Genomic DNA, 214984 nt, shown 5'->3' on the forward strand with positions numbered 1-214984 from the left:
CTCGACGTGTGGTACGAAAAAGCCGCCTACGGCGACGTCTGGGTTCCGTTCATCCATGTTCGCGCGACCCCGCCTGAGACCGACTACGGCGCCGTGCTGCGGCCCGACGTCGAACTCTATCCCGTCGACGCCGAATAGACGGCCTTTCCAGGCTCCGGCTCCGGAGAAATTCGCCTAGGCGGCGTCGAGCGCCTGCGCCAGGCGTCCGCGGATCGCCAGGAGGCGCGAGAGCAGCTCGCCTTGCTGGCCCTCGGGATTTACCAGAGGCGCGGCCGAAGCGGCGCCATCCTGCACCGGCCCGCTCTCGAGCGCCTGGCGCGCACCCTTGAGCGTGTAGCCTTCATCGTTGACCAGACGGTCGATTTCCTGAACCAGCCTCACGTCCTCCAGCCGGTAATAGCGCCGTCCCCCACTGCGCTTGAGCGGCTGCAGCATCGGGAACTGCTGCTCCCAGTAGCGCAGAACGTGCTGCTTGATGCCGAGCGCGGCCGCCACTTCGCCGATCGTGCGCATGGCCTGGGCGTCCTTGCCGTCGTCGAAACGCGGCATGGCCGGCCCGTCCCCGCTCACGAATCGGCGATCCGCGATTTGAGCTTCTGGCTGGCGCGGAAGGTCAGAACCCGGCGCGGGGTAATCGGCACTTCGACGCCGGTCTTGGGATTGCGGCCGATCCGTTCCCGCTTGTCACGCAGGATGAAGCTGCCGAAGCCTGAAATCTTGACGTTCTCGCCATCGGCCAACGCGTCGCACATCTTCGCCAGGATCGCTTCGACCAGGGCGAGGCTTTCGGCCCGCGAAAAGCCCATCTTGCGGTTGATTGTTTCCGCTAGGTCTGCGCGGGTAAGTGTGCCTACCGATCGCATCATTTACGTCGTACCTCCCAGAGCGCGACCCCTCGGAATGAGCCTAACAAATAATACTTTGTTGGCAAGGTCGGCGCCGCTCGCCGCGGTGAATATTACAGCCGCAGCAGACTGGCGCCCCAGGTGAACCCGCCGCCCATCGCCTCGAGCATGATCAGGTCGCCCGGCTTGAGCCGCCCGTCGCGCTTCGCCTCGTCGAAGGCCAGCGGTACCGAGGCGGCCGAGGTGTTGGCGTGGCGGTCGACCGTGATGACGATCTTGTCGACCGACAGGCCGAGCTTCTTGGCCGTGGCGTCGAGGATCCGGCGGTTGGCCTGGTGCGGCACGATCCAGTCGATGTCGCTGGCGCTGTGCCCGGTGGCGACGAGAACTTCTTCGAGCACTTCGGCAAGATTGGTCACCGCGTGGCGAAACACCTCGCGCCCCTGCATCCGCACCTTACCGACCGTCCCCGTGCTCGACGGACCGCCGTCGACATAGAGCAGATCGCCGTGCGCGCCATCGGCGTGGAGCCGCGAGGCCAGGATGCCCGGCCCGTCATCGGCGACGTCTTCGGCCTTGAGCACCACCGCCCCGGCACCGTCGCCGAACAGCACGCACGTCGCGCGGTCCTCCCAGTCGAGGATGCGGCTGAAAGTCTCGGCGCCGATCACCAGCGCGCACTTGGCCATTCCGGTGCGCAGCATCGAATCCGCGGTTGCCAGGGCATAGAGAAATCCCGAGCAGACCGCCGCAACGTCGAACGCCGCGCCGCCGCGGCAGCCGAGTTCGCGCTGGACGCGCGTGGCGGTCGCCGGGAAGGTCTGGTCCGGCGTGGCGGTGGCGAGGACGATGAGATCGACCTCGCTCGCCTCGATCCCGGCATCGGCCAGCGCAGCGCGCGCCGCGGCAGTGGCCAGCGTTGCCGTGGTCTCGCCCTCCCCGGCGATGTAGCGTTGGGCGATCCCGGTGCGCTCGCGGATCCATTCGTCGCTGGTGTCGACGGTCTCCGCCAGCTCGGCGTTGCTGACGGCGCGGCGCGGCAGGCCTGAACCGCTGCCTTTGACGACCGAGCGGATCATTTGGCCGACCCGTTGCCGGTGTCGCGCAGACGAACTTCGCCGAGTTCGGCGAGGTCGGCGGCAATGCGTTCGGTCAGGCTTTCCTCGAGCAGCCGCGCCGCGACGTTGACGGCGTTGGCCACGCCCTTGGCGGTGGCGCTGCCGTGCGATTTGACCACGACGCCGTTCAAGCCGAGAAACACCGCCCCATTGTGATTGTTCGGGTCGAGGTGGTGGCGCAGCAGCTCGGTCGCCGGGCGCGAGACGAGGAAGCCGATCTTGGAGCGCAGCGAACTGGTGAAGGCCGTGCGCAGCAGGTCGGTGACGAAGCGCGCCGAACCCTCGATCGCCTTGAGCGCGATGTTCCCGGAAAACCCGTCGGTCACCACCACGTCGGTCTCGCCGCGATTGATCTTGTCGGCCTCGACGTAGCCCTCGAAGCTCATCGCCAGACCGGTCGCAGCGCGCAGCTGTGCCGCGGCCGCCTGGACTTCGCCCGTGCCCTTGGTGGCTTCGGTGCCGATGTTGAGCAGGCGCACGCGCGGCGCCTCCTTGCCGGTGATGATGCGCGAATAGGCCGCACCCATGATCGCGAACTGCACGAGGTTGCGCGCATCGCAATCGGTGTTGGCGCCGAGGTCGAGCATGATGACGTCGGTCTCGCTGAGCGTCGGCATCAGCGCCGCGAGAGCCGGACGGTCGATCCCCGGCATGGTGCGCAGCGCCAGCTTGCTCATCGCCATCAGCGCGCCGGTATTGCCGGCGCTGACCGCGGCGCCCGCCTGGCCGTTCTTCACCGCCTGGATGGCCAGGCCCATGCTCGTGGTCTTGGCCCGGCGCAGCGCGGTGGTCGGCTTTTCGTCCATGCCGACGACATCCTCGCAGTGGAGGATCTCGCTCGCCTCGCGCATGTTGGGATGGGCTTCGAGCGCCCGTTCGATGCGCGCCCGGTCGCCGACCAGCAGGAAGTTGAAGCGGTCGTGCTCGCGCCGGGCCAGCGCCGCGCCCGAAACAACCGTGCGCACGCCCTCGTCGCCGCCCATCGCGTCGACGGCGATACGCGGCAGGCTCATGCGCGGAATTCCTCTTGCGTGAAAGGGCTCAGAGCCCCTTCGGCTCCATGATCAGGCGGCCGTTGTAGTGGCCGCACGCCGGGCACAGGTTGTGCGGGCGCTTGAGTTCGCCGCAGTTACCGCATTCGTGGAACGCCTCGACACGAAGCGAATCGTGCGAACGGCGGTTGCCCCGGCGGTGCGGCGATACTTTTCTTTTGGGGACAGCCATTGCGTCACCTGTTCCTTAAGTCTCGATCGGTTTTCGAAGCCGCCCTAGGCCAAGCCCCGGTGCCGCGCAAGCGCGGCGGCGGGATGCAGCCATGCGGTGAAGGCGCGCGCTATAGCGATTTTTCCTGCGGGCGCAAGCGGTGCCGATTGCCGGGCACGGCGCATTGCCCTAGCCGGGCGAAATCACCCCGAGGGAGACCACATGATCCTGTTGCCGACCACTCTCAGCGCCGCCGCAGCCGCTGCCGTGCTCAACTTCTGGCTCTCGACGCGCGTCGCCAACGTGCGCCGCGCGAACCGGATCGCCCATGGCGACGGCGGCAACGCGCAACTCGGCCGGCGGATGCGGGCGCAGATGAACTTCGTCGAGTACACTCCGTTCGTGCTCATCCTGTGCGCCGCGATCGAACTCGCCGGGCGCGGCGGGCTGGCGCTGCAGGCGGTGATGGGCGTCTACATGCTGGCGCGCGTGTCGCACGCCATCGGCATGGATGGCGAGAACGTGCCCAAGCCCCGCGTCATCGGCATTGCGATAACCTTTCTGACGATGCTTGGCCTGGCCGTCTATGCCGTCCTCATCGCCGCCGGGGTGGCCTAACCGCCTGCAGCAATCGCCGCGTCGCCGACGAAGGGATTGGCCTGCCGCTCACGCCCGAAGGTGCTCGGGCGGCCGTGGCCGGGCACGAACTGCACGTCGTTGCCCAGCGGCCAGAGCTTCTGGGTGATCGAATCGAGCAAATCTTGATGGTTGCCCATCGGAAAATCGGTGCGCCCGATCGAGCCTTCGAAAATAACGTCGCCGACAAAGGCGAATTGCGCCGCGCGGTGGAAGAATACCACGTGGCCCGGGGTGTGGCCGGGGCAATGAATGACTTCCAGCTCGACCTCGCCGAAGCTGACGGTGTCGCCGTCTTGCAGCCAACGGTCCGGTTCGAACACCTTGGTCTCGATGCCGAAGCGCGGCCCGTCCTCGTCGAGGCGGCTGATCCAGAACCGGTCGGCCTCGTGCGGACCCTCGATCGGCAGGTCCAGGTCCTCGGCCAGCATCCCCGCCTGCCCGCAGTGGTCGGCATGGCCGTGGGTCAGCAGGATCTTCTCCAGCGTCACCCCGGCGCGGGCAACCGCGTCCTTGAGCTTGTCGAGATCGCCCCCGGAATCGACCAGCGCCCCGCGCATCGTCTTCGAGCACCAGACGAGCGAGCAGTTCTGCACGAAGGGCGTGACGGGGATGATGGCAGCGCGGAGGGGGGATTCCTGGAGGCTGGCCATGGAAGGCTAGGTGGCGGAGGCAAGCGACAATTGCAAGCAAGCTCGGCCCGTCAATCCTTGCAATGCCACTACAACGGGGTTCAGGGACTGATAAGCACCCTTTCCGTATCGTCAGGCGATGTACGCACCGACTGTTTTTCTCTCCTTCGCGCTTGTCGCCTTCGCGGCTTCAGGCGCCTTGGCGGCCATGCCGGTCGCCGACGAATGGAACATCGGTCCATGGGTTCGCGGACGCAACTATTCGCCTGGAATGCCGGCGCATCCTGCACCCGGTCCTGGTGGTTCGGTCCAATTTCGCTTTCCGGTCGCCGGCGAAGGCCAGATCGATGCCATGACAACGACCGTCCTTCCGCTATCCGGCGCAAGTCAGGTAACCTTGCGCTACCGAATCGACATCGCGCCAGGCACCCGGTTCATCGCCGATGAAGCGCGGGACGAGCCCGCAACCGTCTCACTCTACCTGCAACGCAGAGGCGACAACTGGAGTGCAAGGGGCGCCTATGCCTCATACCGCTGGTACGTCCCGCCGCGCGGCGTAATTCCTCTATCGCCCGGCGAGCACAACGTGACGATCCGCTTTGACGAAGCCTGGACCAACGTCCACGGCCAGTCGAACCGCGACGATCCGGCTGGATACGCGACTGCGCTGCGGGAAACCTCGCGGATCGGCATCGCCTTCGGCTCGGCGGCGCTGCGCAGCCACGGCGTTTTTGCTACTGGGGCGGCAACCTTCACATTGCTCCATCTCGGAATCCGCTAGCGAGCTGCCCCCGATTCACCCCGGCCGCCGCGCCGCCATCTCCTTTGCCCATTCCTCAGCCGTCGGCATCAGCGGGTGGTCGATGCGGTGGAGGATCTTCCACTGGCCATCCTCGCGCACGAACTCGTCCTCGTACCAGCCGGCCAGAGTCGGAGTCGGGTGCCCGCCCTCCCCGCGCGTCATCATCAGGTGGCGCGAACGGGCGGTGGCGTGGTCGCCGTCGACGTCGACTGCGATGTTCGAGACGAGGTGGTAGTCGCTGGCGTTGGCGAACCCGGCGGGCGTCGGCCCGAACAGCCCGGTGAGCATCGCCTTGATCTCCTCCGGCCCGTGGCGGACCGTCCGGCCGGTCTGCCAGGTGCCGTCGTGCGCGAACAGCGCGGCATACCCGTCGAAATCCCGCGCATCGAGCCGGGCGGCGTAGTCGGTGATCACCCGCTCGATCGCCAGCGTGTCCTCGGCCCTGCGCAGGCGCTGCTCGGTCGAGAGTGGCGGTGGAGCAGCGGCCGGCCCTCCACCGGCTGCCGGCGGCCCGCTCGGATCGCGGAAGGGGATCGCGCCCCAGGTGGTGCGGCGGGCGATCTTCCATTGCCCGTTCTCGCGCACGAATTCGTCGACATAGCGCCCGGCGAGCAGCGGTGTCGGACGGTCGTCGGCCGAGCGGGTCCAGAACAGATACTTCGATTCGACCTGCGCCCGATCGCCGTCGATGGCGATCACCGGGTTGGTCAGCATGTGAAAGTTGGCCTTGTTGACGAACCCGGGCTCAGGCGCGCCCATGTTGTCGACCAGCATCTTCTCGATCGCCGCCGGGCCCGCGAAGGTGCCGAACCCGCCCTGCCACACGCCGTCCTTCGCGAAGAGCGCGGCGTAATCGTGGTAGTCCTTGGCGTCGAGGAACTTGCCGTATTCGATCAGCACCCGGCGGATGGCGCTTTCGGCCTCGAGCCGCTCGAGCCGCTGTTCGAGCGAGGGCGCGCCATCCTGCGCCTGCAGCGAAACAGGCGCGGCCAGCAGCAGCGCCATGGCGATTGCGCGATACCCCATCGATTCCTCCCCGACTCGCATCCTCGGCGCAGAGCTTACAGCCGTTGCTGCGCCCGTGACACCGCGCCCGTGTGGGCGTAAACGGGCGCGAGAGGAGTACCCCACCCCATGAGGACATTCGCCGCACTCGCCCTCGCCAGCCTTCTCGGCGCCACCGCCTGTATGGCCGCCGGCACCTCGCCCGACATCGCCGCGATCGTCGCCGATCCCGCCCGACCAGAGTCCGACCGCCAGCTCGACGCCTCGCGCCATCCGGCCGACCTGCTCGCGCTGCTCGATCTCAAGCCGGGCCAGACCGTGGCCGACATCTGGCCGGGCGATTACTGGGACCGGCTGTTCGCCGATGCGGTCGGGCCGACCGGCACGGTCTACGCCGCGCACCTCGCCGATGCGGACGAGGCCGAGAAGCACACAACGCCGCCGGCCGGGTCGATGCCTATACCCGAGCATCCCAATGTCGTCGTCGCGGTGACCCGCGCCAATTCCTTCAGCCTGCCGGCCAAGGCGGATGTGATCTGGTTCCGGCAGAACTACCACGATCTCTACGACAAGTTCATGGGCCCGGCCGACGTGCCGGCGTTCAACAAGGCGGTCTACAATGCACTCAAGCCCGGGGGGCGCTTCGTGATCATCGACCACAGCGCGGCCCGCGGATCGAAGCTCGAGGCGACCGAGAAGCTGCACCGTATCGACGAGGACGTGGTCAAGGCGGACATGGCCGCGGCAGGCTTCAAGCTGGTCGCCGAGAGCGACGCGCTGCGCAATCCCGAAGACCCGCGCACCCAGATCGTATTCGCCCCCGCGATCCGCGGCAAGACCGACCAGTTCGTACTGGTGTTCGAACGGCCCTGAGCAGGTCCGTCGTCACCCTGAACTTGTTTCAGGGTCGATCTCTCAGCCCGCGAAGTCGGTCGAGAATGCACGATCGACGCTGAAACGAGTTCAGCACGACGGGTTTGGGAGCAGGCCGCACTCGGAATGCACCATCATAACCTTCCCCCCTTCCACACCACGCGCCCGACCACGTCGACATCCTCCATCGCCACCTCGACCGGTTCGTAGGCGGCGTTCTTGCTGATCAGCCGCAAGCGGCCCGGCGGCACCGCCTGGAGCAGCTTGACGTGCAGCGCTTCGCCCAGGCGCACGACGTGGACGCCTTCGCGGAACGGGCGCGGGGTGCGATCGACGAGGATTTCGTCGCCGTCGCGCAGCAGCGGATCCATCGAATCCCCGGCGACGCGGATGGCCGACAGGTTCCTGGCGTCGAGCCCGTTCTCGCGCAGCCATCGGGGGGAGAACAGGAAGGTGTCGAAGGCAATCTCCTCGGCCCCGGTGGCGCCCGGCCCGGCCGAGGCCTCGAGCGCGAGCCGCGGCACCTCCACCCAGCCCGAGAGGCGCCCCGCCCCCTCGTCCGGAGCGCCGAGCTCCGATTCTTCGACCCCGAAGAAGTCGGCCAATTTCCTGCGGTCGCCTTCCTCGAGCTTGCGCGGGCTGCCCTTGGTGACGAATTGCTGCAAGTAGCTGGGATTGCGGCCGATCATGCGGCTGAGCGCGGCAAGGCTGGTCCCTCGTTCGGACGCCAGCCGGAGCAGCTGGGAGCGGTGCTTGGCGGAATTTTCCCGAGAGTCGCTCATGTATTTCCTATACACGTAGGATTTTTCCTAGACAAGTAGGATTTCGCGCGCGACGAATCGCGGGCCGAGTCGCCGGCTCGATCAGGGAAAGGAGTCGCCCATGCTGATCCGCAAGATCGAAGTCTTTCTGCGCCACACCCGCATGCCCGCCACCAAATTCGGCCGTCTCGCCGCGCGCGACCCGCGCTTGGTGCTTGACCTGCGCAAGGGCCGCACACCGCGCCCGGCGATGGAAGAACGGGTAGAACATTTCATGAACGAATATCGGGAGACCCCGCATGCATTTCACTAATTCGCCCCCTCCGCCGCGCCCGGTGCGGCGCTCTCCGGCCGTGAAGCTGCGCGAGCAGGTTCTCGCCCTCGCCGATGGACCCGCGGCGCTCCTGGCCCACGAGGAGAAGGCCTGGGCCAGCGCGACCTTCGCCGGCACGCGCCATCGCCTCGAACTGGCGTTCGAGGGAGACGAGGCCGTGCAAGCGGGAGAGAGCTTCATCGCCTTTCTTCCCGAGCACGAATTCGCCGTTCCCCGGCAACTGGTCGCCGATGCCGCGGTCGTCGCGGTCGATCACCGCCTCGCGCCCGAACCGCGCATGACGGTCAGCTGCGAGCTGCTGCTGCTCGACGAATGACCGGCGAAAGTCCACAGGCGAGGCGTGCGAACCCGACTTTTCGGCTGCAATTGCAATACCTTGCGGAGAAAGTCACAGTTTTCAAAAGCGCGTTTTGCGGTCCACCGGACCAAATACTCGACGGCGCCCGGCGCTATTCGGTCACTCGGTTCTCGATGGCCCCGATGCCGTCGATCTCGCAGCGCACGACGTCGCTCGGCTGAAGAAACTTGGGCGGGTCCATCCCGGCGCCGACACCCTCCGGGGTGCCGGTCGCCAGAAGGTCGCCGGGTTCGAGGGTGAAAGCGGTCGAGAGATACTCGATCTGCTCGGCCACGCCGAACAGCATCCCTGCGGTGGTGCTGTCCTGCCGGACCTCGCCGTTGACCAGGCAGCGCAAGCTGAGCGCCTGGGGATCGGGGATTTCGTCGGCGGTGACGATCCATGGCCCGATCGGGCCGTGGGTGTCGAAGCTCTTGCCCATGGTGAAGGTCGGGCTGTGGCGCTGCCAGTCGCGCGCGGAAACGTCGTTGGCGACAAGGTAGCCGAACACGTGATCGATCGCGTTGGCCGCCTTCACGCCCTTGGCCTTGCGGCCGATGACGACGCCGAGTTCGACCTCGTAGTCGAGTTTCCCTGTCACGCCGCGCACGATCGGATCGTAGGGGCCGTTGATGCAGGTCGTCTGCTTGTTGAACCAGTACTGGTGCTCGGGCCGTTCGGCGTGCCCCATCTCGGCGAGATGCTTGGCGTAGTTCATGCCGATGGCCATGTACTTCCCCGGCCGCAGCGGGGCGAGCAGGCGTACGTCGGCGAGGGCATGGTGCGGCGCGGCGCCCTTCGTGGCCGCACGAATATTCGCCAGCGCCGTTTCGCCCTTGGCAATCAGCGCCAGCATGTCGGGCCAGTCGCAGCCGGCCGCCGCCAGGTCGATCACGCCGTCGTCCACAACCACGCCGAGCGCGGTGCGCCCCCCGGTCTCGAAACGCGCAAGTTTCATGGCCTTCTCCTAGTAACCCCGCGCCAGGTCGACTTGCGCCTCGAGCGGCTGGCCCTCGCGAAACAGCGCGCAGTTGCGGAGGAACCGCTCGGCGGCGCGGGCCTGGCTTGCCGCGGTGGGAATCCCCGAAAGGTGCATCGTAACGATGGCATTGTCGAGCGACCACAGCGGGTGCCCCGGCGGCAGCGGCTCGGGCGCCGTCACGTCGAGCACCGCCCCGCCTATGCGCCGCTCGCGCAGCGCCGTGACCAGCGCCTCCTGGTCGAGCGTGTCGGCCCGGCCGCAGTTGACCACCACGGCGCTGGACTTGAGCGCGGCGATCTCGTCGGCACCGACCATCCCCCGCGTCTTGTCGGTGCCGGGAAGCGACATGACGAGCCAGTCGAACGCGCTGAGCCGGTCGCGCCAGCCGGTGTCGCTGCTGCGCACCGGCTCGATCGCAACACCAAAGCCTTCGAGCATCCGCCCGACTGCCTGACCGATCGCGCCATATCCCAGCAGCAGCGCCCGGCTCCCGGCAAGGTCGCGCTCGCCCGCAGGTTCCGGCAGCCACTCGCCCCGGTCCTGCGCGCGGACGATCTCGGGGAAGCCCTTGGCCGCGGCGAGGATGCCCAGCACCGCGTACTCCGCAACCTGGCTTGCGGTCAGGCCGGAGCCACACGACAGCACCACCCCGCGCCGCTCGAAATCGGCGAGCGGCAGCCAGTCGACCCCGGCGTAGGCGGTCATCAGCCAGCGCAGCCCTGTCGCCAGTTCGATCGAGCGCAGCACCGGCGGTTTCTCGTGCAGGTCGAACCAGCCGATCTCGGCCTGCGGAGCGAGCGCAACCATCTCGTCGGGATCGTGCCACCAACGGACCTCGAGCCACTCGGGCAGGCGACCTTCGAGCGTTGGCCGATGCAGCGCGGGGAGGACGGCGACTGTCGCGCTCAGAGCTTCCACTCCCAGCCGAGGGGGTCGCCGTCCATGACCTCGACGCCCGCGGCGGCGAGCTCGTCGCGGATCGCGTCGGAGGTGGCGAAGTCCTTGGCCGCGCGGGCCGCCTTGCGGCGGTCGAGCGCGGCCTCGATCTCGGCCTCGGCGATCTGCGCACCGGCCGGTCGCACCCGCAAGTCCTCGCGGGTCAGGTCGAGCAGGCCGAGACCCAGCACCGCGTCCATTGCCGCCACCAGCGCGTGCCGCTGGCGCGGATCGGCCTTCTTCGCCGCCAGCACCGCTTCGAGCGCGGTCAGCGCCAGCGGGGTGTTGAGGTCGTCCGACATGGCCTCGTCGAACTCGACCAGCCGCGGCAGCAGCACGGCGTCGAGCTCGCCGTGGATGGCCGTCTCGGTCCAGCCTCCTTCGGGGGTGGCCACCGGCTCCTCGTCGCCGAGCTTGGCGAGCAACTGCCCGGTCGCCATGACCATGCGCTTGAGCCGCGTCAGCGCCGCTTCCAGCCCGTCCCAGCTGAACTCGAGCTCGCTGCGGTAATGCGCCTGCAGGCACATCAGGCGGTAGGCGAGCGGGTGGTAGCCCTTGTCGCTCAGCAGCTTGAGGCGGAGGAATTCGCCCGCGCTCTTGCTCATCTTTCCAGAGCGTTCGACGAGGAAGTTGTTGTGCATCCACACCTTCGCCCCGCTCGCGTCGGAGTGGCAGAAGGCCTGGTTCTGGGCGATTTCGTTGGGGTGGTGGATTTCGCGGTGGTCGATCCCGCCGGTGTGGATGTCGAACGGGAAGCCGAGCAGCTTGCCGCTCATCACCGAGCATTCGAGGTGCCAGCCCGGCGCCCCCCTGCCCCACGGCGAATCCCACTCCATCTGCCGCTTCTCGCCCGCCGGGGTCTTGCGCCAGATGGCGAAGTCCGCCGCGTTGCGCTTGCCCTCGACCGGATCGATGCGGCCCTCGCCTTCATCCGTCTTTGCCCGCGCGAGCCGCCCGTAGTCCGCCACTGTCGAGACGTCGAAGTAAAGCCCGCTGTCGAGTTCGTAGCAATGCTCGGGCGCGATCGATTTGGCGAACTCGAGCATTTCGTCGATGTAGTTCGTGGCGATCGACCATTCGGCCGGCTGGCGGATGTTGAGCGCCTTCACGTCGGCCCAATAAGCCTCGGTGTAATGCTTCGCGATGTCCCAGATCGACTGCGCGCGCTCGGCCGCCGCCTTCTCCAGCTTGTCTTCGCCCGCGTCGGCGTCGTCGGTCAGGTGGCCGACGTCGGTGATGTTGATGACGTGGGTGAGCTTGTAGCCCTTCCAGCTCAGCGTCCGCCCGAGCACGTCGGCGAAGACATAGGCGCGCATGTTGCCGATGTGCGGGTAGTTGTAGACCGTCGGCCCGCACGAATAGACCCGCGCCTCACCGGGGTGGACGGGCTCGAAGGTCTCCAGAGCGCGAGAGAGCGAGTTGAACAGGTGAAGGGGGGCGGTCATCGCCGCGGGCTTACGCACGGCGCGCCCGAGGTCAAGCCGCCCTGTTCCCGCGGCGTACTTTCCGCCCGCCCCATCGACGGCACGGCTCGCCGGATCGGTCATGCCCGAATGTCCCGGCGGGCGTTTCGAGTGAACCCATTAGCATTCCCGAAAGGACAACCGGATGCACCCGACCAAATCCAAACTGGCGATTGCCGCCGTGTTCGCCGCCGGCGCCCTCCCCCTCGGCGGCTGTGCGACGAAGGGCTACGTCGACGAACAGGTCGCGAGCGTGAACCAGCGCGTCGACGGCGTCGACTCGCGCCTCTCGACGGTGGAGGGCACCGCCAACAACGCGCTGACCACGGCGCAGGCTGCCTCGGCTCAGTCGCAGCAGAATTCGCAGAAAATCGACCAGCTCAACGGCCGGGTGAATACCATCGACCAGAGACTCGCAGCGCAGCGCAAGCCGCGCGGTTGATCCGGCGGAACGCGGTGGCAGAAGGGGCGTTGAGCGCTAGTACGTCCAATATCACCGGAGCCGCCCCCATTCGCCTACCTGCCCTCAGAATGAAGAGCGTTGCGGCGAGCCTCGCCGCAACGCTTCTTCTTTGCCCTCTCTTCCCCGCCCAGGCGACCGCACCGAAGAAGCCTGCAGAGCCCGAGGCCGTGCTGCAGCCGGCGCTGGTTCGCTCCGACGATGCAGACCGGCTTACCCGCTGGATCGCCGCATCGGATGACAACCAAGGGTTGCCCTATATCGTCATCGACAAGACTTCGGCGGCCATGCTGCTGTTCGACGGGCAAGGCGAGCTGATCGGCGAAACGCCGGTCCTCATCGGGGTGGGCGTCGGCGACGACTCTGCCCCTGGAATCGGCAAGAAGAAGCTCGGCGAAATCGGGCCAGCGAACCGGACGACCCCTGCCGGGCGCTTCTTCGCCCAGCTCGGCCCCGCTTATGGCTGGAAGAGCGTGCTGTGGGTCGACTTTCCCAATTCGGTGGCGCTGCACGCCGTGGTCAAGGACAACAAGGCCGAGCGCCGCCCGCAGCGGCTCGCCTCGCCTACGGCCGACGACAACCGCATCACTTTCGGCTGCATCAACATCGACACGCAGTTCTACCTCAAGCAGATCAAGACGCGCTTCAAGAAGGGCGGGATCGTCTACATCCTGCCTGAGGAAAAGACCCTGGACGAGGTGTTCCCGCGGGTGCGCATGCTGCCGATGCTGGAAAAGGAACAGGCCAGGGCCGAGAACCGCCGCGGCAACCCGGCCTGACGCCCGGGCAAACCTCAGCGCCTTCGAATTGCGGAACATTGTCGGGCGAGAAGGTTTCGAAAGAGGCAGCCCCCCCTCGCGTCGGGACTGCGCGAGAAAACCCGGGAAGGAGCAGGACCATGCAGAAACATTGGATGAAGATCGCCGTGGTGGCCGTGATCGCGGTGATCGGTGCAGTTCTGTTCTTCGCGCCGTTCACCGCCGACGATGAAACCACGGCACCGCCGGCCCCCGATTTCGCCTCGGTGGCAGCGGTCGAGAATGCGCGCCTGGTCCTGCCCCCGGATGCGGGCGAACCCGCCCGCATCTCCTTCGATGTCCGGAATCTCGCGGCAGACAACACGCTCTACATTACCGGCGTCGCAGTCGAGAATTCGAGCGGCGCGGTACTCGGCAGTCCGGAGCGGCCGGTCACCGAAAGCCTTGCCCAGGTTCCCGTTCCTCCGGGCGAGACCGTCTCGTTCGGGTCCGGCGAAAGCCAGGTCGTGCTGGCCAATTACAACTCCGAGGTCGTGCCGGGCGCCCGCGTCAATATGCGGCTGACGTTCGGCGATGCCGACAGCCTGGTGGTGCCGATGACGGTCGAATATGCGGGAGCCGGCACCGGCTCGGCCGACGGGGATGCTGGCAAGGCGAGCTAACGATCTGCGAGCATCTGCCGGGCCACTGGTCGAGGGTGGAGATCCCCCCGGTCACTCGACCTCGAACAGATCCGCCAACTGCTCGATGATCGTCCCGCCGAGTTGCTCGACGTCCATGATCGTCACCGCGCGCTTGTAATAGCGCGTCACGTCGTGACCGATGCCGATGGCCACCAGCTGTACCGGCGAGACCTTCTCGATCCACTCGATGACCTTGCGCAGGTGCGTCTCGAGATAGCCGGCGTTGTTGACGCTCAGCGTCGAATCGTCGACCGGCGCGCCGTCGGAGATGACCATCAGGATGCGGCGGTCCTCGCTGCGGGCGAGCAGGCGGGTGTGTGCCCAGAGCAGCGCCTCGCCGTCGATGTTCTCTTTCAGCAGCCCCTCGCGCATCATCAGGCCGAGGTTCTTGCGCGCGCGGCGCATCGGTTCGTCGGCCTTCTTGTAGACGATGTGGCGCAGGTCGTTGAGACGGCCCGGGCTGGCCGGCTTGCCGCTCGCCAGCCATTTCTCGCGGCTCTGGCCGCCTTTCCATGCGCGCGTGGTAAAACCGAGAATCTCGACCTTGACCCCGCAGCGTTCGAGCGTGCGGGCCATGATGTCGGCGCTGATCGCGGCGATCGAGATCGGCCGCCCGCGCATCGAGCCGGAGTTGTCGATCAGCAGGGTGACGACGGTGTCCTTGAATTCCTGGTCGCGCTCGATCTTGTAGCTCAGCGAATGGCCCGGGCTGACGACAACGCGGGCGAGGCGGGCGGCGTCGAGCAACCCCTCTTCCTGGTCGAAGTCCCAGCTGCGGTTCTGCTGCGCCATCAGCCGCCGCTGCAGCCGGTTGGCGAGCCGGGTGACGACGCCTTGCAGCCCGGTCAGCTGGCTGTCGAGATAGGCGCGCAGCCGGTCGAGTTCTTCGTAGTCGCACAGTTCGGTGGCCTCGACGACTTCGTCGAATTCCTCGGTGAAGACCTTGTAATCGAAGCTTTCGGGCAGCTCGGTCCACGGGCGATTGGGGCGGACCGGCATCATGCCTTCCTCGCCCTCGTCGCCGGGATCGCCCTCGGCCATCTCCTGTTCCTGGGGCGAGGATTCGCTTTCGCCGTCCTCGTCGCCCTCGCCCTGCTCGGCGGTCATTTCCTGCGGGCGCTGCTCGCTGCCCTGTTCGTCGTTATCGTCGGTGTCGGATTCGTCGCCGCCGTCTTCCTCGTCGCCCTCCATGTCCTCGTCGCCGGCCTCGTCCAATTCCTCGGACGCGGTCATTTCGAGGTGGCGGAGCATGTCGAGGCCGAGCTGCTGGAAGGCCTTCTGGTCTTCGAGCAGGGTGGCGAGGCGTTCGAAGTCGTCGCCGATGCGCGATTCGATCGATTCGCGCACCCGGTCGACGTTGGCCTGCGCCGACGGCGGGATCGGCTGGCCGGTCAGCGCCTCGCGCAGCATCAGCGCCAGCGCGGTCGGCAGCGCCACCTCGCCCTCGTTGGCTGCGCGCGCGATGGGGTCGGAGCGGGTCCGCAGGTCGGTCGCCGCGGCAAGGTTGTCGCGCATGCCGGCGAAGTTGTTCTCGCCCAGCGCCTCGTAGCGCACCCGCTCGATCATGTCGTAGGCGGCCCGCGCCGCGGGTTCCGCCGGCATGGCGCGCTGGTGCATCGCCGCGTTGTGGTGGCGCAGCTTGAGCGCGAAACTGTCGGCGAACCCGCGCGCCTCGCGCGCCGCCTCTGCCGGCAGGTTGCGGCCGGGCATCGGCACCCGCATCGCCTTGCCCTGCACGCCCGGCTGGTCCGAGGTCCACGAAACCTCGGTCTCCGGATCGTGCGCAATGGCGCGCGCCGCGCCGGTCAGCGCGAGGCGGAAGCGATCGAGGGGGGAATCGTCGGACACCTGCCGCGCTATAAGCAGCCGCAGGTGGCGAGGCCAGCCCCGCTAGCGGCGCTCGCCCTCGACCGCGGGTATGGACCGCGCCGGGAGGCGAATCGACGAACGGTCGTTCGCGGGCGAATGCAGCTCAGGGCGCCGGGAGCTGCAACTGGCAGCCTCAACTGCAGACGCCGCGAAACTGCTCAGCGCCGCCCATCGCTGGCGTTACGTCTCGCAACAGCGCTCACCGCGCAGCTCTAGAGCGCGTTGCCCACGCCGAGCGCGCCGATCAGGACCGGGTCGTTGGTGCTCTTCGGATCGCGGCGGATGGCGGTCTCTTCGAGTCCGATCTGCTGCCAGATCACGTCGTCCACCTTGTTGGCGAACCCGTTGGCCAGGCCCGAAACGTCGACCCCGGTCAGCGCGGACAGCAGCTGGCCCACCAGCGGCTCCCGCGCCACGCGTAGGGCGTTGCCGACGTCGGGGGCCACCACGTCGATCAGGCGGTTGCCCATGGCGCCGCGCAAGTAGCTAGTGGCAGCCGTCGGGCCGCCGCGAATGAGATCCACCGCATTCTGGTAACCGATCGTGCGGATCGTATCCGCGACGACGGGCGCGGCGCGCTGCGAGGCGTCCCAGGCGATATCGCCGAAGGCTCGCTCGAGCCGCCCCTTGAACAGCGACGAGGTGAGGATGCGGGTCAGCACGTCGCCGCGCCCGCCGAGGAATTCTCCGAGCCCGAGCGAGGCGACCTCCTGGTCCCAGAAACCGCCATCGGCGGTCATCCGGTCGAACGCGCGCTCGCTCGACAGGAACAGCAGGCGCTGCACCGCGTCGACGAAGCTGAAGCCCCCGAAGCCGTTGGCGCAGGCAGACAGGGCAAAGACCCCGCCGGCCGCCGTCCCGGCCAGGAAGGCCCGGCGCGGGATTGTCGTCGTCATGGCGGTCATCTCAACAGCTCCTCGTTCCCGCGGCTTGCGGTGCCGCCCACAGGCCGCCCATATGGAGGCAGCATCATGAACCGCGTCCGTCTCGTCATCTTCAACGCCGCGCTCGGCCCGCTCGACTACCGCGTTCCCGAAGGGATGGCCGTCGAGCCGGGCAGCGTCGTCGTTGCACCGCTGGGGCCGAGGCAGGTCGTCGGCATTGTCTGGGAGGCGGAACGGCTACCGGCGAGCCCGGTTCCGGATTCCAAGCTGCGCCCGCTGGTCGACGTGCTGCCCGTACCACCGCTCAAGCCCGCGCTGCGGCGGCTGATCGAATGGACTGCCGACTACTACTGCGCGCCGCTAGCCTCGGTCGCACGCATGGTGCTGGCGAGCGGCGGCGCGCTGCGCGGCCCCGCGACGATGACCGAGTACCGCCTGACCGGCGGCATGCCCGAGCGCATGACCCCGCAGCGCGAACACGCCATCGCCGCGCTCGAAGGCGAGCAGGCGACGATCCGCGAGCTTTCGGGCCTCGCCGGGGTCAGTGAAGGGGTGCTGCGCGGGCTGGTCAACCAGGGCGTGCTCGAACCGGTCGAGGTCGACTGCGACCGTCCCTACCCCCGTGCTCGCGCCGATTTCGCGGTGCCCGACCTGAGCGAAAGCCAGGCCGAGGCGGCGGCTATATTCGTCGCGGCGGTGGAACGCGGCGGCTTCGCGCCGTTCCTGCTCGACGGGGTCACGGGATCGGGCAAGACCGAGGTCTACTTCGAGGCCGTCGCCGCCGCCTTGGCGAAGGAAGCGCAGGTGCTCGTCCTGCTGCCCGAGATTGCGCTCACTGAGGCCTTCCTACGCCGCTTTGAGGATCGTTTCGGTGCCGCTCCGGTTGTCTGGCACAGCTCGCTCAAATCGACCGAACGTCGCCGCGCATGGAGGTCGATTGCCGCGGGCGAGGCGCAAGTCGTGGTCGGCGCGCGCTCGGCGCTGTTCCTGCCCTACGCCAGGCTCGGCCTGGTCGTCGTAGACGAGGCGCACGAGGTCAGCTTCAAGCAGGACGACGGGGTGCGCTACAACGCCCGCGACGTGGCCGTGATGCGCGCCCGCTTCGAGCAGGTGCCGGTAATCCTGGCGAGCGCCACCCCGGCGCTCGAAAGCCTGCAGATGGCGGCGAGCGGGATCTACGAGCGCATCGAACTGGCCGACCGCTTCGGGGGGGCGCAACTGCCCGAGATCGCGGTGATCGACCTGACCGAGGAGAAGCCCGATCGCGGCCGCTGGCTCGCGCCGCGGCTGGTCGAGGAAATGCGCGTCCGGCTTGAGCGCGGCGAGCAGTCCTTGCTGTTTCTCAATCGCCGCGGCTTCGCCCCGCTCACGCTGTGCCGCAACTGCGGCTTCCGCTTCAAATGCCCCAATTGCAGCGCCTGGCTGGTCGAGCACCGCCTGTCGAACCGCCTCGCCTGCCATCACTGCGGCCACGAGACCGCCCCGCCCGCGGCTTGTCCAGAATGCGGCGAGCCGGACTGCCTCGTCGCCTGCGGCCCGGGCGTCGAGCGCATCGCCGACGAGGTGGCCGAACTGCTGCCCGAAGCGCGCATTGCCGTTGTGACCTCCGATACGCTCAACTCTCCCGCCCGCGCGGCGGAATTCATTGCCGCGGCGGAAGGTGGCGCGATCGACGTCATCGTCGGCACGCAGCTGGTGACCAAGGGCTTCCACTTCCCCGAACTCACATTGGTTGGAGTGGTCGATGCCGATCTCGGGCTCGAGGGAGGCGACTTGCGCGCGGCCGAGCGGACCTACCAACAGGTCGCGCAGGTCGCTGGGCGCGCGGGCCGCGGGGCCAAGCCGGGCGAGGTCCTGATCCAGACCCGCCATCCCAAGGCCGCTGTCATCGCCGCCCTCGCCGCGGGCGACCGCGACGCCTTCTACGACGCCGAGGCCGAGGCGCGGCGCGATGCCGGCGCGCCGCCGTTCGGCCGCTGGGCCGCGATCATCGTCTCGAGTGAGGACGAAGCCGAAGCGCGCGAGGCGGCGAGCCGCATCGGCGCGACCCGGCCCTCGCTCGACGACGTAATGATCCTCGGCCCCGCCCCCGCACCGATGGCGCTGCTGCGCGGTCGCTTTCGCTATCGTCTGCTGCTCAACGCGCGGCGCAGCGCGGAGGTGCAGCACGTCATCCGGCAATGGCTCGGTGGGCTGAAATTCCCGTCAGGCGTGCGCGTCGCCGTCGATATCGACCCTTACAGCTTCGTGTGAGGCTTTGCGCCACTCGGGCGGGCGAATCTCGCCCCTCTGCACCGCGCGCCACAGAAGGTAGGAACCGAAGAGGGTCACGATGACCACAGAGATCAAAGATGCCTCAAGCCCGAAATCGCCGCCGGTCAGAAGCTCGGGCCCGTCGCGCCGGGTCGAGATGAGGCCGATCGGGGTTCCAGTGCCCGAAACCGGAACGCTGAAGACCCAGGCCTGGGTGAAATTCCACGCCGCGTGCAGGCCGACGGCGAACCACAGGCGGCGGGTGATCAGGTAGGCCGCGCCGAGCAGGATGCCGGCCTCGAGGGCTATCGCCGCCGCGCCGGTGAGCGTGGCATCGGGGTTCGACAAATGGATCGCCCCGAACACCGCCGAAGACACCGCCAAAGCAACCCACGTGCCGCCCAGCCTCTCGAGCTGGCGCAGGAGAATGCCGCGAAACAGCACTTCTTCGTACACGCCGCTGATGACGCCGACGCCAGCCCAGAGCCAGAACTGGGTCTCGCCGAACGGGCGCAGGCCATGAAAAGTCATCGCCCCGAGCAGCCAGGCTGCCAGCGCTACGGCGCAGAACAGTAGAAACCCGGCAAACAGGCCGAGACCGAGCTCCTTGCCCGCACCGGGCAGAGTGAACTCCCTGTCCGCTCCGCCCTCGATCCAGCGTCGCCAGCCTTTCCACACCAGGACGATGACTGCCGCCGTTATCAGCGCGCCAAGCAATATCATGGGCGGAGACAGGGGCCCCTCGCCCGCGAAGGCCGCTGCCTCGATCGGTGCGGCAATCAGGGTGAAGAGGATTGCGCCGAGCACGATCAGAACCAGCGGAAAGCGCAGGACGCGCAGGGCAATGTTCGGCTTCGAGGCCGCAACCGTGATACTCATCATGGCGGAGGTCTAGGCCGGGCGTCGGTCGCGGTAAAGCTCGCGCGCCTGCTCGGTCAGCGCGGTCATCGCTAGCCGCCACGGTCGCGGGCCCCAGCTGATCCGGGCGACCCCCGCATTCGCCAGCGCGGCGATTTCAACTGCGTCTGGCTTGATCACGTTCACCGGCAGGGGAGAGGCGGAACAAATTTCCGCAATCAGCTCGATGTCGCTTACGCCGGGGATGAAAAAGCTGTGCGCTCCCGCTTCGGCATATGCTGCCGCACGCTCCATCGCTTCGGGCAGGAGCGAGCGATCGTTGGCGTTATCGCCTGCGATCATCTTGCGCAGGAACAGGTCGGTTCGGGCGTTCACCCACATCCCGCTCTGCACCACTGCCGCGACCCGCGTGGCCTGCTGGGCGATCGGGTGCAGGCCAGGCCCCCCGACCTCCTGGTCCTCGAAGTTGCAGCCGACCGCACCGGTTTCAGCCAGGTACTGCGCGTGATCGGCGACGTGCGCGGCATCGACTGCGAAGCCCCCTTCGAAATCCACGGTGAGCGGCAGGTCGACACGTTCGGCAATGCGCCGCGCGCAATCGAGGAACAGATTGAACGGGATCTGCTCGCCATCGGGAAAGCCGTTCGCTTCGGCCAACCCGTGGCTGCCGGTGGCGAGCGCCGTGGCGCCTGCCGCGGCGACCGCCCGGGCGCTGCCAACATCCCAGATATTGTACAACAGCAGCGGATTGCCCGGCTGGTGCAGTTCGGCGAAAATTTCCCGCTTGTCGTTCATCCCTGCTTCTTCTTCTCCCGCGCGAGGAGTTCGCGCTTGATGTGAAGGCCGTAGGCGTAACCGCCAAGCGTGCCGTCGTGAGCTATAACCCGGTGGCAGGGAATCAGCACGGCAATGTTGTTCGCCCCGTTTGCGCCGCCGACCGCGCGGCTAGCGCTGGGCTTGCCCAGTGCGGCGGCCAGTTCGCCGTAGCTGCGCGTTTCGCCCGCCGGAATACGGCGCAGTTCGTCCCATACCCGTTGCTGGAACGCGGTACCCTTGACGTCGAGCGGAATGTCGCCGTCGGTCCCGGGCCGCTCGACTGCAGCGACAACGCGTTCGAACAGCGCACGGAAGGCCTCGCCCCCTTCGATCAGTTCGGCCTTGGGAAAGCGCTGCGCCAGGTCCTCGCGCCCCTCGTTGAACGACAGGCAGCACACGCCGAACTCGGTGGCCGCGACCAGCATCGGGCCGAGCGTGGTGTCGATGACATCGTAATGGATCGTGCGTCCCTTGCCTCCGTCCTTCCAGTCGCTCGCCGTCATGCCCAGCTTGTCCCTCATCGTATCGTAGAAGCGCGAAGCGCTTTCGAATCCTGCATCGTAGATTGCATCGGTTACCCGCTGCGCACCCGGCAGCACTTCGCGCGCCCGCTCCTCGCGCAGAGCGCGGGCATAGGCCGCCGGCGAAAGCCCCGTGGCACGGGTGAAGACGCGCTGGAAATGGGTCGCCGAATAGCCGGTCAGTTCGGCCAGTTCGTCCAGCGTCAGATTGCTTTCGCTGGCTTTGATCTCGTCGATCGCCGCGAGCACCGCCGCATCGTCGCGAGCGACCTCGTCGGGCCGGCATCGCTTGCAGGGGCGCAGGCCCGCGGCGCGCGCCTCGGACCCGTCGGCGAAGAACCGGACGTTGCCGCGCGCCGGATGCCGCGCGGCGCATGACGGGCGGCAGTAGATGCCAGTGGTCAGCACTCCCGTGACAAAGCGCCCGTCGAACCGGCGGTCGCGCCTCTGGACCGCCGCCCACGCAGATTGTTCGTCGATCATTGCACCGCTCCTTTAGCTTCCGCTGCCCGGCCTAGCGAATCCCTCGTGACCGCGCGTCCCGCGGCTTGCGTTCAAAACCGGGACGGGCCTAGAGCGCGACACATGCTCCGCCACCTGGCTGCCCTCGTCGCAATCGTTCTACTCGCCATCCCGGCGGCCTTGCAGGCCGACCCCGGCGATATCGACGCCGCCGCGCGCGGCGTGGTGCGAGTTGTCATCGTCGAGAATGCCGGCGAAGGCGACATCGCGCCCCTCGGCCACGGCAGCGGCTTCGCTGTGACGCCCGAATACATAGTCACCAATGCGCACGTCGTCGCCGAAGCCCGCAACGACCCGGACCTGTCGATCGGCATCGTCCCGTCCGATGGCGGCGAGGCGGTCTACGGCCGGCTGGTCTCGGTCAGCCCGCGCAACGATCTCGCGCTGATTGCGACGACGAAGGCGATGAACCTGCCCCCGCTGACGATCTCGGGCAATCCGCCGGCGGATGCGGGACAGGTCGTGTCGGTGGGCTACCCGATGAACGTGGATCGCGCGCAAGGCCTCAAGATCAGCGACCTGTTCCGCTCGCAGCCGCCGGTCAAGGCGACAGGCTCGCTCGCCGGGCACCGCCCGACCCGCGAATTCGACACCCTGTTGCACACCGCCCCGATCGCCCGCGGCAATTCGGGCGGCCCGCTGCTCGACCCGTGCGGCCGCGTGATCGGCGTCAACAGCTTCGGCGCCGAGAGCGGCGGCGCCGATGCCGAGTTCTACTTCGCCATTTCGACCCGCGAGCTGCTGCCGTTCCTGCGCGCAAACAACATCACGCCGCAGATCAACAGCACGCCGTGCCGCAGCCTTGCCGATCTCGATGCCGCCGAGCGCGCGCGGGCCGCAGAGGAAGCGCGCCAGGCCCAGATCCGGGCACAAGCCGCAGAGGAAGCGATGATTCAGCGCCGCGAGGAAGCACGGCGAACCATCGATTTCGAGATCATGGACGAGCGTGACAACCGCATGGCGCTGGCCTTGCTGCTGGTCCTCGTGGCGATGAGTGCCGGCGGGTTCGCCTGGGTGCGCTACGAAGACGAGAACCGCCAGCAGATGAAGATCGCCGCCGGCATCGCTGCCTTCGCCCTGGCCGGGGCCCTCGCCGCATGGCTCGCCCGTCCGACTTTCTCCGAAGGCGACGACCGGCTGCAGGACTTGCTGCGCGAGGAAATGGCGGCGGAAGACACCGGCGCGATCGCCGCGCCCGGCCTCAAGCCCGGCAAGCTGACCTGCACGCTGCAACCGGCGCGCAGCCGGGTGACCGGGGCGGCCGCTCAGTCGGTGCCGATCGAATGGACCGCCCAGGGCTGCATCAACGGCCGCACCCAGTACGGCGCGGATGGCGGGGCCTGGTCGCGGGTCCTGGTGCCCAACGACGAGGCCAGCGTGTCGGTCAACCGCTTCGATCCGGCGACCGGCGAATACCGGGTGGAACGGTACTTGCTCGGCCACGACGAAATGGCCAAGGCGCGCGCCGCCCGCAGCGATTACACGGCGCCCGCGTGCGGCGGGGGAAGCGACGCGGCGCGCGATCTTGGAGCCAGGCAGGCGGCCATACTCTCGCTGCTCCCGCCGCAGCCCAACGAACGGCTGGTGTATCAGTGCACCCAGGCGCAGGACGCCGCGCCCAAGGACTAGCGATAAGGGGCAGCGGAGTCGGGTTGCATCGCAGCATGCCCGGTGTTAGGGGCGCGCCAGCCTTGCCGGGGCCGCTGCTGCGCGCCCATCTGACGGCATGCTTAAAACCTGTTCCTTCGGACCCAAAGAGGACCTCTTCGCGTGGAGCTTTCCGCCGGTATTCAGGCCAGCCTGGCAGGGCGTTATGCCAGTGCGCTGTTCGATCTCGCCAGCGAGGCGGGCACCGTCACCGCGGTCGAGTCCGACCTCGAGAACATCGAATCGGCGCTCGGCGACTCGGCCGAACTGCGGGCCCTGATCCGCAACCCCGAAATCAGCCGCGAAGCGATCGGCCGGGTCATGGGGGGCCTCGGTTCGGCCATGCAGCTGACCGAACTCACCCGCCACTTCCTCGGCGTTTTGGCGGAGAACCGCCGCGTCGCCGAACTGCCGGCCATGATTCGCGCCTTCCATGCCATCGCTGCCGCCCAGCGCGGCGAAGTGACTGCGGAAGTCGCCAGCGCGCATGCCCTGAGCGACAAGCAAATCGCTGCTCTCGAAGGCAAACTGCGCGCCCGCGAAGGCCGCACCGTCAAGCTCAAGACTCGTGTCGATCCTAGCCTGCTCGGCGGGCTTGTCGTCACGGTCGGTTCCAAGCGGATCGACGGTTCGATCCGCACTCGCCTCAACTCACTCGCACAAGCCATGAAGGGCTGAATCAGTCATGGAAATCCGCGCCGCTGAAATCTCCAAGGTCATCAAGGACCAGATCACCAACTTCGGCACCGCCGCCGAAGTGAGCGAAGTCGGTTCCGTGCTGTCGGTCGGCGACGGCATCGCCCGCATCCACGGCCTCGACAAGGTCCAGGCCGGCGAGATGGTCGAATTCGCGAACGGCGTGCAGGGCATGGCGCTCAACCTCGAGGCCGACAACGTCGGCGTCGTGATCTTCGGCTCGGATGCCGAGATCAAGGAAGGCGAAAGCGTCAAGCGTACCGGCACCATCGTCGACGTCCCCGTCGGCAAGGGCTTGCTCGGCCGCGTGGTCGACGCTCTGGGCAATCCAATCGACGGCAAGGGTCCGATCGTTGCCGACAAGCGCATGCGCGTCGAGGTCAAGGCGCCGGGCATCATTCCGCGCCAGTCGGTCAACGAGCCGGTGCAGACCGGCCTCAAGGCGATCGACGCGCTGGTGCCGATCGGCCGCGGCCAGCGTGAGCTGATCATCGGCGACCGCCAGACCGGCAAGTCGGCCGTCGCCATCGACACCTTCATCAACCAGAAGGAAGTCAACGCCGGCGACGACGAGAGCAAGAAGCTCTACTGCATCTACGTCGCCGTCGGGCAGAAGCGCTCGACCGTGGCGCAGCTCGTTCGCACGCTCGAAGAGAACGGGGCGATGGAATATTCCATCATCGTCGCCGCGACCGCTTCCGAGCCGGCCCCGCTGCAGTACCTCGCGCCCTACACCGGCTGCACGATGGGCGAATTCTTCCGCGACAACGGCATGCACGCCGTGATCGTTTACGACGACCTTTCCAAGCAGGCCGTCGCCTACCGCCAGATGTCGCTGCTGCTGCGCCGTCCGCCGGGCCGCGAAGCCTATCCGGGCGACGTGTTCTACCTGCACAGCCGCTTGCTCGAGCGCGCGGCGAAGATGAACGCCGACAACGGCTCGGGCTCGCTTACCGCGCTGCCGATCATCGAAACGCAGGCGGGCGACGTGTCGGCCTACATTCCGACCAACGTGATCTCGATCACCGACGGGCAGATCTTCCTCGAGACCAACCTGTTCTTCCAGGGCATCCGCCCGGCGATCAACGTCGGCCTTTCGGTTAGTCGCGTCGGCGGCGCCGCACAGACCAAGGCGATGAAGAAGGTCTCGGGCTCGATCAAGCTGGAGCTCGCGCAGTACCGCGAAATGGCCGCCTTCGCGCAGTTCGGTTCGGACCTCGACGCCTCGACGCAGAAGCTGCTCAACCGCGGGGCGCGGCTCACCGAGCTGCTCAAGCAGGCGCAGTTCTCGCCGATGCCGTTCGAAGAGCAGACCGTGTCGATCTTTGCCGGCACCAACGGCTACCTCGACGTGGTCCCGGTCGACAAGGTGACCGACTACGAAGCCAAGATGCTGGCCTTCATGCGCGCCGAGCACGCCGATGTCCTGGCGGAGATCCGCGAGAGCAAGGCGTTCGAGGACGGCACCAAGGCGAAGGTCGTCGCCGCGCTCGACGCTTTCGCCAAGCAGTACGCCTGAACCTGACGAGACGAACTAGGGAGCCGAAATGGCCTCGCTGAAGGAACTCAAGGGTCGGATCAACTCGGTCAAGTCGACCCAGAAGATCACCAAGGCCAAGCAGATGGTCGCGGCCGCGAAGCTGCGCCGGGCGCAGGCTGCGGCCGAAGCCGGACGGCCCTATGCCGAACGGTTGAACGCGGTGATGGCCTCGCTCGCCGGCAAGGTCGTCGGCCGCGACGGTGCGCCGAAACTGCTCGCCGGAACGGGCAGCGACAAGAAGCACCTGCTGGTCGTCGTCAACACCGACAAGGGCCTGTGCGGCGGTCTCAACTCGAACCTCGTCAAGGAAGCCAAGGTCCGCGCCCGCGAGCTGCTGGCCCAGGGCAAGGACGTCAGCTTCTATCTCGTCGGCAAGAAGGGCCGTGCGCCCATTCGCCGCGACTATCCGAACGCCATTGCGGCGGGCTATGACACCTCGACCGTTCGGACGCCGGGTTACGAGGAAGCCGAGGCAATCGCCGCCGAACTCGTCGCCATGTTCGATGCGGGCAAGTTCGATGTCGCGCATCTCGTCGCGCCGGTGTTCAAGTCGGCTCTGGCGCAGGACCCGGTCACCACCCAGCTCATCCCGGTTCCCGCCACCGAAGGCGGCAGCGCCGGCGGGGCGGCCGTCGAGTACGAGCCCGACGAGGAGGAAATCCTCGCCGAGCTGCTGCCGCGTTACGTCAAGACCCAGCTGTTCACCGCGCTGCTCGAGCGCGAGGCGTCGGAACAGGGCGCCTCGATGACCGCTATGGATAACGCGACGCGCAACGCCGGCGAGCTCATCAACAAGCTGACCATCCAGTACAACCGCAGCCGCCAGGCCGCGATCACCACCGAACTGATCGAAATCATTGCTGGCGCGGAAGCGCTGTAGCAACAGACAACCAAGCCGGCGCCGAAGCGCTGTAAGTTTCAGACCAAGGAAAATACCATGGCCACCGCCCCCGTGCTCAACAAGACCACCACCGGCACCATTAGCCAGGTCATCGGCGCCGTCGTCGACGTGACCTTCGAGAGCGACCTGCCGGCAATTCTCACCGCGCTGGAAACCGACAACAACGGCAACAAGCTGGTGCTCGAGGTTGCCCAGCACCTCGGCGAGAACACCGTGCGGACGATCGCGATGGACGGCACCGACGGCCTCACCCGCGGGCAGCAGGTGACCAATACCGGTCAGCAGATCTCCGTTCCGGTCGGCCCCAAGACGCTCGGCCGCATCGTCAACGTCATCGGCGAGCCGATCGACGAGCGCGGCCCGGTCAACGCCGAGAAGCGCAACCCGATCCACGCCGAGGCACCGCTGTTCGTCGACCAGTCGACCGAAAGTTCGATCCTGGTCACCGGCATCAAGGTGATCGATCTGCTCGCCCCCTATGCGCGCGGCGGCAAGATCGGCCTCTTCGGCGGCGCCGGCGTGGGCAAGACCGTGCTGATCCAGGAGCTGATCAACAACATCGCCAAGGGCCATGGCGGCGTGTCGGTGTTCGCCGGCGTCGGCGAGCGTACCCGCGAGGGTAACGACCTGTACCACGAATTCCTCGACGCCGGCGTTATCGCCAAGGATGCCGAAGGCAACCCGACCTCGGATGGTTCCAAGGTGGCGCTCGTGTTCGGGCAGATGAACGAGCCCCCGGGCGCCCGCGCCCGCGTCGCGCTCTCGGGCCTGACCATGGCCGAATACTTCCGCGACGAGGAAGGCCAGGACGTGCTGTTCTTCGTCGACAACATCTTCCGCTTCACGCAAGCCGGTTCGGAAGTGTCGGCTCTGCTCGGCCGTATTCCCTCGGCGGTGGGCTACCAGCCGACTCTGTCGACCGACATGGGCAACCTGCAGGAACGCATCACCTCGACCACCAAGGGCTCGATCACCTCGGTGCAGGCGATCTACGTTCCCGCGGACGACCTTACCGACCCGGCCCCGGCAACCTCGTTCGCCCACCTCGACGCCACGACCACGCTGTCGCGCGCCATCTCCGAGCTGGGCATCTACCCGGCGGTCGACCCGCTGGACTCGACCAGCCGCGTGCTCGAGCCGCGCGTTGTCGGCCAGGAGCACTACGAGACCGCTCGTAAGGTCCAGGAAACGCTGCAGAAGTACAAGAGCCTGCAGGACATCATCGCCATTCTCGGCATGGACGAGCTGTCCGAAGAGGACAAGCTGACCGTCGCCCGCGCGCGCAAGATCCAGCGCTTCCTCAGCCAGCCGTTCCACGTGGCCGAAGTGTTCACCAACATCCCGGGCAAGTTCGTCCAGCTCGAAGACACCGTGAAGTCGTTCAAGGCCGTCGTCGACGGCGAATACGACCACCTGCCGGAAGCCGCGTTCTACATGGTCGGCGGCATCGAGGAAGCGGTCGAGAAGGCCAAGAAAATGGCCGAGGACGCCTGAGGCCATGGCCCTCCACTTCGAACTGGTCACGCCGGAAAAGCTGGTCCGGTCAGAGGACGTCCACATGGTCGTCGTCCCCGGCACCGAAGGCGACTTCGGCGTGCTCGAAGGCCACGCGCCCGTGATGTCGACGATCCGCGACGGCGCGGTGCAAATCTACCGCACCGAAGGCGCCCAGCCGGAGAACGTCGAGGTCCGCGGCGGATTTGCGGAGGTCGGGGAGAACGGCCTCACCGTTCTGGCGGAGCGCATCGAGGACTGATTTTCCACCTATCGGAACACGAGAAGGGCGCCCGCCGCGGCGCTCTTTTTCGTTTTGGCCTCGCGCTTCCCTGTCGGCGGCTGGCTAGTCTTTCCCCTCGCCCGTCCTCTAACCGACCGCATCACCGCGGCCGGAGCGGGCGGGCTCGCGCTGCAGGTGAAGTACACCGTCGCCCCGCAGTGCGTCTTCTTGGGCGGCGTCGCTCTCTGGCCGCACCGCCGCGATATGCTCCCGCGCCTCGTCGTGCGCGCCGCGGGTTACGCCCTGCTCGGACTGCTACCGACGCTGGCGGTGGGACGCCCTACCTTCCGCGGCTCCAGCGGGATCGATTGATCGGCCGGGCGAGATTCCGCCGCCCCGAGTTTCGCCTACTAAGCGAAAAATTAACCATCCTGCCCCAGACGGCCGGTAATCACGCGGAGAGCATTCTTGGAAGCTTCGACTTCGATCATGCCGGTGGCCAAAGTGCAGACCGCCTTGCGGATCCCAAGCAACTGGATCGCCGCGGGCGCGCTGCTGCTGGTGGTGATCGCAACGCGCGGTTTGTGGTTCGGCGACCCAGTGGCCGATTTCGATGAGCAGATTTACAGTCTGATCGGCTGGCGCATGACGCAGGGCGACTTGCCGTACGCAGACCTGTGGGACCGTAAGCCGATCGGGCTCTTCGCGATCTTCGCGCTCTCCCACTGGCTGTTCGGCCCGGGGCCGATGGCCTATCAGGCAGTCGCCGCCCTGTTCGCAATGGCGGGGGCCTGGCTTGTCTATCTACTCTCGCAAGACCTAGTCGATCGAACCTCGGCCACGGTCGCGGGCGCGCTCTACCTGATGCTGATTGCCGCCTACGGCATCTACTCCGCACAGAGCGAAGTCTTCCACATCCCGCTGATGTTGTTGATGCTTTGGCTGGTGAAGGATTGGCGGCGGCCTGATGCGACCCGACGTGCCCTGGCCGCAATGCTGGTCGGCGGACTGGCGCTACAGGTGAAGTACACCGTCTTGCCGCAGTGCGCGTTCTTCGGAGCTTACGCGCTTTACGGCGAATGGCGTAGAGGCGCCAATCTCCGCCGCCTGGCGGGCGTTGCCGCTGCGTTCGCAGCACTGGGGCTGCTGCCGACCGTCTTCGTCGCCGCGCTTTTCATCCGCTGGGGAGAATTCGACGCCTTCTGGTTCGCGAATTTCGTGAGTTTCTTTGACCGCGCCGCGAGCCCAGCAGGCCGGTTTCCCCGCCTGCTTGCCGTTGGCGTCATACCCCTCGCCGCTTTCGTCGGGCTCGGCCTCTACGCGGCGTTCCGGCTCAATACCCCGCGCGACTGGCGCATCTACGGGTTGTTCGTTGGTTGGGCGATCGCCACGTTGGCAACCGTCTGTCTGCCTGCGACGACGTATCTCTATTACTACGCCGCGCTCGCTCCAGCGGCGGTGCTGATCGCGCTTCCGGTAATCGACAGAACGGCGCCGGCAAAATGGATTCCCGCCGCGCTGCTCGTCGCCGGGATGCTGTGGATTCTTAACCTGCCGGATCGGTTCCAGATTTCGGTGATCGAACGTACAACCGAACAGCGGCTGGCCCGCGCCGTTGCGCCGCATATCGGCACACAGAACCATTGTCTCTACGTCTTCGATGGCCCGACGTCCCTCTACCATGAGACGGCAAGCTGCCTGCCGACCCGATTCGTCTACGCCGATCATCTGAACAATGCGCTGGAGAGCAAATCGCTTGGCGTTTCGCAGCCGGCCGAAATCAGCCGGATTCTGGCCGCTCGACCGGGGGTGATCGTTACAGCGAGCCGTCCCGTCACAGTCCCTTGCGAGAAATGTCTAGCATTAATCGGGGAAGCGACCGCGCGAGACTACCGCCCCATCATTACCTCGTCGCTGCACGACCGGATGATCACTGCATGGGTTCGCAGGGACTCCGAAACCTAGTCCGGCTGCGGAATTGCCGGGTCGGTGCGTACGCGGCCCTCGTACCATAGGTAGAGCCCGGCCCCGATGATGATCGCGGCCCCCAGCAGCGCGGTGACATCGGGTTTGTCGCCGAAGAAGGTCCAGCCAAGCGTCGTGGCCATGAGCAACTGGCCGTAGGTCATCGGCGCCACCGTGCCGGCCCCGGCTTTCACGGTGCCCATGAAGATCAGCCATTGCGCCAGCGTGGCGGAAAGGCCGATGAAGGCGCAGCGGGCGACGATGGTCCAGTCGGGCGCCGTCACCTGGAAGTTGTCCGGCCCCGCCACGTGCATGGCGAGCGTCGCGACCAACAGGAACAGCATTGCCGTCACCGACATGTAGTATTGCATGGCCATGATGCTCGCACGGCCGGTGACCTTGCGGTTGGCGATGATGGTCACGGCCATGCCGGTCGCGCCCATGAGCGGAAATAGCACGCCCCACCCCGCCGTGTCGAAGCTGGGCCGCAGGACGATAATCACCCCGCCGAACGCGACGGCGGTGGCGATCCACGTCGAGGTGCGGGCCCGCTCGCGCAGGAAGATGGTCGCCAGCACGGCGGTGATGATTGGCTGGGTGAAGGCGATCGTCGTCGCTTCGGCCAGGGGCATGATCCACACCGCGAGAAACATGCCGATCGCCGAACAGCTGATCGCCACCCCGCGCAGCCATTGCAGCCGATCGCGCGGCAGGCGCAGCGCGCCGAGTCCCTCTTTGCGGGCCAGCAAGACGGCGAGGAGCGCGGTGCCGACCGTATAGCGGGTCGCAGCCATGGCCGGGGCCGGCCAGGCGCCGGCCATGCCCTTGATGATCGCGTCGCCGATCGACAACGTGCAAAAGCCGGCGAGAGCATAGAGCAGCCCGGCCCTGTCGGAACTTTGCATGTGTGGAGGCGCCCCCTCGTCTTGTCTGGTGCCGGCTTAGAGGCTGCTCCTGCACCGGGCAACGCCGGCGCTCCGAAACGGGACAAATTTAGGAGAAAATCAAGCTTTGCGCCGTATTCACCAATCGCATTGGGGCGTTGAGGTCCGGCAACGGGCGCTCCTTCCCCAACATGACGCGGCAGGATCATCGCAAGAGGCACACGAATGAGCGCTTTCGGACGCAAAAACGGTGGCATGTCGCCGGGCGCACGCCCGAGCTTCGGTGTCGCCCGCCCGATGAAGGGCAGCGGCGGAGCGCCGAAGGACAAGGGCGGCAATCAGTTTCCGCCATTGCCGGGCGGCGGTGCAGAAGTGCCGGTGGCCGACATGGGCAGCGCGCCCGCACAGCCGAACAAGTCCGACGCGATGACCCGCCTCGCCGATCGCTCCAACGCGGTCCACGAGCAATCCGAAATCGGCGGCTTCGAAGCCAGCGTTCACAAGATCAAGGAACAGGTGCTCCCGCGCCTGCTCGAGCGTGTCGATCCCGAGGCGGCCTCGACGCTGACCAAGGAGGAGCTCTCCGAAGAGTTCCGCCCGATCATCATGGAGGTCCTCGCCGAGCTCAAGGTTACTCTCAACCGCCGCGAGCAGTTCGCGCTGGAGAAGGTGCTGATCGACGAGCTGCTCGGCTTCGGCCCGCTCGAGGAGCTTCTCAACGATCCCGACGTCTCCGACATCATGGTCAACGGTCCGGACCAGACCTATATCGAAAAGAAGGGTAAGCTGACGATCGCGCCGATCAGGTTCCGCGACGAGCAGCACCTGTTCCAGATCGCCCAGCGCATCGTCAACCAGGTCGGCCGCCGCGTCGACCAGACCACGCCGCTGGCCGACGCACGCCTCAAGGACGGCAGCCGCGTCAACGTGATCGTGCCGCCGCTCAGCTTGCGCGGCACGGCGATCTCCATTCGTAAGTTTTCCGAAAAGCCGATCACCATCGACATGCTGCGCGATTTCGGCAGCATGAGCGACAAGATGGCGACCTGCCTCAAGATCGCCGGGGCGTGCCGCATGAATGTGGTCATTTCCGGCGGTACCGGTTCGGGCAAGACCACGATGCTCAACGCCCTGTCGAAGATGATCGACCCGGGCGAGCGCGTGCTGACCATCGAGGACGCGGCCGAACTTCGCCTGCAGCAGCCGCACTGGCTGCCGCTGGAAACCCGCCCGCCGAACCTCGAAGGGCAAGGCGCGATCACCATCGGCGACCTCGTCAAGAACGCCCTGCGTATGCGTCCCGACCGCATCATCCTCGGCGAAATCCGCGGCGCGGAGTGTTTCGACCTCCTCGCCGCGATGAACACCGGTCACGACGGCTCGATGTGCACGCTGCACGCCAACAGCCCGCGCGAATGCCTCGGCCGCATGGAAAACATGATCCTGATGGGCGACATCAAGATCCCCAAGGAAGCCATTTCGCGCCAGATCGCCGAATCGGTCGACCTGATCGTCCAGGTCAAGCGCCTGCGCGACGGTTCGCGCCGCACGACCAACATCACCGAGGTCATCGGCATGGAAGGCGACGTGATCGTCACGCAGGAGCTGTTTGCCTTCGAATATCTCGACGAAACCGACGATGGAAAGATTCTCGGCGAGTTCCGCTCATCGGGCCTGCGTCCCTACACGCTGGAGAAGGCGCGCCAGTTCGGCTTCGACCAGGCCTATCTGGAAGCCTGTCTCTAACCCGCTCTCGCCCTCGCAGCGGCTGCTAAGGTGCACCCATCCAGCCGCTGATCGCCACGGCCATCAGCACCAAGCCGGCGAACAGGGTCAGCGCCGATAGGTCGCGCCAGGGGACCCAGCCGACCGCATCGATCGCCTTGCGTCGCATGCGGCGCCGGTCGCCGAGAAAAGCCAGCAGCGAGACCAGCAGGAGCGCGCCGCCCCACAGTCCGAAAAAGGTCGCCTCGCTGGCAAAACGGATGAAATCGGGCAGCTGCATCGGCGCGCGATATGGGCTTCGTCCGCGGCTTCGACAACGCTTGAACGAGGGCGGCATCGGCCTATGCCCCAACGCGTGAACGGGGCCCCGCATCACGACCGGCCGTTACTGGCGCTGATCATCCGCCTCGGCGCGATCGCCGGGTTGGCGACCATGTCGGCGTTGATCAAGAAGGCCGGAGAACACGGCGTACACGTCGCCGAGATCATGTTCTGGCGGCAGGCCGTGGGGATACCGCTGATCCTGGGCTGGGCGGCGCTGACGGGCGGTATCGCCCAATTGAAGACCGCCCGACCGCGCCGCCACTTCCTCCGCGCCTTTTACGGCACCGTCGGCATGGCGCTCAATTTCGGCGCGGTCATCCTGCTGCCGCTGGCCGAGGCGACGACGATGAATTTCACCGCCCCCATCTGGGCGGTCATTCTTGCCACGTTGTTGCTCAAGGAGCGGCCCGGCGTGTGGCGCTGGTCGGCCGTAACGGCGGGTTTCGTCGGAATCCTGCTGATCGCACAGCCCGGCAGCGGCCATATTCCGGTGGAAGGCGCAGCGGTCGCGCTGGGCGGTGCGTTCATGATTGCCCTGATCTCGATCCAGATCGCCGATCTCAACAAGACCGACAAGCCGCTCGCCATCGTGTTCTACTTCGCCCTGTTCAGCGTGCCGATCGTCGGCGTCGCCATGCCGTTCGTCGCGCAGTCCCACGATTTGGCGACCTGGGGCCTGCTGCTGGGCATTGGCATCTCGGGTCTCATCGGGCAGCTCTTGCTGACCGCCGCCTTGCGCTTCGGCCGCGTCTCGAGCGTGATCGTGATGGACTATTCCGCGCTGTTCTGGGCGACGCTCTACGGGTGGTGGCTCTTCGACCGCCTCCCCCCGGCGAGCACCTGGCTCGGCGCGCCCATCATCATCGCAGCGGGGCTCGTCATAGCGTGGCGCGAGCACCGTTTGTCGCGTCCCGCCCTCAGGAACGGGGCGCGGATCGAGGGAACGTAAGCGCGGGCGCCGAGTTTTGTCGTCAACAGGGTTTGGATGAAACCGCCGAAGGAAACAGACATGACAAAGAAGTTGCTGATCGCCTTGGCCGCAAGCGCCATGGCCATTACCGCCACCGCCTGCAACACCGTGAAGGGTGCCGGCGAAGACATCGAATCGGTCGGCCAGGCCGGCTCGGATGCCATCCATTAATCTCAGAGCGATATTCGTTCTGCCAGCGGAGCCGTTATCTTAACGGCTTCGCTGGAGAATGATTCGATGATCAAGAAGCTAACGCTTATGTTGTTTGCTGGGCTCGTCTGCGTCAACGCGTCGGCCTGCAACACCGTCAAGGGCCGGCCGTGACATTGAATCCGTGGGCGAAGCGGGCGACCGAGCTATCTGAGCGCACAGGGCGCTCCAGTAACTGCGCAATCGCTGCGCGGCTCGCTCATCTCGGCTTGCGATAGACCAGCGTCAGATTGTTGGCGGGCATGGCCACGCGGCGGGTGCGCTCGAAACCGCGCTTAGCCGCTTCATGGTCGAGCCAGTCTAGGCGGCGCAATCCCCACGCGCGGTTGCGCATTTTCAAACTGGTATCGAAGTCGCGGTTGCTAGGCGCAGTCTCGACGTCGTTTTCGAAATAGGGACCGTAGAAAATCAACGGGGCGCCCGCCCCGAGCAGGTCAGCCGCGTGCTTCAGGACTCCCAAGGTGGCCTCGAGCGGGCTGATGTGGACCATGTTGATGCACACGATCGCGTCGGCCTGCGCGATCGGCCATGCCCCGGGGCTGGCGTCGAGCTCCAGCGGCCGCCGGACATTGGCCAACCCTTCGTGTTCGCGCCATGCGGCAATCGACAGAAGCGCATCGCCGTCCGGATCGCTCGGCTGCCAGTCGAGCGCGGGAAAGCGGCGAGCGAAGTGGACCGCATGTTCGCCGGTGCCGCTGGCGATTTCCAGGACGAGCCCAGACGCCGGCAACTCCTCTGCCAGCACATCCGCAATGGGGTCGCGGTTGCGCGCCGCGGCGGGAGCCATTCGTCTCACGAGGCGAGTTCGAGCCGGCGGGCGAGGCGCATGATGCCGTCGTTGTCGTGGACGAAGCTACCGCGCGCCTTCTCGCGGGTTGCCTGGAGCGCGGCCAGCGCCACCAAGCGCGCATCGATTGCGCGGTATTGCCGCCGGGCACCGGTCAGGAACAGGTTGGTGACCGGACTGACGATGATGCCGAGCCGCTCGGCGAATCGCCGCTCTGCACTGCGCGGTCCGCGCAGCAAGCCGGGCCGGAGTATGTCGAGGCGATGGAACCCCAGCTTGCGCAGGCGCGCCTCGACCTCTCCCTTGACGCGAAGGTAGAGCGCCTTGCTGGCGGAGTTCGCTCCGACCGACGACACGAACACGAAATTGCGCACGCCCGCCGTCGCCGCGGCGCGGGCGACGCGCAGCACGAGGTCTTCGTCGACCAGCCGGAACGCCGCCTCTTCTCGGCCTGCCTTGCGCCTGGTGGTGCCAAGCGCACAGATCGCCGCGTCGGCACCGATGAGCGCGATCGCCTCCTCCCAGCGCTGCGGCTGCGCCACCATCATTTCCATTCGCGCGCCCTGCGGCATCGCCGCTTCGCGCCGGGTCAGCGCCACCAACCGCAGGTCGCTGCGTCCGACTGCCGCCTCCATCACCCGGTTGCCGACCAGACCGGTCGCCCCGACGAGCAGGATGCGCGGGATGTCAGACATTCGACAGCCCCTGCGGGGTCTGGCCGAAAACCTTGCGGTAGCTGTCCATGGCATAGCGGTCGGTCATTCCGGCGATGAAATCGGCGATGTGCCGCCCGCGCCCCGGCTCGCCGGCCGGCATGGTCATGCGCCAGCTGTCGGGCAGCAGCGCCTCGTCTTGGTGGTAGCCCGCAAAGAGCCGCGCGATCACGCCCCGCGCGCGCGAAGCCGTCTCGCGCTGCTGCGCATGGTGGTACAGGTTGTCGTACATGAAGCGCTTGAGCGCGCGCTCCTCGCCGGCCATTGCCACCGAAAAGGCTGCCAGCGCCTCGGGCGCCGCCCGCACCTCCTCGACCGAGCCCACGCCCTTGATTCGATCGCGGGTGGTTTCGATGACGTCGTTGACCATCAGGCCGATCTGCCCGCGCACGAGTTCGCGCAGCCGGGCGGAGGGACTGGCCCCGTGGAAGCGCGCCTCGATCCGCTTCCACTGGTCGCGCACGAAATCGAGTTCGAGCAGCTGGTCGAGATCGAGGAAGCCCGCGCGCAGCCCGTCGTCGATGTCGTGGTTGTCGTAGGCGATGTCGTCGGCAAGCCCCGCAACCTGCGCCTCGAGCGAGCCGTGCGTGGCGAGGTCGAGCGGATACGCAGCGTCCAGCTCCGCAAGCGCCCAGCCGGGCTTGGCGACCGGCCCATTGTGCTTGGCCAGCCCTTCGAGCATCTCCCAGCTCAGGTTGAGCCCCGCGTGGCTGCAATAGGGGCTGTCGAGCCGCATCACGGTGCGCAGGCAATGCTCGTTGTGATCGAATCCCCCGCGCGCTTCGAGCGCCGCCTCCAGCGCTTCTTCGCCGGCGTGGCCGAATGGCGGGTGGCCGATGTCGTGGGCCAGGCACAGCGCCTCGGTCAGATCCTCGTCGAGCCCCAGTTCACGGGCGATGACCCGGCCGATCTGCGCCACTTCGAGGCTGTGCGTCAGGCGCACGCGGTAATGGTCCCCGTCGGGAGCGATGAAGACCTGTGTCTTGCCCGCGAGGCGGCGGAACGCGATCGAGTGGAGGATCCTGTCGCGGTCGCGCTGGAACTCGCTGCGCGGTCCGCGGGTGCCGCCCCGGTCTTCGACGAATTCACGCCCGCGCGATGCGGCGGGATCGCTGGCGTAGGGGGCGCGGTTCATGGAGCCGCGGGTTAGGCGGCAGAGGCTTTCCTGACAACGGGAACGGGCCGGGAACGTCGGCGGAATGCACCGGGGGGCAGTCTAGTCCTCGCCCAGAATCCACTCGGCCGCTCGCTGCGCGTGAATCCGCGTGCTGTCGTAAATCGGCAGAACGTTCGCGTCGACGTCGACGACCCGGTCCAGTTCCGTCGAAGCGAGGACGATGGCCTTCGCCCCGTCCTGCTCCTTCTGCGTAATCATGGTCTTGAGAGTGCGCTCCGCATCGCGCGTCACCTTGCCGACCATCAGTTCCTCGTAGATGATCCGGTCGAGCGCCTCGGCATCGTCCATGTTTGGCGGCAACAGGTCGACTCCGTGTGCTACCAGGCGGCGCCGGAAAAAGCTTTCGGTCATGGCGTTGCGGGTGCCGAACAGCGCCGCCGTCTTCACCCCGTCGGCGGCCATCTTCACCCCCACCGCCTCCGCGATGTGGAAGATCGGGATATTCACCCCCTCGGCCACCTTGTCGTAAACCTTGTGCATGGTGTTGGCGGCGATCACCAAAGCGCCCGCGCCGGATCGCTCGAGATTGCGCCCGGCCTCGGTCAGGACCTCGGTGGCGCGGGTCCATTCCTCGGGTTCCTGCAGGCGGTAGACCTGCGAGAAATCGATGCTTTCGATGGCCAGCGGCGCACTGTGCCGGCGGTCGGTGCGGGCCTGCACCTGACGATTGATTTCCTCGTAGTAGCTGCGGGTCGAAACCCAGCTGATGCCGCCGATAATGCCAAGCTTGCGCAATACGATTTTCCCTCATGCGGCCGCGCGCGGCCGGCGATTTTTGTCAAACCCAAAACCGCGATTTGAGGCAATTGGTTCCGCGCGGGGCTCAGTCGTCGAGCGCCTTGTTGATCTCCTCGACCATCTTCTTGGCGTCGGACAGCAGCATCATCGTCTGGTCCATGTAGAACACGTCGTTGTCGACCCCGGCGTAGCCCACCCCGCCCATGCTGCGCTTGATGAAGAACACCTGCTTGGCCTTGTCGACGTCGAACACCGGCATGCCGTAGATCGGCGATCCCTTGTCGGTCTTGGCCGCCGGGTTGACCACGTCGTTGGCGCCGATGATGAAGGCGACGTCGGCCTGCGAAAACTCGCTGTTGATGTCCTCGAGTTCGAAGACCTCGTCATAAGGGACGTTGGCCTCGGCCAGCAGCACGTTCATGTGGCCCGGCATGCGGCCCGCCACCGGGTGGATGGCGTACTTCACCTCGACGCCCTTTTCCTTGAGCAGATCCGCCATCTCGCGCAGCGCGTGCTGGGCCTGGGCGACAGCCATGCCGTAGCCGGGAATGATGATGACCTTCTCAGCCTGCTCGAGCATGAACGCCGCGTCCGCCGCGCTGCCCTGCTTGTAGGGCCGCTGCTCTTTCGCCTCATCGCCGGACGAGCTTCCTTCCGCGCCGAAGCCGCCCGCGATGACTGATATGAAGCTGCGGTTCATCGCCCGGCACATGATGTAGCTGAGGATCGCGCCCGAGCTGCCGACCAGCGCGCCGGTGATGATCATCGCGGTGTTGTGCAGCGTGAAACCCATCGCCGCCGCGGCCCAGCCCGAGTAACTGTTGAGCATCGAGACCACGACCGGCATGTCGGCCCCGCCGATCGGGATGATCAGCAGGAAGCCGATCGCGAAAGCCAGCGCGACGACGATCCAGAACAGTATGCCCTCGCCGGGCGCCGCGCTCGGCGCCATCGCGAACAGGGCGGTCAGGACGACGATCGCGACCAGCGTGCCGAGGTTGATGACGTGGCGGGCAGGCAGGATGATCGGCGCGCCGCTCATATTGCCGTTGAGCTTGGCGAAGGCGATGACCGAGCCGGAAAAGGTGATGGCGCCGATCGCCGCGCCGAGCGTCATCTCGATCCGGCTGACGTTGAGGATGCTGCCGTCCACCCCGAGGATCCCGAAGGCGTCGGGATTGAGGAAGGCGGCGACGGCGACCAGCACGGCGGCCAGACCGACGAGCGAGTGGAAAGCGGCAACGAGCTGCGGCATCGCGGTCATGGCGATGCGCCGCGCGGTCGTGAGGCCGATGACCGCGCCGACGGCAATGGCGGCGAAGATTTCGAGCGCGGTGCCCAATTCGATATTGATGTTGAGCTCGCCGCCTACGGTTTCTTGCGACATCGGGAAGTGCGTCACCAGCGTCGTCACCACCGCGATCAACATGCCAATCATGCCGAAGCGGTTGCCGGTGCGGCTGGTTGCGGGGCTCGACAGACCGCGCAGCGCGAGGATGAAGCACACCCCGGCGACGAGGTAGGCCAGCGCCACCCAGGGATTTACTGTGTGCGCGGCCTCCATCACTCACCTCCCGCCTTGGGAGCGGGCCGCTCCTTCTTCTTGTACATTGCCAGCATCCGCGCGGTGACCGCGAAGCCGCCGAAGATGTTGACGCTCGCCAACGTGACCCCGAGCAGCCCGAGCCACTTGGCCGCAGGAGTACCCGCGGCAGCCGAAGCGATCAGCGCGCCGACGATGATCACCGAGGAAATCGCGTTGGTCACCGCCATCAGCGGCGTGTGCAGAGCAGGCGTAACCGACCAGACGACGTAGTAGCCCACGAAACAGGCCATGACGAAAATCGACAGGATCGAAATGAAGTCCATCGCTTGCTCTACTCCCCCTCGCGCCGCATCAAAGCTTCTGCGCGATCTCGATCGCGTTGCCTTCCGGGTCCTGAAAATACATCACCTTGACCCCGAGCGGGGCGACCTCGGTGACGTCCATTGCCGGGGTCAGCCCCTGCGCCACCAACGCCGCCTTGGTCGCCTGGATGTCGCTGGTCGACAGGGTGACCTGCGAGAATCCGCGCAACGCAGCGTGGGCCGGCGGCTTGCCCCGTCCGGAGGGCTTTGAATCGGCGATCTTGAGCAGCTCGATCCGCTCGTCTCCGCTGACCAACCAGCGCACCGGAATGCCGGGGCCGAACTTCGTGTCGAGCTCCACCGCGAAGCCCAGCTTCCTGAAGAACGCGGTCTCGGCATCGAGGTCATCGACCGAGATTGCGACCATCCAGTGGCCGAGTTCAGGCGCAGGCGGCGCATCCTGCGCAGCCACCGGAGAAGCCATGAGGAAACCCAACACTAAAGCCGACCACGATTTCATCCGCCCATTCCTTCCCGTAACGCCTGTTTAGCCCTCTTCGCCTTCAGCGGGAGCGGATTCGGCTTGCTTCACCTCGACAAGCTCGATCGGATTGCCCTCCGGATCCATCACGAACATCACCTTGATGCCGAGAGGAGCGACGTCGGTGATATCGACGTCGGGCTTGACGCCCTTTTCGGCTAGCGCAGCCTTGGTCGCTTCCAGATCGGCCACTTCCATCATCAGTTGACCCGGACCGCGCACGAGGAGATGCGCCGGTGGGGCTTCACGCTTCGGCCCCGGCTGCGATCCCGCCATTTGGACCAGTTCGATGCCCTGCGTGCCGTTCCTGAGCCAGCGGAAGTGCATTTCCTCACCCAGGGGCACGTCCTTCACGACCTCGAAGTTTAGAACGTCGGTAAAGAAGGTGGTCTCCGCCTCGATGTCCGCGACCGAAAGCGCCGACATGAAGTGCTTGATGTCGAGCGGTCCTGCAGCGGCCTGCTCGGCCGGCGCGTCAGCGGCACCATCGGATTCCCCGCTGCATGCGCCAAGGGCAAGAACCACCGGCACTGCGACCGAGAGTGCGGCAAACCTGTGCATTCCCAACCTCAAATTCCTCACCCCTTAAGTCTGTCATTCACGATTTCGCCGCCCTGCGTCAGCCGCACGGCGTTGCCGATTTCCTCGTCGAGCACCGGCTTGCCGGCGTCCTTGTCCCAGAAAGCGGAAAGGAAGTTGTAGAGGTTGCGGCTGAACAGCGCGCTGGCGTCGGCTGGCAAGTGGTTGGCCGGGTTCGAGTAACCGAGAATCTTCACCCCGTGTTTCTCGACGACCTGGTCGGGTACGGAACCTTCGACGTTGCCGCCCTGCGCCACCGCAAGGTCGAAGATCACGCTGCCGGGCCGCATCGTCGCGATCTGCGCTTCGCTGATCAGCCGAGGTGCGGCGCGACCGGGGATCAGCGCGGTGGTGATGACGATGTCCTGCTTGGCGATGTGGCTGGAGACCAGCTCGGCCTGGGCCTTCTGGTATTCCTCGCTCATCTCCGTGGCATAGCCTCCGCTGCCCTCGCCTTCGATGCCCTCGACGCTCTCGACGAAGATCGGCTTGGCCCCGAGCGACTTGATCTGCTCCTTCGTCGCCGAGCGCACGTCGGTCGCCGAGACCTGCGCGCCGAGCCGCTTGGCCGTGGCGATCGCCTGCAGCCCGGCGACCCCGACGCCCATGACGAAGACCTTGGCGGCCGAAATCGTGCCCGCGGCAGTCATCATCATCGGGAACGCGCGGCCGTATTCGTTCGCCGCGGCGAGCACTGCCTTGTAGCCGGCGAGGTTCGACTGGCTCGAGAGCACGTCCATCGATTGGGCGCGGGTGATGCGCGGCATGAACTCCATTGCCAGCGCCTCGAGTCCGGCGGCGGCGTAAGCCTCGACCAGCTCGCGGTCCCCGAACGGATCGAAGGTAGCGGCCACCCACGCTCCCTTGGCGGCACCGGCGAGATCGGCAGGGTCGGGCGCACGCACTGCGAGGATGATGTCGGCGCCGCGCAGCACATCGGCAGCGCTGCCGACTTCGGCGCCCGCCTCTTGGTAGGCCGCGTCGGAGACGCCGGCGCCTGCACCGGCGCCGGCCTCGACCGCCACCTGCGCGCCGAGCGCGGTGAACTTCTTGACCGTCTCCGGCGTGGCGGCGACGCGCTGTTCGCCCGCGGCCCTTTCCCTGAGAACCGCGATCCGCATCTGCCCCTCCCCCTCAGGCAATGGTCAGGAGATCAGGAAGATGACGATGAGCGCGATGATCGCGATGGTCGGGACGGACCACTTGAGAAGGCCGACGAAGCTCCCGTACGTTCCCTGGTGCGCCTTCATGTCGTTTGCCGAAGCCATTTGTTGCATCCTGACAGTTGTACTCTTGCCCCTGCTCTAGAGGGCCGTCCGAGCGTTCTCAAGCCCTCGCGGTGGGTTCGGCCGTACGCCCGCTGGGTGCTTAATCGGCTCTTTACCCCTCTTGACTAGGGTTCCCGGACCGATCCGGATTTCAAAGGCAGACAGGGGAGCGCATGGCCGAGCAGGAAGACCGCCTGTTGATGTTGATCGACGACGAGCCGGCGCAGAGTCGGTTGATCACCGCGCTTACCGCGCGGGAGGGCTGGCGCACGCTCGTCGTGAAAGATGCCGAAACCGCCATCGCCACGCTCGGCACGCGCCAAGGCATGCAGCTGTCGGCCATCATCCTCGACCAGTGGGTGCCCGGCGACGACGCCTGCCAGCTCATCGCCGAGCTCAAGGACCGCCGCCCCGCGCTGCCGATTCTCATGCTGACCACCAGCGCCAGCCCGCTGCTCGCCGTCGAGGCGATGCGTGCCGGGGCTACCGACTACCTCGTCAAGCCGGTGGCGCCCGATCGGCTGATGCAGGCGCTGCGCAACGCGACGACCCGCGAGACCCCGCGGGACGAACTCACCCCGCTGACCGAAAAGATGTCGAGCGCGCTCGATTTCGATTCGATGATCGGCACGGCCCCCCCGTTCCGCGACGCGCTGGCCAAGGCGGCCAAGGCGGCGCGCGGGCACGGGCCGATGCTGATCGAAGGCGAAAGCGGCACCGGCAAGGAAATGCTGGTTCGCGCGATGGTTGCGGCCAGTCCCCGTGCCAAGGCGCCGTTCCGGATCGTCAACGTGCGCAGCGTGCCGGCCAATTCGATCGAGTCGGTGCTCTTCGGACACGAGAAGGATTCGTTTCCCGGCGCATTCGACCGCCAGGTCGGACTGCTGCAGAACCTCGACGGCGGGACCGTGGTGTTCGACGAAGTCGACCGCCTCTCGCCCGAGCTGCAGGGGCGCCTCGGCGAGGCGCTGGCCAAGCGCAGCATCCGCCCGATCGGGGCCAAGCATTCGTTCAAGGTCGATCTCAGGGTCATCGCCACCAGCAATCTGCCGCTGACCGACCTCGTCGCCACCGGCAACTTCAACGCCGAACTGCTCGAAGCGCTTGCCGGGACCCGCGTGATCCTGCCGCCGCTGCGCGAGCGGACCAGCGACATTCCCGCGCTGACTCGCCACTTCCTCGCCCGAATCGGCGAACAGCCGGGCCTGCGCGAGCTCGGCATCACCGAGCCGGCGCTCAAGCTGCTCGGCGCATTCGACTGGCCCGGCAACGTCCGCCAGCTTCAGGCGGTGCTGTTCCGCGCCGCGGTATTCTGCGACGGCGCGGCGCTGACCGCCGGCGATTTCCCGCAGCTTTCGCAGCTTCTCGGCGAGTTCGAGGATCTCCCCTTCCAGGGGACCGAAGGCGCCGGCGTCCAGCTCTACACCGCCGACGGCAACTTGCGCCCGCTCGAGGAGATCGAGGCGGACGTCATCCGCCTGGCGATCGGCCACTATCGCGGCCGCATGACCGAGGTCGCGCGGCGGCTCGGGATCGGTCGATCGACGCTCTACCGCAAGCTGGGCGACCTGGGCATCGAGAACGCGGCCTGATGTCCCGCGCGGCCTGAGGCCTGCCGCGGCGGAACACGCGCCCGGCACTTCCGTTGACTGAGCAAACGCGAACGACAACGGAGACCTACGCCCCATGGACATCGTCGACTGCATTCTCGCCGACCACTATCGCCAGCGCATGATGTTCGCGGCGCTCGACGAAGCGCGCGGCGACAGCGAATCGGCGGGGAAGATCTTCGACCGCCTGCGCAATTTCCTCGAGGCCCATGCCGAGGCGGAGGAGCTCTATTTCTATCCCCGTCTGCTCCAGTGCGGCGAAGGCGCGCTCGATTCCGACAGCGCCGAGGAGACCACCGACGATGCCATCGACGATCACAACAAGATCGCCGAGGCGGCGGAGGAGGCGGCCGGGCACGAGGTCGGCTCGGAGCCGTGGTGGGAATGCGTCGATCAGGCCAATTACAAGAATTCGAAGCACATGAGCGAGGAAGAGCGGCAGGGCCTCACCGATTTCCGCCGCCGCGTGCCGCTCGAGGAACGGGTCGCGCTCGGCATCAAGTACCTCGCCTTCGAGGCGGAGCACACGCGCTACCAGCGCGAGGAGAAGGACCCCGACGCCTATATCCGCGAGAACGAGGACGCCTGAGCTAGTCCGGCAAGCCGCCGAAATCGGTCAGCGCGGCGTCGCGCAGCCCGCGCCAGACGTTGCGCGCCTGCACCGTCTCGAACACGTCGTGAACCCGCAGCAGCTGGAACCCGGCGTCCATCCCGGCAACCGCCAGCGCTAGGCTGCCGCCGAGGCGCCTGTGCGCCGGGGCCTCGTTGCTCAGCGCGCCGATGGTCCGCTTGCGGCTCGCCCCGAGCAGCAGCGGCTGGCCGAGCGCGTGGAACAGCGGCAGCGCCCCGATCAGCGCGAGGTTGTCGGCGACCGACTTGCCGAAGCCGATGCCCGGATCGAGAATGATCTTCTCCCGCTCGACACCGCCCGCAACCGCGCGGTCGCGCGCCGCGGCGAGCCAGTCGAACACCTCGAACACCACGTTGGCGTAGCCGCCGTCGTTGTGCAGGTCCCCCGCGGCCTCGCTGCTCGGCCCGGGAGCGTGCATCAGGATCACCGGCTTGCCCGAGCCCGCGGCGAATTCGAGACTGCGCGGATCGTGGCGCAACGCCGAAACGTCGTTGAGGATTTGCGCCCCCGCCGCCAGCGCCGCTTCCATGACCGCCGGACGGCGGGTGTCGATGCTGACCGCTGCGCCCATCGCCGCGGCATGCTCGACTGCAGGAACGACGCGCTTGAGCTCGTCGCCTTCCCACACCGCTGCGGCGCCGGGCCGGGTGCTCTCGCCGCCGATATCGATGATCGCCGCGCCGGCTTCGTGCATGGCCGCGGCGTGTTCGTTCGCCGCTTCCTCGTCGTCGAGGAATTGCCCGCCGTCGGACATCGAATCCGGAGTGACGTTGAGCACCCCCATGACCTGCGGCTGGTCGAGCCGTACGGTTCGTTCCCCCAACGCCAGCGGGGGATGCACCATGCGCAAGTTCGACCACTGCCGCTCGCCTTCTTCTCCCAGCGCGTCGGGAAGGGCGGCGAGGACATCGTCGATGGTCGCCGCGGTGGCGATTTCCCGCCGCGTTACCACGCCCTCCTCGGTCACGATGACGGCGAATTCCCGGGCGTACACCATCCCGCCGCCAAGCCGCACCGCATCGCCGTGGAACGCCTGTGGCGACGGCGCGAAGGTCAGCGGCTGGAGATAGAGGCGGTCAGTCATGCGATTCGGCCGCGAAGGTGACAGACATGGACCGGGTGTTACACGGTTCAGGACGCAAAAAACCCCGCCCCGGAACGCGCGTTAAAAGCCGATGCGAATGGAGAAGAATCGTATCCATGCGCCGGGCGTAGCGACTGACGGCAAAGTAGGACAGCACCATCGTCGGGCGCCGCCTAGCGCGTCGATGCGCGCGCGGTGCGCCAGTCGGTCCAGTCCTTCCGCAGTCGCGCCGCGCCGAGCCCGTGCGGCCCGAGCAATCGGGCGGCGGCGATGCGGTCGACGCGAAAGTGGCGGAAGTCCGCGCGGATCTCGCACCACGCCACCAGCATCCGGTCGGTTTCCGAATAGCCGACGATGACCGGTCGAACCGTCCGGGTGGTGGCTTCGCCCGCCAGGGAAAGATAGTCGATCTCGAGCGCCAGGCCCTCGCGCACGGCCTTGCGCAGGACCGACAGATCGACCGTTTCCTTTGCGAGCGCCGGCACGGGGCGCGGCCCGACAGAGGGAAGGAATGCGTGCTGGCGCATGGCGTCGGGAAGCACGGCGTGGACCTTGCTCATCACGTCGCGAGCCGAGCGTGAAATCTGCTCGTCGCCGCGCGCCATCACCCACTGCGCGCCCAGCGCCAGCGCTTCGAGTTCGTCGATCGTCAACATCAGCGGCGGCATGTCGAAACCGTCCGCCAGGACGTAGCCAAAGCCCGCCTCTCCGCGGATCGGCACCCTCTGGCCGATGAGATCGGCGACGTCGCGGTAGACAGTGCGCACCGAAACCTCGAGTTCTGCGGCAAGGTCCGCCGCCGTCACCGGCCCGCGCGCACCCCGCATGATCTGGATGATCTGGAAGAGACGCTCGGCCCGGCGCATGCATGCTGACTCCTGCTGACATAATGGTGGCAGCAGCCGCGTGGCACAAGGCGGTTCATGGCCGCCACCCGACCGGCCGTAGCAGGAGACTTGCCATGCATTTTGCCTCGACCCGCCTTATCGCGGCCGACATCGACAGCCTGGTCGCGTTCTACGAAACGCTCACCGGTTTGACCGCCGAATGGCTGGCCCCGGTTTTCGCGCAGTTCGCGACCGAACGCGGTACGTTGGCAATCGGCTCTGCCGAAACGGTCGCGCTGTTCCGCGAAGGCAGCGCCGAGCCGGCGGCGAATCGCTCCGCCATCCTCGAATTCCGCGTGGCCGATGTCGACGCCGAGCACGCGCGGCTCGCCGGCAAGGTCGAAGTCGTTCAGGCGCCCAAGCTGATGCCGTGGGGCAACAAGGCCGCGCAGTATCGCGATCCCGAAGGAACGCTCGTCAGCCTGTTCACCCCGATGTCCGACGAAGCGCGCACGCGCGCCTCGCGCTCGGTTCAGTCCTCGACGCTCAGCAAGTAGGTTTGCCGCGCGGCGTCGATCGGCTTGATCTCGCCCTCGTGCTCCATGTGCCAGAAGGTCCAGCCGTTGCAGCTCGGGGCGCCTTGCAGGGTCTTGCCGACGTGGTGGATCGAGCCCGATTCCTTGCCGCTGGCCAGCGAGCCGTCGGCGCGGACCGTCGCGCACCACTGGCGCTTCTTGTCGAACAGCTCGGTGCCCGGCGGGATCAGCCCGGCCTCGACCACCGAACCGAAGGCGACGCGCGGCTGGCTCTTGCGGCTCTGCATCGTCGCCAGCGCGCTTTCGTCGAGCGGCAGCTCCTTCTCGATCCGCTTGTAGGCCGCATCGCGGTAGCCCGCCTCGCGCTCGCAGCCGATCCACTGCCTGCCGAGCCGCTTGGCGACCGCGCCGGTCGTGCCGGTGCCGAAGAACGGGTCGAGCACGACATCGCCCGGTTCGGTCGTCGCCAGCAGCACGCGATAGAGTAGCGCCTCGGGCTTCTGCGTCGGGTGGACCTTGTGCCCGCCCTCCTTGAGCCGTTCGGGTCCGCTGCAGATCGGCAGGACCCAGTCGCTGCGCATCTGCAGCTCGTCGTTGAGCGTCTTCATGGCGCGGTAGTTGAAGTGATACTTCGCCTTCTCGCCCTGGCTCGCCCACAACAGCGTCTCGTGCGCATTGGTGAAGCGGGTGCCGCGGAAGTTGGGCATCGGGTTCGCCTTGCGCCAGACGATGTCGTTGAGCAGCCAGAACCCGAGGTCCTGCACGATCGAGCCGACGCGGTAGATGTTGTGGTAGCTGCCGATGACCCACAGCGCCCCGTCGGGCTTGAGCACGCGGCGCGCCTCGGCGAGCCATTCGCGGGTGAACTTGTCGTAGGCCCCGAAGCTGGCGAACTGGTCCCAGTCGTCGGTCACCGCATCGACATGGCTGCCGTCGGGCCGGTTGAGATCGCCCCCGAGCTGGAGGTTGTAGGGCGGATCGGCGAAGACCAGATCGACGCTCGCCGTCGGCAGCGAACGCATCGCCGCCACGCAGTCGCCCGGCAGGATCCGTCCCACCGGCAACGCAACCTCCGGCGTTCCGGCCTTGGCCGGGCGAAGCTTTTCGAGTTGTCCCATTCCGTCCTGTTCCCCTGAGTTATCCACAGGGTGAGTCCGCGGAGTCCTCAGGTCAAGCAGCAAGTTCGCCACACCCGCGGCCTAGCAGGATATGGTTAACGCGGAACGAAAAGAGTCCCCCACAGCATGTTGAGTCCCCTCGGGATTCGGGGACTCGATATCTTGTGGTGTGGCCCGGAAGACTCTCTCGCCTCGGGTCTCGCGGCGCCGGCGGAGCTATCCGCCCCGCCTTGCCTGCGCGGCGTCGATGCCCGGCCCGAGGGGATCCTTTTCGGCCTTCGCCGTCCCGTCGGGTCCGAACACCATGAGCTCGTCGCCGGTGCGCGAATACTGCGGCCAGTCGGGCAGGTCGCCACCGTTGGGATCGCCGGTCTTGGCGAAGTTGACGAGATAGGTGCTGATCGCCTCGCCCATGGCATTGTCGCGCGGGGTGGTGGCGGGACCGTACTTCGCCGCCTGGGTGTCGAAGAAGAACGGAATGTCGCTGGCATGCTGCGCGCCGTTGCCCGGGTCGAGCGATTCGGCGACGTAGGAGAAGCGGTATTCGTAGACCGGCACGTCCTGCGCCGCGATCGTGCCGGCGAGACTGCGCGCTCCGCCGATCATCTGGCCGGTCTTGCCGCCGATGTCGTCGCTGGTCGCGCCGATCATGATCGGCACCCGGGCGAAGTCGCCGCCGGCATAAGCCTTGCCCGCATCGACGGCGATCGTGCCGTCGGCGAAGGGACTGGCGAATGTCCGCGCCTGCCCGGGCCGCGGGGCCATGGCGGCGAGGTTGAGCCCGTCGGTCACCTCGGCGGCGCTCATCGCCCGCAGCTTAGCCAGGGCATCCGGATCGTCAGCCGCAATGCCCTTGGCAGCCGCGAAATCGACGCCGATCTTTTCCGCGTCCCCCAAACTCTGCGGCGCCCCCGGCATCCCCTGCCCGTCGCCCCCCGACATGATCGCGGCCTTCGCGAACAGCCCCTTGGCGAGCGGCGAAGTGACCAGCGCATGGACCGACATGCCGCCGGCGGATTCGCCGACGATCGTCACGTTGTCGGGATCGCCGCCGAACGCGGCGATATTGTCCTGCACCCACTTCAGCGCGGCGATCTGGTCGAGGTAGCCGTAGTTGCCGAGCAGTCCCTTGTCCGGGTCCTCTCCGGTCAGTTGCGGGTGGGCGAAAGTGCCGAAGCGGCCGAGCCGGTAGTTGGCGCTGACCACCATCACGCCCTGTTTGGCCAGTTCGGCGCCCGAGTAGGTCGGCGGCGAGGACCCGCCGTTGACGAAGCCGCCGCCGTAGATCCAGAAAATCACCGGGAGCTTCGCCTTCGCTCCTTCCGGCTTCCACACGTTGGCGTAGAGGCAGTCCTCCGCGGGCGGAGTGCCGAGCGGCGCGGCGTCGCTGGGGAACGGCACCTGCATGCAGTCGTGGCCGTACTCGGTGGCGGAGAGCACCCCGTCCCAATGCGCGGCCGGCTGCGGCGCGCGCCAGCGTAGGTCGCCGACCGGCGGCGCGGCGAAGGGAATGCCCTTCCAGCCGATTACGCCGTCCTCCAGCGATCCGGCCACCGTCCCCGCGGTGGTGACGACTTCGGCGGCGGCGACCTCGCCCGGCGATTGCGCTGCGTTGCACGCCCCCAGGGCTAGCGCGGCGCCGGCGGCGGCGGCCAGCCATCCTCTTGCAATCATGTGGTTCTCTCCTCTCGTTTGCCGCGAGCATGGCGTTCGCGCCGCCGGCGTCAAGGCCGTCCCGGGGATTGGCGCTTGCCTGTGAGAAGGCGGAATGAGACACACCCGCCGCATCACGGCACGCGTTTGAGGAGAGATCGCATGGGCCTTCAAGTCATCGGCGCCGGGCTCGGCCGAACCGGTACGCTGTCGCTCAAGCTCGCGCTCGAGCACATCGGCTTCGGCAAGTGTTATCACATGAGCGAGATGATCGCGCACATGCGCGCGCACCTGCCGCTGTGGGTCGAGAGCGCCAAGGGCGATCCGCAGTGGGACGCGATCTTTGCCGGCTACCATTCCTCGACCGATTATCCCGGCTGCATGTTCTGGCGCGAGCTGGCGGCGAAATATCCCGAAGCCAAGATCATCCTCACCACGCGCGACCCGGACAAGTGGTTCGAATCGGTCACCGCGACGGTGATGTCGCCCGAGCACCGGGCGCGGTTCGAAGGCAATCCGCTGATGGCCGAGTTCTTCCGCCTGACGGTGTTCGACGCGGACATCGAACGCCGGCTCGGCAATCGCGAGAAGATGGTCGAGTATTTCAACACCTGGAACCAGTCGGTGATCGACCAGGCGCCGGCCGAACGGCTGCTGGTCTACAAGGCGGGCGACGGCTGGGAGCCGCTGTGCGACTTCCTCGGCGTGCCGGTCCCACCCCAGCCCTACCCGCGGGTCAACAGCCGCGAGGAGATGACCGAGCGCACCGGTCAGGTCGACCCGTCGAAGGGCCCGCCCTCGCCCGAGATGATGGAACAGATCATCGGCGCCTATCTCGCCGACCTCAAGGCGAAGGCCTTCCCGACCTAGTCGCCCGCAGCGCGCGCCTCCGCGACGACCGCTTCGACCGCGTCGATCACCACCTGCGGCTTGGCGCGCTGGATGTAGTGGTGCGCGCCGGGCACGCGCATGTTGACGCCCCTGCTGGACAGGGCGGCCAGCCGGTCGTGCGCGAGGCTCCATTGCTCGAAAAACGCGTCGGATGCAGCGCGTTGATCGGCCGATGTATCGGGCGGCGCCGGAGGCTGGACGGTCGCGGTGAGCACGAGCAACGGCATATCTCCATAGTCGCGCGTGGGATTGAGAACCATGATCGATCCCTGGGGCGAGTTGGTCAGAAACGATGCCATGGTTTCATATTGGACAGGGTTGCTGGCCTTTTCGCCAAACGCCTTGGCAAGGCGGTCTGGGAAGAAAGACGGATAGGAGAGGCAATGATCCGGATCCGGCCCGCCCAGCCTGGCAGTTCCGGCGCGAATTTCCGCGGCGCACTTGCGGAAAGCCTGGACCATCGGATCGGCCTCTGCATCCGGCACCGCCATACCGGCGCGTTCCATGAGCGCGCTCTGATTGGGGACGCTCGGATCGACCATGACCATGCCCGCGACCTGGTCCGGGTGGCGATCGGCGTAGAGCAGGCTTTCGTAACCGCCGAACGAATGACCGACGAGGATGTAGGGTCCGGGAATCGCGCCGGTCGCGAGCGCCGCCTCGAGCGCCGCGGTGGACGTCTCGACCGTGTGTTCGCCCTCGGCCCCGTCGCTGAGGCCCCAGCCGGGGCGGTCCCAGGCGCAGACCCGGGTCGTGCGCGCCATGTCCGGCTGCACGCCACCCCACGAAATGCCCGCGAAGTCAGCGAGGCCGGGGATGAGGATCACCGTAGGACTGCCCTCGCCCATGCAGGTAAAATTGGCCTTTCGGCCGTCGGGCAGCGTCACGGCGTCGGCCGCGCTGGCATAGGGCTCCAACGTCTGTCTCATCTCCTCGGGCGATGGACCTTGTTGAGCCCTAGCGGGGCCGCAGGCCAGAAGTGCAATCACAAACAGGCGGAGTTTCATCGGCATGCCTCCTGCAAGACGATCCCTCACACCGCCTGTACCATCTCCAGCGGCAATTCGCACTGCGCGACCGGCGCGAAGCTGCGGCGGTGGAGCGGGCAGGGGCCGTGCTCGCGCAGCGCGGCGAGGTGGTCGGGCGTGGAATAGCCCTTGTTGCTCGCCCAGTTGTAGTGCGGATGCGCGAGGTGGTGCTGGCGCATCAGCCGGTCGCGGTATTCCTTGGCGACGATCGAGGCCGCGCCGATCGCCGGTTCCCTGCCGTCGCCGCCGACGATGGCGCGAGCCGGCCAGCGCCACAGCGGGGTGCGCCCGTGCGGGGTGAGGTTGCCGTCGATCAGCGCCTGGTGGCAGTCGACGCCGAGCGCCTCGCACAAGCGCTGCATCGCCAGCGCCATCGCCAGCATCGTCGCGCCGAAGATGTTGAGGCGGTCGATGTCCTCGACCTCGACCACGCCGATGCCGAAGGCGCAGCGGCGGCGGATGCGGTCTTCGAGCACGGCCCGGGTTTCGGGCGTGAGCTTTTTCGAATCGTCGAGCCCGGCGGGTCGCGGCTTGCACAGCACGACGGCGGCTGCGACAACCGGGCCCGCCAGCGGCCCGCGCCCGGCCTCGTCCACCCCGGCGACGAGGGCGTCGCCGAACTGGGCGCAGAAATCAGGTGTTGGCGTTCCGGAGAGCATGACCATGAAATTCCCGTACCTCGCCCTATCGCTTCCCGCGCTGCTGATCGCAAGTTGCGGCAGCGCCCGTTCGGGGGATAGCGCGGCAAATTCGGCCGCTTCGGTGGGCACCCCGGTCGAAGCGCCCGCGGGCGCGCCCTTCGCGATAACCTCGCTCGGCGCATTCAAGGAACCGTGGGCGCTCGCGGTCGAGCCGGGCAGCGGCAACGTTTTCGTCACTCTCAAAGGCGGGGGCATGAAGTTCGTCCAGCCGGCCACCGGCCGGCTTGGCACGGTCACCGGCATGCCCGAGGTGTCGTACGGCGGACAGGGCGGCATGGCCGACGTCGCCTTTGCCCCGGACTATGCCCGCAGCCACACGATCTACCTTAGCTGGGTCAAGGCCGACGGCGGCAAGCGCTACGGCGTGGTCGGGCGCGGAACGCTGAAGTGCGAGGAGCACGATTCGTGCGCGGTCGAGGACCTGAAGGAAATCTGGCGCCAGGTCCCGGCGCTCGACACGTTCGGCCAGTTCGCGCTGCGCATCGCCTTTGCGCCGGGCGGCAAGCACATGTTCGTCGCCTCCGGCGACATGGCCAAGGGCGATCCGGCGCAGGACAACAGCAACAACCTCGGCACCATCGTCCGCCTCAACCTCGACGGCACCGCCGCGGCGGGCAACCCGTTTGCCGGCCAAGGCAGCCCGACCGACCAGATCTGGACTTACGGCCACCGCAACCCGCTGGGCCTCGCCTTCGATGCCGGCGGCCAGCTTTGGGACCTCGAGCACGGGCCCCGCGGCGGCGACGAGATCAACAAGCTGGTGCCGGGCGACAACTACGGCTGGCCGGTCGTCTCGAACGGCATCAACTACAACGGCACGCCGATCCCCGACCACGACACGCGGCCCGATTTCCACGCCCCGGCGGTGTTCTGGACCCCGGTCATCGCGCCGGGCGGGATGACCTTCTACTCCGGCAAGCTCTGGCCCGAGTGGAAGGGCCAGGCCATCGTCGCCGGGCTCGCCACGCAGTGCCTCGCCCGCGTCACGCTGGACGCCGCGGGGGACAGCGGCAAGGAAGTCGCGCGTTACGATATGGGCAAGCGCATGCGCGGCGTCGCCGAGGCGCCCGACGGCTCGCTCTACGCGATCGAGGACGGCGACGGCGGGCGGCTGCTGCATCTGACGCCCAAGCCGTAGCGGATTGCCAGCCGGGTCCCCGGCCCCTATCGGCGCGCCCCTCATGTCCGCTGCGACTCGCACCCTGATCCCGCTCGAAGCGGTCGACCCGGCGATGCTCGAGCAGGTGCTCGACAGGGCCTTCGGGACGGGCCGCCACGGGCGCACCGCCTACGCCATTCGCGCAGGCACCGACTGGCTCCCGGCGCTGAGCTTCGCCGCGCTCGACGAAGACGGCATGCTCGCGGGCACGATCCAGGCCTGGCCGGTCGCGCTGACCGATCCGCAGGGGCGTGCCCACCCGCTGATCATGGTCGGCCCGGTCGCGGTGCTGCCCGAACTCAAGCACACCGGCTACGGGCGCATGCTGATGGCCGCGCAGGCCAGCGCGCTCGATCCCGCCGCGCCGCTGCCGCAAGTGCTGATCGGCGACGAGCCCTATTACCGCCAGTTCGGCTTCGTCGAGGCCCCGCGCGGCTGGGCCTGTCCGGGCGAGTGGGACCCGGCACGGCTGTTGGTGCGCGGGGCGCAGCCGGCCGTGCTGCCGCAAGCGGGCATGCTGGGGCCTTGGCGCGGCTAGGGCGATCTGGCATCGCCGTCGCACGATGCCCTACGAACCCCCACCCGACCTCGCCGGACTGACGCTGAGCGAGATCGCCGAGGCGGTTGCCGCGCGCAGATTGCCGCCGGTCGAAACATGGGATCCGCCCGAGACGGCCGACAGCCACATGCGCATCGCCGCCGACGGGACCTGGTTCCACGAGGGCCGCCCGATCGGCCGTCCGGCAATGGTTCGCGCTTTTTCCACGCTGCTGCTGCGCGACGAGGGCGGCCAGCACTGGCTGGTCACCCCCGAGTGCAAGCAGTCGATCGAGGTCGAGGACGCGGCGTTCGTCGCTGTCGACGTCAAGGCCGAGAGAGGGGCCCTCGCCTTCCGCCTCAACACCGACGACATCGTCGTGGCCGGGCCCGACAACCCGCTGCGCGCCCGCGGCGACCCCGAGGTCCCTGCCCTCTACCTGGCAGTGCGGCGCGGCTGCGAGGCCCGCCTCAACCGCTCGACCTGGCTGCAACTGGTCGAGATCGCGCTGGCCTCGGGCGACGATCTGACCGTCACCAGCCAGGGCGCTCGCTTTGCGCTGGTGCCCGCATGAGCGCCCTGTTCGATCGCCTCAGCCGCCTGTTCCATGCGAGCCACCACGTCGGCCCGGTGGGCCTGCGCGATGACAGCGCCTTCGCCCCGCCCGAACTGCGCCCCGCCGCCGTGCTGATCGCGGTGACCGATCGGCGCGAACCCGGGGTGCTGCTGACCCACCGGCCGGACACCATGCCGAGCCATCCCGGCCAGGTCGCCTTTCCCGGCGGCAAGCTCGAAAGCGGCGAGGATGCGGTTGCCGCCGCGCTGCGCGAGGCGGAGGAGGAACTGGCGATTCCCCCGGCGCAGGTGCGGGTGATCGGCGAGGCGCACAGTTTCGTGACCGGTTCGGGATTTGCCCTGACCCCGGTGCTCGGCATGATCCCGGCCGACCTGCCGCTGGTGCCCGATCCGCGCGAAGTGGCTGGCTGGTTCGAGGCGCCGCTGCGCTTCGTGCTCGACCAGCGCAACCATGTCCGCAAGCGCGGCCTGTTTCGCGGGCACGAGCGCGACTACACCGAGATCGAGTGGCAAGGCCACCGGATCTGGGGAATTACCGCGGGCATCTTGAGCAACCTTTCGCACCGCCTCGCCTGGCAGGACCTCGTCGATGGCTGAGCGGCACATCCAATCTCCGTTCGTGGTGGGCCTGTCGAACCACGCGCGCGTTCTTCGACAGGTTCAGGACGAACGGAAGTGAGCCCGAAAACTCTTGAGGCCGAATGGATAGCGCGCGCCGATCTCGCCGCCCTGGTCGCCGCGCTCGGCCCGGGCACGGTGCGCTGGGTCGGCGGCGCGGTGCGCGACACCTTGCTCGGCAAGCCCGTACACGACATCGACGCCGCCACCACGCTCGAACCGGCGGAAGTCGTTACCCGGCTCGGCGCGGCGAAGATTCGCTCGGTCCCGACCGGTATCGAGCACGGGACGGTAACCGCGATCCTAGAAGGCGGGCCGGTCGAGATCACCACCCTGCGGCACGACGTCTCGACCGACGGGCGGCGCGCCACGGTGAAGTTCGCCAACGACTGGCAGGACGATGCCGCGCGGCGCGATTTCACCATCAATGCGCTCTACGCCGATCCTTCGAGCGGCGAGGTGTTCGACTGGTTCGGCGGGCTGGAAGATCTCGAGACCGGCCGCGTGCGCTTCATCGGCGATGCCCGCGAACGCATTCGCGAGGACCATCTGCGCATCCTGCGCTACTACCGCTTCCAGGCCCGCTTCGGGGCCGCTCTCGATGCGGCATCCGAGCGAGCCTGCATCGAACTCGCCCCGACGATGAAGGGCCTGAGCCGCGAGCGCGTGGGGTGGGAACTGCAGAACCTGCTGGCGATCGCCGACCCGGTGGCGACGGTGCAGCGGATGTACGATGGCGGCGTGCTCGGCGTCGTCTTGCCCGAAGCGTCCGACGCGGGGATGGAGGCGCTTGCCGCGGTGGTCGCCAAGGAGCGCGAGGCCGGGCTGCCGCCCTCGCCGCTGCGCCGCCTTGCCGCGCTGCTCCCCGCCGACGAGAAGGTGGCCGCGCAGGTCGCCTCGCGGCTGCGGTTGTCCACCGCCAACAAGAAGCGCCTCGTTGCGGCAGCGCGGCGCAGCGGCACGCCGAGCGATCCGCACGTACTCGCCTACCGCCTCGGCCGCGAGGCGGCGATCGACCGGCTCCTGCTGGCCGGCCAGGACCCCGCCGCGCTCAGCGGCTGGGAGATCCCCGTCTTGCCGCTCAAGGGCGGCGAGATCGTCGCGCGCGGGGTCGCCGCGGGGCCCGAAGTGGCGCGCATCCTGCAAGCCGTCGAAGAGCGCTGGATCGGCGAGGGCTTCCCGCCCCGCGAGCGGGTCGAGGCCTTGCTCGACGCCGAGCTCGGTGCACGAAAGCCAGTCTGAACACTCGCTTCATCGCGGCTTCAGTCACGATTTGGCATATTTGCCCTTGCCAATCCGGCCTCCAGCCGGAAAGGTAGGGCAGTCCGCCCCGCGGGCACCTTGCGGTCATCGGTTTCGTCCGGTGAGAGCGCCTAGGCCCGGCGGGTCGCTGCTCGTTTCCGCATCCATATTCATCGGCCGCCCGTGCGCGGAATTCTTTGTGTGCGGCCGGCTGTTTTCGACAACCCTAAAGGGGGAAAGACCTTGAACCTGACCAAAGCCATTTTCACTGCCGGCGCGCTGTCGCTGGTTTCCGTTTCCGGCGCCGCGCTGGCGCAGGACGCCGCCGCCACGGCCAAGGCCGACGGCCCGCTGATCGCCGCCGGCGTGAAGGTCTACGGCCCCGAGGGCAACGAGGTCGGCACGATTACCGCTCTGGCCGATGGCGTCGCCACGCTCGACACCGGCACGCACAAGGTCGGCCTGCCGCTCGACCGCTTCGGCATGAACGCCAAGAAGCAGACCACCGTTGCGGTGACCCGCGCGCAGCTCGACGAGATGCTCGAGAAGGCCCAGGCCGAAGCGGCCGCCAAGCTCGACGCCCAGCTCGTCGCGGGCGCCCCGGTGACCGACGTCAACGGCGTCTCGCTCGGCTCGATCGGCAAGGTCGAGGGCGACGACGTCACCGTCGAAACCGAATGGGGCGCGTTCGCGCTCAAGCGGCAGAACTTCCAGCCGGCCGATGCCGGGGTGACCGCGCAGGTTCTCGCCGACCAGGTCAAGGCCGCGCTCGGCGCCAGCGCCGACGCCGCCGCGCAGTCGTAAAGGCTCGGCCTCGCCCGAACGAAAACAGGGGCGCCCGGAGAAATCCGGGCGCCCCTTTTCATGCCTGAGGCAACCGGCTGCTAGAGCCGCCGGACGATCACGCGATTCCGGGTGACAGCGCGCTCGCGCCGCGGCGGGGTGAAGTACCGGGCCTCGTCGACCGGATCGATGTAGGCATTGCCGTCGCGGATTTCGATCTCGTCGACCGGCACGCCGCGTCCGTCGTCGAGCACCAGCGCAGCGACGTGGTCGTGCTCGGGATCGACGAGCATGCGCTGGACAGTGCCCAGACGCCGTCCGTCGCGGGTCATCAGCGGATGGCCGCGCAGGTCCTGTTCGTCGTTGACGAGCTCGTAGTCGTCGAGTTCGCGCAGTTCTGTATATTGGTCTACCATGGTTCGTTCTCCTCGGATCGCGAGGGGGCGTCTCACCCCTTGTTCAGGATCTCGATGTTCGCTTCGTCGACCACCAGGATCGCATCCTGATCGGCGATGATCTTGCGGGTGTTCTGATTGAGCGAGTCGCCGGGAATGTCGTCGAGCGACGAGGCATCGTGCACCGTGCCGCCGGAAATCCGCAGGGTCTGGCCGGCGTTGATGTCCTTGGGCACCTCGCGCGGCTGGTCGATAATGAGCGCGAACATGCGGTTGCCGTTCTGCTCGACCCAGAAGCCGCGATCGGTCAGGTTGCTCCCCACATCGACCTCGCCAGAGAAGTCGCGGCCGAAATATTGCTGCGGGTCCGCGGTAATCTGCGCCAGGGTCAGCGCGCCGGTCGTGTCGGGGTTTGCCGCGTCGGCCATCGCCCCGCCGTTCACGCCCGCGGCGTTGTCCTGCAGCACGACGTCGTTGCCGGTCACCAGGTCTTCGTCGTTGTCGTTGCTCCCGGCAATCCACCAGATAAGCAGCGCCAGCACGATCAGGCCCAGCAACAGCCAGAGCCAGCCCATGCTGGTTTTCTTTTGAACCGGAATCTCGGCCATCGAAAATCTCCTGTTGGTTGGTGCGGCCGCGAATGCGCCCGCTCCCCCAATCAGTGGATCGCCCGGCCAGTTTGTTCCGAGATTTTCCCGCAGTTCCGGGATCTTCGCCGCTTCCCGCCCAAACCGGGCGGAAAGGTTCAGAACCTGTTGTCCTTGGGGAACCCGGTCGGCGGAAGCCTCCCGGCGGCGCCGCGGGCGACCTTCCACAGGTGGATGTCGCTCTCGGTCCGCGTGCGCCCGCTTTCGCCGCCCATGGTCCATGACAGGCCGTCTTCGAGCGTGAAGGTCGTCGCGTCGCTGAGGCCGCCGTCGCGGTAGCGTTGCAGCGTTACGCCCTGACCGCGGGTCATGACCGGCAGCTCCTCGAGGTTGAAGACCACCAGCTTGCGGTTGTCGCCGACCACCGCGACGTGGTCGTGTGCTGCGGCGATCGGCCGGGCGACGGCGAGCTTGGCGCGGTCCTTGAGATTGACCACCTGGCGGCCCTTGCGCGTTTCGGCGAGCAGTTCGTCGGTCAGCGCGGCAAAGCCCTTGCCGGTGCTTGCGGCGAGCAGCAGCTGCAGCCCCGGCTTGTGCACGATCAGGCTGACCACCTGCGCCTCGGCATCGATGTCGAGCGTGTTGCGGATCGGCTCGCCGAAACCGCGCGCGCCGGGCAGCTTGTCGGCCCCGAGGGTGAAGAAGCGCCCGTCGTCGCCGGCGATGAGCAACTTGTCGGTGGTCTGGCAATGGACCGCAAAGGCCGGCCCGTCGCCTTCCTTGTACTTGAAGTCCCCGCAGCCGTCGGCCCCCAGGTCGACATGGCCCTTGGCGCCGCGGATCCAGCCTTTCTGCGAGAGGATCACCGTAACCGGCTCCTTCTCGATCATCGCGTCCATGCTGAATTCGACCGCCGGCGCGGCCTCGGCGATGGTCGTGCGGCGCCGCCCGAGCGCGGTGTCCTCGGCATAGTCCTTGCGCAGCGCCTTGAGGTCGCGCTTGAGCCGGGTGCGCTGGCGCGCCGGGCTGCCGAGCAGCGCTTCGAGCTCGGCGCGTTCGTCTTCGAGCTCGTCCTTCTCCTGCCGCAGCTGCATCTCCTCGAGCTTGCGCAACGAACGCAGCCGCATGTTGAGGATCGCCTCGGCCTGGCGGTCGGTCAGCCCGAACTCGGCCATCATCACCGGCTTGGGCTCGTCCTCGGTGCGGATGATCTCGATCACCCGGTCGAGGTTGAGGAAGGCGATGATGTAGCCTTCGACCAGCTCGAGCCGGTCGGCGATCTTGGCCAGCCGGTGGCGGCTGCGGCGCTGCAGGATGTCGATCTGGTGCAGCAGCCAGTGGTCGAGCAGCTCCTTCAGCCCCATGACCATCGGCGTGCGGGTGGCATCGAGCACGTTCATGTTGAGCCCGAAGCGGCTCTCGAGGTCGGTCAGCTTGTAGAGCGATTCCTTGAGCAGTTCGGGGTCGACGTTGCGGCTCTTCGGGACGAGCACGATGCGGATGTTCTCGTCGCTCTCGTCGCGCACGTCCTCGAGAATCGGCACCTTCTTGTCGGCGATCGCCTGGGCGATCTGCTCGATCAGCTTGCCCTTGGCGACCTGGTAGGGGATTTCCGAGATGACCAGCTGGTACTGCCCCCCGCCGAGCCGCTCGATCCCCGCTTCGCGGTCGGCCTCGTCCTTCGCCTCGGCGGCGAAGAAGCGCCCGCGCACGCGGAAGGAGCCGCGCCCCGTCGCATAGGCCTGGCTGATCGATTCCGGCGAATCGACGATCAGCCCGCCGGTGGCGAAGTCGGGCCCGTGCATCAGCTCCATCAGCCGCGCATGCTCGACGTGCGGGTTGTCGATCAGCTCGAGCGCGGCGTCGATGACTTCGGCGGCGTTGTGGCTCGGGATGCTGGTTGCCATCCCCACCGCAATGCCGCTCGAACCGTTGGCCAGCAGGTTGGGAAACAGGCCGGGGAAGAGCGAAGGCTCTTCTTCTTCGTTGTTGTAGGTCGGGACGAAATCGACGGTGCCTTCGTCGAGCCCTTCCATCAGCTGCATCGCCGTCTTCGTCAGGCGGCATTCGGTGTAGCGTTCGGCGGCGGCGTTATCGCCGTCGATATTGCCGAAATTGCCCTGCCCCTCGACCAGCGGATAGCGCAGCGTGAAGGGCTGCGCGAGGCGGACCATGGCATCGTAGAGCGCGACGTTGCCGTGCGGGTGGAACTTGCCCATCACATCGCCGACCACGCGGCTCGATTTCTTGAACGCGTTGTCCGGGCTCAGGCGCAGCAGCCGCATGCCCCACAGGATGCGGCGATGCACCGGCTTGAGCCCGTCGCGCAGGTCGGGCAGCGAGCGGGCGGTGATCGTCGAGAGGGCGTAGACGAGGTAGCGCTGCGACAGCGCGCTGTCGAACGGAGCGTCGACGATGGCGTCGAAGGGGTCTTTTTCGTCGTCGATAGTGGCAACCATGCGGGTACTTCGTTCCGTTCGTCCTGGGCCTGCCGAAGGGCGTCGCGCGGGCGTTCATGGTTGGACAGGCTCACCACGAACGGGAGATGTTGTCGGCTGGCCGTAGCAGCGCCACGGGCCGTGGGACAGCGCGGAACAAGCCGCTTTCAACACCCGTTACGCGGACAAAGGCAATTCCGCCGCAAGGAGACAGCATAATGGCACAACGCATCATGATTCTCGCCACCGACGGGTTCGAACAGTCGGAACTCGAAGGCCCCTATTCCGCGATCAAGACCGCCGGGCTCGAACCCGTGGTCGTCAGCCCGCACGACGGCCAGATCAAGGGCTGGCAACACGACCACTGGGGCGACCCGGTCGATGTGAACCTCACTCTCGACGAGGCCGAGGCCGAGGACTTCGACGCGCTCGTCCTGCCGGGCGGACAGATGAACCCCGACAAGATGCGGACGGAGAAGAAGGCCGTCCAGCTGGTCAAGGACTTCTGCGAAAGCGGCAAGCCCGTCGCGGCGATCTGCCACGGCCCCTGGCTGCTGGCGGAAGCCGGCATGATCAAGGGCAAGACGGTCACCAGCTGGCCCTCGATCCGCACCGACCTGAAGAACGCCGGCGCCAATGTGGTCGACCAGGAAGTCGCGACCGACGGCAACCTCATCACCAGCCGCAACCCCGACGACATCCCGGCCTTCAACAAGGCGCTGCTCAAGGCGCTGCAGGAACAGGACCAGATGGCCGACGCCTGATCTCGGCTTCAGTTGCGAGCGGAAAGGCCTCGCCGGGCGACCGGCGGGGCCTTTTTCATGGCTTGGCCCCGAGCCGGCTTTCTTCCGGTCACGGGCCGAAGCGGATTGTCGACTTTCAGCCGCAGCGCGGGCGAGCGCGAAGGTCTGATAATGGGGTGCGAAGCGGACATGCCTCCATTCGTCATGCTGAACTTGTTTCAGCATCCATTACTCCAGCTGCGCCGAGCTAGCGTGAGGAGAGATAGACCCTGAAACGAGTTCAGGGTGACGAAGAACGGAACTGCCGCCATGGGGTCGTAGCGGACTGACCGCCTTTGCGGAAAGTGCGAGCGAAGCTACCTGTCGGCTAATGGCGAAAACCATGGCGGGCGGGAACGTCTGGAATTGGGTGGAAAGCGGACATTGCATTCAGCCGAAGGCGTCAGCATTGTTGGCGCATGAAATGCCAGAGCGTCATGATGGCCATAGTCCTTTCGTATCTAGTTGGTGGGTGCGGCGAAGACTTGTCCGACACATATGCTGCAGCCTGTTCGACGCCGTTACCAAACTGGGGCCGAGAAGCTGACGGGGTTGGTCATCTCCTCATCGTGCAGCCCATCTACGTCGCTTCGGACGGGGCGGTTCTGTGGAATGAAACGCCCATCTCAGACGATACTCTCGGTGATTACATGACGCGCGCGAGCAGTCTTGTTCCTGAGCCCCATGCCATTCTCGAGGTTGCTCCCGACGCGCCTTGCGAGCGCGTAAGTGAAGTCCGCCGCATCATGGCAGCGGCACCGCTGTGTCAAGGGCTTAACTCGCTCTGCAGCGAAGGCGCGAACTGGGAACGGTGGCCGGTGGCAGGAGGACCGTAACGTCCGCAATTGGGTCGTTAGCGGACTGACCGCCTTTGCGGGAAGTGCGAGCGAAGCTGCCTGTTGGCTAATGGCGAAAACCATGGCGGGCGGGAACGTCTGGAATTGGGGTGGAAAACGGACGTTTCCTAGGCCGAAATTACGGCCTTCCGAATTGCAGCGGGAACCCGTGCGAACGCCAGCAGCATGTTCATTCCGTAGAGCCATGTGAACGCGGCTGCGGCGAGAGAAATGGCTGTCAAAAAGCCACCGCTAATGAGGCCGAAAAAGAAGGCCAAAGCTGCAGCGACCGAGCAGAACACCAAACCATGAAGGCTACGAAGATCGTAGCGCAGAACTCGCTCTCGTTCATTTCCGTCAATCCAGAATCGACCGGCGTCGTAAATAATCATCGCGAGCCAATTCGGGGCGAACAGATCACCGAAGAGCGGATACTCGAACGTCAGGAGTTCGGCGGTTCGCATCCGCGTGTTCTTTCTCTGTCGATCTAGCAGCATTTCCAGCCTGTCGAACACAAGTTGGTCTGTATCCGTGGGACGCAAGGCGACCGATCCGCGCAAGTGCCAGAGAAAATCAAACATTTGAGGATGACACGTAAGGTTGACGCTCTTCGTCAGCAATGGGGTCGCTAACGGAATGGCCGATTCCCGCCATGCAGTCCCCGAAAGCTGCCTGTCAGCTATCGGCCCAGAAGCAGATCGACAGTTTCCCGCTGCCTCTCAGGTTCCGGAATGTGTGAGATTGGTGTGGTAGGCGGACTCTGGAGTTCACACCTCAGCAATGAAAATTGTGCATTGCGGAATGATGGCAATCTCGAAAGTCTTTCAGCTCATTTTTTGGTTGTTACTCAGTGCCATTTTTATGGTTGCTCTGATGCCTGCCAAGATAGCTCCGAGTGTGTTTGCCTCCGACAAGCTCAATCACATGCTGGCGTTCTTCGTTCTCGCTGCATTCGCCAAGAGTCTTTGGCCTCGTAGAGGGCTGCTAACGATCTTCGCCTGGCTCGCGCTCTACGGTGGGCTGATCGAAATCCTTCAATGGGCCTTGGGTTTCGGACGTGACGCCAATTGGATGGATCTCGCAGCTGACCTGGTCGCAATCTGCTTTGGATTGGTCGCCATGAGTTGGATGAAGTCGAATAGGAAAAGCATCTCCACGATCAAGTAGGCGATACTTCCGCAATGGGGTCGTTACCCGACAGGCGGCTCTCGGCGCGAAAGCCTGGATAGCAGCCTGCTCGCTTTCACGAGGCAACAAACGGTTGGCCCACGTCAGCAATGGGGGGAGAGGCGGATGTCCCCGCATTCGTCATGCTGAACCTGGTTCAGCATCCATTGTGCCTCCCAGCACCGGCATCGCGGGCGGAGAAATGGACCCTGGAAGCGAAGCTGTGCAAAGCACAACCAGGTTCAGGGTGGCGATTTTGGGAAGTGTGCAGGCAAGGTTCGCAGCGGGGCGCAAGCGGATAGGCCCTGGATCCAATTGTCCCAACACCGCCCGGCCAAAAAAGAACTTTCCTACAAGGTTCCTTTTATGTTCCACACTGGCGGATGACCTACCACCATATCCCGCTCTATCCCTACGACATCGATCCGCTGCGGATCGTCGGTCGCAAACCCGCACGGCCCGCCGGCACCGACCCCGCCGGCCCGGCCACGACGGAGGAGGAGCCCGGCTGCGGCGCGGCGCCGGGTCCGCTGGATCCTCCCCCGGACGGGGAGGTGGCAGCGCACAGCGCTGACGGAGGGGATTGTCCTCCTGGTGACGCGCGCGGGGGAAGTCCCCTCCACCACCCTGCCGGTGGTCCCCCTCCCCGCTTCGGGGAGGACGAGGACGACGAGCAGGACAAGGAGTCCGCCGAGGAGCAGGAGCGCCGCAATGCCCTGCGCAACTGGCTGCTCGGGCACTGGGAAACGGTCCAGGCGATGGCGCTCGCCGGCGAGCCGCCACAGCGCCAGGCGGCCACCGCTCGCCCCGAGCCTGTCGGAAGCGAAGCCCAACGGCCTCCCGTGCCCCGGGTGCGCCGTGCCGATCGCTGGGACAAGCCGAAGATGGCCGAGTTCCTGCGCCAGCTCGCCGCCAGCCACTCGGTCAGCGCCGCTTCGCGCGCGGTCGGCATGTCGCGCCAGTCCGCGCACCGGTTGCGCAACCGCCTCAAGGGCCAGCCGTTCGACATCGCCTGGGAAGCCGCGTTCCGCCACGGCTACGACAACCTCGCGCATTCGGCGCTCGAGCTGGCGCTGGAGGGCGAGGAAGTGCCCTACTATCACCGCGGCGAACTCGTCGGCACCCACCGCAAGCGCAACGCGCAGCTGATCGTGGCCCTGCTCAAGATGCGCAACCGCGAAGGCGCGCCGATGCTCGGCCGCTACGGCGCGGCGGCCGAGTTCTGGACCGAGGAGTGGGACCGCCTGCTGCGGCGCGTCGAGACCGGCGGGGTCGACTGGGACGACGAACGGCGCGCGCTCGGCGCCGATGGATTGGCGGCGCTCGACCTGCCGAGCGAAGAGCGGCGGATCGAACGGATCGCCATCCGCAACGCGCCCGACGAGCGCGCGCAGCGCCGCCGCTGATTCTCTTCGCCCCCCGCCATGCGTAACCCTGCTGCCAATGCGTAACCATCTGATATTAGGCGGTTATTGTCGCGTTCGGCAGGGTTACTGGTGTAACTCGGGTAACCCTGTTCGCGGCGCGGCGCGTGGGTGGCGGCGGCGTTAAGGCGCCAGCCGGCGAATGACGTAGGTCTCGTCGTCGAACCACAGCGCGCCGTGTTCGCGCAGCACCTCGCGGGTCGCCCCGAGATAGGCCGAGCCGGTCATCGCCTCGGCCAGCCGGTCGTCCTCGATCTGCGCGACGTAGGTCGCGGCGTTCCACGCGGCGAGCAGGGTCGAAGTGCCGATCAGCGTGTCGTTGCTGTCGATCTCGTCGGGCAGCGTGTGCATGGTGTAGCGCAGGCGCGACTGGTCGTCGGGCAGCGGTTCGAAGACGAATTGCGCGGCCTCCTCGCCGAGCGCCTCGCGGGTCGCGTCGAGCAGTTCGCGGCGCGAAGTGGTGAACGGGTCGGCCTCGGGCCAGACCTTGCGGACGATGTCGAGCCCCGGGTCGCCGCCGGCCGAATGCACGCCGAGCAGCCGCCCGCCCGGCCCGAGCGCGCGGGCCAGCGGGGCGAGCACGCGCCCGGCCTTGAAGCGCACGCTGGCGGCGAGCCGGAACGGCTGGCTGGCGAGAACGAGGTCGAAGTCGGCGCGCGGGTGTCCGGGACGCGGGATCACCGCATCGAGGATGTAGCGGCAGTCGCGGCGATAGAGCACGATCACGGTCGGCGTCTCGGGCAGCAGCACCCCGCTCTTCTCGCTCAGCCGGGTCCGCCAGTTGGCGGCAAGAAACGGCTGCAGGTCGTTGATCTGCTGCTCGAATTCGGCGGCGGTCGACCCAGTGAGCGCGACCTCGTGCCACACCACGTCGGGCTGCGCGCCGTCCTTGCGGTGGGCCAGCCACGGCGCATCGGCATAGGGCAGGTTGGTCAGCGCGAGCACCGTCTCGGGATGCTCGAAGAACCGGTCGGGCATCTTGTCGAGCGTCAGGCGGATGTCCTCGAGGCTGATTTCCTTGGCCGCGATGTAGAACGGCAACCGGTCGAACTTGCGATGCATCGAGCGCAGCACCCGCGCCAGCACGGTCCCGTCGCCCACCCCGGCGTCGAAGAACCGCAGCGCCGGGGCCTTGGGGGTGAGCGCGTCGAGCTCCTCGGCGACGCGCTGCGCCACCGCCCACTTCTCGGAGCAGGTGTTGACGAACATCAGGTACTTCTGGCGATTGTCGTAGAAGCGGAAATTCGATTTCACCGGCTCTCTCCCCAGGGAACGCCCCGTCAGCTCTTCTGCATGTCGCGGCTCTCGGCCGGTATCCTTACCTCGAGGCCTTCGATCTCGTCGCCAAGCACAATCTGGCACGAGAGCCGGCTGGTGCGGGTGACGTGGGCGGCGAGGTCGAGCATGTCCTCCTCCTCCTCGCTCGCCTCCGGCAGGCGGTCGAACCATTCGGGCGCGACGATGACGTGGCAGGTCGAGCAGGCCATCTGCCCCTCGCAGGTGCCCTCGAGCGGCATGCCCGCCGCCTGCCCGCATTGGAGCAGGCTGGTGCCGGCCGTGCCCTCGGCCTCGACTGCGTTGCCCTCGCGGTCGATGAAGCGAACCATCACCATCAGCCCTGCGCCTCCGCCGCCGCGAGGATCAGGCCGAGGCCTTCCTCCAGTTCGTCCATCGTCGTGTAGCGCCCGAAGCCGATGCGGATCGAGCTCTTCGCCTGTTCCACCGTCAGCCCCAAGGCGCCGAGAACGCGGCTCGGCTTCCTCGCCTCGCTGGCGCAGGCCGATCCGGCCGAGAAGCACACCTGGCGCGCGTCCGACATCAGCCGAGCAACGTCGATCCCGTCGCGGCGCACGTTGAGGTTGCCCTTGTACCTGTGCGCCGCGCTGCCGTTGAGCGTCCACCGGGCGAGCATTTCGCGCGCCCGGTCCCACAGCGCCGCGACGTGGGCCTCGTCCTCGTCCTGCGTCTCGAGCGAGAGCTTTACCGCTGCGCCCAGGCCGGCGCACAATGCGGGGCTGAGCGTGCCCGAGCGGATGCCGGCTTCCTGCCCGCCGCCGGTGATGACCGGATCGAGCGCGATCCCGTCCCTGATCCACAGCGCGCCGACGCCCTTCGGGCCGTAGAGCTTGTGCCCGGTGATCGCGATCAGGTCGGCATCGGCCACCGGCATCTTGCCCGCCGACTGCACCGCGTCGCACACCACCAGCGCGCCGGCGGCCCGGGCCCGTTCGGCGAGGTCGGCGACCGGCTGGATCGTACCGATCTCGTTGTTGACCTGCATCACCGCAAGCACGCCGAGATCGTCGGGCAGGCCAACCTGCGGATCGACCAGCCCGTCGGCGCCCACGGGCAGGACCGCGCAATCCGGGTCGAGCGCCAGTGCGGTGTTGAGCACGGCCGAATGCTCGATCGCGCTGACCGCGATGCGCTTGTCGCCCCGCCCCCGGTCGCTGCCGCGCAGCGCGATGTTGAGCGCTTCGGTCGCGCTGCCGGTGAAGATCACGGTGCCGCCTACGGGAAACAGCGCGGCGACCTGTTCGCGGGCAATGTCGACCGCAGCCTCCGCCTGCCGCCCGAGCCGGTGCGCGGAATGCGGATTGCCGTAGCCGGTCGTCTCCGGCCCGCCGAGCCACGGCAGCATCGACTCGCGCGCTTCGGGGGCGAGCGGCGTCGTGGCCTGGTTGTCGAGGTAGATCATGCGCCGCGCCATAGCCCGCGCCGCCCTTCCCCGTCACCCCGGACTTGATCCGGGGCCCCGCTTTTCTCTCCCGGCGGCGCGGAAGGAAGCTCGGTCCCGGATCGAGTCCGGGATGACGAGAACGTCAGAGGCTGCGCCACGCTTGGGCGAAGGCGTCGAGTTCCGCCGGGGTCGTGTTCCAGCCGATGCTGACGCGGATCGTGCGCGAGGCGGTGTCGTCGTCGATCCCGAAGGCATCGAGCACGCGGCTCTTCTTGAGTGTGCCGGAGGAGCACGCACTTCCGGCCGAGACGGCAAAGCCCATTGCATCAAGCTTGATGAGCAGGGCCTGCGCGCTGAACGTGGGATGGGCGAGCGAGAACAGCCAATCGCACTGGGGGCCGAGGATCAAGCCTTCGCCACGGTCCATGACGGCCTTGCGAAAGTCGAAGCGCTGCGTTTCGCCGGTGGCCCAGCCCGCCAGTCCGCCACCTTCCAGCGCGGCTGCGAAGCCCAGTGCGGCAGGCAAGTTCTCGGTCCCCTGGCGGTAGCCTCGCTCCTGTCCGCCGCTCGGCTCGAGCATGGAAAAGTCACGCACCAGCAGCGCACCGATACCGGTCGGTCCGCCGACTTTGTGCGCCGAGACGACCGCCATGTCGCAATCTGGCAAAGGGCGTTTCCCGGCCGATTGCGAACAGTCGCAAAGCAGCAGGCCGCCGGCAGCACGAACCGTTGCCGCCGTTTCGCCTTGGTCCGTGAGCACGAACGTGCCGGTCTCCGAATTGAGCGATTGAACCGCCACCACCGCCTTGCCGGGACGGGCCAGCAGGTCTTCCAGCCGGGCAAGATCGACCTGCGCCATGAGCGAGGGAATCGGCACCACCTCCGCCTCCGGCGCCGCTCGGAACAGCGCGTCGTGCTCCACCGCCGAGACGATGCGCCGGTCCACCTTCGCCCTCTGCAAACCAATCGCCAAAGCCTCGCTCGCCCCGCTGGTGAAGATCACTTCCCCCTCCCAGCCGAGCGCCGTTTTCACCCGCTCGCGCGCGTCCTCCAGCGCGGCGCGCGCCTTGCGGCCCTCGGCGTGCGGGCTGCTCGGGTTGGCCCAGATTTCGAACCCGCGCAGCATGGCCTCGCGCGCTTCGGGGCGCAGGGGCGTGGTCGCGGCGTGGTCGAGATAGATGCGGGTCATGTGGGAATTGCGATTTCAGGCGTAATCCCTATATAGCCCCGCACTTCCGGTGCGCCACCCGCGCCGCGTCAAACACAATTTGCAAGAGCCCGCCCAATGCCCTCCGTCATTTTTCCCGGCCCCGAAGGCCGCCTCGAAGGCCGTTTCTCTCCCCCGCCGCGTCCACGCGCACCGGTGGCGATGATCCTGCATCCGCATTCGCAGGGCGGCGGCACGATGAACGACCGCATTGTCCAGCGCCTCTACAAGACCTTCAGCGACCGCGGCTTCGCCACGTTGCGCTTCAACTTCCGCGGCGTCGGCCGCAGCCAGGGCAGCTTCGACAACGGCATCGGCGAGCTCAGCGATGCCGCCGCGGCGCTCGACTGGGTGCAGTCGTTCCACCCCGAAGCGCAGACCACCTGGGTCGCCGGGGTCAGCTTCGGCGCGCTGATCGGCATGCAGTTGCTGATGCGCCGCCCGGAAATCCGCGGCTTCATCTCGATCGCCCCGCCGGCCAACATGTACGACTTCAGCTTCCTCGCCCCCTGCCCTGCTTCGGGCATTTTCATCCAGGGCACCGCCGATACCGTCGTGCAGCCGAACGCGGTGCAGAAGCTCGTCGACAAGCTCCGTACGCAGAAGCACATCACGATCCATCACGAAGAGATCCCGCGGGCCAATCACTTCTTCGAGAACGAGCAGGACGAGCTGATGAAGTCGGTCGACAACTACCTCGACTTCCGCCTCGACCCGGACTGCCCGATCCGCTGACGCGGGGCATTCCGGCCTTTCCAGAGCCTGGCTGAAAGCCGCCACGGGGAGCGGTCGGGAACTCTCTTGCCATTTCGCGCGTTGCGTGAGATGTTACATTATTACATCGAGTCGAGGGACTCGACTCGTGGGAGTAAGGAGAGGTTCCCATGTCCTATCTCGATCAATCGCAAGACCCGCGCCGCCGCGCCACAGCAATCGCCAGCGTCACGGCGATTCACATCATCGTCGCGGCCGTGCTCGTCACCGGGCTCAGCTTCACCGGCGTCATCCAGCGTGAGGGGACGTTCATCGGTACCTTCATTCCCGATCCTCCCAAGCCTCCTCCCCCGCCCCCCTCGGATCCCGTGAAGTCCGAAGCGCCGGCCAAAAGCGACCACCTGACTGCACCGACGCCGCCGCTCGACCTTTCCGGCAGTGCGCAGGTCGAGGTGACGCCGTTCGATCCGATCAAAATCCCGCAGCCAACCACGAGCTCCGTCCCCTATGTGGCGCCCACGCCCACCCCATCCGCGTTCGCGCCCAAGCGCGCGGCGCCGCGCAACGATCCGGCGCGCTGGGTGATGACCGAGGATTACCCCTCGCGCGCGATCCGCGAAGGGGCAGAGGGCGTCGCAGGTTTCCGCGTTGTGGTCGGCAGCGACGGCAAGGTCGATGCTTGCGAGATCACCGCCAGCAGCGGCAACGCCGACCTCGACGCGGCGACCTGCAAGTACATCACTCGGCGCGCCCGCTTCGATGCAGCGACCGACGGCAACGGGCAGAGCGTCGTTGGCAGCTATTCCAGCACAGTCCGCTGGGTCCTGCCCCGCTGAGAAGAGTTCCCCCGGAGCGAGCCTATTCCGGGGCCACTTCGGCGCGGTCCAACGGGGCCGCGCCGTTTTTGTCCGGCACGGTCCAGATCGCCACATTGGCGAGCATGACGACCGCCAGCAGCACCATCAGCCAGACCTGCTTGGCTGGGCCCTCACGGCGCCACTGGAACCAGGCCCCCGCCAACAGCGCAAGAGCTGCCAGCACCACGATCGCAAGGATTGTGTCCATAACCCAGCATAGGGCAACGCCGATGCAGGCGGAACCCCGGCGTGCCCCAACTGTTCGGCCTGCACATGGCAGGAGAAGTTGGAATGAGCATTTTCGGCAAGATCAAGGACGCGATCTTCGGGCACGAGGCCGAAGCCAGGCCGACCCCCACGCCGCTCTCGCCCACCGACGGCGCGCGACAGCCACAATCGCAGGCCGCCGCGCCGGTAGTGGACATCGAGCAAAACCTCGACTCCATGCCCGGTGCCGACCGGCTTAACTGGCGGACCTCGATCGTCGACCTGATGAAGCTGATCGGGGTCGATTCGAGCTACGAAGCGCGCAAGGCCCTGGCGGCCGAAATGGGCCGCACCGATTATTCGGGCAGCGCCGAAGACAACGTCTGGTTGCATCGCCGCGTGATGCAGGACCTGTCCAAGCACGGCGGCAAAGTCCCGGCCGAATACACCGACTGAGCCTACGCAATTGACATATTTGGTAACCTTCCCGCGCTAACGGCGGGAAGAATGACCAAAGTCTACCTTACGATAGACACCGAGTATGAGTTCGGTTTCGCCGCGCAGAACGGGATCGACGGGCCCGCGCGCGAACAGAACTTTGCGCGGTCTATCCAATGCCGCGCGCCGGGCGGCGACGTCGGTATCGCCTATCAGATGGATGTGCTCGAACGGCATGGGCTGAAGGCGGTGTTCTTCGTCGACCCCATGCCGGCACTGGTCTGGGGCACCAGAGCGATAGCCCGCGTGGTCGAACCGATCCTGGCACGCGGACACGACGTGCAATTGCACGTGCACACCGAATGGCTCGCCCTTGCCGGGAGCGCCAATCCGCTCGGCGGCAAGACCGGGCGGAACATCAAGGACTTCACACGCGGCGAGCAGGAAGTCCTGCTCGACTATGCCCGCGAGGCGCTCATGGCTGCTGGCGCGCCGCGTCCGGTCGCTTTTCGCGCCGGCAACTACGGCGCCAACGACGACACGCTGCGCGCACTCGCCCGGCTCGGCTTCGCTTACAGTTCGAACCACACGCCGGGCATCGCGGGGTCGGAGTGCGACATCGATCTCGGACCCGAGCATCGCCGTCCCCTGCGCCGCCTCGGCGTTACCGAAATCCCGATCGGCTGCATCCAGGTGCCGGGCGGCCTGCGCCATGCCCAATTGACCGCTCTCTCGTGCCGCGAACTGCGGGGGGCGGTGAACCATGCTTGCCGTCACGGCATCGACAGCTTCACCATCGTCTCGCACAGCTTCGAGCTGATGTGCCGCGGGCGCCGGCGGATCAACCGTATCGTCCGGCGCCGCTTCGAACAGTTCTGCGCGGTGCTGGAGGCGATGCCCGGGGCCGAAACGGCGACCTATGCCGACGGCCGAGTGGTTGCGCGCACAGCACCACGCCAGCCGCGCCAAGTCCTCCCTCCCAATCCGGTCAGATCCGGCGTGCGGATTGTCGAACAGGCAGTCGCAAACGCCCTCTACGGCGCGGGTTGATCAGGCGCCCGGTTCGCGCGGTGGCTTGCAGGTGAAGCTGCTCGCCAGCGCGGTGTCGCCCTCGCCGTCGTACTCCGCGTAGAGTGGATAAGGACACAGCGGACGCGACAGCGGCTCGCGCGGGGGTGCCGGAGGGGCGCCGGGAAATCCCGCCCCGACGGTCGGCCGGGTCGCTTCGATCCGGTACGGCGCCACGCCGGTCGTCGCCCACCGGTCGATCGTTCCGAGCGTGTCGAACTGACTCACGCCTTCGCCGCCCGAGCAGTGCTCCATCCCCGGCACGATGTAGTAGCGCAACTGGTCCTGCGCCTGCTGCTGCGGCAGGTCGTGGTAGAGCATGGTGTAGAACAGCAGAGAATTCTTCGCCGGGATCAGGCCGTCGTTCCAGCCATGGCTGAGCAGCAACTTGCCGCCGCGGGCGAAGTAAGCGTCAAGGCCCGTCGGCGGCACGTCGAGGATCTCGCGGCCGTAGTCGATCCCCGCCTGGCGGTCGCGGATATAGCCGAAACTCTTCCAGTCCCAGTCCTGCCTGTCGCCGAAGACCAGCATCGAATAGTAGGTCAGCGCGACCGGAAACGGCGCCGGCCCCTGGGTGAGCGCGGCGAGCTGCATTTCCGCACCGTAGGGCCAGCCACCGAGCACCACCTTGCCGTTGGCGTCGCGGATGCCGTCGTAGATCGCCCGCATCGTCTCGACCTGCACGGGGGTCAGGCAGCTGTCGCTTTCCGCGCCGGTGCATTGCATGCTGGCCGGATCGAACGTGCAGGCCGTGGGATTCATGACCAGCCCGTCCTCGAGCCCGTCGAGCTTGTCGCAGCGCCCCAGCACCGCTGCGTGGACGTTCGCCAGCTTGGCCGGTGAGAGCTTCGCCCCCGGCGCCCGGTTCGGCTGCCAGCCGACCCACATCGACTGGGTCATTAGCTCGGTCATCGGGTTGGCCGGGGCCATCGCCGAAATGGCATCGAAATCGGCCGGGAAGCGATAGGCTTCCATCAGCCCCTGGCGCCCGCCGGTCGAACACGAATCCCAGAAAGAGAGCTTTGGACCGGCGCCGTAGAACGCAGCGACCGCCGCCTTGCCGGTAACGACCGTCTCGTGCACTGCACGGTAGCCGAAATCGACCAGCTTTTCGGGGTGGCCAACGGCCCAGTCGGCGGTCAGGCCGTTGCCGGTGTGCCCGGTATCGGTGGCCGCCACGGCGTAGCCGCGGGTGAGCGGGTCGCCCATCTGGGAATAGCTGATAGACCCGGCCCATACGCCGTTGCCGATGGTCACGAACTTGCCGTTCCACCCGCTTGCCGGGAGCCAGACCTCGACCTTGATGTCGCTGTCGGGAGTCGGGGTCATCGTCGCCTGCACGCGGCAGAACGCCGGCAACTTGGAGAAACCCGCAGCAAGTACGCCCGGCGGCGGACCGCCCGCCGCCTGTGGGAGCGAAAACTTGCCCGCCTCGATCCGCGCCGCCGACGTCACCTTGCCGTCGGCCAGCTTCAGGTTCGCGAGATCGGAACAGTCCGCCGCTGCGGCGGGCGCCGCCAGTGCCGCGACGAACCCCGCCGAAACGATTCCCCCGGCCCGCAGCGCGAGCCTCGTGAATTTATCCATGTCCATCTTCCCCCGGTGGTCGCGCTCTTGCCCGCTCAGAACTTGCCGAACAACTTCCCGGCAAACCCGGCAATATCGTCGAACGGGTTGCCGTCGTGATCGGCATCGAGAATTTCCTTGAACTGCGCCAGCGATCCTTCGCCGCCGATCTGCTCGACGATCTGGCTTAGGACGCCGGCGTCGATACCGGTCTTGGCGGAAGCCGCCGTAACGGTGTCTTCGGGCGCGTGGTGCGCCTCGACCAGCGCGGCGATCGCCTTCTCGGCCTCCTCCGGCTCGATACCGATCTTGTTGGCCATGTTCTTCAGGGTCGGATGATCGTGGGCCATGCCCAGAACCTGGTCGAAAAGACTCATCGCACTAAATCCTCCAAATGCCCCGTCCGCCCGTCACTGTGGACCGAATGCGGGCAAAGAAAAACCCCCTCCGCCAGTGCGGAGGGGGTCTTTTCGTGCAGCCCCCAATTCGCGGCGCGGCGGTTCAGGCCGGTTGCGGCGCCGCATCGCGCACGCCTTGGTCGACATGGCCGGCGAACTGCTCGAAGTTGTCGACGAACAGCTGGACAAGCTTCTGCGCGGTGCGGTCGTACTCGTCCTGGTCGGACCAGGCGGCACGCGGATCGAGCAACTTGGTGTCGACGCCCGGAACCTCGACGGGAACCTCGAAACCGAAGTTCGGATCCTTGCGGAACTCGGCGTCGTTGAGGCTGCCGTCGAGCGCGGCGTTGAGCAGTGCGCGGGTCGCCTTGATGGGCATGCGCTCGATACCCGGATCGGTCGCCTTCCCGCCCGACCAGCCGGTGTTGACCAGCCAGCACTGCGCACCGCCTTCGGCGATTCGCTTCTTGAGCAGGTTGCCGTAGACGCTCGGGTGGCGCGGCATGAAAGCGGCGCCGAAGCAGGTCGAGAATGTCGCCTGCGGTTCGGTCACCCCGATTTCGGTTCCCGCGACCTTAGCGGTGTAGCCCGACAGGAAGTGGTACATCGCCTGCTCGGGAGTGAGCCTGGCGATCGGCGGCAGCACGCCGAACGCGTCGGCGGTGAGAAGAATGATGTTCGACGGCGGCGGGCCGAGATTCTTCTCGCTGGTGTTGGGGATGTACTCGATCGGATAGGCGCCGCGGGTATTCTCGGTCTTGCTCGCGTCGGTGAAGTCGAGTTCCCTCGTGTCCTCGTCCATCGTGACGTTCTCGAGGATCGTGCCGAACATCTTCGTCGTCGCGTAAATCTCCGGCTCGCCCTCGGCCGAAAGATTGATCATCTTGGCGTAGCAGCCGCCTTCGAAATTGAACACGGCCTGGTCCGACCAGCCGTGCTCGTCATCGCCGATCAGCGTGCGGCTGGCATCGGCCGACAGCGTCGTCTTGCCGGTGCCCGAAAGGCCGAAGAAGATCGCGCTCCTGCCGTCGGGGCCGATATTGGCCGAACAGTGCATCGGCATCACGCCCTGCGCCGGGAGGAGGAAGTTGAGCAGGCCGAACACGCCCTTCTTCATCTCGCCCGAATACTCGGTGTTGCCGATCAAGATCAGCTTCTCGGTCAGGTTCACCGCGATGACCGTGTCGCTGCGGCAGCCGTGGCGCGCCGGATCGGCCTTGAAGCTGGGCAAGTTGATGATGGTGTATTCGGGCGAGAAATTCGCCAATTCCTCGGCAGTGGGACGGACCAGCAAGGTGCGGATGAACAGGTTGTGCCAGGCCATCTCGTTGATGACCCGAACGTTGACCCGGTATTCGGGCTGGCTGCCGCCGAACAGGTCGGCCACGTAAAGTTCGTCCTGGTCCTTCAGCGCGGCGAGGAAGTCGGCCTTCAGCGTGGCCCAGTGCTCGCCGGACATCGGCTGGTTGATGGCGCCCCAGTCGATCGTATCTTCGGTGGTGGCGTCGCGAACGATGTACTTGTCCTTGACGCTGCGCCCGGTGAACTTGCCGGTATCGACCAGCAGCGCCCCGTCTTTGGTCAGTTTCCCCTCGTCCCGCTTAAGAGCATGTTCGACGAGAGCCGCAGTGCCGAGGTTGGCATGGATCGTCGCGCCGGTGGCGAAACCCTGGTCGGACAGCGGATCGGAAAGCATGAGGGACAAGGCTGGGCTCCCAATATTTCTCAATGGCCGAAGTTTCGGTCGTGATGCGCGGAATGTCGCTGCGCATAGTGGTGAAGATATGTTGCGTCAATTTGTGCAACCACACTCTGTATTGCCAGTCAAAATTGTGAACGTTCGCAATGCAAACGAGTGCCGTATCGAGGCACGATTGTTGTGTCCGGCCGCGCAAGCCGGTAGGCGGTTTGCCGCAAGGATGAGCGATGACGCACAGCGGTGATGCAGCACACGAAGACGTCGCCCGGACAGCGGAGCCGCGGCGAACCATCGCGCTTGTCGACGATGACCGCAACATCCTCACCACCTTGTCGATCGCGCTCCAGGCGGAAGGTTATGCCACGCGGGTCTATTCCGATGGCGAGGCGGCGCTCAAGGCGTTGACCGAGAACCCTCCGGACCTGGCCGTGTTCGACATCAAGATGCCGCGGATGGACGGCATGGAATTGCTGCAGCGCCTGCGCGCAACGAGCGACCTGCCGGTCATATTCCTGACCAGCAAGGACGAAGAGCAGGACGAGGCCGCCGGACTCGCGCTCGGCGCCGACGACTATATCACCAAGCCCTTCAGCCAGCGCCTGCTGCTGGCCCGTATCCGCGCCATCCTGCGCCGCGCCGCACCGCTCGTGGCCGGGGCGCCGAGGGAGCCCGGCGCAAGACCGGAAGGATCGGTGATCGAGCGCGGCCGGCTCGAGATGGATCCGTCGCGGCACCGAGTAACCTGGGACGGCCAGCCGGTCTCGCTCACGGTGACCGAGTTCCTCATCCTAGAAGCGCTCGCCATGCGCCCGGGAGTGATCAAGAGTCGCAACCAGCTGATGGACGCCGCTTACCCCGACGATGTGTTCGTCGACGATCGCACGGTCGACAGCCACATCAAGCGCCTGCGCCGCAAGTTCCGCGCCGCCGATCCTGAATTCTCGGCAATCGAGACGCTCTACGGTGCGGGTTACAGCTATGCCGACGGCTGAGGGGTAATGACCGACGAGGGCTGGAACACGCGGCTCGATTCGAAGACGCGCGACCCCTTGAGCAGTTCGCGCCTGGTCTCGCTGACCTGGCGTATTCTGGCGGTCAACATCGTCCCGCTGCTGATGTTCGGGCTCGGCGTTTTCTACCTCGATTCGTACCGCAAGGTGCTGCTCGACGAACGCTATAAACTGGCGCGGATCGAGGCGCAGATCACCGCCGAAGCGCTCGCCGGGGCGAGCCGCGAGAGGCAGGAAGCGGTGCTCATGCAGATCGGCAAGGAGCAGAAGCTGCGCCTGCGCATGTTCGATGCCGAAGGGCGGCTGTGGGCCGATAGCTTCCAGCTCGACAAACCGGCCTTCCAGTTCGACACGCCGGGCGACGAGAACTGGCAGGAAAGCTTCGCCCGGTGGCTCGACCGTGCCGTCGACACGATCGTCGGTGCCGATCCGATTCCCGATTACATCGAGCCTGAAGACTCCAACGCCGACGCGTGGCCCGAACTGGCCCGCGCGCGCAAGGAAGGCTTGACCCAGATTCAGCTCCGCGACGCGCCCGACGGGACACCGGTCATCAACGCCGCCGCCCCGGTAGGTCTCGTCGGGGCGACGCTGCTGACGACCCGTAACGCGGTCGATATTACCGAAAAGGTCCGCGCCGCCCGCACCACGCTCGGCTCGGCCATCGGCCTCGCGCTGCTCGCCTCGATCCTGCTCTCGCTTTACATGGCGCGCACGATCGTGCTGCCGCTGCGCACGCTCGCCCGCGCGGCGATCCGGGTGCGCCAGGGCCGCGAGCGGCACGTCGAAGTCCCTCGCTTGCCCGAGCGCCGCGACGAGATTGGCCTGCTCGCGCGTGCGGTGGCCGAGATGACCGACGCGCTGCGCAGCCGGATCGACGCGGTCGAGACCTTCGCAGCCGACGTGGCGCACGAGATCAAGAACCCGCTGGCGAGCTTGCGCAGCGCGATCGATTCGCTGCCCAAGGTCGAGGACAAGGGCTTGCGCACACAGCTTATCGAAATCGCGGCGCACGACGTCCGCCGGATCGACCGGCTGGTCAGCGAAATTTCCGAGGCGAGCCGCATCGATGCTGAAATGAGCCGCGCGGTCTTCGAACCGATCAACATGGCGCAGCTGGTCGGCAACGTCGCCGCTCGGCGCGAGGCGCGCGGCGAGAACAACGGCATCCCCATATCGCTGCAAGGCCAAGGCGGGGCCGGCCTCGTCATGGGCGTGCCGATCCGCCTCGAACGAGTGGTCGAGAACCTTCTCGATAACGCGGTATCTTTCTCGCCCGAGGGTGGCTCCATTGTCGCCGCGGTAAACAGTCGTGGTGGCCGCGTGGAGGTCTCGGTCTGCGACGAGGGGCCGGGCGTCCCCGAGGAATCGCGTGAGAAGGTCTTCACCCGCTTCCACTCGCTGCGACCGGAGGCGGAGGATTTCGGCGACCACAGCGGTCTCGGCCTCGCCATCGGGCGGGCCATCGCCGAGGCTCACGACGGCACGTTGACAGTCGCCTCGCGGCCCGACGGCGCCGACGGCGCGTGTTTCATCTTGTCGCTGCCAGCAGCGTGAGCGACCTTCTCGCCAACGTCAGCTGCGTCGCCGTCGATGGGCGCGCAGTGCTCGTCGTCGGCCCGCCGGGTAGCGGCAAATCGAGCCTCGCGCTGGCGCTGATCGACCGCGGCGCTGTCCTGGTCGGTGACGATGGCGTGAGGCTCGAGGCGCGCGACGGTCGCTGCTGGGCCTGCCCGCCCCCGCACGTCGCCGGCAAGCTCGAGATCCGTAATGTCGGTCTCATCGAATTCCCAACGGCAGAAGCGCCACTCGCCCTCGCCGTCCGGCTCGACCCCGCTGCGCCGCGCTTCGTCGAAACGGCGACGCCAGCACGATATGCGGACCACACCGTGCCCGAGATCGCACTCTATCCGGATGCCGCAACCCTGGCGCTGCGGCTCGAATGGGCGCTGCGCCTCCATGGCACGCGATAAGTGGCTTCACATAGGCCGGGCGAAAGCGCAGGGTCGAAGCTGATGGCCGAAGCAGAACCCAGCGAGCACAGGCAGCGAATCCTGCTGGTCACCGGCATGCTCGGCGCGGGCAAGACCACCGTCCTGCGCGAACTGGAAGATCTCGGCTGGGAGGCGCTTGACAACTTCCCGATCCGCCTGCTGCGGCGCCTGATCGGCCCCGAAGGCGAGCGCCCCGAGAAAGACGCCCCGCCCCTGGCAATCGGTTTCGATAGCCGCACGCGCGGCTTCCGCCCGGAGGAGATCATCGCCCGGGTCAAGCAGCTCAGCGCACGCCCCGACCTCGTCATTTCGACACTGTTCCTCGACTGCTCGACTGCCGAGCTCGAGAGGCGCTTCGACGAGACCCGCCGCCGCCACCACATGGCGCAGGATTCTCCGCTCGCACACGGCATCCTCGCCGAACGCGAGCTGCTGGCCCCGCTGCGGCGCTGGGCCGAGGCGCTGATCGACACGACGCGGTACTCGACCAATGAGCTCAAGCAGGTCGTCCGCGACCGCTTCTCCGCGGAATCACCCAGTTCCCTTACCGTCACCGTCACCAGCTTCGGCTTCGCCCGAGGCGTGCCGCCGGCCGCCGACCTGGTGTTCGACATGCGCTTTCTCGACAACCCGCACTGGGTGCCCGAATTGCGCGATCAGACCGGGCTCGATGCAGCCGTGGGCGAACATATCAAGCGCGATGCCTCGTTTGCCCCGGCGTTCGAGCGCATTGCCGACCTCGTCACATACCTGCTGCCGCGCTATGCCGCGCAGGGAAAGGCCTACGTCACCGTCGCCGTCGGTTGTACCGGAGGGAGACACCGGTCGGTCTACACCGCGGAGAAGCTCGCCGGGGCCTTGCGCGAGGCCGGATTCGCGCCCACCGTCCTGCATCGCAACCTCGCCTCGCGCGCCGCCGAAATGATAGAAGGGGTGCAACAATCGTGAAAACGGGACTATGTCCCCGGCCCTGCCCGCGCGACTCGCGCGGCATGGAACCTGCAGTGAAGAGTTTTCCAATCGCATGATCGGCATGATTCTGGTGACCCACGGCCGACTGGCCGAGGAATTCGTCCACGCGATGGAACATGTCGTCGGCGAACAACGCGACGTGGCGACCATCTGCATCGGCCCGAACGACGATATGGAAGCGCGCCGCCGCGAGATTGCCAACGCGATCAAGCGTGTCGACAGCGGCAAGGGTGCGGTCATCCTGACCGACTTGTTCGGCGGGACACCCTCGAACCTCGCCATCTCGTTGCTCGACGCCGGCAAGACCGAAGTCATCGCCGGAATCAACCTGCCGATGCTGATCCGCCTCGCTGGCGCTCGCAAGGATCTCGATCTCGCGGCCGCGGTTGCCGCGGCGCGCGAAGCCGGGCGCAACTACATCACCGTTGCCTCGGAATTCCTCGGCCAGGACGCTTGAGACGATGGCGGAAGCGCGCCAGTCGGTAGAAATCGTCAACAAGCGCGGCCTTCACGCACGTGCCAGCGCCAAATTCGTCGCTGCCGCCTCGGCAATGGATGACTGCAAGATCACCGTGATCAAGGATAGCAACAGTGCGCTCGGCAACTCGATCCTCGGCCTGATGATGCTCGGCGCCGCGAAGGGCGACACGATCGAGATCGCAGTGGAAGGTGCCGACGCCGAAGCCCGGCTGGCCGAGCTGGTGGCAATGGTTTCGAGCAAGTTCGGGGAAGAGTAACCTTCCCGTGGCGCGGCGTGCGATCACCGGCTTTTCCAATCCCACGGTCAAGGCTCTGCGCGCGCTGCGCGACAAGAAGCATCGCAAGCGCGAGGGACGGTTTCTCGCCGAAGGGCTGCGCCTGTTGACCGACGCGCGCGAAAGCGGCCGGCTCCCGCAAACGCTCGTCATGGCCGAAGGTCGCGACCCGCACCCTCTGCTCGCCGCGATCGAGGCCGATGTCCAGGCTGGCGGCGGCGACGTCATCGAGACGACTCCCGACATTCTTTCCAAGATCACCGGGAAGGACAATGCCCAGGCCGTCCTGGGCGTGTTCGACGAATGGAACACCTCGCTCGAAGCGCTCGATCGAGAGGCCGCTCAGATCTGGCTGGTGGCGCAGGCGCTGCGCGATCCGGGCAACCTTGGCACCATGCTGAGGACCGGCGATGCGGTCGGTGCCGGCGGTCTGATCCTGATTGACGATTGCGCGGATCCGTTCTCCGCCGAGGCGGTGCGCGCCAGCATGGGTGCGGTGTTCACCCAGGCCATCGCCCAGGCGACCTGGGCCGAGTTCCTGCTTTGGCTACGCACCGGGAAGGGCCAGCTTGTTGCCGCCTCGCTGCGTGAGGCCGTGCCCTACCGCGGAGCGCCCTACGCTGCCCCGTGCTTCATCCTCGTCGGCAACGAATCGCGTGGATTGCCTGCGGACTACGAGGCGGTGTGCGACTTGCGGGTGACCATGCCGATGAAAGGCCGCGCCGACAGCCTCAACGCCGCGGTTGCTGCGGCCGTGCTGGCGTATGAAGTCCTCGCCAGTTTCGAAGCCTGATCAATCGCCCGCAACGAGGCTGACGATGCGCCACGTGCCGTTGCGCGAGGCTGCGCTCAAACGGTAATCGACGAGGCTGCGGAGATCGCTGGTGAGGATGAACCCGTTCTTGCCGTCCCGCGCGGTGACCTGCTGATAGGGGTCGTCGGGCCGCAGCGCATCGATGGTGACCACGTCCCAGGAAATTCTCTCCAGAATCGCGCTCTCGGGATCCGGCGATTCGCGCAGCGGCACCTTTTCCCCCGTAACCAGCATGCCGCTGAACGGATCGACTCCGTCGATGTTCTGGTCGAAGTACCAGGGGATGGTCAGGCCGCCCTGCTTGTTGGCCGAACATCCGAGCGTCAGCAGCTCGTCGAGCTCGTCCCACAAGTTCCATTCCTTGCCGGTCAAGCGCTTGCGCAGTTCGGCCCGGCCCGAGCCCTCGCCGAAGTCGAGCTTTACGTCCTCTGCCGCGAGAGCCGCGAATGCCTCGGCGTCGCGCGACTGGACTGCCACGGCGAGATCCTCGCGAAAGGCGTCAGCGCCCTTGAGATCGCCGCACGTGTCTTGTGGGGCGTAGCGGCCGGCCGCGAGCTTGGCGGCTTCAGGCTTCTCGCCGCCGACCAGCTGCCCCGCCTGCGCGGCGAGGTTTTCCGACGGTGCGTCGTCGCGTTGGCAGGCGGCCAACAGCAGGACCATCGGCAGAGCCGCGAGCAGAGCCTTCATGCGTCTTCGTTTGCCTCTTCCCTTGTCCCCCCGCCGCCCGGTTGGGTCAGCGCGAGGGTCTCCACGTCGCCCGATGTATAGCGTGGAGCGTTTTCGACAAGGGGAACATCTTCGATTTCGCGTTTGCCGATCTCGATGCCCTTTTCGGCCAGGCGCTTGGCCGAAGACAGGACATTGCGCTCGAAACTGCCTACGAACTTGTTGTAATGATTGACCGCCGTTTCGAGCCCGCCGCCGACCCGCTTGAGATGTTCGGCAGCCACCGCAAGCCGGTCATAGAGCTCTGCTCCCGCCTTGCCGATTTCGACCGCTTCCTTGGCGATGGTGTCCTGTCGCCAGACTTGCGCCACTGTCCGGGCAATGGCGACGAGATTGGTCGGCGTCGCCAGCAGCACCCCGTTGCGGAAGGCGAAGTCCCATAGCTCCGGATCGGCTTCGAGTGCGGCAGCGACGAAATGCTCGCCCGGCACGAACATCACCACGTAGTCGGGCGCCTCGTCGAACTGGCTCTGATAGCTCTTGGCGCCGAGTTGCTGGACGTGGTTGCGCATCGACTTGGCGTGCGCCGCCAGATGGCTGGCGCGCTCTGCGTCATCGTTGCACTCGAACGCCTGCTGATAGGCGTTGAGCGAAACCTTGGCATCGATCACCAGCTTTTTCTGGCCCGGCACGTGGACTATGGCATCGGGCCGCAGGCGGCCCTCGGCCGTGTCGATCGAATGTTCGAGACTGAAATCGGTGTGCTGCGACAATCCGCACTGTTCCAGCACGTTCTGCAGCGCCCGTTCGCCCCAGCGGCCGCGCGCCTTGGGGGCGTTGGTGAGCGAATTGCCGAGCCGCTGCGCCTCGCGCCGCACTTCCTCCTGCCCCGCGCGCATCGTCTCGATCAGTCCGGTCAGCTGGCCGAAGCTGTCGACCCGCTTGGCCTCCAGGGACGAAACATGCTCTTCGTATGTCTTGAGCCGCTGGTGGACGGGTTCGAGCAGCGCCTTGACCGCTTCCTTGCTCGCCGCTTCGGCATGGCCGAAGCGCTCGCTCGCGGCCTTGAGGAAGGCATCCTGCGCCTTCGACAACACTTCGCCGCCGGTCGCCTTGAACTGCGCCAGCAACTCCTCGCGCGCCTCTTTCAGCGCGGCGATCTGCTTGTCGAAGTTCTCGGCATTGGCACGCAGTGTCGCGAGTTCGATCTGCGCTGCGGCCAACTCGGTGGCGGCCCTCTTGAATTCCTCTTCACGCTTGCCGAGTTCGGCCTGGAACCCGGCAGCCGGGCGGTTGCCGAGGAACCAACCCGCGGCAAGGCCCGCGATCAGCGCGACGATGAGGAGAATAGCGGCGGTTGTGTCCATAGCTCGACCGGATAGGATGGGAACAGAGCGCGAACCTAGGCCGCGACCCTCGACGGCACAAGCCTGTGCACGCAGCATTCCCCCGCCGATCGCGGCGGGGCGTCCATAATCCCCCTTGAGATTCGCCCCGCTCAGATTGTATGGGACACATACAATTTCAGATTTGCGAAGTTTTCGCGTAAGTGAAGCGACCGCCAGAACAAACCGGAGAGAACGCCCGATGCCGACCGATATCGAAATCGCCCGCCAGGCCACCCTGAAGCCCATCGCCGAGGTGGCTGCCAAGGCCGGCGTGCCGGACGAAGCGCTGATCCCCTACGGCAAGTACAAGGCCAAGGTCGACCGCGACCTCCTTCCCGCGGCGGCCAAGCCCGGTAAGCTGATCCTGGTGACCGCCATCAACCCGACTCCCGCGGGAGAAGGCAAGACCACCACCTCGGTCGGTCTCAGCGACGCGCTCCACCGGATCGGCAAGAAGGCCATGCTGTGCCTGCGCGAACCGAGCCTCGGCCCGTGCTTCGGCATGAAGGGCGGCGGCGCCGGCGGCGGCAAGAGCCAGGTCATGCCGATGGACGAGATCAATCTCCACTTCACCGGCGACTTCCACGCCATCACCAGTGCGCACAACCTGCTTTCGGCGATGATCGACAATTCGATCTACTGGGGCAACCCGCACGACATCGACGTGCGGCGGGTGACCTGGAAGCGCGTGCTCGACATGAACGACCGGGCGCTGCGCCAGATCGTCGGTCCGCTCGGCGGCGTGGCCAACGGCTTTCCGCGCGAGAGCGGCTTCGACATCACCGTCGCCAGCGAGATCATGGCCATCCTGTGCCTCGCGTCCGACATCGCCGACCTGCAAAAGCGCATGGGCGACATCATCATCGGCTACACCCGCAAGCGCGAGCCGGTCTATTGCCGCGACATCAAGGCCGACAGCGCGATGGCCGTGCTGCTCAAGGACGCGATCCAGCCTAATCTGGTGCAGACGCTGGAGAACAACCCGGCCTTCCTCCACGGCGGCCCGTTCGCCAACATCGCCCACGGCTGCAACTCGGTGATCGCCACCAAGACCGCGATGACCATGGCCGAATACACCGTCACCGAAGCCGGCTTCGGCGCGGACCTCGGGGCGGAAAAGTTCATGGACATCAAGTGCCGGCTCGCCGGGCTCGCGCCCGACGCGATCGTGCTGGTTGCCACCGTGCGCGCGCTCAAGATGAACGGCGGCGTAGCCAAGAAGGATCTCGAAAAGCCCGACGTCGATGCCGTGCGCAAGGGTTCGGTAAACCTCGAGCGGCACATCGAAAACCTCAACAAGTTCGGCATCAATCCGACTGTCGCAATCAACCATTTCTACCTCGATACCGACGAGGAAATCGCCGTGATCCAGGAGATGGCCGCGAAATACGGCACCGAGGCGGTGATCTGCAAGCACTGGGCCGAAGGCGGCGCCGGCGCTGAAGAGCTGGCCAGGATCGTTGCCGCCAAGGCCGACAAGGGCGCCGCCTTCAAGACGCTCTATCCCGACGAGATGCCACTGGCCGACAAGATCGAAACCGTCTGCAAGGAGGTTTACAGGGCCGAGAGCGTGAGCATGTCGCCCGCGGTGAGGAACCAGCTCAAGCAGTGGGAAGAGATGGGCTACGGCAAGTTCCCGGTGTGCATGGCCAAGACGCAGTACTCGTTCTCCACCGACCCCACCGCGCTCGGCGCGCCGACCGGCTTCGAAGTCAACATCCGCGAAGTCCGCATCTCGGCGGGCGCGGGCTTCATCGTCGCCATCGCCGGCGACATCATGACGATGCCCGGCCTGCCCAGAGTCCCCAGCGCCGAGAACATCTATCTCGACGAAAACGGCCAGATCGAAGGACTGTTCTGAAGCCGCTTCCGGCAATCGCCGAACATGCGAGAGGGCCGTCCGAAAGGGCGGCCCTTTCCTATTCGGCCTTGCGCGACTGCCACGGCCAGCGGCCGTCGATTTCGACCTCGAGGCTGAAGCTGAGAAAGGTCCGGATGATGACGATGAGGCCGAGCACCAGCACGCTCTCCAACGTCGGTTCGACCGCCACCGTGCGAATGATATCGGCGGCGACGAGCAGTTCCAGCCCGGTCAGGATCGAGCGCCCCAGCGTCTTGCGGAAGGCCGGCACCAAATCCACGCCGCCGCCGGCCCGATCTCGTCCGCGTGCGCCGGCGAAGGCTCCGGCGAAATTGAACATCGCGAGGAGCGATCCCACGATGATCACGGCAATCCCGGCGACCTCGAATCCGCGCGCCACCGTGGTGGCGATCGTCAGCATCTGGGCGTCTGTCAGCATGACGTTCGAAATGGACGAACCGGGGCCTGCGTTCCATCGGATCGGTGGAGGACCCGGAACCGGCCGCACCCATGCGCGCTTTCCCTGCGAAGGAGAAGGCCATGTCGATCAAGGAAATGATCAAGGAACACCCCGCGGTGGGCGACGACTACAACGAGGCGCTCGCCGAAGCGGTCAAGCATGCGATGTACTGCGCAGCGATTTGCAACTCGTGCGCCGACGCCTGCAGCGCCGAGGAGATGGACATGCGCCGCTGCATCCGCCTGTGTATGGACTGTGCGGACGTCTGCACCGCGACCTATCGCGTCGCCACGCGGCGGACCGACGAGAACCGCCAGCTCATCCGCACGATGCTCGCCACCTGCATCGAGGCCTGCGAGACCTGCCGCGCGGAATGCGAACAGCATGACACCGACCACTGCCGGCGGTGCGCCAAGATGTGCCAGGAGTGCGCCGACGATTGCCGCAAGGCGCTGGAATCGCTGAACGACGAAGTTCACTCCGAAGGCGGAGCCAGCACTTTCGCGCACAACGCCGGCTGAAACGCGTCAGCGCGCGGCGCGGAGCATCCCTTCCTGCGCCACGCTGGCGACCAGGGTGCCGTCCTGCGCGAATATCTGGCCATGGTTGAGGCCCCTCGCCCCGCCCGTCCACGGGCTTTCCATCGCGTAGAGCAGCCATTCGTCGACCCGTGCATCGGCATGGAACCACAGCGCGTGGTCGAGGCTCGCCCCGCGCACGTCGCCGCGGGCGAAGGACAGCGGGTGCGGAAGCAGGCTCGTCGCCATCAGCCGCATGTCGGACCAGTAGGCAAGGATCGCGCGGTGCAGCGACGGGTCGTCCGGCAAGGGCGCGCGGACGCGGAACCAGACATATTGCCGCGGCTCGCCCGGCGCGCGGTCGAGAAGGTCGCTTGGATTGATCGAACGAACCTCGATCGGGCGCGGGCGGAGCATAATCGGCGGCGCGTTGGGGGCGATTTCGTCCCAGTGCCGCGCGAGCAACACATGCTCCGATTCGAGTTCGTCAGGACCAGCCACGTCGGGCATCATGGCCGACTGGTGCGCAAACCCACGCTCGCGCTTGTGGAACGATGCGGAGCAAGCGAACACGGGCTTGCCCTGCTGCGTTGCGGTCAGCCGGCGATTGGAGAAGCTGCCCCCGTCGAACACGCGGGTGACCTCGAATTCGATCGGGAAGTCTTCGCTCGCTCCGCGCAGGAAATAGGCGTGCAGCGAATGCGCCGGCCGACCGGCATCCACCGTAGCCTGCGCGGCGACTAGCGCCTGCGCAACGACCTGGCCGCCGAAGACGCGGCCAATGCCCTCGACACGGCGCGGTCCTTCGAAGCGGTCGTTGCCGAGCGGCTCGAGCGTCAGCAGTTCGAGCAGTTGGGCGACGAGCAATTCGGGCGAGGGATCGGCCATCCCAAGGCTTTGGAAGCCGCTGCGGCGGCGGTCAACTAGTCCTTCGCGCCAAGACGGCGCAGCGCGCGCCAGGCGTAGGCCTTGGCCGCGTTGCGCCGCGGCCAACGGCCGGGTCGGCGTGGATCGAGACCCCGCGCGCGCAACCACTTGTTCATGGCCCAGGCATCGGCCTCGGCGAAGCTCCAGGTCGAGCGCCAGGTGATCGACAGCGAGATCGAGACCGCGGGGCCGTTCTTGACGAAGTGGGGCGCCATGACCGGCACGAAGATCGCATCGCCGGGATCGAGCGCGAACGGAGTGCCGCCCGCGAGCAGGCCGTCGTCCCACTTCAGTTCGCGTGCGCCGCCGGTGTGATAGCCTTCATGAACATGGTCGGGCGCGAAGCGCGCGTCGTTCGCCGGAAACACCGTCATCACCTTGGAGCCGACCAACTGCAGCAGAATATTGTGCTCGGGGTCGAAGTGATAGGGCGTCACCGCATCCGGACTGGAGACGAAGATGAAGCCCTGCGTCTTGAGCATCCGGCCCGTCTTGGCTGTAATCTCGCCCTCGATCTCGCCCAGGAGCCCGGCGAGCAGCGCGGCATAGGCCGGGTCTTGTTCGATGTTCTTGAGCACGCACCAGCTGCCGCTGGTGGCAATGTGGCGGATCGTTTCGCCGATGGTCATGCCGTTCGAACCGGGTTTGCCATCGACGCCGATTGGCAGGTCGCCCTTGTTGTATTCGACTGACGTCTCGGGCAGCGCCTCGCCCAGCGCCGCGAGCGCGTCGAGTGCCAGCAAGGGGTGCTCGCGCAACTCGTGGCGCAGCACATGCGGAACTTCCGGGTAGTTCCGGGCAAACATTTCGCGCGAGGCCGCAGGGAACGCCCGGCAGGCGAACGCCTCGCCGGAAAAGGTCGTGTCGATAGCAGTCATTCGAGGTCTCCTGCCGTCCGCCCGGTCTCGCGCCGGGCCAGAGCGCGGAAAAGGGTCCGGCGCTTCGGCCCACCGAGAGCGATGTTGACCCGTCCTATCGGGCGCCGCTCGGTCCACAAGTGGTCGATCATCGGGTGATCCGCCGCGGCACAACTGTCGGTCCATTCGATCCCGGGCCGTTCGAGCACCGCCAGGTTCTCGCGCTGCAGCAGCACGCCGGGCGAATAGCGGGAATAGCGTTCGTCGAACGCGGTCTTGTACGAGAAGGCGCCCGGCGGGGTGAGAAAACTGGCGAGCATCGCCACGGGTTCGCCGTCGATTCTCAGCCCGAGCCGTTCAAGCTTTCCGCGCGCCGCGGCTCCGTCGATCGCGTGGCGAAACAGCGCTTCGGTGCCCGGGGAACTGGCCAGTGCCGAACCTTCGGCCCCTTTCCAGCCCGAGCGTTCAAGCGCCAGAAATTCGTCGATCCAGGTCTCCAGGCCTTCGCTGTCGATGCTGCGGCACACTTCGAAGCGGCCTTCTTCTTCCAGCCGGCGGCGCTGGCGGCGCAGTTCCTTGCGCTTTTTTGCGCCCAACGCCGCTTCGAAATAGTCTGCAGGCGCAAGCTCGGAAGCAAGCATGGCGCGCTCCTCGCGCTTGACCAGCCAAGCTTCGCGACCGTCTTTAGAACAGACCGCTTTGAGCGCATCCCATAGCGCGCCCTGCAGCGGCACGTGGGTCAGATGAAGAAACAGCGCGGGACCGGCGTTGCCGTCCAGCCAATCGAACAGCTCGCGCCAGAACGCGGTTTCGAAACCGCGCGCCACGAGCGGCGATCCGAGGAAGCAATTGCTGTGGATCCAGGTCGACCATTGCGGAAAGGGGTACTGGTAATAGGCGAGATCGCGGCGCAGCGGCATCACCGCGGCGAGTTGGCCTTCGCTTTCGAGGCACAGCAACCTGACCCGGCGGCGAGGATCGAACATCCGCAGCGACGGCAGCAGATACCAGCTTTCGAAGAAGGGATTGGGCTCGGCTGCCCGCTCCGCCAACGCATCCCAGCGGCTCTGCTGCTCTGCTCCGCCGAATTCCTCCCATTCGCGATCCACCATGCGCCAGGTGTCGGCGCGCGCCTCCGGCGGGCGCGCAAGGGGTTCGGCGCTGGCGGGCCTGGTGGCCATGCTTGGCGTTAACCTTCGTAGAGGCGGCCGGGCGTGCCGTCGCCCCGGCGATACGATTGCAAGACCAAGGAAGGATTAACGAACTCCGCCCGGACCATGAAAAACCCCGCCCGGATTGCTCTGGGCGGGGCCTTTCGACCAATCTGTGCCGTTCCGGGTCAGCCTGCGGCGAGAGCCGCGAGCAGCAGAAGCGCAACGATGTTGGTGATCTTGATCATCGGATTGACCGCCGGACCGGCGGTATCCTTGTAGGGGTCGCCCACCGTGTCGCCGGTCACCGCGGCCTTGTGGGCTTCCGAGCCCTTGCCGCCGTGGTGCCCGTCCTCGATGTACTTCTTCGCGTTGTCCCACGCGCCGCCGCCGGCGGTCATCGACAGCGCGACGAACAGGCCGCCGACGATCACGCCGAGCAGCAGCGCCCCGAGCGCGGCAAAGCCGTTCTCCTGCCCCGCGATGGCAGTGATCACGAAGTAGACCACGATCGGCGCCAGCACCGGCAGCATCGAAGGGACGATCATTTCCTTGATCGCCGCCTTGGTGACGAGATCCACCGTGCGGGCATAGTTCGGACGGCTGGTGCCGGCCATAATGCCCGGATCGGAGGCGAACTGGTCGCGCACGTCCTTGACGACGTCGCCCGCGGCACGGCCGACAGCGGTCATGCCCATCGATCCGAACAGGTAGGGCAGGAGCGCACCGAGCAGCAGACCGACGATGACGTAGGGGTTCTCGAGGCTGAAGTTGACCGTCAGCGTCGGGAAGAACTCGCGAAGGTCGGTGGTGTAGGCGGCGAACAGCACCAGCGCGGCAAGGCCGGCCGATCCGATCGCATACCCCTTGGTAACCGCCTTGGTGGTATTGCCCACGGCGTCGAGCAGGTCGGTCTTCTCGCGCACGCTGTCGTCGAGACCGGCCATTTCGGCGATGCCGCCGGCGTTGTCGGTGACCGGGCCATAGGCGTCCAGCGCCACGACCATGCCGGCCAGCGCCAGCATCGCGGTCGCCGCGTAGGCAATGCCGATCAGACCCGCCAACTGGTAGGCGATGATGATGCCGGCAACGATCACCAGCGTGGGCAGCGCGGTCGATTCGAGCGAGATCGCCAGGCCCTGGATGACGTTGGTGCCGTGACCCGTCTCGGACGCCTTGGCGATCGAGCGGACCGGGCGGAACCCGGTGCCGGTGTAGTATTCGGTGATCCAGATGATCAGCCCGGTGATGACCAGGCCGAGGAAGGAACACCAGAACAGGTCCATGCCGGTGAACCCACCGACGACCGCTGCCTCGGCCGCGACTGCGACACCGCCAGCGGCGGGGCCCGCAACGGACGCACCGACGGGCGTGCCGCCGATGACCGCGTTCATGTCGCCCAGTGCATAGGCAATGACGAACCAGATCAGCGGAACCGAAAGGACGGCGGTGAGCAGGAAGCCCTTGTACATCGCGCCCATCACGTTGGTGCCGCCGCCGAGGCGAACGGCATAAGTACCGATGATCGAGGTGACGATGCAGGCACCGCCGATCAGCAGCGGCAGGCTCATCATCGGCATCAACAGATCGCCGAGGCCCTTGAGGAGTAGCGCGGTGAGGACCATCGTCGCACCGACGGTGACGACGTAGGTCTCGAAAAGGTCGGCGGCCATGCCGGCGCAGTCGCCGACGTTGTCACCGACGTTGTCGGCGATCACGGCGGGGTTGCGGGGATCGTCTTCGGGAATTCCGGCTTCGACCTTGCCGACCAGGTCGGCGCCCACGTCGGCCGCCTTGGTGAAGATACCGCCGCCGAGACGCGCGAAGATCGAGATCAGCGAGGCACCGAAGGCCAGCGCGGTGAGCGCCTCGACCACTGTGCGGTCGTTGGCCGCATAGCCGGCGGGGCCGGTCAGGTACCAGAAGAACACCGAGATCGCGAGCAGCGCGAGGCCGGCCACCAGCATGCCGGTGATGGCCCCGGCGCGGAACGCCAGTGTCAGGCCCTGCTGCAGACCCTGTGAAGCCGCCTGCGCCGTGCGAACGTTCGAGCGCACGGAGATGTTCATGCCGATAAAGCCTGCGACCCCCGACAGGATCGCGCCGAGCACGAAGCCCGATGCGCTGATCGGGCCGAGGAAAAGCGCAACCAGAACGGCCACGACAATGCCGACAACGCCGATGGTGGTGTACTGACGCTTGAGATAGGCCTGCGCGCCTTCCTGGATGGCGGCGGCGATTTCCTGCATCTTTTCGGAACCGGCGCTGGCGCCGAGAACCTGGCGGCTGGTGACGAAGCCGTAAACGACTGCCAGCAAGCCGAGGATAATAGCAATGACTGTGAGGTCCATGTGGTGGCCTTCCCCCTTATTCTCCCAAGGCCGCCCTGCGCCGCTCGGACGCGGGCGATGCGGTTGGCTATAGGCCGCCCGTGCGCCGCGCAAGTCCCAATCTGGAGATTTCCGGTGGCGGCCCGCGGGCCCGACCGGTGCGCGCTCCGTGAGCTAACCCTCGGTGCCGTGAAGCCAGCCGAGTTCGCCATCGGGTTCCCGCCCGTCGAGCAGCAACCCCGAGGGTCCCGCTTCCATGATCCGGCCGATGCGCGATGCGCCGACGGGTGGTTGAACCTTGGCCGGGAGGGTAAACAACAATTCGTAATCGTCGCCCCAGCGGACCGCGTCGCCAAACCGGTCGCGGGAAGGCGCGAGTGGGATCGCCGCGCTGTCGAGCGAGACCGTTACACCGCTGGCCTCGGCGATACGCGCAGCATCGAGCAGCAGACCGTCGGAGACATCCATCATGGCCGTGACCAGCGGCGCCAGAGCCTCTCCCTCGGCGAGCCGCGCCATCGGCCGGCGGTAGGCCGTGCTGTCGGCCCCGGTCCTGTCGCGCAGCGCCTCGAAGCCGAGCATGGCGGCGCCGATCTCGCCGGTCAGCCACACCCCGTCCCCCCGCTGCGCCCCGGCGCGCGATGGGACGGGGCGGTGCGTTGCTTGCCCCACTGCCGTCAGGCCCCAGGCACGCCGCCCCTCGCCGGCGACCGTGTCTCCGCCCAGCAGCGGGACGCCGTAGTGCGTGAGGACCTCGTGAAGGCCGTTCAGGAAGCGCTCGTCGCCATTGCCGAGCATGTGACCGAGCAGAACGCCGAGCGGGCGCGCGCCCTTGGCGGCAAGGTCCGAGAGGTTCACTGCGACGAGCTTCCACGCAATGTCGGCGGGGTCCGCATCGGCAAAGACGTGGACTCCTTCGACCAGCATATCGTGGGTCAGAACCAGCGCTTCCCCGCCCAGTTCGATCACCGCGCAATCGTCGGCAAGCCCTCGCGCCGCGGGATCGGTGGCGAGGCGGCGCAAGGCTGCGACGAAACCGGCTTCCCCTTTCATCGCGCGGTCATACCGCTTAGCGAAAACGCCAGATCAACCGCACCGGGATTCGCCTGCATGAAACGTCTTGCCGCCCTTCTTGCCGTGTCCGGCCTTGCTCTGACCACAGCGCCCGCCGCCGCCTGGGGGCCGACCGGTCATCGCATCGCCGCCCAGATAGCGCAGGACAACGTCAGCGGCCAGACGCGGGCTCGGATCGAGCAGATTCTCGGCACCGAGGGCTTGCCGGAAAGCGCCACATGGCCCGACGAACAACGTTCGAGTCCTGACGAGTTCCTGCGCAAGACGGCCTACCCCTGGCATTTCGTTACGCTGCAACATCCCGAAGATGGCGCCGCGGATCTCGTCCATCCGCCCGAAGGCGATGCGATCACCGCGCTCGACAAGTTCACGCGCGAGCTGCGCGATCCGGCGACTCCGCCCGCCGAGCGCGCGCTGGCGCTGCGCTTCGTGGTCCACATCGTCGCCGACCTCCATCAGCCGCTGCACGTCGGCAAGGACGGCGACCGCGGCGGCAACGACATCAAGGTGCTGTGGTTCGACAACCCCGTCCCGCAGAACCTGCACTGGGTGTGGGACGTCGGGATGATCGAGAAGCAGGGTCTCAGCTTCAGCGAATACGCCGACAGACTAGAGGGGCGGATGACGCCCGAGCAGGTGGTGTCGTGGTGGGACCCGAAGCCGGCCGACTGGCTGGCGGAAAGCATAGCCGTTCGCAACAGGCTCTACCCTGCACCGAGCGCCGAGTACGGCAACGGAACGGTCGAGGCGCCGTTCAAGCTCGAATACCACTACGTCTACGACTGGACCCCGACGCTGGAGCTGCGGATGCAGCAGGCCGGTATCCGTACCGCAGCCTATCTCGACTGGGTGTTCGGCGGCGCGTGACGGCTAGGTGCGAACGGCCTTTGCCACCTTGTCGAGGACGCCGTTGACGAACTTCGCCTCGCGCTCGTCGAAGAATGCATGGGCAACGTCGACGTATTCGCTGATCGCCGTTCCGACAGGAACGTCGGCACGGGCCAGCAACTCGTAGGACCCGGCGCGCAGGATCTGCAGCAGCGTGCGGTCGAGCCGGGCGAGGCTCCAGCCCTCGGCCAGCCGTTCTTCCAGCAGTGCATCAATCTCGTCGCTGCGGGCCAGCGTGCCGCTGACCAGATCGTCGAAGAAATCGACGTCGGCCTCGGCATATTGGTCCCCGTCGATTGCGCGGCCGAGGCGGTGTTGGTGGAACTCGTTGAGCAGCCTGGCCGGAGCCGTGCCTTCCATGCGCTGCTGGTACAACGCCTGCACCGCAGCAAGGCGGGCGGCGGAACGGGACTGCGCGCGACCGCTCATGCGAGCCTCAACTTGACCGAATTGGCGTGCGCCGGTAGCCCTTCGGCCTCGGCCAGGGCGATTGCCGCCGGGCCGATCGCTGCGAGGCCGGCCTCGCCCATCTGGATGAAACTGGTGCGCTTCATGAAATCGAGCACCGAGAGCCCGCTGGCGAACCGCGCGCGGCGTCCGGTGGGCAGGACGTGGTTCGGACCTGCGACATAATCGCCAACCGCTTCTGGCGTAAGCCGGCCGAAGAACACGCTGCCGGCATGGCGCAGCTCGGCAAACATGGCTTCGGGGTCCTCGATCGCAAGCTCGACGTGCTCGGCGGCGAGACGGTTGGCCAGCGCAGGAGCTTCGGCCATGTCGCCGACCACGATCATGACGCCGTACTCGTCCCAGCTCGACCGGGCGATACGGTTCGTCGAAAGCATGGCGCACTGCACGTCGATCCGGTCCTCGACCTGTTCGGCGAACTCGGCGTCGTCGGTGATCAGGATCGACTGGCTCGAGGGATCGTGCTCGGCCTGGCTAAGCAGGTCGGCGGCGATCCAGTCGGCATCGTTCCTGCCGTCGGCGATAACCAGGATCTCGCTCGGCCCCGCGACCATGTCGATCCCGACGCGGCCGTAGAGCTGGCGCTTGGCTTCGGCGACGTAGGCGTTTCCGGGACCGGTGATGACGTCGACGGGCGGTATGCGGTCGGTGCCGTAAGCCAGCGCCGCCACCGCTTGGGCGCCGCCGACACGCCAGATTTCCTCGATCCCGGCGAGATGCGCGGCAGCCAGGACCAGCGGATTGATCTCGCCCCTCGGGGTCGGCGTCGCGACGACGAGCCGTTCGACCCCGGCGACCTTTGCCGGGATGGCGTTCATCAGTAGCGAGGAAGGATAGGCGGCGCGCCCCCCCGGCACATAGAGCCCCGCAGCGTCGACCGGCCGCCACTTGGCGCCGAGCCGCACGCCGACATCGTCGGTGTAGTCGCGGCCTGCGGGAAGCTGCACTTCGTGATAAGCGCGGATCCGCGCGGCAGCGAGCTCGAGCGCATCGCGCAGCTTGCCGTCGAGCGCCTTGAACGCCGCTTCGCACTCCTCCGGGGCAATGCGCCAGGTCGCGTCCTCGTCGGTCAGGAAATAGTTGTCGTAGCGCGCCGACAGTTCCTTGAGCGCCTCGTCGCCGCGGCTGCGGACCTTGTCGAGGATTTCCGCGACGGTTCGCTCGACGTTCTCGCCGCTCTCGCGCCGGTCCTCGACCAGCCGCTCGAACTTCTTCGCAAACTCGGCATCGGCGGTATTGAGACGGAGCATCAAGCCGCCTCGGCCCCGGCCTGCGCCTGGGTGCGGAACGTTTCCACCAGCGCCGCGACCCGGGGATCGGTCTTGAGCGCAGCGCGGTTGACGATCAGGCGAGCCGAGATGTCCATGATCGTCTCCATCTCTACCAGCCCGTTGTCCTTCAGCGTGCGCCCGGTCGAGACGAGATCGACGATCTGCCCGGCCAGCCCGAGCCCCGGCGCCAGTTCCATCGCGCCGTTGAGCTTGATGCATTCCGCCTGCACGCCCTTGGTTTCGAACCAGCGCTTGGTCAGGTTGGGATACTTCGTTGCCACGCGGATGTGGCTGGCGTTGCCCGGCGCGTAGCGGGCGGCATCCTTGGGCGCGGCAAGCGCCAGTCGGCAGTGTCCGATATCGAGATCGACCGGCGCATAGAGCTCGGAAAACTCGAATTCCTCGATCACGTCGGAACCGACGATTCCCGCCTGCGCCGCACCGAAGGCCACGAAGGTGGCGACATCGAAGGCACGCACCCGGATGAGTCTTGCGCCGCCGCCCTCGCAAGCGAAGGATAGAGCGCGGTTCCCCTTGTCGTGGAACGCACTTTCCGGCACGAGGCCGGCGCGCGCCATCACGGGCAGCGCCTCGTCGAGAATGCGCCCCTTGGGCACGGCGAAGGTCAGCGGTTCGGCCATCGAGGGCGCAGATAGAGAGCGGCACGGGAAAGGGCAACGCCAATGGCCGACAAGCCGGTTATGGAAATTGCCGATGTGCGTGAGGCGATCGATTGGCAGGCGACGCACTGCGAAAAGGCGGGGGCACCCTGCGCCGGCCGCGTGATCCGTGCCGAGCTGGCAATCCTCGACACCGAAACCGCCACAGCGCGGCGCATGGCCAACTGGCAGGGACTGTCGCTCGCCGACGCCATGCCTCTGCGCGTTGCGGCCGGCCTGCATTGGCTGTTCCTGACCGGCGAGGACCGGCGGCTCGAACCCGTCTATGCCGGCTTGCTGACCGATCAGAAGGCGATCGATGCCATCGTTGCCGACATTGCGGACAGGTTCGATGCCCGGCTGATGCCGTGGCTCGACGGCCCGCCGCAGACCAACGAAGCCGGCCGTTCGGCCAGCGTCATGGCCGGTCTGTTGTGGCTTTCGGGCAAGCTAGGGCCAAAGTTCGAACTCAACGAGATCGGCGCCAGTGCGGGCGTAAACACGATGATGGGCCGCTATCGCTACGATCTCGGCGGGACCACGGCCGGGCCGGGCCTCTCGCGGATGAAGATCGCGCCTGAATGGCGCGGGCCACCGCCGCCGCAGAACCCGGTCGAGATCGTCGATGTCCGAGGCTGCGACCTGACTCCGATCGACCTCACCGACCCCGACCAGGCGCTGCGCCTCAAAGCCTACGTCTGGGCCGATGCCACCGAGCGCATGACGCGGCTCGACACCGCGATCGCCATGGCCCGGCAGGCCGCGCCCGACCTCGTGCGGCAGGATGCAGCGGACTTCGTGCGCGAGATGCTCGCCCGGCCGCAGCAAGACGGCGTCACCCGTGTGCTGTTCCATACCGTGATGTGGCAGTACCTGCCCGATACATCGAAGCAGGCGATCAGCGAGATGATGGAGACGGCGGGTGCCGAGGCCGATTCGAATCGGCCGCTCGCGTGGCTCTCGCTCGAAACCAACCGTGCAACCTTCGCGCACGAATTGCGCGTCAGGTACTGGCCGGGCGGCGAAGAGGCCGTTCATCTGACTTCGGCCCATCCGCACGGTGCGTGGGTCGAATGGCTCGGCGGCTGAGCCGAACTATTTGATCCAGAACGGTTTGGGGACCGGCTTGGCCCTGCGCATTCCGCGTGCGATGCGGCGCTGGTAACGGGCGTACCGGACCGTCATTACGGCAACGGCAACGACCGCGAAAACCAGCATGACGAGGAGCATCGCCGCAATTTCGTAACGCGTCATGAGCCGTCTCTCACATTTCGGCCTCAATCGTTAACGTCGATTTACCATACGATGCCGCATTGCAGCAAGGGCGTTCGGACCACCTGCTTATGGCCGAAGAAACGCTTCCATGGCCGCGTTGACCGCATCGGGTGCTTCCCACGGAACAAAATGCCCGGACCCAGGAATCTCGGCGACCGTCAGGTCCGACACCTGCTCGTTCAGTCCGGCTAGGTTAGACGGCGGCAATGCCTCGTCCTCCATCGCCCAGATTACCAACGTCGGAATAGTGATACGCGGCAGCGATGGCACGGCGAAATCCGCCGGCAGCGCGTAGGGCGCATCGAGCGGCGGCACGACGATCTGGCTGGCGCGGTACCAATTGAGCATGGCGAAAGCGCGCGCCGGGTCGGCCCATTCGGCGATCAGCGCGGCGCGCTCCGCGTCGGGCCAGGGCGTGGGCCGCTTCCAGTCGAGCGCTTTCGTTAGCACGGGAGCGAGTCCGTACTCGCGCACCAAGGGATCGTTGCCCGGGTCGCGGAAGACGCGCATGTACTGGCTCGCCTTGCGCTGGACGGGATCGAGCCAGAGCAGCTTCTGGAAGACCTCGGCATGCGGCGCATTGGCAATCACTGCGCGCTCGACGCGGGTGCCCTGCCCCAGCGCGGCGACGATCCAGGCGATCGCCCCGCCCCAATCGTGACCGACCACAGTGAACTTGCCGATCCCCAGCGCATCGGCCAACTGGAACACATCACCGACCAGCTTGTCGGCCGTGTATTCGCCGACCTCCTGCGGTTGGTCAGAACCGCCGAAGCCGCGCTGGTCGGGCGCAATGCAACGGAAGCGATCCGAAAAATGCGCGACCTGATGTCGCCATGTGCGGTGGTTTTCGGGGAAGCCGTGGAGGAACAGGAGCACCGGCGCACCGCGCGGGCCGGTGTCCTCGACCGCGAGCGCCACGCCCGAGGCAAGCTCGACGCGCTCCATCAGGGATAGCTGACAGTCAGAGGCTTTTCGGGCAGCGGAATGAACTCGGCCTCGTCTCCCGGGACCTTGCCGAAGCGGCCGTCGCGCCAATCGGCCTTGGCCTGCTCGATCCGCTCGCGGCTGGAAGCGACGAAGTTCCACCACACATGTCGCCGCTCGGGGAAAGCCTCGCCGCCGAGCAGCATGGCGCGCCCGCCCTTATCAGAACGCAGCGTCATCGCCTCGCCGGGTTTGAGCACATAGAGCGTGTAGAGTTCGAGCGGCTGGCCATCGAGGCTGCCCTCGCCGCCAACCAGCATGACCGCGCGTTCGTCCGCTTCGGCTTCGATCGGAATCTTCCCACCCTCGGCGAGCACGATCTCGGCATAGATGGTCTCGGCGTAACAGGTAGTCTTGGCCGTCTCGCCCCACAGGCCGCCCATGATAATCCGCGCTTCGACTCCGCCATCGGAAACCAGCGGTAGATCGCCGACCGCCTCGAACGCCGGGTCGATCTCTTCCCTGCCGTCGGGCAGCGCGAGCCAGGTCTGCATGCCGTAGAGCCTTGGGCCGGCTTTGCGCTCATCCAGTGGGCTGCGCTCGGAATGGACGATGCCCTTGCCGGCGGTCATCAAGTTCACCGTGCCGGGATGGATCGTCGAGTAGGTGCCGAGGCTGTCGCGGTGGTCGATCGCGCCCTCGAACAGCCAGGTCACTGTGGCGAGGCAGATGTGCGGGTGCGGCCGCACGTCCATGCCCGAGCCGAGATCGAGCTGCGCCGGGCCGAACTGATCGACGAACACGAACGGGCCGACCATGCGGCACTCGGCGCTCGGCACCGCGCGCCGCACCGTGAAGCTGCCGAGATCGTGGCTGACCGGAGTGACGGCCTTGGTGATGCTCATTGCTCGTCGAGCTCCTCGTAGTGCCGGAAGATGCCGTCCTCGTTGAAATCCATCCGCCGCTCGCTGGCAAGGTAATCCGCCACGCCGTCGATCTCCGGTACCGCGGCCTGCAGCCCTTCGAGGTTGGCCCACGTGCCTTGCATCTTCCTCATGTACTTTGGAAACATGTAGTCGAGCCCTTCCATGACCTGGAACAGGCTGGTGTCGACATGGGTCCACTGCTGGCCGAGCGAGTATGGGCCGCCGTGCACCGCCAGGGCGTTGTCGAAATGGATCAGGAACTTGGGGATGCGGTTGGCGCGGAAGTCCTGCGCACGTTCGAACGCGGCGTCCATCTGGTCGGCGTAGTAGAGGCTGCTCGCGATCGGGTGGTGGACCGAATGCACTTCGGCGACGAAGTCGGTGATGTCGAGCTGGAGCTGGATCAGCTGCAGGTCGGTTTCGAGTTCGCCCGATCCGAGGCCGTACTTGTCGGTCAGGTAGGCGAGAACGTGCGCCACTTGGCCGATGCACAGGTCTCCATCAACGATGTAGGGCGGCGCGAACGGGCGAATGCCTTCGAGCGCGTGCATATGTTCGACCAGCGCGTCGGCTCCCTGCTCGCGCGCCATGTCTTCGTATTCGATTTCGGCGCCTTCCATGAACAGGCGCACGAACTCGCCGCGGCCGGGGATTTCGGGCCAGTACCACAGCTCGATGCTCACGCGGCCTCTCCCGGGGCGAGCGCGCGGATCGCCAGGGCGTGCACCCGCCGGCCGGGAATGTCGCCGAGCGCGCGGTTGACCATGCGCTGGCGGTCGAGCCGGGACTTGCCGGCGAACGCTTCGCTTTCGATCACCACCGAAAAGTGCGATTCGCCGCTGCCGTCGTCACCGGCGTGGCCGTGGTGCCTGGCGCTGTCGTTGGTCACCGCAAGGTGCGAAGGCGCGAAGGCTTCGCGCAGCAGGTTTTCGATTTCTTGTGCAAGCGGTCCGGCCAACGGGGGTTCCTTTCTGGGGCGAGTCTCCCCATCCTATAGCGGATGCGCAGCCAAAGGTTCCACGGGCGGTTCGAAGATAGCGGTAGGTCATGCGAGGCGCCGGGATGCGACGAGGCCGGCGAATTCCGCGCGCCCGGTTCGCGCGGCGCCGGCTTCGACGGACCCGGCGACTGGCGCTGGTTCTGTCTCGACCATGTGCGCGAGTTCAACGCCGGCTACGACTGGTTCGAGGGCATGAGCGCCGACGAGATCTACGCCGCGCAGTCGCCTGCGGCCGGCTGGCGCACCGAGACTAAGGCTTTCCGCGCCGATGCCGGAGTCGACGGCGTGCCGCGCTGGGCCGACTTCGACGATCCGCTCGACGCCATCGGCGCACGGGCTCGCGACTTGAAGGCGCGGGCCGGCGGGCGGGCGAAGGGGCACGCCGAGTTCGCCCGCTTCACGCCGCGCGAACGCGAGGCGCTCGGCGTGATGGGCCTCGACCCACAGGCCGACCGCACCAGCCTGCGTCGGCGCTATTCCGAGCTGGTCCGGCGCTACCACCCGGACCGCAACGGCGGAGACCGGAGCCACGAGGCGAGCCTGCAGCGTGTCGTCGAGGCCTACCAGTTGCTGCGCGGGGCGGCGGCCTTCGCCTGACGCCTATGCAGAAGGCTCGAGGAAACCCCGGACCTCGAGCCAGAGCATGAAGGCGTCGAACCAGCCGGGGCTGGTCGTGCCTTGCCTGCCGAGCCCGAACCCGTGGCCGCCGTGCTCGTACATGTGGAACTCAACCGGCTTGCCGGCCGCCTGCCACGCATCGAGCAGGCCGAAGCCCTTGTGCCCGAAAAGCGGGTCATCCGAGGCGATCACCGCGAACATCGGCGGCGCATCGGCGGGGACGCTGACGGCTTCCATCGAGCCGTAGATCGGGCCGATGAAGGCCGGATTCACCTCGGGAGCGGCGAGCGTGGTGACCATCGTCGTCATGGCCCCGGCGGAAAAGCCGATCATGCCGACGCGCGAGGGATCGACATGCCACTCCGCCGCGCGCGAACGCACGAGGGCATAGGCCGCCTTGGCATCGGCGATCTGGTCGCCGAGCCCCGCGATCGCTTCGTCCGGGCTGAGCCGCGAATCCGCCGATCCGACGTCGCTCATCCGTGCGGCGACGTCCTTTTCGAACTGGGCCAGCGAGGGAGCGGTGGGCTTGAGGCGATACTTGAGCACGAAGGCGGCAATGCCGCGGTCGGCGAGCGCGCGGGCGACCTTGAATCCCTCGTTGTCCATCGACAGCAGCATGAAGGCTCCGCCCGGGGCCACGATCACCGCGGTCCCGTTGGCCTTGGCCGGATCGGGCAGGACGGGAGTGAGCGTGGCGCTGACGACATTGCGGGCGAAACGGTTGCCGTCAGGTTCCCGGTACCAGGATTCGCCGGCCTGCGAGCCATCGACCCCTCCGGTGCCGAGCGGGATTTCCCCGGCGATGGCAGGCGTTTCGATGGCGATCATCTTGCTGTCCTGCGCCGCTGCCGGAACGGCAAGCGACAGTACGAGACCTGCAAGGCTGCACAAGAGCTTGCGAAAACCGCTGCCATACATCCACCCACTCCCTTTGCGCGCGTTGCTACGGAGCCAGCGAGACAGGGTCAATCGGCTGCGCGGGGTGCGCGGCCGAACCAGCTCAGCCCTCTCCCTGCAGGGTCTGCATTTCCGCCGTGTCGATGCGCTTGCCCTCCTGGTAGGCGGGCCGGGCGCGGCAGCGTTCGGCGTAGGCCTTGAGCGCAGTCCGTTCGGGCATGGTGCCGAACTGCAGGCCCCAGTCGACCGCCGAGCCGACATAGACGTCGGACATGGTGAAACGGCTTCCGCACACGTAATCGTGGTCGGCGAACCAGCCATCGAGGGCGTCGATCGTGCGATCGAAGCTGCCGAAGCCGACCGTCATTTCCTGCCTGTCGGTCGGGTTCCAGCCCATCGCCTTGCTGGTCACCGCCTGTTCGACCGGCCCGGCGGCGAACAGCAGCCAGCGAAAATAGTCGCCCTGTTCCTGCCCCGTCGGAAGCAGGCCCGCATCGCGATGGGTCAAGGCAAGGTAATGGCAGATAGCCGCCGCTTCCGTCACCACCTGATCTTTTCCGTCGAGGTGGTGGATGATGGTCGGAAGCTTCTGCATGGGGTTGGCGGCGACAAAGGCGGCAGGCTTGTCGTCCCAGCGCACGAGCACCGGATCGTAATCCGCCCCGACCTCGTGCAGCGCCCAGCGCGCGATCTGCGCCCGGCTCATCGGATTGTAGAAGAAGGTGAAGGCGGCCATCGTCGAATCTCCCCAGAACACTTCGCAGAACATTACGGGAACATACCGCTGCGGTCAACGTGATGACGTGGACCGCGCAACGGAGTTTTGAAAACTGTGGCTTTCGCCATACGCCACGGTTTTCATGGCGATTTCTCTCCAATTCCCGAGCCCCTGTGTGGCTTTTGCCCAATCACGCCCGCCGCTGCCTTCGCCTCGCTTCGCAAACCGGTGCCAACAAGCATCTCGGCTTCGTGTAGGACAGCGATTTTTTCAGTCGCGGTCGGGCGCACCGGGCGGAAAGAAGGCGCGGTAAGGCCGCGCCTCCTCGACGCAGCGCGCCACCGGCTCCAGCGCCAGCAATTCGGCGCGCAACGCCGCGAGCCGCGGCCGGTCGGCGGTGATCGGCTCGATCCAGTCGGCATAGAACAGGCTTGGCGCGGCGGCGCAGGTCACGAGGCTGACGTGCGGCGGCAGCCGGTTGGCCTCGAGCCAGCCCTCCAGCCAATCGTAGGCCTGGCGCAACCGCGTCCTCGCCGCTTCCTGTTCGGCCGGGTCCGGCGTTTCGCGCAGGCCCTGTTCGGGGCGGTCGCGGCTGACGAACCAGGTGGAAACGAACCGCTGCATGTTGCCCATCACGTAGTTGTCGAACACCCGGTCCAACATCCGCGCGACGACGGCTTCGGCCGGATCGGCCGGTATCAGCGGCGCCGCGCCGGGGTGTCGGACGGCGAGGTGTTCGACGATGCTCGTCGCTTCGACGACGACCTTGCCGTCGTCCACCAGGACCGGGATGTGACCGCCGGGATGGACCTTGCCGCAGAACTGCTGGTGCAACGGCTTGTCGCTGTCCATCCCGACGAAGGTGAACGGCGTGCCGTTGGCATAGAGCGGTATCAGCGCCTTCCAGGTGTAGGACGAAAAAGGGTGGCCATGGAGTTCGAGCATCACCAGGTGCCCTCAGCCATGCGTCGCTGGCGCTCCTGCTCGCGGGCGCTGCCGCTCTGCTCGGGCGCACCTTCCTGCACCGGCGGCAGCGCCCCGCCGGGTTTGTAGGTGGCGATGACCGTGCCTTTGTCGGTGACCGTGCTGCGCACCAGTTCGAGCATCCCGGCGGGCGTTCCCGGGCCGAACAAGCCCTTTCCCGGTCCGACGGTGATCGGCATGATCATCAAAGTGAGTTCGTCGAGCAGCCCCGCCGCGAGCAGCGCGGGATAGATCGTGCCCGAGCCCTGGATGATGATGTCGGGCCCCTCGCCGGCCTTGACCTTCGCGACGTCCTCGACGCCGGCCATGCGGTGGCTGTTGGCCCACTCGAGCGGCTGATCGCCGCGGGTCAGGACGTACTTGTTGGCCCTTGTGAAGGCTTCGCCCATCGGCGCTTCGGGGCCTTCGACATAGGGCCAGTGGGCCGCGAAGATGTCGTAGGTCCGCCGGCCGAGCAGCAGGTCGTAGTCGCGGTCGAAGATGTCGCCGATGGCGGCATCGACGCCTTCGTCCCACACGCGGAAGACCCAGCCGCCGTTGGCAAAGCCGCCGGTGGTGTCCTCGTTCGGTCCGCCCGGGGCCTGGATGACCCCGTCGAGCGTCATGAAGGCCGATCCGATGATCTTGCGGGGCATGGGCTAGTCTCCCGCCAGAGCAGCTTCGATCGCGGCAATATCGATCTTCTGCATTTCAAGCATCGCGGCAAAGCCGCGCTTCTGCGCTTCCTTGTCGGGGTTGTCGTACATGTCGATCAGTATCCGCGGGGTGATCTGCCAGCTGATGCCCCACTTGTCCTTGCACCAGCCGCAGGCGCTTTCCTTGCCGCCGTTGTCGACCACCGCGTTCCACAGCCGGTCGGTCTCTTCCTGCGTATCGGTATAGACCTGGATCGAAAATGCTTCGTCCGGCTGGAAGATCGGGCCGCCGTTGAGGCCGACGCAGGGTATCCCGCAAACGGTGAACTCGACGATCAGCACGTCGCCTTCCTTGCCGGAAGGAAAATCGGCCGGCGCGCGGTGGACCTTGCCCATTTCGCTGTCGGGGAAGGTCGCGGTGTAGAAACGCGCGGCTTCCTCGGCTTCCTTGTCGAACCAGATGCAATTGGCTGCCCTGTGACTCATGGCCTCTCTCCTACTTGCCGACGATACCGATCCGCGCTCCGGCGGGATCGGTCGCCACCATGATCGTGTCGCCGCCGGGCACCTCGTGCGGGCCGTGGACGATCGTGCCGCCGCTGGCCTCGACCGCGTCCCTGGCCGCGGCAATGTCCGCGACGCGCAGGTAGAACAGCCACATCGAGGGCATGCCTGCGGGTTTCATCGAGCCGATCGCGCCGATCCGCACCCCTTCGCACTCGACGAAGCGGTAGGTGTTGTCGCCCGGCATCGGCATCTCGCCGCAATTGCTCCAGCCGAGGAGGGCAGTGTAGAATTCCTCCTGACCGGGCGCGCCATCGGTGTTGAGTTCGTTCCAGGCCACGTGACCCGGCCGGGAAACGTCGAAGACATCGCTCTTTGCGTCGGGGTCGCCTTCCAGCGGGATCGGGTCCATCAGGTAGAAGGGCGCGCCTTGCGGATCGGAGACCATGGCGATGCGCCCGACCGGCAGGTCGGTCGCGGGCATGTGCACCGCGCCGCCACCGGCCTTCACCTCGGCGACCGCTGCATCGACGTCGGCGACGTGGAAGTAGGCGATCCAGCCCGGCTTGCCGCCGTGGTCGATCATGTCCTGGCTCATCTTGAGCAGGCCGCCGAGATTGCCGCCGTCGGGCCGGAATATCATCCGGTAATCCGATCCGCCGGGCGTAACGTTGCCCGCGGCCGGGATCGTCCACCCCCCGACCGCGGCATAGAAATTGGCGACGGCGGCCGGTTCGGGCGTCATCAGTTCGTACCAGATGGGCATGCCGGTCATGGCTCAGTCCCTTCTGAGGGCGACGATCGGGGACCAGGTGCCGACGATCATCCGCTTGCCGTCGAACGGGAAGCTGGTCAGCGAGGTGAAACGCTCGTCCTCATGGACCACCTCGTGCGCCGCATCGGCGGTCGCCTGGTCGGGCCAGAGAATCCAGCTGAAGACGATCTTCTCGCCCTTCTCGGCGGCGACGGCCCGGCGAAAGTCGGTCGCCTTGCCATCGGGCACCTCGAGCTCCCAGCCTTCGAACACCTCGATCGCGCCGTGTTCGATCATCAAGGCGTCGTACCACTGCGCCAGTTCGAGATATTCCTGCTTCTTTCCTTCCGGAACCGGGATCACGTAGCCGTGGATCACCATGGTCTCTCTCCCCTTGTCAGGCGGCAGCGGCGGGCGGCGCGCCCGTGAAATCGTCGATCTGGGCGGCCAGCGCCCGCTGGTAGGCGTCCCGCGCCATGCCGCGCGCATGGTAGGCGGCAAGGTTGGGAAACTCGGCGACGAAGTCGGTCTCGCGCAGGTTGTTGAGCACGGTCACCATCATGATGTCGGCAATGGAGAACTCGCCCGCGAGCCAGTCCTTGTCGCCCAGCGCGTCGGACACGCGCTTGAGCTTCTGCCTGAGCAGCGGCAGCACCGCCTCCTTGGCGCCCTCGGCCCAGTCCTTGCCGGCGTTGAAGACGGCGTAAGCGAAATAGCGCTGAAAGACCGGTTCGACGCTGTTGAGCCCGGCGAAGACCCAGGCGATCGCTTGCCACCGGACCCGTTCGTCCTTCGGCAGCAGGGCATCGTGCTTCTGCGCCAGGTAGAGCAGGATCGCACCGGTCTCGAACAGCTCGAGATCGCCGTCGCGGAAGGCCGGGACCTGTTCGAACGGCTGCCACTGGACGTAGCCCTCGGGCCGCGGCGCGGCGGCGCCGAACTTCTCGACCGCATAGGGCGCGCCGAGTTCCTCGAACGCCCAGCGCACGCGCAAGTCGCGCACGAGGCCCTTGGCGAAGTCGGGCACCCAGTCGAACGCGGTAACGACGGGGGTGGGTTGGCTGGCCATCTGCAATTCTCCCTGCGATCAGATTTCGACGTGTTCGACCGGCATTTCGCCGGCGGCGGCCTTGGGATCCATCCACATGACTTCCCAGATGTGGCCGTCGGGATCCTCGAAGCTGCGGCCGTACATGAAGCCCATGTCCTGCGTCGGCGTGGGATCGCCCGCGCCGCCGGCCGCAGTTGCCTCGGCGACGATGCCGTCCACCGCCTCGCGGCCGTCCATGCTCAGGCACAGCAGCACCTGCGCGCTCTCCTTCGCATTCGGGATCGTCTTGCTGGTGAACGTCTTCCAGAACGGATGCGAGAGCAGCATGACGACGATCGTGTCCGACCAGGCCATCGCAGCGGCGTTCTCGTTGGTGAACTGCGGGTTGTTGGTGAAGCCGAGCGCTTCGTAGAACGCCTGCGACCTGGCCAGGTCAGCGACCGGCAGGTTCACGAAGATCATTTTCGACATGAATTTCTCCCCTTCGACCGACTCGGTGGCGACTCGGCACTTGCGATTTGTGCCTCGATGAGTTACTAAAAGCAACTGTGAAGTTACAAAAAGAAACCACTTCGTCGCAAACCCGGCACGGCAAATGGTATGAGGACGCCTGCGGCACCGCCTTCGCGATGGAACTGGTGGGCGAGCGCTGGTCGCTGCTGGTCGTGCGCGAGTTGATGCTGGGCGGGCGGCGCTTTTCGGAATTGCGCAAGGCGCTCGGCGGGATTTCCGCCAAGGTGCTGACCGAGCGGCTCGAGAGCCTCGAGGCGGCCGGCGCGGTGCGCCGGGCCACTCTGCCCCCGCCGGCCAACGTCCAGGTCTACGAACTCACCGAATGGGGCAAGCTGGCCGAACCGGCAATCCAGGAACTCGGCCGCTGGGCGGCGACAAGCCCGCAGCACGACCCGACCTTGCCGCTCTCACCGGTCTCGCTGATGCTCAGCTTCCGCACGATGCTCGACAAGGCCCGCGCCGCGGAATTCGACGCCGTCGTCGGCTTTGACCTGGCTGGAGAGACCTATCTCGCCAGGCTGAAGGACGGCCAGTTGCCCATCACCCGCGAGGGGATCGGCGAGGCGCAGGTCGTTTTCCGCGCCCCGGCAGCGCCGCTGCTCGCCGCGGTCTTCTACGGCAAGGTCGCGCCGGAGGAACTGGCCGACGCGGGCGTGGTGCTCGAAGGCGACCGCGCGCTGGCGACGCGCTTCGTCGACCTGTTCCACCTGCCGGAGAAAGTCGGCGACTAGCCGCCGAGGCTGGCGAAGACCTGCGTCTCCTCGTCCGCGGCGCGCTGCCAGCCTTCGCGGGCGGCGACCCGGTCGTACCAGGCTGCGAGGCCCGGATATCTGGCCTTGTCGAGCGACCATCCGGCGTAGCCGAGCGTCTTGAGCGTGCAGGCGATGGAGATGTCGGCGATCGAGAAGTCGCCCACCAGCCAGCCTTCGCCCACTTCGCCCTCGAGGTAGGCGAGCGGCTTGGCGACCGCCTCTTCGGCCGCCTGCGCCGCGGCCTCGTCGCCTTCGGTGCCGAAAATCTTCGGCCGCAGGAAGCGGTTGACCACGATCGGCGCGCCCGCCGGGATCAGTACCGTATCGCTGACTTCCTCGAACCAGATCGCCCGCCCGCGCGCCCGCGGCTCGGCGGGAAGCAATGCCGGATCGGGGTGCTTGGCTTCGAGATAGGTGACGATGGCGGTCGAATCGGCGAGACAGAAATCGCCGTCGGACATGGCCGGGATCTTGCTGAACGGGCTGACCTTGAGGAACTCCTCGCTCGGCTGGTTGGGATTGGCCGGGATCAGCTCGTACTCGAGCCCCTTTTCACGTGCCGCGACCACGACCTTGCGAACGAACGGTGACAGCGGAAATCCATAGAGCTTCATAGCGGCGTCTCTTCCTCTCGAATGGCCGAGTTGCTTGTTGCAGCCCTCGCCGCCTCCGTCTAGGCGTTCGAGCGCGATGAACGAGATGACCAGCACCACAGGCGAAGGCGGCACCTTGATGGCCGCGCCCGATACCGAAGTCGATGTCCGCAAAACCTTCGGCGTCGATATCGACTGGACCGTTCCGGCCTTCTCCAAGGCCGACGAGCGGGTGCCCGATATCGACGAAAGCTACGTGTTCGATCCCGACACCACGCTCGCGATCCTCGCCGGTTTTGCGCACAACCGCCGGGTGATGATCCAGGGCTATCACGGCACCGGGAAATCGACCCACATCGAGCAGGTCGCCGCGCGCCTCAACTGGCCGTGCATCCGCATCAACCTCGACGCGCACATCAGCCGTATCGACCTGATCGGCCGCGACGCCATCGTGCTGCGCGACGGGCTGCAGGTGACCGAGTTCCGCGAAGGGCTGCTGCCCTGGGCGCTGCAGCATCCGGTGGCGCTGGTGTTCGACGAATACGACGCCGGCCGCCCCGACGTGATGTTCGTAATCCAGCGCGTGCTCGAACAGGCCGGCAAGCTGACCCTGCTCGACCAGAACCGGGTCATCCGCCCCAACCCGTGGTTCCGCCTGTTCGCGACCTCGAACACGGTCGGACTCGGCGATACCAGCGGGCTCTATCACGGCACCCAGGCGATCAACCAGGGCCAGATGGACCGCTGGTCCATCGTCACCGCGCTCAACTACCTGCCGGCCGAGACCGAGCTGGAAATCGTCAAGGCCAAGTCGAGCCTCGACCCCAAGCTGCTGGCCGACATGATCCGCGTCGCCGACCTTTCGCGGCAGGGCTTCATCGGCGGCGACATCTCGACGGTGATGAGCCCGCGCACGGTCATCACCTGGGCGCAGAACACCGAGATCTTCAAGGACCCGGGCTTCGCCTTCCGCCTGACCTTCCTCAACAAGTGCGACGAGGCCGAGCGGATGCTGGTGGCCGAATACTACCAACGCGTGTTCGGGGTGGACCTGCCCGAGAGCGTGGTCGGCAAGGCCTAGGGCACGACCAGGTACTTCTCGCCCGTGCGCCGGGCGTTGTATGCGCCGACCGCTTCTTTCGAGAGCATCTCCTCGAGCCCGACCCGCGCCTTGTAGTGGCTGGCGAAGGTCGTTGTCAGGTCCTTCATCACCCGCGCGCGCATCCGGCCGACCACTTCGGAACCGGCCTTTTGCATGAACGGCGTGAGCAGCCAGCCGCCGAGGTCCCAGGTCAGCCCGAAGGCGCGGTTGAGGATCGTCGGTCCGGTATCGAGCGCGCCGTAGATGTAGACCTTCTTCGGCACCGAGGAGCCATAGCGGCTGAACGCCGCGCCGCGGCTGGCGGAGCGCTCCATGGCGGCGAGGATCTGCCCGGCAAGCGTGCCGCCGCCGATCGGATCGAACCCGAGCATCGCGCCCGTGGCATGGATCGCGTCGGTCAGGGCCGCGTCGAATCCGGGCGCGGTCATGTCGAGCACGTGCTCCGCGCCCAGATCGCGCAGCAACTTTACCTGCGCCTCGCTGCGCACGATGTTGACCAGCGGCACGCCGTCCTCGGCGCAGATCCGCACCAGCATCTGCCCCAGATTGCTCGCCGCCGCGGCGTGGACGAGGCCGGTGAAGCCTTCCTTTCGCATCGTCTCGACGAAGCCGAGCGCGGTCATCGGGTTGACGAAGCTCGATGCGCCCTGTTCGGCGGTGACGCCCTCGGCCAGCGGCATGGCCATCGCCGCATCGGCGAGCGCGTACGTCGCGTAAGCCGTGCCCGGCACGCAGGCGACGCGCTTGCCGAGCAGCGCCTGCGCCGCCGGCGCCTCGCCCGCGGCGACGACCGTCCCGGCGCATTCGTTGCCCGCCGGCATGGCGATGCCGTGGCGGGCCTGCATTGCCCGGGTCGCCGCCTCGGGCATCTTCGCAACGACCTTGCCCGGCGAATAGTCCGCGCCCGCCGTGTCGGCGCTGGCGAAGAGCAGACCGAGATCGGAGGGATTGATCGGCGCCGCCTCGACCCGGACGAGGATTTGAGAACCGCTCGGTTCCTCCCAGCTCTGCGGCACGATTTCGACGGTCAGGGTGCCGTCGTCGTCCAACCGCGTGAGAAGTTGCTGGCCTTCATACGTCATCGGCATAATCCCAATCGTTTCGAAGCCGGCTTACGACGATCGCATCCGGATTGGAAATCGGCGGGCTCGATCGGGGCTACATCCGGCCCGCCGGCTGCGGCTGGCTCAGCATCGCCAGGCTCAGGTGCGCCGGAATCGCGCTCCTCTCCTCGCCGCTTTCGTTGACCGTCGAACGGCGCATGTCGCGCTTGTAGCGGCGATAGTCGTATTCGGTGCCGCGGTGGAGCGTGCAGCGGTTGTCCCAGATGACGATGTCGCCGGCCTGCCACTTGTGCGCGTAGACGAACTTGCGCTGGGTGGCGAAGGCCAGCAGGTCCTCGATCAGCGCGGTGCTTTCCGCCTCGTCCATGCCGAGAATCCGCGCCGCGTGGGCGCCGACGAACAGCGCCGGGCGGCCCGAGGCGCTGGTGCGGACCAGCGGGTGGACCGCGCGCATATAGGGGGCGAGCGGATTGTCGTCGGACACCGTGGCCCCGGCCTTGCGCCGCGAATGGAAATAATTGTGCTCGACTTCGAGCCCGGCGATCCGCGCCTTCAGCGCACCGGGCAGCGCATCGTAGACCAGCCGCCCGTCGATCAGCTCGGTCTCGCCCTTCTCGGGCGTGACGACGACCCCGCGCAGGATCGACCACTTGCTCGGCAGGTCGTTGAAGCTGCTGTCGGCGTGGAACAGCTCGTTGCCCTTGGAAATCTTCGCCCGCGGCGAATCCGGATCGGCAATCTCGCCGTCGGGGCCGAGATTGGAGACGTCGTAGAGCCCGAAGGCGACCCGCGCCATGTGGGCATTGGGCTTGCTGGCGGGCAGCTCGAGCGGGCCGAAGGCTCGGCTGAAGGCAAGGTGCTGCGCGTCGTCGATATGCCCCTGCCCGCGGATCACCAGCACCGCGTGCTCGCGCATCAGGTCTTCGACCAGCGCCACCAGCGCGTCGTCCGGCCGGGCGCAGTCGACGCCGGTCAGCAGCGCGCCGCTCGGTTCGAGCAATTTGACCTCGGGGTTCATGCCGCCTCGTCCCACTCTGGCAATAATTAGGAAGCTAACTATAACGCCCGACACCCGTTGGCTAGCCCCGACGTAGCCCCTCGCAATCGCTGTATTGTTCGTTTAACACAGCGGCCGATGGGTATGTTCCGTATCTTTCGCCGCAAGGATCCCCCCGAACAGCAGCCGGGCAGCGGCCATAGCGGGTATTTCCCGTTGCAGGACGCACCGGGCCGGTCGTGGGACGACGACGATGACGACATCGTCTACCGCTCGGGCACCGCCCGCCGCGCTGCGCCGGCGTGGGACGAGTGGGATTCGCGCCTCGATCAGCTCGATCGCTCGGTGGCGCAAGTGGAGCGCAAGCGGCAGAAGTGGTGGCGGCGCGCCTATTGGCAGGGCCGGCGCAAGCGCTGGTGGGCGGTCCGGATCGTCGCCGCGATCATCGCGCTGTTCTTCGCCCTCGTCGCCTGGCTGGCGATTACCGCGCCGCTGTCCAAGTCGCTCCAGCCGATCGCCCCGCCGCAGGTCACGCTGCTGGCCAGCGACGGCACCCCGATCGCCCGCAACGGCGCGGTGGTCGAGGCCCCGGTCGAGGTCGCCGAGCTGCCGCCGCACGTGGTCGAGGCGTTCATTGCCACCGAGGACCGGCGCTTCTACAGCCACTGGGGCGTCGATCCGCGCGGCATTGCCCGCGCCGCCTTCACCGGCACCGGCGGCGGCAGCACGATCACCCAGCAGCTCGCCAAGTTCACTTTCCTCACCCCGGAACGCAGCCTGACCCGCAAGGCGCGCGAGGCGCTGATCGCGTTCTGGCTCGAAGCCTGGCTGAGCAAGGACGAGATCCTCGAACGCTACCTGTCGAACGCCTATTTCGGCGACAACATGTACGGGCTGCGCGCGGCCAGCCTGCACTACTTCTATCGCCAGCCGGAAAACCTCAAGCCGAACCAGGCGGCCATGCTCGCCGGGCTGCTGCAGGCCCCCTCGGCCTATGCCCCGACCGACCATTACGACCGCGCCGAGCGGCGCATGAAGATCGTGGTCCGCTCGATGGTCGCCGCCGGCTATCTCACCGAGGCCGAGGCCCGGGCGATGAAGCCCCCGCGCCTCGACGTGCGCAACCTCGACGGCGACCTCCCGACCGGGACTTATTTCGCCGACTGGGCGCTGCCCGAGGCGCGTACGCTCAGCGACGTCGGCTATTCGCGCGAGACGCTGACGACGACGCTCGATTCGCGCCTTCAGGAGGCGGCCCGGCGGGCGATTGCCCGCGCCCCGCTGGGCAAGGCGCAGGTCGCGCTGGTGGCGATGCATCCCAACGGCGAGGTCGTGGCGATGATCGGCGGCAAGGACTATGCGCAATCCGCCTTCAACCGCGCCACCCAGGCGCAGCGACAGCCGGGGTCGACCTTCAAGCTGTTCGTCTATCTCGCCGCGCTCGACGCCGGGATGAGCCCCGACGACACCATCGACGGCTCCGAGATTACCGAGGGTTCGTACCGGCCGAAGAATGCCGAGGGCCGGTATGCGCCCTCGATCACCCTGGCCGACGCCTTCGCCCATTCGAGCAATGTCGCCGCGGTGCGGCTGCAGCAGAAAGTCGGGACCAGCGCGGTAATCGCCATGGCGCGCCAGCTCGGCGTAAGCTCGAAGCTGGCCGAGGGCGACCCGAGCCTGGCGCTCGGCACTTCGGCGATGAACCTGCTCGAGCTCACCGCCGCCTATGCGGGGGTGGCTGGCAACTCCTTCCCGGTCGAACCGACCGCCTTTCCGGTCGAAAGCCCGGGTTTCCTGGGCAGCCTGTTCGACGGCAAGGACAGCTTCTCCTCGCGCACCGAATCCGACATCAAGCAGCTGCTGCGCAAGGCGGTCAACGAAGGCACCGGACGCGCTGCGCGGCTGTCGATCCCCAACTTCGGCAAGACCGGCACCACGCAGGACCACCGCGATGCGCTGTTCGTCGGCTTCGCCGGCGACCTGGTGGTCGGCGTATGGGTCGGCAACGACGACGATACGGCGATGCCGGGCGTCTACGGCGGGACCATCCCGGCGCGCATCTGGAAGGATTTCATGACCCAGGCGCTCGGCAGGCAGGTCGCGCCGAAACCGACCTCGCGCCCCAACCCGCAAGGCCCGGTCAAGCCGCTCGACGTACCCGACGTCGGCGACATCCCGCTCGGCGACAGCGGCGCGACGCTCAACATCGACAGCGGCGGGGCGACGATCAACGGCGAGGTTGAAGGGGTGCCCGTGGGCGTCCGCATCGACGCCAACGGGGTTCAGCTTCAGCCGCAAGCGGCACCCACCGCTCCGCCGCAACCTCAGCCGGCTCCGTCATGACGTCGAGCTGCTACTCGCCGGGTGGGCGCTCGCGCGGGGCAAATTCGAGGATGATGGCGACCACCGCCCATATCAGCAGGGTCGGCATCAATTTGTCCGGCGCCGCGCTTCCAGTCGCGACGCGCACCGACGGCGGGAGCGCGACCGCGAAAGCTAACGCAAACAATGAATAGAGCACGCGGTGGCTGCTCGCGCTGATGTAAAGAATGGTGATGACCGCGCCCGCGCTCCCGATCAGCACGATTGCATAGTCGTAGACACCCAGGTTCTCCGCGGCCGCCAGCACAAAGCCGAGCACAGCGCCGAAAACGATATTGAGCCCGTCCTTGTTGGCCTCGAACTCGCGGTGCGACATCCACGGTTTGTCGAGCAGTTTCATCGGCGTGCCCCCCGAGTACCGGCCGGTCAATCTTCGTAGACGGCGCGAACGAAGTAAAGCCCTTCCGGCGGGGCGTTGAGGCCGAGCGCGGCGCGGTCGCGCGCCGCCAGCGCCTCCGCCACCTGCGCCTCGCGCCACTGCCCCTGGCCGACGAGCGCCAGCGTGCCGACCATCGAGCGGACCTGGTGATGCAGGAAACTGCGCGCCTCGGCCCGCACGATCACGTGATCGCCCTCGCGGCTGACGTCGAGCCGGTCGAGCGTCTTGACCGGGTCCCGGGCCTGGCAATGCGCCGAACGGAAGGTGGTGAAGTCGTGGCGCCCGACGAGGTGCTGCGCGGCGCGGTGCATCGCCTCGGCATCGAGCTCGCGCGCGATGTGCCAGGCCTGCCCGCGCTCGAGCGTCAGCGGCGCGCGGCGGTTGGCGATGCGGTATTCGTAGGCCCGGCCGATGCACGAAAACCGCGCGTGCCAGTCGTCCGCCACCACCTCGCAGGCAAGGACCGCGATCGGATCGGGCCGCAGCAGCGCGTTGAGCGCCTCCATCAGCCGGAACGGTTCGATCTCCTTGGCGATGTCGACATGGCTGCGCATGGCCAGCGCATGCACCCCGCTGTCGGTCCGCCCGGCGCTTTGCAGGGTCGCGATCTCGCCGGTGACGGCCGTCACCGCCGTCTCGACCGCCTGCTGCACGCTCGGCCCGTGGTCCTGGCGTTGCAGACCCATGAACGGACCGCCGTCGAATTCGAGGGTCAGGGCGAAGCGGGTCATGCAAGCCCTCTTGCCTGAAGGGGAGAGAGCGAGACGCGAAGCCCGTTCATCGCAGCACCGTCCCTTGCGCAACCTTGTGTCCGCGCAGAAAGGCCGCGGCGTCCATCGGCGGCTTGCCCGCCGGCTGAACCAGTTCGGGGCGCAGCGCGGCATTGCCGCAGGCGATGGTCAGCCGGTCGTCGAGCACCGCGCCGGTGGCTCCATTGGCACCGATGACATGCGCGCGCAGCACCTTCACCCGCTCGCTGCCCAGCTCGAACCACGATCCGGGAAAGGGGGCGAAGGCGCGCACTTCGCGCTCGAGCAGTTCGGCCGGCTTGCGCCAGTCGATGCGCGCTTCCGCCTTGTCGATCTTGGCGGCATAGGTCGCACCCGGCGGTTGCGGTTCGGCCTTGAGCTCGCCGAGTTGATCCACGGTCTGGACCAGCAGGTGGGCGCCGATCTCGGCGAGTTCGTCGTGGAGCTCGCCGGCGGTCTTGTCCTCGATCGGAACCCGGGCGCTCGCCAGCATCGGGCCGGTGTCGAGGCCTTCCTCCATCTGCATGATGGTCACCCCGGTGACGTGATCGCCGGCCAGGATGGCCCGCTGGATCGGCGCCGCCCCGCGCCAGCGCGGCAGCAGGCTGGCGTGGACGTTGAGACAGCCGTGCACCGGCCCTTCCAGGACCGCTTTGGGCAGAATCAGGCCATAGGCGACGACCACGCCCAGCTCCGCCTCGTGGGCAAGGAAATCGGCCTGGGTGTCGAGATCGCGCAGCGAATGCGGATGGCAGACGGGAACCCCCATTGCTTCCGCCGCGACGTGGACGGGGGACTTGCGCTCCTGCTTGCCGCGTCCCGCGGGACGCGGCGGCTGGGTGTAGGCGGCCACGATATCGTGCCCGGCTTCGTGCAACGCACGAAGGGTCGGCACGGAAAAGTCCGGCGTTCCCATGAAGACGATGCGCATAGTGCCGAATTCCATTCGCCCTGGCCTGTCGAAGGGCGCCAGAGCGGCGCAAGCGGGCTTCGACAAGCTCAGCGCGAGCGGATAAGGGGCTCGTCATGGCATCGCAAGAGATCGAGACTCTGGCATCCGCCCTCGCCCGCCTGCCCGGCCTCGGCCCGCGCAGCGCGCGGCGCGCGGTGCTGTGGCTGGTCAAGCGGCGCGAGACTTCGCTGGTGCAACTGGTCGAGGCGCTCGCCGCGGTGCAGGACACGCTGGTCGAATGCGAGATCTGCGGCAACGTCGATACCCGCAACCCCTGCGGCATCTGCGCCGACCACCGGCGCGATCCCCGCCAGCTCTGCGTGGTCGAGGAAGTCGCCGACCTGTGGGCGCTCGACCGGGCCAAGCTGTTCACCGGCCGCTACCATGTGCTCGGCGGACGGCTCTCGGCGCTCGAAGGGGTGCGGCCCGAGGATCTGGGCATCGGCACGCTGATCGAACGCATCGCCGCCGGGGGCATCGACGAGGTCGTGCTGGCGATGAACGCCACGCTCGAAGGCCAGACCACCGCGCATTACATAGCCGAGCGGCTCGGCGACTACCCGGTGCGCATCACCCAGCTCGCCCACGGCCTGCCGGTCGGCGGCGAGCTCGACTATCTCGACGAAGGCACGCTCGCGCAGGCGCTCAGGGCGCGGAGGCCGATGGGCTAGGTCAGGCCTGTTCGAGGATGGTTTCGGTGTGCAGCGCGCATTTCCACTCGCTGCCGTCCCTGACCCAGGTCGTGCTGTCGGCGCAGGCCAGGTCCATCGGGCCGTCCTTCATCTCGCCGGTCTGACGGACCTTGTAGGCGACGATGGCGGTGTCTTCGGCCGGGAACACGACCTCCACGTCCGAGAAATCGAAGGCGTCGAGCCGCCACTTCCCGTCCTGCATCATGCCTCGGTACTTGTCCGGATCGATGCGCATCGCGCCGCTCGGGCCGACAATCAGGCAGTCGTCGGCGATCATGGCCGAGGCGGTACCGACGTCCTTGTCGACCAGGGCGCGCCAGAAATCGCGCTCGAGCCGTTCGATGGTTGCGCTGTCAGGCATCGCTTGTCTCCTTCTCGAAGGAAAATGCTACCCAAGAAGAATGCGCCGACGCGAAAAGCTGTTCCGCCAGTTGCCGCGTTCACTTGTCGTTCGCGCGCGAAGTGCCTATTTTCCCGCCCATGGCCATCCGTGAAATTCTCGAAGTGCCGGATCCCCGGCTCAAAACCGTATCCACCCGCGTCGAAACCTTCGACGCGGCGCTCAAGACGCTCGTCGACGACATGTTCGAGACGATGTACGCCGCTGACGGCATCGGTCTCGCGGCGATCCAGGTCGGCGAGCCGCTGCGGCTGCTCGTCATCGACTTGCAGGAGCCGGACGAGGATGCCGAGCCGGTGCCTTGCGAGCATGACGGCCACGCCCATACCCACCAGCCGGTCAAGAACGATCCGCGGGTGTTCGTGAACCCGGAAATCCTCGACCCGTCCGACGACCTCAAGACCTACCAGGAAGGCTGCCTCTCGGTCCCCGAGATCTATGCCGACGTCGACCGCCCGGCGCGCTGCCGGGTGCGCTGGCAGGACCTCGAGGGCAAGGTCCACGAAGAGGACATGGAAGGCATGATGGCGGTCTGCATCCAGCACGAGATGGACCACCTCGAAGGCGTGCTGTTCATCGACCACCTGAGCCGGCTCAAGCGGCAGATGGCGCTCAAGAAGCTCGAGAAGCTGCGCAAGGCGGCCTGAGCCACCTCGCGCCTGAGTTACCTCGCCCCCGGGCCTGAAAAGCCCTTTCCTACAGGCATTCGTTTGCTGCATGGTCCCGGCGATGCCGCTTCGTACCCGCCCTCCACTTCCGCCTTGCGCCGATGCGCGCCGCGAGGTGAGTGTCGCGCGATATTTTTCCGGGCCCCCCGTGAGTAACCCTGCGATAGTCAGAGCTTTCGCCGGCAAGTCTTTGAAAATACGGCAGTTCTTGGTTTTAGCCCAGGTTTACTGGTGTAACTTCAGTCACCCTGCCCTGAGCATTGAGGCAGGCGCTGACGCGCGACGTCTGGCCTAGCGCCACCCCTTCTCCTTCGCCGCCGCCTCGGCCGCCGCGTCGAACGCCGGGCCCGCCGCCATGTCCTGCGCCCTCGCCAGCAGGTCGGCGTTTTCCGCCCCGGCCATCTGGTAGTCGGTGCCGCTCTGCACATGGCCCGGGCCTCTGAATTCGAGCTTCCAGCCGGTGTCGTCGCGGCAGGCGATGCCGCTTTGCGCGGCGGCGCTGAAGGCGCGGCAATAGTCGCCGTCCCTGTCGCGGAAGCTAACCAGCACCCTGACCCGCGCATCGTCGCCCTGCGTCGCCACCAGCTGCCCGTCGAGCGCGGAGGCGACATCCGGCCCGGCATAGCCTTCGGGCAGCGAGCCGCCGCGGGGCAGGAACACCGCGAGCGCGAGCGAAGCGGCCAGGGCCGGGCCGGCGATCCAAGCCCAACGCGGAATGCCGCGCCTCGCCTCGCGGCGCTGCCGGGCGGCCGCGATGTCCGCCACCCTCGCCTCGCCGCCGCCGAGCATCTGCGTGAGACGATCTGGCACCGGCGCGTCGAGGACCGGGGCGAAATGCGCGCCCAGCTTGGCCTTGAGCTCGTTGTGACGCCGCAGCTGTTCCGCAAGCGCCGCGTCCTGCGCGACTTCGGCGGCGACCTCGGCGCGGCGCGGCTCGGCCAGTTCGCCGTCGGCAAAGGCGGCCAGCTCCTCGGGCGTCACGCTCATGGTGCCTCTCCCAGTTTGGCGAGAAGCGCATCGCGCCCGCGCACCAGCCGCGAATTGAGCGTGCCGACCGGGCAATCGACGATCTCCGCCGCCTCCTTGTAGGCATAGCCCTCGACCATCACCAGCAGCACCGCCTCGCGCTGTTCGTCGGGCAAGGTGCGCAGCGCAGCGTCGATGTCGCCCAGCACCACCGCGGCCTCCTGCGCGCCGTCGCCGCCAACGCCGAGCCCGGCTTCCTCCGCCACGAACGTTTCGCCCCGGCGGGTACGGGCGCGGCTCTCGTCGATCCAGATGTTTCGCATCATCTTCATCATCCAGCTATCGAGGCGCGTGCCCGGTTGCCACTGCTCGCGCTTCGTCAGCGCGCGTTCAACGGTCGCCTGGCACAAATCGTCGCCGTCGGCCGGGTGACGCGCAAGGCCCATGGCGAAGCGCCGCAAGCGCGGCAGCAACGCCAGGACTCCTTGCTCGAAACCGTCGTCAGCTATGGTCGCCTCGTTGGTTGCATGGATTAAACGGATGGGCCCGCGCGTTTCATCCACGCTTAAGGTAAAATCTCAAGAGAATAGCCGATGCGCATGTTTCGTCCCGCCCTGCTCGCCCTCGCGCTGCTCGCCCCGGCGCTGCCAGCCGCGGCGCAGCTGGCTTTGCCGGGCGTGCGCTTGCCGCCGGTGCCGCCAGCGGGCGATGCGATCGGGCGCACGCTCGACCAAACGACCGAAACCCTGCGCGAAACTGCCGACCAGCTGCTCGATTTGCGTCAGGCCCGGATCGACCGCTTGCTGCGGCGTGAGCGCGACTCGGTCGAGGCCGATGCGCGCGGCGCACCGGCGCGGCGCGGCGAACTGCTGCTGCTCGATCCCGATGCGGCCACGCTCGAGGCGGCAAAAGCGGTCGGGTTCGCGCTCATCACACGCGACCGGCTCGGCGCGCTCGGGCTCGAAGTCGCACGGCTGCAATTGCCCAGGGGCGTCAAGCTGGCCGCTGCCGAGGCGCTGCTGAGCAAGGCCGCGCCCGAGGCCGAGATCGCCCCCGACAATATCTACTTCGAATCCGGTGCCGCGCTCGCCGCATGGGCGGCGGCCAGCGCGAGCGCGGATGCGATCGCCACCACCGTCGGTATGATCGACGGCGCCCCGGGCAAGGGCGCCGCCGTCGCCGCGCAGCGTGGATTCGCCAGGGGTGCGCCCTACGCCAGCGACCACGGCAGCGCGGTCGCCTCGCTGCTTGCCCGCGCCGGAGTGCGCCGCGTCCTGGCCGCCGACGTCTATGGCAAGGATCCGGCGGGCGGAAACGCGCTGGCCATCGCCCGCGCGCTAGACTGGCTGGCGGGAAGCGGCGCGAAGGTGGCGACGATCAGCCTGGTCGGCCCGAACAACGCGGTGCTCGCCAAAGCCATCGCCGGGGCAAGCCGTGCCGGGCTGGTGGTGGTCGCCGCGGTCGGCAACGACGGCCCTGCCGCGCCGCCCTCCTACCCCGCCTCCTATCCCGGGGTCGTCGCGGTCACCGCCGTCGACGGCCGCGCCCGGCCGCTGATCGAAGCCGGCCGCGCGCTGCACCTCGATTACGCCGCGCCCGGCGCCGATATCCGCGCCGCCACTCGCAGCGGCCGGAACAAAAGCGTGCGCGGCACCTCGTTCGCCACCCCGCTCGTCGCCGCCCGGCTCGCCGCGGCGCTCGACGCCGGCGGCGACTGGCGCGCCCGGCTCGACCGCGAGGCTGAAGACCTCGGCCCGCGCGGGGCGGACAAGCAGTACGGCCGCGGCCTGCTGTGCCGTAGCTGCGGCAAGTGACGCGAAAAATCGCCGGCGCCGTGAATTAAACGGCGCGCGGCATCCGTTTTCCTTGCGAGCCGGCGGGATTTCCCACCGGCGATGCGACAAGGAGAACAGCCATGAAGTCCCTTCTGATTGCCGGCGCCGCGATGGCGCTGATCTCGATCCCCGCGCAGGCCCAGCTCCTGGGCGGCAGCGGCGGGGGCACGCTTGGCGGCACGCTCGGCGGAACCGGCGCGATCGGCCTGCCCTCGCTGCCGAGCGCGCCCGACCTGCCCAATCCGACCTCCGACCTGCCTTCTGCCCGCGGCACGCTCGACGGTGCTGCCAGCGGCCACGGCTCGGCCAGGGCCGACCGCAAGAGCGGCAAGGTCCACGCCAATGGTGGCGGCAGCGCCAACGGCGCAGGGACGCTGACCGGCCCGCTGCTCGACGCTTCGGGTAACGGATCGGCTTCGGGCGAGGGCTCCGCTTCGGCCCAGCTGGTCGGTACCGATACCGTGCGTTCGGCCGCACAGTCGGCCCGCGCGGCCGGCACCCAGACCGCACAGCAGGCGCGCGGTACGGCCGCCGGTGCGGTCGGTACGGCCCGCTCGGCAGCCGGTAGCGCGGCCGCCCTCGCCGGCTCGGCTTCGGGCAGCGCCCAGGGTGCGGCCGGCGGTGCCGCCTCGGCCGCCTACAGTTCGCTCGCCGTGGCCGGCAGCGCCGCCGCCAGCGGCTCCGGCGCCTTCGCCGTCGACAAGGGCATGCCGGTGCTGGCGCCCGACGGCAGCAAGATCGGCAAGGTCCGCCAGGTCGTCGCGGATTCGCAGGGCCGCGTGCAGCAGCTGCTGGTCAAGGTCGATGGCAAGAAGGCCCTGATCCCCGCCGGCAATTTCTCCGGCAGTGGCAATGCCGTCGTCTCGGCGATGGGCGAAGGCTCGATCAAGAGCCTTGCCGACCAGCAGGACGAAACGGGCGCGAACGCCGGCTAACCCCCCACGGCACGCTCGTTTCGCGGCGCCCGGCAGGACATCTCCTCCCTGCCGGGCGTCTTTTTCGCGCCGGGCTCAGTTGGCCATCAGCAGCGGCGCAGGCGGATTGGACAACATGTCGCGGGTCACCCCGCCAAGCAGGGTTTCCAGCATCCGGCTATGGCCATAGGCGCCCATGACCACGAGCCCGGCGTTGCGGGCCCGCGCCGCTTCGCGCAGCTGCCCGGGCACTTCCTTGCGTGTGGTCCAAGGAAGGCGGACTATCTCGCAGTCGATCCCGTGGCGCGCCAGATATTCGGCCCCCTGCACGGGGGGCAGGTCGACTTCCTCGCCTTGGGTCTCGCCGTCGCCGACGGTGGCCAGCGTCACGCTCTCGGCCAATGCCAGCAGCGGGACGGCAGCGCGCAGCGCGCGCGAGGACTCGACCGACCCGTTCCAGCAGACAAGCGCCGGCGCATCGCATCGCAGCCCCGGGCAGCCCTCCGGCACGGCAAGCACGGGAACGCGGGCGTGGATCACCAGCGCACCGGCCAGCCACGAGGGTGCCGCCGCGTTCTTCGGCGCGCCTGCCCCGACCACCACGACATCGCTCAGCGCCGCGAATTCCTGCAACACGCTGTCGCCCAGCCCGATCCGGTCGTCCCATTCCCAGCGAACGTCTTCCGCCGCGAGCCTGACTTGCAACTTCGCGCGGAAAGCCTCGGCCCGCTCGCGCACGACCTGGGCCATTTCTGCCGACAAAATGCCGTCGACGTCCCAGGACATCGCGAAATCGAGCGACACCGCCTGGAGACAGGTCAAATGGCCGTCGAAGGCTCGCACCAGGTCGAGAGCGACCTGCAGGCGGACATCGAACGCGTCGTCATCGCGAGCATGGAGCAGTATCGATCGCATTTGCGCCTCCCAGGAACAAGCGCGGCGGATATCCTCCACGCGAGGGGTGCGTGCATTGATGGCGGTCAAAGGTGCGAGTTCACCCGCCGGGGTGATAAAAGTCGTACACCGCCTGGGCCACGCCCGCGCTGACTCCGGGCGCGCGCTGGAGGTCGACGAGGCTCGCCGCCCGCACCTTGCCCGCCGTGCCGAAGTGCAGCAGCAGTGCGCGCTTTCTCGCCGGGCCGATGCCGGGGATCTCGTCGAGCGGGCTGGCGCTGATCGCCCGGCTGCGCTTGGCCCGGTGCGCGCCGATGGCGAAGCGGTGAACCTCGTCGCGCAGCCGCTGGAGATAGAACAGCACCGGCGAATTGACCGGCAGCATTTTCTCGCGCCCGTCGGGGAAGTGGAATACCTCGCGTCCCTCGCGCCCGTGGTGCGGGCCCTTGGCAATGGCGATCAGCGGCACATCCTCGATGCCGAGTTCCTCGAGCGTGTCGCGCACGCTCGACATCTGTCCCTTGCCGCCATCGATCAGCACGAGGTCCGGCCAGATCCCCCTTTCGCGTTCGGGGTCTTCTTCGAGCGCGCGGCTGAAGCGCCGGGTCATCACTTCGCGCATCATGGCGAAATCGTCGTTGGTCTGTGCGCTGCGGATGTTGAACTTGCGGTACTGGCCCTTGAGGAAACCTTCCGGCCCGGCGACGACCATCGCCCCGACCGCCTTGGTGCCCTGGATGTGGCTGTTGTCGTAGACCTCGATCCGCGCCGGGACTTCCGGCAGTTCGAGGAATTCGGTCAGCTCGCGCATCACCCGGGCCTGCGTTCCGCTCTCCGCAAGCCGGCGGTCGAGAGCCTCAGTGGCATTGCGCGCGGCCTGTTCCATCAGCCGGCGGCGCTCGCCGCGCTGCGGCACGCTGATCTCGACCTTGCGCTCGGCGATCACGGCGAAAGCTTCTTCGAGCAGCGCGCGATCGGGCAGGTCGCGATCGACCAGAATGGTGCGCGGCGGCGGCACTTCCTCGTAGAACTGGGCCAGCACGCGGGCGAGAACCTCCTCGTCGCTGACGTCCTGGATGTGGCTCGGGAAGAAGGCGCGGTGGCCCCAGTTCTGCCCGCCACGGATGAAGAACGCCTGGACGCCGATCTGCCCGCCCTTGGCCGCGAGCGCGAAGACGTCGGCATCGCCGACTCCGCCGGCGTTGATCGCCTGGCTGCCCTGAATGAATGTCGCCGCGCGCAGCCGGTCGCGCAGCATGGCGGCGCTTTCGAAGTCGAGCGCTTCGGCCGCGGCGGCCATCTGGGTCTCGATCTTGGCCTGCACCGCCCCCGACTTGCCGGTCAGGAAGTCGCGCGCTTCCTGGACCAGTTCGGCATAGCCGGCCTTGTCGATACGCCCCACGCACGGCGCCGAGCAGCGCTTGATCTGGTAGAGCAGGCATGGCCGGTCACGGCGGCTGAAAAAGCTGTCGGTGCAGGATCTTAAGAGGAAGAGCTTCTGCAGAGCATTGATTGTCGTGTTGACCGATCCGGCGCTGGCGAAAGGACCGTAGTAGTCGCCCTTGGCCTTGCGCGCGCCGCGGTGCTTCATGATCCGCGGAAAATCGTGCTCGGCGCGCAAAAGGATGAAAGGGAAGCTCTTATCATCGCGCAACAAGACATTGTAAGGCGGGCGGAATCGTTTGATCAGCTGCGCTTCGAGCAGCAGCGCCTCGGCTTCCGAGTTGGTAGTGACGATTTCCATCGCGCGCGTCTGCGCCACCATGCGCTGCAAGCGGCCGGAGAGGTTCGCCACCTGGCAGTAATTCGCCACCCGGTTTTTCAGCGCCCGCGCCTTGCCGACGTAGAGGACGTCGCCGCGGGAATCGAGCATGCGGTAGACCCCCGGCACCGGCTTGAGCGTCTTGACCGTGTCTCGGATCGCCCTGGTCCCGGCCTCGATGTCGGGCTTGCTCGAACCCTGGACGACATAGGTCGCGCGCTCCTCGTTGAAGCGCTCGGCGCCGCGCGGATCGTGAGGAGAACCTGCCGGAGTGCGGGACATGGGCCCGAGATAGGACCTCGTGCCCGCCGCGTCACCCCGTCAGCCGTCGCGTCCGGGCACGTTTACCGGGGTGTGGAGCGTTTCCTCCACGTAAAGCCGCTTGATCAGCACGAAGACGACGATCAGCAAGGGGGCGGCGAACAGCAAGCCGATCGGGCCGAACAGAATCCCGCCGGCAACGACCCCGAAAACCGAGACCGCGGGCGGCAGCGAGACGACCTTCTTGTGAATGAAGGGCGTGACCAGGCTGCCCTCGAGCTGTTGGATCCCGACCATCGCCACGAGTGCGAGCAACAGAGTCTGCTGTCCCTCGCCCGCCGCCATGGCGAGGATGGGTACGGCCGCGAGGATCGGGCCGAGGTACGGGATGATCTCGAGAAAACCGGCGATGAGGCCCAGCACGCTTGCCGAGGGAACGCCGACGAGCCACAGTACCAGGCCAGTGGCCACCCCGATGAAGGTCATGGAGATGAACTGGCCGAGCATCCACAGGCGAAGCGAAGCGCCTGCTTCGCACAGCGCCTCTCCGGCCAGGTCGCGCTTGCTGCGCGGGAACAGCATGAGCAGTCCGCGCCGATAGAGGCCGGGATCGCTGGCGATGAAGACCGCGCCGAACAGGAACAGGACCGTATCGGTGACCGCGGTGGCCAGCGAACTGAGGGCCGACGAGAGCCGCGGAACGACCTCGTCTCCCGAGAAAGAACCGCTTTTCAGCGACGCGACAATCTTGTCGCCGCCGGGGAAGGACGCAATGCTGCCCTCGAGACTTTGCCAGGTCTGCGTCAGCGTGCCCGACAATCGCGTGAAGTCGTTCTGCAGCTGGGCCCCGAAGAACCATCCCAACCCGCCGATCACCGCCACGATCAGCAGCAGCGCCGCATAGAAAGACGGGCTGTCTCCCAAAGGGGAGTGCGCTGCGATCGCATCGGCAAGCGCACGGATCAGCGTGCCGGCGACCACCGCGGCAAAGACCAGCACGAGCAGGCTCAGCAGCTTGAAAATCACCAGCACGATGACGACGACTGCCGCCGCAGCGATCAGCGATTTGATTATCAATCGGAAGGGGTCTCGCGGCGCATCCATGCCGATTGAATGGATAGGTTTGCCGAAGGGTCCCGCCTCCGTCCGCCCAATCGGCACCCAAACGTCAGAACAACTTGCGGAACTCCACGCTGAACGTGCGGCCGAGCGGATCGAGCAGTAGCGGCTGGTAGCGCAGCGGGGTGTCGCCGTTTCCGTCGGTCACCCGCTGGTGAGCATCGGTCAGGTTGTCGACGCTGAAGGAGACCCGGGTGCCCTTGAGGAAGGGCACCTTCTCGACCAGCTTCTCCTTGCGGCCGAGGTCGGCGAAAAGCCGCAAATCGAGCGTGAACAGATCGCCGAAATAGAGATCGGTGCTGCCCGGTAGCCCGCTGCCGTCGACCCGCGTCTTGCCGCTGTACTTGCCGCGGAGGCGCAGGCCCATCCCGTTGTAGAACGCCCCGCCGTTCACCTCGAAGCTGTTCTTCGACACGCCGCCGCCGGTCAGGGCATCGCCGTCGAGGAGATCCAGCAGCGGCCCGCCCGGCGCGATCAGAACTGTGTTGTCGAGTTCGCGGGTGTAGTTCACCGACAGGTTCCAGCGGCCGAAGTTACCGCCGCGGCCTCTCCCGAAAGGTACGCCTGGGGCCGCGGCGGCGCCTTGGCGCTGGCCGCCGCCACTGCCTGCGCCCGGTTGGCTCGATTGCCCGCCCGGAGCTGCCTCTCCGCCCTGCGCTGGGCCGCCGGCGGCAAACTGCGCCGGATCCGCAGCGCAGACGCGTTGCTGCAGCTGGGCGACGCGCTCGGCATCGGGTGTGACCCCGTCGGGGCCCATGAGCCGTTGACGGAATTGTTCGGGCAGGACCGAAAGGTCCGGCTCGGCCTTGGCTTTGCCGTCCTCGCAGAAGGCTGCCTGCAGGCGCTGGAAACCCTCCCGGTTGAATGCCTGCCCGGGGCCGCCTTGCCCATTCGCGCCGCACATGCGCTGGCGCATCTCGGCGAGCCGCGCGGGATCGGGATTGCCGTCGGCGCCCTTGAGCCGTTGCTGCATCTGCTCCGGGAGACCCGAGATGTCCGGCGCTCCGCCGCCCTCGGCGCAGAGCTGTTCGCGGAATTTCTGGAACGCCTCGCGGTTGAAGGTGCCCCCGCCGCCTGCGCCCTGCTGGCCTCCGAACAGGAAGGGCGGAGGACCGCCGCCGCCCGGACCGCCTCGACCGGCGGGCGCTGCGCCGCCTCCCGAACCGCCGGGTCCGGCACGGCCGCCCGAACCGCCGCCGCCACGCTCGCCGGGTTCCGGGCGCTGGCCGATGCGGCCGGAAAGATTGAGCCCCGCGCGGATGCGCGACGAGCGCTGCTCAGCGAAAGTCACCGGTCGTTGGTCCAGGGCGACCAGATTGCCGGCTCCGTCGCGCGTCACACGGCCGGGGAATGCGGCCTCTATCGCCGGGGTCAGAACCGGGAAAGACGCGGTCACGTCGTTCGAGCGGTTGCGGAAATATTCGATGGATACGGTCGAGCGGTCGAACAGCGGCAGGTCGTAGAACGCGCCGAACCGGAGATCGCGCTGCGTCTCGCGCCGAAGGTCCGGATTGCCGCCGCTCGTCACTTGCGCCAGCACGGTGCGGTTGTTGGCAAAATCGTACACCGGCACATTGAAGGTCGTGATTGCCGGCGCTCCGAGCTGGCTGAGCCCCGGCGCGGCATCGCGCACGATCCGCGTCGCCTGGAGAGACAGTTTCTCGAACGGGCTCCAGGTGAGCCCCGCGGTCCAGTCGGTCAGAGTGCCGAAATCCGAAAGGTGGTCGGCCCCGGCGCTGAACGTCGCGGTCAGGTCGCCCAGAAAGGCGAGCACCTCGTAGTCGCGGCTGGCAATCGGCACCGAGACGTTGACGCCGCCGTTGAGATTGCCGCGCGTCAACTTCGTCTGGGGCAGTGCAGTGCGCGTGTCGTCGCTCTTGATGCGGTCCCAGTCGAACCCGGCGTCGAGCGTCACCGCGAGATCGCCTGCCGGCAACGTGAGGGGCTGGCCGATGGCCGTGAACTTGGCGCTGGCGTTGTCGGAGATGCTGTTTGCGGTGTCGAAACCGGGCGAAGCGAACGAGGAAATCGGGTCGTCGAGTCCGAAGGTCCCGGCGAGTGCCGCAGCCTGCAGAGCCGCGGTATCGGCGCGCCTGTCGATCTTGGTCGTCGTATCGTTGCGGCTGGCGTCGAGCGTGGCGGTCAGCTGCCAGTCGCCGGCATTGGCGTTCAGCGTCGCTCCCAGCGCCGCGTTGTCGGTGCGCGAGCGGCGCGCCAGCGGATCGTCCGCGCCGAAGATGCGCAGGCGGCTATCGCCAACCGGATCGACCAGCAGCACGGTGTTGAGACCCGACAGCGAAGTGCTGTCATTGCGACTGAGAGTTCCGTTCAGGCTGAGTGAAGCCCCGGCATCGCCAAGCCCGCGGGTCCAGTTGGCGGTCAGCTGGTAGGTCTGCGCGTCAGCCACCAATGTCCGGTAGGGCGCCTGATCGGGATCGCCGGGTGCGGCCGGGACGATGGTCTGGACGATACCGCGCTCGGCTTCGGTCAGTGGGCTGGTATCGGTGACATCGAGGTCGAGATTGAGACGGCTCGCCCCATCGATCCTGAGCAGGGTCGCGTCGGCTTCCTTGGTCGAGGTCCCGCCGCGATCGGGCTGGCTGTACTGGAGTTCGAGCTCCTTGCTCGAAAAATTCTCCTTGAGGATGAAGTTGATGACCCGCTGGTCGGGCGGATAGCCGTATTTCTGTGCCACTTCCTCGGGAAGGATCTCGACCTTCTTGATAGCCTCGGGCGGGAACGAACGCATTTCGCGAAACGAGGACACGCGCAGGCCGTTGAGCAGGAAGACCGGGCGGCCAGCGCCGCGCCCACGGCCGCTGCCGGTTTCGCTCGACAGGGCGGCGACGAGGTCTGCCAGCGACCCGGCGCCGTAGGAAGCGATGTCCTCCTCGTTCAGCTCGACGATCGCCGGTTGCGGAGCGTCGACCTGGCCGCGCAGCGATCCCGCGATGACCAGGATCTCGTTCTCGGACAGGTCCTGCTGCTGCTCCGGGGTCATCTGCTCGACGCCGTCTTGGGCCTTGCCGACAGTCGTCGAATCCGCGGCCGGTGCGGGCGTCGAATCCTGCGCAAAGGCAGGTGTGCTCAGGGCAACGGCAAGGGCGGCGAGGCTAGTGGCGGGATGCAGTCGCAAGCGCGGATATCCTTCGAATACACGTGTACAAGCCCCCGGCGCGCTATTTGGAGAAACCCACCATTCTCACAAGCGCAGTTCGGGTAATAAAGTGTCGCAAGTGTATCGCGCCCTAACGACCTGCCGCGGCGAGGCTTCCATTTTGGCGCAGGCACGGGTATGGGCGCGGCCACCAGAGACAAGGCAACGGAACTACGAACTATATGGCGAAAGAAGAACTCCTCGAAATGCGCGGAAAGGTGGTCGAGCTGCTGCCCAACGCGATGTTCCGGGTTGAGCTCGAAAACGGCCATCAGATCATCGGACATACCGCCGGCAAGATGCGCAAGAACCGGATCCGCGTGCTCGTCGCCGACGAAGTCCTTGTCGAACTGACGCCCTACGACCTGACCAAGGGCCGCATCACCTACCGCTTCATGCCCGGCCGGGGCGGCCCGGGCCCGCAATAAGCGGCGGGCGGCGCTTGGACGCCCCCTCCCTGATCCTCGCGTCGGCCAGTCCGAGGCGTCTCGAACTGCTCGCGCGGCTCGGCGTCGAGCCCGTGCGAGCGAGCGGCGCGGATATCGACGAGACGCCGCTGAAGGGCGAACTGCCGCGAGACTATGCCGAGCGCATGGCCCGCGAGAAGGCGGCAGCAGCGAAAGAGGGAGAGGCTTTCGTGCTGGCCGGCGACACCGTCGTCGCAGTCGGCCGGCGCATCCTGCCTAAGGCCGAAGACGAAGCAACGGCGCGCCGTTGCCTTGAACTGCTCTCTGGAAGGCGCCACCGCGTCCTGTCCGCTATCGCCCTGCGCGCGCCCGACGGCGGCCTGCGCGAAAGGCTGAGCGAGACGCAAGTTCGCTTCAAGCGGCTCTCCGAGGAAGAGATCGCCGCGTACCTCGCCGGAGGCGAGTGGCATGGCAAGGCTGGCGGCTATGCCATTCAGGGCAGCGCCGAAGGACTGATCGCGTGGATTTCCGGGAGCCACTCCGGCGTGGTGGGCTTGCCGCTGTTCGAAACCCGGGCGCTGCTACGCGCAGCAGGCTTCGCCATTGGCTGAGTGGCTGATCGAAGAAGGGATCGGCGAGCACCGCGCGCTGCTCGTCGAGGACGGAGACGCAATCGCTGCCAAGCTCGACTGGCCCGGCGGCCTGGCAGCCGGATTGGTCGCGGACGCGAAGCTTTTGCACTACGAACCGGCCCGGTGCCGCGGGACGGCGCTTTTCCCCGGCGGCGAAGAAGCGCTAGTTGCGCGCTTGCCGGCCGGCAGCCGTGAGGGCGCCACCATGCGTCTTGAAGTGACCCGCCCGGCAATGGCCGAGCGGGGCCGTTTCAAGCGCGCGCAGGCGCGGCCATGCGGTGCAGAGCCCCGTCCTGTCGCAAGTCTGGCGGTGGCGCTGGGAGGAAAGGTCGTACGCGCGTTCCCCGCGGGTCTGTGGGAAGAGGTGTGGGCGCAGGCCTGGTCCGGCGAAGCAACCTTTCCGGGGGGCAACCTTACCATCTCCCCGACCCCGGCACTAACCGCGATCGATGTCGACGGCGCGCTAGCCCCCGCACAGCTCGCGCGCGCCGCCGTACCGGCGATCGCCTCGGTGCTGCGCCGGTTGGATCTTGGCGGCTCGATCGCCATCGATTTTCCCGCCTTGCCCGACAAGGCCGAGCGCCGCGCGGTCGACGCGCAACTGGCTGCTGCGCTCGACGGCTGGCCGCACGAGCGCACAGCGATGAACGGCTTCGGCCTGGTGCACATCGTCGCGCGGCTCGAGCGTCCATCCCTGCTCCATCGGCTCGCGCTGCACCGCGCCGCCGCTGCGGCAAGGATGCTGCTGCGGCGCGCCGGACAGGTCGCCGACCCGGGAACGCTGCTGCTCACTGCCCATCCCGCCGTGGTGGCGCAGACCAGCGCGGAATGGCTCGACGAACTCGCCCGCCGCAGCGGCCGGAACGTGAGCATTTCTCAAGACCCCGGACTTGCACTCGACGGCGGCTTCGCGCAGGCGCTGACGGCATGACCAAGTCCAGACCCTGCCCGATCTGTCGCAAGCCGCGCAGCGAAGAGTTTGCTCCGTTCTGTTCGGCGCGGTGCCGCGACCGCGACCTCGCCAGCTGGTTCAACGAAGGTTACGCAATACCGGGCCCGGCCGTAGAGCCAGAAGACGAGCTACGCGACGAGGACTGATTACGCCCGGCCCCCGCTTCCTGGACGGCGGACGGATTACCCCCTTGCAAAGCACGCCGGCGCCCGCCATAGGCGCGCTTCCAACCGCTCGCGGGCCGGTTTTCCGGCCCTTGCTGCAGCGATGCCCGGGTAGCTCAGTTGGTAGAGCACACGACTGAAAATCGTGGTGTCGGTGGTTCGAACCCGCCCCCGGGCACCATATTCTCGATAGCTCGAGCGGCGGCCAAGCCACAGTGGCAAGCCGCTGCCCGCACTACATCTCCAGCAGCTCACGCTGCCTTCATGGCGGCGTCGGCGTCGACCTCACCGCCGGTCGTTTCGAGATCGAGCGCATAGCGCCGGGCCAGCACGAGGTCGCCGCCGCGCGCCCGGCACCGGGTCGGGCGTACCTCGCCGGTTTCGCGGAAGCCGAGCTTGCGCAGCACGCGGCCCGAGGCCGGATTGTCGAGATAATGCCCGGCCACGAGCTTGCGATGTCCGATTGCGCGCGAAACCTCGATCATTGCTCTGCCTGCTTCGCTTGCATACCCGCGACCCCAGTGCGCGCGGGCGATCCAATAGCCCAGCTCGGCCCCGCCCTCTTCCTCGTGGAGGCCGATGCAGCCGATCACGGGCGCACCGGAGGCATCCGGCAGGGTAATGAGGAAGCGCGGCTCTTTGGCGGGCACGTCGCGGGCACAGAATTGCTCTGCATCGGCCATGCGATAGGGCCACGGCGCGCGCGACAGCATCGCCACGACACCGGCATCGCAGATTCCGTCGTACACCGCCCTGGAATCCTCCGGGAAGGCGGGCCGCAGGAACAGCCTCTCACTCCGGTAGAACATCGCACTTACTCCCTCGTGCCGACGCGCCCTTGCCTGAGGGACGTGACGGTCTTGTTGCGAGGGAGACTAAAAAAGGGAGACGGGTCTGGCCCCATCTCCCTCGACTGGCCGGAGTTCTTGCCTCCGGCGGGGCCATCCCGGTGGATGACCCCTTTATCGGTTCATCCGGTTATTCGGCGGCGGCTGCCATCATGTCGACCGATACGTACTTGCGACCGAGCTCACCGTCGTGGAAGCGCACGCGACCGGCTTCGAGCGCAAACAGGGTGTGGTCCTTGCCGATGCCGACGTTGGCACCCGGATAGAACTTGGTCCCGCGCTGGCGCACGATAATGTTGCCCGGAATCACTTCCTGGCTGCCGAACTTCTTCACGCCGAGGCGACGGCCGGCCGAATCGCGACCGTTACGCGACGAACCGCCTGCTTTCTTGTGTGCCATCTCGTCTTACTCCGTACTCGGCTTGATTACTTCTTGGCCGCCGGCTTCTTCGCCGGGGCCTTCTTCGCGGCGGGCTTCTCGTCCGCTGCTTCCTTCTTCGGCGCGGCAGCCTTCTTGGCCGCCGGCTTGGTTTCGTCGGCCTTGGCGGCGGTCGCGGCCTTCTTGACCGGCTCCGCCTTCTGCGCCTTGTCTTCCTTCGCGGTGTCGACGCCCTTGGCCGGGCTGTCCTTCTGCGCTTCGTGGTCCGCCTTCTTGGAGACCTTCACCGGGGCCTCGTCCTTCTTGGGGGCAGCCTTCTCCACCTTCGAATCGCCGACCTGGACGATGCGCAGCAGGGTCATCTGCTGGCGGTGCCCGGCCTTGCGGCGATAGTTGTGCCGGCGGCGCTTCTTGAACACCGTGACCTTCTCGCTCTTCGCCTGGGCGATGATCTCGGCCGCGACCTTGACCTTGGCCGCGTCCTTCATATCGCCGCCGTCGCCGGCGAGCAGGACGTCGCCCAGCTCGACGGTGTCACCGGCTTCGCCAGCCAGCTTCTCGACCGCGATCTTGTCTCCGGCGGAAACGCGATATTGCTTACCGCCCGTGCGCACTACTGCGAACATGGTTCACCTAATCCGTTCGTATCGACTGCCTTCACACCCCACATAGGAAAACGCGCGGCGCAAACGACAAAAAGGGCACCCAACCGGGTGCCGGAAAGAGCGCAGCCGTTAGGCGAAGAGGCTCGCGCTGTCAACGCCCGCGGGACGGGAATTTCGCCCGATCGTGCTGGAAAGCAGGGCCGCGTGGCGCTAGGTGCCTCGGCGATGGTCAAACGCGTCGCTCCTGCTCTCCTTGCCATAGCCCTGGCCGCCTGCGCCAGCCCGCAAGGCACCTATCCCAGCCTCGCGGTGCGCGATGCGGAGCGAGCCACCGGCACGTTGCAACGGCCCGAGCGCTATGTGCCCGCCCCGCCTTCCGCAGCGGCCATGAACGACGTCGAAAACCTGGTCGAGCAGGCGCATGCCGCTTTCGAGTCGTACCGCGACAAGCTCGACGGAGTGCGCCGTGCGGTGCTGGCTGCGCGCGGCGCAGAGGTCGGCAGCGACGCCTGGGCGCGCGCCAGTGTCGCCATTGCCGGTCTCGAGACCGAGCGCAGTCGCACGATGGTGCCGCTGGCCGACATCGACCGGATGCTGGTCGCGGCGGCGACAGAAGGCGCCCGGACCGCGGAGTTCAAGGACGCGCAGGCGCTGATCGGCGAGATGGTGGATTTCGAGACCGCCGGGATCGACGAGATCCGCAGCGCCCTGCGCTGAGAAAAAGGAGCGCGGGCCACGTGGACCCGCGCCAGGGGAGGAGCTTGTGAGCGAGCGGAGGGCCACGGCGGTGCTGTGCCCCGATTGCTTGCCGCGATAATGGTGATCGCCGCGCCGACCTGCATTGACCGGAGTCAATCTCGCCCCGTCGCCTCGCTCCAGCGCGCGAGGTCGGCGTGGTCCTCTGCGCGCGGTTCGATCCAGTGCCATGTCCCGCCGCGCTTCTCGCGCTTCCAGAACCAGGCGTCGGACTTGAGATGGTCCATCGCGAAGTCGACCGCCTCGATCGCAGCGCGGCGGTGCCGAGCCGCTGCGGCGACGAGCACGATCGGCGCGCCCGGACGCATGTAGCCGACCCGGTGATGGATCAGCAGCCCGTCGAGCGGCCAGCGGCCGGCCGTCTGGGCGGCGAGCGCGCGCATCCCCGGCAGCGTGAGCGGTTCGTAATGGCTCAGTTTGAGCACCTGCACCAAGTCGTCGGGCCGCACCTTGCCGACGAAGCTGGCGATGCCGCCCGCCTCGGGATGGGCCTTGGCGAACAGGCCGAGCGCTTTGCCGGGCGAGAAGCCCTTGTCGAGCAGGCGGACGTCGGGGTCCAAGTCAGCCTCCCGAAACGGGCGGCAGCAGCGCGACCTCATCGCCGTCGCCGGCATCGAGGGTGTGCTTGTCGGCAAGGACCGTCCCGTTGAGCGCGAGCCGGACCTTGTCGCCCTCTATCGCCTCGGCGAGGTCCGCATCGAGGCCTTCGACAAGCGAGCCCCAGTCGAGCGGCGCGTCGACCTCCATCTCGGGCGCACCCGCGAGGTCGGCCAGCTTGCCGAGGAAGACCAGCTTCACGCCCATGCTCAGCCCCCGGTGAGCGACATGTGCCGCGGCTGGGCCGGGGCAGCACCTTCCTCGATGCGGAAATGGTGCCGTTCAGGCTTGATGCGCATGGCCTCGTCGAGCGCTTCGGCGAGGTTCGCATCGGGCGCATCGGAGCGCAGCGCGGCGCGCAGATCGACCTTCTCCGCCCCGCCGAGGCAGGCGTAGAGTTCGCCCGTGGCCGTCACGCGGATGCGGTTGCACCCGGCGCAGAAGTTGTTGGTCAGCGGGGTTATCAGGCCGACCCGCCCGCCCGTTTCGGCCACGTCCCAGTAGCGCGCCGGGCCGCCGCTGTTGTGGCCCGAAGGAGTCAGCGTCCAGCGCGCGTCGAGCACGTCCTTGATCGCGGTCAGCGGCAGGTAGTGATCGACGCGGTCGCCCTCGATCTCGCCAAGCGGCATGACCTCGATCAGGGTGATCTCGTGCCCCATCGCGTGGGCCCATTCGACGAGGAACGGTATCTCCTCCTCGTTCAGCCCCTTGAGCGCCACGGTGTTGAGCTTGACCTTGAGCCCCGCCTCCTTCGCCGCGGCGATCCCGCGCAGCACCTGCACCAGCCGGTCGCGGCGGCTCAGCTGCTGGAACAACTCCCCGTCCATCGTGTCGAGCGAGACGTTGATGCGCCGCACGCCGGCCACGAACAGGTCGGCAGCGAATTTCTCCAGCTGGGTGCCGTTGGTGGTCAGCGTCAGCTCGTCGAGCCCGTCCCCGAGCTTGCGGCCGACCGCGCGGACCAGTTCGATCATGTCGCGGCGGACGAGCGGTTCGCCGCCGGTCAGGCGGATCTTGGTGATCCCGCGGTCGATGAAGGCGAGCGCGAGCTTGTGCAGCTCTTCGAGGCTGAGGACGTCCTTGCGCGGCAGGAACTGCATCGCCTCGGGCATGCAGTAGGTGCAGCGCAGGTCGCAGCGATCGGTCACCGACAGGCGCAGGTAGCTGATCCGCCGGTTGAACGCATCGACGAGGGGTTTGTCGCAGCTCATGGCGCCATTGTGGAGGCGGCGGCGGGGAAGTTCAAACGCATTTGGCCTTGGGCAGCGATTCGTTCAGCTTTCAGCGCGTTCCTGCTGACGAAGGTGACAGACATGGACCGGGTGTTACACGATCCAGGACGAAAAAACTCGCCCTCGCGCAGATTGGCGTGCGGACAGGGGCGGAAAGGCGGATTGCAGGCGAGCACGCGCATCGGCCAACCCAAGCAGATCGCCGCGGTGTAGGAAAGGGCTAGGCAACAGCGAGGAGCTGGCCGGTGACGCCCGGAGCGCGCTCCAGGTAGGCCAGCGTGCGCGCGATATCCTGCCGGTCGGCGCCGACGATGCCGTTGACCCGGCGGGGCGCCATCTCGCGTGCGAGTTCCTGCACCGCCGCCAGGCGCCAGGCGCGGTGTTCGTGCGATGCGGGCGGAAAGACGATGACGAGAGCTTCCCCTGCACGGGGAGAGGGCAGCGGCGCGGACGCCGACGGAAGGGATTCCCGGCCCGGCGACTCCCCTCCACCATGCTCCGCATGGTCCCCCTCCCCGTTACGGGGAGGAAGGTGCGCCCGGGCTCTCGGCAGCCACGTCGCGTAGAACTCCGCCGCGGCGTCGAGCGGACCGGCGGGCAAATCGGCCACGTCGATCTGCAATGTCACCATCAGCGCCGCTCGCGCGTCAGGGTAATGCCGATCTCCTCGTCCGCCTCGCTCAGCGCCAGCTTGACGATCTTGACGCTGACTTCCTCGACCCGCTGGTCCTGGACGAACAGCGTGTCGGCGACATGCTCGGCGACCGCCTCGATGAGCTTGAAGTGGGTGTCGCCAAGGGCTTCGGAGGCGGCGAACTTGAGGTCCATGTAGTTCTTGCTGGCGTCGAGATGGGTCTCGGGCTCGTAGCGGTCCTGTGCCTTGAGTTTGACGCGCACGGTGAAGCGCAGCGGCTGCGGCCGGCCGGTCTCCTCCGAGTAGATGCCCGTGTGCACCATGTGCTCGAAGTTGGCGATTTCGAGATAGAGGCAGTCGGCCACCGGAGTCTCCCGCAAGTACGCGGCGCGGATGGCAGGCGGTGCGGCGCTTGTCCACCACCCACACCAGGGCACTGGGCTACAGACGCTCTTGCGGTTATCTGCGGACCGATGCCGGAAACACCAGCACGATCGATGGGGCACAAGGCCCGCACGCTCGCCGCGCTCATGCTGCTGCCCATGCTCGGCGGCTGCGTGGCCGCGGCCGCGCTGGCCGTGCCTTCGATGACCGCGCTGGGCGTGATCGAGAAGGGCAAGCGCGACAAACGCGAGCGATCGGAAGCGGCTCCGTCCGCCGCTGCGGAGGCCGCGGCATCAGTCCCCGACCGGTCCTGGGAACTGACGCCGCTCACGCAGTTGCCGGCCAATGCCGGCCCGACCTCGCCCGGGGCACCGGCCCGGCCCTGGCAGAACTTCCTCGACTACGCGCTCGCCGGCGCGGGCGAGGAAGACGGCAGGGAATCCGCGATCCTAGCGCCCGAGGCCGCGCAACGCCTGCTCCCTCGCCAGGAGCCATGCGAGCGCGGCGAGAAGGCCGTCATCATCGATCTCGACCACGGCGCAAAGGCGTTTTCGCCCGATGCGGAGCTCGAGCCCTCTCCGGGCCTCGCCACCGGGCTTGCGCGACTGCGCGAAGCCGGGGTCGTCGTGATGTGGATCTCGCAGCTCGACGCAAACCGGGTGGACGACGTTGCCAAGGCCCTGATGCGCTCGGGCCTCGACCCCACGGGCAGGGATCCGATCCTGCTCGTGCTGGGCGACGGCGACCGCAAGCAGGCCTTGCGCGAGCAGGCGGCCCGCAGCGCCTGCGTGCTCGCCATCGCCGGCGACCGGCGCGAGGACTTCGACGAACTGTTCGGCTACCTGCGCGACCCGGCCACCGCGAGCAACTTCGACGTCTTGATCGGTTCGGGCTGGTTCCTGGTGCCCGATGCCCTCTCCGCGGCGGCCAACGAGCCGCAACCCGCCGGCTAAGAGTTGCGCCAGCGGGCGAAGATCGCGGTGGGGAGCAGACGGCCGCCCTCCCCCTCCTCGCGGACGGCCAGGTCGCCGTGTTCGATCGTGCCCGGCAGCGCGGCGAAGTGTTCGGCCAGCAGCCCACCGAGCGCGAGGCTGCTCATGCGCACGGCATAGACGGTGAGAAACAGGAAGCGGCTCTCGGCATCGAGCAGCGTGCGGCAGTCGGCGACGAGGCCGGGCAGACCCTCCTCGAGCCGCCAGGTCTCGTTCTTCGGGCCGCGGCCGAACTTGGGCGGGTCGAGGATGATGCCGTCATAGCGGTTGCCGCGGCGCACCTCGCGCGCGGCGAACTTGGCGGCATCGTCGACCAGCCAGCGGATCGGGCGGTCCTCCATGCCCGACAGCGCGGCATTATCTCGCGCCTGGGCGACCGACTTCTTGCTCGCATCGACGTGGGTCACGGGACCGCACTCGCTGAGCGCAAGCGTGCCGACGCCGGTGTACCCGAACAGGTTGAGCGTTCCTCTTCCTCCCGGTGGCGGGGAGGTGGCCGATGCGGCAGCATCTGACGGAGGGGGTTCGCCACCATCGCTTCGCGTGCGGCCCGCCCCCTCCACCACACTGCGTGCGGTCCCCCTCCCCGTGCCGGGGAGGATACCGCGCATCCAGTCCCACACCGGGGCCATGTCGGGGAAGAAGCCGAGGTGGCGGAAGGGTGTGTTGTGGGCGGTGAACGTCACCTCGTTCCAGGCGAGCGGCCAGCCGTCTTCGGGCACCGGGCGGTCGAAATGCCAGCGGCCGCCGCCGTCTTCGTCGCTGCCGGGAATGAATTCGCCATCGGCCCGCCACTCGCCCAGCCGCGGGCTCCACATCGCCTGCGGCTCGGGGCGGACGAAGCGATAGGGGCCGTAGCGTTCGAGCTTGCGGCCGTGGCCGGAGTCGACGAGGCCGTAGTCGGCCCAGCCCTCCCCCTCCATGACGAGCGGCTGTTCGACGAGATCAGCCAACCGCGCCTCCGCGCATCCCCACGCCCGTTCGTGCAGAGACTGTCGAAGCACGCAGGCGGAACGTTTGTGCCAATCGTCCTTCGACAGGCTCAGGACGGACGGAAGTAGGAGGCGCCGGCATCACGTTAGCGTGAGGGCGCCGCGTGCTCCGCGACATAGGCGGCGATGGCGTCGTAGTCGCCGGGGAGCTCGGCACAGGCCTCGTCGCGCTCGAACAAATCGCCGATTCGCGCGGGCAACTGCGGACGCAGGCCGGTGGCGCGCTCGACCGCGTCGGGGAACTTGGCCGGGTGCGCGGTGGCGAGCGTGACGACCGGGACGGCCGCCGGCAGGTCCGCCGCGCGGGCAGCATGAAGGCCAATGGCCGTATGCGGGTCGACGACTTCACCGTCGCAAGCCTCGAAGGCCCAGCGCATCGCCTGGCTCATCGCGTCGGCATCGACCCGCGCACTGGTGAACAGAGCCGCGGCGCCTTCGCGCTGGGCGTTGGTCAGGCGCATCGCCTTGCTGCCCTCGAAGCCGCGCATCTGCTCGGCCAGCGCCTTCCCGTCGCGGCCGCCGACGTCGAACAGCAGCCGTTCGAAGTTTGAGGAAACCTGGATGTCCATGCTCGGCGCTGCGGTCGGGGTTACGGCGCCGGCGGAATAGTCGCCATTGGCGAGCGCGCGGTGGAGGATGTCGTTGACGTTGGTGGCCACGATCAGCCGCTCGATCGGCAGCCCCATGCGCGCCGCGACGTGCCCGGCGAAAACGTCGCCGAAGTTGCCGGTCGGGACGCTGAAGGCGACCTTGCGCTCGGGCGCGCCGAGCTGCAGCGCGCTGGCGAAGTAGTAGACAACCTGCGCCATCAGCCGCGCCCAATTGATCGAGTTGACCGCGCTGATGCGGAAGCGGCCGGTCATGTCGGTGTCGCCGAACATCCGCTTCACCATCGCCTGGGCATCGTCGAAGCTGCCGTCGATGGCGATGTTGTAGACGTTGGGCGCCTTGACCGTGGTCATCTGCCGGCGCTGCACGTCGCTGACCCGCCCCTTGGGGTGGAGCATGAAGATGTCGATCCGCTCGCGCCCGGCGACCGCGTCGATCGCCGCGCTGCCGGTATCGCCGCTGGTCGCGCCGACGATGGTCAGCCGTTCGTCGCGGCGGGCGAGGAATTCCTCGAACAGCAGGCCGAGCAGTTGCAGCGCCACGTCCTTGAACGCCAGGGTCGGGCCGTGGAACAGCTCGAGCAGCCAGTTGCGCTCGTCGAGCTGGGTCAGCGGGGTGACCGCTGCGTGGGGGAAGCGGCCATAGGCCTGCGTGCACAGTTCGTGCAGGCGCTCAGGGGTGAGGGCATCGCCGACGAAGGGCTGCATGACCCGTGCGGCGAGCGCGGCATAGGGCAGCCCGCGCATGGCGGCGATCTCGTCGCTGGTGAAGCCTGGCCACTCGGCGGGCACGTAGAGGCCGCCGTCGCTCGCCAGCCCGGCCAGCGTCGCGCCTTCGAAATCGAGCGCCGGGGCGCTTCCGCGTGTCGAGACGTACTGCATCGCGAACGGCGGTTAGCCGCGCGGCGTGCGGCGGGCAAGCAAAGGGCGCTACCGACCGCTAAAGCGCCCATTCGTCCTGAGCCTGCCCAAGGACGAATCTGCGCCCGATCCGCCTGCCGGCAATTCGTTCGACAAGCTCACCGCGAACCGACTGTGTCCGTCTCGCCCTCGAGTTCGCGCTTGAGCTTCGACAGGCCCGCCGCGGCGGCCGCGGCATGCGGGCCGATCCAGCGCTCGTGAATCGCCTGGATCGGCATGGCGTCGAGGTGATTGAAGCGCTCGCGCCCCTTGCGCAGCGCCACCACCAGCCCCGCCTCCTCGAGCACGCGCAGGTGCATCATCACCGTGGTGCGATCGAGCTCGGGAAAGACTTGAGCGAGCTGGCCGGTGGTCAGCGGGCGCAGCTTGAGCTCGTCGCAGATGGCGCGGCGCACGCGGTTGGCCAGCGCCTTGAACACGCGGTCGATTTCGTCATCGTTTGACATGTTATATTTTTATAACATAATGGCGAGCGACTCAAGAGGAGAATCTGCCGTGGACCTCAAGTTTCGCGTTTTCGCCACGATCTCGAAGCCCGTGCACGAAGTGTTCGAGGCCGTCGCCGATCCCGCCCAGCTCTCGCAGTACTTCACCACCGGCGGCGCGCGGGGGCGACTCGAGGAGGGGGCGACCGTGACCTGGGACTTCCACGACTTCCCCGGGGCTTTCCCGGTCTACGTCGGCGAGGTCGTGCCCGACGAACGAATCGTCCTCGAATGGAAGGCCAACGAGCCCGGCGCGGACGGGCCCGATTACAACACCACCGTGACGATGAGCTTCAGGCCGGTCGACGGCGATCCCGCCCGGACGCTGGTCGAGATCGCCGAGGAAGGCTGGCACGAGACCGAAGCCGGACTCCAGGCGAGCTACGGCAACTGCATGGGCTGGAGCCAGATGCTCGCCGCGCTCAAGGTGTGGATCGAGCACGGGATCAACCTGCGCGAAGGCATGTACAAGTAGGCTAGCGCGCGTCCCGCCCCTCGGCGCGCCATTTCTTGCGCAGCGCCAGTGCGTAGATGACCAGCGCTGTCAGCGCGAACAGGAACCACTGCACGGCATAGGCGAGGTGGTTGTTGGGGATCTCGCTCGGATCGGGCACCGCGAGCTGCTGCAGTCCGCCCTGCGGGGGCGATGCGACCAACTTGATGCCGCCCTTCGACGGACCGATCACGCCAGCGACTTCGCCGCCGCTCCATTGCGGGGCGGCCGAATCGGTCGACCAGCCGAGCGCGACCTCGGCGCTGCCGCCACCGGCGAGCGTGCAATGGGCGATGTGCGCCCAGCCGCTGCGCTGGTCCTGCGAACGGCCGGATATGGCGTCGAACCCGCGGACCGAGGCGCAGTCGACACTGCTGCGGCGGTAGAGCGCGCCCGCGTAGTCGGCGGGATCGCTCGGCCAGGGCACTTGGGCGCTCATCGCCTGCGCGTCGTGGTAACGGGCCAGCAGGCCTTCCTTCCACTGCAACCGCTGGAGCTGCCAGACGCCGAGCGCGATCATCGTCGCGGCGGCGAGTACGACCACCACCGTCGGCACGATGGGCAGGCGGCGCATCAGTGCCTGCCGCCGCCGCGATGGTATTCGGAGTAGAGCAGCGCCGCCTTGGCCACGCGCAGGCCGCCGATGACCCCGACGACCGTCAGCGGGAGCCAGAGGACGACGTGCAGCCACCAGGGCGGATCGAACGCAAGCTGCAGCCAGACGGCAAGGCCGGTGACCAGCGCGCCGATGATCAGGATCAGGAACGAGGCCGGACCGTCGCCGACGTTGAATTTCTGGAAATCGAGCTCGCAGGCGCGGCAGCGCGGGGCGAAGGCGGTCCAGCCGCCGAACAGCGTGCGCGCACCGCAGCGGGGACAGAGACCGAAAAGGGCAGCATGGCCGAGACCCTGCTGCCCCTTCGAAGGTTCGGGCGTGTCGGCCATGTCAGCCGTGGATCGGCGCGCCCCACCCGCCCCAGACGTAGACCACCACGAACAGGAACAGCCAGACGACGTCGACGAAGTGCCAGTACCACGCCGCCGCCTCGAAGCCGAAATGCTGCTCGGGCGTGAAGTGGCCCTTGTAGGTGCGCACCAGGCAGACGATCAGGAAGATCGTGCCGACCAGGACGTGGAAGCCGTGGAACCCGGTCGCCATGTAGAAAGCCGAACCGTAGGTGTTGCCCCCGAAGGCGAACGGCGCGTGGACGTATTCGTAAGCCTGGATACTGGTGAACAGCATGCCGAGCAGGATCGTCAGCCACAGGCCCTTCTTGAGCCCCTCGCGGTCGCCGTGGATCAGGCTGTGGTGCGCCCAGGTCACCGTGGTGCCCGAGCACAGCAGGATCAGCGTGTTGAGCAGCGGCAGGTCGAACGGGTTCATCACCGCCTCGATCGCCTTGGGCGGGAACTGTCCGCCGATCACGTCGGTCAGCGTGCTGGGGAACAACGAGAAATCGAACCACGACCAGAACCAGCCGACGAAGAACATCACCTCCGAGGCGATGAACAGGATCATGCCGTAGCGCAGATGCAGCTGCACCACCGGGGTATGATCGCCCGCCTGCGCTTCGCGCACGATGTTCGAGAACCAGCTGAAGAAGGTGGCGATCAGCCCGGCGATGCCGAGGCCGAGGACCAGCCAGTGATTGGGCATGTCGTGCATGTACAGCACCATGCCGCTGGTGAAGGTCAGCGCCGAAATCGAACCGACCAGCGGCCAGATGTCGGGTGGCAGGATATGATAGTCGTGGTTCTTGGCGCCGGCCATGATGATCGCTTCCTGGTAGATGTTGCCGCAGCCCTTAAAGGCCCCGGTCCCTTGGCTCAAGAGGTTAAGACGGCTGCTCGACCGCCTTGTGGAACGTGTAACTCAGCGTGACCTGCTCGACCCCGTCCATGTTGGGATCTTTCAGCGCGGCGGGATCGATATAGTAGATCACCGGCATGCGCACTTCCTGGCCCGGACGCAGCGTCTGTTCGGTGAAGCAGAAGCACTGGATCTTGTTGAAATAACGCCCCGCCTGCTCGGGCTCGACATTGAAGCTGGCATTGCCGGTAATCGGAACGTCGGACAGGTTCTTCGCGGTGAAGATGGCCATGTCGCGCTGGCCAATGGCGACCGTGTCGGTCACTTGCAGGGGCTTGAACTTCCACGCCAGATCGGGCGCGGTGTTGGCGTCGAAGCGAATCGAGATCGTGCGCCCGCCGGCGCTGCGCGCCATCTCGGCAGCGGTCACCGCGTCGGCGTCGGTGGCACGCTGGGTAGTGCCGGCAAAGCCGGTCACCTGGCAGAATATCCGGTACAGCGGCACGGCGGCGAAGCCGAGCGCGAGCATGCCCGCCGCGACCACGGCCATGATCGCGGCGGTGCGGCGGTTGCGGTGCTCGACAGGGACGCTCGCCATGATTCAGCCCAGCTTGACGTAAGTGATGACGTAGAACAGCACCACGAAACCGACCAGCACCAGCGCCAGCGCCACGTTGCGGCCCTTGCGGGCGCGCTTGAAGGCCTCTTCCTCTTCGGGCGTCATGCCAATGCTCCAAGGTTGCGTAACGCCGCGTCGATCACCAGCACGGCGAACAGCGCGAAAAGATAGATTACCGAATAGCCGAACAGGCGCTTTTCCGGTTTCATCGCATCGCCCTCGAACGATGCGCGGAAGGCCACCGGCGCGGCAAGCGCGAGGAAAACGCCCGACAGGACCAGCGCCGAGACGCCGTAGACGGCGCCGGTTCCGCCCAGGACCCAGGGCAGCAGGCTGACTGCAAACAGCACCACCGAATAGACGAAAATCTGGCGGCGCGTCGCCTGTTCGCCGGCGACCACCGGCAGCATCGGGATGCCGACCTTGGCGTAATCGGTCTTCACGAACATCGCCAGAGCCCAGAAGTGCGGCGGGGTCCACACGAAGATGATCGCGAACAGCAGCACCGGCATCAGCGTGATGTGTCCGGTCACCGCGATCCACCCGATCAGCGGCGGAAAGGCCCCGGCAGCGCCGCCGATGACGATGTTCTGCGGCGTGCGCGGCTTGAGCCAGATCGTGTAGATGACCGCGTAGTAGAAAATCGAAAGCGCGAGCACCGCGCCCGACAGCCAGTTGACCACCAGGCCCATCATCAGCACCGAAGCGACCGACAAGGCGATGCCGAAGTCGCGTGCGTTGCTGTGCGCCATTCTGCCCGCCGGCAGCGGGCGCCGCGCGGTGCGCTTCATGCCCGCGTCGATATCGGCTTCCCACCACTGGTTGAGCGCGCCCGAACCGCCCGCGCCGAGCGCAATGCACAGCACCGCGGTAAAGCCGATGACGGGATGGATTGTACCGGGCGCCGCGAGCAGGCCGCACAGCCCGGTGAAAACCACCAGGCTCATCACCCGCGGCTTGGTCAGCGCGAAGAAATCGCGCCACTCGACGGGGAGACTCGCGGTCGGGACGGTGGTCATAGCGGACTCGGTATAGGCGGTCACTGGCATGGCTGAAACCCGTTGCGGCGCAAAAGCGAAGGGGCGCGGCCGTCGCCGGCGCGCCCCCGCTTTTTTCTGGTCGAGGTGCGGCGGCCTAGTGGGCGGTGGCCGTCCCGTCGCCGATGTGATCGTGATAGCTGTGATGCTCCTCGATCACCGGCAGCGTCTCGAACTGGTGGAACGGCGGCGGGCTCGACAGGCTCCATTCGAGCGTCGTCGCGCCTTCGCCCCAGTAGTTCGCCGGAGCCCTCTTGCCGGCCACGAAGGCGTAAATGAGGTTGGCGAAGAAGAACAGCATCGAGCCGGCCATGACCATGTAGCCGACCGTGGCGAGCTGGTTCCAGTAGGTGAACGCCGGAGTGTAGTCGGGGATGCGCCGCGGCATGCCGTCGAGCCCGAGGAAATGCATCGGGAAGAAGATCATGTTCACGCCGATGAAGAAGCCCCAGAAGTGCAGGTGCGCGAGCAGTTCGGAGTGCATCCTGCCGCTCATCTTCGGGAACCAGTAGTAGAAGCCCGCGAAGAGCGAGAACACCGCGCCCATGGACAGCACGTAGTGGAAGTGCGCCACGACGTAGTAGGTGTCGTGCAGGTTGTCGTCGATGCCGCCGTTGGCCAGCACGACGCCGGTCACGCCGCCGATGGTGAACAGGAAGATCATGCCGATCGCCCAGACCATCGGGCTCTTGAACTCGATCGAGCCGCCCCACATCGTCGCGATCCAGCTGAAGATCTTGATGCCGGTCGGCACCGCGATGACCATGGTCGCCGCGGTGAAGTACATCTTCGTGTTCACGTCGAGGCCGGTGGTATACATGTGGTGGGCCCAGACGATGAACCCGACGACGCCGATCGCGACCATGGCGTAGGCCATGCCGAGGTAGCCGAAAATCGGCTTGCGGCTGAAGGTCGCGACGATCTGGCTGATCATGCCGAAGCCCGGCAGGATCATGATGTAGACCTCGGGGTGGCCGAAGAACCAGAAAAGGTGCTGGTAGAGCACCGGATCGCCGCCGCCCGAGGCGTCGAAGAACGTCGTCCCGAAGTTGCGGTCGGTGATCAGCATGGTGATCGCCGCGGCGAGCACCGGCAGCGCGAGCAGCAGCAGGAAGGCGGTGACCAGCACGGACCACACGAACAGCGGCATCTTGTGCAGGGTCATGCCCGGCGCGCGCATGTTGAAGATCGTGGTGATGAAGTTGATCGCGCCCATGATCGAGGCGGCACCGGCAAGGTGCAGCGAGAAGATCGCGAAGTCGACCGCCGGACCCTGCGAGCCCGAGGTCGAGAGCGGCGCGTAGACTGTCCAGCCGGTTCCCGCGCCGATGCCCGTACCGCCGGGCAGGAAGGTCGAGATCATCAGCGAGGCGAAGCCCGCCGCGGTCAGCCAGAACGAGATGTTGTTCATCCGCGGAAAGGCCATGTCCGGCGCGCCGATCATGAGCGGCACGAACCAGTTGCCGAAGCCGCCGATCATCGCCGGCATGACCATGAAGAAGACCATGATGAGGCCGTGCGCGGTAATCAGCACGTTCCACATGTGCAGCGCCTGGTCCATGCCGGTCTCGCCGTAGAGGTCGAGTACGACCTTGGGCAGAACCTGCAGGCCCGGCTCGGCCAGCTCGGCGCGCATGACGCCCGAGATGACGCCGCCGATGATGCCCGCGCAGATCGCGAAGATCAGGTACAGCGTGCCGATGTCCTTGTGGTTCGTCGACATGAACCAGCGGGCGAAGAAGCCCGGCTTGTGATCGGCGTCGTGATGCGCGTGATCGTCGTGGTGGGCCTGAAAGGCATCGGCGGTGGTGGCCATCTTAGCTTACCTTGCTTCTCGAAATATCATTGCGTCAGGCGGTTGCCGGCGTCGTCGCCGGGGTTTCGGGCGAAGGCGCTTCCCCGGCGGCCGGCGCGCCCGGCTCGGCCGAGGCGGGAGTCGCGGCGGGCGTCGGCGCCGAAGGAGCCGCGGCCGGCTCTTCGCCTTTCAGCGTGCCGCCCTGCGAGCGGACCCAGGCTTCGAACTGCGGCCGCGGCAGCGCTTCGACGGCGATCGGCATGTAGCCGTGGCGCGCGCCGCACAGTTCCGAACACTGGCCGTAGTAAATGCCGGGTTCCTCGATGAACATCTTCTTCTCGTTGAGACGCCCGGGGACGGCATCGAGCTTGAACCACAGGCTCGGCACGGCGAACGAGTGGATCACGTCGGCGCCGGTGGTCTGGATGCGGATCCATTCGCCGGCCGGCACGACCATCCGGTGGTCGACCGCGAGCTGCGGCGGCAGGCCCTTCTGCACCGCTTCCTCGTCGGGCAGCATGTTGGAGATCACTTCGAAGTCGCCGTTGTCGGGATAGCTGTAGCCCCAGTACCATTGGTAGCCGGTGACCTTGACCGTCAGCGCGTCCTTGGGCGGCGAGGCGTACTGGTCGCGCAGCAGCATGATCGAGGGCACGGCAATGGCGACCAGGATCAGCACCGGAATGACCGTCCAGACAATCTCGATGAAGGTATTGTGGCTGGTCTTCGAGGGCACCGGGTTGGCCGACTTGCGGAACCGCACCATCACGAACAGCAGCAGGAACAGGACCAGGAGGCAGATCGCCGTGATGATCGGCATCAGCCCATAGGCGTGCATGTTGTGAGCGAAGTGGCCGGTCGGTGAATACTGCTTCTGGAAATCCCATCCGCCCGGGCTCGGCTGGCCCTTGATCCACTCCGGACCGAGCGGCGTGTAGCCGGAGTCCGCAGCCGCGGCATCGGCCGGGGCAATCGCCGCCGTATCGGCAGCAGCCGGAGCAGGCACCGCGACGGCCGCAGGCGGAGCGGCAGCGGCCGTCGCCGCAATGGCGCCTTGCGGCACGCTCACCAGGGCCAGGGCCCCGATCAGGATCGAAAGGAAACTCAATCGCTTGCGGGCGATGGTGCCAGGAATCATCTGTCTGCCGCTTTCCGTCCAGTAACGTTGCGCGCATCGGCGCGGTCGGCCCCGAAAGGGCCTGGGTTTGGCGGGCCTATACGCGCGCTTGCCCCATGCCTCAAGCGCTTCTAGGGAGATTTTTCGACAGGCTCCGGCCGCGCCCCTTGCGGCGCCGGGAGGGGCCCCATGCCTGCCTGGGAAATATCGAAGACACCATGACCGAAGACGAGGTCCTCGCCGAATTCCGCGCCTGCCAAGCCTTGCTCGAAGGGCATTTCAAGCTCTCCTCGGGACGGCACAGCGCCCATTACCTGCAATGCGCGCGCGTGCTGATGAACGCCGAGCGCGCGGCAACGCTGGCCCGCGCACTGGTGCAGAAGATCCCGCGCGACATCCGCACGCAGATCGACAAGGTGGTCAGCCCGGCGATGGGCGGGCTCATCATCGGCCACGAGATCGGCCGCGCGCTGGACGTCGACGCGATGTTCGTCGAACGGCCCAGCGGCACCTTCGAATTTCGTCGCGGTTTCGACCTCAAGGAGGGCGAGAAAGTGCTGATGTGCGAGGACGTGGTCACCACCGGCCTTTCCGGCAAGGAGGCGATCGCGGCGATCGAGGCGGCCGGGGGCGAAGTCGTCGCCGCCTGTGCGCTGGTCGACCGCTCGGCCGGCGAGGTCGACATGGGCGTGCCGTTCTTCCCGCTGGTCGAGATCAACTTCCCGACTTACGCGCCCGGCGAACTGCCGGAAGAGCTGGCCGCGTTGCCGGTCGAAAAGCCGGGGAGCCGCAAGGCTTGAGCCGCGAGGACAAACTCCGCCTCGGCGTCAACATCGATCACGTCGCCACGATCAGGAACGCGCGCGGCGGGGACCACCCGGACCCGGTGCGTGCCGCCGAAATCGTCGCGGCCTGCGGCGGCGACGGCATCACGGCGCACTTGCGCGAGGACCGGCGGCACATCCGCGACGGGGACTTGCAACGCATCCAGGAGGCGACAGGCCTGCCGCTCAACCTCGAGATGGCGGCCACCGAGGAAATGCTCGCCATCGCCCTCGCCCACAAGCCGCACGCCGCCTGCATCGTGCCGGAAAAGCGCGAGGAGGTGACGACCGAGGGCGGGCTCGATGCCGCCGGGCAGCACAACCGGCTGCAGCCGATCGTCAGCCGCCTGACCGACGCCGGCATCCGCGTCAGCCTGTTCATCGAAGCCAGTGAACGCCAGGTCGAGGCCGCCTTGCGGCTCGGCGCCCCGGTGGTCGAATTCCACACCGGCGAATACGCCCACGCCGAAGGGGAGGACCGCGCCGTGCAATTGAAGCGAGTCGCCGACATGGCCGCGCTCGCCGCCAAGAACGGCATCGAGCCGCACGCCGGCCACGGCCTGACTTACGACAACGTCCAGCCGATCGCCGCGATACCCCAGCTGCGCGAGCTCAACATCGGCCATTACCTGATCGGCGAGGCGATCTTCACCGGGCTGGAGAACGCCGTTCTACGCATGCGCGCGCTGATGGATATGGCGCGGTGAATAGGCTGCTCCGTCATCCCAGTTTGGGTAACCCGCCATGATCATCGGCCTCGGCTCCGACATCACCAACATGGAGCGCATCGCCGCTTCGCTCGAGCGCTGGGGCGACAAGTTTACCGCGCGTTGCTTCACCGATATCGAGCGCGCCAAGGCGGCGCGGCGGCCGTTCACTGCGGTCGGCACCTACGCCAAGCGCTGGGCCGCCAAGGAGGCCTATGCCAAGGCCATCGGCACAGGATTCAAGCGCGGGGTGTTCCACAAGGACATCGGCGTGGTGAACATGCCGAGCGGTGCGCCGACGCTGGCTTTGACCGGCGGCGCCGCCGAGCGGCTTGCGGAATTGATACCGGACGGCCATGAGGCGCTCGTTCACCTCACCCTCACCGACGATCACCCATGGGCGCAGGCCTACGTTATCATCGAGGCCCGTCCGTTATGAGTTCCCGCCCAGCCGATCCCGCGATGACCGATACCGAAGAGACGAGCGACGCCGCCGAGGCGAAGAAGCCGAAGGAGAAGGTCAACTGGCTGCACGAGATTCGCGGTCTGGCGCTGATGCTGCTGGCGGTGCTGGCGTTCCACACCTTCATCGCCAAGCCGTTCTACATCCCCTCCGGCTCGATGATGCCCAACCTGCTGGTCGGGGACCGGCTGGTGGTCAGCAAGTATCCCTACGGCTGGTCGTGGGTCTCGGTCAGCTTCCACTTGCTGCCGCGCAGCGACTGGCGGATCAAGCCGGCGACCCCCGAATACGGCGACATCGTCATCGTCGTCCCGCCGGACAAGACCGAGGACTACATCAAGCGCGTGATCGGCCGGCCTGGCGATACCATCGCCCTCGTCAATGGCCAGGTCATTCTCAACGGCCGCGCAGTCCCGCGCGAGCAGGAGCCGCCGGTGCAGCTCGCGGCGGACCAGCAGATCTGCGACGGCAGTCCCTGCCTCGGCGAGTTCATGCGCTATCGCCATCGCCTGCCGAGCGGCAAGGTGGTCTACGAACCGCCGACCTACCGCGAAACGCTGCCCAACGGGGCCAGCTACCTGGTCATCGACGAGGACGATTACGGCATGGCCGACAATTTCGGCCCGGTCGAAGTGCCCGAAGGCCATGTCTTCCTGATGGGCGACAACCGCGACCATTCGGCCGACAGCCGCTTCGAGGCCGGAATGCAGGAGGGCCTCGGCGGCCCGGTGCCGCTGGCCGACATTGGCGGGCGCGCCGAATTCATCACCTTCTCGCTCGACGGCAGCACGACGCTCAACCCGCTGACCTGGTGGAAGAGCTTGCGTCCCGACCGGGCCTGGACCAGTCTGCGGCCGCAACTGAGGAAAAAACCGGCAAGCGATGAGTGACGACAGCGCGAGACCGCCCGCCAAACCGCTCGAGGGCGAGGCCCCGGTCGGTTCGAGCCCGACACACATTTCCAATCCCAAGCTGCGCTACGAGGCCGAGCGCGCGTTCGTCTGGTCGGTTGTCGTCGGCTTCGTGGTGCTGGCGGTCTACCTCGCGCAGTCGCTGCTGGTGATCGTCGGGGCGCTGGTCTTCGCCACCCTGCTCGACGGCGGGACGCGCCTGCTCGGCCGCTGGCTGCCGCTGCCGCGCCTGGTGCGGTTGCTCATCGTCATGCTCTGCGCCATCGCCTTCATGGTCTGGCTGATGTGGTCGGCGGGATCGCAGATCTCGCAGCAGGCGGCTGAGTTCCCCGCGCTCGTCGTCACCCAGATCGAGCGCTTCATCGCGTTCCTGACCGACAAGGGATTTTCGGTCGGGCAGGACGAAATCCAGCGTGTCGTCGGCTCGGTGTTCAGCGGCGTGGGCACGGTGACCCGGGCCATCGGCGGGCTGTTCGGCGCGGTCACCACGATGGTGCTGATCGTGATCATCGGACTGTACCTGGCGATCGATCCCCGCCCCTACGAGCGCGGCATCGCGTGGATGTTGCCCGAGGATAGCCGCGAGCCGCTGGCCGAGACGTTCGATGCGGTCGCCTTCACTCTGCGCCGTCTGCTCGCGGGCCGACTCGCCGGCATGGTCTTCGAGGGCCTGCTGACCTTTGCCCTGCTCAAGCTGCTCGGCGTGCCGATGGCGGCGCTGCTCGGCATCATCACCGGGCTGCTGGCCTTCATCCCCAACATCGGGGCGATCGTTTCCGGCGTCCTGATGACCCTGGTCGGGTTCTCGGTGAGCACGGAAATCGGATTGTGGACCATCGGCGTCTACTTCCTGGTGCAGAACTTCGACGGCTACATCGTTGTGCCGATGATCGCCAAGAAGACGGTCGACCTGGCCCCGGCGCTGGTGCTCATGGCACAGCTGATTTTCGGGGTTCTGTTCGGCATTCTCGGCCTGGCGCTGGCGGACCCGATGCTGGTGATGATCAAGGTCGCGCTCGAACGCCGGGCGGAGCGGCTCGACCGCAGGGATCGGAGCCGGCGCGAAAGCGTCAAGGCGGCGTCCGCCTGATGGTCCGCAAATTCCTCAACTTCATCGCGATCTGCGTCGTGCTGGTCATCGTCGGGGCCATCGCGCTCGCCGTCTGGTCGGACAAGGCGACACAGATCGCTTTCGTCCCCACTGCCGCTTTCGTCGACCAGAAGCCGTTCGAAGTGAACGCTTACCAGGACCCGGCGATGTGGTACTCGCGGCCCGGCTTCGGCGCGCCTAACGATCCGGCGCTGTGGCAGCCGCCGGAGGCAGCCGCAAAGGTGGCGGGAAGCGCGGCGCGCGCGGCCGAGGCCCCGCCGCGGCCCGCAGCGAGTCCGAGCGCTGCACCGCCGCCGTTCGCGGTCTTCTTCGTCCACCCGACCAGCTACATCAATCGCAACGCGTGGAACGCCCCGCTCGACGATCCGGACGGCGAGGCCCGCGCCCGGCTGTTCATCAAGGGCATGGCCAGCCCGTTCAACCGCGCGGCGGAGATCTGGGCGCCGAAATATCGCCAGGCGACCTTCGGCGCCTTCCTGACCGACGATCCCGCGGCGGACAGGGCGCTCGATGCCGCCTATCAGGACGTCAGCCAGGCGTTCGACTTCTTCGTGTCGAGCATCCCGCCCGACATGCCGATCGTCCTGGCCGGGCACAGCCAAGGCGCCGCTCACCTGACCCGCCTGCTCGAGGAGCGCATCGCCGGTACGCCGCTGCAAGGCCGCGTGGCGATGGCCTATCTGATCGGCTGGCCTATCTCGGTCGAGCACGACCTGCCCGCGCTGGGTCTGCCAGCGTGCGCGACCGCTGAGCAGGCCGGCTGCATCATGGATTATTCGAGCTTCGCCGAGCCGGCCGAGCCGGGCCTGCTGCTCGAACGTTACCGCACTTCGCCCGGGTTCGACGGCAAGCCCCGCGGCGAGGACGGCCTGCTCTGCGTCAATCCGCTGACCGGGACCATTGGCGGCGAGGCCGGAGCCAGCGCCAACCTCGGTACGCTGAAGCCCAATGACGATCTCAGCTCGGGCGAGCTGGTCCCCGGCGCGGTGCCGGCGAAGTGCAGCCCGCGCGGTTTGCTGCTGATCGGCGACCCGCCGAAAATGGGCCCCGGCGTGCTGCCCGGCAACAACTTCCATGTCTACGACATCCCGCTGTTCTGGCGAAACCTGCAAGCGGACGTCGACCGCCGCATGCGGGCATGGGCGGCGCAGCACCCGTGATCTTCACGACCGCGGCGGAGCTGCGCGGCGCCTTGCCCGAGGGAGGGGTATTGCTCGGAATCGACCTCGGCACCAAGACCATCGGCACCGCGCTGAGCGACGCGGGCTGGCGCTTCGCCACCGCCGGCAAGACGCTCGCTCGGGGAAAATTCTCGCGCGACCTCGAGGCAATCCGAGCGGTCGTCGCCGATCGCCGGGCGGCCGGCATCGTCCTCGGTCTGCCCCTCAACATGGACGGCAGCGAAGGCCCCCGCGCCCAGAGCGCCCGCGCCTACGCGCGCAACCTCGCCCCGCTGGCCCTGCCGGTGCTGCTGTGGGACGAACGCTGGTCGACGACCAGCGCCGAGCGCGACCTCGTGGCGCAGGATTGGAGCCGCACGAAGCGCAAGGACCGAATCGACAGCCACGCCGCTGCGATCATCCTTCAGGCCGCGCTCGATGCGCTGACCGGGGGGCTGTTCTAAGTTCGACCCGGTCGACGGCGTAATCGGCGTGTGTATCGCCCGACGGAGCGCTTCAGTCGCAGCAGGAGCAGCGGCGTTCAACGGGTGCGCAGGACCAGCGTGAGGCCGGGCGGATCGCTGCTGGGTGCGGCGTCGAGCGGATAGCGCATCGCATCGGCGCGGGCGCGGTTGAGGATTGCCGCCGGCACCTCCGCTTGATGGAGGATGGTGTCGGCCACGCCGAGCAGTTGCATCTGGCGCATCGTCAGCTCCTCGGGGTCGGCGCTGACGGTAAGCTCGATGCGGTTCGCTTGCGGCCCGTCGGCGAGATCGGAGGCAAGCCAGCGCTCCACTTCCTCGGGCCCCGCGCCCCCAAGGGGGTCGAGCGGCCCGCCCTCTGCGAGCGCCGCGTCGAGCGCACCGCGGCGCTCGGCGGCGCCGGGCCAACGCGCGCGGATCGCGCCGCGCGAAAGCGCCAGCGCCTGCGCCAGGCGTCCGACGCTGACCGGGAGAATGCTCTCGAGCCGCAGGCGCAGGTGCTTGGCCAGCCCGGCCGAGGCGCCGCCCGTACCTATGGCGATCTGCACGGGTTCGCGTTCGAGCACGCTCGGCGTGGTGAAGTCGCAGAGCTCGGGCCTGTCGACGACATTGACCAGCATGCCGGCCTCGCGCAGGCGAGCGGCCGCCGCTTCCGCGAGCGCCGGGTCCTCGATCGCGACGAAGCCTATCCGCGCGCCGGCGCCGATCGCCCCTGCCTCTTCGCGGATCACCTTGGCGCCGGCCCGCTCGGCCAGGCGGCGCTTGGCATCGGCCGCCGTCCCCTCCCCCAGTACGAGAACCGGCTTGCCGGCCACGCGATGGAAGAGCGGAAGCGAGATCATGCTATTCGAGCCAGTCGGGCACGCGCTCGGCGGCGGTGATTTCTTCGGGGGCGATACGGTCGGCCACGACAGCGAACTTGTCGCCGTCGACCATGACCTCGGCGACGAAGCCGCGGCTGTTATAGCTCGAGGCCATAGTCGCACCATAGGCCCCGGCGGTGCGGAACACCGCGAGGTCCCCGGCGACGAGCGCGTCGATGTCGCGATCCCGGGCGAAAGTGTCGCCGGTCTCGCAGATCGGACCGACGACGTTGGCGGTCATCCGCCCGCCCGAAGGCCTGACCGCATCGATATCGTGCCAGGCGTCGTAGAGGGCGGGCCGAGCAAGGTCGTTCATGGCTGCATCCACTATCACGAAGGGTGGCCCGTTGCCTCCGCGTTTTACCCGGATCACCCGTGTCAGCAGCACCCCGGCGTTACCCGTGATGACTCGCCCGGGCTCGAACATCAGGCGTACGTCCCAGCCCTTGGTCGCGCGGGCGACCATCGCGCCGTATTCGGCCGGGCTCGGCAGGACTTCGCCAGCCTTGTAGGGCACGCCGAGCCCGCCTCCGAGGTCGACATGGGTGATGGCGTGGCCCTGCGACCTCAGCGTCTCGACCAGCGCCCCGACCCGCGCAAACGCCTTCTCGAAGGGGTCGAGGCTGGATAGCTGGCTGCCGATATGCACCGCCAGCCCCCGCAGGTTCATGCCGGGCCGCTGCGAAAGGTCGGCGAAGATCTCTTCGGCGCGATTGATCGGCACACCGAACTTGTTTTCGGCCTTGCCGGTCGAGATCTTGGCGTGAGTCCGGGCATCGACATCGGGATTGACCCGCAGCGCCGCGGGCGCGCTGAGGCCCTTGCGCTCGGCGATCAGAGCCAGCTCGTGACCCTCTTCCTCGCTCTCGATGTTGAACTGGCCGATCCCGGCATCGAGCGCCTCGGCCATCTCGCGATGGGTCTTGCCGACGCCGGAAAAGATGATGTCCTGCGCCTCTACGCCAGCCGCGAGCGCGCGCTTCATTTCACCGCCGGAGACGACGTCGGCGCCGAAGCCCTGACGTTGCAGCACCTTGATTACCGCGAGGTTGGGATTCGACTTGAGCGCAAAGGCGATGTGCGGATTGTCGAGTTCCGACAGCGCCTCGCGAAACACGCGAGCATGACGCTCAAGCGTGGCGCGCGAATAGACGTATACCGGGGTGCCGATTTCTTCGGCTATGCGCGCCAATGGCACGTCCTCGGCGTAGAGTTCGCCGTCGCGTAACTGGAAATGGTCCATAATCTGGTCAGCCTTCGGGAGGGAGGTCGAAAGGATCGTCTTCGCGTTCCTCCGACCGTTTTCGCAGCTCCACGCTGCGCTCCGGGGCGGCCTGGGTGGGCGGTTCGAGCAATTCGGACGCGCTCAGCTGGTGGTCGCTGCCGTAAGGTGCGACCGGCAGGTCGTGACCGGGGAGCGGTTCGAGGTCCTTCTTCTGGCCGCAGGCGGCGAGCAACAGGAGCCCGGCAAGCGGGGCGAGGCGGCGGATCATGCGTCCATTCCTAGCGCCTTGCGCGCTTCGGCGACACGCTTGTTCACTTCGGCCGGAGCGGTGCCGCCATGGCTGCTGCGCGCGGCGACCGAGCTTTCGACCGACAGCGCCTCGAACACGCCCTCTCCGATGCGGGAGTCGATGCCCTGCAGTTCGGCGAGGGAAAGCCGGTCGAGCGCCACCCCTTTGCTCTCGGCCAGCTTGACGACCGCGCCGGTTACGTGGTGCGCCTCGCGAAACGGCAGCCCCGCTTCGCGCACCAGCCAGTCGGCCAGGTCGGTCGCGGTGGCATAGCCGAGCTCGGCCGCCTGGCGCATGCGCTCGGTGCGGAACGCGGCTTCGCCGATCATCCCGGTCATCGCCGCGATCGACAGGCCGAGCAGGCTCGCCGCCTCGAACACCGGCGGCTTGTCGTCCTGCATGTCTTTCGAATAGGCCAGCGGCAGGCCCTTCATGGTCACCGAAAGCGCGGTCAGGCAGCCGATGATGCGCCCGGCATGCCCGCGCACCAGTTCGGCGGCGTCGGGGTTCTTCTTCTGCGGCATGATCGAGCTGCCGGTGCTAAGCGAATCCGGCAGGCGGACGAAGCCGAACGGCTGGCTGGCCCACAGGATCAACTCCTCGGCCAGCCGCGAGAGGTGCAGCGCGCACTGCGCGGCGGCCTGGAGGTAATCGAGCGCGAAGTCGCGGTCGGACACGGCGTCGAGGCTGTTGGCGGTCGGCCGGTCGAAACCGAGCGCCTGCGCGGTCATCTCGCGGTCGATGGCGAAACCGGTTCCGGCCAGCGCGGCGCTGCCCAGCGGGCACTCGTTGAGCCGGGCGCGGGCGTCGTGGAAGCGGGTGCGGTCGCGCCGGACCATCTCGTAATAGGCCATCAGGTGGTGGCCGAGGGTGACCGGCTGCGCCGCCTGCAGGTGCGTGAAGCCGGGCATGATGGCGCCGGCATGCTCGCCCGCACGCGTGACCAGCGCTTTCTGCAGCGCCTCCAGCCCGGCATCGGCCTGGTCCATCGCATCGCGTACCCACAGGCGGAAGTCGGTCGCCACCTGGTCGTTGCGGCTGCGCGCGGTGTGGAGCCTCCCGGCCGTGGAGCCGATCAGGTCGGCCAGCCGGCTCTCGGTGGTCATGTGGATGTCTTCGAGGTCCCAGTCCTCGGGGACGCCCTGCGCTTCGTATTCGGCGGCGACCTGGTCGAGACCCTGCTCGATGGCCAGCGCATCGTCGTCGGAAACGATGCCGCAGGCGCCGAGCATGGCGACATGGGCCTTGCTCGCGGCGATGTCCTGGCGCCACAAGGCTTTGTCGAACGGGATCGACGCGTTAATCTCGCGCATGATCGCAGCCGGGCCTTCCGCGAAGCGCCCGCCCCACATCTGATTGGAGCTCTCAATGCCCCGCTTGCCCTTGCTATCGCTCACTTGCGCCATCGCCTTGTCTGTGGCGGCTTGCGATAGGCAAAGCGCCGATGAGGCGCAACAACAGGAAAACTCCGCCGCCGCCAAGCCAGACGAGGCGCTGAGCGGGATCGTCGACCGCAGCCAGGCCGGAACGCCGCTGCCCGAGGTGACCGTGGCCGACCCGACCGGCACGACGCTCGATCTCGCCAAGGCTGGCGGAAAGCCGGTGCTGCTCAACCTGTGGGCCACCTGGTGCGCCCCGTGCGTTGCCGAGATGCCGCTGCTCGACCGGCTGGCGGCCGAAAAGGCCGATTCGCTGCGCGTCATCACCGTCAGCGAGGACATGAAGGGCGCCGAGCTCGTGGTGCCGTTCTTCGCCGAGAAGAAATTCGCGCATCTGCCGCAATGGATCGACCCGAGGAACGATCTCGCCTTCGGCATGGGCGGCGGGGCGAGCCTGCCGCTGACCGTGCTCTACGATACCGACGGCAAGGAGCTGTGGCGCGTGATCGGCGGGTTCGACTGGTCGAGCGACGAGGCCAGGGCGATGCTCGCCGAGGCCGATGGCTGAGGACCACTCGCAACTGGCGCTCGACCGCCGCGCGACGCTCGGTCTGCTCGGGCTGGGCGGCGCGGCACTGGCCGGGTGCGGCGGCGGGGCGCGGGCGGCAGCCTGCCTCGCCACACCGGCCGAGACGCGCGGCCCGTTCGCCGGCGATGGCGGCAGCGACCGCGGCGGGCGGCGCCTCACGGTGCTCGCCAGCGACGACGTCATCCGCAGCGACATTCGCGGCAGCTTCGCCGGCCTCGACGGACACGCGGACGGCGTCCCGCTCGACCTGACGATCACCTTGCTGGGCACCGCCGGAGGGTGCAACCCGATGGCCGGATGGGGCCTCTACCTGTGGCATAACGACGCGGCGGGGAAGTACTCGCTCTACGACCTGCCGCACGCCAACTACCTGCGCGGACTGCAGCAGAGCGGCGATGCGGGGACGCTGCGCTTCCGGACGATCCTGCCGGGCTGCTACGGCGGGCGCGCGCCGCACCTGCACTTCGAGGTCTATTCGAGCGCTCAGGCCGCGATCGCCGGGGATCCTGCCTTGCTCGCCTCGCAATTTGCCCTGCCCGAAGACAAGTGCCGCGCGGTCTATTCGGCCGATCCGCGCTATGGCGACAGCCTCGCCAACCTCGACCGCTGGCCGACCGGACGCGACTTCGTGTTCCGCGACGCGAGCGACGAGGAACTGGCGCTGGAGACGATCGCGCTGGAGGGCGATGCGAGGAGCGGCCTCAGGGGGGCGGCGACTGTCGCCATCGCCTACTAGCGCGTGGGCGCTGACGGGCTCGAACCGCCGACCCTCTCGGTGTAAACGAGATGCTCTACCAACTGAGCTAAGCGCCCCACGCGGGAAGCGCGGATTTAGCGGGTTTTTCCGGTCTTACAACCGCCACCCGCGTCATCGGCGCAAACTAGCCCGGCAGCTTGAACAGGTGTGCGGCATTGCCGCCGTAGATCGCCCGCTTGACCGCGCCTGGCAGCTGAACCTCGTCCATGAAGCGCACTGTCGGCTCCATCTCCTCATAGGGATAATCGATCGCCCACAGCACGTTCTCGGCGCCAAGAACCTCGACCGCATAGGCAAGCGTGGGCGCATGGACGAACCCACTCGTGGTGACCGCAAAGTTGCGCAGGAACACCTCGGACGGCTTCAACTTGGCCTCATACGATTGCGGCCGGTACTCGTACCAGTGATCGGCCCGCGAGAGGTAATACGGCACGTTCTCGCCCATGTGGCCGAGGACTATCCTGAGTTTCGGGTAGCGCACGAAGACGTCCGACAGGATCATGCGCATGGCGTGGGTGCCGGTCTCAATCGCATATCCCCAGATCGCGGCTCGCAGGCGATTGTCGCGAAACGGACCGGCGAGGCCGTCCGACGGACAGCGCGGGTGGATGTAGATCGGCCGGTCGAGCGCCTCCGCCGCTTCGAGGATCGGCCCGAAGCGCGGATCGTCGAGGTAGAGGTTGTCGGTGTGCGAATTGACGATGAAGCCGTGCAGGCCGAGCTGGTCTATCGCCCGCTCCATCTCGCGCGCAGCCGCCGCGGGGTCCTGCGGCGAGAAGCTGGCAAGTCCGCCGAACCGGGCCGGTCGATCGGCCACGATCCGCGCCAGCCTGTCGTTGGCCACGCTCGCCATCCTCACCGCATCGGCCCGCCCGAGCAGTTGCACGCCGGGCGAGGTCAGCGACAGCACGTGCATGTCGATCCCGAGCCGGTCCATTTCCTCCAGCCGGCGATCGGTATCGAACAGGTTCTCCACCAGCGGATTGCTCGCGGACGGGTTGGCGCCCGGCGGCGGCCGCAATTGCACGAGGTCGAGATTGTCTCCCCCGGCGACGGCGATATCGCGGTTCATCGCCATGATTTCCGGAAAGCTCCAGGCTTCCTCGACGGCGATGCGCCGCATCGGTCCCTGCTGCGCCAGCGCGCTACCGCTGCCGGCAACCGCGGCACCCGCCGCTGTAGCGGCCAGGAATTTTCTGCGATCGATTGTCATGTCCCTCTCCTCGAGGCTGCATGGGATACTTGGGCCGCGAGACTCTGCAAGATCGATTGCGTTTGCCGCTGGGCGCCCGGGCGCATTTCACGCTGCTTGGCGCGAACGGTCGGCGCGGCTAGAGGCGGCGCATGGCGCAACCGTGCATCCGCATCCTTGCCACCGGCGGGACCATCGCCGGGACGAGCGGCTCGGCCACCGGAAAGGCCTATCGCGCCGGGCAGATCGGCATCGAAGCATTGCTCGAAGAAGCGCGTGGGCTCGATCTCGGGATGGCCTGCGAGGGGCGGCAGATCGCCGCGATCGGTTCGCAGGACATCGGCTGGGCCGAATGGGACGCCCTGCACCGCGAATGCAGCGCGGCGCTGGCCGACGAGACGGTCGCCGGCGTGGTCATCACCCACGGCACCGACACCGCCGAGGAGACCGCTTTCCTGCTCGACCGGACGCTGCCGGCCGCCAAGCCGATCGTGCTCACCGGGTCCATGCGGCCGGCCGACGCGCTCGGCAGCGACGGGATGCGCAACCTTGCCACCGCGCTGCGCGTCGCGGCCGATCCGGGCGGAGCGGGGCGCGGCGTGCTTGTCGCGATGGGCGATCAGGTGTTCGCCGCGCGCGACGTGCGCAAGGCCGCGACGCAGGGGCCGGAGGCCTTTCGCGGCTTTCCGCGCGGCAGCATCGCGGCGGTCTCGCCCAGTTCGCTCGAATGGTTCGGCCCGCCAGCGCGAACCGGTGAAGCGGCCCATTTCGCATGGCCGCAAAGCCTGCCGCGGGTCGAAGTGATCCATGCCGTCGCGGCGATGGACCGGACGATGGTCGATGCCGCGCTGGCGGCCGGAGCAGCGGGAATCGTGCTGGCAGGGCTCGGCCAGGGCAATGCGCCGCGCGCGGTGCTCGAAGCACTCGGCGAAGCGGCGGCGCGCGGCGTCGTGGTCGTGCGCGCCAGCCGGACCGACCAGGGCTTGGTCGACCGCAACGTCGAGGTCGACGACGACGCCTTCGGCTTCGTCGCAGCGCGCGCGCTCAACCCCGCGAGGAGCCGGATCCTGCTGCAGCTGCTGCTGGCGTCGGGCACGACCGGGCCGGCGCGCATCCAGGCGGCGTTCGACTGAGCGACGGGCCGGCCGCGCGTCAGATCGCCGCGGCCGCCGCCTTGCCCAGTTCCGCGAAATAGCGCGCCATGGCATCGGCCGCCTTCTCGCTCAGCGCGATGAAGGCGCGGCGGCGGTCGCTCTCGTCCTCGACCCGTTCGAGCAGCCCGGCCGAGGTCATCTGCCCGATCCAGCGCAGCGCGGTGGTCGGCGGGACCCCGCTGGCGATGCACAGGCTGGTGACCGAGACCCGGGCGTGCTCCGCGCGCGCGGCGGTCAGGTCGAGCAGGATGTCCCACGCCGGATCGGCGAACAGCTCGCCGTCGAAGAACTTGCTCCGCAACCGCCGCTGGCGAATGATCTGCCGCACCAGCCGCGGGTCGGGCAGCGGCGGACGAGGGCTGCGGATCAGCCGGCGTTCGCCGTCCTTCGGCCCGTGCCAGTCGGGCGCCGGGCTGGCGAAGCGAAACGCCCCGCCCTCGTCCGAAAGGCCGGGCGCGCCCATCCGTTCGAGCCGCGCGGCGATCTCGCCCACCTGTTCGGTCAGGCGCAGCAAGGTAATGCGATCGTCACCCGAAAGTTCGCGCAGCCGCAGGTTGGGAATTCGCGCCAGGACATTGCCGAGCGCGACGATCCGCTCGCCGTGGTTCGGATCGACCAGGATCTGCGGGGCCGAACGCTCGCAGCAGGCAAAGACGTCCTCCAGCCTGGCGGCGCTGGTCGAAATGACGAGATGCGCCCCCGAGCGCGCGGCGCGCTCGTCGAGCCGCACCAGTGCCGCGACATCGGCCGGGCGCACTTCGGGACAATCGAGCAGCACGACTTCGCCCAGCGGGCGGACCTCGGCGTCGAGCAGTTCGGCCACCGCCCCGCACTCGCGCACCAGCAACCCGGCATCGGCCGCATCGTCGCGCATCTGCTCGCGCAGCATGGCGCTGTCGGCAAAGATCGAAACCGCGAGCGCGGTGCCCGCATCGTTGGCCGGCTGGTAAGCGAAATCGGCTTGCGCCATGGCGTCACGCCCTCCTGATTCGTTGGAACAGGATGCGAACAAAACGCGATCAGGTCAAGGTTGAAGCGCCGTTAGTCCTCGAACGGATCGCGCACCAGAATCGTATCGTCCCGCTCGGGCGAGGTCGAAACGCTCGCCACCGGGCACTCGATCAGCTCCTCGATGCGGCGAATATACTTGATCGCCTGCGCCGGCAGTTCGGCCCAGCTGCGCGCGCCGGCGGTGCTTTCGCTCCAGCCGTCCATCTCCTCGTAGACCGGCTCGCAGGCGGCCTGGTCGGCGGCGTTCGACGGCAGGTAGTCGACAACCTCGCCGCCGAGCTTGTAGCCGGTGCAGATCTTCAGCGTGTCGAACCCGTCGAGCACGTCGAGCTTGGTCAGCGCGATGCCGGTCACGCCCGAAATGGCGCAGGACTGGCGCACCAGCACCGCGTCGAACCAGCCGCAGCGGCGCTGGCGGCCGGTGACGGTGCCGAATTCGTGGCCGCGCTCGCCGAGACGCTGGCCGTCGGCATCGTCGAGCTCGGTCGGGAACGGGCCCGAGCCGACGCGGGTGGTATAGGCCTTGACGATGCCCAGCACGAAACCCGCCGCGCCGGGGCCGAGGCCCGATCCGCTCGCCACGGTGCCGCTCACCGTGTTGGAGCTAGTGACGAAGGGATAGGTCCCGTGGTCGATATCGAGCAGCACGCCTTGCGCGCCTTCGAACAGGATGCGGCTGCCGGCCTTCTTCTCCTGGTTGAGGCGGCGCCAGACCGGCTGGGCGAACTGCCGCACGAACGGGGCGATCTCGGTCAGGTCGGCGAGCAGGCGCGCGCGGTCGATCGGCGGTTCGTCGAACCCGGCGCGCAGGGCGTCGTGGTGGGCGCACAGGCGGTCGAGTTGCGGTTCTAGATCGTCGAGATGGGCCAGGTCGCACACCCGGATCGCCCGGCGCCCGACCTTGTCCTCGTAAGCCGGGCCGATGCCGCGCCCGGTGGTGCCGATCTTGCCCTTGCCGGCCGCCGCCTCACGCCACACGTCGAGGTCGCGGTGAACCGGCAGGATCAGCACGCAGTTGTCGGCGATGCCGAAGTTGTCCGGGGTGATCGAGACGCCTTGTCCCTCGAGCCGCTCGATCTCGTTCTTGAGCGCCCAGGGATCGAGCACCACGCCGTTGCCGATCAGGCTCAGCGTGCCGGTAACGATACCGCTGGGGAGCAGCGAGAGCTTGTAGGTGGTGTTGCCGACGACCAGCGTATGCCCGGCGTTGTGCCCGCCCTGGAAGCGCACGACAACGTCCGCCCGGCTCGCCAGCCAGTCGACGATCTTGCCTTTTCCTTCGTCGCCCCACTGGGCGCCGATCACGGTGACGTTGGCCATGGGTACAGCTCTCCACCTGCCAGGGTGGGTCCGGTTCGCCCTTCGACAGGACTCGGCGAACGGATTGGACTACAGGGCCTCGCGGCCCCCGATGCGGAGCGCGCCCTATCGGCAGCGGCGGCGCAGTGTCAAGCGGGGCACGGTTCAGGTCGATACCGGAGAATCGGGAAACATCGCGGCTCCCTCCGATTGGACAGAGGAAGGAGACACGTATGACCGATCAACCCACTCTAACCCTCAACGATGGCCGCACGATGCCGCAACTCGGCTTCGGAACCTGGCAGATCGATGACGACATGGCGGCCGAGGCGGTGAAGACCGCGCTCGATGTGGGCTACCGGCTGGTCGATACGGCCGCGATCTACCGCAACGAGGAGGGAGTAGGCGCGGGTCTCAAGGGTACGGACGCTGTGTTCCTGACGACCAAGATCTGGAACGACGATCAGGGGTTCGAGAGTGCCAAAGAGGCCGCCCAGCGCAGCCTCGACAGACTCGGGCGCGACCACGTCGATTTGCTGCTGATCCACTGGCCATGCCCCAAGAAGGACTCCTACCTGGAGACCTGGAGGGCGATGATCGAACTGCGCGAGGCCGGCCTGACGAGGTCGATCGGGGTTTCGAACTTTCGCGCCGAGGACTTGCGCCGGCTGAAAGACGAAACCGGCGTGGTCCCGGCGCTCAACCAGATCGAATTGCACCCGAGTTTTCAGCAGCGCGAGCTGCGCAAGGTCCATGAAGAGCTCGGGATCGCGACCCAGTCCTGGTCGCCGCTCGGCCAAGGCGGAGGAATGGACAATCCAGCGGTCCGGGCGATCGCCGACGAGGCCGGCCAGCCGCCCAGCGCCGTGATCCTTCGTTGGCACCTGCAGCACGGACTCGCGGCCATTCCCAAGGCCAGCAGCCGGGCGCACATGGAAGCCAATTTCGCCGCCCTCGGATTTGCGCTGGACGAAAGCCAGATGGCGCGGATCGACGCGCTCGACACACCCGAAGGGCGCATGGGGCCAGATCCGGCAAAATTCGACTGACGGCGACAAAGCACGACAATTGGCGACTGGACGGGTCGCCCTGGCGCAGTCAGAAGGAGTTCAGCGGGGGCCGAGCAGGAGTTGCGCCGTGCACGTCATCGCTCTCACCGCCAGCCTGTTTTTCGCGTCCGCCTCCTCGCTAGTCGTGGCCGACGCCGCCTGGGCCGCCTTGCAACCGGAAGAGAGCTCCGCCGCGCGGCGCGTGCCCAGCATGCAGGTCCTCGCTTACGGCGCCGATCCGCTGCAGCAGCTCGATTACTGGCCCGGTTCGCGGGCGGATGCCCCGCTGGTCGTCTATGTCCACGGCGGCGGCTGGAAGCGCGGCGACAAGGCAATGATGCAAGGTTCGGCCAAGCTTGCCGACTGGCAGGCCGAAGGCTACGCCGTCGCTTCGCTCAACTACCGGCTGGTGCCCGCCGCAAGGGTGGAGGATCAGGCGCAGGACGTGGCAGACGCCATCGCCTTCCTGCGCAGCAACGCCGCCCAGCTGGGTTTCGACCCGGCCCGCATCGTGCTCGTCGGACACTCCGCGGGCGCCCATCTCGTCGCCCTGGTCGGGACCGATTCCACCTGGCTTAATCGCGCCGGGCTGACGCTCGACCAGATTCGCGGCGTGATCGCGCTCGATGGCGCCGCCTACGATGTGCCCGACCAGATGGGCGAGAACGCGCTGCTGATGGGCAAGACCTACGAGCAGGCCTTTGGCACCGACCCGAAACGGCAGCTGGCGCTTTCGCCGACCGCCCACGCCGGCGCGCCGAATGCCCGGGCGTTCCTCATCCTTCACGTCCAGCGGAAGGACGGCGTCGCCCAGTCGCGCGCCCTGGCCGACGCCCTGCGCCAGGCCGGCACGGTGGTGAGCATCGAGGGTCTGCCCGGCCGCGGCCTGCGCGGACACGCGGAAATCAACCGGAGGTTGGGCGAGGCCGACTATCCCGCCACGCCGTTGGTCGACCGCTGGCTCGCCAGCGTGTTTGACGGAGCGGGATCAATTAACTGATTTTAAACTCTAAAAATTGTCCGGACCCGGGAACCTGAGAGCGAATTCGGCTGTATTCCGGGCATGATTTCCAAGCCAATCGATCAGCCTGGGGCCGCGCCGGAAGATCCGCCGCTCTCCGGGCCTTCCGAACAAATGTTCTTCTTCGGCGCGCCCCTTGCCCATGTCATTACCTACGAAGAAATCCGGCGCGACGAGCGTCTGCGCTGGACCTACCGTCAACGTTCGCGAGAATTGCCGGTGCCGCCGCGCTTCACGTGGGGAGACACCGTATGACGGTGGCCGATTCCGGCGGACTTGGTGTCGTCTGCAGAACTCGCGGACATAGCTGCGAGGCGGCGGTGTCGGCGCTTGATGAGCGCGGTTGCCTGATCGAGACCGGCAACGGGTTCCTCAGCGACGGGGACCGGGCAACCCTGCGCTTCGGCTGCGGCATGCGGGTGGTCGGCCGAGTACGACCCTTGAGTGCGCGGTTCGCGCGGATCGAGTTCGAAGCGGCGCTCCATCCGGCAGTGCTTGCCCATCTCAGCCCGCCCTCGGCCCCCGTCCGTCACGCGCGCGGGCGCCGGCGAATTTAGCCGCCGAGCGGGTGGACCGAAGCGCCGGTCAGAACGTGTGTGCAACCCAGCGCTTGCGCGTCGTCGCTGCCCGAAAGGGCGGCCACGGTCCGCCAGCCCTGGGCCCGCAGCTGCGCCGCAGCTTCGGCATCGTGGCCGAGCGGGAGGAACACCGCCTTGCGCTGCGGCTCGCTCGCCTTGACCGCGTCGACAAGATCCTCCGGATAAAGCGAAAAACCGGTCGCCGGTTCGTCGCTGCCGCCGATGCGGTAGGTCCCGCCGCGGCCCATCGTCCCGCGCACGCCCTCGGCATAGATCGTGAAGCCGAACCAGGTCTGGTACTCGAACCCGTGGCGTTCGCTGGGGTCGAGCGTCAGCCGCGCCCGGCTGGCAACGCGTGCCGCAATCTGCTTGAGCCCGTCGATCCGGCTGGCGAGCGCGCCGCTGCCATCGAAACCGGCAAGCTTGGCCAGCGCTTCTTCGAACGGCCCGGCGGCGTAGAGCAGCGGCAGGTAGGCTTCCCCGCCCGCCGCGCGCAGTGCGCCCGCGTCCTTGGCATCGAGTTCGCGGCGCACCGCGGCGATCTGCCCGGCCTCGAGCGGGAATTCCTCTGCCGCCAGCGTGTCGACCAGATCGGGGAGCGTGAAATCCACCGAAATCCCGCTCGCCCCCATGGCTTCGAGGCTGGCAATCGCCAGCTCGACGATCTCGGCCGCCGCCGCGACGCTGTCGCTGCCGATCAGCTCGGCACCGACCTGTAACGCCTCGCGCCGCGGGTCGAGCTGGTCTCCGGCAATGCGCGCCACCATCCCGGCGTAGCACAGCCGCAGCGGCCGCGCCGCGCGGGCGAGACCCGTGGCGGCGATGCGGCCGACCTGCACCGTCATGTCGGCCCTGAGGGCCAACGTGCGGAGGCTTTCGGGATCCACGAAACGGAACATGCGCCGCGTCGCCACGCCGTCCATGCGCGTCGCCATCGAGGTTTCGAATTCGATCAGCGGCGGGCGCACCCGGTCGTAGCCGCAGGAGTCGAGCACGGCGAGCGCGGCCTGCTCGACGCGCGTCGCGACCGCCGTGCTCTGCGGCAGACGGTCTTCGAGCCCTTCGGGCAACAGGTCGCGGGTCGGGTCGGTCATGGATGCCCCCTACCCCCTTCGTCATCGCCGCGAAAGCGAGGATGACGAAGGGGGAGTTGCCTCAGAACGCCAGGGCCTTGACGGTCTTCACGCCCTGCAACTTGCAGGCCTTCTCGATGAGATCCTGCGGGATCGGTTGATCGACCGAGAGCAGCAGCACCGCCTCGCCGCCGGCGTCGCGCCGCCCGAGGTGGAAAGTGCCGATGTTGATGCCGGCCTCGCCGAGCAGGCTGCCGATCCGGCCGATGAAACCGGGTGCGTCCTCATTGACGATATACAGCATATGCCCGGCGAGATCGGCCTCGATGCCGATCCCGAAGATCGAGACGAGCCGCGGCGCCTCGCTGCCGAACAGCGTCCCGGCGACCGACCGGTCGCCCTGGCTGGTCGCCACGGTGACGCGCAGGAGCGTGTGGTAAACGCCCTCCCGCTCGTGCCGCACCGAGCGCACATCGAGACCGCGCTCCTTGGCGAGATAGGGCGCGTTGACCATGTTCACGCTCTGCGAATAGTGCTTCATCAGGCCCGACAGCACGGCGGCCTCGATCGGCTTGCCGTTGAGCTCCGCCGCGGCCCCCGAGCGCTCGATGCTGATCTGCGTCAGGTTGCCGTGAGCGAGCTGGCCCACGAGGCTGCCGAGCTTCTCCGCCAGGCCCATGTACGGCTTGAGCTTGGGCGCTTCCTCGGCGCTCAGCGAAGGCACGTTGAGCGCGTTGGTGATGCCGCCGTTCACCAGGTAGTCGGCGATCTGCTCAGCCACTTGCAACGCGACGTTGACCTGCGCTTCGCTGGTCGAGGCGCCGAGGTGCGGGGTGCAGATGAAGTTCGGCGTGCCGAACAACGGGTGGTCCGCAGGCGGCGGCTCGACCGCGAAGACGTCGAGCGCGGCGCCGGCGATGTGCCCCGAATCGAGCAGGTCCTTGAGCGCCACCTCGTCGACCAGGCCGCCGCGCGCGCAGTTGACGATGCGCACCCCCTGCTTGGTCTTCTCGAGCCGTTCGCGGCTGAGAATGTTGCGCGTTTCGTCGGTCAGGGGAGTGTGCAGCGTGATGAAATCGGCCCGAGTGACGAGCGCTTCGAGGTCGACTTTCTCGACGCCCATCTCGATCGCCCGCTCCTCGGTCAGGAAGGGATCGTAGGCAATGACCTTCATCTTCAGGCCAAGCGCCCGGCTGGCGACGATCGAACCGATGTTGCCGGCCCCGATCAGGCCCAGGGTCTTGCCGGTGACTTCTACCCCCATGAAGGCGTTCTTCGGCCATTTGCCGGCCTGGGTCTGGTCGTTGGCCTCGGGGATCTGCCGGGCCAGCGCCATCATCAGCGCAACGGCGTGTTCGGCGGTGGTGATCGAGTTGCCGAACGGGGTATTCATTACGACGACGCCGCGCGACGAGGCATGCGGAATGTCGACGTTGTCGACCCCGATGCCGGCGCGTCCAACGACCTTAAGGTTGGGCGCGACGTCGAGGATTTCCTTTGTCACCTTGGTCGCCGAGCGGATCGCGAGGCCGTCGTACTGGCCGATGATCGCCTTCAGCTCTTCGGGCGTCTTGCCGGTTATGACATCGACCTCGCAGCCGCGCTCCTTGAGGATGCGCTCGGCATTAGGGTCCATCTTGTCGGAAATGAGGACTTTGGGCTTGGTCATGTCGAATTCCTTGAATTCGTCATCCCGGGCTTGACCCGGGATCCCGCTTTTCTGACGCGGGCTAAAAAAGGGAAGCGGGACCCCGGCTCAAGGCCGGGGTGACGCAATTGGCTAGCGCAGCGAGGCGCCTTAGAGCCGGCCTTCCTTGAGCTCTTCGTAGGCCCACTCGATCCACGGCAGGAGACGCGCGATGTCCTCCTGCTCGAGGCTGCCGCCGCACCAGATGCGCAAGGACGGCGGGGCATCGCGATAGCCGTTGAAGTCGTAGCCGACGTCCATCTTCTCGAGGGTCGAGGCGATCTTCTTCGGTACGGCCGCTTGCTCTTCTGCGGAAAGACTCTCGTACCAGTCGCCCTGGAAGACCATGCACACCCCGGTGTTGGTCCGCTTGGCGGGATCGGACACCATATTGCGCAGCCACGGCGTCGACTCGATCCAGTCGGTCACCGTCTTGGCGTTGCGGTTGGCGCGTTCGAACATAGCCTCGCGCCCGCCGATCGACTTGGCCCACTCGAGGGCGACGATGTAGTCCTCGGTGGCGAGCATCGATGGGGTGTTGATGGTCGCACCTTCGAAGATCGAACGGTTGATCTTGCCGCCCTTCTTAAGGCGGAACAGCTTGGGCAGCGGCCACTCGGGATCGTAGCTCTCGATCCGTTCCACCGCTTTGGGGCCGAGGATCAGCATGCCGTGCTGCGCTTCGGAGCCCATGACCTTCTGCCACGAGTAAGTCGTGGCATCGAGCTTGGCCCAGTCCATCTCCATCGCGAAGACGGCGCTGGTCGCATCGTTGATCGTCACGCCGGCGCGGCCCGGGGCGAGCCAGTCGGTATTTGGAATTTTGGCGCCGGAGGTCGTGCCGTTCCAGGTGAAGACGACATCGTTGTCCTGCGGGATCGAGCCGAGGTCGGGAATTTCGCCGTAGTCGGCGTCGAGAACGGTCAGGTCCTTCAGCTTGAGCTGCTTGACCGCGTCCTGAATCCAGACGTTACCGAAGCTTTCCCAGGCTGCGACTGTGGCCGGGCGCGCGCCGAGCATGGTCCACATCGCGCATTCGAGCGCGCCGGTGTCGGAGCCGGGCATGATGCCCACGAGGTAGTCCTCGGGCACGCCGAGCAGCTCTTTCGACAGGTCGATGGCGTACTTGAGCCGGCCCTTGGCATATGCCGAGCGGTGCGAGCGGCCGAGCGACTTGGTGTCGATCTTGTCGAGCGACCAGCCGGGCGGCTTGCAGGTGGGTCCGGATGAAAAGAAGGGACGCTCCGGACGGAGCTTCGGTTGTTCAGTCATGTATTCTCTCCTTGCAGAGAGCTCGCGCGGCGTTGGGACCGCGTGGCCCGAGGGGCGAACTAGGCCCGCGCGGGATTGAGTCAAGCGCCAATGAAGTTGCAGCGGATACCGGTCGGGCGAAACGTTGCGGATACGGGTTGGACGAACAGAAAATTAGGAGAAAATTAACCAAACCTTCGGCAAACTCGAGCGCATGGCGCGCACCGCTCTCACGCTCGTTTCGCTGCTGGCCCTCGCGGGCTGCTCGGTCCTGCCCGAGGGGGGCGAGCGTGGAGCGGGCAACTCGGCACGGCAGGTCGCCAGCGCTGCGCCGCGCATTTCCAACGCCCCGCCCGTGCGCCAGTGCCTTTCCGAGCTCGGCCTGACGCGCGCCAGCTTCACGCCCTTGCCCGACCGCTATTTTGGAGGGGGCTGCAGCACCGTCGGCACGGTGCAGCTCGCCAGCCTGCGTTCCGATCAGGACCAGATCGCGCTGGCCAACATCGGCCCCGTAACCTGCAACGTGGCCGAAACCTTCGCCGGCTGGGCGCGCTACGGCGTGGACCGCGCCGCGCGACAGCTGCTCGGCAGACCGGTCCGCGCGATCGAGACATTCGGCAGCTATTCGTGCCGCAACGTTGCCGGCAGCGGCAGACTTTCGGCCCATGCCACCGCAGACGCGATCGACGTTGCCGCGTTCGTTCTCGAGGATGGACGCCGCATCAGCGTGAAGCAGGGTTGGAACGGTGGTTCAAGCGCGGAGCGGCAATTCCTGCGCGTGGTTCACGAAAGCGCCTGCAAGCGCTTCGGCACCGTTCTGGGCCCCGCGTACAATGCCGCGCACCAGGATCACTTCCATCTCGAGAAAGTGGTCGAGGGGAGCGCGTTCTGCCGCTGAGCACCGTTCAGACCGGACGCGAGCGTCGCGCGGGATGAGTGGTTTCGCCCCTGTCCCGTTCGCCGAGAGCATCGAGCCACGTTTCCTGCTCGACGAGGTCGGGCACGGAAATCACATGATCGAGCCGCGCCTCGAGCCACAACCGGACGGCTTCGGCGGCGTGGTTGGCTCCCAGCTTGGTCATCATGTTGGAGCGGTGAATTTCCACCGTGCGCGGGCTTATTTCGAGCTCGCGCGCAATCTGCTTGTTGGAGCTGCCTTCCGCCAACCATTCGAGCACCTCGCGCTCGCGCCGGCTCAATGTAGCGATTTTCTCTCGGGCATAGGTGAGCCGCTGCCGTGCCGCGCTGTGCGCCCTCGCCTCGCGCATGACGGTGGTCAGCGATTGGGCCAGGCGATTGGCTTCGAGCGGCAACTGCAAATAGTCGAGCGCGCCGTGCTTGAGCGCCGAGACGACGCGTTCGAGCAGCAGTTCCGACGCGCAGACGATGACCGGCAGCCAGATGCCGCTGTCGCCCAATCGGTCGAGCAGGTCGGCAAGCGTTTCGTCGACCGAACGCTGGCGAAGGAGCAGCACCCCGCGCTGCGGCGGCCGCGCCAAGAGTTCGTCGAGATCGTCGTAAACCTCGGCATGGTGCCCGAGCGCGAAGGCAGTGCGCGCCTGTTCGGCGCGCGAGCGCATGTCGCCGTCGACGATGTGAAGGGTAATACGCGTTTCCATGGAAACGGGCATGCTCAGCCCCTCACCAAGTGTAACGCACGCAAGCCTCGGAAACGGAGGCTTAGTGGGGGCGCGCTGTGCGGTTTATGGACTTGAGAAGGTCGCAAAATTACCTCCAGAGTGGAGGCAATATCAGTAGAAGCCCTAACCGCCGATTACCCTACAGGTTTCACACCTAGGTGCGTCTACCTAAATCAGGCCGATTCCGCCTCGGTTTTCTCGAAATGATAGTTCGGCAGTGAATGGAATGCAGTACGCAAAGCGTCGCTCCAGCCGCTCGAGACCGATTGGAAGTATTCGTCGGTCGCCTCGATGCGCTGTTCGTGCGCGGGTTCGTAGATGTCGCGTTCGATTACCATCATGTCGAGCGGCAGGCCGACCGAAAGATTCGCCTTGAGGGTCGAATCGAAGCTGACCATCAGCAACTTCACCGCATCCTCGAAACTCATATTGCGATCGTAGCCGCGGATCAGGATGGGGCGCCCGTACTTGGTCTCGCCGATCTGGAAGAACGGCGTGTCGAAACTGGCCTCGATGAAGTTCCCTTCGGGATAGATCATGAACAGCCGCGGCTCCATGCCCTTGATCTGCCCCGCGACGATCAGCGACGCCGTGAAGCGGCCCTTGCCCTGTTCGCCGTTTTCGGCCTGGGTATCCTGCACCGTCTCGCGCAGCAGCTTGCCGGTCTCTACGGCGACCTGGAACATGGTCGGAAGTTCCAACAGCGAGTTCGAACGCTCATCCGGCGCCTTGCTGCGTTCCTCCAGCCGGCTGATGACCGCCTGCGTGGTGGCCAGGTTGCCCGCCGTCATCACCGAGATGATGCGCTCGCCCGGCACCGACCAGTGGAACATCTTGCGAAACACGGAAATGTTGTCGACGCCCGAATTGGTCCGGGTGTCGCTCATCAGCACGATCCCGTGATCGAGGACCATTCCCACGCAATACGTCACGAATCTACACCTCGCCCAACGTCAAAGACGGCTACTGTTCCTGCACCTGCTGCTCCACGGCAAGGTCCACATGCAGGTTTTCCGTAGCGGCGCCGTAGCTAATGCCGGTAATCGGCGCCGCGTCGCGATAATCGCGTCCCGTGGCGACACGGACGTAGCGCGGGTCGGGACTGATGCCGTTGGAGATGTCGAAGCCAACCCAGCCGAGGTTCTGCACGAAAGCTTCCGCCCACGCATGCGTTGCCTCTTGCTCGATCCGGTCGTCCATCATCAGATATCCGCTGACGTAGCGCGCCGGGATTTCCAGCGCCCGCGCCGCGGCGATGAAGATGTGGGCGTGATCCTGGCATACCCCACAACCGAGCGCGATGGCCTCTTCGCCGGTGGTGTCGATGTTGGTCGTGCCGGTCTTGTATTCGACCCTGTCACGGATCGTGGTGGACAGGTTGTGCAGCGTTTCGACCATACCCCCTTCGCTGCGCTCGACTTCGGCGATGAGCTCGCGCACGCCGGTTCCGGCCTTGGTCAACGGGGTTTCCGCGAGAAACGCCCATAGCGGCAGGTGCCCGGCATGGTGCCCGATGACACCGGCGCTGTCCTCCGTGTCGACGGTGCCGCGGCACGTGACGACAACCTCCGACACGTCCTCGTCCGCCGCCACCAGAGTGACGTGATTGAAGTTCTGGTCGTCGTAGTGGAGCTGCTCGTGCGCGCCTTCGTATTCCATGGTCCAGTCGACAATTCGTTGACCTTGGGTCTCCTTCGGCGTCAGCCGCAAGCGCTGCAGACCATGCACGATCGGTCCTTCGTAGCGATAGCGGGTGGTGTGACGGATCGCGAGACGCATGGCTGGGCTCAGTCTATGAAACGGAAGTCTTGCCCGATCTTTTCGGCGATCAGGCGGTTGGTGGAAATGAACTCGAGCAGGAACTGGTGCAGGCCCTGATCGAAGATATCGTCGATGGAACGCTGGCTCAGCGTCTGGTCGGCATCGCGGATCAGCACGTTGGCCTCCCCCTCCCCGCCGTGGAGCAGGGCCAACGAGGCGAGATTTTCGCGTAGCTGGTCGAAGCAGAATGCCAGGCTGCGCGGGAAACGTTCGTCGAGAATGACGAAGTTGGTGATCGAGCGCGCATCCATCCGCCCGGCGTTGAGCCAGCGATAGGCTCGCTCGCCCGAGAGGGCGCGCAACACATGTTCCCACTGGCCGGTATCGAGCGCCGTGCCGACATAGGAAATCGACGGCAGCAGGACGTAGTATTTCATGTCGAGGATGCGCGCGGTGTTGTCGCCGCGCTCGACGAACGTACCGAGCCGGGCGAAGCTGTAGACCTCGTCGCGGATCATCGAACCATGGGTGGCGCCGCGCGCCAGGGTCGATTCGCGGCGGATCGCCGCCAGCGCCGTGCCGAGGTTGCTCTCGCGCACCGGGCGGGCGAGCAAGTCATGCAGCGTCATCCACCCTTCGTTGACCGCTTCCCAGACTTCTCCGGTGATCGCCGACCGGCACAACCGGGCGTTGGTTCGCGCGGTTTCGAACATCCACATCACGCTCTCGGCATTGCCCTTGCCCCGCAGCACGAAGTCGCAGACATGCGCGGCGCTGTAGTCCGGGAACACCGCCTGGTAAGCCGGGCGGAAGCCGAGCGTGGCGATGACCGACTTCCATTCTTCGCTCGCCGCGTCGCCGCCGCGGGTCATCGATATCCGGTGAGCAGCTTCGAGCAGGCGGGCGGTATTTTCGGCGCGCTCGAGATAGCGGAACATCCAGAAGATGTTGTTGGCTGTGCGGCCTAGCATGCGCGCCCGTCCGCCATCAGTCCGACAGCACCCAACTGTCCTTGGTCCCACCGCCCTGGCTCGAATTGACCACCAGCGAACCCTTCTTGAGCGCGACGCGGGTCAGCCCGCCGGGCGTGATGTCGACGCCTTCGGGCGAAACCAGCACGAACGGCCGCAAGTCAACGTGGCGCGGAGCAAGACCGGCCTTGGTGTAGACCGGACACGTCGACAGCGAGAGAGTCGGCTGGGCGATGTAATTGTGCGGTTTGGCCTGCAGCTTATGCCGGAAGGCGGCGATTTCCTTCTTGCTGGCGGTCGGGCCGATCAGCATGCCGTAGCCCCCCGATCCGTGAACCTCCTTGACCACCAGATCGGGGAGATTCTCCAGCACGTACTTGAGGCTGTCGGGGTCGGCGCAGCGCCAGGTTTCGACATTGGGCAGCAGCGGCGCCTCGCCGGTGTAGAATTGAACGATGTCGGGCATGAAGGCATAGATCGCCTTGTCGTCGCAAATTCCGGTGCCCGGTGCGTTGGCGATGGTGATGCCGCCGGCGCGGTAGACGTCGAAGATGCCGGGGACGCCGAGCACGCTGTCGGGATTGAAGGTCAGCGGGTCGAGGTAGTCGTCGTCGACCCGGCGGTAGAGCACGTCAATCGGCTGGAAGCCGCTGGTCGTGCGCATCTGCACCCGGCCGTCGATCACCCTGAGATCCGTGCCTTCGACCAGTTCGGCGCCCATCTGGTCGGCGAGGAAGGCGTGCTCGAAATAGGCCGAGTTATAGATGCCAGGGGTCAGCACGGCGATCGTCGGGTTTTCGCCGGCGCACTCGGGCGCACAGGCGGCCAGGCTCTTGGCCAGCCGGCGCGGATAGTTCGAGACCGGCTCCACCTGAATCTTCGAAAACAGCTCCGGAAACATCGCCATCATCGTCTCGCGGTTTTCGAGCATGTAGGAGACGCCGCTCGGCGTGCGGGCATTGTCCTCGAGCACCAGGAACTCGTCCGGGCCGGTGCGCACCAGATCGATGCCGACGATGTGGGTGTAGACCCCGCCGGGCGGGGTGAAGCCGACCATCTGCGGCAGCCAGGCCTCGTTGTTGCGAAACAGCCGCTCGGGCAAGCGGCCGGAGCGGATGATCTCCTGGCGGTGATAGAGGTCGTGCATGAAGGCGTTGAGCGCCCGCACCCGTTGCTCGATCCCGCGACTCAGGCGGCGCCATTCCCCCGCGGTAATGATCCGCGGGACCATGTCGAACGGGATCAGGCGTTCTTCGGCATCGTTCTCGCCATAGACGTTGAAGGTGATGCCGGTGCGGCGAAAAAAGCTCTCGGCTTCGAAACCCTTGCGGCGCATCCAGCCCTTTTCCTGGGCGTCGAGCCACTCGCAATATTCGGCATATGCCGGGCGGACGCCACCGTCCTCCGCACGCATTTCATCGAATTTGGGCCCGTCCGGTCCGCTCATGATTCCCTTGTTGCAATGCAGCATGGCACTGTCCGGGCCTGCCGCCAAGACCTAACACCAAACGGACTCAGGCGTCGTCGAGTTCCCTGAGGACGGCGCGAATGCAGTCGGGGGAATTGGGAAAGCCGACATGGTTGCAGCGGATAGCGATCGCGCGGTCGCGCTCGCCGGGCTTACCGCACGATGCACGGGGGCTGACGATCCCGTCGCGGGGACTCCAGATCGCGACCGTTTCGACTGGCGGCTTGACCGAAAGCTCGGCCTCGACCGGCGGCTGGTCCACCGCGTGGCCGGTGATCAGGTGATAGATGCGCCAGGCGTTGTTGTCGTAAGGCGATCCGGAGAACGGCGATCCCATGGTGATGATCTTGGCGATAGCATCCGGATGGCGCTTGGCGAGTTCGCGGGCGAATACCCCGCCGAGACTCCACCCGACCAGAACCACCGGCTGACCGTAGCGATCGCGGACGGAGAGAACGCGCTCCGCAAGCGCCTCGAACACCTCGGGTGAAACTCCGAGGTTGAAGCCCAGTCCCCAGCGTTTGACCGTGTGTCCGGCGCGCTCGAGCTGGCGTGCCATGTAGCGCATGCGCACCGGGTGGGTGCCGAACCCGGGCAGCAGGATGACCACCCGCTTGTGCGTGGCCGGAGCGACGTCGATCGGAGGCTGGAAGGCCCGCCGCACCGGTTCGGCCAGCTCGGCGATTTCCCCGAACAGGCGCTTGAGCGCGGGGCTGCGCGCGTCTTCGGGCGCCTCGCGGCCGAGCAACTCCACACGCCGCTCGATCATGTCGCGCAGCGTCGGTCCGGAAAGCTCGCCGGCACGCCGCGCGCGGTCCTCGTTGAAGTCGTCACGCGTCATCGGCCAGCTCCGGGCCCCTCGCCGCTACGCCTTGCAGTCGCCAACCCGCTTGGTGTCGACGCGCATTTTCATGTGAATTCCCTCGCCCTCGATCTGGGGCATCATCTGGGTCGATTCCATCGTCATCGTCGAGCTGTCGCCGTCCATGGTCCCCTGGACCTTGATGTGGCTCGATATGCCACCTGCCATCTCGCAGCGCATTGCCGCATCGACACTGCTCGCCGAGGCGTCGTAGCGCTCCACCGAGCAGTTCCCGTCCTGCAGGTGCTTGAGCATTTCCCCGCGTCCCTGCTTCGCTTCGTCGGGCGTCAGGCAATAGGTATGGGGCTTGTCCAGGTTGGCGGCCATCGATTCCCTGAGCCGGTCTTCCATGCCTGCAGGCATTCCGGCCATTTGCGGCATGGTGAAGTCGAGGATCGTGGTTTTCGCCTCGTAGAGACCGGGCCGCAGTTGCGGGCCGTCGGCGGCTCTTGCGGCGACGGTCTCTTTGCCGGCCGGGGCTCCTTTCTCGCCCCCATCGCCGCCTTGCGAACAGGCGCAGAGGGCCAGGCTCAGGATAACGGCGGTGTGGGTCGATCGACGCATGCTGGAACTCCCTGTCGGCGAGGCGATGCCGCAGTCTATCACCGCCGCAATGGGCCTGCCAGCGTCGTCACTTTCCGTCCGGCGGACAGTCGCCGGTGCGCTGGTTGGCGATGGCGATGGTCATCCGCGCCTCTCCGCCAGGTATGGCGTCGCTCATCTGCTCGATCTCGAGCTTGATCCGAGAGCTCTGCGGGTCGGCCGTGCCGGTCATCGTCACCAGCGAACTGCCGCCGGCCTTCATCGTGCAGCGCATCTGCGCATCGAGCGCTTCACGCCGCGCCGCGAAGCGCTCGATCGTGCAGTCGCCGTCCTGCATCGACTTCAACATTTCGCGAAAACCGCCCTTGGCATCGGCGGGGGTGAGGCAGAATTCGCGCACCTGCGGGCTGAGGCCGGCGAGCCGCTCGCGGACGATGCGTGCATCCTCGGCGTCGGCGTTGGGCAGCGCGTACCCCTCGAACGTGGTGGTGCTGCGATAGAGCCCGGGCAGCGGCTCCGCCAGCTTGCCCGCCTCCTCCAATACCGCATGATCGTCGGGCGCTTTCGCCTCGCACCCGGCGAGGGTCGCGAGAACCAGCGCCGCGATCAGGCGCTGCATTCGCCCACCCGGCGAGCATCGGTGCGCCATTTCATCCGCGCGCCCTCGCCCGGCATTCCGGGGATCGACTGGACGGTCTCGAGCGTCATAGACGAGGTTCCACGCGCACTCGTGCCCTCGACCTTGACGGTGCCATTCAGACCGCCCTTGCCCTTGCAGTTCATCTCGCCCTTGATGCCGGTGCCGGTCGCATCGAGCGAGGTGATCGAGCAATCGCTCTCGGCCATCTGGCGGAGCATGGCCTCGCGCCCGTTCTTGGCCTGTTCGGGGGTGATGCAGAAGCTGGTCGGCTTCTCGAGCTCGTCGGCGAACGTCGAGCGCAGCGTGTTGACCTGCGCCTCGGGCAAGCCGGAAATCTCGAACTCGAGCAGCGTGGTACGTCCTTCGTACTGGCCGGCTTCGATGGCCGGCGCCTTGTCCATCTGCTCGGCAACCGCGCCGGTATCCATCGCTTCGCCGGAATCGGCATCGTCGCCGCCCGAACAGCCCGCCAGTCCCAGCAGGAATACGGCGACAATGGGAAACGTGCGGCGCATGGCGAACTCCTGTCGTAGCGGTCGTGGTGGCGGACCCTAACAAGCGCATTCGCCGCTGCCAACGCATTGCACCGGGCCGTCCACTGCACCATATCGGCGGGCATGGCCGAACTGGTAATTCGAAGGGGGCTCGAAGAGCCCGACACGTCGGGGACGTTCACGCCGCACAAGCCCGAGCGGCCGGAAAAGACGATGCCGGGGCGGCGCTTCGAGATCGTTTCGGACTACGAGCCGAGCGGAGACCAGCCGGCCGCGATCAAGGAGCTAGTTGCCTCGGCGCAGGATGGCGAGCAGACTCAGGTCCTGCTCGGCGTGACTGGCTCGGGCAAGACTTTCACCATGGCCAAGGTGATCGAGCAGCTGCAGCGCCCGGCCCTCGTCCTCGCCCCCAACAAGATTCTCGCCGCGCAGCTCTACGGAGAGTTCAAGAGCTTCTTCCCGAACAACGCGGTCGAGTATTTCGTCAGCTACTACGATTACTACCAGCCCGAGGCCTACGTGCCGCGGTCGGACACCTACATCGAGAAGGAAAGCTCGGTGAACGAGGCGATCGACCGCATGCGCCACTCGGCCACCCGCGCGCTGCTCGAACGCGACGACGTGATCATCGTCGCCTCGGTCTCGTGCCTCTACGGCATCGGCTCGGTCGAGACTTATTCGGCGATGATCTTCGACATCAAGAAGGGTGAAACGGTCGACCAGCGCGAGATCATCCGCAAGCTCGTCGCCCTCCAGTACAAGCGCAACGACGCCGCCTTCCAGCGCGGCTGCTTCCGGGTGCGCGGCGACAGCCTGGAGATCTTCCCCAGCCACTACGAGGACATGGCCTGGCGGGTCAGTTTCTTCGGCGACGAGATCGAGGAGATCAGCGAGTTCGACCCGCTGACCGGCACCAAGGGCGCGAGCCTGGACAAGGTCCGCGTCTATGCCAACAGCCACTACGTCACCCCCGGCCCGACGATGAAGCAGGCGATGGAGGCGATCCAGTTCGAGCTGACCGAACGGCTCAAGGAATTGCATGCCGAGGGCCGGCTGCTCGAAGCCCAGCGGCTCGAACAGCGCACCAACTTCGATCTCGAGATGATCGCCGCCACCGGAAGCTGCGCGGGAATCGAAAACTATTCACGCTTCCTCACCGGCCGCCTCCCCGGCGAGCCGCCGCCCACCTTGTTCGAATACCTTCCCGAAAACGCCCTGCTGTTCGTCGACGAGAGCCACCAGACCGTGCCCCAGATCGGCGCGATGTCGAAGGGCGACCACCGCCGCAAGATCACCCTGGCCGAATACGGCTTCCGCCTGCCGAGCTGCATCGACAACCGTCCGCTTCGCTTCAACGAGTGGGATGCGATGCGCCCGCAGACCTTCGCCGTTTCCGCCACGCCGGGTTCGTGGGAGCTGGAGCAGACCGGCGGCGTGTTTGCCGAACAGGTCATCCGCCCCACCGGCCTGATCGACCCGCCGGTCGAAATGCGCCCGGTCGAGGATCAGGTGCAGGACTGCATCGAGGAATGCCGCAAGACCGCGCAGAAGGGCTATCGCACGCTCGTCACCACGCTGACCAAGCGCATGGCCGAGGATCTCACCGAGTTCATGCACGAGGCCGGACTGCGGGTCCGCTACATGCACTCGGACGTCGAGACGCTCGAGCGCATCGAACTGATCCGCGACCTCCGGCTCGGGGTCTACGACGTGCTCGTCGGCATCAACCTGCTGCGCGAAGGGCTCGACATTCCCGAATGCGGCCTCGTCTGCATCCTCGACGCCGACAAGGAGGGCTTCCTGCGCTCCGAGACCAGCCTCATCCAGACCATCGGCCGCGCCGCCCGCAACGTCGAGAGCAAGGTCATCCTCTACGCCGACCGGATCACCGGCAGCATGGAGCGGGCGATGGCCGAAACCGAGCGGCGGCGCGAGAAGCAGCAGGCCTACAACGAGGAGCACGGCATCACCCCGACGACGATCATCCGCGGCATCCAGGACATCGTCGCCCACACCGCCAGCCGCGACGGGGTGCTGGTCGATACCGGCGACGACGAGCGCAACAACCTCGTCGGCCACAACCTGCGCTCGTACATCGAAGACCTCGAAAAACGCATGCGCGCCGCCGCCGCCGACCTCGAGTTCGAGGAAGCCGGCAGGCTGCGCGACGAGATCAGGCGGCTCGAGAACGACGAACTCGGCATCCCCGACGGCGAGAAGAAGGCGCCGCAGGTCGGGCGATCGAACGAGGGCAAGCCGGGAACGCGCAAGACGCGCTATGGCAAGACACAGCGCAAGTGGGGGCGATAGGCTTCGTCGGCACTACCGAGAAGAAATCAATCGCCACCGGCGGGATATCCCCCCGTCATGCTGAACTTGTTTCAGCATCCATTGCGCGTCCAGAACCGGCATCGCCCGACCCTGAAACAAATTCAGGGTGACGCTGGTCTTGCAAAAGCACCATCGGACCGATCAGCCCGCGACTGCTTCCTGCCGGTGAAATCTTACGCAATTCGGCGGGTGTAGATTGCAATCGGCCGACGCCGCAGCCAGATGGGCGGCGATGCGTCGCGCGCTTGTCCTCGCCTGCCTTCCCTTCGCCCTGTCCGCCTGCGACAGGCCGCAGGCGCCGGTGGACGCGCAGCGGATCTCGCTCGACGATGCGCGCGGAGAGATCGAGCAGCCGCTGCCCTCGCCCGATACCGAAAACGCGAAATGGACCGTGGCGAAGAACGGCCAGTCGATCGATTTCGGCAACGAGGGCGAGAAGCCCTTCCTCACCCTGTCGTGCAAGCTCCGCGACGCGCCGCCGACCATCCACATCGTTCGCCATGTGACCACCCGGCCAGGCGAGAAGGCGCTGTTTCCGGTCATCGGCAACGGCATGGTCTCGCGCTTCAAGGTCGATGCCACGCTGGCCGACGGCGAATGGCGCTGGGAGGGCGCGGTGCCGGCCGAGGACGGCTCGCTCGAGGTGTTCACCGGGCGGCGCGAACTCGAAGCAACGCTGCCCGGCGCGGGCAGCATGAAAATCGCCGGCAGCGCGATCCCCGGCGAATTCATCGACTGGTGCCGCAAGGGCGGCGCGGTGGCGAAGGCGGTCGAGAAGGAAGGGGCGGCGGACGAAGCCGCCGATGCGGCGAGGGGCCCCGCTAACTAGCCGAGGCGAGCGCGACCAGCGTGTCGGGCGTCAGGACTTGCGGCAGTTGCTGCGCCTCGCCGCCCGCGGGATACCAAAGATAAAGCGGCACGCCGGCCGCGCCGTGGGCGGTGAGGAAGCGGGTGATTTCCGGATCGCGCCGGGTCCAATCGCCGACCAGCGGCACGACCCCTGCCTTGTCAAAGGCAGCTTTGGTCGCCTCGCGCTCGATCGACACGCCTTCGTTGACCTTGCAGGTCAGGCACCAGTCGGCGGTGAACCACACGAACACCGGCTTGCCCGATGCGCGGGCCTCGGCCAGCGCGGCCTCGCTGAACGGCTTCGCGGCAATGACCTCGTCGACGCTGTCGGCCAGCGCGGTTTCCGAATACAGCCGTGGCAGGAGGAAGAAGCCCAGCCCCACCGCGAGCACGAAACTGGAGAGGACCGGAACCCAGGCCTTGTGCCCGCTGTGCTGGGACCTGCCTGTCAGCCAAAGCCCGGCAAGCACGATGGCCGCCACCGCAGCTACGCCCAGCGCGAAAACCGTGCCTCCCAGCCTCCAGCACAGCCACAGCAGCGCCAGCGCGGTCAGGCCCATCGGCACAGCCATGACCTTCTTGAAGGTATTCATCCACTTGCCCGGCCTGGGCAGCATCTTCCTCAGCGGCGGCACGAAACCCAGCAGCAGAAACGGCAGCGCCAGCCCAAGACCGAGCGCGGCGAACAATATCAGCCCCTGCCACCACGGCAGCAGCAGCGCCGCGCCCATCGCCGCGGCCATGAACGGGCCGGTGCACGGGGTGGCGACGAACGAAGCGAGCAGGCCGGTGGCAAAGGCACTCGACCTGCCGCCGCTCTGCGTGAACGACAGTGAGGGCAGCTCAAACAGCCCGGCGAGGTTGGCGGTAATCGCGGTTGCCAGCACCAGCAGCGCGACGACCACGCCGGGCTCCTGCAGCTGGAACGCCCAGCCGACCTGCGTGCCGGCCGCGCGCAGCGTCAGCAGCGCCCCGCCCAGCGCCAGCGTGGCGACCAGCACTCCGGCGGTGTACGCCAGCCCTTCGCGCCGCGCCTCGGCCTCGCTCTCGCCGGCCCGGGCCAGGCTCATCGCCTTGAGGCTGAGGATCGGGAAGACGCAGGGCATGACGTTGAGGATCAGCCCGCCGAGCAGCGCCGCGCCGAGCAGCCACCACAGGGAGCCGATCCGACCGCTCGCATCGCCGCCTGCCAGCGCGGTACCGCCGGTCGGCACAGGGCCCGGCGCAGCGGCGAAGCGCACGCCCTGCCCGTCCTCACCGAAGTCGAGGATGCCCGCGAGGGCGGAAGGATCTTCGGCAATCCCCTTGCGCGGGATCTCGGCCACCAGCGTATCGCCGTTGCGGTAAAAGGATTGCGGCGCGGCGTAGTCGATGAGCTGAGTTTGATCGAGGAACACATGCGGTGTGCCCAGCGCCAGCGAGGCGGGCAGCGGGATGGCGATGCGCAGGCTGTCCGGCGTGAGCTCGAATGTCGCCTGCCGGTCGAGCGCGGCGGGGATCGCCGCGCGCCAGGCATCGAACCGTACATCGCGCTGGCTGACCTGCGAGAGGTCGAGCGAGAGTTCCTTCTTCTCGGGCACGCAGATCTGGTCGGTGCAGACCAGCATGTCGGCGGCGAGGCCGAGCGGCGGGGCGGCGGAAACGTCGGCGCCGGCCGGAATGGTTAGCGGGACGAGAACCGCGTAGTCGCTCTCGTAGACGTGGTTCATGAGCCCGCCGATGACGAGCTGCTGCGGCACCGGGTATTCGGGCGTGCCGGCCTGCCAGCCGGCGGGCAGGTCCCACTTGAGGTCCATCCCGTATCCGGCGTCGCCCGGGTTGAGCCAATAACCATGCCAGCCCCGTTCGGGCGTGAAGTGCAACGCCAGCGTTATCGTTTCGCCGGGCCTCGCCGGCTGCTCGGCGAGCAGCTCCGCCTTCATGTGGTTCGACTGCGCCAGCGCCTGGGGGGCACCGAGGAGAGCCACAAGGGTACAGAGGAGGGCCAGAACCGCACCGAGCCGGCGCGGATGGTGCATTCGTCTTGCGTGCATGGTGCGGCAGGCTCTACGGCTCTGCCGCATGAGCGACAAGCGCGATCTCCTGATCCTCGGCGGCGGTCTCGTCGGGATGACCCTGGCCCTCGCGGCGGCGAAGAAGGGACTGTCGAGCCACGTCGTCGACCGTGCCGATCCGGCCGAGCTGACAGCGCAAGGCTTCGACGGCCGGGCCAGCGCCATCTCGACCGCCAGCTGGAACCTGTTCGGCAACATCGGCCTGCGCGAGCGGCTCGAACCGCACGGCTGCCCGATCGCGAAAATCGCCGTGGCCGACGGGATGAAACCCGGGCACATCGACTTCCAGCCCGAACCGCACGAGGGCTCGCTCGGGCGGATGTTCGCCAACCGCGAGCTGCGCCTGGCGCTGTTCGAGGCGGCGAAAGACGAACCGCTGATCGCCTGGCATGCCAAGGCAGAGGTCGTCGGCCGCGACCGGGGCGAACACCGCGTTTCGGCGACCTTGGCGGACGGCAGCGTCCTCGAAGCGAGCCTGATGGTCGCCGCCGAGGGCCGCCAGTCGCCGACCCGCAAGGACGCCGGCATCAGCATGGCGCACTGGGATTACAGGCATCGTGCGATCATCGCCGGGCTGGTCCACGCCAAGCCGCACGACAACGTGGCGTGGGAAATCTTCTACCCGGCCGGGCCGTTCGCGCTGCTGCCGCTGCTCGACGGACCGGGCGGCGAGCACCGCAGCGCTCTCGTCTGGACCGTGGCCGAGAAGGACGCCGCCGGGGTTCTCGCCCTCTCCGACCGCGCCTTCACCGCCGAAGTCGCCAAACGCATGCACGGCATCATGGGCGAGGTCTCGGTCGAAGGACCCCGCTCGTCCTACCCGCTTTCCTTCCAGCACACCGCCAAGATCGTCGACCACCGCCTCGCGCTGGTCGGTGACGCGGCTCACGGCATCCACCCGATCGCCGGCCAGGGGCTCAATCTCGGCCTGCGCGACGTCGGCGCGCTGGTCGAAGTGCTGGCCGAGGGCATGCGGCTCGGGCTCGAGCCGGGCGATGCCCAGCTGCTGGCCCGCTACGAGAAATGGCGCGGGCTCGACAGCTTCACCGTCTCATTGGCGACCGACGGTCTCACCTGGCTGTTCGGAGTCCCCGGCAAGCTGCCCAGCCTGGTTCGTCGTCTCGGGATGGGAGCGGTCCAGCGCACCCCGCTGCTCAAGCGCTGGTTCATGGACGAAGCCCGCGGCATGAGCGGCACGCTGCCCGAGCTGCTGAAAGGCTAGTCCGCCTTGTCGCCGGCCGGGCTGAGCTGCTGGACGGCATTGCCGGCCCCGTCGCGCAGACCGCGCGAATCGAGGATCGCGGTCGTCTCGAGCAGTTCGAGCGCGCGCTGGGCCTTGCCGTAGCGCTCGGCATCCTCGATCCAGCCCGCCGCCAATTCGGCATTGGGCAGGTTGCGCACTTCGGCCACCGCGGCCTCGGGCCGCGCGCTCTCGAGGAACATCCGGGCGCGTTCGAGCCGTTTGCGCGGTTGCGGCGACGGCGTGTCCTCGTGCCGCACCACGAACAGCCCCTTCAACTCGCGGCCGATCCACGAGAACGGATCTCCCTTGACCTCGTCGTTGGTGAGTTCGGAGGAGAGGCCGTCGAGGCGGGCGATAAGCTGGTCGAGCGTGACCGGATCGCGCGAGACGGCGATGATCGTGGCCACGGCATTGGGCCGCGCATCGCCGAAGCGCAGCCGAAGCTGATCGCCGAGGTAGCCGAGCGGCGCACCGCGCTCGATCGCACGGCGCGCGGCGAACGTGATCAGCAGACCCTCGGCGCGCGCCGCGTTGCCGGCCGCCGCCTGCGCCTGAAGATCGAGCTTGGACAGGCGTTGCTCCATCGCCGCAACGCGCGAATCGAGCCCGCCTTGCTGTTCCGCCACGCGGTCGACCTTGGCGACGGCATCGGCGGCATCCTTGGCGGTCGCCTGCTGGGTCTGCGATGTCTCGGCCGGAGTCGGCGTCTCGGTGGCTGGCGGCGACGCCAGCGGCGCCGGTTCCTCGCGCACCACCCGCACAAGATCGCCGGTGCCGACGCCTTGCCACCAGAGCAGCGCAACCACTGCGGCGCCCAGTGCGAATGAGCCGCCGGCAATCCACAGGACCGGTTTCAACGATCCGGCGACCCGCTGGCGGGAAAAGTCACGATACGATTCGTCCATCGTTATCCTTCGCGAACCCGAAGGCGCCTTGCGGCGTCCGTCTCACCCCCGCAACGGCTCATGGCACAGCTCCCGCGCCAAGGCCAGCAAGGCCGGGTCGTTCGGCTCGTCCGCCGCGGAAACCGACGCCCAGCCCGGCCCGGCGGCAGCGGCGATGCGCTCTCCCAGCGCGGCCAGACGGATCGCGCAGCGGGCCAGGCCGAGGCGGTCCACTTCGGCAGCAAAATGCTCTGCGGCCGAGGCGGAATGCAGCAGGACCACCGCTCCCCGTTCGAGCGAGAATGCCAGATCCGGGGAAACGGGCAGCGCCGCGACGCGGTAGGCGATGACGGTGGCCATTGTGACGCCGGCGGGCGGGTCGAGCGGCACGTGGTCTTCGCCGGCGATGCGCAGAAGCCGCAGACGTTGCCCGGCCAATTCGTCGAGAACCGTCTGCAGACCTCCCTTTCCGGTGACTGCGACTCGGAAGCCGCTTTTGCCCGCCGCTTCGGCCGTGCTCGCGCCCACGGCGTAGACCGGCTGGCCCGTCAGCTCGCCCAAGAGCGGCCCCCCCTGGCGGAAGGCGTTCGCGCTGCCGGCAAGGATCCCGTCGAACGCACCGGCGGGCATATGCCACCCCAGCGGCACGATCTCCGACAGCGGATGAGCCTGGGCGCGCAGCCCCATCGCACGCGCCGCCTGAACCGTCGCGCTGCACCCCGGCTCAGGCCTTATGGCGACGACCGGCGTCACGTCCGATCCGCGAACACCGCCCGTATCGCCGGCGCGGCCCGGGCAAGGAGGTCCGCGGCCAGTCGCTCCGGTCCATTCCCGCCCGGCGCGAAGCGCACCTCGCCGCGCACGGTCTCGCGGCCGTCGGGGCTGAACAGGACGGCGGTCATCGCCAGGGCGCCGGTTTCGGCCGAGCAGAGCGCCGCCACCGGGCTGTGGCACGAGCCGCCCAGCGCCGCGAGCAGCGCCCGTTCGGCCTCGATCTCCATCCGGCTCGGACCGTGGTCGATCGCCGCCAACAGGCCGCGCACCCGCGCGTCTGCCGTTCGGCATTCGATGCCGATGGCCGCCTGCGCCGGGGCGGGGAGCCATTCGTCCAGGGCCAGCGGGTGGCCGGTGCCCGCTTGCCCAAGCCGGTCGAGACCGGCCGCGGCAAGGAAGGTCGCATCGACCTCCCCAGCCTGTAGCTTCGCGATTCGAGTGGCGACGTTGCCGCGCAGCGAAACAACCGTGCAGTCCGGGCGGGCGTGGAGCAGCTGCGCGGCCCGGCGAGGGGCGCTGGTGCCGATCGTCGCGCCTTGCGGCAGGGCAGCGATCGTCTCGGCGCCGAGCAGGACATCGCGCTTGTCGGCCCGCGGCAGGACGGCGCCAATGACGAGCTCGGCCGGACGCAGCGTCTCGACGTCCTTCATCGAGTGCACCGCGGCGTCGATGCGGTCTTCGAGGAGCCAGCCATCGAGTTCGCGCGTCCACAGCGCCTTGCCGCCGATGTCCGCCAGCGGGCGGTCCTGCACCTTGTCGCCGCTCGCCACGACGGGGATGAGCTCGACCTCGGACTCGGCCCAGCCATGCGCTGCGCAGAGACGCGCCCGCGTCTCTTGCGCCTGCACCATGGCAAGAGGAGAGCTTCGCGTGCCGAGACGGATTTGCGGGGAACTGGCCATCGGGTTTGCTTGCCCTAATGCCCATTCCGTTGCAGGGGAAGCCGCCATGGCGCTGGTGCTAGGCATCGAAAGCAGTTGCGACGAAACCGCCGCCGCCCTGGTCGACGGGGAGCGGCGCATCCTTGCGCAGCGCATCGCCAGCCAGGAAGAAGCCCACGCGCCCTATGGCGGGGTCGTTCCCGAGATCGCCGCCCGCGCCCATGCCGAGAGACTCGCTCCGCTGATCGAGGGGACGCTGGCCGATGCCCGGCTGACGTTGGCCGATTGCGACGCGATTGCCGCCACGGCCGGACCGGGTTTGATCGGCGGGGTCATCGTCGGCCTGGTCACAGCCAAGGCGCTGGCGATGGCCAGCGACAAGCCGCTGATCGCGATCAACCACCTCGAAGGGCATGCGCTGAGCCCGCGTCTCGCCGACCCCGAGCTCGATTTTCCCTACGCCCTGCTGCTTGTTTCGGGTGGGCACTGCCAGATCCTGCGCGTTTCCGGCGTGGGGCAATACCAGCGCCTCGCCACCACGATCGACGATGCGCTGGGCGAGGCGTTCGACAAGACCGCCAAGATCCTCGGCCTCGGCTACCCCGGAGGGCCCGCCGTCGAGGCTCTTGCCCGCCACGGCGATCCGCAGGCCGTGCCCCTGCCACGCCCGCTCATGCGCAGCAAGGATCCGCACTTCTCGTTCGCCGGGCTCAAGAGCGCGGTTCTGCGCGCCCATGACAGCGGCCAATATTCCCACGCCGACATCGCTGCGAGCTTCCAGCAGGCGGCAATAGAGTGCATTGCCGATCGCTTGACGCGGGCACTCGAGAAAATGGATGAGGTGACGGCGCTGGTCGTGGCCGGCGGCGTGGCGGCCAACCAGCGCGTTCGTGCTTCGCTCGAAGTCCTGGCCGCAGGCCGCGGCCTGCGCTTCGTCGCTCCGCCGCTGGCGCTGTGCACCGACAATGCGGCGATGATCGCCTGGGCCGGGATCGAGCGGCTCGGACAGGCAGGTTTCGTGGCCGACCCGCTCGATACCGTGGCTCGCCCGCGCTGGCCGCTCGACCCCGACGCCGAGCCGGCGCGCGGCGCCGGGGTGAAGGCGTGACAGTCGGCGTTCTCGGAGCGGGCGCCTGGGGCACCGCGCTGGCGCAGATGCTGGCGAGCGACGGCCGCGAGGTGCTGTTGTGGGCGCGCGAGCCCGAACTGGTCGAGGAAATCAACGCCCGCCACAGCAACTCGCTGTTCCTCCCCTCCGCCGACCTCTCCCCCGCGATCACGGCGACGGGGGACCCGGCCGACATGGCGGACTGCGATGTCCTGCTGGTGGTCACGCCCGCGCAGCATCTCGGCGCGGTCATCGCCGCAATGCCGGCTTATCCGCGCGACCTGGTGCTGTGTTCTAAGGGCATCGAAGCCGGCAGCGGACGGCTGATGAACGACGTCGCGCGAGACGCCGCGCCCGGCAGCGCCATCGCCATTCTCTCGGGCCCCACTTTCGCGCACGAAGTCGCCGCCGGACTGCCGACCGCGGTGACGCTCGCCTGTGCCGGGGGTCGCGAGCAGTGGGAACGGCTCAGCCCGGTCGTCGCCCGCCCGGCTTTCCGCCCGTACTACTCCGAAGACGTAATCGGCGCGGAAATAGGCGGCGCGGTCAAGAACGTGCTGGCGATCGCCTGCGGGGTGGTCGACGGCCTCGGCCTCGGGCAGAACGCCCGCGCCGCGCTGATCGCTCGCGGCTATGCCGAGATGCTGCGTTTCGGCGAGGCGCTCGGCGCCGAGCGCGACACGCTGGCGGGCCTGTGCGGTCTCGGCGATCTCGTGCTGACCTGCTCGTCGACCGCGAGCCGCAACTTCTCGCTCGGCAAGGCGCTCGGCGAAGGCCAGTCGCCGGGGGCGCTGATGGCCGATCGGCGAACCGTGGCGGAAGGGGCCTTTACCGCGCCCGTCCTGATCGAGCTGGCCCGGCGCCATAAGGTGGCGATGCCCATCACCGCCGCGGTCGTGCGCCTGCTCGACGGCGCCCCGGCGCAGGACGTGGTCTCGCAGCTGCTCGCCCGCCCCCTCAGGTCCGAAGGCGCCGACGCTTGAACGAGACGGCGACAGGGGGGCCTCCCGGCGGCGGCAGCGATATCGCTGCGCTGGCCAAGGGCGGGCAGCAGAATTTCGTCGGCTTCCTCATGCGGCTCGCCGCCCGCCTGCCGTTCCTGTTCATCGCCGGCCGCCTCTACGGCGCCGATGCGCTCGGCCGCTTCGCCTCGGCCCTGGTGGTGGCCGAGCTGGTCGCGCTCGTTTGCTCGATCGGCGAAAAGCGCGGCCTCGCCCAGCGTCTGTCGGAAAGCGACGAGCCCCAGGCCGGGCTGGTCTACGACAGCATGATCGTCGCCGTGATTCTCGCCTCGCTGGCCGGCGTCCTGCTCTACTACGTTCCTGCGCCGCTGTTTCCGAGCGGCGAATACACTCCGCTCGACAAGCTCATCGTGATCGCCATCCCGGCTTATGCCCTGACGGAAATCGTCCTCGCGGCGCAGGCCTATCGCTACGACATCGCCACCACGGTGCGGGCCCGCGCCGTGGTCGAACCGTGGACCATCTCGATCCTCGCCGGGGTGCTGTGGCTGTTCAAGCCGGTGCGCGAAGCGGGGCTCTCGCTGGCCTACCTCGCATCGATCTATGCCGGCCTCTTCACCGCGCTGTGGACGTTCGTGCGCAGCTACGGCGCGCCGCAAGGCTGGACGCCGGACCTGCGGCGCATTGCCCGGATGACCTGGCGGGCGCTGCCGCTGGCGATGGCCGATGCGATCGAATGGGGGACGCGGCGGATCGACCTGTTCATTCTCGGGCTGTTCGCAGCACCTGCAGCGGTCGGCGTCTACTACGTCGCGCAACAGGTCGCGAGCCTGCCGCAGAAGCTCAAGACCAGCTTCGAGCCCATCCTCGGGCCGGTGATTACCCGCGCGCTCAAGGACAAGGATTATGCGGCCATCGCCCGCCAGGTCTGCCAGGTCGGCTTCTGGATCACGGCCGCGCAGGCCGGAATCGCGCTGGCCCTGGGCATTCCGGGGGAGGCGATCATGGGCCTCGTCGGCCCCAACTTCGTCGGCGGCACCTGGGCGCTCGGCTTCCTGCTCGCCGCCGAAGTCGTCGCGGCGACGGCAGTGGTCTCGGAAGCGGCGCTCATCTACGTCGCGCGGTTCCGCAACCTGCTCGTCAGCGTGGCGATGATCTGCCTGCAGGCGGCGCTCACGGTCGCCGCGATGCTGGCCGCCGATGCCTATGGCCTCTCGGATCTGTGGCGCGCCGCGGGGGCGGCATTGTCCCTCATGCTCGCGCTCGCCGTGTCCTCCATCATCAAGGCGGTGATGCTTTCGCGGATTCTCCAGGACAGGGTCAACAACTGGCGCTGGGCGCTGGTCTGGGCGGCCGCGGCGGCGATCGTGATCGGTCAGGCTGCGGTTCTGCTGCCCGAATGGGCCGAGCTGATCTTCGGCATTCCGGCGATCCTCGGGGTCTATGGCTGGGTCATCTGGCGGCGCGGCTTCGGCCCCGAAGACCGGGTGCTGTTCCGCCGGCAGAAGAAGATCGGAGACGTTCTCTCGACGGCGGCGCCCCCGGCGGGCTAGGTTGACGCCATGCCCGCGACCAGCCACCCGCGTATCGCCGTTCTGATCGGCGCGCTCGCCGTCCTGGGTCTTGCCCTTCTCGCGGCCCGCATCACCGGTCCGCGGATGGTGACCCAGCTCGAAGCAGAAACCAGAACCGCGATCGCCCAGGCCGGCGGACGTCCGGTGGAAGCGAGCTTCATCGCCCCCGACGGCTCGCTCAGCCGCAACCCGCTGCTGAGCGGCGGCGAGGGTCTGAGCGAGGCTGTCCGCGACCGGGTGGCCAAGGCGGTCGCCGCCGTACCGGGCATCGGCGGCATCCGCTGGGCCGACGGCACCGCGCTGGCCGAATCCGCGGACATCGTGCCGACCCAGCTGCATTGCCAGGACGACGTCGAGGCGCTGCTCAATGCCCGCACGATCCGCTTCGAGGAAAGCTCCGCCCGCATCGATGCGGCGAGCCGCGAGCTGGTCGACGAAGTCGCCACCGCGCTGCGCCCCTGTCTGGGCAGCATCATTGCCATCACCGGCCACACCGATTCGTCCGGGCCCGAGCCGGGTAACCTCGCCCTCTCGCGCGAGCGCGCCGAAGCCGTGCGCGACGCGTTGATCGCGCGCGGCATCCCCGCCGATGGCCTGCGCGTGCGCGGGATGGGGTCGCGCCACCCGGTAGAGGGGCTGGCGCCGACCGATCCCGCCAATCGCCGGATCGAATTCTCGGTCATCGCCACGGTGCCGATCAAGCCGACCCCGGTCGACACGCCCGGGCCGAGGTAGGTCTTGCGCCGCACCGGCGAGCGCATAGAAAGCAGCGCACGATTGGAGGACCCATAGTGCCGATCTGGCTCGAATTGCTGATCCTGATGCTGCTCGCCTACGCGATCGGCCTGGGTCTCGGCTGGCTGCTGTGGGGCCGCGAAACGCGAACGACAAGGCATGGCGACAATGGCTGAACTGCTCAAAGAAAACCTACTCTTCATCGTCATCGCGCTGGTGATCGGGCTGGTCGTGGCGTGGTGGATATTCTCCGCCAGCCGCAAGACGACGATCGAGCGCGAGCCTGCGGGCGATGACCGGCTCGCCGCCGGAGCAAAGCGCAATCAGGCGCTGATCGACGCGGCCCCTGCCGCGTCCCCGGCGGCCGAAGTTCCCCCGCCGACTCCCGAGGGACTGGCCGGAATAGGCACCGTCGTCGCCGCCGAAGCGGAGCAGGTCCAGCCCGCCGAGCCGCCCGTCGCCGCGCCCGACGACCTCAAGAAAATCAAGGGTGTGGGGCCGAAAGTGGAGAAATTGCTCCACGGCATGGGCATCACGACGTTTGCCCAGATTGCCGCGTGGGACGATGCCGATGTGGAGCGCGTCGACGCCGCGCTGGGGACCTTCGCGGGTCGGATCGCGCGCGACGACTGGCGCACGCAGGCCCGGTACCTCGCCGCGGGCGATAGCGCCGGATATGAGCAACGGTTCGGCCGACTCTAAGCCACGGTCCAGCTTGACCGGCTCTATTTCGGGAACCGCCGTGACCCAAAGTCATTGAATATTCGATCAAGCGCCCGTGGGGAGAACGCTGGCAACAGAGTATTGGCAAATGCAGAATTGTGAACCACCGACAGTCCTGGTTGTAGAGGACGAATTCATCGTAGCACTCGATTTGAGCGAGACGGTGCGCGACCTCGGCTACGACGTCGATGGCCCTTACGCCCATACCAAGCGCGCGCTCGCGGCGGTCGAAAAGGCCCTCCCCGCGTTCGCCATCCTCGACGTCAACACCGCCGACGGAGAAGTCTATCCTCTGGCCGACAAGCTGAGCAAGGCGGGCGTGCCGATCATCTTTCATTCCGGCCACGTCTCGCCCGAGGAGATCGCCAAGCGGTATCCCTCTGCGACGGCTTGCGCAAAACCGTGCCCGCCGGGCAACCTGGTTACGGTGATCGACGCCGTCGCGACCGGCCGCCAGGCCGCCTGAACTTCCCCGGCCGAGCGCGATTGGCATCGCTCCCTGAGACCGCTAGAGGCGGTTTCAAAGGAGACTACCTGCAATGGCCGACATGGTGCCCTTCGACTGGGCCGATCCGTTCAACCTCGACGACCAGCTGACCGAAGAAGAGCGCATGGTGCGCGACGCCGCCCGCGGCTTCGCGCAGGATACGCTTCAGCCGCGCGTGATTGCGGCCTTTGCCGACGAAGTCGACGCGCCCGAACTGTTCCCGCTGATGGGCGCAGCCGGCTTGCTCGGCGTCACCATTCCGGAAGAGTTCGGCGGCGCTGGCGCAAGCTACGTCGCCTACGGTCTCGTCGCGCGCGAGATCGAGCGGGTCGATTCCGGCTACCGCTCGATGGCCTCGGTGCAGTCGAGCCTCGTGATGTACCCGATCCACGCCTACGGCTCGGACGCTCAGCGCGCAAAGTACCTCCCCGGCCTCGCCAGCGGCAAGCTGATCGGCTGCTTCGGCCTGACCGAGCCCGATGCCGGGTCCGACCCCGCGGGCATGCGCACCGTGGCCAAGCAGGACGGCGACGGATACCGCGTGTCGGGATCGAAGACCTGGATCAGCAACAGCCCTTTCGCCGACGTCTTCGTGGTCTGGGCCAAGTCCGAGGCGCACGGCGGCAAGGTTCGCGGCTTCGTGCTCGAAAAGGGCATGGCCGGGCTTTCCGCGCCGAAGATCGAGGGCAAGCTCAGCCTGCGGGCCTCGACCACCGGCATGATCGTGATGGACGACGTCAAACTCGGCGCCGACGCGCTGCTGCCGGGTGTCGAAGGCATCAAGGGGCCGTTCGGCTGCCTCAACCGGGCCCGCTACGGCATCAGCTGGGGCAGCATGGGCGCGGCCGAGTTCTGCTACGCCGCGGCGCGCCAATACGGCCTCGACCGCAAGCAGTTCGGCAAGCCGCTCGCCGCCACCCAGCTCTTCCAGAAGAAGCTCGCCGACATGGCGACCGAGATTGCGCTCGGCCTGCAAGCCTCCCTGCGCGTCGGGCGGTTGATGGACGAAGGCCGCTTCGCCCCCGAGATGATCAGCGTCGTCAAGCGCAACAACGTCGGCAAGGCGCTCGATATCGCCCGCGCCGCGCGCGACATGCACGGCGGCAACGGTATTTCGGAGGAATACCAGGTCATCCGCCACATGCTGAACCTCGAGACGGTGAACACCTACGAGGGCACGCACGACGTCCATGCGCTGATCCTCGGCCGCGGGATTACCGGCATACCGGCCTTTTGACAGGCGGCTCGCACGCGCCGGGCGGCGCGCCGATCAGGGCTGGTGCGGACTTGACCGCCTCCGCTCGGCATGAGACTGTGTTGCTGGGCTAATACAGCAAGGGGTCGATGGTGTTCCGCCGACGCGAGCGCGAAGCCGATGTCTGTTCGACGCGGGCCGCGGCGGCAGATGCCTGGGCCGCCGCCTTTCACCGGGCGCAGCCAGCGCCCGCGCTGAGCTGTGCCGTCGCCACTCCCGGCGGCGTGGACTGGTCCGCCGCCCTTGGCAGCGCCGACCTCGAGCTCGGCATTGCTGCACGCTCCGAACACAGCTTCCGCATCGGTTCGGTCAGCAAGGTCATAACCGCGACTGCCGCCGCCAGGCTCATCTCGCGCGGCCTGCTCGATCTCGAAACGCCGATATCCTACTGGTGGCCCGACCTGCCGCCACACCACCGCGCGACCACGCTGCTGCACTTGCTGACGCACCGCGGCGGTGTGCGCCATTACCTGCCCAAGGACCTCGATCCCCACCAGCCGGGCGGTCCGATCTTCACCCGCGCGAGGTGGGACAACGCCGCGATCCTCGACGCTTTCATCGGCGACGAGCTCGTGGGCCCGATCGGCAAAGAGGTGAGCTATTCGTCGTGGGGATACACGCTTGCCTCGCTGGTGATCGAGAAGGCGGCGAACCAGCCGTTTCTCGACATCGTCGAAAGCGAGGTCGGCGCCTGTTTCGCCGTGCCCTCGCTCAAGCCCGACCGGCCCGGCTTGGTGGTGCCGGGCCGGGTACGCGGCTATGTTGCGGCGCAGGAGCGGAGCATGCTGCAGGCCCAGTTTCCCGGCGCCGGTTTTGCCGACGCCGAGGGCGACTGGGCCAACGCCCCTGCGCTCAACCCCGCGTTCTGCTGGGCCGGGGCCGGGTTCGTGATGAGCATGCCAGACCTCGCGCGCTTCGGCGCCGCGCTGCTCGATGGCCCGGCCAGCCGCATCACCCCGGCCGAGCGGGCGCTGCTGTTCACCCCGCTGACCGCCGCGAGCGACAAGAGCCCGCCGCTCGGTCTGGGTTGGCGCGTCGACGAAGACGCCGCGGGCCGCCCGCGCTGGCACCACGCCGGCGCCACGCCCGGCGGGCGGGCCTCGCTCGTCGTCTATCCGGAGCAGGGCCTATCGATCGCACTGGCCGGCAATTGCATGACCAGCCCGGGCGACGTGCTCGCCCCGAGCGCGGAACTGGCCGACATTTTCGCCCCCTAGGGGTTCGCCCAACCCGGTACTCGCGCCGTTCATCTACCTTGTGTATGGGCGGCGCCGTGCTGCCGGACCGGATTGCCTCCCTCATCCAGACCGACCGTGGTCGCCGCATTGCCGGCGTCACCGTTACGCTGGCGATCGAGGCGGTGCTGCTGCTGGCGTTGTTGACGCTGGGCAGCGGCATTTCGATGACGACGACGACGCTACAGAACATCGTCTCTTTCGACGCCAAGGACTACAGCAAGCCGGCACCGAATCCCGAACCCTCGCCGCGCCCGGCGACGCAGCCGCGCATCCAGCCGCAACCCATAACCCCGCCGGCGGCGCAGCCCACTCCGGCGCCCGCCGCGGTCATCCCGGTCAATCCGACGCCGGCCCCCGTGGTCCAGCCCGAGCGGCCGATCGGGCCGCGCCCGATCACCGCGCCGCCTCCGGGCGCCAAGCTTTACGGCCCCGCCGCTCCCAACCGGCAGGCGGATTCGCAGCGAGTCGGGACCGCGGCCAACGGCCAGCCGCTCTATGCAGCGACATGGTACCGCCGCCCGACCGACAAGGAGCTTCTCGGCTACCTGTCAACCGCGACGGCGGGGTATGCGATCATCGAGTGCCGCACGGTCCCCGATTTCCGCGTCGACGATTGCGTGCTCGACACCGAGTCCCCGGCCGGATCGGGAATGGGCCGGGCGGTGCTCTCCGCCGCCTGGCAGTTCCGCGTCCGTCCGCCGATGATCGGCGGCCAGTACCAGGTCGGCGCGCAGGTCCGGATCCTGATTTCCTACGACATCCAGCGCAACCGCTTCGAGTACTGAGGGCTATTCGCCCGAGGCACTGGTAACCGCGCCGAAGATCGCATCGAGGCGGCCGAGCAGTTCGGACGGCAGCGACGCGGCGAGGATCGCGGCGATGTTTTCCTCGAGGTGCGCCGCGCTGCCGGTGCCGGTGAGCACGACGTGCGCGCCGGGTTCGTGGCGGCAGAAGCGATATGCCGCCTCGACCTGGCTCTTCACGCCCGGTGCGGCGCGCAGGAACCCGAGCGGGTCTTGCCGGTCGACCAGCTCCGGATCGATCTCGCCGCGTTCGACCAGCTCGGCCACCGCCTCGGCGGCGTTGGCCACCGAATTGAGCCCGCGGCGCACGGCGAACATGATCAGCGTGCCGATGTCGTGGGCGATGGTCAGCGGAAAGACCGTGCGGCGTGCACCGGGGTTGAGGATGTTGAAACCGGTCATGACCACGTCGAAATCGTCCGTCGGCACCGCCTGCTGCAGCATCGCATGGCCGGTGTCGTAGCGGAACACTTCGGTCACGCCGACGAAGCGCACTTTGCCCAGCTCCTGCTGGCGGCGCAGCTCGGGGACGATCACCTCGCGGGCATAAGGGAGCTGCTCTGCCGATACACCGTGGAGGTGGAACAGGTCGACATAGTCGGTGCCGAGCTTGCGCAGGCTTTCTTCGAGGCTGGCGGTGAACTCGGCGGGGCGGAGATAGTCCGGGTTGTCCTGCGACTGTCCCCGGCCGACCGACGACTTGGTCGAGAGGAACAGCTTGCTGCGGTCATGCCCGGCAATCCCCAGCCCGACCGCCTCCTCGGTGCCATAGCTGTGCGCGGTGTCGATGAAGGTCACGCCGAGGTCGATCGCCCGCCGGACGATATCGGCCGCCTCGTCGCTGCTCGCCCCGCGCGCCATGCCGAGCCGGCTGTGGCCGCCGCAGCCCAACCCCGCTACGGAGACCCGGGCTTCGGTGCGGCCAAGACGGACGGTTTGCATCGGCTAGCCGGTCACTCCACCAGCATCAGCGCGTCGAGCGCGGCGACGCCTTCTCCCTTGGGGTGGATGATCACCGGGTTGAGGTCGATCTCGCGAATGCGCGGATTGCCGGTCATCACCCGGCCGATCTGGACGATCAGCTCGGCCAGGGCATCGACGTCGAGCGCCGGGGCGCCGCGCCAACCCTTGAGGATCGGCGCCTGCTTGAGTTCGAGCAGTCCTGCCTTGACCTGTTCGACGCCGAGGTCGGGGGTGAACAGCTTGACGTCCTTGAGGATTTCCGCGGTCACCCCGCCGAAGCCGGCGAGCACGACGGGGCCCCATTCGGGGTCCGATTTGGCGCCAACGATCATCTCGGTGCCCATCTTGCCCATCTTCTCGATGAGCACGCCGTCGAGCGCGATGCTCTCGTCGTAATTGGCGACGTTCTGGTACATGCGGATAAAGGCGGCGCGTACCTCGTCGGCCGTCTTCAGGTTGAGAATAACCCCGCCCGCGTCCGACTTGTGGCCGAGCGCAGCGGCCTGCGCCTTCATCACCACCGGATAGCCAATGGCTTCGGCGGCGGCCACGGCATCTTCCTCGTTCCCGGCGAAGCGGCTTTCGGGAAAGGCGATGCCGAGCGGCCCGAGCAAGGCCTTGGCCTTGTACTCCGGGACCACGCCCGAGACCGTCTCCAGCCCCTCGATCACGAGCGGTTCGCCCGAGCGGTCGGTCAGGTCGCGCTTGGCGAGATCGGCGAGGCGAGCGATGGCGCGATAGGCGCGCTCGGTGCTCGGGAACCACGGGATGCCCACATCGTGCAGCCCCTCGATGTATTCCTTGGGCACGTTCGCGCCCTCGTCGACGCCGGCGAAGACCAGCGGCTTGGAAAAGGTCCCGTCTTCGAGCACCTTGATGATCGCCGGGAACTTGATCTTCGAGGTGATCGGATCCGACTGGATGATTGAGGCGACCACGCAGCCGACCCGTTCGTCCTCGAGCAGCGCGGTCAGCACCTTGGTGTAGATCTCCGGCTCCGACAGGCCCAGCGCGGTGATGTCGGTCGGGTTCGAGACGGGGACGAAGTCGGGCAGGATGCCGCGCAGCACGGGCGAATTGTCGTCGTCCAGGTGGAGCAGGTCGAGACCAATGTCCTCGGCGAGATCGAAGGCGAGGCCGCGCAGCGCGCCGCTCTCGCCCAGCACCACCATGTTGGCGCCCGGCAGCGCCTTGCAGCGCAGGGCGATCTCGGTGATGTCGGCCAGTTCCTCCAGCGTATCGGCGAAGATCACGCCTTCGCGCGCCAGCTTGGCCTTCATCAGCTGATAGTCGCCGGCCATCGCCCCGGTGTGGGTGGCGGCGGATTCCTGCGCCTTGTTGCTCTTGCCCGGGTGCAGCATGACGATCGGCTTGCCGGCTTTGCGCGCACGCCGCGCGGCGGCGACGAAGGCCTTGGGGCGGCGCAGGCTCTCGACATACATGGCGATGACGTGGGTGTCCTCGTCGTCGACCAGCCACTCGACATAGTCCTCGACGCCCGAGGCCGCTTCGTTGCCGGTCGATACCGAGGTCGAGACGTAGAGACCGCGCGGATGCAGCGCGGTCGCCAGCACCGCCGCGAGCGCGCCCGACTGGCTGGCGATGCCGACCGCGCGCGTCCCCTTGGGCGGGGTCTGCATGTTGGTCTCGACGAAGGTCAGCGGAACCCGGGCGACGTAGTTGGTGCAGCCGAGGCAGTTCGGCCCCTCGATGACCATGCCGTGCTCGGCGGCGATGCGGCCGAGCTCGAGCTGGTCCTTCATCCCTTCCTCGCCGGCCTCGGAGAAGCCGGCCGAGTAGATCACCACCGCGCCGCAACCCTTGGCGGCGAGGCCGCGCACGGTGTCGATCACGAACGGGCGCGGAATGGCCAGGACGGCGCAGTCGACGCCTTCGGGCAATTCGTCGACCGAATGATAGACCTTGAGCCCCTGCAGCTCGTCGCGCTTGGGATTGACCGGGTAAATCTCGCCGTCGAACTCGTACTGGACGAGATTGTTGAGCAGCGTCGCGCCGAGCGCCCCGTGGCGGTCGGAAGCGCCGATCACGGCCACGGACCGGGGCCGCAGCAACCGGTCGATCTGCGCGTTGGTGAAGCGGCGGGTGTCGGTCATTGGGAAATCTCTCTCCGGAAGCAGCGCGAATTCCTAGCCAGCATTCCCTCGCTCGTCATCCCCGCGGTTGCGAAGCACTGCCGGAGGCAGAGCGCGGGGATCCAGCGCGGCGTCGCGCGGCCGGACCGGATTCCCGCCTTCGCGGGAATGACGAGGATTCCGGGTTCGCCCCCTAGTTGTCCTGCAGCTTGCTCTTGTCGAACGCTCCGAGGCCGGGCTTGAAGCTCTTTTCGTCAAGGAACTGCTTGGTCGCTTCCTTGCGCGCCTCGAGCCCGCCGAACTGGTTGAGCGCCTCCTGCGCGCGGATCAGGTAGTCCTCGGCATTGTCGTAGGTCATCTCGCGCACCCGGCGCACCGCCCACTTGGTCGCGCGCAGCGCCTGGCTGTCCTTCTTCTTGAGCACGTCGGCGACTTCCTGGACGCGGTCCTTGAGCTTGTCGGCGGGGAGCGATTCGTTGACCATGCCCTTCTCGGCGGCCTGCTTGCCGGTCAAGTTCTCGCCCATCATCGCGTGGTACATCGCGTCGCGGAAGCCCATCAGCTCGGCCGCGACCTTCGAGGCGCCGCCGCCGGGCAGGATCGCCCAGTTGATTTCCGACAGGCCGAACTGCGCATCGTCGGAGCAGAAGGCGAGGTCGCAGGCGAACAGCGGGCCATAGGCGCCGCCGAAGCACCAGCCGTTGATCATCGCCACGGTCGGCTTCTCGTACCAGCGCAGCCGCTCCCACCACGAATAGGCTTCGCGCTGCGACTTGCGGATGGCGTGGAGGCCCTCGGCCTCGGTCATGCGGAAGTATTCGAGCAGGTCCATGCCCGCCGACCACGAACTGCCCTCGCCGCTGAGCACGAGCACCTGCACGTCGTCGCGGAACTCGAGCTCGGTCAGCACCTTGAGCATCTGCCGGTTGAGTTTGGGGCTCATGCAGTTGCGCTTGTCGGGACGGTTGAAATAGACCCAGGCGACGCCCTCGACGATGTCGTAGCGGACGGTTTCTTCCTCGGGGCGGGGATCGGGTTGGCTCGGCATCGCCATGATGTATTTTCTCCAAATCGCGCGAATCGCAGGTAGGCGCTTATCGCAATTGCTATTGCCGATAGCCATCTGCTTTGTTATCGGCAATAGCATTCTTATGGAAGACCCGCTCGCCTCCCTCCCCGGCTACGCGCTGCGCCGGGCCGCGAACGCCACCGGGGCGGAGCTGGCCGCGCGGCTTGCCCCGTTGGACTTGCGCCAGTCGGACGTTTCGCTGCTGCTGCTGGTCGAGGCCAATCCCGGCGCCATCGCCAGCGCCATTGGCCGCCAGCTCGACATCCAGCGCGCCAACATGGTCCCGCTGCTCAAGCGCCTCGAAGACGCCGGACTGATCGAGCGCGAGGCGATCGACGGCAAGTCGATGGGGCTCGAGCTGACCGCCAAGGGCCGCCGCCAGCTCGCCGCGGCGCGCAGCGTGGTCGAAGCGTTCGAAGCCGAGCTGATCGCCCGCGTGCCCGAAGACCACCGCCCCCACCTGCTCCCCGCGCTCAACGCCATCTGGCGCTAGGCGCCGCGCTTCTCTAGTCTCCCCGCCGAGCGAGAGAGGAGCCCGCGAATGCACGAGCATGCCGTCCACCCCGTCCCCCAGTGGTGGGCCGAGAACGCCCTGATCGGCGCCGACGAATACGCGGTGAAGTACCGCGCCTCGGTGGCGGACCCGGACGACTTCTGGCGCGGCGAGGCGCAGCGGCTCGACTGGATCAGGCCGTTCTCCAAGGTCAAGGACACCTCGTTCGACAAGGACGACTTCCGCATCCGCTGGTTCGAGGACGGCACGCTCAACCTCGCCGCCAACTGCCTCGACCGCCACCTGCCCGCAAAGGCGGACGACACCGCGATCCTGTGGGAGCCCGACGATCCTTCGCAGCCCGGCCGCACCATCACCTACGGCGAACTGCACCGCGACGTCTGCACCTTCGCCAACGCCCTGCGCGCCGACGGCGTGAAGCGCGGCGACCGGGTGACGATCTACCTGCCGATGGTGCCCGAGGCGGCCGTCGCCATGCTCGCCTGCGCGCGGATCGGCGCGGTGCACTCGATCGTCTTCGCCGGCTTCAGCCCCGACGCGCTCGCCGGGCGCATCTCAGACTGCGCGAGCGACATCGTCCTCACCGCCGACGAGGGCCTGCGCGGCGGCAAGACCATCCCGCTCAAGGCCAATGTCGACGCCGCCTGCGAAAAGGCCGCGGTCCGCCGCGTGGTCATGCTGCGCCGCACCGGCGCCGATGTGCCGATGGCCGAGGGCCGCGACGTCGATTGGGCGGACTACGTCGCCGGCCAGGGCGCCGAGTGCGAGCCGGAGGAGATGAACGCCGAGGACCCGCTGTTCATCCTCTATACCAGCGGCAGCACCGGCCAGCCCAAGGGCGTGCTCCACACCACCGGCGGCTACGGCGTGTGGGTGGCGATGACTCACGAATACACCTTCGATTACCGCCCCGGCGAGGTGTTCTGGTGCGCCGCCGACATCGGCTGGGTCACCGGGCACAGCTATGTCGTCTACGGCCCGCTGGCCAACGGGGCGACGACGCTGATGTTCGAAGGCGTGCCCAACTACCCCGACTTCAGCCGCTTCTGGCAGATCGTCGACAAGTACCGGGTCGCCACCTTCTACGCCGCCCCCACCGCGCTGCGCGCGCTGATGCGCGAGGGCGACGCGTGGGTGAACAAGACCAGCCGCCAGAGCCTGCGCCTGCTCGGCAGCGTCGGCGAGCCGATCAATCCCGAGGCGTGGGAGTGGTACTACAACGTCGTGGGCGACGGCCGCTGCCCGATCGTCGACACCTGGTGGCAGACCGAGACCGGCGGGCACATGATCACCCCCCTGCCCGGCGCCACCCCGCTCAAGCCCGGCAGCGCGACGAAGCCGATGTTCGGCGTCCAGCCCGCGCTGGTCGATCCGGCCGACGGCCACCTGCTCGAAGGCGCCGCCGAAGGCGCGCTGGTCATCACCGACTCCTGGCCCGGCCAGATGCGCACCGTCTACGGCGACCACGAGCGCTTCTTCCAGACCTACTTCAGCCAGTACCCGGGATACTACTTCACCGGCGACGGCTGCCGCCGCGACGCCGACGGCTACTACTGGATCACCGGGCGGATCGACGACGTCATCAACGTCTCCGGCCACCGCATGGGCACCGCCGAGGTCGAAAGCGCGCTGGTCGAGCACGACGCGGTCTCCGAAGCCGCCGTGGTCGGCATGCCGCACGACGTGAAGGGCCAGGGCATCTACGCCTACGTCACCACGATGGAGGGCGTCGAGGACACCGAGGACCTGCGCCGGGAGCTGGTCCAGTGGGTCCGCAAGGAAATCGGCCCCATCGCCACCCCCGACGTCATCCAGTTCGCCCCCTCGCTGCCCAAGACCCGCTCGGGCAAGATCATGCGGCGCATTCTGCGCAAGATTGCGGAGAACGACGTCGGGAATTTGGGCGATACCAGCACCCTCGCGGACCCGGGGGTTGTGGAGGATTTGGTGAAGGGGCGGCCGGGGGGCTGAAATGTCGAACTCTGCTGCGTCTCCCGAAGACGATCCCAGATGTTATTGCTTCGAGAACAGCGAGGCTGAGGAGGCCATCGAAAAATCCATCGCTGTCCTCGTCGGTAAGATGCAAGAAAAGTCGCGACTGACGTTTATGAACGAGCACAACGTCCTTCGCCTGAACCACGGCGCAAATTGGGAGCATGCTGCGAGGGAACCGGACCCCGATATTACAATGCATACGATTTCAGCAGAGTGGGTCATTCCCTTCAAGGACATTGCGGAAAACGACCTCGGTTTAATCGCTCGCACCATCCTCCCCATGAATGAGGAAATGCAAAGGCAGTTTGCCCAAAGCATTTATGGTGCGGTTGGGGCAGCCGCCGAAAAGGTTGGAAACGTCGTCGATGCGCGAGATGCTGGCTCGTTCGCGCAGTCGATGTTGGAAATGTTGAAGAAGATCGAGCTCGGCGTTGATCGTGACGGGACCGTCAGCATGCCGCAGATCCATGTGGGTCCCGAAACGTTCGAACGCATCACTAAAGAACTCGAAAATGTGCCTGCTGAACTTGAGGCTGAGATCGAACGGGTCAAAGCTGAGAAAATCCAAGCGGCGTTGGAACGAGAAGCCGATCGTAAAGCGAAATTTAAGCGAGTCCCGTCGTGAGCGGCAGAGCCCTACTAGCGATTGGTTGTGACACATACGATCTCTTGCCGGTGCTAACCGGCGCTGAGACTGACGCAAAAGTTATCTTTGAAACGCTCATGGAGCCGCAGATCGGCGACTATGATCAAGCTCGCTCTGGTTTGTTGTTGTCACCAACCCTGCTTGAGGTCCGTGACGCGCTCACGACCGTGCTGTTCAGTGAAGAGCCCTTGGACACTTTAACGATTGCGTTCGCAGGACACGGTGCAGTGAGTGCGGGCAGTTTCTACATGGCCACCCGGGATTCACGATTGGAGGCCTTGTCTGCCACCGCGCTTCCGCTTGCAGACCTATTCCGCATGATTGCGGAAGCCGCGCCTAAGCAGACCTATCTCTTCATCGACGCCTGCCAGTCGGGTGCACTGATTTCGGACCTCAATGTCATTCTGAAATCGGAGGTGATGGGCGAATTTGGATCGCCAGGACTCACCCTGCTTGCAACGGCGGCATCCAATGAAGTTGCCACCGAAGTAGGGGGGCACGGCATTGGCACCACCGCACTGCTCGATTGCATTCGCGGCGACACCTTCATTCAAGACAGCAATCCTGCATTGGACCTTGTAGAAATTGGAAGGGCGGTCTCAGAGCGAGTCAGTGCCGTCGAACAGCAAACGCCCGTCGTTTGGGGCCTCAATCTCTATGGTCCGTCGAGCTTCTGTCGGAACCCCCACGCACAAAATGGAAACGCGCCGCTGCGAAGTGTTCTCGCGGGTTGGCCGGATGTCGGGACGGCTCCCGCCATTCGGGCGAGTCTGCGGCAACTATGGGAGCCATACATAACAATTCCCAATCGTTGGAACGCTCGCGTTTTCGTCGACCGTGTTGCGTCCTTGTTGGGCGAGGTCCGGACCGATCCCGCCGCACTGATAAACATGGCGCACCGGATCAGTGAGGCTTGCAGTGCGCAGGCCGATGACTCACGGGACCGCTTTCGCCGAGTCGAAGTCAAAGCTGCATGCTCAGTAGCGATGCTGCCATTTGCCGCCGACGCCCGAATAGCAGCACATCTAGAGTCGGAATGTACTGAGATTTCGGTTCTTGTTGAGGACGCAATTGACCACGTTGTAGAGGCAATCAAGAAATACGAATACGCTTTGGTGACGGGGGGAATGGGCGATCTCTATTACCTCCCGATCAGACTAACAAAGTTGCTTGGCTGGGCCGGTTTTACCGTGCACTCGCGGCTGGCGCTTGAAAGGGATTCTGGGATAGCCGCGACGAAGTTGGCCGAACTATTCGCTCGTATCTCAAAGACCTACTCGCTCTCTCTCGTGGCAATGAGCGACAGCCAGTCGCCTTACGTAATCTCTGCGCTAACGGCGCTAGCTCGTGTTGGCCTTAATGAGGAAGGCGAACAGTTGCTCGGGCACATGTTTTCATCGAGTGTGAATTGCGGCGGACGCGTCGCGCGCGGGGATATCGATCCTTCGAAAGTTCTCGGTTATCTCGTCGCGCGCTATAATGGGCAGCTAAAACCTAGCACGGAAATGGTGGCACAGCCCACTGAGCTAGTGCTTGCCTTGCTACGCGCATCGCGACTCTTTGATCTAACCGACGAATTCGACGCCGCATTGGATCAACTCGATCATCTGGCCCTGAACGCCTATCTTCCGGAGGATTACACTGAGTTCGGTGCCGAACAAATTCCCGGCGGCAGGAATGCAGTGTTTCAAGTGGGTCATGATGTTTGGAGCGTCTCTGATCTTGAGTCCGTTTGGCCGAATTTCCCATCGCCGGAGGATGGCGGGCCGAGGTTGGCCGCGTTGTTAGCAAGCCTCCTATTTCCGGACCGCTCGCCTTGGTTCCTCTTGCCCGTGCCTTTGCTAATCGAAGGCAATAGAAATATTCCTGAGCAACATTAGCAGACTTGGCCATCATCAGGGTCTACGAAAACAACTTTCCTACACACCCCCAAATCTGCTTCATCCTGCCGGATGACGCCCGCCTCGCCTTCCCCGCGCCGCCCCTACCGCCGCCTGCGCGTGCCCGCCTTCTACCCCGTCCCGGTCCGCACCCGCCGCGATGGCTGGACCATCGAGCGGCAGGCCGATTTCCTCGGGCTGCTGGCCGAGACCGGCTCGGTGATCGGGGCGTGCGAGGCCGTGGGGATGAGCCGCAAGAGCGCCTATCGCCTGCGCGCCCTCCCCGGCGCCGAGAGCTTCGCGGCGGCGTGGGACGCGGCGCTCGGGATGCCCTCGCGGAAGGTAACAGCTCCGCCGCGCGATTTTCTGGGCTGTAACCCGCTCGTCCACCTGGTCATGTTCCGCGGCCGCTACCGCGGCGCCTGGCGCCACGCGGCGAACGGCGCGCTGCTGCACCACGTCCGGCAGCCGCGCGGGGCCGGAGAGGAGCGACTGCCTGTCGCGCGGATGGTGACATAAGTCCGGCCCGTCCGCCGCCGGCGCCCGGCGCCACCCCCCGGGCCCCGGCGGCGCGGCGCACCCGGCGGCGAGCATGACCTTCGAAGACCCTCCCCACCGCCCGCCCAAGGCGTTTGACCGTTGCAAAATGCTTCGCAAACAGGGCATAGCGGGACTCGTCGTCCGGAGAGGGAAAACTGGTCATGCGCAAACAGTCTCGGCTGGTCCGATACACACGCCTCGCTGCGGCCTGCATGCTGCTCGCCGCGGGTGCGGGCGCCGCCGCGCAGGATCACGCCGATCACGCCAAGATGGCGATGGACGCGCCCACCCCGGGTGCGATTGCGCGGACGGTCAAGTGGTCGGACCCCGCGGCATGGCCCTCGGGCAAGGTGCCCGCCGCCGGCGAGGCGGTGACCATCCCGCGCGGCACCGAGGTCGTCCTCGACGTCAGCCCCCCGGCGCTGCGCAGCGTGACCGTGCAGGGCAAGCTGACCTTCGCCGACACCCGCGACTTGTCGCTCGCCACCGACTGGATCTACCTGCCCGGCGGCGCGCTGCAGATCGGCACCGAGGCCAGGCCCTTCGCCCACAAGGCGACGATCACCCTGACCGACACCGTGCCCGGCGAAGACATCAACACCATGGGCGACCGCGGCATCATGCTGATCAACGGTACGCTCGAGCTGCACGGCAATCGGAGCCATAGCTGGACCAAGCTCGCCGCCACCGCCGAGAAGGGCGCGCGGCAGATCGAGGTGCTCGACGCGAGCGAGTGGCAGGCCGGCGACGAGATCGTCCTCGCCTCGACCGACTTCAACCCGCGCCAGGCCGAGCGGCGGACCATCACCGCGGTCAACGGCAACACGCTCAGCTTCGCGCAGCCGCTCGACTACATGCACTTCGGCGAGGTCACCTACGGCGTCGACGAGCGCGGCGAGGTCGGTCTGCTGACGCGCAACATCAAGGTCGAGGCGTCGGGCGATGCCGAGCAGAGCTACTTCGGCGGCCACATCATGGCCATGCCCGGCTCGACCGTCCATGCCGAGGGCATCGAGCTGAACCGCATGGGCCAGCACCTGCACCTCGCCCGCTATCCGATGCACTTCCACCTCGTCGGCGCAGGCGCCGGAATGTACATCAGGAACGCCGCGATCCACGACAGCTACAACCGCTGCGTGACCGTGCACGGCACCCACGACGTCGAGGTCGAGAACAACGTCGCCTACAACACGGTGGGCCACTGCTTCTTCATGGAAGACGGCATCGAGCACGGCAACCGGTTCGTCCACAACCTGGCGATCCAGACCAAGTGCCATCCGACGCTGGACTGCGTGCCCACCAACCTCGCCGCCAACGGCGAGAAGCCCGCGCTCGCCGCCGACCGCGCGGCCTACGCGAAGGCCAGCTTCCACGGCGGCAACACCCTGCTGCCGTCGGACAACACGGCGGCCTCGTTCTGGATCACCAACCCGGACAACACCTATATCGACAATGTCGCGGCCGGCTCCGACCAGGTCGGGTTCTGGCTGTCGATACCGCAGCACCCCAACGGCGCCTTCCTGGGTACGGAGGTTTCCGCCAGGACCTGGCCGCGCCGCACGCCGCTGCGCGAGTTCAGGGGCAACACCGCGCATTCGAACTTCGACGGGTTCCTGATCGACCGGCACATCGACGAGGACAACACTTTCGGGCTGGCCTCGCTTCCGCTCATCCCGCTGAAGGATCCCACCGATCTGGAAAGCGAGGTGATGGAAACGCACTTCGTCGACCTGACCGCCTACAAGAACCGCAACGGCGGTCTCTGGGGCCGCGGCGACATGTACGTCTACAGCAACATGAAACTCGCCGACAACGCCATCGGCATGACCCAGGCCGCGGGCGATATCGGCAGCCTGCCGTTCAGCTCGCGCCTGGTGAACTCGCTGGTGGTGGGGGAGAGCGACAATATCGGCAACCCCACGACGCCCGAGGAAATCGCCATCGGCCGGAGCCTGCCCAAGACGAAGATCCCCGACTTCCCGATCCGCGGCTACGAATACTACGACTACCGCGACGATGTGGTGAACACCACGTTCGTGAACTTCCGGGACAACGATCTGCGCAAGACGGGCGCGCTGTCCTTCCTGCTCTACACCAGCGCCGGGCTGAGCACCGGAAGCACGATCAGCGGGGCGAAGTTCGTCAACGCCAAGCCGGTCTATTTCCCCAAATACGACAAGCGCTTCGACAACGACAACCGCGGCGGAGACGAATACCGGACGCTGTCGATCCACGACGTCGACGGGTCGGTGACCGGCATTCCCGATTCCCAGATCGTGCTCGCCGACGGCGAGAACGACAGCGTCGTCATCGACGACACCTGCGAAATGCATCCGAGCTGGAACGCCGCCGTGTGCACGGGCGACGTCGGCCGCCTCAACCTGTCCGACGCGAGGGGAGAATTTCCCGCCGCGGTCGATCTGGAATCCCGGACCGCCCGGTTCGCCCTCATCGCCTCGATCGGCCCGAACGCGCCCGACACGCCGCTCGTCAAGGCCCAGCGGGCTGCGCTGTTCTCCCGCCGTCCTCCGCAGGCGCCCATCGCGCTCGTTCGCGGCGGCAGGGAATTCAAGGTCAACGGCGACCAGAGCACCGTGCGCGCCGGCAGCGAGATCGAGGTCAAGACCGAGAGACCCAAAGTCACGCTCAGCCTGGCCGAAATGGACGCCGGCTCGTGGGTCATGTTCCAGCTTCCGGGCTTTACCGAGGCGGCCTCCGGCAAGGAACAGGCGAGCATGGAGGCCCTGCGCAAGGCGAACGAGACGTCCTATTACCGCGACGGCGACGATCTCTGGGTCAAACTGGTCGCCGCGCCGCCGGTCAGGCCCGTTATCCGTCCAACCGATCTGCAGGCCAGCATCACGGTCAGCCGGGAGGGCCTCGGCGGCTGACGGTTCCCGCAAGGCGGCGGCGGCTCTCTGCACAGGCTCGAAGGACCCGCATCGATGATCACCATCTACCACGCGCCGAACTCGCGATCCCTGCGGGTCCTCTGGCTGATGGAGGAGCTGGGCGAGGATTACCGCCTCGAGACGGTGACCTTCCCCGTCCCGCCCGAATACCTCGCGGTCAACCCGGCCGGGTGCGTCCCGGCGATCTCCGACGATGGCATCGCGATGTTCGAATCCATCGCCATCCTGCAATACCTGACAGGGCGGCTGCTGGTGGCGGGCGATGCGCAGGCGGCGGCGCTGACGGTCGGCCCGCGGCCCGATCCGGCGGCCTATGCCGAGCACCTGCAGTTCCTCCACTTCGGCGAATCCGACCTGACTGTGCCGGTCGGCGTGCTCTACAACGCCCGCCGGCGGGGCGCGCCCGACCACCCCGTCCTGCAGTTTGTCCGGGAGCGGCTGGCGAAGCGGCTGGCATTCCTCGACGATCACCTCGCCGACGAGCGCGAGTGGGTGACCGGAGAACACTTCACGATCGCCGACATCTCGCTCGGCTATGCCCTGTTCCTCGTCGGCCACTCCGGCATCGACGTTGAGCTGCCCGGAAAGGTCGCGGCCTATTGGCGGCGGCTGCAGGAGCGCCCGGCCTGGCAGCGGGCCAAGGCGCGCTAGGCACGATACCAATTGCCACAATTGCCCGGGTAGCGGCGCGCGCCGAATTGGCTATGGTCGTCTTCCGAGGGGATTCTCCGTGGGGACGGGGAACAGATGGGGAGAGACACCGATGAAGCTTCCGATCCACGCCGCGCTGGCCTGCCTGGCGCTCGGCCTGGCCGCGCCCGCCGCCGCCGACGAACCGCCGGGCGGCGTGCCGCTGGCGAAGCACGAATGCCAGCGGGCCTGCCTCGAAGGCTACATGAACAAGTACCTGCAGGCGATGGTCGACCAGAAGGTCGGCGACGACCTCTTCGCCCGCTCGGTCCGCTTCACCGAGAACGGGGTCGAGCTGCCGCTCGGCAACGAAGGGCTGTGGGCGACCGCCAGCGGGCTCGGCACTTACAAGTTCTACGTGCCCGATCCCGAGACGCAGATGATCACCTTCATGGGCACGATGATGGAGCAGGCCTCGTCGAGCGCCGCCGGGGCCGCGCGCGCTCCCGAGCCGGTCGGCATCGACGTCCGGCTGCGGATTGACGATGCCGGCAAGATCAGCGAGGTCGAGCAGATCGTCGCCCGGCCCGACCGTCCGCTGGGCGGCGCCGCGGCGGGCGGCGACGGAACTCCCTTCGGCGCCACGGGCGCAGCGGTCGAGAAGATGGGTAGCCCCAGTCCGATCTTCCTCGAGACCGTTCCCGAAAGCGAGCGGATGAGCCGCGCCGACCTGATCGCGGTCGCCAACCAGTATTTCGAAGGCATGCAGCGCAACGACGGCAAGGGGTATTATCCCTTCACCGACGACTGCCTACGGCGCGAGAACGGCATGCTCGCCGCCGCGCCCGGCGGGCAGCCCGGCATGCGCGGCAACCCGGTGATGACCTGCAAGGGCCAGTTCGAAACCGCGCTCAAGGGCGTGGTCACCGGCATCCGCGACCGCCGCTTCGTCGCGGTCGATCGCGAGCGCGGGCTAGTCTATTCGTTCGCCTTCTTCGACCACCGCCCGATCAACTGGACCTGGCAATTGGGCGAGCTGTTCAAGATCGAGAACAACAAGATCCGCCGGATCGAGGCGATCTTCATCCGCGGCCCTTACGGCATGTGCTCGGGCTGGAGCACTTACCAGCAGTGCCGCAGCGAAGAGATCCAGGACGTGAGGTAAGTCATTGTTTTCATCGTCATGCTGAACCCGTTTCAGCATCCATCGTGCCCCACCGGCAGACCTTTGCAAGTGGAGAGATGGACCCTGAACCGAGTTCAGGGTGACGGATAGGGAGAAGAACCATGAGAATTGCCACCACCATCGCCGCCGCACTGGTCGCCGCCGCCATAGCCAGCCCTGCCCTGGCCCAGAACGGTCCGCCGCCGAGCCCCTACACCCCGCGGGTCGACAAGCCGACCTGCACGATGGACGAGCTCAAGGCCGCGACCACCGCCTATGTCGAGGGCCAGAAGAAGGGCACGCTCGCCGCGCTGCCGCTGCACGACAAGGCCGAGTACCTGCAGAACATGAAGACCGTTCCGGCGGCCGACGGGCTGTGGAACACCGCCTTGCCCGTAGCTCACGCTATGAGCTTCCATGACCCGCTGCGCTGCAAGACCTTTTCCGAGGTCATCGTCACCGAGGGCACACCCTACGTGATCGGCACGCGGCTCTATCTCGACAAGGGCAAAGTCATCCGCGTCGATTCGATCGTCACCAAGAAGGGTGACTGGCTGTTCAATGCCAACGCCTATGCGAAGTACTCGAAGGCCGAGGATTGGGGGCCGCTGATGAAATACCAGCACACCCCGCCCGCCGAGATGATCCGCGGCGCGAACGCCTATCTCGACGCGTTCGCCGACAAGTTCACCGATATCCCGTGGGGCCAGCCCTGTGCACGGCTCGAAGGCGGCGCCTATACCAATCGCGAGGGCAAGCCCGACGCGAGCTGCGAGGTCGGCATTCCCAAGGGCGTGCTCTACATCGTCAACCGCGATTACCTGATCGATCCCGAGAAGGGCGTGATCAACGTGTTCTGCCGCTTCGGCAGCTCCGAAGGCGGCGCCGATGTGCACACCTTCCGCTACATCGACGGCAAGATTCGCGCTGTGCACACGCTGACCGCGATCCCCGGCCCGCAGGCCAACGACGAAGGCGGATTCGATCGAGCCGGAGTGAATCCCAACGCCTGACGGCATACCCTGCCCGCCGCGGCGTCGTATATTTCCTAATGCCGCCGCTCCCAGGCGGTGACATATTGCGAAGCGGTCAGGTTCTGGGAGTGGGAAGATGATTCGCCGTAAGATTGTGTTGGTTTCGGTTGGGACTGTCGCACTCGCCGCCGGGGGCGCGGCGCTGTCGCAGCAGCAGGTCAGTCCGCCGATCGCGCGCTACACCGTCGATGCCGGGACCACATCGGGGATGGCCGCGATGGCCGCCGGCGCCGGTGCTGGCGGAGTGCTCTCCGCGCTGCGCGGAGGCGGCGCCCAGGCCATCCACGAGCTGCAGCTCAGGCTCGGCTCGAGCCGAGCCCCGACCGGAAAGCCCGAGGGCGATCATTTCATGCCGCCGGCTGCCGGGCTCGGCGCGTCGGTCCCGCTGGTCACACCCGTCGATAGCCCCTCCCCGCGCGAAACCGGTGTGCCGGGCATGCCGCAAGGCCAGATGCCCAAGGGCCGCCTGCTGCTGTTCTGGGGCTGCGGCGAGCACGCCCCCAAAGGCCAGCCGGTGGTCATCGACTTCTCCAAGCTGGCGCGGGGTCAGGTCCCCCCCGGTCTTTTCTCGCAAGGCGTCAACCTGCCCGACGAGTGGAGCGTGACCCGACAGAACAGCAAGACCTACGGCGAGTGGCCCAATGCGAAAGACAGCAAGTCGGTGCCCGCCAATGCCTCGCTGCTCGGGGCGCACAGCGTCAAGAGCACTTATGCGCCCGACATCGCCTTTACCCTGTCCGACGACTTCATGGCGCCGCTCAATGCCGCCTCGCGCGACACGCCGAGCGGCGCGTTCGACTTGTCGTGGAACGCGCTTCCCACGGCGACCGGCTACTATGCCTGGGCGATGGGCGCCAACACCGACGCGCGCGGGGAAGCGAGCGACATGGTCTGGTGGACCTCTGCCTCGACCCAGCAGTTCGGCGGCAGTCTCGCCGAATGGCTCTCGCCCGCCGCGGTCAGGCGGCTGGTGGATGCCGGTACGGTGATGCCGTCCAGCCGGACCTCGTGCGCGATCCCGGCCGAGGTCCGCCAGGCCGGCGCACAGATGCCGATGATCAATCTTTACGCCTACGGCCCGCAAGCCGACTTCGCTTACCCACCGCGGCCCGCCGACGCCAAGGCCGCATGGAAGCCGGAATGGATAGCCCGCGTACGCTTCCGCGCAAACACCATGATCATGCATGGCATGCCGGGCATGGGTGGCTTCTCGTCCGGCGAAAACGGTAGCGGCAACGACGGCGCAAGCAGTAGTCCTCAAGCGCCGTCCGCTCCGGTCAAACCGCCCTGCCCCAAAGGCTTGAAGGGCATCGCCGCGCGCGCCGCCGGGCTCTGCGGCTAGGGCCTGGTTAGCACAGGGGTAACCACGGCCCTACCGCCCGGATTAACCGCCGCCTGCCAGGGTGCCGGCATGGCAAAAGGCAAGAGCGCAAAACTGGTCCAGTCCGGACCGAGGGATCGCACGGCCGGGCGCGAGCAGGTCGCCATCCCAGGCCGGTGTTCGATCGGCGGTCGCGAGGAGGAAGAGGTGCTGGTCACGGACTTGGGTCGCCACGGCTGCCGCATGCACACCGGCGCGGTCGGCGTGACAAGGTCCGAGCGCCTCGTCCTCATCCTCGCCGGCTGCGCGCCGATCCAAGGCTCGCTCAAATGGAGCAAGGGCGGCGCTCTCGGCGTGCGCTTCTCCGAACCGCTCGGCCAGGAGCAGCTCGAAACCTTGTGCGCCGAGCAATCGGCACCGAACGTCGTGCCCATCCGCAGCTAGGCAGCCGCACTCCACCCGCGAGGGGGAAGAAGCCTAGGCGCGCATCCCGAGATGTTGCCGCTACCGCTCATCCCAGCAACCGCCGCAGCCCACGCTCCAGGTCCGCGGCGGCCTGCGCCGCCAGCGTGGTCTCGGGCACCATCTCGAAGGCATGGATCGCGCCGGGATAGACGTGGAGTTCGCACGGCACCCCTGCGTCGATCAAGCGGCGGGCGTAGTCGAGGTCCTCGTCGAGAAACAGGTCGAGCGCGCCGGTGGCGATATAGGCAGGCGGCAGGCCTGCAAGATCGTCGGCCAGCGCAGGCGAAAACCAGCCTTTGCACTCGCCCGTCGGATCGTAATTGCCGCGTAGCGCTTCCCAGCCGAACCGGTTCTTCTCGTGGGTCCAGATCCATTCGCCGGTATGAGCGTTCTTCCACTGGCAGTCGGGCCCGCCGGTGCGCCAGTCGAGCATCGGGTAGACCAGCACTTGCCCGGCGATTTTCGGACCGGCTCGGTCGCGCGCCATCTGTGCCAGGCTGGCGGCGAGCCCGCCGCCGGCGCTCTCGCCCATCACCACGATGCGACTGGGATCGACACCGAGTTCGGTAGCATGGCCGGCAAGCCAGAGCAGCGCGGCGTAATTGTCCTCCTGCGGGGCGGGGAACGGGTTTTCCGGGGCGAGGCGGTAGTCGACCGAAGCGATCACCACGTCGTGTGCCTGCGCCAGAGGAAACTTGGAGATCGAAGTGTCGGCGGTGCCGACGACCATGCCGCCGCCGTGGATGTGGAGAATAGCGCCGCGGCCTGTCTCCTCGCTCGGCGGGTTCTGGATCACCAGCCGGACGTCGGGACCGTGCTCGCTCGGGGCGTAGACCTCGGTCACTGGAAACGGGGGCTTTGGCAGCTCGTCGGCGGAAAACAGGGGGTTGGCGCGGACATCGGCCAACGTCTCGGCGTTGAGCTCGACCGGCGGCATGTCGAGCATCGCGGCAATCTGCGGGTCGACGAGGTGGCGCGAGCGGCTCATGCGGCAATTTTCCAGACCGGCGTAGTGGCCGGGTGCTCGTCGTCGTTGGTCGGTTCGCCGCGTCTCGGTCGTTCGATCCGGCGGCGCTTGCGGCGCTGTCCGAAGACCCTCCGCAGCCGCGCCGCCATCTGGCTCGTTTGCGCTCGCAGCAGCGTGAAGCCCGTGCGGGAACGCGCCACGCTCGCCGCCGCCATGACCGCGAGCATTCCGTCGATATAAAGCGAGAGATCGAGAGCGTAGAGCACGAACAGGTCGGCGCTGCCGAGCGCGACGATCATTTCGCCCCCTATCGCGAGCAGGGCGAGGAACAGCACGGCGAAGATCAGGTGGTGACGTCGCATGCTGCCAAGCCGCTCAAGCGGTCGCTCGACGCCGTGCCGCAGCAACCAGTTCCCGAGCGGCGAGTCCGGCGCCAGTTTCATCACCAGCATCAGCGCGATCAGCAATCCGTAAACGGTCATCCGCGATCCTCCCCCTTCATCAGGTGGTCCCGCCACTCTTGCCCAGGTCGCCCAGCGCGTCCTTTAACAGGACCGAGGCGGCCATGTCGCCCGTTACGTTGACCACTGTCCGGCTCATGTCGAGCAGGCGGTCGACCCCGAGAATGATGACCAGGCCCGCGGCGGGAATGCCGAATCCGGCCGCCACGCTGGCGAGAATGCCCATGCTCACCCCCGGCGTACCCGGGGCCCCGATCGAAGAGGCGACCAGGGTCCCGATGATCAGCAACAACTGGCCGGACCCGAGTTCGATTCCGGAAATCTGCGCGAGGAACAGGATCGCGACGCTCTGGTAGAGCGCCGTGCCTGCCATGTTCATCGTTGCCCCGATGGGCACCACCATGCTGGCCACGCGATCGGGCACGCCGAAGCGTCGGGCGGTCTGGATGGTTCCCGGCATGACCGCCGACGAGCTCGAGGTAGAGAACGCCAGCACGAGAGTCTGTCCGGCCCGGGCGAGGAAGCGGCCCGGCCCGATCCTGCCGACAGCGGTGAGCAGGAGCAGATAGCCGAGAAACAGCAAAACCAATCCGAGCAGCACTGTCCCGACATAGGCGACGAGGCCGAGCAGGCTGTCGGCGCCGACCTGGATCATCAACTTCGCCATCAAGCCGAAGACCGCCAGCGGCGAGAGCAACATAGCCCACTGGACGATCGTCATCGAGACCGACAGCACGCCGTCCAGGAGCGCCAGCAGCGTGTCGGCTTTGCTCTTCTGGATACGAGTCACGGCGACACCGGTGAGAAGCGCGAGTATGACGATCGCCAGCAGGTCCCCCTGGATGATCGAGGCCGCCGGATTGGTCGGCAGAACGCCGGCCACGAGGTCGGGCAGGCGCGCAATGTCGAAGGCGGGCACGGCGCTGGGGAGGGGCGAGACCGCCGGGACCGGTACGTCGACCCGCTCACCAGGCGTGAACGCCAGCGCCAGGCTGACTCCGATGGTCGCGGCAAGGCTCGTCGACAGCAGGATGTAAAGTCCGAGGCGAAGACCGATCGCGCGCATCGCCTCGCTCGACGGAGTTGCCGCAAGTCCGCCGACGATCGAGGAAAAGACCAGCGGAACCAGGACGATGGCGATGAGGCCGAGGAAAAGCTGCCCTGGCAGAGCCAGCCAACCGCCGATGGCCTCGGCGGTCGAGCGGGGGACCAAGCCTGGCGCAGGACCCAGCAGCCAACCCGCAAGTACGCCCAGCGCCATAGCGATAAGGACCTGAGCCCAGAGGCGCGAGCGTACCCAGAGCCGCATCTTGGTGCGCTGGTGGTAGAGCCGGATGAGCCGTTCCGGCGTGACGTCGCGAAGCAGTTCGTCGGTCAGCACGCTCGCTTCCGCTTACTCCGGCGCAATATGGAACACGCGCTCGGCGTTGCCATGGCACAGCGCGTGACGCTCGGCCTCGGTGCAGGCGAAATCCTCGATGAATTTCACCGCGGGCTCCATCGGCTGGTAGGGATAGTCGATCGCCCACATCACGTTGTCGATGCCGAGCTTGTCGATCGAATAGCGCAGCGCCAGAGGGTCCTCGACGCCGCTGGTGGTAATGACGAAATTGTCTTGGAAATATTCGGCCATCGAACGCTTGGTCTTCTTCGAGCGGCCCGCCTTCTGCGCGCGGGTGTTCATGAAGTTGAGCCGCCAGAGCCAGAACGGCACCGCCTCGCCCATGTGGCCGATGCAGATCTTCAGGTTGGGGAATTCGTCAAACACCC

Annotated in this window: 235 protein-coding genes and 2 tRNA genes (2 of these 237 running past the window's edge); 103 read left to right on the forward strand and 134 right to left on the reverse strand. The window is 67.1% G+C overall.

Annotated features, from left to right (window positions below; genetic code table 11):
* A protein-coding gene (locus Q7I88_RS13980; RefSeq protein WP_305096520.1) for a hypothetical protein crosses the window boundary here: on the forward strand, window positions 1-138 show its 3' portion. 129 nt of this gene lie to the left of the window's left edge; only the last 138 of its 267 coding nucleotides appear in the window; its start codon lies off the left edge, out of view; its stop codon occupies window positions 136-138.
* A gap of 36 nt (window positions 139-174) precedes the next feature.
* On the opposite strand, the gene Q7I88_RS13985 is transcribed toward Q7I88_RS13980, so the two are convergent.
* The 5 genes from Q7I88_RS13985 to rpmF all read right to left on the reverse strand — a co-directional run bounded on the left by Q7I88_RS13985 (window position 175) and on the right by rpmF (window position 3187).
* A complete protein-coding gene (locus Q7I88_RS13985; protein WP_305098616.1) occupies window positions 175-549 on the reverse strand; it encodes a MerR family transcriptional regulator in 375 nt (124 codons plus the stop codon).
* A 17-nt stretch (window positions 550-566) separates the two neighbouring features.
* Window positions 567-866: an integration host factor subunit alpha gene (locus tag Q7I88_RS13990; RefSeq protein WP_201290913.1), complete on the reverse strand. Its 300-nt coding sequence runs from the start codon at window positions 864-866 to the stop codon at window positions 567-569.
* A 92-nt stretch (window positions 867-958) separates the two neighbouring features.
* Entirely contained in the window at window positions 959-1924 is a 966-nt protein-coding gene (locus Q7I88_RS13995; protein ID WP_305096521.1) for a beta-ketoacyl-ACP synthase III, read from the reverse strand.
* The gene (gene plsX, locus Q7I88_RS14000; RefSeq protein ID WP_305096522.1) at window positions 1921-2976 is read right to left on the reverse strand and encodes a phosphate acyltransferase PlsX; all 1056 of its coding nucleotides are present in this window, start codon (window positions 2974-2976) and stop codon (window positions 1921-1923) included. The genes Q7I88_RS13995 and plsX overlap by 4 nt, the downstream gene beginning before the upstream one ends.
* 28 nt (window positions 2977-3004) lie before the next feature.
* A complete protein-coding gene (gene rpmF / locus Q7I88_RS14005; RefSeq protein ID WP_305096523.1) occupies window positions 3005-3187 on the reverse strand; it encodes a 50S ribosomal protein L32 in 183 nt (60 codons plus the stop codon).
* Window positions 3188-3388: 201 nt separating this feature from the next.
* Here rpmF and Q7I88_RS14010 point away from each other — a divergent pair, with 201 nt between their 5' ends.
* The gene (locus tag Q7I88_RS14010; protein ID WP_305096524.1) at window positions 3389-3784 is read left to right on the forward strand and encodes an MAPEG family protein; all 396 of its coding nucleotides are present in this window, start codon (window positions 3389-3391) and stop codon (window positions 3782-3784) included.
* Here the strand turns inward: Q7I88_RS14010 and Q7I88_RS14015 are convergent.
* A complete protein-coding gene (locus tag Q7I88_RS14015) occupies window positions 3781-4455 on the reverse strand; it encodes an MBL fold metallo-hydrolase (protein WP_305096525.1) in 675 nt (224 codons plus the stop codon). The genes Q7I88_RS14010 and Q7I88_RS14015 overlap by 4 nt on opposite strands.
* 118 nt (window positions 4456-4573) lie before the next feature.
* Between Q7I88_RS14015 and Q7I88_RS14020 the strand changes: the two genes are divergently transcribed.
* Complete coding sequence (locus Q7I88_RS14020; RefSeq protein ID WP_305096526.1) at window positions 4574-5215, forward strand: hypothetical protein; 642 nt, start codon at window positions 4574-4576, stop codon at window positions 5213-5215.
* 15 nt (window positions 5216-5230) lie between these two features.
* Here Q7I88_RS14020 and Q7I88_RS14025 read toward each other — a convergent pair whose 3' ends face one another.
* The gene (locus Q7I88_RS14025; RefSeq protein ID WP_305096527.1) at window positions 5231-6262 is read right to left on the reverse strand and encodes a nuclear transport factor 2 family protein; all 1032 of its coding nucleotides are present in this window, start codon (window positions 6260-6262) and stop codon (window positions 5231-5233) included.
* Between the two features lie 108 nt (window positions 6263-6370).
* Between Q7I88_RS14025 and Q7I88_RS14030 the strand changes: the two genes are divergently transcribed.
* Complete coding sequence (locus tag Q7I88_RS14030) at window positions 6371-7114, forward strand: class I SAM-dependent methyltransferase (protein ID WP_305096528.1); 744 nt, start codon at window positions 6371-6373, stop codon at window positions 7112-7114.
* A 134-nt stretch (window positions 7115-7248) separates the two neighbouring features.
* Here Q7I88_RS14030 and Q7I88_RS14035 read toward each other — a convergent pair whose 3' ends face one another.
* A complete protein-coding gene (locus Q7I88_RS14035) occupies window positions 7249-7896 on the reverse strand; it encodes a LexA family transcriptional regulator (RefSeq protein ID WP_305096529.1) in 648 nt (215 codons plus the stop codon).
* 100 nt (window positions 7897-7996) lie between these two features.
* Between Q7I88_RS14035 and Q7I88_RS14040 the strand changes: the two genes are divergently transcribed.
* Window positions 7997-8188, forward strand: coding sequence for a hypothetical protein (locus Q7I88_RS14040; RefSeq protein WP_305096530.1), 192 nt, complete (start codon window positions 7997-7999; stop codon window positions 8186-8188).
* A complete protein-coding gene (locus Q7I88_RS14045; protein WP_305096531.1) occupies window positions 8175-8525 on the forward strand; it encodes a hypothetical protein in 351 nt (116 codons plus the stop codon). The genes Q7I88_RS14040 and Q7I88_RS14045 overlap by 14 nt, the downstream gene beginning before the upstream one ends.
* A 133-nt stretch (window positions 8526-8658) precedes the next feature.
* Here the strand turns inward: Q7I88_RS14045 and Q7I88_RS14050 are convergent, their stop codons facing one another.
* Genes Q7I88_RS14050 through cysS form a run of 3 tightly spaced genes read right to left on the reverse strand, consistent with a single transcriptional unit; the run spans window position 8659 to window position 11909 of the window.
* Window positions 8659-9504, reverse strand: coding sequence for a fumarylacetoacetate hydrolase family protein (locus Q7I88_RS14050; protein ID WP_305096532.1), 846 nt, complete (start codon window positions 9502-9504; stop codon window positions 8659-8661).
* Window positions 9505-9513: 9 nt separating this feature from the next.
* Window positions 9514-10446, reverse strand: coding sequence for a D-2-hydroxyacid dehydrogenase (locus Q7I88_RS14055; RefSeq protein WP_305096533.1), 933 nt, complete (start codon window positions 10444-10446; stop codon window positions 9514-9516).
* Entirely contained in the window at window positions 10434-11909 is a 1476-nt protein-coding gene (cysS, locus tag Q7I88_RS14060; protein ID WP_305098617.1) for a cysteine--tRNA ligase, read from the reverse strand. Before cysS ends, Q7I88_RS14055 begins: the two co-directional genes overlap by 13 nt.
* A 163-nt stretch (window positions 11910-12072) precedes the next feature.
* Between cysS and Q7I88_RS14065 the strand changes: the two genes are divergently transcribed.
* The 3 genes from Q7I88_RS14065 (at window position 12073) to Q7I88_RS14075 (ending at window position 13807) form a co-directional block, all read left to right on the forward strand.
* Window positions 12073-12369, forward strand: coding sequence for a hypothetical protein (locus Q7I88_RS14065; protein ID WP_305096534.1), 297 nt, complete (start codon window positions 12073-12075; stop codon window positions 12367-12369).
* 89 nt (window positions 12370-12458) lie between these two features.
* Complete coding sequence (locus Q7I88_RS14070) at window positions 12459-13166, forward strand: hypothetical protein (RefSeq protein WP_305096535.1); 708 nt, start codon at window positions 12459-12461, stop codon at window positions 13164-13166.
* A 119-nt stretch (window positions 13167-13285) separates the two neighbouring features.
* Complete coding sequence (locus tag Q7I88_RS14075) at window positions 13286-13807, forward strand: copper chaperone PCu(A)C domain-containing protein (protein WP_305096536.1); 522 nt, start codon at window positions 13286-13288, stop codon at window positions 13805-13807.
* Window positions 13808-13858: 51 nt separating this feature from the next.
* On the opposite strand, the gene cobT is transcribed toward Q7I88_RS14075, so the two are convergent.
* Complete coding sequence (gene cobT, locus Q7I88_RS14080) at window positions 13859-15676, reverse strand: cobaltochelatase subunit CobT (protein ID WP_305096537.1); 1818 nt, start codon at window positions 15674-15676, stop codon at window positions 13859-13861.
* A gap of 233 nt (window positions 15677-15909) precedes the next feature.
* Window positions 15910-16602: a DUF4197 domain-containing protein gene (locus Q7I88_RS14085; RefSeq protein ID WP_305096538.1), complete on the reverse strand. Its 693-nt coding sequence runs from the start codon at window positions 16600-16602 to the stop codon at window positions 15910-15912.
* Window positions 16603-16668: 66 nt separating this feature from the next.
* Between Q7I88_RS14085 and Q7I88_RS14090 the strand changes: the two genes are divergently transcribed.
* Window positions 16669-18834: a primosomal protein N' gene (locus Q7I88_RS14090; protein ID WP_305096539.1), complete on the forward strand. Its 2166-nt coding sequence runs from the start codon at window positions 16669-16671 to the stop codon at window positions 18832-18834.
* On the opposite strand, the gene Q7I88_RS14095 is transcribed toward Q7I88_RS14090, so the two are convergent.
* Genes Q7I88_RS14095 through ada form a run of 3 tightly spaced genes read right to left on the reverse strand, consistent with a single transcriptional unit; the run spans window position 18787 to window position 21512 of the window.
* Window positions 18787-19716, reverse strand: coding sequence for a CPBP family intramembrane glutamic endopeptidase (locus Q7I88_RS14095; protein WP_305096540.1), 930 nt, complete (start codon window positions 19714-19716; stop codon window positions 18787-18789). The two genes, Q7I88_RS14090 and Q7I88_RS14095, sit on opposite strands and share 48 nt — an antisense overlap.
* Window positions 19717-19725: 9 nt before the next feature.
* Window positions 19726-20487 (reverse strand): isocitrate lyase/PEP mutase family protein, encoded by a 762-nt coding sequence (locus Q7I88_RS14100; protein ID WP_305096541.1) that lies wholly within the window; start codon window positions 20485-20487, stop codon window positions 19726-19728.
* Window positions 20484-21512, reverse strand: a complete 1029-nt coding sequence (ada, locus tag Q7I88_RS14105; protein ID WP_305096542.1) for a bifunctional DNA-binding transcriptional regulator/O6-methylguanine-DNA methyltransferase Ada — start codon at window positions 21510-21512, stop codon at window positions 20484-20486. Before ada ends, Q7I88_RS14100 begins: the two co-directional genes overlap by 4 nt.
* A gap of 102 nt (window positions 21513-21614) precedes the next feature.
* Between ada and Q7I88_RS14110 the strand changes: the two genes are divergently transcribed.
* The 8 genes from Q7I88_RS14110 (at window position 21615) to Q7I88_RS14145 (ending at window position 30017) form a co-directional block, all read left to right on the forward strand.
* Window positions 21615-23180 carry a S1C family serine protease gene (locus Q7I88_RS14110; protein WP_305096543.1) on the forward strand — a complete coding sequence of 522 codons (1566 nt, stop codon included), beginning with the start codon at window positions 21615-21617 and terminating at the stop codon, window positions 23178-23180.
* A gap of 141 nt (window positions 23181-23321) precedes the next feature.
* On the forward strand, window positions 23322-23876 hold the full coding sequence (locus Q7I88_RS14115; RefSeq protein ID WP_305096544.1) for a F0F1 ATP synthase subunit delta: 555 nt from the start codon (window positions 23322-23324) through the stop codon (window positions 23874-23876).
* A 7-nt stretch (window positions 23877-23883) separates the two neighbouring features.
* On the forward strand, window positions 23884-25413 hold the full coding sequence (atpA, locus tag Q7I88_RS14120; protein ID WP_305096545.1) for a F0F1 ATP synthase subunit alpha: 1530 nt from the start codon (window positions 23884-23886) through the stop codon (window positions 25411-25413).
* A gap of 28 nt (window positions 25414-25441) precedes the next feature.
* Window positions 25442-26314 carry a F0F1 ATP synthase subunit gamma gene (locus Q7I88_RS14125; protein ID WP_305096546.1) on the forward strand — a complete coding sequence of 291 codons (873 nt, stop codon included), beginning with the start codon at window positions 25442-25444 and terminating at the stop codon, window positions 26312-26314.
* Window positions 26315-26371: 57 nt separating this feature from the next.
* Window positions 26372-27829, forward strand: coding sequence for a F0F1 ATP synthase subunit beta (atpD, locus tag Q7I88_RS14130; RefSeq protein ID WP_305096547.1), 1458 nt, complete (start codon window positions 26372-26374; stop codon window positions 27827-27829).
* 4 nt (window positions 27830-27833) lie between these two features.
* Complete coding sequence (locus tag Q7I88_RS14135; protein WP_305096548.1) at window positions 27834-28091, forward strand: ATP synthase F1 subunit epsilon; 258 nt, start codon at window positions 27834-27836, stop codon at window positions 28089-28091.
* A 54-nt stretch (window positions 28092-28145) separates the two neighbouring features.
* Window positions 28146-28424 carry a hypothetical protein gene (locus tag Q7I88_RS14140; RefSeq protein WP_305096549.1) on the forward strand — a complete coding sequence of 93 codons (279 nt, stop codon included), beginning with the start codon at window positions 28146-28148 and terminating at the stop codon, window positions 28422-28424.
* A gap of 96 nt (window positions 28425-28520) precedes the next feature.
* Window positions 28521-30017, forward strand: a complete 1497-nt coding sequence (locus Q7I88_RS14145) for an ArnT family glycosyltransferase (RefSeq protein ID WP_305096550.1) — start codon at window positions 28521-28523, stop codon at window positions 30015-30017.
* On the opposite strand, the gene Q7I88_RS14150 is transcribed toward Q7I88_RS14145, so the two are convergent.
* A complete protein-coding gene (locus Q7I88_RS14150; protein WP_305096551.1) occupies window positions 30014-30922 on the reverse strand; it encodes a DMT family transporter in 909 nt (302 codons plus the stop codon). The genes Q7I88_RS14145 and Q7I88_RS14150 overlap by 4 nt on opposite strands.
* Window positions 30923-31126: 204 nt before the next feature.
* On the opposite strand from Q7I88_RS14150, the gene Q7I88_RS14155 reads away from it, so the two are divergent.
* On the forward strand, window positions 31127-32647 hold the full coding sequence (locus Q7I88_RS14155; RefSeq protein WP_305096552.1) for a TadA family conjugal transfer-associated ATPase: 1521 nt from the start codon (window positions 31127-31129) through the stop codon (window positions 32645-32647).
* A gap of 25 nt (window positions 32648-32672) precedes the next feature.
* On the opposite strand, the gene Q7I88_RS14160 is transcribed toward Q7I88_RS14155, so the two are convergent.
* Complete coding sequence (locus Q7I88_RS14160; RefSeq protein WP_305096553.1) at window positions 32673-32906, reverse strand: hypothetical protein; 234 nt, start codon at window positions 32904-32906, stop codon at window positions 32673-32675.
* Between the two features lie 75 nt (window positions 32907-32981).
* Here Q7I88_RS14160 and Q7I88_RS14165 point away from each other — a divergent pair, with 75 nt between their 5' ends.
* Both Q7I88_RS14165 and Q7I88_RS14170 read left to right on the forward strand, forming a co-directional pair.
* Window positions 32982-33899 carry a DMT family transporter gene (locus Q7I88_RS14165; protein WP_305096554.1) on the forward strand — a complete coding sequence of 306 codons (918 nt, stop codon included), beginning with the start codon at window positions 32982-32984 and terminating at the stop codon, window positions 33897-33899.
* A gap of 60 nt (window positions 33900-33959) precedes the next feature.
* Window positions 33960-34091 (forward strand): entericidin A/B family lipoprotein, encoded by a 132-nt coding sequence (locus Q7I88_RS14170; RefSeq protein WP_305096555.1) that lies wholly within the window; start codon window positions 33960-33962, stop codon window positions 34089-34091.
* A 238-nt stretch (window positions 34092-34329) separates the two neighbouring features.
* Here Q7I88_RS14170 and Q7I88_RS14175 read toward each other — a convergent pair whose 3' ends face one another.
* From Q7I88_RS14175 to Q7I88_RS14220, 10 genes are all read right to left on the reverse strand, one after another.
* Window positions 34330-34917 carry a DUF938 domain-containing protein gene (locus Q7I88_RS14175; protein WP_305096556.1) on the reverse strand — a complete coding sequence of 196 codons (588 nt, stop codon included), beginning with the start codon at window positions 34915-34917 and terminating at the stop codon, window positions 34330-34332.
* 5 nt (window positions 34918-34922) lie between these two features.
* The gene (locus Q7I88_RS14180) at window positions 34923-35612 is read right to left on the reverse strand and encodes an NAD(P)H-binding protein (RefSeq protein ID WP_305096557.1); all 690 of its coding nucleotides are present in this window, start codon (window positions 35610-35612) and stop codon (window positions 34923-34925) included.
* Window positions 35605-36765: a deoxyguanosinetriphosphate triphosphohydrolase gene (locus Q7I88_RS14185; RefSeq protein ID WP_305096558.1), complete on the reverse strand. Its 1161-nt coding sequence runs from the start codon at window positions 36763-36765 to the stop codon at window positions 35605-35607. Before Q7I88_RS14185 ends, Q7I88_RS14180 begins: the two co-directional genes overlap by 8 nt.
* Window positions 36766-36846: 81 nt before the next feature.
* Window positions 36847-37542: an aspartate/glutamate racemase family protein gene (locus Q7I88_RS14190; protein WP_305096559.1), complete on the reverse strand. Its 696-nt coding sequence runs from the start codon at window positions 37540-37542 to the stop codon at window positions 36847-36849.
* Between the two features lie 88 nt (window positions 37543-37630).
* Complete coding sequence (locus tag Q7I88_RS14195) at window positions 37631-39109, reverse strand: NAD(P)(+) transhydrogenase (Re/Si-specific) subunit beta (protein WP_305096560.1); 1479 nt, start codon at window positions 39107-39109, stop codon at window positions 37631-37633.
* Window positions 39109-39414, reverse strand: a complete 306-nt coding sequence (locus Q7I88_RS14200) for an NAD(P) transhydrogenase subunit alpha part 2 (protein WP_305096561.1) — start codon at window positions 39412-39414, stop codon at window positions 39109-39111. Before Q7I88_RS14200 ends, Q7I88_RS14195 begins: the two co-directional genes overlap by 1 nt.
* Before the next feature lie 28 nt (window positions 39415-39442).
* A complete protein-coding gene (locus Q7I88_RS14205) occupies window positions 39443-39877 on the reverse strand; it encodes a VOC family protein (protein WP_305096562.1) in 435 nt (144 codons plus the stop codon).
* A 63-nt stretch (window positions 39878-39940) separates the two neighbouring features.
* Complete coding sequence (locus Q7I88_RS14210) at window positions 39941-40495, reverse strand: VOC family protein (protein ID WP_305096563.1); 555 nt, start codon at window positions 40493-40495, stop codon at window positions 39941-39943.
* A 17-nt stretch (window positions 40496-40512) separates the two neighbouring features.
* Window positions 40513-41634: a Re/Si-specific NAD(P)(+) transhydrogenase subunit alpha gene (locus tag Q7I88_RS14215; RefSeq protein WP_305096564.1), complete on the reverse strand. Its 1122-nt coding sequence runs from the start codon at window positions 41632-41634 to the stop codon at window positions 40513-40515.
* A gap of 24 nt (window positions 41635-41658) precedes the next feature.
* Window positions 41659-41781 carry an aa3-type cytochrome c oxidase subunit IV gene (locus tag Q7I88_RS14220; protein ID WP_305096565.1) on the reverse strand — a complete coding sequence of 41 codons (123 nt, stop codon included), beginning with the start codon at window positions 41779-41781 and terminating at the stop codon, window positions 41659-41661.
* A gap of 173 nt (window positions 41782-41954) precedes the next feature.
* On the opposite strand from Q7I88_RS14220, the gene Q7I88_RS14225 reads away from it, so the two are divergent.
* Together Q7I88_RS14225 and Q7I88_RS14230 are read left to right on the forward strand one after the other, a co-directional pair.
* Entirely contained in the window at window positions 41955-43373 is a 1419-nt protein-coding gene (locus tag Q7I88_RS14225; RefSeq protein WP_305096566.1) for a sigma-54-dependent transcriptional regulator, read from the forward strand.
* A 94-nt stretch (window positions 43374-43467) separates the two neighbouring features.
* A complete protein-coding gene (locus Q7I88_RS14230; protein WP_305096567.1) occupies window positions 43468-43980 on the forward strand; it encodes a hemerythrin domain-containing protein in 513 nt (170 codons plus the stop codon).
* 1 nt (window position 43981) lies between these two features.
* Here Q7I88_RS14230 and folP read toward each other — a convergent pair whose 3' ends face one another.
* Both folP and Q7I88_RS14240 read right to left on the reverse strand, forming a co-directional pair.
* Window positions 43982-45106 carry a dihydropteroate synthase gene (gene folP, locus Q7I88_RS14235; RefSeq protein WP_305096568.1) on the reverse strand — a complete coding sequence of 375 codons (1125 nt, stop codon included), beginning with the start codon at window positions 45104-45106 and terminating at the stop codon, window positions 43982-43984.
* A 173-nt stretch (window positions 45107-45279) separates the two neighbouring features.
* The gene (locus tag Q7I88_RS14240) at window positions 45280-45972 is read right to left on the reverse strand and encodes a helix-turn-helix transcriptional regulator (protein ID WP_305096569.1); all 693 of its coding nucleotides are present in this window, start codon (window positions 45970-45972) and stop codon (window positions 45280-45282) included.
* A gap of 95 nt (window positions 45973-46067) precedes the next feature.
* Here Q7I88_RS14240 and Q7I88_RS14245 point away from each other — a divergent pair, with 95 nt between their 5' ends.
* Window positions 46068-46490: a VOC family protein gene (locus tag Q7I88_RS14245; RefSeq protein WP_305096570.1), complete on the forward strand. Its 423-nt coding sequence runs from the start codon at window positions 46068-46070 to the stop codon at window positions 46488-46490.
* Here the strand turns inward: Q7I88_RS14245 and Q7I88_RS14250 are convergent.
* Both Q7I88_RS14250 and Q7I88_RS14255 read right to left on the reverse strand, forming a co-directional pair.
* Entirely contained in the window at window positions 46466-47587 is a 1122-nt protein-coding gene (locus Q7I88_RS14250; RefSeq protein ID WP_305096571.1) for a site-specific DNA-methyltransferase, read from the reverse strand. The two genes, Q7I88_RS14245 and Q7I88_RS14250, sit on opposite strands and share 25 nt — an antisense overlap.
* A 216-nt stretch (window positions 47588-47803) precedes the next feature.
* Window positions 47804-49261 (reverse strand): carboxylesterase/lipase family protein, encoded by a 1458-nt coding sequence (locus tag Q7I88_RS14255; RefSeq protein ID WP_305096572.1) that lies wholly within the window; start codon window positions 49259-49261, stop codon window positions 47804-47806.
* Between the two features lie 141 nt (window positions 49262-49402).
* On the opposite strand from Q7I88_RS14255, the gene Q7I88_RS14260 reads away from it, so the two are divergent.
* The gene (locus tag Q7I88_RS14260) at window positions 49403-50110 is read left to right on the forward strand and encodes a sulfotransferase family protein (RefSeq protein ID WP_305096573.1); all 708 of its coding nucleotides are present in this window, start codon (window positions 49403-49405) and stop codon (window positions 50108-50110) included.
* Here the strand turns inward: Q7I88_RS14260 and Q7I88_RS14265 are convergent.
* Both Q7I88_RS14265 and rnhB read right to left on the reverse strand, forming a co-directional pair.
* Window positions 50107-51060 carry an alpha/beta fold hydrolase gene (locus Q7I88_RS14265; RefSeq protein WP_305096574.1) on the reverse strand — a complete coding sequence of 318 codons (954 nt, stop codon included), beginning with the start codon at window positions 51058-51060 and terminating at the stop codon, window positions 50107-50109. The genes Q7I88_RS14260 and Q7I88_RS14265 overlap by 4 nt on opposite strands.
* Before the next feature lie 104 nt (window positions 51061-51164).
* Window positions 51165-51818, reverse strand: a complete 654-nt coding sequence (gene rnhB, locus Q7I88_RS14270) for a ribonuclease HII (RefSeq protein WP_305098618.1) — start codon at window positions 51816-51818, stop codon at window positions 51165-51167.
* Between rnhB and Q7I88_RS14275 the strand changes: the two genes are divergently transcribed.
* The 6 genes from Q7I88_RS14275 to Q7I88_RS14300 all read left to right on the forward strand — a co-directional run bounded on the left by Q7I88_RS14275 (window position 51817) and on the right by Q7I88_RS14300 (window position 56797).
* A complete protein-coding gene (locus Q7I88_RS14275; protein WP_305096575.1) occupies window positions 51817-52998 on the forward strand; it encodes a PQQ-dependent sugar dehydrogenase in 1182 nt (393 codons plus the stop codon). The two genes, rnhB and Q7I88_RS14275, sit on opposite strands and share 2 nt — an antisense overlap.
* A gap of 43 nt (window positions 52999-53041) precedes the next feature.
* Complete coding sequence (locus Q7I88_RS14280; protein WP_305096576.1) at window positions 53042-53557, forward strand: GNAT family N-acetyltransferase; 516 nt, start codon at window positions 53042-53044, stop codon at window positions 53555-53557.
* A gap of 25 nt (window positions 53558-53582) precedes the next feature.
* The gene (locus Q7I88_RS14285) at window positions 53583-54131 is read left to right on the forward strand and encodes a DUF1285 domain-containing protein (protein ID WP_305096577.1); all 549 of its coding nucleotides are present in this window, start codon (window positions 53583-53585) and stop codon (window positions 54129-54131) included.
* The gene (locus tag Q7I88_RS14290) at window positions 54128-54730 is read left to right on the forward strand and encodes a CoA pyrophosphatase (RefSeq protein ID WP_305096578.1); all 603 of its coding nucleotides are present in this window, start codon (window positions 54128-54130) and stop codon (window positions 54728-54730) included. The genes Q7I88_RS14285 and Q7I88_RS14290 overlap by 4 nt, the downstream gene beginning before the upstream one ends.
* 78 nt (window positions 54731-54808) lie before the next feature.
* Window positions 54809-55993 carry a CCA tRNA nucleotidyltransferase gene (locus tag Q7I88_RS14295; RefSeq protein ID WP_305096579.1) on the forward strand — a complete coding sequence of 395 codons (1185 nt, stop codon included), beginning with the start codon at window positions 54809-54811 and terminating at the stop codon, window positions 55991-55993.
* A 243-nt stretch (window positions 55994-56236) separates the two neighbouring features.
* Window positions 56237-56797, forward strand: coding sequence for a hypothetical protein (locus Q7I88_RS14300; RefSeq protein ID WP_305096580.1), 561 nt, complete (start codon window positions 56237-56239; stop codon window positions 56795-56797).
* An 80-nt stretch (window positions 56798-56877) separates the two neighbouring features.
* On the opposite strand, the gene Q7I88_RS14305 is transcribed toward Q7I88_RS14300, so the two are convergent.
* From Q7I88_RS14305 to parC, 3 genes are all read right to left on the reverse strand, one after another.
* The gene (locus Q7I88_RS14305) at window positions 56878-57192 is read right to left on the reverse strand and encodes a PRC-barrel domain-containing protein (RefSeq protein ID WP_305096581.1); all 315 of its coding nucleotides are present in this window, start codon (window positions 57190-57192) and stop codon (window positions 56878-56880) included.
* Window positions 57193-57224: 32 nt separating this feature from the next.
* Entirely contained in the window at window positions 57225-57779 is a 555-nt protein-coding gene (locus Q7I88_RS14310; protein ID WP_305096582.1) for a hypothetical protein, read from the reverse strand.
* 137 nt (window positions 57780-57916) lie between these two features.
* A complete protein-coding gene (gene parC / locus Q7I88_RS14315) occupies window positions 57917-60217 on the reverse strand; it encodes a DNA topoisomerase IV subunit A (protein WP_305096583.1) in 2301 nt (766 codons plus the stop codon).
* 197 nt (window positions 60218-60414) lie between these two features.
* Between parC and Q7I88_RS14320 the strand changes: the two genes are divergently transcribed.
* Entirely contained in the window at window positions 60415-60960 is a 546-nt protein-coding gene (locus Q7I88_RS14320; RefSeq protein ID WP_305096584.1) for a type 1 glutamine amidotransferase domain-containing protein, read from the forward strand.
* A gap of 982 nt (window positions 60961-61942) precedes the next feature.
* Here Q7I88_RS14320 and Q7I88_RS14325 read toward each other — a convergent pair.
* Window positions 61943-62395 (reverse strand): hypothetical protein, encoded by a 453-nt coding sequence (locus Q7I88_RS14325; RefSeq protein ID WP_305096585.1) that lies wholly within the window; start codon window positions 62393-62395, stop codon window positions 61943-61945.
* Window positions 62396-62594: 199 nt separating this feature from the next.
* Here Q7I88_RS14325 and Q7I88_RS14330 point away from each other — a divergent pair, with 199 nt between their 5' ends.
* The gene (locus tag Q7I88_RS14330) at window positions 62595-62981 is read left to right on the forward strand and encodes a VanZ family protein (RefSeq protein ID WP_305096586.1); all 387 of its coding nucleotides are present in this window, start codon (window positions 62595-62597) and stop codon (window positions 62979-62981) included.
* Between the two features lie 383 nt (window positions 62982-63364).
* The gene (locus Q7I88_RS14335) at window positions 63365-64387 is read left to right on the forward strand and encodes a hypothetical protein (protein WP_305096587.1); all 1023 of its coding nucleotides are present in this window, start codon (window positions 63365-63367) and stop codon (window positions 64385-64387) included.
* Between the two features lie 141 nt (window positions 64388-64528).
* On the opposite strand, the gene Q7I88_RS14340 is transcribed toward Q7I88_RS14335, so the two are convergent.
* The 4 genes from Q7I88_RS14340 to Q7I88_RS14355 form a co-directional block, all read right to left on the reverse strand.
* Window positions 64529-65659: a hypothetical protein gene (locus tag Q7I88_RS14340; RefSeq protein WP_305096588.1), complete on the reverse strand. Its 1131-nt coding sequence runs from the start codon at window positions 65657-65659 to the stop codon at window positions 64529-64531.
* Between the two features lie 26 nt (window positions 65660-65685).
* Window positions 65686-66018, reverse strand: coding sequence for a 2Fe-2S iron-sulfur cluster-binding protein (locus Q7I88_RS14345; protein ID WP_305096589.1), 333 nt, complete (start codon window positions 66016-66018; stop codon window positions 65686-65688).
* Window positions 66018-67103: a cysteine desulfurase family protein gene (locus Q7I88_RS14350; RefSeq protein ID WP_305096590.1), complete on the reverse strand. Its 1086-nt coding sequence runs from the start codon at window positions 67101-67103 to the stop codon at window positions 66018-66020. Before Q7I88_RS14350 ends, Q7I88_RS14345 begins: the two co-directional genes overlap by 1 nt.
* Window positions 67104-67227: 124 nt before the next feature.
* Window positions 67228-68274 carry a cysteine desulfurase family protein gene (locus Q7I88_RS14355; RefSeq protein ID WP_305096591.1) on the reverse strand — a complete coding sequence of 349 codons (1047 nt, stop codon included), beginning with the start codon at window positions 68272-68274 and terminating at the stop codon, window positions 67228-67230.
* Window positions 68275-68370: 96 nt separating this feature from the next.
* Between Q7I88_RS14355 and Q7I88_RS14360 the strand changes: the two genes are divergently transcribed.
* Both Q7I88_RS14360 and Q7I88_RS14365 read left to right on the forward strand, forming a co-directional pair.
* On the forward strand, window positions 68371-69027 hold the full coding sequence (locus Q7I88_RS14360) for an alpha/beta hydrolase (RefSeq protein ID WP_305096592.1): 657 nt from the start codon (window positions 68371-68373) through the stop codon (window positions 69025-69027).
* Between the two features lie 149 nt (window positions 69028-69176).
* Complete coding sequence (locus Q7I88_RS14365; RefSeq protein ID WP_305096593.1) at window positions 69177-69842, forward strand: energy transducer TonB; 666 nt, start codon at window positions 69177-69179, stop codon at window positions 69840-69842.
* Between the two features lie 22 nt (window positions 69843-69864).
* Here Q7I88_RS14365 and Q7I88_RS14370 read toward each other — a convergent pair whose 3' ends face one another.
* On the reverse strand, window positions 69865-70071 hold the full coding sequence (locus tag Q7I88_RS14370) for a hypothetical protein (protein WP_305096594.1): 207 nt from the start codon (window positions 70069-70071) through the stop codon (window positions 69865-69867).
* A gap of 83 nt (window positions 70072-70154) precedes the next feature.
* Between Q7I88_RS14370 and Q7I88_RS14375 the strand changes: the two genes are divergently transcribed.
* Both Q7I88_RS14375 and Q7I88_RS14380 read left to right on the forward strand, forming a co-directional pair.
* On the forward strand, window positions 70155-70526 hold the full coding sequence (locus Q7I88_RS14375) for a DUF3597 domain-containing protein (protein WP_305096595.1): 372 nt from the start codon (window positions 70155-70157) through the stop codon (window positions 70524-70526).
* 51 nt (window positions 70527-70577) lie between these two features.
* Window positions 70578-71558, forward strand: coding sequence for a polysaccharide deacetylase family protein (locus tag Q7I88_RS14380; protein ID WP_305096596.1), 981 nt, complete (start codon window positions 70578-70580; stop codon window positions 71556-71558).
* Here the strand turns inward: Q7I88_RS14380 and Q7I88_RS14385 are convergent, their stop codons facing one another.
* From Q7I88_RS14385 to Q7I88_RS14395, 3 genes are all read right to left on the reverse strand, one after another.
* Window positions 71559-73163: a tannase/feruloyl esterase family alpha/beta hydrolase gene (locus Q7I88_RS14385; protein WP_305096597.1), complete on the reverse strand. Its 1605-nt coding sequence runs from the start codon at window positions 73161-73163 to the stop codon at window positions 71559-71561.
* Window positions 73164-73198: 35 nt separating this feature from the next.
* The gene (locus Q7I88_RS14390; protein ID WP_305096598.1) at window positions 73199-73519 is read right to left on the reverse strand and encodes a hypothetical protein; all 321 of its coding nucleotides are present in this window, start codon (window positions 73517-73519) and stop codon (window positions 73199-73201) included.
* Between the two features lie 124 nt (window positions 73520-73643).
* The gene (locus Q7I88_RS14395; protein ID WP_305098619.1) at window positions 73644-75236 is read right to left on the reverse strand and encodes a phosphoenolpyruvate carboxykinase; all 1593 of its coding nucleotides are present in this window, start codon (window positions 75234-75236) and stop codon (window positions 73644-73646) included.
* Window positions 75237-75466: 230 nt separating this feature from the next.
* On the opposite strand from Q7I88_RS14395, the gene Q7I88_RS14400 reads away from it, so the two are divergent.
* The 7 genes from Q7I88_RS14400 (at window position 75467) to Q7I88_RS14430 (ending at window position 80763) form a co-directional block, all read left to right on the forward strand.
* On the forward strand, window positions 75467-76231 hold the full coding sequence (locus Q7I88_RS14400) for a response regulator transcription factor (RefSeq protein WP_305096599.1): 765 nt from the start codon (window positions 75467-75469) through the stop codon (window positions 76229-76231).
* A gap of 6 nt (window positions 76232-76237) precedes the next feature.
* A complete protein-coding gene (locus Q7I88_RS14405) occupies window positions 76238-77806 on the forward strand; it encodes a stimulus-sensing domain-containing protein (RefSeq protein ID WP_305096600.1) in 1569 nt (522 codons plus the stop codon).
* A complete protein-coding gene (locus Q7I88_RS14410; protein ID WP_305096601.1) occupies window positions 77803-78222 on the forward strand; it encodes an HPr kinase/phosphorylase in 420 nt (139 codons plus the stop codon). The genes Q7I88_RS14405 and Q7I88_RS14410 overlap by 4 nt, the downstream gene beginning before the upstream one ends.
* A gap of 42 nt (window positions 78223-78264) precedes the next feature.
* Window positions 78265-79191 carry an RNase adapter RapZ gene (gene rapZ, locus Q7I88_RS14415; RefSeq protein ID WP_305096602.1) on the forward strand — a complete coding sequence of 309 codons (927 nt, stop codon included), beginning with the start codon at window positions 78265-78267 and terminating at the stop codon, window positions 79189-79191.
* 76 nt (window positions 79192-79267) lie between these two features.
* On the forward strand, window positions 79268-79672 hold the full coding sequence (locus tag Q7I88_RS14420; protein WP_305096603.1) for a PTS sugar transporter subunit IIA: 405 nt from the start codon (window positions 79268-79270) through the stop codon (window positions 79670-79672).
* 4 nt (window positions 79673-79676) lie between these two features.
* On the forward strand, window positions 79677-79952 hold the full coding sequence (locus Q7I88_RS14425; protein WP_305096604.1) for an HPr family phosphocarrier protein: 276 nt from the start codon (window positions 79677-79679) through the stop codon (window positions 79950-79952).
* Between the two features lie 7 nt (window positions 79953-79959).
* Window positions 79960-80763 carry a TrmH family RNA methyltransferase gene (locus tag Q7I88_RS14430; protein ID WP_305096605.1) on the forward strand — a complete coding sequence of 268 codons (804 nt, stop codon included), beginning with the start codon at window positions 79960-79962 and terminating at the stop codon, window positions 80761-80763.
* On the opposite strand, the gene Q7I88_RS14435 is transcribed toward Q7I88_RS14430, so the two are convergent.
* Window positions 80764-81471, reverse strand: coding sequence for a hypothetical protein (locus Q7I88_RS14435; RefSeq protein ID WP_305096606.1), 708 nt, complete (start codon window positions 81469-81471; stop codon window positions 80764-80766).
* Window positions 81468-82817, reverse strand: a complete 1350-nt coding sequence (gene rmuC / locus Q7I88_RS14440) for a DNA recombination protein RmuC (RefSeq protein ID WP_305096607.1) — start codon at window positions 82815-82817, stop codon at window positions 81468-81470. Before rmuC ends, Q7I88_RS14435 begins: the two co-directional genes overlap by 4 nt.
* A gap of 220 nt (window positions 82818-83037) precedes the next feature.
* Here rmuC and Q7I88_RS14445 point away from each other — a divergent pair, with 220 nt between their 5' ends.
* Entirely contained in the window at window positions 83038-84699 is a 1662-nt protein-coding gene (locus Q7I88_RS14445) for a formate--tetrahydrofolate ligase (RefSeq protein ID WP_305096608.1), read from the forward strand.
* Between the two features lie 58 nt (window positions 84700-84757).
* Here the strand turns inward: Q7I88_RS14445 and Q7I88_RS14450 are convergent, their stop codons facing one another.
* Window positions 84758-85138 (reverse strand): DUF1622 domain-containing protein, encoded by a 381-nt coding sequence (locus Q7I88_RS14450; protein WP_305096609.1) that lies wholly within the window; start codon window positions 85136-85138, stop codon window positions 84758-84760.
* Window positions 85139-85239: 101 nt separating this feature from the next.
* On the opposite strand from Q7I88_RS14450, the gene Q7I88_RS14455 reads away from it, so the two are divergent.
* Window positions 85240-85680 (forward strand): four-helix bundle copper-binding protein, encoded by a 441-nt coding sequence (locus Q7I88_RS14455; RefSeq protein WP_305096610.1) that lies wholly within the window; start codon window positions 85240-85242, stop codon window positions 85678-85680.
* A gap of 6 nt (window positions 85681-85686) precedes the next feature.
* On the opposite strand, the gene Q7I88_RS14460 is transcribed toward Q7I88_RS14455, so the two are convergent.
* From Q7I88_RS14460 to thiL, 5 genes are all read right to left on the reverse strand, one after another.
* Entirely contained in the window at window positions 85687-86565 is an 879-nt protein-coding gene (locus Q7I88_RS14460; protein WP_305096611.1) for an acyl-CoA thioesterase, read from the reverse strand.
* 35 nt (window positions 86566-86600) lie between these two features.
* Window positions 86601-87482, reverse strand: a complete 882-nt coding sequence (locus Q7I88_RS14465) for a cupin domain-containing protein (RefSeq protein WP_305096612.1) — start codon at window positions 87480-87482, stop codon at window positions 86601-86603.
* Entirely contained in the window at window positions 87479-88642 is a 1164-nt protein-coding gene (locus Q7I88_RS14470) for a GNAT family N-acetyltransferase (protein ID WP_305096613.1), read from the reverse strand. The genes Q7I88_RS14465 and Q7I88_RS14470 overlap by 4 nt, the downstream gene beginning before the upstream one ends.
* 158 nt (window positions 88643-88800) lie before the next feature.
* Complete coding sequence (locus Q7I88_RS14475) at window positions 88801-90963, reverse strand: sodium-translocating pyrophosphatase (RefSeq protein ID WP_305096614.1); 2163 nt, start codon at window positions 90961-90963, stop codon at window positions 88801-88803.
* Window positions 90964-91116: 153 nt separating this feature from the next.
* Entirely contained in the window at window positions 91117-91995 is an 879-nt protein-coding gene (gene thiL, locus Q7I88_RS14480) for a thiamine-phosphate kinase (protein WP_305096615.1), read from the reverse strand.
* 57 nt (window positions 91996-92052) lie between these two features.
* On the opposite strand from thiL, the gene Q7I88_RS14485 reads away from it, so the two are divergent.
* Complete coding sequence (locus Q7I88_RS14485; RefSeq protein WP_305096616.1) at window positions 92053-92883, forward strand: S1/P1 nuclease; 831 nt, start codon at window positions 92053-92055, stop codon at window positions 92881-92883.
* A 3-nt stretch (window positions 92884-92886) separates the two neighbouring features.
* Here Q7I88_RS14485 and nusB read toward each other — a convergent pair whose 3' ends face one another.
* From nusB to hisG, 3 genes are read right to left on the reverse strand one after another with little or no spacing between them, the layout of a single operon-like run.
* Entirely contained in the window at window positions 92887-93333 is a 447-nt protein-coding gene (gene nusB / locus Q7I88_RS14490; protein WP_305096617.1) for a transcription antitermination factor NusB, read from the reverse strand.
* On the reverse strand, window positions 93330-94622 hold the full coding sequence (gene hisD / locus Q7I88_RS14495; RefSeq protein WP_305096618.1) for a histidinol dehydrogenase: 1293 nt from the start codon (window positions 94620-94622) through the stop codon (window positions 93330-93332). Before hisD ends, nusB begins: the two co-directional genes overlap by 4 nt.
* Window positions 94622-95284, reverse strand: a complete 663-nt coding sequence (hisG, locus tag Q7I88_RS14500) for an ATP phosphoribosyltransferase (RefSeq protein ID WP_305096619.1) — start codon at window positions 95282-95284, stop codon at window positions 94622-94624. Before hisG ends, hisD begins: the two co-directional genes overlap by 1 nt.
* A gap of 42 nt (window positions 95285-95326) precedes the next feature.
* Here hisG and Q7I88_RS14505 point away from each other — a divergent pair, with 42 nt between their 5' ends.
* Window positions 95327-96391, forward strand: coding sequence for a DUF2332 domain-containing protein (locus Q7I88_RS14505; RefSeq protein WP_305096620.1), 1065 nt, complete (start codon window positions 95327-95329; stop codon window positions 96389-96391).
* Between the two features lie 6 nt (window positions 96392-96397).
* Here Q7I88_RS14505 and Q7I88_RS14510 read toward each other — a convergent pair whose 3' ends face one another.
* The 5 genes from Q7I88_RS14510 to Q7I88_RS14530 form a co-directional block, all read right to left on the reverse strand.
* Window positions 96398-96556, reverse strand: coding sequence for a hypothetical protein (locus Q7I88_RS14510; protein WP_305096621.1), 159 nt, complete (start codon window positions 96554-96556; stop codon window positions 96398-96400).
* Between the two features lie 87 nt (window positions 96557-96643).
* Window positions 96644-97525 (reverse strand): alpha/beta fold hydrolase, encoded by an 882-nt coding sequence (locus tag Q7I88_RS14515; RefSeq protein WP_305096622.1) that lies wholly within the window; start codon window positions 97523-97525, stop codon window positions 96644-96646.
* Entirely contained in the window at window positions 97525-98409 is an 885-nt protein-coding gene (locus Q7I88_RS14520; RefSeq protein ID WP_305096623.1) for a pirin family protein, read from the reverse strand. Before Q7I88_RS14520 ends, Q7I88_RS14515 begins: the two co-directional genes overlap by 1 nt.
* The gene (locus Q7I88_RS14525) at window positions 98406-99113 is read right to left on the reverse strand and encodes a glutathione S-transferase (RefSeq protein WP_305096624.1); all 708 of its coding nucleotides are present in this window, start codon (window positions 99111-99113) and stop codon (window positions 98406-98408) included. The genes Q7I88_RS14520 and Q7I88_RS14525 overlap by 4 nt, the downstream gene beginning before the upstream one ends.
* Entirely contained in the window at window positions 99110-99388 is a 279-nt protein-coding gene (locus Q7I88_RS14530; RefSeq protein WP_305096625.1) for a BolA family protein, read from the reverse strand. The genes Q7I88_RS14525 and Q7I88_RS14530 overlap by 4 nt, the downstream gene beginning before the upstream one ends.
* A gap of 42 nt (window positions 99389-99430) precedes the next feature.
* On the opposite strand from Q7I88_RS14530, the gene Q7I88_RS14535 reads away from it, so the two are divergent.
* Entirely contained in the window at window positions 99431-100027 is a 597-nt protein-coding gene (locus Q7I88_RS14535; RefSeq protein ID WP_305096626.1) for a J domain-containing protein, read from the forward strand.
* A 3-nt stretch (window positions 100028-100030) separates the two neighbouring features.
* On the opposite strand, the gene Q7I88_RS14540 is transcribed toward Q7I88_RS14535, so the two are convergent.
* From Q7I88_RS14540 to Q7I88_RS14580, 9 genes are all read right to left on the reverse strand, one after another.
* Window positions 100031-100969: an alpha/beta hydrolase gene (locus tag Q7I88_RS14540; RefSeq protein ID WP_305096627.1), complete on the reverse strand. Its 939-nt coding sequence runs from the start codon at window positions 100967-100969 to the stop codon at window positions 100031-100033.
* 82 nt (window positions 100970-101051) lie between these two features.
* The gene (locus Q7I88_RS14545; RefSeq protein WP_305096628.1) at window positions 101052-101684 is read right to left on the reverse strand and encodes a glutathione S-transferase family protein; all 633 of its coding nucleotides are present in this window, start codon (window positions 101682-101684) and stop codon (window positions 101052-101054) included.
* Window positions 101685-101936: 252 nt separating this feature from the next.
* Window positions 101937-102611 carry a glutathione S-transferase family protein gene (locus tag Q7I88_RS14550; RefSeq protein WP_369426067.1) on the reverse strand — a complete coding sequence of 225 codons (675 nt, stop codon included), beginning with the start codon at window positions 102609-102611 and terminating at the stop codon, window positions 101937-101939.
* A complete protein-coding gene (locus Q7I88_RS14555; RefSeq protein WP_305096630.1) occupies window positions 102611-103285 on the reverse strand; it encodes a dihydrofolate reductase family protein in 675 nt (224 codons plus the stop codon). Before Q7I88_RS14555 ends, Q7I88_RS14550 begins: the two co-directional genes overlap by 1 nt.
* Before the next feature lie 3 nt (window positions 103286-103288).
* Complete coding sequence (locus Q7I88_RS14560) at window positions 103289-103771, reverse strand: VOC family protein (protein WP_305096631.1); 483 nt, start codon at window positions 103769-103771, stop codon at window positions 103289-103291.
* Window positions 103772-103781: 10 nt separating this feature from the next.
* A complete protein-coding gene (locus Q7I88_RS14565) occupies window positions 103782-104564 on the reverse strand; it encodes a VOC family protein (protein WP_305096632.1) in 783 nt (260 codons plus the stop codon).
* A gap of 3 nt (window positions 104565-104567) precedes the next feature.
* A complete protein-coding gene (locus tag Q7I88_RS14570) occupies window positions 104568-104924 on the reverse strand; it encodes a DUF1428 domain-containing protein (protein WP_305096633.1) in 357 nt (118 codons plus the stop codon).
* A gap of 16 nt (window positions 104925-104940) precedes the next feature.
* Entirely contained in the window at window positions 104941-105612 is a 672-nt protein-coding gene (locus tag Q7I88_RS14575; RefSeq protein ID WP_305096634.1) for a glutathione S-transferase family protein, read from the reverse strand.
* Between the two features lie 18 nt (window positions 105613-105630).
* Window positions 105631-106065 carry a VOC family protein gene (locus Q7I88_RS14580; RefSeq protein ID WP_305096635.1) on the reverse strand — a complete coding sequence of 145 codons (435 nt, stop codon included), beginning with the start codon at window positions 106063-106065 and terminating at the stop codon, window positions 105631-105633.
* A 77-nt stretch (window positions 106066-106142) separates the two neighbouring features.
* On the opposite strand from Q7I88_RS14580, the gene Q7I88_RS14585 reads away from it, so the two are divergent.
* Entirely contained in the window at window positions 106143-106838 is a 696-nt protein-coding gene (locus Q7I88_RS14585) for a winged helix-turn-helix transcriptional regulator (RefSeq protein WP_305096636.1), read from the forward strand.
* Here Q7I88_RS14585 and Q7I88_RS14590 read toward each other — a convergent pair.
* Window positions 106835-107473 carry a glutathione S-transferase family protein gene (locus Q7I88_RS14590; protein ID WP_305096637.1) on the reverse strand — a complete coding sequence of 213 codons (639 nt, stop codon included), beginning with the start codon at window positions 107471-107473 and terminating at the stop codon, window positions 106835-106837. The two genes, Q7I88_RS14585 and Q7I88_RS14590, sit on opposite strands and share 4 nt — an antisense overlap.
* A 76-nt stretch (window positions 107474-107549) precedes the next feature.
* Here Q7I88_RS14590 and cobS point away from each other — a divergent pair, with 76 nt between their 5' ends.
* Window positions 107550-108533: a cobaltochelatase subunit CobS gene (gene cobS / locus Q7I88_RS14595; RefSeq protein WP_305096638.1), complete on the forward strand. Its 984-nt coding sequence runs from the start codon at window positions 107550-107552 to the stop codon at window positions 108531-108533.
* On the opposite strand, the gene Q7I88_RS14600 is transcribed toward cobS, so the two are convergent.
* Together Q7I88_RS14600 and Q7I88_RS14605 are read right to left on the reverse strand one after the other, a co-directional pair.
* On the reverse strand, window positions 108530-109636 hold the full coding sequence (locus tag Q7I88_RS14600; RefSeq protein ID WP_439648345.1) for a zinc-binding dehydrogenase: 1107 nt from the start codon (window positions 109634-109636) through the stop codon (window positions 108530-108532). The genes cobS and Q7I88_RS14600 overlap by 4 nt on opposite strands.
* Before the next feature lie 76 nt (window positions 109637-109712).
* On the reverse strand, window positions 109713-110636 hold the full coding sequence (locus Q7I88_RS14605) for a TauD/TfdA dioxygenase family protein (protein WP_305096640.1): 924 nt from the start codon (window positions 110634-110636) through the stop codon (window positions 109713-109715).
* A 117-nt stretch (window positions 110637-110753) separates the two neighbouring features.
* Between Q7I88_RS14605 and Q7I88_RS14610 the strand changes: the two genes are divergently transcribed.
* The gene (locus Q7I88_RS14610) at window positions 110754-112958 is read left to right on the forward strand and encodes a transglycosylase domain-containing protein (RefSeq protein ID WP_305096641.1); all 2205 of its coding nucleotides are present in this window, start codon (window positions 110754-110756) and stop codon (window positions 112956-112958) included.
* A gap of 10 nt (window positions 112959-112968) precedes the next feature.
* On the opposite strand, the gene Q7I88_RS14615 is transcribed toward Q7I88_RS14610, so the two are convergent.
* Genes Q7I88_RS14615 through fmt form a run of 3 tightly spaced genes read right to left on the reverse strand, consistent with a single transcriptional unit; the run spans window position 112969 to window position 115071 of the window.
* Window positions 112969-113337: a hypothetical protein gene (locus Q7I88_RS14615; RefSeq protein WP_305096642.1), complete on the reverse strand. Its 369-nt coding sequence runs from the start codon at window positions 113335-113337 to the stop codon at window positions 112969-112971.
* A 26-nt stretch (window positions 113338-113363) separates the two neighbouring features.
* Complete coding sequence (gene truA / locus Q7I88_RS14620) at window positions 113364-114107, reverse strand: tRNA pseudouridine(38-40) synthase TruA (RefSeq protein ID WP_305096643.1); 744 nt, start codon at window positions 114105-114107, stop codon at window positions 113364-113366.
* 46 nt (window positions 114108-114153) lie between these two features.
* Complete coding sequence (gene fmt, locus Q7I88_RS14625; RefSeq protein ID WP_369426068.1) at window positions 114154-115071, reverse strand: methionyl-tRNA formyltransferase; 918 nt, start codon at window positions 115069-115071, stop codon at window positions 114154-114156.
* 80 nt (window positions 115072-115151) lie between these two features.
* Between fmt and recR the strand changes: the two genes are divergently transcribed.
* Window positions 115152-115748, forward strand: coding sequence for a recombination mediator RecR (gene recR, locus Q7I88_RS14630; RefSeq protein WP_305096644.1), 597 nt, complete (start codon window positions 115152-115154; stop codon window positions 115746-115748).
* A gap of 1 nt (window position 115749) precedes the next feature.
* On the opposite strand, the gene Q7I88_RS14635 is transcribed toward recR, so the two are convergent.
* Complete coding sequence (locus Q7I88_RS14635) at window positions 115750-116130, reverse strand: nuclear transport factor 2 family protein (RefSeq protein ID WP_305096645.1); 381 nt, start codon at window positions 116128-116130, stop codon at window positions 115750-115752.
* 119 nt (window positions 116131-116249) lie between these two features.
* Here Q7I88_RS14635 and def point away from each other — a divergent pair, with 119 nt between their 5' ends.
* On the forward strand, window positions 116250-116816 hold the full coding sequence (gene def, locus Q7I88_RS14640; protein WP_305096646.1) for a peptide deformylase: 567 nt from the start codon (window positions 116250-116252) through the stop codon (window positions 116814-116816).
* A gap of 312 nt (window positions 116817-117128) precedes the next feature.
* Here def and Q7I88_RS14645 read toward each other — a convergent pair whose 3' ends face one another.
* Together Q7I88_RS14645 and Q7I88_RS14650 are read right to left on the reverse strand one after the other, a co-directional pair.
* The gene (locus tag Q7I88_RS14645; protein WP_305096647.1) at window positions 117129-117824 is read right to left on the reverse strand and encodes an anti-sigma factor family protein; all 696 of its coding nucleotides are present in this window, start codon (window positions 117822-117824) and stop codon (window positions 117129-117131) included.
* Window positions 117821-118312, reverse strand: coding sequence for an RNA polymerase sigma factor (locus Q7I88_RS14650; protein WP_439648394.1), 492 nt, complete (start codon window positions 118310-118312; stop codon window positions 117821-117823). The genes Q7I88_RS14645 and Q7I88_RS14650 overlap by 4 nt, the downstream gene beginning before the upstream one ends.
* A 90-nt stretch (window positions 118313-118402) precedes the next feature.
* On the opposite strand from Q7I88_RS14650, the gene Q7I88_RS14655 reads away from it, so the two are divergent.
* Together Q7I88_RS14655 and Q7I88_RS14660 are read left to right on the forward strand one after the other, a co-directional pair.
* Window positions 118403-119617, forward strand: coding sequence for a S8 family serine peptidase (locus tag Q7I88_RS14655; protein ID WP_305096648.1), 1215 nt, complete (start codon window positions 118403-118405; stop codon window positions 119615-119617).
* 101 nt (window positions 119618-119718) lie between these two features.
* Window positions 119719-120573, forward strand: coding sequence for a PRC-barrel domain-containing protein (locus Q7I88_RS14660; protein WP_305096649.1), 855 nt, complete (start codon window positions 119719-119721; stop codon window positions 120571-120573).
* Window positions 120574-120648: 75 nt separating this feature from the next.
* Here Q7I88_RS14660 and Q7I88_RS14665 read toward each other — a convergent pair whose 3' ends face one another.
* The 4 genes from Q7I88_RS14665 to Q7I88_RS14680 form a co-directional block, all read right to left on the reverse strand.
* Window positions 120649-121467 (reverse strand): universal stress protein, encoded by an 819-nt coding sequence (locus tag Q7I88_RS14665; protein WP_305096650.1) that lies wholly within the window; start codon window positions 121465-121467, stop codon window positions 120649-120651.
* A gap of 79 nt (window positions 121468-121546) precedes the next feature.
* Window positions 121547-123490, reverse strand: coding sequence for an excinuclease ABC subunit UvrC (gene uvrC / locus Q7I88_RS14670; protein WP_305096651.1), 1944 nt, complete (start codon window positions 123488-123490; stop codon window positions 121547-121549).
* Between the two features lie 39 nt (window positions 123491-123529).
* Complete coding sequence (locus tag Q7I88_RS14675) at window positions 123530-124546, reverse strand: AI-2E family transporter (RefSeq protein WP_305096652.1); 1017 nt, start codon at window positions 124544-124546, stop codon at window positions 123530-123532.
* Window positions 124547-124637: 91 nt separating this feature from the next.
* The gene (locus tag Q7I88_RS14680; RefSeq protein WP_305096653.1) at window positions 124638-127724 is read right to left on the reverse strand and encodes a porin family protein; all 3087 of its coding nucleotides are present in this window, start codon (window positions 127722-127724) and stop codon (window positions 124638-124640) included.
* A gap of 203 nt (window positions 127725-127927) precedes the next feature.
* Here Q7I88_RS14680 and infA point away from each other — a divergent pair, with 203 nt between their 5' ends.
* From infA to Q7I88_RS14705, 5 genes are all read left to right on the forward strand, one after another.
* Window positions 127928-128173 (forward strand): translation initiation factor IF-1, encoded by a 246-nt coding sequence (gene infA / locus Q7I88_RS14685; protein WP_159795785.1) that lies wholly within the window; start codon window positions 127928-127930, stop codon window positions 128171-128173.
* Between the two features lie 14 nt (window positions 128174-128187).
* Entirely contained in the window at window positions 128188-128763 is a 576-nt protein-coding gene (locus Q7I88_RS14690) for a Maf family protein (protein WP_305096654.1), read from the forward strand.
* Window positions 128756-129715, forward strand: a complete 960-nt coding sequence (locus Q7I88_RS14695; RefSeq protein ID WP_305096655.1) for a ribonuclease E/G — start codon at window positions 128756-128758, stop codon at window positions 129713-129715. The genes Q7I88_RS14690 and Q7I88_RS14695 overlap by 8 nt, the downstream gene beginning before the upstream one ends.
* Window positions 129712-129882 carry a DNA gyrase inhibitor YacG gene (locus Q7I88_RS14700; RefSeq protein WP_305096656.1) on the forward strand — a complete coding sequence of 57 codons (171 nt, stop codon included), beginning with the start codon at window positions 129712-129714 and terminating at the stop codon, window positions 129880-129882. The genes Q7I88_RS14695 and Q7I88_RS14700 overlap by 4 nt, the downstream gene beginning before the upstream one ends.
* A gap of 123 nt (window positions 129883-130005) precedes the next feature.
* A tRNA-Phe gene (locus Q7I88_RS14705) sits at window positions 130006-130081 on the forward strand.
* A 70-nt stretch (window positions 130082-130151) separates the two neighbouring features.
* Here the strand turns inward: Q7I88_RS14705 and Q7I88_RS14710 are convergent.
* From Q7I88_RS14710 to rplU, 3 genes are all read right to left on the reverse strand, one after another.
* Window positions 130152-130709, reverse strand: a complete 558-nt coding sequence (locus tag Q7I88_RS14710) for a GNAT family N-acetyltransferase (RefSeq protein WP_305096657.1) — start codon at window positions 130707-130709, stop codon at window positions 130152-130154.
* A gap of 169 nt (window positions 130710-130878) precedes the next feature.
* A complete protein-coding gene (gene rpmA, locus Q7I88_RS14715) occupies window positions 130879-131148 on the reverse strand; it encodes a 50S ribosomal protein L27 (RefSeq protein ID WP_305096658.1) in 270 nt (89 codons plus the stop codon).
* Between the two features lie 26 nt (window positions 131149-131174).
* Complete coding sequence (gene rplU, locus Q7I88_RS14720; RefSeq protein WP_305096659.1) at window positions 131175-131753, reverse strand: 50S ribosomal protein L21; 579 nt, start codon at window positions 131751-131753, stop codon at window positions 131175-131177.
* A gap of 183 nt (window positions 131754-131936) precedes the next feature.
* Here rplU and Q7I88_RS14725 point away from each other — a divergent pair, with 183 nt between their 5' ends.
* On the forward strand, window positions 131937-132449 hold the full coding sequence (locus Q7I88_RS14725; RefSeq protein ID WP_305096660.1) for a hypothetical protein: 513 nt from the start codon (window positions 131937-131939) through the stop codon (window positions 132447-132449).
* Window positions 132450-132583: 134 nt separating this feature from the next.
* Here Q7I88_RS14725 and Q7I88_RS14730 read toward each other — a convergent pair whose 3' ends face one another.
* The 5 genes from Q7I88_RS14730 to Q7I88_RS14750 all read right to left on the reverse strand — a co-directional run bounded on the left by Q7I88_RS14730 (window position 132584) and on the right by Q7I88_RS14750 (window position 135316).
* On the reverse strand, window positions 132584-133087 hold the full coding sequence (locus tag Q7I88_RS14730; RefSeq protein WP_305096661.1) for a molybdenum cofactor biosynthesis protein MoaE: 504 nt from the start codon (window positions 133085-133087) through the stop codon (window positions 132584-132586).
* On the reverse strand, window positions 133050-133292 hold the full coding sequence (locus tag Q7I88_RS14735; RefSeq protein WP_305096662.1) for a MoaD/ThiS family protein: 243 nt from the start codon (window positions 133290-133292) through the stop codon (window positions 133050-133052). The genes Q7I88_RS14730 and Q7I88_RS14735 overlap by 38 nt, the downstream gene beginning before the upstream one ends.
* Window positions 133293-133294: 2 nt before the next feature.
* On the reverse strand, window positions 133295-134296 hold the full coding sequence (moaA, locus tag Q7I88_RS14740) for a GTP 3',8-cyclase MoaA (RefSeq protein WP_305096663.1): 1002 nt from the start codon (window positions 134294-134296) through the stop codon (window positions 133295-133297).
* A 241-nt stretch (window positions 134297-134537) separates the two neighbouring features.
* Window positions 134538-134948 carry a Rossmann fold domain-containing protein gene (locus tag Q7I88_RS14745; protein ID WP_305096664.1) on the reverse strand — a complete coding sequence of 137 codons (411 nt, stop codon included), beginning with the start codon at window positions 134946-134948 and terminating at the stop codon, window positions 134538-134540.
* Entirely contained in the window at window positions 134948-135316 is a 369-nt protein-coding gene (locus Q7I88_RS14750) for a dihydroneopterin aldolase (protein WP_305096665.1), read from the reverse strand. The genes Q7I88_RS14745 and Q7I88_RS14750 overlap by 1 nt, the downstream gene beginning before the upstream one ends.
* 108 nt (window positions 135317-135424) lie before the next feature.
* Between Q7I88_RS14750 and Q7I88_RS14755 the strand changes: the two genes are divergently transcribed.
* The gene (locus Q7I88_RS14755; RefSeq protein WP_305096666.1) at window positions 135425-136288 is read left to right on the forward strand and encodes an HAD family hydrolase; all 864 of its coding nucleotides are present in this window, start codon (window positions 135425-135427) and stop codon (window positions 136286-136288) included.
* Here Q7I88_RS14755 and Q7I88_RS14760 read toward each other — a convergent pair.
* The 3 genes from Q7I88_RS14760 to Q7I88_RS14770 all read right to left on the reverse strand — a co-directional run bounded on the left by Q7I88_RS14760 (window position 136285) and on the right by Q7I88_RS14770 (window position 139294).
* Window positions 136285-137280 carry a class I SAM-dependent methyltransferase gene (locus tag Q7I88_RS14760; RefSeq protein ID WP_305096667.1) on the reverse strand — a complete coding sequence of 332 codons (996 nt, stop codon included), beginning with the start codon at window positions 137278-137280 and terminating at the stop codon, window positions 136285-136287. The genes Q7I88_RS14755 and Q7I88_RS14760 overlap by 4 nt on opposite strands.
* 125 nt (window positions 137281-137405) lie before the next feature.
* Complete coding sequence (thrC, locus tag Q7I88_RS14765) at window positions 137406-138809, reverse strand: threonine synthase (RefSeq protein WP_305096668.1); 1404 nt, start codon at window positions 138807-138809, stop codon at window positions 137406-137408.
* A gap of 137 nt (window positions 138810-138946) precedes the next feature.
* Entirely contained in the window at window positions 138947-139294 is a 348-nt protein-coding gene (locus Q7I88_RS14770) for an ArsR/SmtB family transcription factor (protein WP_305096669.1), read from the reverse strand.
* A gap of 49 nt (window positions 139295-139343) precedes the next feature.
* Here Q7I88_RS14770 and Q7I88_RS14775 point away from each other — a divergent pair, with 49 nt between their 5' ends.
* Window positions 139344-139808, forward strand: coding sequence for an SRPBCC family protein (locus Q7I88_RS14775; RefSeq protein ID WP_305096670.1), 465 nt, complete (start codon window positions 139344-139346; stop codon window positions 139806-139808).
* A 1-nt stretch (window position 139809) separates the two neighbouring features.
* Here the strand turns inward: Q7I88_RS14775 and Q7I88_RS14780 are convergent, their stop codons facing one another.
* The 8 genes from Q7I88_RS14780 to coxB all read right to left on the reverse strand — a co-directional run bounded on the left by Q7I88_RS14780 (window position 139810) and on the right by coxB (window position 146225).
* Entirely contained in the window at window positions 139810-140400 is a 591-nt protein-coding gene (locus tag Q7I88_RS14780; protein WP_305096671.1) for an SURF1 family protein, read from the reverse strand.
* On the reverse strand, window positions 140400-140771 hold the full coding sequence (locus Q7I88_RS14785) for a DUF983 domain-containing protein (RefSeq protein WP_305096672.1): 372 nt from the start codon (window positions 140769-140771) through the stop codon (window positions 140400-140402). The genes Q7I88_RS14780 and Q7I88_RS14785 overlap by 1 nt, the downstream gene beginning before the upstream one ends.
* A gap of 1 nt (window position 140772) precedes the next feature.
* Entirely contained in the window at window positions 140773-141597 is an 825-nt protein-coding gene (locus Q7I88_RS14790; protein ID WP_305098622.1) for a cytochrome c oxidase subunit 3, read from the reverse strand.
* Between the two features lie 64 nt (window positions 141598-141661).
* Window positions 141662-142234, reverse strand: a complete 573-nt coding sequence (locus Q7I88_RS14795; RefSeq protein WP_305096673.1) for a cytochrome c oxidase assembly protein — start codon at window positions 142232-142234, stop codon at window positions 141662-141664.
* A gap of 3 nt (window positions 142235-142237) precedes the next feature.
* Window positions 142238-142360, reverse strand: coding sequence for a cytochrome c oxidase system small membrane protein (locus Q7I88_RS14800; RefSeq protein WP_305096674.1), 123 nt, complete (start codon window positions 142358-142360; stop codon window positions 142238-142240).
* Window positions 142357-143274, reverse strand: a complete 918-nt coding sequence (locus Q7I88_RS14805; RefSeq protein ID WP_305096675.1) for a heme o synthase — start codon at window positions 143272-143274, stop codon at window positions 142357-142359. The genes Q7I88_RS14800 and Q7I88_RS14805 overlap by 4 nt, the downstream gene beginning before the upstream one ends.
* A gap of 115 nt (window positions 143275-143389) precedes the next feature.
* The gene (gene ctaD / locus Q7I88_RS14810) at window positions 143390-145108 is read right to left on the reverse strand and encodes a cytochrome c oxidase subunit I (protein ID WP_305096676.1); all 1719 of its coding nucleotides are present in this window, start codon (window positions 145106-145108) and stop codon (window positions 143390-143392) included.
* 34 nt (window positions 145109-145142) lie between these two features.
* Window positions 145143-146225 (reverse strand): cytochrome c oxidase subunit II, encoded by a 1083-nt coding sequence (gene coxB / locus Q7I88_RS14815; RefSeq protein ID WP_305096677.1) that lies wholly within the window; start codon window positions 146223-146225, stop codon window positions 145143-145145.
* Between the two features lie 197 nt (window positions 146226-146422).
* Between coxB and pyrE the strand changes: the two genes are divergently transcribed.
* Genes pyrE through ruvX form a run of 7 tightly spaced genes read left to right on the forward strand, consistent with a single transcriptional unit; the run spans window position 146423 to window position 151844 of the window.
* Entirely contained in the window at window positions 146423-147004 is a 582-nt protein-coding gene (pyrE, locus tag Q7I88_RS14820) for an orotate phosphoribosyltransferase (RefSeq protein WP_305096678.1), read from the forward strand.
* Entirely contained in the window at window positions 147001-147735 is a 735-nt protein-coding gene (locus Q7I88_RS14825) for a pyridoxine 5'-phosphate synthase (RefSeq protein ID WP_305096679.1), read from the forward strand. The genes pyrE and Q7I88_RS14825 overlap by 4 nt, the downstream gene beginning before the upstream one ends.
* Window positions 147736-147772: 37 nt before the next feature.
* Window positions 147773-148174, forward strand: a complete 402-nt coding sequence (gene acpS / locus Q7I88_RS14830) for a holo-ACP synthase (protein ID WP_305096680.1) — start codon at window positions 147773-147775, stop codon at window positions 148172-148174.
* Window positions 148171-149088 (forward strand): signal peptidase I, encoded by a 918-nt coding sequence (gene lepB / locus Q7I88_RS14835; protein WP_305096681.1) that lies wholly within the window; start codon window positions 148171-148173, stop codon window positions 149086-149088. Before acpS ends, lepB begins: the two co-directional genes overlap by 4 nt.
* On the forward strand, window positions 149081-150199 hold the full coding sequence (locus tag Q7I88_RS14840) for an AI-2E family transporter (RefSeq protein ID WP_305096682.1): 1119 nt from the start codon (window positions 149081-149083) through the stop codon (window positions 150197-150199). Before lepB ends, Q7I88_RS14840 begins: the two co-directional genes overlap by 8 nt.
* Complete coding sequence (locus tag Q7I88_RS14845; RefSeq protein ID WP_305096683.1) at window positions 150199-151380, forward strand: DUF3089 domain-containing protein; 1182 nt, start codon at window positions 150199-150201, stop codon at window positions 151378-151380. The genes Q7I88_RS14840 and Q7I88_RS14845 overlap by 1 nt, the downstream gene beginning before the upstream one ends.
* Window positions 151359-151844 (forward strand): Holliday junction resolvase RuvX, encoded by a 486-nt coding sequence (gene ruvX, locus Q7I88_RS14850; protein ID WP_305096684.1) that lies wholly within the window; start codon window positions 151359-151361, stop codon window positions 151842-151844. The genes Q7I88_RS14845 and ruvX overlap by 22 nt, the downstream gene beginning before the upstream one ends.
* Before the next feature lie 77 nt (window positions 151845-151921).
* On the opposite strand, the gene Q7I88_RS14855 is transcribed toward ruvX, so the two are convergent.
* From Q7I88_RS14855 to argH, 4 genes are read right to left on the reverse strand one after another with little or no spacing between them, the layout of a single operon-like run.
* Window positions 151922-152704 carry a precorrin-2 dehydrogenase/sirohydrochlorin ferrochelatase family protein gene (locus tag Q7I88_RS14855; RefSeq protein ID WP_305096685.1) on the reverse strand — a complete coding sequence of 261 codons (783 nt, stop codon included), beginning with the start codon at window positions 152702-152704 and terminating at the stop codon, window positions 151922-151924.
* Between the two features lies 1 nt (window position 152705).
* Window positions 152706-153968: a diaminopimelate decarboxylase gene (gene lysA / locus Q7I88_RS14860; protein ID WP_305096686.1), complete on the reverse strand. Its 1263-nt coding sequence runs from the start codon at window positions 153966-153968 to the stop codon at window positions 152706-152708.
* A gap of 7 nt (window positions 153969-153975) precedes the next feature.
* Window positions 153976-154218, reverse strand: coding sequence for an LPS translocon maturation chaperone LptM (gene lptM / locus Q7I88_RS14865; RefSeq protein WP_305096687.1), 243 nt, complete (start codon window positions 154216-154218; stop codon window positions 153976-153978).
* Window positions 154215-155591 (reverse strand): argininosuccinate lyase, encoded by a 1377-nt coding sequence (argH, locus tag Q7I88_RS14870; RefSeq protein WP_305098623.1) that lies wholly within the window; start codon window positions 155589-155591, stop codon window positions 154215-154217. Before argH ends, lptM begins: the two co-directional genes overlap by 4 nt.
* Before the next feature lie 64 nt (window positions 155592-155655).
* On the opposite strand from argH, the gene Q7I88_RS14875 reads away from it, so the two are divergent.
* Both Q7I88_RS14875 and Q7I88_RS14880 read left to right on the forward strand, forming a co-directional pair.
* Entirely contained in the window at window positions 155656-156186 is a 531-nt protein-coding gene (locus tag Q7I88_RS14875) for a TlpA family protein disulfide reductase (protein WP_305096688.1), read from the forward strand.
* A complete protein-coding gene (locus tag Q7I88_RS14880) occupies window positions 156179-156943 on the forward strand; it encodes a peptidase associated/transthyretin-like domain-containing protein (protein ID WP_305096689.1) in 765 nt (254 codons plus the stop codon). The genes Q7I88_RS14875 and Q7I88_RS14880 overlap by 8 nt, the downstream gene beginning before the upstream one ends.
* Window positions 156944-156947: 4 nt before the next feature.
* Here the strand turns inward: Q7I88_RS14880 and Q7I88_RS14885 are convergent.
* Window positions 156948-157020: transfer RNA gene (locus Q7I88_RS14885), tRNA-Val, on the reverse strand.
* A gap of 68 nt (window positions 157021-157088) precedes the next feature.
* The gene (locus Q7I88_RS14890) at window positions 157089-158177 is read right to left on the reverse strand and encodes an amidohydrolase family protein (protein WP_305096690.1); all 1089 of its coding nucleotides are present in this window, start codon (window positions 158175-158177) and stop codon (window positions 157089-157091) included.
* 131 nt (window positions 158178-158308) lie between these two features.
* Here Q7I88_RS14890 and Q7I88_RS14895 point away from each other — a divergent pair, with 131 nt between their 5' ends.
* Window positions 158309-159289 (forward strand): asparaginase, encoded by a 981-nt coding sequence (locus tag Q7I88_RS14895; RefSeq protein WP_305096691.1) that lies wholly within the window; start codon window positions 158309-158311, stop codon window positions 159287-159289.
* 19 nt (window positions 159290-159308) lie between these two features.
* Here Q7I88_RS14895 and Q7I88_RS14900 read toward each other — a convergent pair whose 3' ends face one another.
* Window positions 159309-160280, reverse strand: coding sequence for a winged helix DNA-binding protein (locus Q7I88_RS14900; RefSeq protein ID WP_305096692.1), 972 nt, complete (start codon window positions 160278-160280; stop codon window positions 159309-159311).
* A 71-nt stretch (window positions 160281-160351) separates the two neighbouring features.
* Complete coding sequence (locus Q7I88_RS14905) at window positions 160352-161641, reverse strand: adenylosuccinate synthase (RefSeq protein WP_305096693.1); 1290 nt, start codon at window positions 161639-161641, stop codon at window positions 160352-160354.
* A gap of 212 nt (window positions 161642-161853) precedes the next feature.
* Between Q7I88_RS14905 and Q7I88_RS14910 the strand changes: the two genes are divergently transcribed.
* From Q7I88_RS14910 to Q7I88_RS14925, 4 genes are all read left to right on the forward strand, one after another.
* The gene (locus Q7I88_RS14910) at window positions 161854-162669 is read left to right on the forward strand and encodes an aldo/keto reductase (RefSeq protein WP_305096694.1); all 816 of its coding nucleotides are present in this window, start codon (window positions 161854-161856) and stop codon (window positions 162667-162669) included.
* Between the two features lie 211 nt (window positions 162670-162880).
* On the forward strand, window positions 162881-163669 hold the full coding sequence (locus tag Q7I88_RS14915; RefSeq protein ID WP_305098624.1) for an alpha/beta hydrolase: 789 nt from the start codon (window positions 162881-162883) through the stop codon (window positions 163667-163669).
* Between the two features lie 63 nt (window positions 163670-163732).
* A complete protein-coding gene (locus tag Q7I88_RS14920) occupies window positions 163733-163945 on the forward strand; it encodes a hypothetical protein (protein ID WP_305096695.1) in 213 nt (70 codons plus the stop codon).
* Window positions 163942-164247 carry a hypothetical protein gene (locus Q7I88_RS14925; RefSeq protein WP_305096696.1) on the forward strand — a complete coding sequence of 102 codons (306 nt, stop codon included), beginning with the start codon at window positions 163942-163944 and terminating at the stop codon, window positions 164245-164247. The genes Q7I88_RS14920 and Q7I88_RS14925 overlap by 4 nt, the downstream gene beginning before the upstream one ends.
* On the opposite strand, the gene Q7I88_RS14930 is transcribed toward Q7I88_RS14925, so the two are convergent.
* The 3 genes from Q7I88_RS14930 to Q7I88_RS14940 all read right to left on the reverse strand — a co-directional run bounded on the left by Q7I88_RS14930 (window position 164244) and on the right by Q7I88_RS14940 (window position 168300).
* Window positions 164244-165362 carry an ATP phosphoribosyltransferase regulatory subunit gene (locus Q7I88_RS14930; protein ID WP_305096697.1) on the reverse strand — a complete coding sequence of 373 codons (1119 nt, stop codon included), beginning with the start codon at window positions 165360-165362 and terminating at the stop codon, window positions 164244-164246. The genes Q7I88_RS14925 and Q7I88_RS14930 overlap by 4 nt on opposite strands.
* Before the next feature lie 61 nt (window positions 165363-165423).
* Window positions 165424-167010, reverse strand: coding sequence for a phosphoglycerate dehydrogenase (gene serA / locus Q7I88_RS14935; protein ID WP_305096698.1), 1587 nt, complete (start codon window positions 167008-167010; stop codon window positions 165424-165426).
* Between the two features lie 129 nt (window positions 167011-167139).
* Window positions 167140-168300, reverse strand: a complete 1161-nt coding sequence (locus tag Q7I88_RS14940) for a phosphoserine transaminase (protein ID WP_305096699.1) — start codon at window positions 168298-168300, stop codon at window positions 167140-167142.
* A 193-nt stretch (window positions 168301-168493) separates the two neighbouring features.
* Here Q7I88_RS14940 and Q7I88_RS14945 point away from each other — a divergent pair, with 193 nt between their 5' ends.
* Window positions 168494-169177 (forward strand): extensin family protein, encoded by a 684-nt coding sequence (locus tag Q7I88_RS14945; RefSeq protein ID WP_305096700.1) that lies wholly within the window; start codon window positions 168494-168496, stop codon window positions 169175-169177.
* A gap of 7 nt (window positions 169178-169184) precedes the next feature.
* Here Q7I88_RS14945 and Q7I88_RS14950 read toward each other — a convergent pair whose 3' ends face one another.
* The 9 genes from Q7I88_RS14950 to Q7I88_RS14990 form a co-directional block, all read right to left on the reverse strand.
* Complete coding sequence (locus tag Q7I88_RS14950) at window positions 169185-169898, reverse strand: response regulator transcription factor (protein WP_305096701.1); 714 nt, start codon at window positions 169896-169898, stop codon at window positions 169185-169187.
* A gap of 194 nt (window positions 169899-170092) precedes the next feature.
* Window positions 170093-170851 (reverse strand): proteasome-type protease, encoded by a 759-nt coding sequence (locus Q7I88_RS14955; RefSeq protein ID WP_305096702.1) that lies wholly within the window; start codon window positions 170849-170851, stop codon window positions 170093-170095.
* A 31-nt stretch (window positions 170852-170882) separates the two neighbouring features.
* Window positions 170883-171698, reverse strand: a complete 816-nt coding sequence (locus tag Q7I88_RS14960; RefSeq protein WP_305096703.1) for a transglutaminase family protein — start codon at window positions 171696-171698, stop codon at window positions 170883-170885.
* An 8-nt stretch (window positions 171699-171706) separates the two neighbouring features.
* Complete coding sequence (locus Q7I88_RS14965) at window positions 171707-172651, reverse strand: alpha-E domain-containing protein (protein WP_305096704.1); 945 nt, start codon at window positions 172649-172651, stop codon at window positions 171707-171709.
* Window positions 172652-172667: 16 nt separating this feature from the next.
* Window positions 172668-174098, reverse strand: a complete 1431-nt coding sequence (locus Q7I88_RS14970) for a circularly permuted type 2 ATP-grasp protein (RefSeq protein WP_305096705.1) — start codon at window positions 174096-174098, stop codon at window positions 172668-172670.
* A gap of 67 nt (window positions 174099-174165) precedes the next feature.
* The gene (locus Q7I88_RS14975; RefSeq protein ID WP_305096706.1) at window positions 174166-174960 is read right to left on the reverse strand and encodes an esterase/lipase family protein; all 795 of its coding nucleotides are present in this window, start codon (window positions 174958-174960) and stop codon (window positions 174166-174168) included.
* 24 nt (window positions 174961-174984) lie between these two features.
* Complete coding sequence (locus tag Q7I88_RS14980; RefSeq protein ID WP_305096707.1) at window positions 174985-175545, reverse strand: DUF3617 domain-containing protein; 561 nt, start codon at window positions 175543-175545, stop codon at window positions 174985-174987.
* Between the two features lie 67 nt (window positions 175546-175612).
* Window positions 175613-176143, reverse strand: coding sequence for a DUF3617 domain-containing protein (locus Q7I88_RS14985; RefSeq protein WP_305096708.1), 531 nt, complete (start codon window positions 176141-176143; stop codon window positions 175613-175615).
* Complete coding sequence (locus Q7I88_RS14990) at window positions 176131-176679, reverse strand: DUF3617 domain-containing protein (RefSeq protein WP_305096709.1); 549 nt, start codon at window positions 176677-176679, stop codon at window positions 176131-176133. Before Q7I88_RS14990 ends, Q7I88_RS14985 begins: the two co-directional genes overlap by 13 nt.
* A 102-nt stretch (window positions 176680-176781) precedes the next feature.
* Between Q7I88_RS14990 and uvrB the strand changes: the two genes are divergently transcribed.
* Together uvrB and Q7I88_RS15000 are read left to right on the forward strand one after the other, a co-directional pair.
* On the forward strand, window positions 176782-178968 hold the full coding sequence (gene uvrB, locus Q7I88_RS14995; protein ID WP_305096710.1) for an excinuclease ABC subunit UvrB: 2187 nt from the start codon (window positions 176782-176784) through the stop codon (window positions 178966-178968).
* Window positions 178969-179221: 253 nt separating this feature from the next.
* Window positions 179222-179818: a hypothetical protein gene (locus Q7I88_RS15000; protein ID WP_305096711.1), complete on the forward strand. Its 597-nt coding sequence runs from the start codon at window positions 179222-179224 to the stop codon at window positions 179816-179818.
* Here Q7I88_RS15000 and Q7I88_RS15005 read toward each other — a convergent pair.
* Entirely contained in the window at window positions 179811-181856 is a 2046-nt protein-coding gene (locus Q7I88_RS15005; protein WP_305096712.1) for a protein-disulfide reductase DsbD family protein, read from the reverse strand. The two genes, Q7I88_RS15000 and Q7I88_RS15005, sit on opposite strands and share 8 nt — an antisense overlap.
* Window positions 181857-181899: 43 nt before the next feature.
* On the opposite strand from Q7I88_RS15005, the gene Q7I88_RS15010 reads away from it, so the two are divergent.
* Complete coding sequence (locus Q7I88_RS15010; protein WP_305096713.1) at window positions 181900-183114, forward strand: FAD-dependent monooxygenase; 1215 nt, start codon at window positions 181900-181902, stop codon at window positions 183112-183114.
* On the opposite strand, the gene Q7I88_RS15015 is transcribed toward Q7I88_RS15010, so the two are convergent.
* From Q7I88_RS15015 to hemC, 3 genes are read right to left on the reverse strand one after another with little or no spacing between them, the layout of a single operon-like run.
* Window positions 183111-184040, reverse strand: a complete 930-nt coding sequence (locus tag Q7I88_RS15015; protein WP_305096714.1) for a hypothetical protein — start codon at window positions 184038-184040, stop codon at window positions 183111-183113. The two genes, Q7I88_RS15010 and Q7I88_RS15015, sit on opposite strands and share 4 nt — an antisense overlap.
* A 42-nt stretch (window positions 184041-184082) precedes the next feature.
* On the reverse strand, window positions 184083-184772 hold the full coding sequence (locus tag Q7I88_RS15020; protein ID WP_439648346.1) for a uroporphyrinogen-III synthase: 690 nt from the start codon (window positions 184770-184772) through the stop codon (window positions 184083-184085).
* Window positions 184769-185695, reverse strand: a complete 927-nt coding sequence (hemC, locus tag Q7I88_RS15025) for a hydroxymethylbilane synthase (protein WP_305096716.1) — start codon at window positions 185693-185695, stop codon at window positions 184769-184771. The genes Q7I88_RS15020 and hemC overlap by 4 nt, the downstream gene beginning before the upstream one ends.
* 46 nt (window positions 185696-185741) lie before the next feature.
* Here hemC and tsaD point away from each other — a divergent pair, with 46 nt between their 5' ends.
* The 9 genes from tsaD to Q7I88_RS15070 all read left to right on the forward strand — a co-directional run bounded on the left by tsaD (window position 185742) and on the right by Q7I88_RS15070 (window position 194541).
* Window positions 185742-186782 carry a tRNA (adenosine(37)-N6)-threonylcarbamoyltransferase complex transferase subunit TsaD gene (gene tsaD / locus Q7I88_RS15030; protein WP_305096717.1) on the forward strand — a complete coding sequence of 347 codons (1041 nt, stop codon included), beginning with the start codon at window positions 185742-185744 and terminating at the stop codon, window positions 186780-186782.
* Window positions 186779-187765 (forward strand): NAD(P)H-dependent glycerol-3-phosphate dehydrogenase, encoded by a 987-nt coding sequence (locus Q7I88_RS15035; protein ID WP_439648347.1) that lies wholly within the window; start codon window positions 186779-186781, stop codon window positions 187763-187765. Before tsaD ends, Q7I88_RS15035 begins: the two co-directional genes overlap by 4 nt.
* Complete coding sequence (locus Q7I88_RS15040) at window positions 187762-189297, forward strand: lipopolysaccharide biosynthesis protein (RefSeq protein ID WP_439648348.1); 1536 nt, start codon at window positions 187762-187764, stop codon at window positions 189295-189297. The genes Q7I88_RS15035 and Q7I88_RS15040 overlap by 4 nt, the downstream gene beginning before the upstream one ends.
* Window positions 189298-189306: 9 nt before the next feature.
* Window positions 189307-190053, forward strand: coding sequence for an OmpA family protein (locus Q7I88_RS15045; RefSeq protein WP_305096718.1), 747 nt, complete (start codon window positions 189307-189309; stop codon window positions 190051-190053).
* Between the two features lie 168 nt (window positions 190054-190221).
* A complete protein-coding gene (locus Q7I88_RS15050) occupies window positions 190222-190755 on the forward strand; it encodes a helix-hairpin-helix domain-containing protein (protein ID WP_305096719.1) in 534 nt (177 codons plus the stop codon).
* A gap of 109 nt (window positions 190756-190864) precedes the next feature.
* Window positions 190865-191242 carry a response regulator gene (locus Q7I88_RS15055; RefSeq protein ID WP_305096720.1) on the forward strand — a complete coding sequence of 126 codons (378 nt, stop codon included), beginning with the start codon at window positions 190865-190867 and terminating at the stop codon, window positions 191240-191242.
* A gap of 73 nt (window positions 191243-191315) precedes the next feature.
* Complete coding sequence (locus tag Q7I88_RS15060) at window positions 191316-192500, forward strand: acyl-CoA dehydrogenase (RefSeq protein ID WP_305096721.1); 1185 nt, start codon at window positions 191316-191318, stop codon at window positions 192498-192500.
* Window positions 192501-192610: 110 nt separating this feature from the next.
* Window positions 192611-193735 (forward strand): serine hydrolase domain-containing protein, encoded by a 1125-nt coding sequence (locus Q7I88_RS15065; protein WP_305096722.1) that lies wholly within the window; start codon window positions 192611-192613, stop codon window positions 193733-193735.
* Window positions 193736-193779: 44 nt separating this feature from the next.
* Window positions 193780-194541 (forward strand): hypothetical protein, encoded by a 762-nt coding sequence (locus tag Q7I88_RS15070; protein WP_305096723.1) that lies wholly within the window; start codon window positions 193780-193782, stop codon window positions 194539-194541.
* 3 nt (window positions 194542-194544) lie between these two features.
* On the opposite strand, the gene Q7I88_RS15075 is transcribed toward Q7I88_RS15070, so the two are convergent.
* From Q7I88_RS15075 to Q7I88_RS15085, 3 genes are all read right to left on the reverse strand, one after another.
* A complete protein-coding gene (locus tag Q7I88_RS15075; protein WP_305096724.1) occupies window positions 194545-195501 on the reverse strand; it encodes an aldo/keto reductase in 957 nt (318 codons plus the stop codon).
* Between the two features lie 11 nt (window positions 195502-195512).
* Window positions 195513-197636, reverse strand: a complete 2124-nt coding sequence (locus tag Q7I88_RS15080) for an acetate--CoA ligase family protein (protein ID WP_305096725.1) — start codon at window positions 197634-197636, stop codon at window positions 195513-195515.
* A 172-nt stretch (window positions 197637-197808) separates the two neighbouring features.
* Window positions 197809-198669, reverse strand: coding sequence for a p-hydroxycinnamoyl CoA hydratase/lyase (locus Q7I88_RS15085; RefSeq protein ID WP_305096726.1), 861 nt, complete (start codon window positions 198667-198669; stop codon window positions 197809-197811).
* Between the two features lie 97 nt (window positions 198670-198766).
* On the opposite strand from Q7I88_RS15085, the gene Q7I88_RS15090 reads away from it, so the two are divergent.
* The 11 genes from Q7I88_RS15090 (at window position 198767) to Q7I88_RS15140 (ending at window position 211765) form a co-directional block, all read left to right on the forward strand.
* Window positions 198767-199177, forward strand: coding sequence for a MarR family winged helix-turn-helix transcriptional regulator (locus tag Q7I88_RS15090; protein WP_305096727.1), 411 nt, complete (start codon window positions 198767-198769; stop codon window positions 199175-199177).
* A gap of 48 nt (window positions 199178-199225) precedes the next feature.
* On the forward strand, window positions 199226-201169 hold the full coding sequence (gene acs, locus Q7I88_RS15095) for an acetate--CoA ligase (RefSeq protein WP_305096728.1): 1944 nt from the start codon (window positions 199226-199228) through the stop codon (window positions 201167-201169).
* A 1-nt stretch (window position 201170) separates the two neighbouring features.
* Window positions 201171-201818: a hypothetical protein gene (locus Q7I88_RS15100; RefSeq protein ID WP_305096729.1), complete on the forward strand. Its 648-nt coding sequence runs from the start codon at window positions 201171-201173 to the stop codon at window positions 201816-201818.
* A gap of 98 nt (window positions 201819-201916) precedes the next feature.
* On the forward strand, window positions 201917-203719 hold the full coding sequence (locus Q7I88_RS15105) for a caspase family protein (protein WP_369426070.1): 1803 nt from the start codon (window positions 201917-201919) through the stop codon (window positions 203717-203719).
* A gap of 72 nt (window positions 203720-203791) precedes the next feature.
* On the forward strand, window positions 203792-204238 hold the full coding sequence (locus Q7I88_RS15110; protein ID WP_305096731.1) for a hypothetical protein: 447 nt from the start codon (window positions 203792-203794) through the stop codon (window positions 204236-204238).
* A gap of 182 nt (window positions 204239-204420) precedes the next feature.
* Entirely contained in the window at window positions 204421-207150 is a 2730-nt protein-coding gene (locus Q7I88_RS15115) for a G8 domain-containing protein (protein ID WP_305096732.1), read from the forward strand.
* Window positions 207151-207204: 54 nt separating this feature from the next.
* Window positions 207205-207822, forward strand: coding sequence for a glutathione S-transferase family protein (locus tag Q7I88_RS15120; RefSeq protein ID WP_305096733.1), 618 nt, complete (start codon window positions 207205-207207; stop codon window positions 207820-207822).
* A 112-nt stretch (window positions 207823-207934) separates the two neighbouring features.
* On the forward strand, window positions 207935-208966 hold the full coding sequence (locus tag Q7I88_RS15125) for a DUF8021 domain-containing protein (RefSeq protein WP_305096734.1): 1032 nt from the start codon (window positions 207935-207937) through the stop codon (window positions 208964-208966).
* A gap of 122 nt (window positions 208967-209088) precedes the next feature.
* The gene (locus Q7I88_RS15130; protein WP_305096735.1) at window positions 209089-209979 is read left to right on the forward strand and encodes a DUF8021 domain-containing protein; all 891 of its coding nucleotides are present in this window, start codon (window positions 209089-209091) and stop codon (window positions 209977-209979) included.
* Window positions 209980-210076: 97 nt separating this feature from the next.
* A complete protein-coding gene (locus Q7I88_RS15135) occupies window positions 210077-211342 on the forward strand; it encodes a hypothetical protein (RefSeq protein ID WP_305096736.1) in 1266 nt (421 codons plus the stop codon).
* 69 nt (window positions 211343-211411) lie between these two features.
* Window positions 211412-211765 (forward strand): hypothetical protein, encoded by a 354-nt coding sequence (locus Q7I88_RS15140; RefSeq protein WP_305096737.1) that lies wholly within the window; start codon window positions 211412-211414, stop codon window positions 211763-211765.
* 67 nt (window positions 211766-211832) lie between these two features.
* Here the strand turns inward: Q7I88_RS15140 and Q7I88_RS15145 are convergent, their stop codons facing one another.
* The 4 genes in view from Q7I88_RS15145 to Q7I88_RS15160 are tightly spaced (at most 19 nt apart) and all read right to left on the reverse strand, a layout consistent with a single transcriptional unit that may run on beyond the window.
* Complete coding sequence (locus Q7I88_RS15145; protein WP_305096738.1) at window positions 211833-212774, reverse strand: alpha/beta hydrolase; 942 nt, start codon at window positions 212772-212774, stop codon at window positions 211833-211835.
* Entirely contained in the window at window positions 212771-213235 is a 465-nt protein-coding gene (locus Q7I88_RS15150; protein WP_305096739.1) for a hypothetical protein, read from the reverse strand. Before Q7I88_RS15150 ends, Q7I88_RS15145 begins: the two co-directional genes overlap by 4 nt.
* 19 nt (window positions 213236-213254) lie before the next feature.
* A complete protein-coding gene (locus Q7I88_RS15155) occupies window positions 213255-214595 on the reverse strand; it encodes a dicarboxylate/amino acid:cation symporter (RefSeq protein WP_305096740.1) in 1341 nt (446 codons plus the stop codon).
* A 12-nt stretch (window positions 214596-214607) separates the two neighbouring features.
* Window positions 214608-214984, reverse strand: the end of a protein-coding gene (locus tag Q7I88_RS15160) for an amidohydrolase family protein (protein WP_305096741.1). It continues 661 nt past the right edge of the window; the window shows 377 of its 1038 coding nt (coding positions 662-1038); its start codon lies off the right edge, out of view — the gene reads right to left on this strand; the stop codon is at window positions 214608-214610.

This window comes from Croceibacterium aestuarii (genome assembly GCF_030657335.1).
GTDB classification, from domain to species: domain Bacteria; phylum Pseudomonadota; class Alphaproteobacteria; order Sphingomonadales; family Sphingomonadaceae; genus Croceibacterium_B; species Croceibacterium_B aestuarii.

What these genes read in the sequence shown, in the direction of transcription:
- Q7I88_RS13985 (WP_305098616.1), bottom strand. Translation starts at nt 549, where the DNA reads ATGCCGCGTTTCGACGACGGCAAGGACGCCCAGGCCATGCGCACGATC.
- Q7I88_RS13990 (WP_201290913.1), bottom strand. Translation starts at nt 866, where the DNA reads ATGATGCGATCGGTAGGCACACTTACCCGCGCAGACCTAGCGGAAACA.
- Q7I88_RS13995 (WP_305096521.1), bottom strand. Translation starts at nt 1,924, where the DNA reads ATGATCCGCTCGGTCGTCAAAGGCAGCGGTTCAGGCCTGCCGCGCCGC.
- plsX (WP_305096522.1), bottom strand. Translation starts at nt 2,976, where the DNA reads ATGAGCCTGCCGCGTATCGCCGTCGACGCGATGGGCGGCGACGAGGGC.
- rpmF (WP_305096523.1), bottom strand. Translation starts at nt 3,187, where the DNA reads ATGGCTGTCCCCAAAAGAAAAGTATCGCCGCACCGCCGGGGCAACCGC.
- Q7I88_RS14010 (WP_305096524.1), top strand. Translation starts at nt 3,389, where the DNA reads ATGATCCTGTTGCCGACCACTCTCAGCGCCGCCGCAGCCGCTGCCGTG.
- Q7I88_RS14015 (WP_305096525.1), bottom strand. Translation starts at nt 4,455, where the DNA reads ATGGCCAGCCTCCAGGAATCCCCCCTCCGCGCTGCCATCATCCCCGTC.
- Q7I88_RS14020 (WP_305096526.1), top strand. Translation starts at nt 4,574, where the DNA reads ATGTACGCACCGACTGTTTTTCTCTCCTTCGCGCTTGTCGCCTTCGCG.
- Q7I88_RS14025 (WP_305096527.1), bottom strand. Translation starts at nt 6,262, where the DNA reads ATGGGGTATCGCGCAATCGCCATGGCGCTGCTGCTGGCCGCGCCTGTT.
- Q7I88_RS14030 (WP_305096528.1), top strand. Translation starts at nt 6,371, where the DNA reads ATGAGGACATTCGCCGCACTCGCCCTCGCCAGCCTTCTCGGCGCCACC.
- Q7I88_RS14035 (WP_305096529.1), bottom strand. Translation starts at nt 7,896, where the DNA reads ATGAGCGACTCTCGGGAAAATTCCGCCAAGCACCGCTCCCAGCTGCTC.
- Q7I88_RS14040 (WP_305096530.1), top strand. Translation starts at nt 7,997, where the DNA reads ATGCTGATCCGCAAGATCGAAGTCTTTCTGCGCCACACCCGCATGCCC.
- Q7I88_RS14045 (WP_305096531.1), top strand. Translation starts at nt 8,175, where the DNA reads ATGCATTTCACTAATTCGCCCCCTCCGCCGCGCCCGGTGCGGCGCTCT.
- Q7I88_RS14050 (WP_305096532.1), bottom strand. Translation starts at nt 9,504, where the DNA reads ATGAAACTTGCGCGTTTCGAGACCGGGGGGCGCACCGCGCTCGGCGTG.
- cysS (WP_305098617.1), bottom strand. Translation starts at nt 11,909, where the DNA reads ATGACCGCCCCCCTTCACCTGTTCAACTCGCTCTCTCGCGCTCTGGAG.
- Q7I88_RS14065 (WP_305096534.1), top strand. Translation starts at nt 12,073, where the DNA reads ATGCACCCGACCAAATCCAAACTGGCGATTGCCGCCGTGTTCGCCGCC.
- Q7I88_RS14070 (WP_305096535.1), top strand. Translation starts at nt 12,459, where the DNA reads ATGAAGAGCGTTGCGGCGAGCCTCGCCGCAACGCTTCTTCTTTGCCCT.
- Q7I88_RS14075 (WP_305096536.1), top strand. Translation starts at nt 13,286, where the DNA reads ATGCAGAAACATTGGATGAAGATCGCCGTGGTGGCCGTGATCGCGGTG.
- Q7I88_RS14085 (WP_305096538.1), bottom strand. Translation starts at nt 16,602, where the DNA reads ATGACCGCCATGACGACGACAATCCCGCGCCGGGCCTTCCTGGCCGGG.
- Q7I88_RS14090 (WP_305096539.1), top strand. Translation starts at nt 16,669, where the DNA reads ATGAACCGCGTCCGTCTCGTCATCTTCAACGCCGCGCTCGGCCCGCTC.
- Q7I88_RS14095 (WP_305096540.1), bottom strand. Translation starts at nt 19,716, where the DNA reads ATGATGAGTATCACGGTTGCGGCCTCGAAGCCGAACATTGCCCTGCGC.
- Q7I88_RS14100 (WP_305096541.1), bottom strand. Translation starts at nt 20,487, where the DNA reads ATGAACGACAAGCGGGAAATTTTCGCCGAACTGCACCAGCCGGGCAAT.
- ada (WP_305096542.1), bottom strand. Translation starts at nt 21,512, where the DNA reads ATGATCGACGAACAATCTGCGTGGGCGGCGGTCCAGAGGCGCGACCGC.
- Q7I88_RS14110 (WP_305096543.1), top strand. Translation starts at nt 21,615, where the DNA reads ATGCTCCGCCACCTGGCTGCCCTCGTCGCAATCGTTCTACTCGCCATC.
- atpA (WP_305096545.1), top strand. Translation starts at nt 23,884, where the DNA reads ATGGAAATCCGCGCCGCTGAAATCTCCAAGGTCATCAAGGACCAGATC.
- Q7I88_RS14125 (WP_305096546.1), top strand. Translation starts at nt 25,442, where the DNA reads ATGGCCTCGCTGAAGGAACTCAAGGGTCGGATCAACTCGGTCAAGTCG.
- atpD (WP_305096547.1), top strand. Translation starts at nt 26,372, where the DNA reads ATGGCCACCGCCCCCGTGCTCAACAAGACCACCACCGGCACCATTAGC.
- Q7I88_RS14135 (WP_305096548.1), top strand. Translation starts at nt 27,834, where the DNA reads ATGGCCCTCCACTTCGAACTGGTCACGCCGGAAAAGCTGGTCCGGTCA.
- Q7I88_RS14150 (WP_305096551.1), bottom strand. Translation starts at nt 30,922, where the DNA reads ATGCAAAGTTCCGACAGGGCCGGGCTGCTCTATGCTCTCGCCGGCTTT.
- Q7I88_RS14155 (WP_305096552.1), top strand. Translation starts at nt 31,127, where the DNA reads ATGAGCGCTTTCGGACGCAAAAACGGTGGCATGTCGCCGGGCGCACGC.
- Q7I88_RS14160 (WP_305096553.1), bottom strand. Translation starts at nt 32,906, where the DNA reads ATGCAGCTGCCCGATTTCATCCGTTTTGCCAGCGAGGCGACCTTTTTC.
- Q7I88_RS14170 (WP_305096555.1), top strand. Translation starts at nt 33,960, where the DNA reads ATGACAAAGAAGTTGCTGATCGCCTTGGCCGCAAGCGCCATGGCCATT.
- Q7I88_RS14175 (WP_305096556.1), bottom strand. Translation starts at nt 34,917, where the DNA reads ATGGCTCCCGCCGCGGCGCGCAACCGCGACCCCATTGCGGATGTGCTG.
- Q7I88_RS14180 (WP_305096557.1), bottom strand. Translation starts at nt 35,612, where the DNA reads ATGTCTGACATCCCGCGCATCCTGCTCGTCGGGGCGACCGGTCTGGTC.
- Q7I88_RS14185 (WP_305096558.1), bottom strand. Translation starts at nt 36,765, where the DNA reads ATGAACCGCGCCCCCTACGCCAGCGATCCCGCCGCATCGCGCGGGCGT.
- Q7I88_RS14195 (WP_305096560.1), bottom strand. Translation starts at nt 39,109, where the DNA reads ATGGAGGCCGCGCACACAGTAAATCCCTGGGTGGCGCTGGCCTACCTC.
- Q7I88_RS14200 (WP_305096561.1), bottom strand. Translation starts at nt 39,414, where the DNA reads ATGGACTTCATTTCGATCCTGTCGATTTTCGTCATGGCCTGTTTCGTG.
- Q7I88_RS14205 (WP_305096562.1), bottom strand. Translation starts at nt 39,877, where the DNA reads ATGGCTTCTCCGGTGGCTGCGCAGGATGCGCCGCCTGCGCCTGAACTC.
- Q7I88_RS14210 (WP_305096563.1), bottom strand. Translation starts at nt 40,495, where the DNA reads ATGCACAGGTTTGCCGCACTCTCGGTCGCAGTGCCGGTGGTTCTTGCC.
- Q7I88_RS14215 (WP_305096564.1), bottom strand. Translation starts at nt 41,634, where the DNA reads ATGCGGATCGCGGTTCTCAGGGAAAGGGCCGCGGGCGAACAGCGCGTC.
- Q7I88_RS14220 (WP_305096565.1), bottom strand. Translation starts at nt 41,781, where the DNA reads ATGGCTTCGGCAAACGACATGAAGGCGCACCAGGGAACGTACGGGAGC.
- Q7I88_RS14225 (WP_305096566.1), top strand. Translation starts at nt 41,955, where the DNA reads ATGGCCGAGCAGGAAGACCGCCTGTTGATGTTGATCGACGACGAGCCG.
- Q7I88_RS14230 (WP_305096567.1), top strand. Translation starts at nt 43,468, where the DNA reads ATGGACATCGTCGACTGCATTCTCGCCGACCACTATCGCCAGCGCATG.
- folP (WP_305096568.1), bottom strand. Translation starts at nt 45,106, where the DNA reads ATGACTGACCGCCTCTATCTCCAGCCGCTGACCTTCGCGCCGTCGCCA.
- Q7I88_RS14240 (WP_305096569.1), bottom strand. Translation starts at nt 45,972, where the DNA reads ATGCGCCGGGCCGAGCGTCTCTTCCAGATCATCCAGATCATGCGGGGT.
- Q7I88_RS14245 (WP_305096570.1), top strand. Translation starts at nt 46,068, where the DNA reads ATGCATTTTGCCTCGACCCGCCTTATCGCGGCCGACATCGACAGCCTG.
- Q7I88_RS14250 (WP_305096571.1), bottom strand. Translation starts at nt 47,587, where the DNA reads ATGGGACAACTCGAAAAGCTTCGCCCGGCCAAGGCCGGAACGCCGGAG.
- Q7I88_RS14255 (WP_305096572.1), bottom strand. Translation starts at nt 49,261, where the DNA reads ATGATTGCAAGAGGATGGCTGGCCGCCGCCGCCGGCGCCGCGCTAGCC.
- Q7I88_RS14260 (WP_305096573.1), top strand. Translation starts at nt 49,403, where the DNA reads ATGGGCCTTCAAGTCATCGGCGCCGGGCTCGGCCGAACCGGTACGCTG.
- Q7I88_RS14265 (WP_305096574.1), bottom strand. Translation starts at nt 51,060, where the DNA reads ATGAGACAGACGTTGGAGCCCTATGCCAGCGCGGCCGACGCCGTGACG.
- Q7I88_RS14275 (WP_305096575.1), top strand. Translation starts at nt 51,817, where the DNA reads ATGACCATGAAATTCCCGTACCTCGCCCTATCGCTTCCCGCGCTGCTG.
- rnhB (WP_305098618.1), bottom strand. Translation starts at nt 51,818, where the DNA reads ATGCTCTCCGGAACGCCAACACCTGATTTCTGCGCCCAGTTCGGCGAC.
- Q7I88_RS14280 (WP_305096576.1), top strand. Translation starts at nt 53,042, where the DNA reads ATGTCCGCTGCGACTCGCACCCTGATCCCGCTCGAAGCGGTCGACCCG.
- Q7I88_RS14285 (WP_305096577.1), top strand. Translation starts at nt 53,583, where the DNA reads ATGCCCTACGAACCCCCACCCGACCTCGCCGGACTGACGCTGAGCGAG.
- Q7I88_RS14290 (WP_305096578.1), top strand. Translation starts at nt 54,128, where the DNA reads ATGAGCGCCCTGTTCGATCGCCTCAGCCGCCTGTTCCATGCGAGCCAC.
- Q7I88_RS14305 (WP_305096581.1), bottom strand. Translation starts at nt 57,192, where the DNA reads ATGGTAGACCAATATACAGAACTGCGCGAACTCGACGACTACGAGCTC.
- Q7I88_RS14310 (WP_305096582.1), bottom strand. Translation starts at nt 57,779, where the DNA reads ATGGCCGAGATTCCGGTTCAAAAGAAAACCAGCATGGGCTGGCTCTGG.
- parC (WP_305096583.1), bottom strand. Translation starts at nt 60,217, where the DNA reads ATGGTTGCCACTATCGACGACGAAAAAGACCCCTTCGACGCCATCGTC.
- Q7I88_RS14320 (WP_305096584.1), top strand. Translation starts at nt 60,415, where the DNA reads ATGGCACAACGCATCATGATTCTCGCCACCGACGGGTTCGAACAGTCG.
- Q7I88_RS14325 (WP_305096585.1), bottom strand. Translation starts at nt 62,395, where the DNA reads ATGTTTGATTTTCTCTGGCACTTGCGCGGATCGGTCGCCTTGCGTCCC.
- Q7I88_RS14330 (WP_305096586.1), top strand. Translation starts at nt 62,595, where the DNA reads ATGAAAATTGTGCATTGCGGAATGATGGCAATCTCGAAAGTCTTTCAG.
- Q7I88_RS14335 (WP_305096587.1), top strand. Translation starts at nt 63,365, where the DNA reads ATGACCTACCACCATATCCCGCTCTATCCCTACGACATCGATCCGCTG.
- Q7I88_RS14345 (WP_305096589.1), bottom strand. Translation starts at nt 66,018, where the DNA reads ATGGTGATGGTTCGCTTCATCGACCGCGAGGGCAACGCAGTCGAGGCC.
- Q7I88_RS14350 (WP_305096590.1), bottom strand. Translation starts at nt 67,103, where the DNA reads ATGATCTACCTCGACAACCAGGCCACGACGCCGCTCGCCCCCGAAGCG.
- Q7I88_RS14355 (WP_305096591.1), bottom strand. Translation starts at nt 68,274, where the DNA reads ATGACCCGCATCTATCTCGACCACGCCGCGACCACGCCCCTGCGCCCC.
- Q7I88_RS14360 (WP_305096592.1), top strand. Translation starts at nt 68,371, where the DNA reads ATGCCCTCCGTCATTTTTCCCGGCCCCGAAGGCCGCCTCGAAGGCCGT.
- Q7I88_RS14365 (WP_305096593.1), top strand. Translation starts at nt 69,177, where the DNA reads ATGTCCTATCTCGATCAATCGCAAGACCCGCGCCGCCGCGCCACAGCA.
- Q7I88_RS14370 (WP_305096594.1), bottom strand. Translation starts at nt 70,071, where the DNA reads ATGGACACAATCCTTGCGATCGTGGTGCTGGCAGCTCTTGCGCTGTTG.
- Q7I88_RS14375 (WP_305096595.1), top strand. Translation starts at nt 70,155, where the DNA reads ATGAGCATTTTCGGCAAGATCAAGGACGCGATCTTCGGGCACGAGGCC.
- Q7I88_RS14380 (WP_305096596.1), top strand. Translation starts at nt 70,578, where the DNA reads ATGACCAAAGTCTACCTTACGATAGACACCGAGTATGAGTTCGGTTTC.
- Q7I88_RS14385 (WP_305096597.1), bottom strand. Translation starts at nt 73,163, where the DNA reads ATGGATAAATTCACGAGGCTCGCGCTGCGGGCCGGGGGAATCGTTTCG.
- Q7I88_RS14390 (WP_305096598.1), bottom strand. Translation starts at nt 73,519, where the DNA reads ATGAGTCTTTTCGACCAGGTTCTGGGCATGGCCCACGATCATCCGACC.
- Q7I88_RS14395 (WP_305098619.1), bottom strand. Translation starts at nt 75,236, where the DNA reads ATGCTTTCCGATCCGCTGTCCGACCAGGGTTTCGCCACCGGCGCGACG.
- Q7I88_RS14400 (WP_305096599.1), top strand. Translation starts at nt 75,467, where the DNA reads ATGACGCACAGCGGTGATGCAGCACACGAAGACGTCGCCCGGACAGCG.
- Q7I88_RS14405 (WP_305096600.1), top strand. Translation starts at nt 76,238, where the DNA reads ATGACCGACGAGGGCTGGAACACGCGGCTCGATTCGAAGACGCGCGAC.
- rapZ (WP_305096602.1), top strand. Translation starts at nt 78,265, where the DNA reads ATGGCCGAAGCAGAACCCAGCGAGCACAGGCAGCGAATCCTGCTGGTC.
- Q7I88_RS14420 (WP_305096603.1), top strand. Translation starts at nt 79,268, where the DNA reads ATGATCGGCATGATTCTGGTGACCCACGGCCGACTGGCCGAGGAATTC.
- Q7I88_RS14425 (WP_305096604.1), top strand. Translation starts at nt 79,677, where the DNA reads ATGGCGGAAGCGCGCCAGTCGGTAGAAATCGTCAACAAGCGCGGCCTT.
- Q7I88_RS14435 (WP_305096606.1), bottom strand. Translation starts at nt 81,471, where the DNA reads ATGAAGGCTCTGCTCGCGGCTCTGCCGATGGTCCTGCTGTTGGCCGCC.
- rmuC (WP_305096607.1), bottom strand. Translation starts at nt 82,817, where the DNA reads ATGGACACAACCGCCGCTATTCTCCTCATCGTCGCGCTGATCGCGGGC.
- Q7I88_RS14445 (WP_305096608.1), top strand. Translation starts at nt 83,038, where the DNA reads ATGCCGACCGATATCGAAATCGCCCGCCAGGCCACCCTGAAGCCCATC.
- Q7I88_RS14450 (WP_305096609.1), bottom strand. Translation starts at nt 85,138, where the DNA reads ATGCTGACAGACGCCCAGATGCTGACGATCGCCACCACGGTGGCGCGC.
- Q7I88_RS14455 (WP_305096610.1), top strand. Translation starts at nt 85,240, where the DNA reads ATGTCGATCAAGGAAATGATCAAGGAACACCCCGCGGTGGGCGACGAC.
- Q7I88_RS14460 (WP_305096611.1), bottom strand. Translation starts at nt 86,565, where the DNA reads ATGGCCGATCCCTCGCCCGAATTGCTCGTCGCCCAACTGCTCGAACTG.
- Q7I88_RS14465 (WP_305096612.1), bottom strand. Translation starts at nt 87,482, where the DNA reads ATGACTGCTATCGACACGACCTTTTCCGGCGAGGCGTTCGCCTGCCGG.
- Q7I88_RS14470 (WP_305096613.1), bottom strand. Translation starts at nt 88,642, where the DNA reads ATGGCCACCAGGCCCGCCAGCGCCGAACCCCTTGCGCGCCCGCCGGAG.
- Q7I88_RS14475 (WP_305096614.1), bottom strand. Translation starts at nt 90,963, where the DNA reads ATGGACCTCACAGTCATTGCTATTATCCTCGGCTTGCTGGCAGTCGTT.
- thiL (WP_305096615.1), bottom strand. Translation starts at nt 91,995, where the DNA reads ATGAAAGGGGAAGCCGGTTTCGTCGCAGCCTTGCGCCGCCTCGCCACC.
- Q7I88_RS14485 (WP_305096616.1), top strand. Translation starts at nt 92,053, where the DNA reads ATGAAACGTCTTGCCGCCCTTCTTGCCGTGTCCGGCCTTGCTCTGACC.
- nusB (WP_305096617.1), bottom strand. Translation starts at nt 93,333, where the DNA reads ATGAGCGGTCGCGCGCAGTCCCGTTCCGCCGCCCGCCTTGCTGCGGTG.
- hisD (WP_305096618.1), bottom strand. Translation starts at nt 94,622, where the DNA reads ATGCTCCGTCTCAATACCGCCGATGCCGAGTTTGCGAAGAAGTTCGAG.
- hisG (WP_305096619.1), bottom strand. Translation starts at nt 95,284, where the DNA reads ATGGCCGAACCGCTGACCTTCGCCGTGCCCAAGGGGCGCATTCTCGAC.
- Q7I88_RS14505 (WP_305096620.1), top strand. Translation starts at nt 95,327, where the DNA reads ATGGCCGACAAGCCGGTTATGGAAATTGCCGATGTGCGTGAGGCGATC.
- Q7I88_RS14510 (WP_305096621.1), bottom strand. Translation starts at nt 96,556, where the DNA reads ATGACGCGTTACGAAATTGCGGCGATGCTCCTCGTCATGCTGGTTTTC.
- Q7I88_RS14515 (WP_305096622.1), bottom strand. Translation starts at nt 97,525, where the DNA reads ATGGAGCGCGTCGAGCTTGCCTCGGGCGTGGCGCTCGCGGTCGAGGAC.
- Q7I88_RS14520 (WP_305096623.1), bottom strand. Translation starts at nt 98,409, where the DNA reads ATGAGCATCACCAAGGCCGTCACTCCGGTCAGCCACGATCTCGGCAGC.
- Q7I88_RS14535 (WP_305096626.1), top strand. Translation starts at nt 99,431, where the DNA reads ATGCGCAGCCAAAGGTTCCACGGGCGGTTCGAAGATAGCGGTAGGTCA.
- Q7I88_RS14540 (WP_305096627.1), bottom strand. Translation starts at nt 100,969, where the DNA reads ATGTATGGCAGCGGTTTTCGCAAGCTCTTGTGCAGCCTTGCAGGTCTC.
- Q7I88_RS14545 (WP_305096628.1), bottom strand. Translation starts at nt 101,684, where the DNA reads ATGGCCGCCTTCACCTTCTTCTACAATCCGATGAGCCGGGCGCAGATC.
- Q7I88_RS14550 (WP_369426067.1), bottom strand. Translation starts at nt 102,611, where the DNA reads ATGCTCGAACTCCATGGCCACCCTTTTTCGTCCTACACCTGGAAGGCG.
- Q7I88_RS14555 (WP_305096630.1), bottom strand. Translation starts at nt 103,285, where the DNA reads ATGCCCCGCAAGATCATCGGATCGGCCTTCATGACGCTCGACGGGGTC.
- Q7I88_RS14560 (WP_305096631.1), bottom strand. Translation starts at nt 103,771, where the DNA reads ATGAGTCACAGGGCAGCCAATTGCATCTGGTTCGACAAGGAAGCCGAG.
- Q7I88_RS14565 (WP_305096632.1), bottom strand. Translation starts at nt 104,564, where the DNA reads ATGACCGGCATGCCCATCTGGTACGAACTGATGACGCCCGAACCGGCC.
- Q7I88_RS14570 (WP_305096633.1), bottom strand. Translation starts at nt 104,924, where the DNA reads ATGGTGATCCACGGCTACGTGATCCCGGTTCCGGAAGGAAAGAAGCAG.
- Q7I88_RS14575 (WP_305096634.1), bottom strand. Translation starts at nt 105,612, where the DNA reads ATGGCCAGCCAACCCACCCCCGTCGTTACCGCGTTCGACTGGGTGCCC.
- Q7I88_RS14580 (WP_305096635.1), bottom strand. Translation starts at nt 106,065, where the DNA reads ATGTCGAAAATGATCTTCGTGAACCTGCCGGTCGCTGACCTGGCCAGG.
- Q7I88_RS14590 (WP_305096637.1), bottom strand. Translation starts at nt 107,473, where the DNA reads ATGAAGCTCTATGGATTTCCGCTGTCACCGTTCGTTCGCAAGGTCGTG.
- cobS (WP_305096638.1), top strand. Translation starts at nt 107,550, where the DNA reads ATGAACGAGATGACCAGCACCACAGGCGAAGGCGGCACCTTGATGGCC.
- Q7I88_RS14600 (WP_439648345.1), bottom strand. Translation starts at nt 109,636, where the DNA reads ATGACGTATGAAGGCCAGCAACTTCTCACGCGGTTGGACGACGACGGC.
- Q7I88_RS14605 (WP_305096640.1), bottom strand. Translation starts at nt 110,636, where the DNA reads ATGAACCCCGAGGTCAAATTGCTCGAACCGAGCGGCGCGCTGCTGACC.
- Q7I88_RS14610 (WP_305096641.1), top strand. Translation starts at nt 110,754, where the DNA reads ATGGGTATGTTCCGTATCTTTCGCCGCAAGGATCCCCCCGAACAGCAG.
- Q7I88_RS14615 (WP_305096642.1), bottom strand. Translation starts at nt 113,337, where the DNA reads ATGAAACTGCTCGACAAACCGTGGATGTCGCACCGCGAGTTCGAGGCC.
- truA (WP_305096643.1), bottom strand. Translation starts at nt 114,107, where the DNA reads ATGACCCGCTTCGCCCTGACCCTCGAATTCGACGGCGGTCCGTTCATG.
- fmt (WP_369426068.1), bottom strand. Translation starts at nt 115,071, where the DNA reads ATGGAATTCGGCACTATGCGCATCGTCTTCATGGGAACGCCGGACTTT.
- recR (WP_305096644.1), top strand. Translation starts at nt 115,152, where the DNA reads ATGGCATCGCAAGAGATCGAGACTCTGGCATCCGCCCTCGCCCGCCTG.
- Q7I88_RS14635 (WP_305096645.1), bottom strand. Translation starts at nt 116,130, where the DNA reads ATGCCTGACAGCGCAACCATCGAACGGCTCGAGCGCGATTTCTGGCGC.
- def (WP_305096646.1), top strand. Translation starts at nt 116,250, where the DNA reads ATGGCCATCCGTGAAATTCTCGAAGTGCCGGATCCCCGGCTCAAAACC.
- Q7I88_RS14645 (WP_305096647.1), bottom strand. Translation starts at nt 117,824, where the DNA reads ATGAGCGTGACGCCCGAGGAGCTGGCCGCCTTTGCCGACGGCGAACTG.
- Q7I88_RS14655 (WP_305096648.1), top strand. Translation starts at nt 118,403, where the DNA reads ATGTTTCGTCCCGCCCTGCTCGCCCTCGCGCTGCTCGCCCCGGCGCTG.
- Q7I88_RS14660 (WP_305096649.1), top strand. Translation starts at nt 119,719, where the DNA reads ATGAAGTCCCTTCTGATTGCCGGCGCCGCGATGGCGCTGATCTCGATC.
- Q7I88_RS14665 (WP_305096650.1), bottom strand. Translation starts at nt 121,467, where the DNA reads ATGCGATCGATACTGCTCCATGCTCGCGATGACGACGCGTTCGATGTC.
- uvrC (WP_305096651.1), bottom strand. Translation starts at nt 123,490, where the DNA reads ATGTCCCGCACTCCGGCAGGTTCTCCTCACGATCCGCGCGGCGCCGAG.
- infA (WP_159795785.1), top strand. Translation starts at nt 127,928, where the DNA reads ATGGCGAAAGAAGAACTCCTCGAAATGCGCGGAAAGGTGGTCGAGCTG.
- Q7I88_RS14700 (WP_305096656.1), top strand. Translation starts at nt 129,712, where the DNA reads ATGACCAAGTCCAGACCCTGCCCGATCTGTCGCAAGCCGCGCAGCGAA.
- Q7I88_RS14710 (WP_305096657.1), bottom strand. Translation starts at nt 130,709, where the DNA reads ATGTTCTACCGGAGTGAGAGGCTGTTCCTGCGGCCCGCCTTCCCGGAG.
- rpmA (WP_305096658.1), bottom strand. Translation starts at nt 131,148, where the DNA reads ATGGCACACAAGAAAGCAGGCGGTTCGTCGCGTAACGGTCGCGATTCG.
- rplU (WP_305096659.1), bottom strand. Translation starts at nt 131,753, where the DNA reads ATGTTCGCAGTAGTGCGCACGGGCGGTAAGCAATATCGCGTTTCCGCC.
- Q7I88_RS14730 (WP_305096661.1), bottom strand. Translation starts at nt 133,087, where the DNA reads ATGAGGTCGCGCTGCTGCCGCCCGTTTCGGGAGGCTGACTTGGACCCC.
- Q7I88_RS14735 (WP_305096662.1), bottom strand. Translation starts at nt 133,292, where the DNA reads ATGGGCGTGAAGCTGGTCTTCCTCGGCAAGCTGGCCGACCTCGCGGGT.
- moaA (WP_305096663.1), bottom strand. Translation starts at nt 134,296, where the DNA reads ATGAGCTGCGACAAACCCCTCGTCGATGCGTTCAACCGGCGGATCAGC.
- Q7I88_RS14745 (WP_305096664.1), bottom strand. Translation starts at nt 134,948, where the DNA reads ATGGTGACATTGCAGATCGACGTGGCCGATTTGCCCGCCGGTCCGCTC.
- Q7I88_RS14755 (WP_305096666.1), top strand. Translation starts at nt 135,425, where the DNA reads ATGCCGGAAACACCAGCACGATCGATGGGGCACAAGGCCCGCACGCTC.
- thrC (WP_305096668.1), bottom strand. Translation starts at nt 138,809, where the DNA reads ATGCAGTACGTCTCGACACGCGGAAGCGCCCCGGCGCTCGATTTCGAA.
- Q7I88_RS14770 (WP_305096669.1), bottom strand. Translation starts at nt 139,294, where the DNA reads ATGTCAAACGATGACGAAATCGACCGCGTGTTCAAGGCGCTGGCCAAC.
- Q7I88_RS14780 (WP_305096671.1), bottom strand. Translation starts at nt 140,400, where the DNA reads ATGCGCCGCCTGCCCATCGTGCCGACGGTGGTGGTCGTACTCGCCGCC.
- Q7I88_RS14785 (WP_305096672.1), bottom strand. Translation starts at nt 140,771, where the DNA reads ATGGCCGACACGCCCGAACCTTCGAAGGGGCAGCAGGGTCTCGGCCAT.
- Q7I88_RS14790 (WP_305098622.1), bottom strand. Translation starts at nt 141,597, where the DNA reads ATGGCCGGCGCCAAGAACCACGACTATCATATCCTGCCACCCGACATC.
- Q7I88_RS14795 (WP_305096673.1), bottom strand. Translation starts at nt 142,234, where the DNA reads ATGGCGAGCGTCCCTGTCGAGCACCGCAACCGCCGCACCGCCGCGATC.
- Q7I88_RS14800 (WP_305096674.1), bottom strand. Translation starts at nt 142,360, where the DNA reads ATGACGCCCGAAGAGGAAGAGGCCTTCAAGCGCGCCCGCAAGGGCCGC.
- Q7I88_RS14805 (WP_305096675.1), bottom strand. Translation starts at nt 143,274, where the DNA reads ATGACCACCGTCCCGACCGCGAGTCTCCCCGTCGAGTGGCGCGATTTC.
- ctaD (WP_305096676.1), bottom strand. Translation starts at nt 145,108, where the DNA reads ATGGCCACCACCGCCGATGCCTTTCAGGCCCACCACGACGATCACGCG.
- coxB (WP_305096677.1), bottom strand. Translation starts at nt 146,225, where the DNA reads ATGATTCCTGGCACCATCGCCCGCAAGCGATTGAGTTTCCTTTCGATC.
- pyrE (WP_305096678.1), top strand. Translation starts at nt 146,423, where the DNA reads ATGACCGAAGACGAGGTCCTCGCCGAATTCCGCGCCTGCCAAGCCTTG.
- acpS (WP_305096680.1), top strand. Translation starts at nt 147,773, where the DNA reads ATGATCATCGGCCTCGGCTCCGACATCACCAACATGGAGCGCATCGCC.
- lepB (WP_305096681.1), top strand. Translation starts at nt 148,171, where the DNA reads ATGAGTTCCCGCCCAGCCGATCCCGCGATGACCGATACCGAAGAGACG.
- Q7I88_RS14840 (WP_305096682.1), top strand. Translation starts at nt 149,081, where the DNA reads ATGAGTGACGACAGCGCGAGACCGCCCGCCAAACCGCTCGAGGGCGAG.
- Q7I88_RS14845 (WP_305096683.1), top strand. Translation starts at nt 150,199, where the DNA reads ATGGTCCGCAAATTCCTCAACTTCATCGCGATCTGCGTCGTGCTGGTC.
- ruvX (WP_305096684.1), top strand. Translation starts at nt 151,359, where the DNA reads ATGGGCGGCGCAGCACCCGTGATCTTCACGACCGCGGCGGAGCTGCGC.
- Q7I88_RS14855 (WP_305096685.1), bottom strand. Translation starts at nt 152,704, where the DNA reads ATGATCTCGCTTCCGCTCTTCCATCGCGTGGCCGGCAAGCCGGTTCTC.
- lysA (WP_305096686.1), bottom strand. Translation starts at nt 153,968, where the DNA reads ATGGACCATTTCCAGTTACGCGACGGCGAACTCTACGCCGAGGACGTG.
- lptM (WP_305096687.1), bottom strand. Translation starts at nt 154,218, where the DNA reads ATGATCCGCCGCCTCGCCCCGCTTGCCGGGCTCCTGTTGCTCGCCGCC.
- argH (WP_305098623.1), bottom strand. Translation starts at nt 155,591, where the DNA reads ATGTGGGGCGGGCGCTTCGCGGAAGGCCCGGCTGCGATCATGCGCGAG.
- Q7I88_RS14880 (WP_305096689.1), top strand. Translation starts at nt 156,179, where the DNA reads ATGGCTGAGGACCACTCGCAACTGGCGCTCGACCGCCGCGCGACGCTC.
- Q7I88_RS14890 (WP_305096690.1), bottom strand. Translation starts at nt 158,177, where the DNA reads ATGACAATCGATCGCAGAAAATTCCTGGCCGCTACAGCGGCGGGTGCC.
- Q7I88_RS14895 (WP_305096691.1), top strand. Translation starts at nt 158,309, where the DNA reads ATGGCGCAACCGTGCATCCGCATCCTTGCCACCGGCGGGACCATCGCC.
- Q7I88_RS14900 (WP_305096692.1), bottom strand. Translation starts at nt 160,280, where the DNA reads ATGGCGCAAGCCGATTTCGCTTACCAGCCGGCCAACGATGCGGGCACC.
- Q7I88_RS14905 (WP_305096693.1), bottom strand. Translation starts at nt 161,641, where the DNA reads ATGGCCAACGTCACCGTGATCGGCGCCCAGTGGGGCGACGAAGGAAAA.
- Q7I88_RS14910 (WP_305096694.1), top strand. Translation starts at nt 161,854, where the DNA reads ATGACCGATCAACCCACTCTAACCCTCAACGATGGCCGCACGATGCCG.
- Q7I88_RS14915 (WP_305098624.1), top strand. Translation starts at nt 162,881, where the DNA reads ATGCAGGTCCTCGCTTACGGCGCCGATCCGCTGCAGCAGCTCGATTAC.
- Q7I88_RS14920 (WP_305096695.1), top strand. Translation starts at nt 163,733, where the DNA reads ATGATTTCCAAGCCAATCGATCAGCCTGGGGCCGCGCCGGAAGATCCG.
- Q7I88_RS14925 (WP_305096696.1), top strand. Translation starts at nt 163,942, where the DNA reads ATGACGGTGGCCGATTCCGGCGGACTTGGTGTCGTCTGCAGAACTCGC.
- Q7I88_RS14930 (WP_305096697.1), bottom strand. Translation starts at nt 165,362, where the DNA reads ATGACCGACCCGACCCGCGACCTGTTGCCCGAAGGGCTCGAAGACCGT.
- serA (WP_305096698.1), bottom strand. Translation starts at nt 167,010, where the DNA reads ATGACCAAGCCCAAAGTCCTCATTTCCGACAAGATGGACCCTAATGCC.
- Q7I88_RS14940 (WP_305096699.1), bottom strand. Translation starts at nt 168,300, where the DNA reads ATGACTGAACAACCGAAGCTCCGTCCGGAGCGTCCCTTCTTTTCATCC.
- Q7I88_RS14945 (WP_305096700.1), top strand. Translation starts at nt 168,494, where the DNA reads ATGGCGCGCACCGCTCTCACGCTCGTTTCGCTGCTGGCCCTCGCGGGC.
- Q7I88_RS14950 (WP_305096701.1), bottom strand. Translation starts at nt 169,898, where the DNA reads ATGGAAACGCGTATTACCCTTCACATCGTCGACGGCGACATGCGCTCG.
- Q7I88_RS14960 (WP_305096703.1), bottom strand. Translation starts at nt 171,698, where the DNA reads ATGCGTCTCGCGATCCGTCACACCACCCGCTATCGCTACGAAGGACCG.
- Q7I88_RS14965 (WP_305096704.1), bottom strand. Translation starts at nt 172,651, where the DNA reads ATGCTAGGCCGCACAGCCAACAACATCTTCTGGATGTTCCGCTATCTC.
- Q7I88_RS14970 (WP_305096705.1), bottom strand. Translation starts at nt 174,098, where the DNA reads ATGAGCGGACCGGACGGGCCCAAATTCGATGAAATGCGTGCGGAGGAC.
- Q7I88_RS14975 (WP_305096706.1), bottom strand. Translation starts at nt 174,960, where the DNA reads ATGACGCGTGACGACTTCAACGAGGACCGCGCGCGGCGTGCCGGCGAG.
- Q7I88_RS14980 (WP_305096707.1), bottom strand. Translation starts at nt 175,545, where the DNA reads ATGCGTCGATCGACCCACACCGCCGTTATCCTGAGCCTGGCCCTCTGC.
- Q7I88_RS14985 (WP_305096708.1), bottom strand. Translation starts at nt 176,143, where the DNA reads ATGCAGCGCCTGATCGCGGCGCTGGTTCTCGCGACCCTCGCCGGGTGC.
- Q7I88_RS14990 (WP_305096709.1), bottom strand. Translation starts at nt 176,679, where the DNA reads ATGCGCCGCACGTTTCCCATTGTCGCCGTATTCCTGCTGGGACTGGCG.
- uvrB (WP_305096710.1), top strand. Translation starts at nt 176,782, where the DNA reads ATGGCCGAACTGGTAATTCGAAGGGGGCTCGAAGAGCCCGACACGTCG.
- Q7I88_RS15000 (WP_305096711.1), top strand. Translation starts at nt 179,222, where the DNA reads ATGCGTCGCGCGCTTGTCCTCGCCTGCCTTCCCTTCGCCCTGTCCGCC.
- Q7I88_RS15005 (WP_305096712.1), bottom strand. Translation starts at nt 181,856, where the DNA reads ATGCACCATCCGCGCCGGCTCGGTGCGGTTCTGGCCCTCCTCTGTACC.
- Q7I88_RS15010 (WP_305096713.1), top strand. Translation starts at nt 181,900, where the DNA reads ATGAGCGACAAGCGCGATCTCCTGATCCTCGGCGGCGGTCTCGTCGGG.
- Q7I88_RS15015 (WP_305096714.1), bottom strand. Translation starts at nt 184,040, where the DNA reads ATGGACGAATCGTATCGTGACTTTTCCCGCCAGCGGGTCGCCGGATCG.
- hemC (WP_305096716.1), bottom strand. Translation starts at nt 185,695, where the DNA reads ATGGCCAGTTCCCCGCAAATCCGTCTCGGCACGCGAAGCTCTCCTCTT.
- tsaD (WP_305096717.1), top strand. Translation starts at nt 185,742, where the DNA reads ATGGCGCTGGTGCTAGGCATCGAAAGCAGTTGCGACGAAACCGCCGCC.
- Q7I88_RS15045 (WP_305096718.1), top strand. Translation starts at nt 189,307, where the DNA reads ATGCCCGCGACCAGCCACCCGCGTATCGCCGTTCTGATCGGCGCGCTC.
- Q7I88_RS15050 (WP_305096719.1), top strand. Translation starts at nt 190,222, where the DNA reads ATGGCTGAACTGCTCAAAGAAAACCTACTCTTCATCGTCATCGCGCTG.
- Q7I88_RS15055 (WP_305096720.1), top strand. Translation starts at nt 190,865, where the DNA reads ATGCAGAATTGTGAACCACCGACAGTCCTGGTTGTAGAGGACGAATTC.
- Q7I88_RS15060 (WP_305096721.1), top strand. Translation starts at nt 191,316, where the DNA reads ATGGCCGACATGGTGCCCTTCGACTGGGCCGATCCGTTCAACCTCGAC.
- Q7I88_RS15070 (WP_305096723.1), top strand. Translation starts at nt 193,780, where the DNA reads ATGGGCGGCGCCGTGCTGCCGGACCGGATTGCCTCCCTCATCCAGACC.
- Q7I88_RS15075 (WP_305096724.1), bottom strand. Translation starts at nt 195,501, where the DNA reads ATGCAAACCGTCCGTCTTGGCCGCACCGAAGCCCGGGTCTCCGTAGCG.
- Q7I88_RS15080 (WP_305096725.1), bottom strand. Translation starts at nt 197,636, where the DNA reads ATGACCGACACCCGCCGCTTCACCAACGCGCAGATCGACCGGTTGCTG.
- Q7I88_RS15085 (WP_305096726.1), bottom strand. Translation starts at nt 198,669, where the DNA reads ATGGCGATGCCGAGCCAACCCGATCCCCGCCCCGAGGAAGAAACCGTC.
- Q7I88_RS15090 (WP_305096727.1), top strand. Translation starts at nt 198,767, where the DNA reads ATGGAAGACCCGCTCGCCTCCCTCCCCGGCTACGCGCTGCGCCGGGCC.
- acs (WP_305096728.1), top strand. Translation starts at nt 199,226, where the DNA reads ATGCACGAGCATGCCGTCCACCCCGTCCCCCAGTGGTGGGCCGAGAAC.
- Q7I88_RS15100 (WP_305096729.1), top strand. Translation starts at nt 201,171, where the DNA reads ATGTCGAACTCTGCTGCGTCTCCCGAAGACGATCCCAGATGTTATTGC.
- Q7I88_RS15105 (WP_369426070.1), top strand. Translation starts at nt 201,917, where the DNA reads ATGGAGCCGCAGATCGGCGACTATGATCAAGCTCGCTCTGGTTTGTTG.
- Q7I88_RS15110 (WP_305096731.1), top strand. Translation starts at nt 203,792, where the DNA reads ATGACGCCCGCCTCGCCTTCCCCGCGCCGCCCCTACCGCCGCCTGCGC.
- Q7I88_RS15115 (WP_305096732.1), top strand. Translation starts at nt 204,421, where the DNA reads ATGCGCAAACAGTCTCGGCTGGTCCGATACACACGCCTCGCTGCGGCC.
- Q7I88_RS15120 (WP_305096733.1), top strand. Translation starts at nt 207,205, where the DNA reads ATGATCACCATCTACCACGCGCCGAACTCGCGATCCCTGCGGGTCCTC.
- Q7I88_RS15125 (WP_305096734.1), top strand. Translation starts at nt 207,935, where the DNA reads ATGAAGCTTCCGATCCACGCCGCGCTGGCCTGCCTGGCGCTCGGCCTG.
- Q7I88_RS15130 (WP_305096735.1), top strand. Translation starts at nt 209,089, where the DNA reads ATGAGAATTGCCACCACCATCGCCGCCGCACTGGTCGCCGCCGCCATA.
- Q7I88_RS15135 (WP_305096736.1), top strand. Translation starts at nt 210,077, where the DNA reads ATGATTCGCCGTAAGATTGTGTTGGTTTCGGTTGGGACTGTCGCACTC.
- Q7I88_RS15140 (WP_305096737.1), top strand. Translation starts at nt 211,412, where the DNA reads ATGGCAAAAGGCAAGAGCGCAAAACTGGTCCAGTCCGGACCGAGGGAT.
- Q7I88_RS15145 (WP_305096738.1), bottom strand. Translation starts at nt 212,774, where the DNA reads ATGAGCCGCTCGCGCCACCTCGTCGACCCGCAGATTGCCGCGATGCTC.
- Q7I88_RS15150 (WP_305096739.1), bottom strand. Translation starts at nt 213,235, where the DNA reads ATGACCGTTTACGGATTGCTGATCGCGCTGATGCTGGTGATGAAACTG.